211 protein-coding genes, 1 pseudogene, 1 riboswitch and 1 other annotated feature are annotated in these 230,686 nt (G+C 34.8%); of the genes and pseudogenes, 39 read left to right on the plus strand and 173 right to left on the minus strand.

Going from position 1 to position 230,686, the window contains the following annotated elements; all coding sequences use genetic code 11:
• From AC6CHR_RS08630 to AC6CHR_RS08895, 54 genes are all read right to left on the minus strand, one after another.
• On the minus strand, positions 1 to 442 hold a 442-nt coding region (locus AC6CHR_RS08630; RefSeq protein WP_498248207.1), incomplete at its 3' end, for an SH3 domain-containing protein.
• A gap of 346 nt (positions 443 to 788) precedes the next feature.
• The gene (locus AC6CHR_RS08635) at positions 789 to 1,289 is read right to left on the minus strand and encodes an NAD(P)-dependent oxidoreductase (protein WP_498248208.1); all 501 of its coding nucleotides are present in this window, start codon (positions 1,287 to 1,289) and stop codon (positions 789 to 791) included.
• The gene (locus AC6CHR_RS08640) at positions 1,270 to 2,064 is read right to left on the minus strand and encodes a sirohydrochlorin chelatase (protein ID WP_498248209.1); all 795 of its coding nucleotides are present in this window, start codon (positions 2,062 to 2,064) and stop codon (positions 1,270 to 1,272) included. The genes AC6CHR_RS08635 and AC6CHR_RS08640 overlap by 20 nt, the downstream gene beginning before the upstream one ends.
• Positions 2,055 to 2,834 (minus strand): uroporphyrinogen-III C-methyltransferase, encoded by a 780-nt coding sequence (cobA, locus tag AC6CHR_RS08645; RefSeq protein WP_498248210.1) that lies wholly within the window; start codon positions 2,832 to 2,834, stop codon positions 2,055 to 2,057. The genes AC6CHR_RS08640 and cobA overlap by 10 nt, the downstream gene beginning before the upstream one ends.
• Before the next feature lie 110 nt (positions 2,835 to 2,944).
• Positions 2,945 to 3,556: an adenylyl-sulfate kinase gene (gene cysC / locus AC6CHR_RS08650; protein ID WP_498248211.1), complete on the minus strand. Its 612-nt coding sequence runs from the start codon at positions 3,554 to 3,556 to the stop codon at positions 2,945 to 2,947.
• Positions 3,557 to 3,569: 13 nt separating this feature from the next.
• Complete coding sequence (sat, locus tag AC6CHR_RS08655; RefSeq protein ID WP_498248212.1) at positions 3,570 to 4,709, minus strand: sulfate adenylyltransferase; 1,140 nt, start codon at positions 4,707 to 4,709, stop codon at positions 3,570 to 3,572.
• Positions 4,710 to 4,763: 54 nt separating this feature from the next.
• Positions 4,764 to 5,831 (minus strand): sulfate permease, encoded by a 1,068-nt coding sequence (gene cysP / locus AC6CHR_RS08660; protein WP_498248213.1) that lies wholly within the window; start codon positions 5,829 to 5,831, stop codon positions 4,764 to 4,766.
• A gap of 13 nt (positions 5,832 to 5,844) precedes the next feature.
• Positions 5,845 to 6,546, minus strand: a complete 702-nt coding sequence (locus AC6CHR_RS08665; RefSeq protein WP_498248214.1) for a phosphoadenylyl-sulfate reductase — start codon at positions 6,544 to 6,546, stop codon at positions 5,845 to 5,847.
• A gap of 234 nt (positions 6,547 to 6,780) precedes the next feature.
• Positions 6,781 to 6,898, minus strand: a riboswitch (SAM riboswitch).
• 410 nt (positions 6,899 to 7,308) lie between these two features.
• On the minus strand, positions 7,309 to 8,118 hold the full coding sequence (locus tag AC6CHR_RS08670; protein ID WP_498248216.1) for an alpha/beta fold hydrolase: 810 nt from the start codon (positions 8,116 to 8,118) through the stop codon (positions 7,309 to 7,311).
• Positions 8,119 to 8,471: 353 nt separating this feature from the next.
• Positions 8,472 to 9,044 (minus strand): thioredoxin family protein, encoded by a 573-nt coding sequence (locus AC6CHR_RS08675; RefSeq protein ID WP_498248217.1) that lies wholly within the window; start codon positions 9,042 to 9,044, stop codon positions 8,472 to 8,474.
• Between the two features lie 408 nt (positions 9,045 to 9,452).
• Entirely contained in the window at positions 9,453 to 10,085 is a 633-nt protein-coding gene (pyrE, locus tag AC6CHR_RS08680) for an orotate phosphoribosyltransferase (RefSeq protein ID WP_498248218.1), read from the minus strand.
• Entirely contained in the window at positions 10,085 to 10,801 is a 717-nt protein-coding gene (gene pyrF, locus AC6CHR_RS08685; RefSeq protein WP_498248219.1) for an orotidine-5'-phosphate decarboxylase, read from the minus strand. The genes pyrE and pyrF overlap by 1 nt, the downstream gene beginning before the upstream one ends.
• Positions 10,770 to 11,705, minus strand: a complete 936-nt coding sequence (locus AC6CHR_RS08690; protein WP_498248220.1) for a dihydroorotate dehydrogenase — start codon at positions 11,703 to 11,705, stop codon at positions 10,770 to 10,772. The genes pyrF and AC6CHR_RS08690 overlap by 32 nt, the downstream gene beginning before the upstream one ends.
• 2 nt (positions 11,706 to 11,707) lie before the next feature.
• The gene (locus AC6CHR_RS08695; RefSeq protein WP_498248511.1) at positions 11,708 to 12,484 is read right to left on the minus strand and encodes a dihydroorotate dehydrogenase electron transfer subunit; all 777 of its coding nucleotides are present in this window, start codon (positions 12,482 to 12,484) and stop codon (positions 11,708 to 11,710) included.
• Entirely contained in the window at positions 12,484 to 15,696 is a 3,213-nt protein-coding gene (gene carB / locus AC6CHR_RS08700; protein ID WP_498248221.1) for a carbamoyl-phosphate synthase large subunit, read from the minus strand. The genes AC6CHR_RS08695 and carB overlap by 1 nt, the downstream gene beginning before the upstream one ends.
• Positions 15,696 to 16,781 (minus strand): carbamoyl phosphate synthase small subunit, encoded by a 1,086-nt coding sequence (locus AC6CHR_RS08705; RefSeq protein ID WP_498248222.1) that lies wholly within the window; start codon positions 16,779 to 16,781, stop codon positions 15,696 to 15,698. The genes carB and AC6CHR_RS08705 overlap by 1 nt, the downstream gene beginning before the upstream one ends.
• The gene (pyrC, locus tag AC6CHR_RS08710) at positions 16,778 to 18,064 is read right to left on the minus strand and encodes a dihydroorotase (RefSeq protein ID WP_498248223.1); all 1,287 of its coding nucleotides are present in this window, start codon (positions 18,062 to 18,064) and stop codon (positions 16,778 to 16,780) included. The genes AC6CHR_RS08705 and pyrC overlap by 4 nt, the downstream gene beginning before the upstream one ends.
• Complete coding sequence (locus AC6CHR_RS08715) at positions 18,048 to 18,965, minus strand: aspartate carbamoyltransferase catalytic subunit (protein ID WP_498248224.1); 918 nt, start codon at positions 18,963 to 18,965, stop codon at positions 18,048 to 18,050. The genes pyrC and AC6CHR_RS08715 overlap by 17 nt, the downstream gene beginning before the upstream one ends.
• Before the next feature lie 231 nt (positions 18,966 to 19,196).
• Entirely contained in the window at positions 19,197 to 20,474 is a 1,278-nt protein-coding gene (locus AC6CHR_RS08720) for a solute carrier family 23 protein (RefSeq protein WP_498248225.1), read from the minus strand.
• 206 nt (positions 20,475 to 20,680) lie between these two features.
• Positions 20,681 to 21,226 carry a bifunctional pyr operon transcriptional regulator/uracil phosphoribosyltransferase PyrR gene (gene pyrR, locus AC6CHR_RS08725; protein ID WP_498248227.1) on the minus strand — a complete coding sequence of 182 codons (546 nt, stop codon included), beginning with the start codon at positions 21,224 to 21,226 and terminating at the stop codon, positions 20,681 to 20,683.
• A gap of 280 nt (positions 21,227 to 21,506) precedes the next feature.
• Positions 21,507 to 22,421, minus strand: a complete 915-nt coding sequence (locus AC6CHR_RS08730) for an RluA family pseudouridine synthase (RefSeq protein ID WP_498248229.1) — start codon at positions 22,419 to 22,421, stop codon at positions 21,507 to 21,509.
• Complete coding sequence (gene lspA / locus AC6CHR_RS08735) at positions 22,422 to 22,889, minus strand: signal peptidase II (RefSeq protein ID WP_498248230.1); 468 nt, start codon at positions 22,887 to 22,889, stop codon at positions 22,422 to 22,424.
• Positions 22,890 to 23,124: 235 nt separating this feature from the next.
• On the minus strand, positions 23,125 to 23,448 hold the full coding sequence (locus AC6CHR_RS08740) for a TraR/DksA family transcriptional regulator (RefSeq protein WP_498248512.1): 324 nt from the start codon (positions 23,446 to 23,448) through the stop codon (positions 23,125 to 23,127).
• A gap of 481 nt (positions 23,449 to 23,929) precedes the next feature.
• Positions 23,930 to 26,701 carry an isoleucine--tRNA ligase gene (ileS, locus tag AC6CHR_RS08745; RefSeq protein WP_498248232.1) on the minus strand — a complete coding sequence of 924 codons (2,772 nt, stop codon included), beginning with the start codon at positions 26,699 to 26,701 and terminating at the stop codon, positions 23,930 to 23,932.
• A gap of 137 nt (positions 26,702 to 26,838) precedes the next feature.
• Positions 26,839 to 27,066: a binding site (T-box leader), on the minus strand.
• A 147-nt stretch (positions 27,067 to 27,213) separates the two neighbouring features.
• Positions 27,214 to 27,720, minus strand: a complete 507-nt coding sequence (locus AC6CHR_RS08750) for a DivIVA domain-containing protein (RefSeq protein ID WP_498248234.1) — start codon at positions 27,718 to 27,720, stop codon at positions 27,214 to 27,216.
• Positions 27,721 to 28,019: 299 nt separating this feature from the next.
• Positions 28,020 to 28,796, minus strand: coding sequence for a YlmH family RNA-binding protein (locus tag AC6CHR_RS08755; RefSeq protein WP_498248236.1), 777 nt, complete (start codon positions 28,794 to 28,796; stop codon positions 28,020 to 28,022).
• 217 nt (positions 28,797 to 29,013) lie between these two features.
• Complete coding sequence (locus AC6CHR_RS08760) at positions 29,014 to 29,277, minus strand: YggT family protein (protein ID WP_498248237.1); 264 nt, start codon at positions 29,275 to 29,277, stop codon at positions 29,014 to 29,016.
• A 7-nt stretch (positions 29,278 to 29,284) separates the two neighbouring features.
• On the minus strand, positions 29,285 to 29,731 hold the full coding sequence (locus AC6CHR_RS08765; RefSeq protein WP_498248239.1) for a cell division protein SepF: 447 nt from the start codon (positions 29,729 to 29,731) through the stop codon (positions 29,285 to 29,287).
• 1 nt (position 29,732) lies between these two features.
• Positions 29,733 to 30,419, minus strand: coding sequence for a YggS family pyridoxal phosphate-dependent enzyme (locus AC6CHR_RS08770; RefSeq protein ID WP_498248240.1), 687 nt, complete (start codon positions 30,417 to 30,419; stop codon positions 29,733 to 29,735).
• A gap of 16 nt (positions 30,420 to 30,435) precedes the next feature.
• A complete protein-coding gene (pgeF, locus tag AC6CHR_RS08775; protein ID WP_498248242.1) occupies positions 30,436 to 31,257 on the minus strand; it encodes a peptidoglycan editing factor PgeF in 822 nt (273 codons plus the stop codon).
• Between the two features lie 91 nt (positions 31,258 to 31,348).
• Entirely contained in the window at positions 31,349 to 31,606 is a 258-nt protein-coding gene (locus AC6CHR_RS08780) for a YlmC/YmxH family sporulation protein (RefSeq protein ID WP_498248514.1), read from the minus strand.
• A 431-nt stretch (positions 31,607 to 32,037) separates the two neighbouring features.
• A complete protein-coding gene (sigG, locus tag AC6CHR_RS08785) occupies positions 32,038 to 32,859 on the minus strand; it encodes an RNA polymerase sporulation sigma factor SigG (RefSeq protein ID WP_498248515.1) in 822 nt (273 codons plus the stop codon).
• Positions 32,860 to 32,958: 99 nt separating this feature from the next.
• Positions 32,959 to 33,678: an RNA polymerase sporulation sigma factor SigE gene (sigE, locus tag AC6CHR_RS08790; protein ID WP_498248244.1), complete on the minus strand. Its 720-nt coding sequence runs from the start codon at positions 33,676 to 33,678 to the stop codon at positions 32,959 to 32,961.
• Between the two features lie 650 nt (positions 33,679 to 34,328).
• The gene (spoIIGA, locus tag AC6CHR_RS08795; RefSeq protein ID WP_498248246.1) at positions 34,329 to 35,261 is read right to left on the minus strand and encodes a sigma-E processing peptidase SpoIIGA; all 933 of its coding nucleotides are present in this window, start codon (positions 35,259 to 35,261) and stop codon (positions 34,329 to 34,331) included.
• Between the two features lie 399 nt (positions 35,262 to 35,660).
• The gene (gene ftsZ / locus AC6CHR_RS08800) at positions 35,661 to 36,800 is read right to left on the minus strand and encodes a cell division protein FtsZ (protein ID WP_498248247.1); all 1,140 of its coding nucleotides are present in this window, start codon (positions 36,798 to 36,800) and stop codon (positions 35,661 to 35,663) included.
• A gap of 44 nt (positions 36,801 to 36,844) precedes the next feature.
• Entirely contained in the window at positions 36,845 to 38,128 is a 1,284-nt protein-coding gene (gene ftsA / locus AC6CHR_RS08805) for a cell division protein FtsA (protein ID WP_498248249.1), read from the minus strand.
• Positions 38,129 to 38,294: 166 nt separating this feature from the next.
• Positions 38,295 to 38,657 carry a small basic family protein gene (locus AC6CHR_RS08810; RefSeq protein WP_498248250.1) on the minus strand — a complete coding sequence of 121 codons (363 nt, stop codon included), beginning with the start codon at positions 38,655 to 38,657 and terminating at the stop codon, positions 38,295 to 38,297.
• Position 38,658: 1 nt separating this feature from the next.
• Positions 38,659 to 39,372 carry a DUF881 domain-containing protein gene (locus AC6CHR_RS08815; RefSeq protein ID WP_498248517.1) on the minus strand — a complete coding sequence of 238 codons (714 nt, stop codon included), beginning with the start codon at positions 39,370 to 39,372 and terminating at the stop codon, positions 38,659 to 38,661.
• 62 nt (positions 39,373 to 39,434) lie between these two features.
• Positions 39,435 to 40,136, minus strand: a complete 702-nt coding sequence (locus AC6CHR_RS08820) for a DUF881 domain-containing protein (protein WP_498248518.1) — start codon at positions 40,134 to 40,136, stop codon at positions 39,435 to 39,437.
• On the minus strand, positions 40,126 to 40,917 hold the full coding sequence (locus AC6CHR_RS08825) for a cell division protein FtsQ/DivIB (protein WP_498248252.1): 792 nt from the start codon (positions 40,915 to 40,917) through the stop codon (positions 40,126 to 40,128). The genes AC6CHR_RS08820 and AC6CHR_RS08825 overlap by 11 nt, the downstream gene beginning before the upstream one ends.
• A 418-nt stretch (positions 40,918 to 41,335) precedes the next feature.
• Positions 41,336 to 42,244, minus strand: coding sequence for a UDP-N-acetylmuramate dehydrogenase (murB, locus tag AC6CHR_RS08830; RefSeq protein ID WP_498248254.1), 909 nt, complete (start codon positions 42,242 to 42,244; stop codon positions 41,336 to 41,338).
• A gap of 176 nt (positions 42,245 to 42,420) precedes the next feature.
• Complete coding sequence (murG, locus tag AC6CHR_RS08835; protein WP_498248255.1) at positions 42,421 to 43,509, minus strand: undecaprenyldiphospho-muramoylpentapeptide beta-N-acetylglucosaminyltransferase; 1,089 nt, start codon at positions 43,507 to 43,509, stop codon at positions 42,421 to 42,423.
• 154 nt (positions 43,510 to 43,663) lie between these two features.
• Positions 43,664 to 44,764: a stage V sporulation protein E gene (spoVE, locus tag AC6CHR_RS08840; protein WP_498248256.1), complete on the minus strand. Its 1,101-nt coding sequence runs from the start codon at positions 44,762 to 44,764 to the stop codon at positions 43,664 to 43,666.
• A 275-nt stretch (positions 44,765 to 45,039) separates the two neighbouring features.
• Positions 45,040 to 46,395, minus strand: a complete 1,356-nt coding sequence (gene murD / locus AC6CHR_RS08845; RefSeq protein WP_498248258.1) for a UDP-N-acetylmuramoyl-L-alanine--D-glutamate ligase — start codon at positions 46,393 to 46,395, stop codon at positions 45,040 to 45,042.
• Positions 46,396 to 47,370, minus strand: coding sequence for a phospho-N-acetylmuramoyl-pentapeptide-transferase (mraY, locus tag AC6CHR_RS08850; RefSeq protein WP_498248260.1), 975 nt, complete (start codon positions 47,368 to 47,370; stop codon positions 46,396 to 46,398). It abuts the gene before it with no gap.
• Between the two features lie 244 nt (positions 47,371 to 47,614).
• The gene (locus tag AC6CHR_RS08855) at positions 47,615 to 49,072 is read right to left on the minus strand and encodes a UDP-N-acetylmuramoyl-L-alanyl-D-glutamate--2,6-diaminopimelate ligase (RefSeq protein WP_498248261.1); all 1,458 of its coding nucleotides are present in this window, start codon (positions 49,070 to 49,072) and stop codon (positions 47,615 to 47,617) included.
• Positions 49,073 to 49,419: 347 nt separating this feature from the next.
• Positions 49,420 to 51,366 carry a stage V sporulation protein D gene (locus AC6CHR_RS08860; protein WP_498248262.1) on the minus strand — a complete coding sequence of 649 codons (1,947 nt, stop codon included), beginning with the start codon at positions 51,364 to 51,366 and terminating at the stop codon, positions 49,420 to 49,422.
• Between the two features lie 204 nt (positions 51,367 to 51,570).
• Positions 51,571 to 53,736 (minus strand): penicillin-binding protein, encoded by a 2,166-nt coding sequence (locus tag AC6CHR_RS08865; protein WP_498248263.1) that lies wholly within the window; start codon positions 53,734 to 53,736, stop codon positions 51,571 to 51,573.
• Between the two features lie 632 nt (positions 53,737 to 54,368).
• The gene (gene ftsL / locus AC6CHR_RS08870; protein WP_498248264.1) at positions 54,369 to 54,734 is read right to left on the minus strand and encodes a cell division protein FtsL; all 366 of its coding nucleotides are present in this window, start codon (positions 54,732 to 54,734) and stop codon (positions 54,369 to 54,371) included.
• Between the two features lie 158 nt (positions 54,735 to 54,892).
• Positions 54,893 to 55,825 carry a 16S rRNA (cytosine(1402)-N(4))-methyltransferase RsmH gene (rsmH, locus tag AC6CHR_RS08875; protein WP_498248265.1) on the minus strand — a complete coding sequence of 311 codons (933 nt, stop codon included), beginning with the start codon at positions 55,823 to 55,825 and terminating at the stop codon, positions 54,893 to 54,895.
• A 247-nt stretch (positions 55,826 to 56,072) separates the two neighbouring features.
• On the minus strand, positions 56,073 to 56,504 hold the full coding sequence (mraZ, locus tag AC6CHR_RS08880; protein WP_498248266.1) for a division/cell wall cluster transcriptional repressor MraZ: 432 nt from the start codon (positions 56,502 to 56,504) through the stop codon (positions 56,073 to 56,075).
• 123 nt (positions 56,505 to 56,627) lie between these two features.
• Positions 56,628 to 58,256: a bacillithiol biosynthesis cysteine-adding enzyme BshC gene (gene bshC, locus AC6CHR_RS08885; protein ID WP_498248267.1), complete on the minus strand. Its 1,629-nt coding sequence runs from the start codon at positions 58,254 to 58,256 to the stop codon at positions 56,628 to 56,630.
• Positions 58,257 to 58,617: 361 nt separating this feature from the next.
• Positions 58,618 to 59,010, minus strand: a complete 393-nt coding sequence (locus AC6CHR_RS08890) for a DUF3397 domain-containing protein (protein WP_498248269.1) — start codon at positions 59,008 to 59,010, stop codon at positions 58,618 to 58,620.
• A 10-nt stretch (positions 59,011 to 59,020) separates the two neighbouring features.
• Entirely contained in the window at positions 59,021 to 59,908 is an 888-nt protein-coding gene (locus AC6CHR_RS08895; RefSeq protein WP_498248270.1) for a 2-dehydropantoate 2-reductase, read from the minus strand.
• A gap of 285 nt (positions 59,909 to 60,193) precedes the next feature.
• Between AC6CHR_RS08895 and AC6CHR_RS08900 the strand changes: the two genes are divergently transcribed.
• Complete coding sequence (locus tag AC6CHR_RS08900; RefSeq protein WP_498248272.1) at positions 60,194 to 60,661, plus strand: N-acetyltransferase; 468 nt, start codon at positions 60,194 to 60,196, stop codon at positions 60,659 to 60,661.
• A gap of 92 nt (positions 60,662 to 60,753) precedes the next feature.
• On the opposite strand, the gene AC6CHR_RS08905 is transcribed toward AC6CHR_RS08900, so the two are convergent.
• The 3 genes from AC6CHR_RS08905 to AC6CHR_RS08915 form a co-directional block, all read right to left on the minus strand.
• Positions 60,754 to 61,374 carry an RsfA family transcriptional regulator gene (locus AC6CHR_RS08905; RefSeq protein WP_498248273.1) on the minus strand — a complete coding sequence of 207 codons (621 nt, stop codon included), beginning with the start codon at positions 61,372 to 61,374 and terminating at the stop codon, positions 60,754 to 60,756.
• A 483-nt stretch (positions 61,375 to 61,857) separates the two neighbouring features.
• Positions 61,858 to 62,031, minus strand: a complete 174-nt coding sequence (gene rpmF / locus AC6CHR_RS08910; RefSeq protein ID WP_498248274.1) for a 50S ribosomal protein L32 — start codon at positions 62,029 to 62,031, stop codon at positions 61,858 to 61,860.
• Between the two features lie 84 nt (positions 62,032 to 62,115).
• The gene (locus AC6CHR_RS08915) at positions 62,116 to 62,634 is read right to left on the minus strand and encodes a YceD family protein (RefSeq protein WP_498248275.1); all 519 of its coding nucleotides are present in this window, start codon (positions 62,632 to 62,634) and stop codon (positions 62,116 to 62,118) included.
• Positions 62,635 to 62,935: 301 nt separating this feature from the next.
• On the opposite strand from AC6CHR_RS08915, the gene AC6CHR_RS08920 reads away from it, so the two are divergent.
• The gene (locus AC6CHR_RS08920) at positions 62,936 to 64,141 is read left to right on the plus strand and encodes a nucleotidyltransferase (RefSeq protein ID WP_498248276.1); all 1,206 of its coding nucleotides are present in this window, start codon (positions 62,936 to 62,938) and stop codon (positions 64,139 to 64,141) included.
• 180 nt (positions 64,142 to 64,321) lie between these two features.
• Here AC6CHR_RS08920 and AC6CHR_RS08925 read toward each other — a convergent pair whose 3' ends face one another.
• Together AC6CHR_RS08925 and AC6CHR_RS08930 are read right to left on the minus strand one after the other, a co-directional pair.
• Positions 64,322 to 65,347 carry a SepM family pheromone-processing serine protease gene (locus AC6CHR_RS08925; protein ID WP_498248277.1) on the minus strand — a complete coding sequence of 342 codons (1,026 nt, stop codon included), beginning with the start codon at positions 65,345 to 65,347 and terminating at the stop codon, positions 64,322 to 64,324.
• Positions 65,337 to 66,137: a patatin-like phospholipase family protein gene (locus AC6CHR_RS08930; RefSeq protein WP_498248519.1), complete on the minus strand. Its 801-nt coding sequence runs from the start codon at positions 66,135 to 66,137 to the stop codon at positions 65,337 to 65,339. Before AC6CHR_RS08930 ends, AC6CHR_RS08925 begins: the two co-directional genes overlap by 11 nt.
• 257 nt (positions 66,138 to 66,394) lie before the next feature.
• Between AC6CHR_RS08930 and spoVV the strand changes: the two genes are divergently transcribed.
• Entirely contained in the window at positions 66,395 to 67,615 is a 1,221-nt protein-coding gene (gene spoVV / locus AC6CHR_RS08935) for a dipicolinic acid transporter SpoVV (protein WP_498248278.1), read from the plus strand.
• A gap of 481 nt (positions 67,616 to 68,096) precedes the next feature.
• Here spoVV and coaD read toward each other — a convergent pair whose 3' ends face one another.
• The 3 genes from coaD to AC6CHR_RS08950 form a co-directional block, all read right to left on the minus strand.
• Positions 68,097 to 68,579 (minus strand): pantetheine-phosphate adenylyltransferase, encoded by a 483-nt coding sequence (coaD, locus tag AC6CHR_RS08940; RefSeq protein ID WP_498248279.1) that lies wholly within the window; start codon positions 68,577 to 68,579, stop codon positions 68,097 to 68,099.
• A 3-nt stretch (positions 68,580 to 68,582) separates the two neighbouring features.
• Positions 68,583 to 69,152 (minus strand): 16S rRNA (guanine(966)-N(2))-methyltransferase RsmD, encoded by a 570-nt coding sequence (rsmD, locus tag AC6CHR_RS08945; RefSeq protein WP_498248280.1) that lies wholly within the window; start codon positions 69,150 to 69,152, stop codon positions 68,583 to 68,585.
• Positions 69,153 to 69,342: 190 nt separating this feature from the next.
• Complete coding sequence (locus AC6CHR_RS08950; RefSeq protein ID WP_498248281.1) at positions 69,343 to 69,510, minus strand: hypothetical protein; 168 nt, start codon at positions 69,508 to 69,510, stop codon at positions 69,343 to 69,345.
• Positions 69,511 to 69,833: 323 nt separating this feature from the next.
• On the opposite strand from AC6CHR_RS08950, the gene AC6CHR_RS08955 reads away from it, so the two are divergent.
• Entirely contained in the window at positions 69,834 to 70,223 is a 390-nt protein-coding gene (locus AC6CHR_RS08955; RefSeq protein WP_498248282.1) for a DUF7147 family protein, read from the plus strand.
• 360 nt (positions 70,224 to 70,583) lie between these two features.
• Here the strand turns inward: AC6CHR_RS08955 and AC6CHR_RS08960 are convergent, their stop codons facing one another.
• From AC6CHR_RS08960 to AC6CHR_RS08985, 6 genes are all read right to left on the minus strand, one after another.
• A complete protein-coding gene (locus AC6CHR_RS08960) occupies positions 70,584 to 70,856 on the minus strand; it encodes a YlbG family protein (RefSeq protein ID WP_498248283.1) in 273 nt (90 codons plus the stop codon).
• 306 nt (positions 70,857 to 71,162) lie between these two features.
• Positions 71,163 to 71,612 carry a YlbF/YmcA family competence regulator gene (locus AC6CHR_RS08965; protein ID WP_498248284.1) on the minus strand — a complete coding sequence of 150 codons (450 nt, stop codon included), beginning with the start codon at positions 71,610 to 71,612 and terminating at the stop codon, positions 71,163 to 71,165.
• 63 nt (positions 71,613 to 71,675) lie between these two features.
• The gene (locus AC6CHR_RS08970; protein WP_498248285.1) at positions 71,676 to 72,107 is read right to left on the minus strand and encodes a hypothetical protein; all 432 of its coding nucleotides are present in this window, start codon (positions 72,105 to 72,107) and stop codon (positions 71,676 to 71,678) included.
• A gap of 205 nt (positions 72,108 to 72,312) precedes the next feature.
• On the minus strand, positions 72,313 to 72,552 hold the full coding sequence (locus tag AC6CHR_RS08975; protein WP_498248286.1) for a YlbE-like family protein: 240 nt from the start codon (positions 72,550 to 72,552) through the stop codon (positions 72,313 to 72,315).
• Between the two features lie 36 nt (positions 72,553 to 72,588).
• Positions 72,589 to 72,987, minus strand: a complete 399-nt coding sequence (ylbD, locus tag AC6CHR_RS08980) for a spore coat protein YlbD (protein WP_498248287.1) — start codon at positions 72,985 to 72,987, stop codon at positions 72,589 to 72,591.
• A gap of 384 nt (positions 72,988 to 73,371) precedes the next feature.
• Entirely contained in the window at positions 73,372 to 74,439 is a 1,068-nt protein-coding gene (locus AC6CHR_RS08985; protein ID WP_498248521.1) for a CAP domain-containing protein, read from the minus strand.
• A 512-nt stretch (positions 74,440 to 74,951) separates the two neighbouring features.
• On the opposite strand from AC6CHR_RS08985, the gene AC6CHR_RS08990 reads away from it, so the two are divergent.
• Both AC6CHR_RS08990 and ytvI read left to right on the plus strand, forming a co-directional pair.
• Positions 74,952 to 75,308, plus strand: coding sequence for a YugN family protein (locus AC6CHR_RS08990; protein ID WP_498248288.1), 357 nt, complete (start codon positions 74,952 to 74,954; stop codon positions 75,306 to 75,308).
• Between the two features lie 154 nt (positions 75,309 to 75,462).
• Positions 75,463 to 76,521 carry a sporulation integral membrane protein YtvI gene (ytvI, locus tag AC6CHR_RS08995; protein ID WP_498248289.1) on the plus strand — a complete coding sequence of 353 codons (1,059 nt, stop codon included), beginning with the start codon at positions 75,463 to 75,465 and terminating at the stop codon, positions 76,519 to 76,521.
• 234 nt (positions 76,522 to 76,755) lie between these two features.
• Here ytvI and AC6CHR_RS09000 read toward each other — a convergent pair whose 3' ends face one another.
• The 8 genes from AC6CHR_RS09000 to cyoE all read right to left on the minus strand — a co-directional run bounded on the left by AC6CHR_RS09000 (position 76,756) and on the right by cyoE (position 84,311).
• Positions 76,756 to 77,277: a GNAT family N-acetyltransferase gene (locus tag AC6CHR_RS09000; protein WP_498248290.1), complete on the minus strand. Its 522-nt coding sequence runs from the start codon at positions 77,275 to 77,277 to the stop codon at positions 76,756 to 76,758.
• Between the two features lie 260 nt (positions 77,278 to 77,537).
• Positions 77,538 to 78,005, minus strand: a complete 468-nt coding sequence (locus tag AC6CHR_RS09005) for a DUF420 domain-containing protein (RefSeq protein ID WP_498248291.1) — start codon at positions 78,003 to 78,005, stop codon at positions 77,538 to 77,540.
• A 112-nt stretch (positions 78,006 to 78,117) separates the two neighbouring features.
• A complete protein-coding gene (ctaG, locus tag AC6CHR_RS09010) occupies positions 78,118 to 79,023 on the minus strand; it encodes a cytochrome c oxidase assembly factor CtaG (RefSeq protein WP_498248292.1) in 906 nt (301 codons plus the stop codon).
• A gap of 319 nt (positions 79,024 to 79,342) precedes the next feature.
• Complete coding sequence (gene ctaF / locus AC6CHR_RS09015; protein ID WP_498248293.1) at positions 79,343 to 79,675, minus strand: cytochrome c oxidase subunit IVB; 333 nt, start codon at positions 79,673 to 79,675, stop codon at positions 79,343 to 79,345.
• Between the two features lie 4 nt (positions 79,676 to 79,679).
• Positions 79,680 to 80,306 (minus strand): cytochrome c oxidase subunit III, encoded by a 627-nt coding sequence (ctaE, locus tag AC6CHR_RS09020; RefSeq protein ID WP_498248295.1) that lies wholly within the window; start codon positions 80,304 to 80,306, stop codon positions 79,680 to 79,682.
• Complete coding sequence (gene ctaD / locus AC6CHR_RS09025) at positions 80,306 to 82,171, minus strand: cytochrome c oxidase subunit I (protein WP_498248296.1); 1,866 nt, start codon at positions 82,169 to 82,171, stop codon at positions 80,306 to 80,308. The genes ctaE and ctaD overlap by 1 nt, the downstream gene beginning before the upstream one ends.
• A gap of 32 nt (positions 82,172 to 82,203) precedes the next feature.
• Positions 82,204 to 83,289 carry a cytochrome c oxidase subunit II gene (gene coxB, locus AC6CHR_RS09030; protein WP_498248297.1) on the minus strand — a complete coding sequence of 362 codons (1,086 nt, stop codon included), beginning with the start codon at positions 83,287 to 83,289 and terminating at the stop codon, positions 82,204 to 82,206.
• 98 nt (positions 83,290 to 83,387) lie between these two features.
• On the minus strand, positions 83,388 to 84,311 hold the full coding sequence (gene cyoE, locus AC6CHR_RS09035) for a heme o synthase (protein WP_498248299.1): 924 nt from the start codon (positions 84,309 to 84,311) through the stop codon (positions 83,388 to 83,390).
• An 863-nt stretch (positions 84,312 to 85,174) separates the two neighbouring features.
• Between cyoE and AC6CHR_RS09040 the strand changes: the two genes are divergently transcribed.
• A complete protein-coding gene (locus tag AC6CHR_RS09040) occupies positions 85,175 to 86,092 on the plus strand; it encodes a COX15/CtaA family protein (RefSeq protein WP_498248301.1) in 918 nt (305 codons plus the stop codon).
• 90 nt (positions 86,093 to 86,182) lie between these two features.
• On the opposite strand, the gene AC6CHR_RS09045 is transcribed toward AC6CHR_RS09040, so the two are convergent.
• Entirely contained in the window at positions 86,183 to 87,421 is a 1,239-nt protein-coding gene (locus AC6CHR_RS09045) for an FtsW/RodA/SpoVE family cell cycle protein (protein ID WP_498248302.1), read from the minus strand.
• A gap of 282 nt (positions 87,422 to 87,703) precedes the next feature.
• Entirely contained in the window at positions 87,704 to 87,985 is a 282-nt protein-coding gene (locus tag AC6CHR_RS09050; protein WP_498248304.1) for an Fpa/YlaN family protein, read from the minus strand.
• 408 nt (positions 87,986 to 88,393) lie between these two features.
• On the opposite strand from AC6CHR_RS09050, the gene AC6CHR_RS09055 reads away from it, so the two are divergent.
• Positions 88,394 to 88,891 (plus strand): peptidyl-prolyl cis-trans isomerase, encoded by a 498-nt coding sequence (locus tag AC6CHR_RS09055; RefSeq protein ID WP_498248305.1) that lies wholly within the window; start codon positions 88,394 to 88,396, stop codon positions 88,889 to 88,891.
• Positions 88,892 to 88,948: 57 nt separating this feature from the next.
• Here AC6CHR_RS09055 and AC6CHR_RS09060 read toward each other — a convergent pair whose 3' ends face one another.
• On the minus strand, positions 88,949 to 90,277 hold the full coding sequence (locus tag AC6CHR_RS09060; protein ID WP_498248307.1) for a PhoH family protein: 1,329 nt from the start codon (positions 90,275 to 90,277) through the stop codon (positions 88,949 to 88,951).
• 266 nt (positions 90,278 to 90,543) lie between these two features.
• On the opposite strand from AC6CHR_RS09060, the gene AC6CHR_RS09065 reads away from it, so the two are divergent.
• Complete coding sequence (locus AC6CHR_RS09065; protein WP_498248308.1) at positions 90,544 to 91,155, plus strand: YhcN/YlaJ family sporulation lipoprotein; 612 nt, start codon at positions 90,544 to 90,546, stop codon at positions 91,153 to 91,155.
• Positions 91,156 to 91,378: 223 nt separating this feature from the next.
• Here the strand turns inward: AC6CHR_RS09065 and AC6CHR_RS09070 are convergent, their stop codons facing one another.
• The gene (locus AC6CHR_RS09070) at positions 91,379 to 91,837 is read right to left on the minus strand and encodes a pyridoxamine 5'-phosphate oxidase family protein (RefSeq protein WP_498248310.1); all 459 of its coding nucleotides are present in this window, start codon (positions 91,835 to 91,837) and stop codon (positions 91,379 to 91,381) included.
• Positions 91,838 to 91,993: 156 nt separating this feature from the next.
• Here AC6CHR_RS09070 and AC6CHR_RS09075 point away from each other — a divergent pair, with 156 nt between their 5' ends.
• The gene (locus AC6CHR_RS09075; protein ID WP_498248312.1) at positions 91,994 to 92,194 is read left to right on the plus strand and encodes a YlaI family protein; all 201 of its coding nucleotides are present in this window, start codon (positions 91,994 to 91,996) and stop codon (positions 92,192 to 92,194) included.
• 216 nt (positions 92,195 to 92,410) lie between these two features.
• On the opposite strand, the gene AC6CHR_RS09080 is transcribed toward AC6CHR_RS09075, so the two are convergent.
• Positions 92,411 to 92,710, minus strand: coding sequence for a YlaH-like family protein (locus tag AC6CHR_RS09080; protein WP_498248314.1), 300 nt, complete (start codon positions 92,708 to 92,710; stop codon positions 92,411 to 92,413).
• A gap of 242 nt (positions 92,711 to 92,952) precedes the next feature.
• Positions 92,953 to 94,794 (minus strand): translational GTPase TypA, encoded by a 1,842-nt coding sequence (gene typA, locus AC6CHR_RS09085; protein ID WP_498248315.1) that lies wholly within the window; start codon positions 94,792 to 94,794, stop codon positions 92,953 to 92,955.
• Positions 94,795 to 95,273: 479 nt separating this feature from the next.
• Here typA and AC6CHR_RS09090 point away from each other — a divergent pair, with 479 nt between their 5' ends.
• Positions 95,274 to 95,462 (plus strand): YlaF family protein, encoded by a 189-nt coding sequence (locus tag AC6CHR_RS09090; RefSeq protein WP_498248316.1) that lies wholly within the window; start codon positions 95,274 to 95,276, stop codon positions 95,460 to 95,462.
• Positions 95,463 to 95,531: 69 nt separating this feature from the next.
• Here AC6CHR_RS09090 and AC6CHR_RS09095 read toward each other — a convergent pair whose 3' ends face one another.
• From AC6CHR_RS09095 to AC6CHR_RS09105, 3 genes are all read right to left on the minus strand, one after another.
• On the minus strand, positions 95,532 to 95,996 hold the full coding sequence (locus tag AC6CHR_RS09095; protein ID WP_498248317.1) for an N-acetyltransferase: 465 nt from the start codon (positions 95,994 to 95,996) through the stop codon (positions 95,532 to 95,534).
• The gene (locus AC6CHR_RS09100; protein WP_498248319.1) at positions 95,993 to 96,784 is read right to left on the minus strand and encodes an inositol monophosphatase family protein; all 792 of its coding nucleotides are present in this window, start codon (positions 96,782 to 96,784) and stop codon (positions 95,993 to 95,995) included. Before AC6CHR_RS09100 ends, AC6CHR_RS09095 begins: the two co-directional genes overlap by 4 nt.
• A 147-nt stretch (positions 96,785 to 96,931) precedes the next feature.
• Positions 96,932 to 97,120 carry a YkzI domain-containing protein gene (locus AC6CHR_RS09105; RefSeq protein ID WP_498248321.1) on the minus strand — a complete coding sequence of 63 codons (189 nt, stop codon included), beginning with the start codon at positions 97,118 to 97,120 and terminating at the stop codon, positions 96,932 to 96,934.
• 295 nt (positions 97,121 to 97,415) lie between these two features.
• Here AC6CHR_RS09105 and AC6CHR_RS09110 point away from each other — a divergent pair, with 295 nt between their 5' ends.
• Positions 97,416 to 98,033 (plus strand): YktB family protein, encoded by a 618-nt coding sequence (locus AC6CHR_RS09110; RefSeq protein WP_498248322.1) that lies wholly within the window; start codon positions 97,416 to 97,418, stop codon positions 98,031 to 98,033.
• 79 nt (positions 98,034 to 98,112) lie between these two features.
• On the opposite strand, the gene AC6CHR_RS09115 is transcribed toward AC6CHR_RS09110, so the two are convergent.
• Complete coding sequence (locus AC6CHR_RS09115) at positions 98,113 to 98,382, minus strand: UPF0223 family protein (RefSeq protein ID WP_498248324.1); 270 nt, start codon at positions 98,380 to 98,382, stop codon at positions 98,113 to 98,115.
• Between the two features lie 649 nt (positions 98,383 to 99,031).
• Here AC6CHR_RS09115 and AC6CHR_RS09120 point away from each other — a divergent pair.
• Entirely contained in the window at positions 99,032 to 100,507 is a 1,476-nt protein-coding gene (locus AC6CHR_RS09120; RefSeq protein WP_498248326.1) for an aminotransferase class I/II-fold pyridoxal phosphate-dependent enzyme, read from the plus strand.
• A gap of 136 nt (positions 100,508 to 100,643) precedes the next feature.
• Here AC6CHR_RS09120 and AC6CHR_RS09125 read toward each other — a convergent pair whose 3' ends face one another.
• From AC6CHR_RS09125 to AC6CHR_RS09135, 3 genes are all read right to left on the minus strand, one after another.
• Entirely contained in the window at positions 100,644 to 100,784 is a 141-nt protein-coding gene (locus tag AC6CHR_RS09125) for a GapA-binding peptide SR1P (RefSeq protein ID WP_498248327.1), read from the minus strand.
• 174 nt (positions 100,785 to 100,958) lie between these two features.
• Entirely contained in the window at positions 100,959 to 101,813 is an 855-nt protein-coding gene (locus AC6CHR_RS09130; RefSeq protein WP_498248328.1) for a polysaccharide deacetylase family protein, read from the minus strand.
• 328 nt (positions 101,814 to 102,141) lie between these two features.
• Positions 102,142 to 102,390: a hypothetical protein gene (locus AC6CHR_RS09135; RefSeq protein ID WP_498248329.1), complete on the minus strand. Its 249-nt coding sequence runs from the start codon at positions 102,388 to 102,390 to the stop codon at positions 102,142 to 102,144.
• A 378-nt stretch (positions 102,391 to 102,768) separates the two neighbouring features.
• Between AC6CHR_RS09135 and AC6CHR_RS09140 the strand changes: the two genes are divergently transcribed.
• Positions 102,769 to 103,143 (plus strand): hypothetical protein, encoded by a 375-nt coding sequence (locus tag AC6CHR_RS09140; protein ID WP_498248331.1) that lies wholly within the window; start codon positions 102,769 to 102,771, stop codon positions 103,141 to 103,143.
• A 221-nt stretch (positions 103,144 to 103,364) separates the two neighbouring features.
• On the opposite strand, the gene lpdA is transcribed toward AC6CHR_RS09140, so the two are convergent.
• The 5 genes from lpdA to AC6CHR_RS09165 all read right to left on the minus strand — a co-directional run bounded on the left by lpdA (position 103,365) and on the right by AC6CHR_RS09165 (position 109,890).
• Entirely contained in the window at positions 103,365 to 104,777 is a 1,413-nt protein-coding gene (gene lpdA, locus AC6CHR_RS09145; RefSeq protein WP_498248332.1) for a dihydrolipoyl dehydrogenase, read from the minus strand.
• Positions 104,778 to 104,781: 4 nt separating this feature from the next.
• On the minus strand, positions 104,782 to 106,116 hold the full coding sequence (locus AC6CHR_RS09150; protein ID WP_498248333.1) for a dihydrolipoamide acetyltransferase family protein: 1,335 nt from the start codon (positions 106,114 to 106,116) through the stop codon (positions 104,782 to 104,784).
• A gap of 218 nt (positions 106,117 to 106,334) precedes the next feature.
• Positions 106,335 to 107,312 (minus strand): alpha-ketoacid dehydrogenase subunit beta, encoded by a 978-nt coding sequence (locus AC6CHR_RS09155; RefSeq protein WP_498248334.1) that lies wholly within the window; start codon positions 107,310 to 107,312, stop codon positions 106,335 to 106,337.
• Between the two features lie 3 nt (positions 107,313 to 107,315).
• Positions 107,316 to 108,431 carry a pyruvate dehydrogenase (acetyl-transferring) E1 component subunit alpha gene (gene pdhA, locus AC6CHR_RS09160; protein ID WP_498248335.1) on the minus strand — a complete coding sequence of 372 codons (1,116 nt, stop codon included), beginning with the start codon at positions 108,429 to 108,431 and terminating at the stop codon, positions 107,316 to 107,318.
• Between the two features lie 793 nt (positions 108,432 to 109,224).
• Positions 109,225 to 109,890: a YkyA family protein gene (locus AC6CHR_RS09165; RefSeq protein ID WP_498248337.1), complete on the minus strand. Its 666-nt coding sequence runs from the start codon at positions 109,888 to 109,890 to the stop codon at positions 109,225 to 109,227.
• A 486-nt stretch (positions 109,891 to 110,376) separates the two neighbouring features.
• Between AC6CHR_RS09165 and AC6CHR_RS09170 the strand changes: the two are divergent.
• Together AC6CHR_RS09170 and def are read left to right on the plus strand one after the other, a co-directional pair.
• A pseudogene (locus AC6CHR_RS09170) lies at positions 110,377 to 110,454 on the plus strand (YjcZ family sporulation protein); the annotation flags it as partial.
• A gap of 276 nt (positions 110,455 to 110,730) precedes the next feature.
• Positions 110,731 to 111,285, plus strand: a complete 555-nt coding sequence (def, locus tag AC6CHR_RS09175; RefSeq protein WP_498248338.1) for a peptide deformylase — start codon at positions 110,731 to 110,733, stop codon at positions 111,283 to 111,285.
• 304 nt (positions 111,286 to 111,589) lie between these two features.
• Here def and AC6CHR_RS09180 read toward each other — a convergent pair whose 3' ends face one another.
• A complete protein-coding gene (locus AC6CHR_RS09180; protein ID WP_498248339.1) occupies positions 111,590 to 112,363 on the minus strand; it encodes a Cof-type HAD-IIB family hydrolase in 774 nt (257 codons plus the stop codon).
• Positions 112,364 to 112,895: 532 nt separating this feature from the next.
• On the opposite strand from AC6CHR_RS09180, the gene AC6CHR_RS09185 reads away from it, so the two are divergent.
• Both AC6CHR_RS09185 and rnjA read left to right on the plus strand, forming a co-directional pair.
• Entirely contained in the window at positions 112,896 to 113,105 is a 210-nt protein-coding gene (locus AC6CHR_RS09185; RefSeq protein WP_498248340.1) for a DNA-dependent RNA polymerase subunit epsilon, read from the plus strand.
• A 5-nt stretch (positions 113,106 to 113,110) separates the two neighbouring features.
• Positions 113,111 to 114,778, plus strand: a complete 1,668-nt coding sequence (rnjA, locus tag AC6CHR_RS09190; RefSeq protein ID WP_498248342.1) for a ribonuclease J1 — start codon at positions 113,111 to 113,113, stop codon at positions 114,776 to 114,778.
• Positions 114,779 to 114,882: 104 nt separating this feature from the next.
• On the opposite strand, the gene AC6CHR_RS09195 is transcribed toward rnjA, so the two are convergent.
• From AC6CHR_RS09195 to AC6CHR_RS09205, 3 genes are all read right to left on the minus strand, one after another.
• Positions 114,883 to 115,545 carry a potassium channel family protein gene (locus AC6CHR_RS09195; protein WP_498248343.1) on the minus strand — a complete coding sequence of 221 codons (663 nt, stop codon included), beginning with the start codon at positions 115,543 to 115,545 and terminating at the stop codon, positions 114,883 to 114,885.
• A 133-nt stretch (positions 115,546 to 115,678) separates the two neighbouring features.
• Positions 115,679 to 116,692 (minus strand): cytochrome d ubiquinol oxidase subunit II, encoded by a 1,014-nt coding sequence (locus AC6CHR_RS09200; RefSeq protein ID WP_498248344.1) that lies wholly within the window; start codon positions 116,690 to 116,692, stop codon positions 115,679 to 115,681.
• Between the two features lie 12 nt (positions 116,693 to 116,704).
• The gene (locus AC6CHR_RS09205) at positions 116,705 to 118,036 is read right to left on the minus strand and encodes a cytochrome ubiquinol oxidase subunit I (RefSeq protein ID WP_498248345.1); all 1,332 of its coding nucleotides are present in this window, start codon (positions 118,034 to 118,036) and stop codon (positions 116,705 to 116,707) included.
• Between the two features lie 367 nt (positions 118,037 to 118,403).
• Here AC6CHR_RS09205 and AC6CHR_RS09210 point away from each other — a divergent pair, with 367 nt between their 5' ends.
• The gene (locus tag AC6CHR_RS09210) at positions 118,404 to 119,477 is read left to right on the plus strand and encodes an AbrB family transcriptional regulator (protein ID WP_498248346.1); all 1,074 of its coding nucleotides are present in this window, start codon (positions 118,404 to 118,406) and stop codon (positions 119,475 to 119,477) included.
• Between the two features lie 102 nt (positions 119,478 to 119,579).
• Here the strand turns inward: AC6CHR_RS09210 and recQ are convergent, their stop codons facing one another.
• Together recQ and AC6CHR_RS09220 are read right to left on the minus strand one after the other, a co-directional pair.
• A complete protein-coding gene (gene recQ / locus AC6CHR_RS09215; protein WP_498248347.1) occupies positions 119,580 to 121,721 on the minus strand; it encodes a DNA helicase RecQ in 2,142 nt (713 codons plus the stop codon).
• A 398-nt stretch (positions 121,722 to 122,119) separates the two neighbouring features.
• A complete protein-coding gene (locus tag AC6CHR_RS09220) occupies positions 122,120 to 124,522 on the minus strand; it encodes an immune inhibitor A domain-containing protein (RefSeq protein ID WP_498248348.1) in 2,403 nt (800 codons plus the stop codon).
• Between the two features lie 425 nt (positions 124,523 to 124,947).
• Here AC6CHR_RS09220 and mreBH point away from each other — a divergent pair, with 425 nt between their 5' ends.
• Both mreBH and AC6CHR_RS09230 read left to right on the plus strand, forming a co-directional pair.
• Positions 124,948 to 125,955, plus strand: a complete 1,008-nt coding sequence (gene mreBH / locus AC6CHR_RS09225) for a rod-share determining protein MreBH (RefSeq protein ID WP_498248349.1) — start codon at positions 124,948 to 124,950, stop codon at positions 125,953 to 125,955.
• 329 nt (positions 125,956 to 126,284) lie between these two features.
• Positions 126,285 to 126,422, plus strand: coding sequence for a protein YkpC (locus AC6CHR_RS09230; RefSeq protein ID WP_498248350.1), 138 nt, complete (start codon positions 126,285 to 126,287; stop codon positions 126,420 to 126,422).
• 520 nt (positions 126,423 to 126,942) lie between these two features.
• Here the strand turns inward: AC6CHR_RS09230 and AC6CHR_RS09235 are convergent.
• Positions 126,943 to 128,106, minus strand: coding sequence for an acyl-CoA dehydrogenase family protein (locus AC6CHR_RS09235; RefSeq protein ID WP_498248351.1), 1,164 nt, complete (start codon positions 128,104 to 128,106; stop codon positions 126,943 to 126,945).
• Positions 128,107 to 128,281: 175 nt separating this feature from the next.
• Here AC6CHR_RS09235 and AC6CHR_RS09240 point away from each other — a divergent pair, with 175 nt between their 5' ends.
• From AC6CHR_RS09240 to AC6CHR_RS09255, 4 genes are all read left to right on the plus strand, one after another.
• Positions 128,282 to 129,514, plus strand: a complete 1,233-nt coding sequence (locus AC6CHR_RS09240) for an aminopeptidase (RefSeq protein WP_498248352.1) — start codon at positions 128,282 to 128,284, stop codon at positions 129,512 to 129,514.
• 112 nt (positions 129,515 to 129,626) lie between these two features.
• The gene (locus AC6CHR_RS09245; RefSeq protein WP_498248353.1) at positions 129,627 to 130,553 is read left to right on the plus strand and encodes a CobW family GTP-binding protein; all 927 of its coding nucleotides are present in this window, start codon (positions 129,627 to 129,629) and stop codon (positions 130,551 to 130,553) included.
• A 217-nt stretch (positions 130,554 to 130,770) separates the two neighbouring features.
• Positions 130,771 to 132,489: a LytS/YhcK type 5TM receptor domain-containing protein gene (locus AC6CHR_RS09250; RefSeq protein WP_498248354.1), complete on the plus strand. Its 1,719-nt coding sequence runs from the start codon at positions 130,771 to 130,773 to the stop codon at positions 132,487 to 132,489.
• A gap of 15 nt (positions 132,490 to 132,504) precedes the next feature.
• Positions 132,505 to 133,236: a LytR/AlgR family response regulator transcription factor gene (locus AC6CHR_RS09255; RefSeq protein ID WP_498248355.1), complete on the plus strand. Its 732-nt coding sequence runs from the start codon at positions 132,505 to 132,507 to the stop codon at positions 133,234 to 133,236.
• Positions 133,237 to 133,306: 70 nt separating this feature from the next.
• On the opposite strand, the gene AC6CHR_RS09260 is transcribed toward AC6CHR_RS09255, so the two are convergent.
• From AC6CHR_RS09260 to AC6CHR_RS09270, 3 genes are all read right to left on the minus strand, one after another.
• Entirely contained in the window at positions 133,307 to 133,906 is a 600-nt protein-coding gene (locus tag AC6CHR_RS09260; protein WP_498248357.1) for an OmpA family protein, read from the minus strand.
• Positions 133,907 to 134,084: 178 nt separating this feature from the next.
• Positions 134,085 to 135,704, minus strand: coding sequence for an ABC-F family ATP-binding cassette domain-containing protein (locus AC6CHR_RS09265; protein ID WP_498248358.1), 1,620 nt, complete (start codon positions 135,702 to 135,704; stop codon positions 134,085 to 134,087).
• Positions 135,705 to 136,061: 357 nt separating this feature from the next.
• Positions 136,062 to 136,946 carry a CPBP family intramembrane glutamic endopeptidase gene (locus AC6CHR_RS09270; protein ID WP_498248360.1) on the minus strand — a complete coding sequence of 295 codons (885 nt, stop codon included), beginning with the start codon at positions 136,944 to 136,946 and terminating at the stop codon, positions 136,062 to 136,064.
• Between the two features lie 300 nt (positions 136,947 to 137,246).
• Here AC6CHR_RS09270 and AC6CHR_RS09275 point away from each other — a divergent pair, with 300 nt between their 5' ends.
• The gene (locus tag AC6CHR_RS09275) at positions 137,247 to 138,689 is read left to right on the plus strand and encodes a carbon starvation CstA family protein (RefSeq protein ID WP_498248361.1); all 1,443 of its coding nucleotides are present in this window, start codon (positions 137,247 to 137,249) and stop codon (positions 138,687 to 138,689) included.
• 31 nt (positions 138,690 to 138,720) lie between these two features.
• Here the strand turns inward: AC6CHR_RS09275 and AC6CHR_RS09280 are convergent, their stop codons facing one another.
• Positions 138,721 to 139,641, minus strand: coding sequence for an aminoglycoside phosphotransferase family protein (locus AC6CHR_RS09280; RefSeq protein WP_498248362.1), 921 nt, complete (start codon positions 139,639 to 139,641; stop codon positions 138,721 to 138,723).
• 58 nt (positions 139,642 to 139,699) lie between these two features.
• Positions 139,700 to 140,191 (minus strand): DinB family protein, encoded by a 492-nt coding sequence (locus AC6CHR_RS09285; protein ID WP_498248363.1) that lies wholly within the window; start codon positions 140,189 to 140,191, stop codon positions 139,700 to 139,702.
• Between the two features lie 161 nt (positions 140,192 to 140,352).
• Here AC6CHR_RS09285 and AC6CHR_RS09290 point away from each other — a divergent pair, with 161 nt between their 5' ends.
• Entirely contained in the window at positions 140,353 to 140,613 is a 261-nt protein-coding gene (locus AC6CHR_RS09290; protein ID WP_498248364.1) for a hypothetical protein, read from the plus strand.
• An 8-nt stretch (positions 140,614 to 140,621) separates the two neighbouring features.
• Here AC6CHR_RS09290 and AC6CHR_RS09295 read toward each other — a convergent pair whose 3' ends face one another.
• Together AC6CHR_RS09295 and lepB are read right to left on the minus strand one after the other, a co-directional pair.
• The gene (locus tag AC6CHR_RS09295) at positions 140,622 to 141,593 is read right to left on the minus strand and encodes a DUF4349 domain-containing protein (RefSeq protein ID WP_498248365.1); all 972 of its coding nucleotides are present in this window, start codon (positions 141,591 to 141,593) and stop codon (positions 140,622 to 140,624) included.
• 122 nt (positions 141,594 to 141,715) lie between these two features.
• Positions 141,716 to 142,276: a signal peptidase I gene (lepB, locus tag AC6CHR_RS09300; RefSeq protein WP_498248366.1), complete on the minus strand. Its 561-nt coding sequence runs from the start codon at positions 142,274 to 142,276 to the stop codon at positions 141,716 to 141,718.
• A 159-nt stretch (positions 142,277 to 142,435) separates the two neighbouring features.
• On the opposite strand from lepB, the gene AC6CHR_RS09305 reads away from it, so the two are divergent.
• The gene (locus tag AC6CHR_RS09305; RefSeq protein WP_498248367.1) at positions 142,436 to 143,137 is read left to right on the plus strand and encodes a DUF2306 domain-containing protein; all 702 of its coding nucleotides are present in this window, start codon (positions 142,436 to 142,438) and stop codon (positions 143,135 to 143,137) included.
• 282 nt (positions 143,138 to 143,419) lie between these two features.
• Here AC6CHR_RS09305 and AC6CHR_RS09310 read toward each other — a convergent pair whose 3' ends face one another.
• From AC6CHR_RS09310 to AC6CHR_RS09425, 24 genes are all read right to left on the minus strand, one after another.
• Positions 143,420 to 143,845 carry an organic hydroperoxide resistance protein gene (locus tag AC6CHR_RS09310; RefSeq protein ID WP_498248368.1) on the minus strand — a complete coding sequence of 142 codons (426 nt, stop codon included), beginning with the start codon at positions 143,843 to 143,845 and terminating at the stop codon, positions 143,420 to 143,422.
• A gap of 157 nt (positions 143,846 to 144,002) precedes the next feature.
• Positions 144,003 to 145,868, minus strand: a complete 1,866-nt coding sequence (locus AC6CHR_RS09315; RefSeq protein ID WP_498248369.1) for a PTS fructose transporter subunit IIABC — start codon at positions 145,866 to 145,868, stop codon at positions 144,003 to 144,005.
• Positions 145,868 to 146,791, minus strand: a complete 924-nt coding sequence (gene pfkB / locus AC6CHR_RS09320) for a 1-phosphofructokinase (protein ID WP_498248370.1) — start codon at positions 146,789 to 146,791, stop codon at positions 145,868 to 145,870. The genes AC6CHR_RS09315 and pfkB overlap by 1 nt, the downstream gene beginning before the upstream one ends.
• Before the next feature lie 77 nt (positions 146,792 to 146,868).
• Positions 146,869 to 147,612 (minus strand): DeoR/GlpR family DNA-binding transcription regulator, encoded by a 744-nt coding sequence (locus AC6CHR_RS09325; RefSeq protein WP_498248371.1) that lies wholly within the window; start codon positions 147,610 to 147,612, stop codon positions 146,869 to 146,871.
• Between the two features lie 418 nt (positions 147,613 to 148,030).
• Positions 148,031 to 149,224 (minus strand): ABC transporter permease, encoded by a 1,194-nt coding sequence (locus AC6CHR_RS09330; RefSeq protein ID WP_498248372.1) that lies wholly within the window; start codon positions 149,222 to 149,224, stop codon positions 148,031 to 148,033.
• 2 nt (positions 149,225 to 149,226) lie between these two features.
• Positions 149,227 to 149,907: an ABC transporter ATP-binding protein gene (locus AC6CHR_RS09335; RefSeq protein WP_498248373.1), complete on the minus strand. Its 681-nt coding sequence runs from the start codon at positions 149,905 to 149,907 to the stop codon at positions 149,227 to 149,229.
• On the minus strand, positions 149,904 to 151,022 hold the full coding sequence (locus tag AC6CHR_RS09340) for an efflux RND transporter periplasmic adaptor subunit (RefSeq protein ID WP_498248374.1): 1,119 nt from the start codon (positions 151,020 to 151,022) through the stop codon (positions 149,904 to 149,906). Before AC6CHR_RS09340 ends, AC6CHR_RS09335 begins: the two co-directional genes overlap by 4 nt.
• Positions 151,022 to 151,705, minus strand: a complete 684-nt coding sequence (gene yknW, locus AC6CHR_RS09345; RefSeq protein WP_498248375.1) for a YknW family membrane protein — start codon at positions 151,703 to 151,705, stop codon at positions 151,022 to 151,024. The genes AC6CHR_RS09340 and yknW overlap by 1 nt, the downstream gene beginning before the upstream one ends.
• A 240-nt stretch (positions 151,706 to 151,945) precedes the next feature.
• Positions 151,946 to 153,883, minus strand: a complete 1,938-nt coding sequence (locus AC6CHR_RS09350) for a glycoside hydrolase family 127 protein (RefSeq protein WP_498248376.1) — start codon at positions 153,881 to 153,883, stop codon at positions 151,946 to 151,948.
• 129 nt (positions 153,884 to 154,012) lie between these two features.
• On the minus strand, positions 154,013 to 155,056 hold the full coding sequence (locus AC6CHR_RS09355) for a LacI family DNA-binding transcriptional regulator (protein ID WP_498248377.1): 1,044 nt from the start codon (positions 155,054 to 155,056) through the stop codon (positions 154,013 to 154,015).
• Positions 155,057 to 155,192: 136 nt separating this feature from the next.
• Entirely contained in the window at positions 155,193 to 157,010 is a 1,818-nt protein-coding gene (locus AC6CHR_RS09360) for an ABC transporter ATP-binding protein (protein ID WP_498248378.1), read from the minus strand.
• A gap of 9 nt (positions 157,011 to 157,019) precedes the next feature.
• Positions 157,020 to 158,774 carry an ABC transporter ATP-binding protein gene (locus tag AC6CHR_RS09365; protein ID WP_498248379.1) on the minus strand — a complete coding sequence of 585 codons (1,755 nt, stop codon included), beginning with the start codon at positions 158,772 to 158,774 and terminating at the stop codon, positions 157,020 to 157,022.
• Between the two features lie 328 nt (positions 158,775 to 159,102).
• Positions 159,103 to 159,753 (minus strand): YesL family protein, encoded by a 651-nt coding sequence (locus AC6CHR_RS09370; RefSeq protein WP_498248380.1) that lies wholly within the window; start codon positions 159,751 to 159,753, stop codon positions 159,103 to 159,105.
• Positions 159,754 to 159,789: 36 nt separating this feature from the next.
• Positions 159,790 to 160,596, minus strand: a complete 807-nt coding sequence (locus tag AC6CHR_RS09375; RefSeq protein ID WP_498248381.1) for a polysaccharide deacetylase family protein — start codon at positions 160,594 to 160,596, stop codon at positions 159,790 to 159,792.
• Between the two features lie 47 nt (positions 160,597 to 160,643).
• On the minus strand, positions 160,644 to 161,333 hold the full coding sequence (locus AC6CHR_RS09380) for a DUF1961 family protein (RefSeq protein WP_498248382.1): 690 nt from the start codon (positions 161,331 to 161,333) through the stop codon (positions 160,644 to 160,646).
• Positions 161,334 to 161,601: 268 nt separating this feature from the next.
• Positions 161,602 to 163,992, minus strand: a complete 2,391-nt coding sequence (locus AC6CHR_RS09385) for an AraC family transcriptional regulator (RefSeq protein WP_498248383.1) — start codon at positions 163,990 to 163,992, stop codon at positions 161,602 to 161,604.
• A 158-nt stretch (positions 163,993 to 164,150) separates the two neighbouring features.
• Positions 164,151 to 165,035, minus strand: coding sequence for a carbohydrate ABC transporter permease (locus AC6CHR_RS09390; RefSeq protein ID WP_498248523.1), 885 nt, complete (start codon positions 165,033 to 165,035; stop codon positions 164,151 to 164,153).
• 111 nt (positions 165,036 to 165,146) lie between these two features.
• Positions 165,147 to 166,040, minus strand: a complete 894-nt coding sequence (locus tag AC6CHR_RS09395; RefSeq protein ID WP_498248524.1) for an ABC transporter permease — start codon at positions 166,038 to 166,040, stop codon at positions 165,147 to 165,149.
• A gap of 172 nt (positions 166,041 to 166,212) precedes the next feature.
• Positions 166,213 to 167,736 carry an extracellular solute-binding protein gene (locus AC6CHR_RS09400; protein ID WP_498248384.1) on the minus strand — a complete coding sequence of 508 codons (1,524 nt, stop codon included), beginning with the start codon at positions 167,734 to 167,736 and terminating at the stop codon, positions 166,213 to 166,215.
• Positions 167,737 to 168,234: 498 nt separating this feature from the next.
• Positions 168,235 to 170,820, minus strand: coding sequence for an exo-rhamnogalacturonan lyase family protein (locus AC6CHR_RS09405; RefSeq protein ID WP_498248385.1), 2,586 nt, complete (start codon positions 170,818 to 170,820; stop codon positions 168,235 to 168,237).
• A 310-nt stretch (positions 170,821 to 171,130) separates the two neighbouring features.
• A complete protein-coding gene (locus AC6CHR_RS09410; RefSeq protein WP_498248387.1) occupies positions 171,131 to 172,333 on the minus strand; it encodes an oligogalacturonate lyase family protein in 1,203 nt (400 codons plus the stop codon).
• On the minus strand, positions 172,290 to 174,356 hold the full coding sequence (locus tag AC6CHR_RS09415) for a beta-galactosidase (RefSeq protein WP_498248388.1): 2,067 nt from the start codon (positions 174,354 to 174,356) through the stop codon (positions 172,290 to 172,292). The genes AC6CHR_RS09410 and AC6CHR_RS09415 overlap by 44 nt, the downstream gene beginning before the upstream one ends.
• A gap of 37 nt (positions 174,357 to 174,393) precedes the next feature.
• The gene (locus tag AC6CHR_RS09420) at positions 174,394 to 176,229 is read right to left on the minus strand and encodes a rhamnogalacturonan lyase (RefSeq protein ID WP_498248526.1); all 1,836 of its coding nucleotides are present in this window, start codon (positions 176,227 to 176,229) and stop codon (positions 174,394 to 174,396) included.
• A 278-nt stretch (positions 176,230 to 176,507) separates the two neighbouring features.
• Positions 176,508 to 177,194 carry a rhamnogalacturonan acetylesterase gene (locus AC6CHR_RS09425; RefSeq protein ID WP_498248389.1) on the minus strand — a complete coding sequence of 229 codons (687 nt, stop codon included), beginning with the start codon at positions 177,192 to 177,194 and terminating at the stop codon, positions 176,508 to 176,510.
• 643 nt (positions 177,195 to 177,837) lie between these two features.
• Here AC6CHR_RS09425 and guaC point away from each other — a divergent pair.
• Positions 177,838 to 178,821, plus strand: coding sequence for a GMP reductase (gene guaC, locus AC6CHR_RS09430; RefSeq protein WP_498248390.1), 984 nt, complete (start codon positions 177,838 to 177,840; stop codon positions 178,819 to 178,821).
• A gap of 121 nt (positions 178,822 to 178,942) precedes the next feature.
• Here guaC and AC6CHR_RS09435 read toward each other — a convergent pair whose 3' ends face one another.
• From AC6CHR_RS09435 to AC6CHR_RS09445, 3 genes are all read right to left on the minus strand, one after another.
• Positions 178,943 to 179,830, minus strand: a complete 888-nt coding sequence (locus AC6CHR_RS09435) for a glycoside hydrolase family 43 protein (protein WP_498248391.1) — start codon at positions 179,828 to 179,830, stop codon at positions 178,943 to 178,945.
• Between the two features lie 326 nt (positions 179,831 to 180,156).
• Positions 180,157 to 181,134 (minus strand): NAD(P)H-quinone oxidoreductase, encoded by a 978-nt coding sequence (locus tag AC6CHR_RS09440; protein WP_498248392.1) that lies wholly within the window; start codon positions 181,132 to 181,134, stop codon positions 180,157 to 180,159.
• Between the two features lie 111 nt (positions 181,135 to 181,245).
• A complete protein-coding gene (locus tag AC6CHR_RS09445) occupies positions 181,246 to 181,701 on the minus strand; it encodes a CBS domain-containing protein (RefSeq protein ID WP_498248393.1) in 456 nt (151 codons plus the stop codon).
• A gap of 313 nt (positions 181,702 to 182,014) precedes the next feature.
• Here AC6CHR_RS09445 and AC6CHR_RS09450 point away from each other — a divergent pair, with 313 nt between their 5' ends.
• Positions 182,015 to 183,556, plus strand: a complete 1,542-nt coding sequence (locus AC6CHR_RS09450) for an MDR family MFS transporter (RefSeq protein ID WP_498248395.1) — start codon at positions 182,015 to 182,017, stop codon at positions 183,554 to 183,556.
• Between the two features lie 427 nt (positions 183,557 to 183,983).
• Here the strand turns inward: AC6CHR_RS09450 and AC6CHR_RS09455 are convergent, their stop codons facing one another.
• From AC6CHR_RS09455 to AC6CHR_RS09480, 6 genes are all read right to left on the minus strand, one after another.
• Positions 183,984 to 185,018, minus strand: coding sequence for a flavin-containing monooxygenase (locus tag AC6CHR_RS09455; protein ID WP_498248396.1), 1,035 nt, complete (start codon positions 185,016 to 185,018; stop codon positions 183,984 to 183,986).
• 240 nt (positions 185,019 to 185,258) lie between these two features.
• A complete protein-coding gene (locus AC6CHR_RS09460; RefSeq protein ID WP_498248397.1) occupies positions 185,259 to 185,687 on the minus strand; it encodes an OsmC family protein in 429 nt (142 codons plus the stop codon).
• Positions 185,688 to 186,240: 553 nt separating this feature from the next.
• Positions 186,241 to 189,999, minus strand: a complete 3,759-nt coding sequence (locus AC6CHR_RS09465; RefSeq protein WP_498248398.1) for a bifunctional 2',3'-cyclic-nucleotide 2'-phosphodiesterase/3'-nucleotidase — start codon at positions 189,997 to 189,999, stop codon at positions 186,241 to 186,243.
• 185 nt (positions 190,000 to 190,184) lie between these two features.
• Positions 190,185 to 190,862, minus strand: coding sequence for an exonuclease domain-containing protein (locus tag AC6CHR_RS09470; RefSeq protein WP_498248399.1), 678 nt, complete (start codon positions 190,860 to 190,862; stop codon positions 190,185 to 190,187).
• Positions 190,863 to 190,882: 20 nt separating this feature from the next.
• Positions 190,883 to 191,872 carry a DUF294 nucleotidyltransferase-like domain-containing protein gene (locus AC6CHR_RS09475; protein WP_498248401.1) on the minus strand — a complete coding sequence of 330 codons (990 nt, stop codon included), beginning with the start codon at positions 191,870 to 191,872 and terminating at the stop codon, positions 190,883 to 190,885.
• 81 nt (positions 191,873 to 191,953) lie between these two features.
• Positions 191,954 to 193,222, minus strand: coding sequence for an ammonium transporter (locus tag AC6CHR_RS09480; RefSeq protein WP_498248527.1), 1,269 nt, complete (start codon positions 193,220 to 193,222; stop codon positions 191,954 to 191,956).
• A 497-nt stretch (positions 193,223 to 193,719) separates the two neighbouring features.
• Between AC6CHR_RS09480 and AC6CHR_RS09485 the strand changes: the two genes are divergently transcribed.
• Both AC6CHR_RS09485 and AC6CHR_RS09490 read left to right on the plus strand, forming a co-directional pair.
• Positions 193,720 to 194,010: a DUF6509 family protein gene (locus AC6CHR_RS09485; RefSeq protein ID WP_498248402.1), complete on the plus strand. Its 291-nt coding sequence runs from the start codon at positions 193,720 to 193,722 to the stop codon at positions 194,008 to 194,010.
• A gap of 350 nt (positions 194,011 to 194,360) precedes the next feature.
• Positions 194,361 to 194,537: an H-type small acid-soluble spore protein gene (locus AC6CHR_RS09490; RefSeq protein WP_498248403.1), complete on the plus strand. Its 177-nt coding sequence runs from the start codon at positions 194,361 to 194,363 to the stop codon at positions 194,535 to 194,537.
• A gap of 327 nt (positions 194,538 to 194,864) precedes the next feature.
• Here AC6CHR_RS09490 and AC6CHR_RS09495 read toward each other — a convergent pair whose 3' ends face one another.
• From AC6CHR_RS09495 to mobA, 8 genes are all read right to left on the minus strand, one after another.
• On the minus strand, positions 194,865 to 195,068 hold the full coding sequence (locus tag AC6CHR_RS09495) for a cold-shock protein (RefSeq protein WP_498248404.1): 204 nt from the start codon (positions 195,066 to 195,068) through the stop codon (positions 194,865 to 194,867).
• 484 nt (positions 195,069 to 195,552) lie between these two features.
• Positions 195,553 to 196,218 (minus strand): molybdate ABC transporter permease subunit, encoded by a 666-nt coding sequence (gene modB / locus AC6CHR_RS09500; protein WP_498248405.1) that lies wholly within the window; start codon positions 196,216 to 196,218, stop codon positions 195,553 to 195,555.
• Between the two features lie 9 nt (positions 196,219 to 196,227).
• Positions 196,228 to 196,989, minus strand: coding sequence for a molybdate ABC transporter substrate-binding protein (gene modA, locus AC6CHR_RS09505; RefSeq protein ID WP_498248407.1), 762 nt, complete (start codon positions 196,987 to 196,989; stop codon positions 196,228 to 196,230).
• A 4-nt stretch (positions 196,990 to 196,993) separates the two neighbouring features.
• Complete coding sequence (moaD, locus tag AC6CHR_RS09510; protein WP_498248408.1) at positions 196,994 to 197,227, minus strand: molybdopterin converting factor subunit 1; 234 nt, start codon at positions 197,225 to 197,227, stop codon at positions 196,994 to 196,996.
• The gene (locus tag AC6CHR_RS09515) at positions 197,224 to 197,697 is read right to left on the minus strand and encodes a molybdenum cofactor biosynthesis protein MoaE (RefSeq protein WP_498248409.1); all 474 of its coding nucleotides are present in this window, start codon (positions 197,695 to 197,697) and stop codon (positions 197,224 to 197,226) included. The genes moaD and AC6CHR_RS09515 overlap by 4 nt, the downstream gene beginning before the upstream one ends.
• Positions 197,690 to 198,202 (minus strand): molybdopterin-guanine dinucleotide biosynthesis protein B, encoded by a 513-nt coding sequence (mobB, locus tag AC6CHR_RS09520; protein WP_498248410.1) that lies wholly within the window; start codon positions 198,200 to 198,202, stop codon positions 197,690 to 197,692. Before mobB ends, AC6CHR_RS09515 begins: the two co-directional genes overlap by 8 nt.
• Complete coding sequence (locus tag AC6CHR_RS09525) at positions 198,181 to 199,461, minus strand: molybdopterin molybdotransferase MoeA (RefSeq protein WP_498248411.1); 1,281 nt, start codon at positions 199,459 to 199,461, stop codon at positions 198,181 to 198,183. The genes mobB and AC6CHR_RS09525 overlap by 22 nt, the downstream gene beginning before the upstream one ends.
• 15 nt (positions 199,462 to 199,476) lie before the next feature.
• Positions 199,477 to 200,139, minus strand: coding sequence for a molybdenum cofactor guanylyltransferase (gene mobA / locus AC6CHR_RS09530; protein ID WP_498248412.1), 663 nt, complete (start codon positions 200,137 to 200,139; stop codon positions 199,477 to 199,479).
• A gap of 81 nt (positions 200,140 to 200,220) precedes the next feature.
• On the opposite strand from mobA, the gene AC6CHR_RS09535 reads away from it, so the two are divergent.
• Complete coding sequence (locus tag AC6CHR_RS09535; RefSeq protein WP_498248413.1) at positions 200,221 to 200,361, plus strand: hypothetical protein; 141 nt, start codon at positions 200,221 to 200,223, stop codon at positions 200,359 to 200,361.
• A 63-nt stretch (positions 200,362 to 200,424) separates the two neighbouring features.
• Here the strand turns inward: AC6CHR_RS09535 and AC6CHR_RS09540 are convergent, their stop codons facing one another.
• Entirely contained in the window at positions 200,425 to 200,880 is a 456-nt protein-coding gene (locus AC6CHR_RS09540; protein ID WP_498248414.1) for a TlpA family protein disulfide reductase, read from the minus strand.
• A gap of 171 nt (positions 200,881 to 201,051) precedes the next feature.
• A complete protein-coding gene (ahpA, locus tag AC6CHR_RS09545; RefSeq protein ID WP_498248415.1) occupies positions 201,052 to 201,594 on the minus strand; it encodes a biofilm-specific peroxidase AhpA in 543 nt (180 codons plus the stop codon).
• A gap of 388 nt (positions 201,595 to 201,982) precedes the next feature.
• On the opposite strand from ahpA, the gene AC6CHR_RS09550 reads away from it, so the two are divergent.
• Positions 201,983 to 202,825, plus strand: coding sequence for a mechanosensitive ion channel family protein (locus tag AC6CHR_RS09550; protein ID WP_498248416.1), 843 nt, complete (start codon positions 201,983 to 201,985; stop codon positions 202,823 to 202,825).
• Between the two features lie 187 nt (positions 202,826 to 203,012).
• Here AC6CHR_RS09550 and AC6CHR_RS09555 read toward each other — a convergent pair whose 3' ends face one another.
• The 10 genes from AC6CHR_RS09555 to AC6CHR_RS09600 form a co-directional block, all read right to left on the minus strand.
• Complete coding sequence (locus AC6CHR_RS09555; RefSeq protein ID WP_498248417.1) at positions 203,013 to 203,258, minus strand: YkuS family protein; 246 nt, start codon at positions 203,256 to 203,258, stop codon at positions 203,013 to 203,015.
• Positions 203,259 to 203,313: 55 nt separating this feature from the next.
• Positions 203,314 to 204,444: an N-acetyldiaminopimelate deacetylase gene (locus AC6CHR_RS09560; protein ID WP_498248418.1), complete on the minus strand. Its 1,131-nt coding sequence runs from the start codon at positions 204,442 to 204,444 to the stop codon at positions 203,314 to 203,316.
• A 54-nt stretch (positions 204,445 to 204,498) separates the two neighbouring features.
• Positions 204,499 to 205,209 carry a 2,3,4,5-tetrahydropyridine-2,6-dicarboxylate N-acetyltransferase gene (gene dapD, locus AC6CHR_RS09565; RefSeq protein WP_498248419.1) on the minus strand — a complete coding sequence of 237 codons (711 nt, stop codon included), beginning with the start codon at positions 205,207 to 205,209 and terminating at the stop codon, positions 204,499 to 204,501.
• Positions 205,210 to 205,309: 100 nt separating this feature from the next.
• A complete protein-coding gene (gene ccpC, locus AC6CHR_RS09570; RefSeq protein WP_498248529.1) occupies positions 205,310 to 206,182 on the minus strand; it encodes a transcriptional regulator CcpC in 873 nt (290 codons plus the stop codon).
• A gap of 90 nt (positions 206,183 to 206,272) precedes the next feature.
• Positions 206,273 to 207,703 (minus strand): MDR family MFS transporter, encoded by a 1,431-nt coding sequence (locus AC6CHR_RS09575; RefSeq protein ID WP_498248530.1) that lies wholly within the window; start codon positions 207,701 to 207,703, stop codon positions 206,273 to 206,275.
• 344 nt (positions 207,704 to 208,047) lie between these two features.
• Entirely contained in the window at positions 208,048 to 208,494 is a 447-nt protein-coding gene (cbpB, locus tag AC6CHR_RS09580; RefSeq protein WP_498248420.1) for a cyclic-di-AMP-binding protein CbpB, read from the minus strand.
• A 368-nt stretch (positions 208,495 to 208,862) separates the two neighbouring features.
• Positions 208,863 to 209,045: an antirepressor AbbA gene (gene abbA / locus AC6CHR_RS09585; protein WP_498248421.1), complete on the minus strand. Its 183-nt coding sequence runs from the start codon at positions 209,043 to 209,045 to the stop codon at positions 208,863 to 208,865.
• A gap of 296 nt (positions 209,046 to 209,341) precedes the next feature.
• Complete coding sequence (locus tag AC6CHR_RS09590) at positions 209,342 to 209,860, minus strand: ribonuclease H-like YkuK family protein (RefSeq protein ID WP_498248422.1); 519 nt, start codon at positions 209,858 to 209,860, stop codon at positions 209,342 to 209,344.
• A 134-nt stretch (positions 209,861 to 209,994) separates the two neighbouring features.
• Entirely contained in the window at positions 209,995 to 210,147 is a 153-nt protein-coding gene (locus AC6CHR_RS09595; RefSeq protein ID WP_498248423.1) for a hypothetical protein, read from the minus strand.
• Positions 210,148 to 210,269: 122 nt separating this feature from the next.
• Positions 210,270 to 210,506, minus strand: a complete 237-nt coding sequence (locus AC6CHR_RS09600) for a YkuJ family protein (protein ID WP_498248424.1) — start codon at positions 210,504 to 210,506, stop codon at positions 210,270 to 210,272.
• 830 nt (positions 210,507 to 211,336) lie between these two features.
• Here AC6CHR_RS09600 and AC6CHR_RS09605 point away from each other — a divergent pair.
• The gene (locus tag AC6CHR_RS09605) at positions 211,337 to 211,555 is read left to right on the plus strand and encodes a glutaredoxin family protein (protein ID WP_498248426.1); all 219 of its coding nucleotides are present in this window, start codon (positions 211,337 to 211,339) and stop codon (positions 211,553 to 211,555) included.
• Positions 211,556 to 211,909: 354 nt separating this feature from the next.
• On the opposite strand, the gene AC6CHR_RS09610 is transcribed toward AC6CHR_RS09605, so the two are convergent.
• The 4 genes from AC6CHR_RS09610 to fadH form a co-directional block, all read right to left on the minus strand.
• The gene (locus AC6CHR_RS09610; RefSeq protein WP_498248427.1) at positions 211,910 to 212,605 is read right to left on the minus strand and encodes a DUF3993 domain-containing protein; all 696 of its coding nucleotides are present in this window, start codon (positions 212,603 to 212,605) and stop codon (positions 211,910 to 211,912) included.
• A gap of 168 nt (positions 212,606 to 212,773) precedes the next feature.
• A complete protein-coding gene (locus AC6CHR_RS09615) occupies positions 212,774 to 213,013 on the minus strand; it encodes a hypothetical protein (protein ID WP_498248428.1) in 240 nt (79 codons plus the stop codon).
• A 166-nt stretch (positions 213,014 to 213,179) separates the two neighbouring features.
• Positions 213,180 to 214,397, minus strand: a complete 1,218-nt coding sequence (locus tag AC6CHR_RS09620) for an EAL domain-containing protein (protein WP_498248429.1) — start codon at positions 214,395 to 214,397, stop codon at positions 213,180 to 213,182.
• A gap of 321 nt (positions 214,398 to 214,718) precedes the next feature.
• Positions 214,719 to 215,489, minus strand: a complete 771-nt coding sequence (gene fadH / locus AC6CHR_RS09625) for a 2,4-dienoyl-CoA reductase (RefSeq protein ID WP_498248532.1) — start codon at positions 215,487 to 215,489, stop codon at positions 214,719 to 214,721.
• A 541-nt stretch (positions 215,490 to 216,030) separates the two neighbouring features.
• Here fadH and AC6CHR_RS09630 point away from each other — a divergent pair.
• Positions 216,031 to 216,894: a metallophosphoesterase gene (locus AC6CHR_RS09630; RefSeq protein ID WP_498248430.1), complete on the plus strand. Its 864-nt coding sequence runs from the start codon at positions 216,031 to 216,033 to the stop codon at positions 216,892 to 216,894.
• A gap of 65 nt (positions 216,895 to 216,959) precedes the next feature.
• Here the strand turns inward: AC6CHR_RS09630 and AC6CHR_RS09635 are convergent, their stop codons facing one another.
• From AC6CHR_RS09635 to AC6CHR_RS09655, 5 genes are all read right to left on the minus strand, one after another.
• Entirely contained in the window at positions 216,960 to 219,044 is a 2,085-nt protein-coding gene (locus AC6CHR_RS09635; protein ID WP_498248431.1) for an EAL domain-containing protein, read from the minus strand.
• 124 nt (positions 219,045 to 219,168) lie between these two features.
• Positions 219,169 to 219,516, minus strand: coding sequence for a fluoride efflux transporter CrcB (gene crcB / locus AC6CHR_RS09640; protein WP_498248432.1), 348 nt, complete (start codon positions 219,514 to 219,516; stop codon positions 219,169 to 219,171).
• Complete coding sequence (locus AC6CHR_RS09645; RefSeq protein WP_498248433.1) at positions 219,513 to 219,899, minus strand: fluoride efflux transporter FluC; 387 nt, start codon at positions 219,897 to 219,899, stop codon at positions 219,513 to 219,515. Before AC6CHR_RS09645 ends, crcB begins: the two co-directional genes overlap by 4 nt.
• Before the next feature lie 480 nt (positions 219,900 to 220,379).
• Positions 220,380 to 222,491, minus strand: coding sequence for an RNA degradosome polyphosphate kinase (locus AC6CHR_RS09650; RefSeq protein WP_498248434.1), 2,112 nt, complete (start codon positions 222,489 to 222,491; stop codon positions 220,380 to 220,382).
• A 296-nt stretch (positions 222,492 to 222,787) separates the two neighbouring features.
• Positions 222,788 to 224,317: a Ppx/GppA phosphatase family protein gene (locus AC6CHR_RS09655; protein ID WP_498248435.1), complete on the minus strand. Its 1,530-nt coding sequence runs from the start codon at positions 224,315 to 224,317 to the stop codon at positions 222,788 to 222,790.
• 399 nt (positions 224,318 to 224,716) lie between these two features.
• Here AC6CHR_RS09655 and AC6CHR_RS09660 point away from each other — a divergent pair, with 399 nt between their 5' ends.
• From AC6CHR_RS09660 to AC6CHR_RS09670, 3 genes are all read left to right on the plus strand, one after another.
• Entirely contained in the window at positions 224,717 to 225,211 is a 495-nt protein-coding gene (locus AC6CHR_RS09660; protein WP_498248436.1) for a L,D-transpeptidase family protein, read from the plus strand.
• 98 nt (positions 225,212 to 225,309) lie between these two features.
• Positions 225,310 to 226,608, plus strand: coding sequence for an MFS transporter (locus AC6CHR_RS09665; protein ID WP_498248437.1), 1,299 nt, complete (start codon positions 225,310 to 225,312; stop codon positions 226,606 to 226,608).
• 317 nt (positions 226,609 to 226,925) lie between these two features.
• Positions 226,926 to 227,405 carry a YkyB family protein gene (locus tag AC6CHR_RS09670; RefSeq protein WP_498248438.1) on the plus strand — a complete coding sequence of 160 codons (480 nt, stop codon included), beginning with the start codon at positions 226,926 to 226,928 and terminating at the stop codon, positions 227,403 to 227,405.
• A 232-nt stretch (positions 227,406 to 227,637) separates the two neighbouring features.
• Here the strand turns inward: AC6CHR_RS09670 and AC6CHR_RS09675 are convergent, their stop codons facing one another.
• The 3 genes from AC6CHR_RS09675 to AC6CHR_RS09685 all read right to left on the minus strand — a co-directional run bounded on the left by AC6CHR_RS09675 (position 227,638) and on the right by AC6CHR_RS09685 (position 230,281).
• Positions 227,638 to 228,189: an HD domain-containing protein gene (locus tag AC6CHR_RS09675; protein ID WP_498248439.1), complete on the minus strand. Its 552-nt coding sequence runs from the start codon at positions 228,187 to 228,189 to the stop codon at positions 227,638 to 227,640.
• A gap of 108 nt (positions 228,190 to 228,297) precedes the next feature.
• Positions 228,298 to 229,203 (minus strand): chemotaxis protein, encoded by a 906-nt coding sequence (locus AC6CHR_RS09680; RefSeq protein WP_498248440.1) that lies wholly within the window; start codon positions 229,201 to 229,203, stop codon positions 228,298 to 228,300.
• Positions 229,204 to 229,630: 427 nt separating this feature from the next.
• Positions 229,631 to 230,281 (minus strand): glycoside hydrolase domain-containing protein, encoded by a 651-nt coding sequence (locus AC6CHR_RS09685; RefSeq protein WP_498248534.1) that lies wholly within the window; start codon positions 230,279 to 230,281, stop codon positions 229,631 to 229,633.
• Between the last annotated feature and the right edge of the window lie 405 nt (positions 230,282 to 230,686).

Raw genomic sequence — 230,686 nt, forward strand, 5'->3', positions numbered from 1 at the left:
TTACCGCTGTCCCTTTACTAATCGTAGTGACGACTGCTGCACTTGTTGTTCCACTTTTTCGGACGTTTAACGAACCACTACTTACGTTTACATATTTCGTTGAAGTCTTTTTTGTTGAATTAGAGTTTGAGACTGGTTTTGTAGGAGATAGATAATTTGAATCTACGTACCCCTCATTACCATTAACCTTAACTTTAGACCAGCCACTTGCTTCGGAATAAACAATTACTTCTGTTCCTTTAATTAATGTCGCAGAAACTGTTGCCGTGGTTGTTGGGCTTTCTCTTAGGTTTAAAAAGCCACTGCTTATACTTACATATTGCGTTGTGATTACTCTGTTTTCAGTTATGTACGTGTCATTTTTAGCTGCAAAGACTGTTTCTTCAAATGCAACAGTTGATAAAACTGCAAAACAAACTGTAGGTAATATTGCCCTCTTCATTTCATCCTCCAATCTAATATATTACTACTAATTTTCTGTAAAAAGTTTACTCTATAAATCTAACAAAGTAATGATTAAGATAATAGTAGCATACATTAAAAGCAGAAATGACAAACTTTGCAAAAATTAGTATAAATGGACTAATTTTTTTACATTTTTCCCGCATATAGGGAATACCAACCATAAATTCCAAGGGTACTTTATAGATAACTATACTCTTTCCAAGGTCGGAGACTCTTAAAAAACAGAATAATGTACTACATTTTTTTGCATATATAATTCCATACAAAAAAAGGATGGATATGCATTGGCATTATCCATCCTTTTTTTGTATGAACAGCAATTTTCACTTATTGTCTTTTCTAGTTTGGCGATCCTCGTATAACTGATCCAAATTTCTTATAAAATGATCATCAAACTGATTTGAAAATTGTTCACAAATTTGTTTTGCTAGTTTTGGGCTTGCCCCGTTTGTCGATACAGACAAGGTTAATCTACCTTTTTTCACCGATTTAGGTACAGTTACATTACCTTTTTTAGCATTACTTACATTGTTTACAAGTTGATTGGTTTTTGCATTTTCAACAATCCATTCATTCAAGTCCGAATCATTTGTTGCAGCAATGATCATAAATGCTTTGTCAAGATCTTGTAATTCTATCTCTTTTTCAAACCAATCAAGTTTTCCTTGTTTAAACAGCGCTTCAATATCAGGAACAACTTCAGGACTAACAACAGTAACGATTGCCCCTTCTTCTATAAAAAGAAGCAGTCGTCTCAGCGCAATTTGTCCTCCACCTACAACTAATACTTCTTTATTTGTTAAATCAATCAGAAGTGGCAGCATGATATTTTCCTTTTTGAAAAATAAATGTGTCATCTTTATTTATGATAGTTTCCCATACTCGTTCTTTAAATATTTCTAAAAGAATCGGGTGTGGTCCTAGATAAGAACAAACCTCAATGTGACGCTCAGCCCAATCATATTTCTTAATGGTATGATCGATTTCCTTTTTTAAAAGTCCAGTGAAAATTAAATAAGGAATCACAAAAATGGACTCTTCATTTGAATTAAAAATATCGTCGACCATTTGTTCAAATCTAGGATTAGCTGCTGTTAAATAGCAAGTATACACTTGTTTAAGTTTAGATTGGTTTAAAAGAAGAGATGAAATTTCAGTTAAATCATGAACAACATCGATATCACTGCTACCTCTTCCAACAACAATCGCGATCGATGATTTTTGTATATTTGACTTTTCCTTCATTTTATCAATTAACATATCCGCTAGTTTTTCATCTACACCAATTGGTCTACCATATGTTACAGTAAGATCTGGAAACTGCTTACTTATATGTGAAACTTCAAGAGGAATGTCTACCTTAGCGTGAGCTGCAGTTAATAGAAGCAAAGGAATAACTGCAATATGCGTTGCTCCTTGATCTACACAGGATTTAAAGCCTACCTCAATAGATGGTTCAGCCAATTCTAAAAAACATACTTCTTGAATCGCGGCGTCAACCTTGGGCTTAACCTTATTAATAAATTGGACTGCTTCTTCCCTAGCTTTTGGAACACGACTACCATGACATATATACAATACTGCCTGCTTCATATCCATATGGCCTTACTATGTGAATTTTCAATTACCATATCCTCATACCAACTCAATTTTTCTCTTAAAGTAACAACTTCACCTATAATGATCATACTAGGATTTTCAATCTGTTCCTGCTTCACTAAGTCAAAAATCGAATCAAGTGTACCGGTTACGGTTCTCTGAATTACAGTTGTTCCCCAATGAATTACTGCTACTGGTGTAGAGGGGTCTTTACCAAACTTCACGAGCTGTTCTTTAATATAAGGTAGATTGTTAACACCCATATAAATGGCAAGTGTATCGATCCCTTTTGCTAACGATTCCCACTTCGTGTCTTCATCAACATCAGCTCTCCTATGACCTGTTACAAATGCAACACTAGCACTTAAATCACGATGGGTTACAGGTATTCCCGCATAAGCAGCTGCTGCTACCCCTGATGTAATTCCTGGTACAATTTCAAAGGGGATATTATGTTTAGCCAAGGCAGCAGCCTCTTCTCCACCCCGGCCAAATATGAACGGATCTCCGCCCTTAAGTCTTGTTACAACTTTATCACTTTTTCCATACTTTATTAAAAAATGGTTAATAGTTTCTTGTTTCATTGTATGGTAATTAGGGAGTTTCCCACAGTAAATAAGGTCACACTCTTCTTTTGCATGCTTTAAGATCTCTTTGTTTACCAAGCGGTCATAGAGAATGACATCAGCCTTTTGAATACATTTGAGGGCCTTAATCGTTAACAAATCTTCATCACCAGGACCAGCTCCAACTATATAAACCTTGGCCATTTACTCATACCCCCTTCCTTTAAGTTCTAAGCTGTTTCTTAATCATGTAAGTCTACTACTTTAGTAAGGGTATCCTCTTTATCTATTATTTATATATAACTTTACCAATATTAAGAAATCTCTCTATTAATTAACCCTTTTTTAACTAGGAAGTCTACAATTTGTTTTATTGATTCCTTCACTTCTTGAGTTTCAGTATCTACTATTATAGCAGGATTTTTTGGTTCCTCATATGGTGAATCAATTCCTGTAAAATGTTTAATTTCTTTATTTCTTGCTTTCTTATACAAGCCTTTAGGGTCACGAACCTCACATTCGTCTAATGAACATTTAACATATACTTCAAAAAATTCATTTTCGGAAAGGATATCTCTTACTTGCTGTCTATCTTCACGAAAGGGTGAAATAAACGCTGTTAAGACAATTTGACCACTGTCAACAAATAATTTAGAGACTTCTCCAATTCGACGAATATTTTCCTTCCGATCCTCATCTGTGAATCCTAAATCCTTATTTAAACCATGTCTAATATTATCCCCATCAAGTACATAGGTTTGGATATTGTCCTGGAACAAATATCTTGCTAGCGCATTAGCTAATGTAGATTTACCTGACCCTGAGAGGCCAGTAAACCATAACACATAACTTTGGTAGTTATTTTTTGTTCTTCGTTCTTCTTTCGTGACAGATGTATCATGCCAGACAATATTGTTATTAGTCATAAATAGCCCCCCCTTATTTAGTTACAGTTTCCTGCATCCCTTTAATTAGTACTTCGACAACTTCTTTTCGACTGAAAGTACTTGGTGGAAGCTCACCATTACGTAACATTGCACGTACTTTTGTGCCCGACAAAATGACACGATCTTCATTACCATGAGGACACGTTTTAGGAGATGCCATTGATTCACACTTCGTGCAATAAAAACTGTGTTCAAAAAATAAAGGTGTGATTCCTAACTCATCAGCCGTAAAATTCGAAAAGATTTTTTGTGCATCATATGTTCCATAATAATCACCCACACCAGCATGGTCTCTTCCAACAATAAAATGTGTACATCCGTAGTTTTTACGTACTAATGAATGGAAGATTGCTTCACGTGGTCCAGCATATCTCATTGCGGCTGGAAAAACAGCTAAACAGACACGTTCTTTTGGATAATAACTATCTAACAATACTTCATAGCTTTCCATACGAATATTCGCCGGAATATCATCAGACTTCGTTTCACCAACAAGTGGATTTAAAAATAGTCCATCAACCGTTTCTAAGGCTGTTTTTTGGATATATTCATGTGCACGATGTACAGGATTACGAGTTTGGAAACCAACAATTGTTTTCCAATTTAATTCAGCAAATTTTGCTCTAGACTCTTTAGGATCTAAGTAATATTCCGCAAACTTCTTTTCTGGTCGTTTGACGAGTGTGACTTTTCCACCAACATAGACATCGCCACGTTCAAACATCTTTTTAACACCTGGATGTTCTAATTCATCAGTACGATACACATTAACTGCTTCTTTTGGTTTATCTGGTGAATAAATGTCAGATACAATAATCGTACCATATGTAACTTCGTCGGCTACAAGGCGAACCTCCTCACCAATAGATAACGTTGCCGCTTTATCTTCTGAAACTGGTAGCGTGATTGGAATACTCCACACTGACCCGTTTTTTAATTTCATATTTTCTACTACAGATTGATAATCCTCTTGCGTAAAGAAACCTTCAATGGGGCTATATGCACCTATTGCAATTAACTCTAAGTCACTTAATGCAGTACCATCCAATTCAATTTCCTTTTGAATATTTGTTACATCAGTACCTAATGATAATCTTTGTATTAATGTTCCTCCGTGTGGTAATAAGCTCATGATTAAAAATCCTCCAATTCATATAATTACAATTTATTTCAACAGAGATTAAAACTAAATCCCTCCGCCCTCGTGATGAACAGTCCGTTTCTCTTGTTTAGTTGCCTTCATTAAATTAAGTGCTCCAATGGTTGCAAGTAATAGACTTGCTAAAACAACGATCGAATATAGATCACTTTCAATAAATAATTTCACTAAGAAATAAGACATAGTTAACGATATAAGGGGTGAAATCACCCAAATTGTTAACATGTTTTTTACAATCTTTTGTTGAAATATATTACTACCAGATTTGGCTATTCCTATACCTAATATAGATGAGGTTGTTATTTGCGTAAGTGGCACAGGAATTCCAAAAACGGATGCAATGGTAACCAGCGTCGCACCTGTCCCTGATATAAGTATTCCTTCGATTTTAGAAAAACTTGTTATTTTCTTACCATTTGTTTCTAGAACCCTCCGACCAAGTAGCAAAGCGCCTATGGCAACAAATGCACCACCAATCAAAGTCCCCTTCGAAACTGAGAGAATTTGAGCACTAACTAAAGGTCCTACTGCATTTGCTACATTATTCATTCCTGCAGAAAACGCTTCAAAAAAGCCAGCGAAAATGAGAAGGTACGTAATCACTTTTCCATCAAATGAATACTTTTCCGTTAACTTAAAATAATGGAGGCATTTTATGAATAGAAACGCAATGCCAAACGCAACGATTGGTACCAATATCCAAAACATCACAATCGATAATAATTTGTCTACAAATAACATTTTATAGGCAATTCCTACACCTACAACTGCACCTACCGTAACCTCACTAGTTGAAAGAGGTATACCTAATATATTCGCTAAAAAAAGTGAAAAAGTTGCTGAGAAGAGGATGATAATAACAATTTTTATTGAGATAAGTGACGTTGGAATGATTCCAGAACTAATCGTTTTAACAACTTCTCCTCCACCAATTACTGCACCTAAAATAACACCAATTGCACAGATGATAAGAGCATTCCTTGGTCGTAATATTGCTCCGGCACCATATGCAACTCCCATGGAAGCTGCTGCACCACTGGCCCCAATATTCATCGCAAAAAAGATGCTGATACCTATTGCGATAATCTCTAACATCTATTACTCCCCCTTATTGATGGAGGCCACATTCTGTTTTCATTTGCCCAGTCCATCTGCCAGATCTTAAATCATTTTCATTAAAAGCAGGTTTTGTGCAATGAAAACAACCAATGCTCGGATATCCTCTGTCATGTAAAGGATTGTAGATTAAGTCATTTTTATGAACGTATCTCCAAACATCTTTCCACGTCCAATGAATTAGCGGGCAAACCTTTACTGAATGAAAGCGTTCATCCTTGTTGATATAGTTAACGTGTTTTCTTGTTTCAGATTGTTCACGTCTTAGCCCAGAGATCCAGGCAGTGGAACCTTGTAGTGTTTCAGTTAATGGAACTATTTTTCGGATATCACAACATTTATTTGGTGCAGTTTCCCAAAGCTTATCACCATATAATTCAGCTTGCTCTTCTAATGTAAGCTTAGGTTTCTTTAATTGAATATTAAGTGATGGATATTTTTCCTTCACCTTATCGATTAGCTCATAGGTTTCTTTAAAATGAACATCAGTATCCAGAAACACAATTTTTGCGTTAGGTTTTACTATGGCTATTAAATCAATCAAGACAATACCTTCAATTCCAAAACTACATGCATAGACAACTTCTTCACCGTAGTGTTCATATGCCCAATGGATAACATTTAATGCTCCTTTATACGTCTCATCTTCAATAAAATCTTCGCTCACTTCTGACCAATTCTCATAAGTTAGCAAACCATTCACCTCTTTCTCACACTATCTTACTTGGTTTTAAAAACCATTTATTCACACGTTAATAGTCGGGATTAATGGTGCAACCAACCATTATACGATGAATTTAGCAAATAATACTCTGTTTCAGATGATTTAGCCAGACACTATTTTTCTATAAAGCTTCTTTTTGATGCATTTTTATGTGTTAAATAGAGAAAAGCCCACCATAACAGGAAGACTTTTAAGGATGATCTACCCTTATCTTCCAAATTGGTATCAGTTTAGATTTGGCTGGAATTAGCACCTTACATCTTACTTCTTGCAGGTTGCTGGGCTTCAAAGGACCAGATCCCTTCACCACTCTTGATAAGAAATATGTTATTGTTTCTAAATTTTAACACAATTCTTTCAAATGTCAACCCGAGTTTATTGATCGGAATAATAATATTATCTATTTACGTGAAAGTTAATTGTACGTTGGTTTTTATCTTCGGAAAGACCAATTATTAACCAATAAGTTTCTTTTCATCATATATATATACAAAGAACACACAAAGGGTGTTCTTTCGCACATATAAAATATCGCAATATGTTGAAATCCTTTTCGCAATGTAAGTTCCAGTAGATATAATATTACAGTGACGAGTATGATTTAATCTTCTAGTCTTACAAACTTACAAAATCAATTCCAGAAATATCTCTATTTAGAACTGTTTCGAATTAATAACTGACTTTCTTATTTGAAATTCTTTTAATAAGGGATAAAAACAATTAAGTACATACTTATTTAAAAAAGCGCGTTAGCTCCAAATTTAATTTTTCTTTTTCACTAAAAAACAAACCATGTCCGCTAAATTTAAACGGAATGAGTTTAGATCCTCTAATTCCTGCATGCATCAACTCAGCAAAAACGTAAGGACACACCTTATCTTTTACTCCATGGAAAATTCCGGTGGGTACATTAATTTTTTCTAAATCTTTCCTTAGATCTTCATCGCGTAAAGAAACAAGACTCATTGCCGTTGCATATCCAGAAGCTTCGTTTCCTAATCCATTGAACCAATTCTTAAAGTTCTCAGATACAAAAAGAGCAAAAAAGCTATCTCCAAAATCACTAATCATTTTAGGTCGATCATTAAACGTATCTTCAATGAGTTTATTAACCTCTTCCTTTGTTTTTCCAAACGGATAATTTGGGCGATGCGTAAATACCGGTGCTGCTGCACCTAAGAGAGCTAGCTTTGCAACCTTATATCCCTCATGTCTTGCCATAAATCTTATCGCTATTCCTCCCCCCATAGAATGTGAGACAAGTAATACATTTTCTAGTCTAAGGGTATCGATCACTATTCGAATATCATCTGCTAGTCGATTATATGTGTAGCTACCAGAGGGTCGGTCTGACTTTCCATAACCACGAAAATCAATTCCAATACAACGATAACCCAATTTAAGAAAATGATTAAATTGATACTCGAACATTTTATGATTGACAGGCCAACCATGTAAAAAAAGAATTGTTTTTCCCTCACCAGGATTAATATCTTCAACAAATATATTGACATTCTGTTCAACTGTAATGTAGTAGCCCATTTAACTCCTCCTCGCATTACCTTTTCTTTAGCTTATAGAGGATGCCATTTATTTAGACTCTTTTTGGTAAACTTTAAGAACCACATCAAAGTTTGTCAAAAACAAAAAAACAGTGTGCTTCCAAAAGGAAACCACCGCTTTATTGTTCTTATAATAGCATATAGCTTTATTATCTATCTTTTTGGCCTCGTTTCTAAAAGGAGAGCACGACTATTCGCCATATATGTAAAGAAGTACTATTAGGAAAAATCTTTGCGAAAACAGCCTTCTTTATATGTAAATCCGATTTATAACTTAGCTTAATATTGAAAACCTACGAAAGAACACTTTGTGTTGAAGTAAAGAATCAAAGATTATTGGTGATGAAGATCGTTCTTTTTAAGAACTGAAATAATACTGTAGGAAATAGTCTCCCAAATAGACTCGTCATTTAAATAGGAGTTTCTAAGCTTACTATACATCTCCTTCTGCTTATCCTTAAAATCTAGAGAATCATTAGAAGGTAAAGAATTCCGTTCACTCTCAACTAATTTCTGTAGCTTTTGCGCTCTCGGACCCCATACAGCCATTTCTTGTCCATTTTGATCGATAAAGATAAAGATCGGTATTGATCGAGCTGTTTCATTCGTTAAATATTTGTCCATTAGCTCTAGGTTTTGATCTCTAAGTAAAAAACGAACCTGCATGCTGGCTGCTTCAGCGATTCTTAATAAAATCGGATTATTTACTAGTGCATCCCCACACCAATCTTCTGTGAGAACAACTACCCTGAGCTTCTTCCCTTGAATTTTCTCTAAAAAGGCGACATCATCCTCATTTAATGTAAAACGGTCGTAAATTGAGAGGATTTCTTCCTTATTTACACTCATCTGATCTGTATACTGTTCAAATGTAAGCCCTTTAAAAAACCAATCTTCTAAATTCACATTTATCACCTCGACATCAAATTAGCATTTTATTCGCATGATTGCGAGAAAATTGCTTCGTTTAAACTCATTAACCTAGTTTCATCTTTAATACTATACTATATATGAACGATAGAACTATTTATATTCTGTTTTATCATTTTATTGCTGCATTGTCACTTAAATAATAAAAATATTCAAAAAAAATATATATTAAACATACAACTGAAGGTCCCAAAATTAAGGACCCTTAGTTTTGGGCTTATGTCTTTTCAAAAAAATTTTTTCTGATGATGAGGATTATTATCATAAGAATATCTTTGCTAAAGCTGAAATTTGTTAGTGCCTCATTACATTCTTTGCAAAAATGGTCATTATCGACAATAAAAAAAGTCACTATGAACGATGACTTTTTCTACGTGGTACTATTTAGTTCTCCAACCAAGCTTCGGATGTAGGATTTTCTCTCCACATTTTTAACCTAGTAAGATCTTGTTTACTTACATATCCTTCGTGAACTGCAACTTCTAATAATGAATCATAATCGCATAGTGACTTCGCTTCTACGTTTGCTTGTAGTAGTTGTTCATTTCCTACAGCTAGTCCATAAGAAAATATTGAGACAATTCCAAGTACTTCACAGCCTTCAGCACGTAGAGCTTCAACAGCTGTAATGGCACTTCCTCCGGTTGAAATTAGATCCTCAATCACAACAATTTTCTGGTTGCGTTTCACTTGTCCCTCGATTTGGTTCCCTTTACCATGTCCTTTTGCTTTACTACGAACATAGCACATTGGTAAATTTAATCTATCACTCACCCAAGCAGCATGTGGAATTCCAGCTGTTGCTGTCCCTGCCACGACATCTACCTCTGGAAAATTCACTTTAATTAAATCTGTTAGACCATCAGCTATTTGATTACGAATTTCCGGAAAGGATAATGTTAAACGGTTATCACAATAGATTGGTGATTTCATTCCACTAGACCAAGTAAAAGGTTCATTTGGTTGCAAGTAGACAGCCTTTATTTGTAATAAACTGTTTGCTATAGAATGTTTCATTATACAATTTCCTCCCAAGCTTTTTTAACTTTTAGATATGCTTTATATGGATCATGCTGGTTCGTGATGCTTCTTCCAACAACGATTGCAGTAGATCCAAGAATACGAGCTTGACTAGGTGTAGCAATTCTAGTTTGGTCATCTGTAGAATCATCTGTCATCCGTATACCTGGTGTAACCGTCATAAATGAAGATCCTAAATTATGATTTAATTTTTCAACTTCATGGCTTGAGCAAACAACACCGTCTAAACCAGATTCTTTTGCCATTATGGCGTAATGAAGTACAACATCTTCTAATGGTTCTTTAATTAATAGTTCGTTTTGTACCATTATTTGCGATGTACTAGTCAGCTGTGTAACAGCAATACATGCCGGACGCTGTTTCCCTTGTGGAGTACCTGCAATTAAACCTTCAATCGCCGCCTCCATCATCTTTTGCCCACCGGCTGCATGAACATTAACAAGATCAACTTCAAGCTTTGCTAATCCTCTCATCGCTTGTTTAACCGTGTTTGGAATATCATGTAGTTTTAAATCTAAGAAAATATCATGGCCTCGTTGTTTTATATAAGAAATAATCTCAGGACCTTCTTGGTAAAAAAGTTCCATTCCTACCTTAACAAATAATTTCTCATCATCAAAATGATTTAAAAACTCATCTATTTCAAAACGGTTTTTAAAATCAAGAGCTATAATTAGCGGTCTTTGAGTCATTTTTATAGCTCCTTCCGATACATTCTGTCACATGTCTAAACCCTAATTCATTTAATCTACCTGGCAGTTGATCGATAATCTCTGAGCATACAAATGGATTCACAAAGTTTGCTGTACCTACAGCTACTGCACTTGCACCAGCATATAGAAATTCTATACAATCATCCACTGTTTGAACACCACCCATTCCAATAATTGGAATGTTTACTGCCTGACTTACTTCATAGATCATTCGGATTGCAACTGGTTTAATCGCAGGACCGGAAAGTCCTCCTGTTTTATTCGCAATAACTGGCTTTCCTGTCTTAATATCAAGTCTCATGCCTATTAGTGTATTAATCATTGTTAATCCATCAGCACCTGCCTCTTCGATTGCCTTTGCCATTTCAACAATGTTTGATACATTTGGTGAAAGTTTTACATAAACAGGAACAGCTGAAACCTCTTTTACAGCTCTCGTTAATTGTGCTGCTACTTCTGGTATTGTACCAAATGCGATACCACCTGTTTTTACATTAGGACAAGATATATTTAATTCAAGAGCATGTACATTGTTTGATTGGCTGATCTTCTTTGCTACATATACATAATCTTCAATTTGCGATCCAGCTACATTAGCAATGATTGGAACATCATATTTTTCAAGCCATGTAAGTTCTTCAGAAACGATCTTTTCTACTCCTGGATTTTGTAATCCAATTGCATTTAACATGCCTGCTTCCGTTTCAGCTACTCTTGGGGTAGGGTTACCAAAGCGTGCTTCTTGTGTACTCGCTTTTATCATAATCGACCCAAGCTTACTTAGATCATAAAATTGACTATATTCTCGACCAAAGCCAAAGCAACCGGATGCAGGCATAATCGGATTTTTTAATGATAAGCCAGGTAAATTAATTTCCAGCATGATTATAGAACCACCTCTCCAACCTTAAATACAGGACCATCACTACATACTTTTTTATAGCTAGTACCATCAGGATCATCGCCTGTATGACATACACAGGCAAAACAAGCTCCAATGCCACAGCCCATTCTTTCCTCAAGGGATAAAAATAATGGTTTATGTCCGTGTAGTCTTTCAAGTGCTTTTAGCATTGGAGTTGGTCCGCAACTATACATCATATCAAACTGTATGTTATGATCGTTAATCGCATCTGTTACAAATCCTCGATATCCATAAGAACCATCATCCGTTGTAATAATTGTCATACCTAATGATGAGAATTCTTCTTCTAGAAATACAGCGCCCACAGTTTGGAAACCTAAAACATGTTGGACTTTGATCCCTTTTGCGACTAATTGTCTTGATAGCTCTAGTAAAGGAGGAACACCAATTCCGCCCCCAACCAATAGTGCTGTTTTTCCACTTTCTATTTCATTAATTGGAAAACCATTTCCTAATGGACCTAACACATCAACAACGTCTTCTACTCTTTTCTTGGAAAGGAGCTGAGTTCCAGCCCCTTCAGCTCTATAAATCATCGAAAATTGCTTTTTCTCTTTATTAATCTCAGAAATACTGATCGGTCTTCTTAATAGAGGTGTAGCTCCTTCTATTACTTTAAGATGAACAAATTGACCAGGGTTGCTCATTTCTGATACTAGCTCCCCCTGAAGTGTTAGCTGAAAAATTTGTTCTGCTATCTTTTCATGTTTTGTTATGACCATCAGCTCATGTTTTATCACGTTAAGCTCACCTCAAGAAGCTGCTTATTCTTAGGCATTGTATCTGTAGAGAATGTCATTGATTCTAAAACTCTTAATATTGCAACAGCTGTATCTAAAGACGTTAAGCAAGGTATGCCATTTTCAACTGATTCACGACGGATCTTGAAGCCATCTCTTGCAGGTTGCTTACCTTTTGTCAATGTATTTATGACAAACTGAGCTTCACCTTTACGAATGATGTCAAGAAGGTTTGGTTCCTCAGCACCTATCTTATTGACTACTTTTGCTGGTATATTTGCTGTCTTTAAGTAATTAGCTGTACCGCTTGTTGCAAGGATTTGATAGCCGATTTGGTGGAATCTTCTTGCAATCTCAAGTCCTTCTTCTTTATCTTTATCAGCAACTGTAAGCAAGACAGAACCATGATTTTTAATTTGAATTCCTGATGCTACTAATGCCTTATATAGCGCTTTTTCTAGTGTGCTATCTTTGCCCATAACCTCACCAGTTGATTTCATTTCAGGCCCGAGCGTGATATCTACTCTGCGAAGTTTTGCAAAAGAGAAAACCGGAGCTTTCACATACACACCTTCACTTTCAGGATATAGGCCTGTTTGATAGCCTAGTTGCTCAAGGCTTGCACCCAAAATGACTTTAGTCGCTAAGTTTGCCATTGGTACACCTGTAATTTTACTTAAAAATGGAACGGTACGACTTGAACGTGGATTCACTTCTAGTACGAATATCTCACCTTTTGATAATACGAACTGTATGTTTAACAACCCTATTATATTTAATCCTTTAGCAAGTCTAATTGTGTAATCCACAATTTTATTTTTAATGTCTTCAGATAAAGATTGTGGTGGATACACGGCAATCGAGTCACCAGAGTGAACACCCGCTCGCTCAATATGTTCCATGATTCCTGGAACTAACACTGTATCACCATCAGAAATTGCATCAACCTCTATTTCCTTACCAGTTAAATATTTATCAATTAATACTGGGTGCAGTGGGTTAATTTTTACTGCGTTTTGCATATAGTGTAATAATTCAGCTTCTTGGTAGACAATCTCCATTGCACGTCCACCTAGTACATAAGATGGTCGAACTAATACAGGGTAGCCTATTCTACTAGCAATTTTCACTGCTTGTTCAACTGAAGTTGCTGTTTTACCAAGTGGTTGTGGTACACCTAGAGTTTGTAATGTCTGCTCAAACTTATCTCGATCTTCAGCTCTATCAAGATCTTCTAGCGAGGTTCCAAGAATTTTCACTCCTCTAGCTTGAAGTTCACTCGCTAAATTAATCGCAGTTTGACCACCGAATTGAACGACAACACCTTTTGGTTTTTCTAAATCAATAATGTGCATAACATCTTCAATCGTAAGTGGCTCAAAGTAAAGTTTGTCAGAAATACTAAAATCAGTTGAGACTGTTTCAGGATTATTATTCACGATAATTGCTTCAAAACCTGCTTCTTTTATTGCCCAAACAGAATGAACAGTTGCATAATCAAATTCTACACCTTGACCAATTCGAATTGGTCCTGAACCTAGCACAATAACACTTTCTCTTTCAGAAACGATTGATTCATTTTCATCTTCATACGTTCCATAAAAATATGGTGTAGCAGATTCAAATTCGGCTGCACACGTATCCACCATCTTATAAACTGGAATAATGTCTGCTTGCTTACGAAGCTCGTATACTTCACGCTCATTTGTATTCCATAAGCTAGCAATCTCTGAATCAGCAAACCCCATTTCTTTCGCCTTTTGCAAAGTTGAAAGTTCATAAGGCTTGTCTATCAAAACCTTTTCAAATGTTATTATTTTTTCTATCTTCATTAGGAAGAACAAGTCAATTTTGCTCCACTCATGAATTTCTTCTTTCGTTACACCTCTTCTTAATGCTTCCGCTATATAAAAGAGTCGTTCGTCACCAGCCTTACGGATACGCTTTTCAATCAATTCATCGGTAAATGTATCAGCATTTTTTAAGCGTAAGTAATCAACATCGGACTCTAATGATCGTACTGCTTTTAAGAATGATTCTTCCAATGTACGTCCAATAGCCATTACCTCTCCAGTCGCCTTCATCTGTGTTCCTAAATGACGATTTGCAGATTCAAATTTATCAAATGGCCAGCGAGGTATTTTGGATACGATGTAGTCAAGGGCAGGCTCAAAGCAAGCATACGTTTTTCCAGTAACAGGATTTTCCATTTCGTCAAGTGTTAGACCGACAGCAATTTTTGCTGCTAGCTTTGCAATGGGATATCCTGTGGCTTTCGATGCTAACGCTGATGAACGACTTACACGAGGATTTACCTCAATGATGTAATATTGGAAGCTATCCGGATCAAGTGCTAATTGAACATTACATCCACCTTCAATTTTTAACGCGCGAATAATTTTAAGTGAGACATTACGTAGCATTTGGTATTCACGGTCACTCAAAGTTTGACTAGGTGCAAATACAATGGAATCACCAGTATGAACACCTACAGGATCAAAATTCTCCATATTACATACAACAATTGCATGATCATTCGAATCGCGCATTACCTCATATTCAATTTCTTTAAAGCCGGCTATACTTTTCTCTAAAAGACATTGGGTAACAGGACTGTTTTTCAAGCCACTTGTTACGAATTCAATTAATTCTTCTTCATTTTCACAAATCCCACCACCGGTACCACCTAACGTGTAAGCTGGTCTTACAATGACTGGATAGCCAACTCTCCCAATAAATGCATACGCCTCATCCAGATTATGAATAATATCACTGTCAGGTACAGGCTCATTTAATTCATTCATCAGTGTTCTAAAGAGGTCGCGGTCCTCAGCTTGTTTAATGGCAGAAAGCTTTGTACCAAGTATTTCAACACCACACTCATCTAAAACACCTGATTCCGCAAGTTCAACCGCTAAATTCAGACCTGTTTGACCTCCTAGAGTTGGTACAAGTGCATCTGGACGTTCTTTTCTAATAATATTACTTAAAAACTCAAGTGTAAGGGGCTCAATATAGACTTTGTCTGCAATTTCTGTGTCTGTCATGATCGTTGCAGGATTTGAGTTTACTAAAACAACTTGATAACCCTCTTCCTTAAGCGCGATACAAGCTTGTGTACCAGCATAGTCAAATTCTGCTGCTTGACCAATGACAATCGGACCTGAGCCAATGACAAGTATTTTGTTTATGTCTGTACGTTTCGGCATTATAAAACCCCCTCTTTCTTATTTTCTGCTATCATGCTTAAAAATTGATCGAATAGCCCATTCGAATCCTCAGGACCAGGTGATGCCTCTGGATGATATTGTACAGTAAAGGCTGGTACTTGTTTATGTTTTAAACCTTCCACTGTTCCATCATTTAATGCTATATGTGTTACTTCTAGTTCTGTATTTGAAATTGATTCTGCTTTCACTGTATAGCCATGGTTTTGAGAAGTGATATCTACTTTACCTGTACCTAGTTCTTTAACAGGATGGTTAGAACCCCTGTGTCCAAACTTCATTTTCTCACTGTCTGCACCACAAGCTAATGCGAATAATTGATGTCCTAGACAGATACCGAATAATGGTATTTTTCCTAAGATCCCTTTAATCATTTCAACCGCTTCTGGAACATCTTTGGGATCTCCAGGTCCATTTGAAAGCATTATTCCATCAGGTTTAAGTTGTAATATTTCCTCCGCCGTCACAGAATGTGGGACAACAATGATATCACAATTTCGTTTATTTAATTCTCTGAGAATACCGTGTTTCATTCCATAATCGACTAAGACAACTCTATGGCCTCTGCCTGGGCTCGGATAGGCAGTTTTTGTTGATACAACTTCTACTTGATTACTAGGTAGTACTATCCCTTTCAGTTTGCTAATTATTTCATTAGGATTTGCTTCTGCAGAACAAATTGCTCCTTTTAATGTCCCATGCATTCTGATAATTCTTGTAAGCTTACGAGTATCAATTCCCGCAATCCCTGGGATATCCTTCATCTTAAAATACTCATCAATTGAGTACTCACTTCTCCAGTTTGATGGGAAATCGCAATATTCTTTTACAACAAATCCATTTATAAATGGTGTAATCGTTTCGAAATCATCACGATTAATACCGTAGTTTCCTATCAATGGGTATGTTAAAGTAATAATTTGCCCACAGTATGAGGGATCTGAAATAATCTCTTGATACCCCGTCATTCCTGTATTAAATACAATTTCACCAACATTCTCTTTTTCACTGCCGAATGCTTCCCCTAAGAATATAGTTCCATCCTCTAAAATTAGTTGTCTCTTCATTGTGTAATGCCTCCTCTTTCCCAAACAATCTCTCCATCAACTACTGTCAGTGTTGGCCAACCAAAGCAAGACCAATTCGTAAATGGTGTATTTTTCCCTTTTGATAAGAATTCAGAAGGATCAATTTCAGTCACAGTTTTTAGATCAACTACTGTGATATCCGCAGCAGCTCCAACTTGTAATTTCCCACCTTGTAAGCCAAATGCATTGGCGGGTTTAATTGTTAAAAAGTCGATTATTTGTTTAAGTGAGAATTTCCCAGTTTGTACTAAGTGTGTATAAAGCAAGGGAAAGGCGGTTTCTAAACCTACGATACCAAAGGGAGCTAACTGCATTCCTTCTGCTTTTTCAGCTTCTGCATGTGGGGCGTGATCTGTTGCGATAAAATCAATTGTACCATCACGTAAACCTTCTATTAATGCAGCTTGATCCTCTTTTCCACGTAATGGAGGGTTCATTTTATAGTTAGGATCTAGTCCTGGGATGTCGTCTTCGGATAATAATAGATGATGTGGTGTTACTTCAGCAGTAACGTGGATCCCTGCTCTTTTTGCATCTCTAACCACACGAACGGATTCCTTTGTACTTATATGACAAACATGGTAATGACATCCTGCAGCTTCAGCTAAAAGAATGTCTCTAGCAATATGCACAGATTCACATACTGAAGGTATTCCATTGATACCATGTTCCCTTGAAAATTCACCTTCATGAACGGAACCTTTGTTAATTAATGTATTTTCTTCACAGTGAGCAACAATTGCTGCCCCAATGCCGGCCGCTTTTTTCATTGCCTCTAGCATTTTTCCAGCAGATTGAACTCCTACACCATCATCGGTAAAAGCAAATGCACCAGCTACTTTCAATGCTGAAAAGTCTGTTAACTCTTCACCAAGCTGTCTAGTAGTTATTGAAGCGTATGGAAGTACTTTTACAATAGCTGTATCTTCGATTCGTTTTTGAAGCCAATCCATTTGCTCTTTAGAATCTGGAACTGGACGAGTATTAGGCATCGGTGCAATTGTTGTAAAACCACCCTTTGCAGCACTTTGTGTTCCTGTTGCAATTGTTTCCTTATGTTCGCCACCCGGCTCTCGTAAGTGGACATGTAAATCAATAAATCCAGGTGAAACAAGCTGTCCCTCAACAGATACTATTTCAAACCCTTCAGTCGACACGTTTTCACCTACCTCGATAATCTTCCCGTTTTCTACCTTTACATCTCCTTTTTTCAACTCACCAAATTCATCTAAAATAAATCCATTTTTAAGAACAAATAACATGTTTTATACCCTCCTGATTTTGGTTAATTTGTTGTAAAGCTCTTTTCATTACCGCCATTCTTATAAAAACACCATTTTCCATTTGTTTAAAAATTCTTGAACGGTCACACTCAATTAGCGTACCATCAATTTCTACATCTCGATTAACTGGTGCTGGGTGCATAATGATTGCATTATTTTTCATTTGACTTTCTCTTTCTCTTGTAAGCCCAAACTCTTGCAAGTAATTTTCAAAATCAGATTTTTGGTCATGTCGCTCATGCTGTATACGAAGTAACATAACTACATCTGACTGGGCTATCGCCTCATCGACTCCTACGTATTCACCATAAGGATTTAGTGGATCTTGCCATTCCTTAGGGCCTGAAAACAACACTCTTGCTCCCAACCTTCCTAACACCTCAGCATTTGACCTTGCAACGCGACTATGGCTGATGTCACCATGGATCGAGATCGTCAAATCTTGAATTCTACCAAACTCTTGTTTAATTGTTAATAAATCTAGAAGTGATTGCGTAGGATGATGCCCACAACCATCTCCAGCATTAATAATCGGGATCGTAATATTTTCAATCAAATTCTCAAAAAAGTGGTCTTCTTGATGTCTGATAACGACTGCATTAGCACCAATAGACTCTAACGTTTTGACTGTGTCATATAGTGTTTCACCTTTTTGAACACTTGAATGTTCTGAATTGAAATTTAGTACCTCAAGTTCTAATTTTTTCTCAGCTACTTCAAAACTAAATCGTGTTCTTGTACTAGGCTCAAAAAAAAGATTTGCGACAAACATCTTTTCTTTTGGAATCCAGCCTTTTCCTAAACTATATTGCTCTGCATCTTCAATAATTGAGTAAATATCATCTATTGAAAGCTGATTCATTGTCAGTAGATTCCTCATACCTTTTCTCTCCTTATATTGAAGTATTTATGCCCTATTCAACAGTTCGTTGAAAGACTTTTTACTATAACAAATCGATTGCTAAATAGTACATATTGATTTTTAAAAAAACACCCTGTTATATAAATAAACAGGGTGTTTTAAAGAAGCAAAAGTAGGTAGAGGTCTACCTTCTCTTTGCTTTACACCCTTCCAAGCCTCTCTGGACTTTCTTTAAAAGATCTAAGCAAATCACGTTATGTCATTGTTAATCGTTTCTTCTTTTTCATAAGGTAGTACTAGGTTTAGGACTATTCCGATAATAGCAGCAAGTGCCATACCATGTAGATCTAACCCTTTAATTTTTAATGTTGCTTCGCCAATTCCAATCACTAATATGACCGAAGTTATGATCAAGTTACGTTTGTTTCCTAAATCAAGCTTGCTATCAATCATCATTCTTAGTCCTGATGATGCGATAATACCGAAAAGTAAGATTGAAACTCCACCCATTACTGGTGTTGGAATTGTACTAATAAAAGCAGATATTTTTCCGATGAAACCAAACACGATTGCAAGAACAGCAGCACCTGCGATTACGAAGACACTATAAACTCTTGTTATAGCAAGAACACCGATATTTTCACCGTATGTTGTATTTGGCGGTCCTCCAAGTAATGAAGCAATCATTGTTGCTACTCCATCCCCTAATATCGACCGATGTAAACCAGGCTTTTCAATATAGTCTCTGCCAACTACTTTTCCAAGTACTAATTGATGACCAATATGCTCTGATATTGTCACTACCACTACAGGAACCATTAATAATACAATCTCTAAAGTAAGTGTTGGTGTGTAGTCAACGAATGGGATAATAAAGTTTGGTGCTTGTAACCAGCCTGCTGCTAGGACACCTGAGAAATCGATAATTCCGATTGCTAATGAGTATAAATATCCACCAACTATGCCGATAAGTACAGGTATCAGATTAAAAAAACCTTTAAAGAAAATCGAGCAAATGATTGTAATTAGCAATGTAACTAACGCAACGGAAAAGTATTGAAGACTATATGCATCTCCGTTTAATGTCGCCATATCTACTGCCGTTCCTGATAGGCCTAATCCAATTACGATAATTACTGGACCAACAACAACCGGAGGAAGAATTTTCATTATCCATTTATGTCCTGTTTTCAAAATGAGTAAAGCAATAATTCCATATACTAAACCTGCAAGGAAGCTACCTACCATTGCAGCGCCAATCCCACCTGCTTCTTTTGCAACAATAATAGGTGTTATGAATGCGAAGGATGAGCCAAGATAAGCTGGAACCTGACCTTTTGTAATAAGCAGAAAAGCAATCGTGCCAAAACCACTAGAGATAAGTGCTACAGCTGGGTCTAAGCCGACAAGATAAGGTACTAGAATTGTGGCTCCAAACATTGCGAATAAGTGCTGGAAACTTAATGCAAACCATGTTAAGGGTTTTGGTGTATCATGTACATCTAGTATAATTTGATCTTCTTTCATGATTATGACCTCCATAATGTTTGTTCTTGATAGTAAATGTATTATTTTTTAATGAGCTTTTATGAGGTCTCTTCCGATTAATCATATAAAAAACCTCTTTGCAAGGTTACAAAGAGGTTCAAGAAGATCATCAATCATTTGTAGACGATTGAGTCTTTATGTTCCCCTTTGTAGTCTCTCTGGACTATCTTTAAAAGGGTATGAAATTATTCGTTTTCATGAATGGTTACTTGGTCTAAACCATCTGCTTCCTGTAGTTCAACAACAATCTTTTCCGATCCTGATGTCGGTATGTTTTTACCGACATAATCAGCTCTGATTGGTAATTCTCTATGACCTCTGTCCACCAAAACAGCTAGTTGGATATTAGCAGGCCTGCCAATGTCAACAAGAGCATCCATTGCAGCTCTCACTGTTCTTCCTGTATACAAAACGTCATCAACTAGGATAACTTTTTGATTGGTAACATCAACTGGGATATCCGCCCCCTTTACTAGTGGCTCCTGATTCGAAGTCTTTTTAGAAAGGTCATCGCGGTAAAGAGTGATATCTAGCTCACCTATCGCTATTTTATTTCCTTCGATTTGTTCAATTCGTTCTGCCAATCTTTCAGCTAAATATATACCACGTGTTTTGATTCCAACTAACACACTATCTTCAATACCTTTATTTCTTTCAATTATTTCATGAGCTATTCTAGTTAAAGCTCTACGAATTGCTTGGTCATCTAAGACAACTGCCTTTTGAGACATCATTTGATCTCCCCTCGTTTCTTTTTATTAAGGCTGTTTTTCGTTAAGATTGTTTACTTCTCAATGCTTTAGGAACAACAATCTTTTTGAATAGAACCTAGTCGTGATTTAAAGAAACCATAAAAAACGAAAAAACCTCTTACCAAAGGCAAGAGGGTTAACGAAGACATAATTATAGTGAGTCCACTAATATGTCTTACCGCTTCCTTCTCAGCCTCACGGGACTGTGTTAAAGGTTCTAATTAACTTAAATTAATTATGCCAAACATGTAGAATTGTGTCAACGATTATTTTTCATCTGATCTAGAAGTAAATCAAATTCCTCTGGTAAAGGTGCTTCAAATTCTAGATACTCTTTGGTTCTTGGGTGAATAAACCCTAATATACCGGCATGAAGTGCCTGACCATTGATCGGTAAAGTCTTTTTAGGACCATATTTAGGATCTCCTACTAAAGGAAAGCCAATGTATTTCATGTGGACACGTATTTGATGGGTTCTTCCTGTTTCTAGCTGACATTCTACATAAGTAAACTTATCAAAACGGTCTAACACGTTAAAATGTGTAACGGCATCCTTACTACTTACATTCGTAACGGTCATACTTTGACGATCCACTCTATCTCGTCCAATAGGTGCATTGATTGTTCCATTATCATGAGGAATACTCCCATGGACAATCGCTTTATATCGTCTAGTGACGGTTTTATCGACCAATTGTTGTACTAAAGATTCGTGTGCCAAATCATTTTTCGCAACCATCAGTAGGCCTGAGGTATCCTTGTCAATTCTATGGACAATTCCAGGTCTTAATATCCCATTAATTCCTGATAGATCGGTACAATGGGCCATTAAACCATTTACTAGTGTACCTCTAAGATGACCGGGTGCAGGGTGGACTACCATTCCTTTTGGTTTATTAACAACAAGTACGTCTTGATCCTCATAATAAATATCAAGGCTCATTTCTTCGGCAACCACATTTAGTGGCTCTGGTTCTGGAATTTCAATAATAATGGTATCATTCGGCTGACATTTATAATTGGTCTTAATGGTATGACCATCTATCTTTACAGATCCATTTTTTATCCAAATCTGTACTTGTGAACGCGACCACTCTTGGTTATATGCTGTTAATACCTTATCAACTCGTTCGTAATTTTGTTCTTCTTTTACTTGTATTTCAACGATGTCCATTTACGCTTGCTCCTTCTCTTGTTTCCCTTCGAAAAACAACATATGAATAAATAACAATACAACTCCAACACATAAAGCTGAATCTGCTATATTGAAAATTGGAAAGTCATATGAAAAGATGTATGTATTTATAAAATCGACAACTTCTTTACGAAATAAACGGTCAATGAAATTACCAATTGCTCCACCTAGCATTAAACCAAGGGAAATCCCCATTACCTTATTTTCCTTCGTATATTTCTGGATATAAAAGATGATCCCAACGATGACAACAGCCGTGATGATATAAAAAAACCACATTTGACCTGGTAATATCCCCCATGCTGCTCCTGTATTACGATGAGATGTAATATATAAGAAATTTTCGATAACAGGAATGTTTTCTCCAAGCTCCATGTTTTTAACAATAAACCATTTCGTTACTTGGTCAAGAATAATAATAACTGCTGCAATTATATAATAAAACACGAACTCTCCCAACTTTCCTTCGATTCTATTGGTTTGTCAAGTTTTTATCCATATGAATTGTACCACAGGGAGGATCTTATTGAAACTAGAAATAAGCTTCAAAATAAATGACCCAAATAAATTCGGGTCATTGAATAAGCAGTATTCTTTTTGTTAATGCTTAGTTACTCATTAAATTTAGTTTTATTATCTTCCAATAGCTGAATTTCTTGGTACAAATTCGGAATCTTGTTTTTCAAAAGTCACTTCCTGTAATATACGTTTCTTCAAGTGAATAATTGTATTGTGGAAGCGATTTTTTTTCAAATAACTCTTGGAAATAAAAATCGTATTTTGTTCTTGCTGTTGGGAGTATCCTTATTTTTTCAAAAGGGATCTCTTCGCCGGTTTCCTCACAAAATCCGTATATCTCTTTATCAAATTTCATTAAGGCACGTTCTACATCCTGAAGTTCCTCTTTAATATGAAGCATCAAAGTATTACCTTTCCCTTGATGATCATCACAAGTCATTTCAAACAAACTGTGATCAAATAGTCTAGCTCGCAGTTCTTCCTTCATCACTTGCAATTCATAACGGATCCCATTATATTTATTCAAGATGGACACTCCTATCCTTCTCATGATGTATCAATAGTTTATCCCCAAAAACTCAACTCAACCTATTAAGAATTTTCCTGTAATTTAAAGAAAGTTTCCTCTATCTACATTTATAAGTGATTATGTATTTTTTACCCTCAACTAACATTATTAAACCTTATTTGTTAAATTTTAGAAATTTTTTCATTACGATTACCAATTAATTAAAAGACTGTTTTTTGATAAAATGTTGTTTTTCGTAATTACACTTTCATACATACTAAGTATGTACAAAAGTGCTTTTTCGTTAAATGACTTAGCTATTTTCCCTCTTTAAAAAGGCTATTAAAAAGAAAGCCTGACCCAAAGTGTATCTTTGAGGTCAGGCTCCATTTTCAAGATTGATTACGCTATGTGTATTACTATCCTTGACAGATAAAGATTATCGTCATGCTCTTTTCAATTATTCAGCTATATAATGTTCCTTTACAATTGAAGCACAACGAGGACATAATGTTGGGTGTTCAGCCACCTGACCGACTTGAGGTGTGACGATCCAACAACGATCACATGTTTCACCTTCTGCTTGTGTGATTACAATCTTCACAGTATCAAACGTTTGGGCTTGAGCAGGTGCTTCTTCATAGTCACCAGCAATGTCAAAACCTGATACGATAAATAATTGTTTTAAATCTTCATCTACCGATTCAAGCAGTGCTTTTGCATCTGTATTTAGATAAAGTGAAATAGTTGCGTTTAATGATTTTCCAATAATTTTTTCATTACGTGCTACCTCTAATGACTTGAGTACATCATCGCGTAATGACATAAATACATCCCATTTCTTTTCTAGTTCATCTGAGTTCGGATAAATTTTGACTTCTGGCATATCAACTAATTGAACACTTTCTTCTGTTACTGATTCAATATGGGTCCATACTTCGTCAGCTGTATGTGGAAGAATTGGTGTAACCAATTTAACTAGTGACAACAATGTCTCATAAAGTACTGTTTGAATAGCTCGGCGTTCTTGATTCCCTTCGGACTCAATATATAAAACATCCTTAGCAAAATCTAAATAGAATGAACTTAATTCAATTGTACAGAAATTGTGAACGGCATGATAAATTGCAGCAAACTCATACTGTTCATAACCTTCTTTTACTCGCTTTGTTAAATTATTTAACTTAACAAGCATGTAAAGATCCACTTCACGCAGATTTTCTAAACTTACCATATCTGTTGTAGGATTAAAATCAGCTAAATTTCCAAGTAAGAAACGGAATGTGTTACGGATTTTACGATAAACCTCAGCAACTTGTTTTAAAATTGCATCAGATACTCTTACATCTGCTTGATAATCAACAGAGGCAACCCATAGACGCAAGATATCTCCGCCAAGTTGTTTCATAACCTTAGAAGGTAATACAGTATTACCTAATGATTTACTCATTTTACGTCCATTACCGTCAAGTGCAAATCCATGACTCAACACACCTTTATAAGGTGCTTTTCCCGTAACTGCAACTGCTGTTGATAGTGAAGAATTAAACCAACCGCGATACTGATCAGAGCCTTCCAAATATAAATCAGCTGGTCTCTGTAAGTCATCTCTTTCCTCTAGTACTGCTTGATGTGATGAACCTGAATCAAACCAGACATCCATAATATCAATTTCTTTAGTGAATTTCCCATTTGGACTTCCTTCATGTGTAAATCCTTTTGGTAAAAGATCCTCAACTTCACGTTCAAACCAAACGTTTGAGCCATGTTCACGGAAAAGATTAGAGATATGTTCAATTGTTTCGTCTGTAATAATTGGTTGACCATTTTCAGCATAGAATACTGGAATTGGAACACCCCAAGCACGTTGGCGCGAGATACACCAATCACCACGGTCACGAACCATATTATATAGTCTTGTTTCTCCCCAAGAAGGCACCCATTTCGTCTCATTAATTGCTGTTAAGAGATTCTCACGAAAATCTTTAATGGAAGCGAACCACTGTGCTGTTGCACGGAAGATCGTCGGTTTTTTCGTTCTCCAATCATGTGGGTATGAATGAGTGATAAATTGTAACTTTAATAACGCTCCAACCTCTTGTAATTTTTCTGTGATAGGTTTATTTGCTTCATCGTAGAAGATACCTTCAAAACCTTCAGCCTCTTTTGTCATATAACCCTTTTCATCAACAGGACATAAAACATCTAAACCATATTGTCCGCCTATGATAAAGTCATCCTCGCCGTGTCCTGGAGCCGTATGAACACAACCAGTACCACCGTCGCTAGTTACATGATCACCCAGCATGACAAGCGAATCACGATTATAAAGAGGATGTGAAGCTACAACCCGATTAAGGTCAGCACCTTTAATTGTCCGATCAACCTTATAGTTTTCCCATTCAATTGTTTGGGCAACACTTTCCACCAATGCTGAAGCTACGACAAATTTTTCTCCGTCAACTGCTACAACACTGTATTCTAAATCAGGATGGACGGAGATTCCTAAGTTTGCAGGAATAGTCCAAGGTGTTGTTGTCCAGATAATTATTTTTTCATCGTTAGTTAATACACCTTTCCCATCTTTTACGGGAAAAGCAACATATATGGATGGTGAGCGTTTATCAGCATATTCTATTTCAGCTTCCGCTAAAGCAGATTCACTTGATGGAGACCAATATACCGGTTTAAGACCTTTATAAATATATCCTTTTTTTGCCATCTCTCCAAATACTTTGATCTGTTGGGCTTCGTATTCTGGTTTTAAGGTCACATATGGATTATCCCAATCTGCACGAACACCTAAACGTTTGAATTGTTCACGTTGTGTGTTAATTTGATCCCAAGCATACTCTTCACAAAGTTTTCGAAAATCAGCAACCGACATTTCTTTTCTTTTAACTTTTTTATTTTTCGTAAGTGCTGTTTCAATTGGTAGACCATGTGTATCCCAACCCGGTACATATGGAGCACAATATCCATTCATTGATTTATAACGTACAATAAAATCTTTTAAAATCTTGTTAAGAGCATGCCCCATATGGATGTCACCATTTGCATAAGGCGGTCCATCATGCAAGATAAAGAGTGGACGGTCTTTCGTTCTCTCTTGAACCATATTATAAATATCCATTTCCTCCCACTTATCTTGCATTAGTGGTTCTCTATTTGGCAGATTTCCTCTCATTGGGAAATCAGTTTTCGGCATTAAAAGAGTATCTTTATAATCCATTTTCATTCCTCCAGTTAATTTTGTTAGATTTTATAAAAAAGTATAAAAAAACAATACACTTTCATATGAATTTGATCTTTTTAAGTAACCTATACTAATATGATCGAATAAAACACAAAAAAACCTTCTCATCCCTACAAAGGGACGAGAAGGTTTTCTCGCGGTACCACCCTAATAGGTTAACGATAAATATTAACCCACTCGACATTCGTAACGAGAATGACACGCCATTGCTTACTAATTTAACATGTTCAGCAAGGAACTCTAGGGTGATCTTTTATCCTTCCACTTATCTCGAGCTTACACCATCCTCGATTCGCTAAATAAGGGTAGAAAGGATTACTTTTCCCTTTCACCGTTTTTAATGATATAGATTGTATCAAAACAATCATTTAAGTTTTATTGACATTTATCAGCATTACCATTTTTTTGAATGATCTTACTTCAGTCCAACTTAATAAAAGATATCTTTGTTTTCGTATTATATGCGATTCAAATTAACAAAGTCAAGTTTATGCCTCTGTTTCTTCTGTCTCTCCAAAGATTGGTTCTACTTCATATTCTAGTAAATGATCCCAATCATCATTTTTTAGAAGATCTAATTGTGCCTCAATAAGCATTTGGAATCGTGTTCTGAATACCTTTGATTGCTTTTTAAGTTCTTCAATTTCCATAGCAATCTTTCGTGACTTAACCAGCGCTTCATTAATAATTCGATCAGCATTTTTTTCTGCTTCTTTAATAATTAACTTAGATTCTTTTTGAGCATTACGTTTTACGTCATCACCAGCTTCTTGAGCAATGATTATCGATTTATTCAAGGTTGATTCGATATTAGTAAAATGACCTAGTCTTTCATTCATTTCATTTACACGTGACTCAAGTTCCTTTTTATCGCGTATGACCATTTCATAATCTTTTATTACCTGATCAAGAAATTCATTTACTTCGTCTTCGTCATATCCACGAAACCCTTTACTGAATTCCTTATTATGGATATCTAATGGTGTTAAAGGCATGGATGCCACCTCCAGTATATAGTAAAATAGTTTATCCTTGTCAACATTATAAAGCAAATTTCGACAGGATTGTTGAAATTCCTGCTAATTTAATAATTTATTTTTAAATTAGCGACTAATCATTCTTTATTTTAGGCTTTTTACTTTCAAACCTAGTATTCTCGGCATATAAATATCACACCCGTATTAAAGCTATTTTAGCAGAAAATGGTTGCTTCATTTACCGAAAAGAGTACAAAGACAGATTATATAAGTAAAGAAGTGCTATATGAATAAAATAATTCTTTGCGAAGCAGTCTTTACTTATGTTTAGTCACTACAATTCTCCAGCGATCTTTCTTTGTCTTACCTTCAATTGATATGAGCTGACTTCTTCCATAACCACGTACGGATAAAGTATCACCTTCTCTGCATTCAAACGATACAGAATCAACCGTTTTCCAATTCACTTTAACAAGTCCATTCGTGATAAGTGGTTGTATTTTTTGACGTGAGATATTATATATTGTAGATCCTATGACATCGAGACGCAGTGAGGGAACGGTCGAGATACTCTCTTCCTTCATTTCAGACTGACGAATAAGTTCATTTGAATTTTTCCTTGTTAAGTTAATTTTCGCCCGACCAACCTCTTGAAGATTAGCTTCTAAAAAATCAGCTATTTCACTTGCACAAACAAACTGTACAATATGATCTGATAATCGAATATCACCAAATTTTGATCGTTTAAGACCAAGACTCATTAATGATCCTAATACTTGTTGATGTTGAAGAGTAACAAATTTACTTGCATATTGCACCTCAAAAAGAGTTAACTTAAAATCATCTTCACCATGTTGAAAATAATCTGGGTAAAATAACGCTCTTTTCCGTTCGGTTTCTTCAATACCTCCTAAGAATGATACTCTCACATCTAAGTTCTCACCAATTACAGAACTAACAATTTCTTGTTCTCTGGGATCAAGAAAGTCCGTTAATTTAGGACTATATTGAGTGACCACAATTTCTTTCCATTCAAGAACTTGATCTATAAAGTATCGTTCTTCAGCTCGAAAATGTTGATATAAGTGGTCCATCTTAGTCACAACTCCAATTAAAATAATTCATTGTCCACAATTACTTTTATGTACATATTCAAATTAAGAAAAGAGAGACAATAACAAGTCTCTTTAACCAATGGTTATTTGCAATGATCTTAATTTTTTAAAAAACATTAGGGGTCAGAATCCTTTATCGACCTTCTATTTCTTAACCTATAATAGATTCTTAATGAGTCAGATTTCAAAAAAGAAATTAACTTATTAAACTATATAGATAACCCACACCATATTGAGCAAGACGTAATGCAAGAATGGCTACAATCGGTGAAATATCAATCATACCCAATGGAGGAATGATCTTTCGAAATGGTTCTAAATAAGGTTCACATATCTTAACTAATATTTGTCCAAAGCTTGATTCCCTTGCTCCTGGAAACCAGGATAATAAGATGTAGGCAATGATTGCAAATGAATAGAGTTGCAATAATGTGCCAATTAAACTGAATACAATAGACATAATCTAACTACCACCTTTGTTGTTCTTCTTCAGCTACTAATTCTGAAATTGATCCCGATACATCTACATTATCAGGTGTACATAAGAAGATATTCATCCCTATTTTTTGGATGTCTCCTCCAATTGCATATACAGTTCCACTGAGAAAGTCTACGATACGTTTTGCCTGATCTCTTTGAATACTTTGTAGATTAACAACTATTGCTCGGCGATTTTTTAAATGGTCGGCAATTTCCTGTGCCTCTGCATATACTCTCGGTTCACATAAAATAACTTTAGATGATTTTTGTATACTTTGCAAACTTACAACATTTTGTTTTTGTGATTGAGTTTGCGGTTTATGCGAAATAGAATGCTGTTCCTCATATTCTAGTTGCTGCTCTTCATTATCAACATATTCATATTCTTCTTCATCTAAGGCAAAAAAACTTTTAAATTTATTTTTAATTGACACATCAAACACCTCCGATTTCATTACCAACTAGTGAAGTTCCTATCCGTATAAATGTAGCACCCTCTTCAATAGCAATTTCATAGTCATTTGACATGCCCATTGAAAGTTCATGACATGGTATGGTAGAAAGCTGTAGGGCTTGTACACCTTGTTGGAGTACTTTTAACTGTTTAAAGCAATCACGAATTAATTCTTTATCTTCTGTCAAGGGTGCCATCGTCATTAATCCTACAACATGAATTGATGGTAATTCTTTGATTCCCTTAACTAAACTCATTAAATCCTGAGGTGAACAACCATGTTTTGATTCTTCACCAGATACATTTACTTGTAAAAAGCATTTTATTGGCTTTTGTGTACGTTTGTCAATTTCCTTTGCTAATGAAAGGCGGTCTAGTGAATGTATGTATTCAACCTTATCTATAATGTTTTTTACCCTTCTTGTTTGTAGTGATCCAATAAAATGCCAAACAGCTTTATCACCTAGTTTTTGATATTTTGTTTCCAGTCCTTCGTCCCTATTTTCACCAAAATGTCGTACACCGGCTTCTATTGCTGCTTCTGCACGTTCAATACCCACATATTTTGTAACCGCAATTACATTAATTTCGTCCGGGCTTCGTCCAGTACGTATGCATATGTTGTCAATATTGCTTCGAATAGTTTGATAATTGTCCTGCACGTTCATAGCAACTTTTACCTCCTTACTTAACTGCAATAAAACCCAACATTCGACCAGTCATTCCATCATCACGTCGATGAGAAAAAAACAGTTCTCCTTCACAACTAGTACATAGCTGGGATATTGAGATATTTGCCTCTTTTATTCCTGCCTCCAAGAGATAATATTTGTTAAGACTTTTCAAGTCTAACTTATATTGTCCTTTTGATACGGAGCTAAAAGGGATCGAGTAGTTATTTATTCTAGTTATATCTATTTGTGTGATTACATTTTCGTCCACTACATAGCAACATGAACCAATTGAGGGTCCAATAGCTACTTTAATATCTTTAGGATGGATCCCTTCAATAGCCTGCCATTTTCTAACCATATCACCACCAATATCGCTAACTGTTCCCCTCCAACCAGCATGCGCAATACCTACCAATGGTTTTTCAGGAGCAAAAAAATAGAGTGGAACACAATCAGCAAAACAAAGTGAGAGTACAATTTCTTTATCACTAGTATATAATCCATCACAATTTGCCACACCGTCTTTATATGAGGACAAACCTTTTCCACAATCGAAAGTTGATACTTTTTTAATATATGTAGAATGTATTTGTTCAGCAAATACCCACTTGTTTAAAGGGGAATTAATGCTTTTTGCAAGAATATCTCTATTTTCCAATACTAGGCTGGACTGATCTTGCACATGAAGACCTAAGTTTAAACTAGAAAAGTGGTCCTTACTGACACCACCAACCTTTGTTGAAAATCCCGCAGTTATACCTTTAATTTGATCTTCCCATTTTGCTAGAGACATAAAGGTCGTATCTCTTAACTTGAAAGGTTCTCCTGACATATCCATTCAACCCTTTTGTTTCGACATTAAAATAAATGATATCTCATTTATTTTACCACACCTATCTATAACGTTTAAGCAGAAAGATAAATTATTCAGTGGGACTTTCACTTTGTCGATTCATTCTTATCAGAATCACATCTTCGCCTATCTTCACTATATTTCGCCACGGGATGACGAATTCCTCGTCCTTCCCAAAAAAACCTAACATCTTTCCTTGACCATTGATAATTATTGCTTGAATTTTACCTGTTGTCACATTTATATCGAAGTCACCTATGTTTCCTAATTTTTTACCATCAGAGACATTTACAACATCCTTTGTTTGAAAATCTGAAATATACATAATAAAGCCTCCCATTATATAAATATGACGTTCATCAGCTCTAATTAATATTACTTTTTATTATTGGTGTTAATAATCATCTTGAATTTATCCTATGTTAGTTATATATATGTTTGAAGTAGGATAAACTATTCAATTGAAATTTTTTATTTTCTTAAATAACTCCATAATAATAAAAGAAGTGTTCAATTTAGATCTCATAAACGATTTCATAAAACTGCTCATTATATAGGAAATCAAAAAAGGCTTGCTACTTCATACAATGGATGACTACTTAGATAAACTTCAACAATCGTGAATTAAGCTATCCCCTTACTAAGAATACCTGTTTTGCACGAAAATGTCGTTGAGAGTCGAGATCTCATGCCAAACACTTTCATAATATTTTACGATTTTCTGAAAAGCAAAAAGAAAGACCGCTCATTATGAGCAGTCTAGTTTTGAATATTCTTATTCATTTGTTTGATTGCAGCTTTCTCTAACCGAGAAACCTGCGCTTGAGATATACCAATTTCTTCGGCAACTTCCATTTGTGTTTTTCCTTGAAAAAATCGTTTTCTTAGTATGAGCTTTTCACGACTATTCAAACGTCTCATACCTTCTTTTAAGGCTAATTCTTCAATCCATTGAATGTCACGATTCTTTTCATCACTAAGTTGATCCATTACAAAAATAGGATCGCCCCCATCGTTATAGATAGGCTCGAATAATGAAACAGGATCTTGAATAGCATCTAATGCAAAAACAATTTCTTCATGTGGTACTTCAAGTACCTTTGCGATTTCTTCAGCAGTCGGTTCTCTCGATGTCTCACTCATAAGCCGTTCTCTAACTTGAAGAGCCTTATAAGCGATATCACGAAGTGAACGGGAAACACGGATTGGATTATTGTCCCTTAAGTATCTACGAATTTCTCCGATGATCATTGGTACAGCATATGTTGAAAATTTGACATTCTGGCCTAAGTCAAAATTATCGATTGATTTCATTAATCCAATACAGCCTACTTGAAACAAATCGTCAACAAATTCTCCTCGGTTGTTAAATCGCTGGATTACACTAAGTACCAATCTTAAGTTGCCATTCACCAGCTCTTCTCTTGCTGATAAGTCTCCGCTTTGCATTTGCTTAAATAGCACTCTCATTTTGTCGTTCTTAAGTACTGGAAGTTTTGAGGTATCTACTCCACAAATTTCGACTTTATTTCTGGTCAATTCTTTCCCTCCTAACAGGAGTTGCTGTACAGTGTTAAGTATCTCCTCGAGAGGAAAAAATATGCACAAGCTATCTCGTTAAGGAAGGAAAAAATGCTCTTTTCAATTGATATGATTAGGGTTCTAAAGCTAAAAAAAATTTTAAACCATTTTATTAAATTCTTTTTGTAACCTTTTAATAATCCGTTTTTCCAACCTTGAAATATAAGATTGAGAAATACCTAGCATATCTGCCACATCTTTTTGTGTCTTTTCTTCGCCGCCTTGTAATCCAAAACGGAGCTCCATAATTTGTTTCTCTCGATCATTTAACTGCTGAAGAGCCTTCATTAATAATTTACGGTCTACGTTAGCCTCAAGATCCTTCGTTATAATATCATCTTCTGTACCTAATACATCGGATAAGAGTAACTCATTACCATCCCAATCTATATTCAAAGGTTCGTCAAAAGAAACCTCTGACCGCAATTTATTATTTCTACGTAAATACATTAATATCTCATTTTCAATACAGCGAGATGCATATGTAGCAAGTTTGATCTTCTTTTCAGGATTAAACGTATTAACAGCCTTGATCAATCCGATTGTACCAATACTAATCAAATCTTCAATATTAATCCCAGTATTTTCAAACTTACGTGCAATATATACCACTAAACGCAAATTCCGTTCTATTAATATTGCTCTGGCTGCTTGATCTCCTGTAGGCAATTTCTCTAACAAAACTGCCTCCTCATCCTTAGAAAGAGGCGGCGGCAAAGCTTCACTACCACCAATATAATAAACCTCATCTGTCTTCAATCCTAATTTAATTAAAACCTTATACCATAAATAAGTAAGACGTAACTTCAACTTTTTCAAATTCTTTCCCTCCAAAACCTCAATCTAGGAAAAAGCGCCCTCCTTTTTCCCTATCAACCCAAACCTTATAAAAAACGTATATTTACCGCCAAAAACACTATCTAGGAAAAAGCGCTCTCCTTTTTCCCTTACAACCCAAACCTCATAAAAAACGTATATTTACCGCCAAAAACACTATCTAGGAAAAAGCGCTCTCCTTTTTCCCTTACAACCCAAACCTCATAAAAAACGTATATTATTGCCAAAAACACTATCTAGGAAAAAGCGCCCTCCTTTTTCCCTTACAACCCAAACCTCATAAAAAACGTATATTATTGCCAAAAACACTATCTAGGAAAAAGCGCCCTCCTTTTTCCCTTACAACCCAAACCTCATAAAAAACGTATATTTACTCCAAAAACGCTATCTAGGAAAAAGCGCTCTCCTTTTTCCCTTACAACCCAACCATCATAAAAAACGTATATTTACCGCCAAAAACACTATCTAGGAAAAAGCGCTCTCCTTTTTCCCTTACAACCCAACCCTCATAAAAAACGTATATTTACCGCCAAAAACGCTATACCCCCAAAAATTTCACATCCAGCAAAATAAAATCGAATAATTAACACATTAAAACAAAAGACACTGAGTAAGATAAAAGTAACTAAATGTTAAGATACGCTGTCAACAACTCTCCCTTGAAGCATTTTTGGATGGATGATACATTGATATTCATCTTCTGTAGATAAAGTGGTTTGATTCAAGCCGATAATGGTCTTATGTACAATAATTTTTTCCTTTTCCGTTTCTATCCAGACCTCATCAGGTTTAAATCCTAGTAAAAATTGATTTTCCTTTCCAATGACACGGTATGGAATGATTCTGACACGATGTTCCCACGGATGAACACCATAGCTATCTTCGCCCAATGATTGCATGACATCATCTTGTAGTGCTTGCTTAACGAGTTGATGTGGAATGAATTCCTGTGCTTTCATAGTATCAATGATCATAACTGGGCTTCCGGTTATTGGATCATGTAGTTGATTTCCGCTATCAACCAAACCTTTCAAATTATAATAAATAGAATCTACTCGTATCGTAACTGCTACAATTTGTTCAAATTGTATCTTTTTAGCTTCTAATCCTTCAAGACGGTTCTTTGAAAATATCCATATTACAGGAAAACCAACAAGTACAAATAACCAACTAATTGGGTGGCCGAAACCTGAAGAGTTTGTCATAAAAACACCATCTAAATAGCTCATCTCTGCCTGTAAAAAGTAATGAGCACCTATCATGCCACCTCCAACCATAAATGTGACAAAGTAAAAGGTTAACAGGCTCTGTAAAAAGGTCCGAAATCGGATATAACCAAATGCTAGCCACACCATAACAATCGAGATAACCAACTTGCCCACAGGATTAATAGCGATAAACGATAATGGAGAAAACATCATAAGCACAATACTTGACCCTAGAAGTGCTGCAAACAAAATTCGCCATTTAAGAATCTTCTTTTTTAGGACAATAGCTGTTAATAAAAGTAGAAACAAATCAAAGGAAAAGTTTAAGAGCCAAATAACGTCTAAATAGATAGACATCTGTTACTCCTTTCCCTAAGGTAATAAAAAAGCAATCAATAATCCATCTTAAATGATAATATTCACCAAATATTCTGATTAATAATCTAATGATGACCTGCTTATCCCTCTTTCTAAAATCTTTCTTTTCCTTTCAAGTAGTGCTATTCGAAATAACAACCTGTTAGGACTTAGTATACGTCCTCAATAATAGAAAGTCTGTCACTTAATGCCGAGAAAGTGTAAGTATTTTTAGGAGAATTTTAGAATTTTTGTCGAGTTATGTGTACTGGTTTTTATATTCTTTGATGCGACTTAGAAAAGAATTTAATGAAGATAAAAAAGGTGCTAACTCTTAGAAGAATTAGCACCTTTTAAAATTAAACTAGAAATTCTAAACCACTCTTAGCATTATTGCTATTAACGACGATTATTACGGTTTCTTAAGAATGTTGGGATATCTAGCGTATCCTCTGCTTGTTGATTATTATTTCTTGTTGGTGTTTCATGAACTGTTTCTTCACGCTTAACTTCTCGTTTTGGTGCAGTCTTTGCAGCTGTGTTACTACCACCAAATTGACGTGGTTGTTTCATAGGAATTACCTCTTGTTCAGTAAATCCAGTTGCAATCACAGTTACAATAATCTCATCTTTAAGATTTTCATTTATAACAGATCCAAAAATCATATTTACATCTTGATCTGAAGCAGATGCAACAATATCTGCAGCTTCTTGTACTTCATAAAGACTTAAGTTTGTACCACCAGTAATATTCATTAGTACACCTTGTGCCCCATCAATCGATGTTTCAAGTAAAGGACTAGAAATAGCCTTTTTAGCTGCCTCTGCCGCTCGGTTTTCTCCAGTTGCTACACCAATACCCATTAATGCAGATCCTTTATTAAACATTATTGTTTTAACATCTGCAAAGTCAAGGTTAATTAATCCAGGAGTAGCAATCAAGTCAGAGATACCTTGAACACCTTGTCGTAAAACATTATCAGCTTCTCTAAACGCTTCAAGCATAGGTGTATTCTTATCAACAATTTCAAGTAAGCGATCGTTAGGTATGACGATAAGAGTATCAACTGATTCCTTCATTGAGGAAATTCCACCAGCTGCTTGCATTTGACGTTTGTGTCCTTCAAATGTAAACGGTCTAGTAACAACACCCACAGTTAATGCTCCTAAATCCTTTGCTATTTGAGCAATGACAGGTGCTGCACCAGTTCCTGTACCACCGCCCATTCCAGCAGTAACAAATACCATATCAGCGCCTCTTAATGCTTCCTCAATCTGCTCTCTACTTTCCTCAGCAGCCTTTTTTCCAACCTCTGGATTTGCACCTGCTCCTAATCCTCGTGTTAGCTTTGATCCAATTTGCATTTTAATTTCTGCTTTTGATAAATTTAATGCTTGCGCGTCTGTGTTAACTGCAATAAACTCAACACCTTGTACACCATGCTCTATCATTCGATTGACAGCGTTATTACCACCGCCACCTACTCCGATAACCTTAATGGTAGCCAAGCCGTCAATATTTGATTCAAACTCCAACATGCGAAATCCTCCTAATCCATCAATTAACATCTTATTGATGAGAACTATTCAAAGAAGTAGCCAAAAAACTTCTTTACTTTATTTACCTTTTTATCTTCTTGCTGTTGCTGTTGCTTTGTTCGTTGCTGCTGTGGCTCATTCGTTGCAGCAACCTCCATCGTATTAACTGAAACATTAGAACCAATTTTTCTACCTTGAATTTTAGCATTCTTATGAGCAAATTGTATTAAGCCCACACCAGTCATATATTGAGGTTCTCTAACACCAATATAATCAGGACTTGCTATTCTTACACTATTTTGAAGAACAGCTTGTCCTAATTCAAGTACCCCTGGCATTCTAACAGTTCCCCCAGTTAACACAATACCTCCTGGTAGTTCTCCAATACCAAGTCTTCTTAATTCATGTAAGATTAGCTCATACATTTCTTCAAGTCGTGCTTCAATAATATCAGCAATTTCTAATTGATTAAAGGTCCTCTTTTTATCAGACCCAATAATTTGTACTTCAAATACCTCATCTTGTGATGCATGATCGTAATAGCCGTGTCCATATTTGACTTTAATACGTTCAGCTTCATCAGTTGTTGTACGCAGACCAATTGATAAGTCCTTTGTTATATGTTCCCCACCTACTGGAAGAACACTAGTTGCATATAGGTGGTTTTGTTCAAAGACAGCAATAGTAGTTGAACCACCACCAATGTCAACAAGGGCAACACCTAAGTTCTTTTCGTCTTTTGATAAGGCGACAGAACCTGCGGCTAATGGTTGTAAGCAAATGTCTGTTATCTCTAAGCCAGCACGCTCTACACAACGTAATAAATTATGTAAGATCGTTTTTGAACCTGTAATAATCGTTCCTTCCATTTCTAAACGTACACCTAGCATCCCGCGTGGATCGTTGATTTCATCTAGACCATCCACAATAAATTGTCTTGGGATAACATCAATTATTTCTCGTTCTGGTGGAATTGATATGACTTGGGCTGCCTCAATAACCCTTCTAACATCTTCATTAGCAATTTCTCGATTTTCACTTGAAACAGCAACCACACCATGACAGTCTTGCAGGTGTACATGATTCCCAGTTACTCCAACGACGACTCTCTTTAGAGAGATTCCGACCATTCTCTCAGCTTGTTCTACCGCTTTCTTTATAGAATGAACAGTTTCATCTATATCTACAATAGATCCTTTTCTCAATCCTTCTGATTTTACATTACCTACACCAATAATGTTTAAAGAATCATTTGTCATTTCACCAATAATTACTTTAACACTGGATGTACCGATGTCAAGACTTACAAATAGTTCATTGTTGTTCATTCTAAGGCACCTCCTCATCTATCAATACATTCTATTCTATTCGTTGAAGAACAACATGACAATGAATCTAGCTTTACATGTTTGTAACAAATTTTTTATTGGAATATTTACTTGATTTCTCTACTATTATTTATTCGTCAATCACATAAAATACCCTTTAAAATATTCAACTTTTTTTCAATTTCCCTCTAGAAATAGACCATTTTGATATCAATATTCTTCTAATAACAGCGATGTTTTGGAAAAGTCTTACCCCAAAAGCAAATACAGCTACTAAATACAAGTCTACACCAAGATGAACACCGAGAAAAGCTAAACTTGCTGCCAACATTATGTTAAAGAAAAAACCTGAAACAAAAACGATTTCATCATAGATGTCTTGTAGGTGTGCTCGAATACCTCCTAATAGTGTATCAAGTGCTGCTAAAATAGCAATTGATAAATAATTTGAATATTCTGGGGGGATACGTAACTCTGATATCAATCCTAAAAAAACTCCTAGTATCAGGCCTAATATTGGAAGCCACATACTATTTCCCCCCTTCTTCTTTTTCTAATGGCCTCATATTCTTCACGCGAATTGTGTCCTCATATGCAGGTATTGTTATCTTTTCTATAGTCTTTGAAACGGTTAGACTCAAATTATCAATAGCAAAGTCTTCATCAGTGGTAGAAGCATTCATCCGGTTATATAACTTATCGGCATTGTCTGAAATTACTTTTATTTCAATGGGGTATGAATTCAAACTATAATTATCCATTTTTGTTTGGCCATTGATGTCTCTAATAACAGTTGAATTTATTAACCGACGTTCTTGGATGGAGATTTCTTCAGCATCATAAGAATTTAATTCATTAATTAGTCTCTTCAACAATTGAGGTGATATATCCTGGATAGGTGTACCAATTAGTTCTTCAGAGAATAACAGGTCGATAGTAATAATAATACCTGGTCCTTCTACTTCTGTAAGTCCAGCTTCTTCTTTTAAGACATTTAGTGTTTCATTCAATGTAACTTCAGGATTTTGATTTTCTTCTGATTTGTGGGTTTTAATAATTTCATTGTATTTTCTGATTTCAGACAATAATTCTATCTGTAATTGTTGTTCTTTTTTTAAATCTTCTCTAAGCTCCCACATATCACGAGTATCCCTAACAATAGGTTCTTTTATTGTTTGAAATTGAATGGCAAGCATTAGACCAAAGATCAACGTTAACAACGAAAAACTAATACCCTTTTTCAAATTAGCGTCCTTCAATTAAAACCACCTATCAGTCTATACTAATTTTCTACTTTCAATTTTTTCTATGAAGCTTTATTTTCTTGTAATAATGGATCCATCTTAACCTCTTCTTGTTTTTCAACAGTCACAACAATATTATCGTAAACTAATTGATCAATCATCCCGCCAGCTATATTTAATGCAGGTATCAAAACAGAAGGATCTCCAATTGCAGAAATGACAAAAGGCGCTGGATATTGATTACCATCAACTGTTATAACTGGGCCATTACAATAAAGATAAGAGTCGCGTGACAACCTTTGTCCATTTATGGCTATTGCATCAGCACCAGATATATATAATTCGTTGATCAAATTAAAAATATGACTCTCGTGGACAATATAATTATTAACATTATCTTCATCAGGTATGTAGGATGCATCTTCTAAAGTAACTTGCACTCCTTTTCCTATCACAGGAAGTTCACCAATATACATTCGATATTTCTCTACATCTTCAACAAGATTATAATATACTTGTTTTTCATTTTTTAATGATTCTTCAATTTTTTTAACTTCTTCCTGTTTTTCATATAGTTCCATTTGTAATTCTTTGTTGGTTTCTTCTTTACTGATGAGATTGGACCTAGCCTCATATTCTTTATCCCACTGCTCTGAAGTGATTGTAATGTTTTGATTTTTTTCACTGGTTAGCTGATAGGAATAAGAAATCAAAAAACCAACTACGAGGAGAATGAGGGATAAAATGACATATCTACCTCTCAGCTTCATTTTGCTTTTCATTCTCATCCCCCTCTGTCTCCAAAGGTTTATTAGATTCAAAATAAGAGCCCACTTCTAAGTGAATAACTCCAGAGCTATCCTCATCAAGTTGACTAACTATAGCTGGGTATGAGTCCATTTTTTTTGCGAAGGTACGCACTGATGCTATTACCTCAAAACCATCATTCATATAGAGCCTAACTAGCCATGGATCTGTTTTATCCGGTGTGTGGTGAATCTCAGAAATTGAATTTAAAACACTTGGAGATATCTGTTTTAATTCATCTATCATTACTTTTATATGTTCCTCCCGCTCCCAATTCATTAATAATGGTGCATCAGCTGGCGCAGCTTCTATCTTATCCTTTAAAACTAGACCGTTATCTAGGATAGGGAAATATGCACCCTCTTGCTCAATATAAGCAACACTTTTATGCTCCTCAACAGCTAGGACAATGTGATTTGGCCATTTTTTTTCAACTCTGACATCTTTTATTTGTAGAAGACTATTGATTGTCGTGATCACCTGATCTTTATTGATGCTCCAAAACCCAGAAGAAGTAGTTATTCCACTCATCTCAATAATTTTATGTGTTTCTACAGTCTCATTTCCTTCAACAGTAATACTTGCTACTTTACTTAAAGGAGATTGAAAATAGATAACCAGTAAAATGAGCAAGAAGAATATTGATAAAAAGGATATAATTCTGCGATTAGCTTTATGTTTTCGCTGCTGTTGTAATTTCGGTATGCGATCCTCTAGCGAAACAACTTTTTTCTCCAAACATTTCACCCCATCCTAGCAGATACACTCTAGGCAATATTCATTAACTAAGCCTTTTTCTGTCTAATAAGCTCCACCAAATAAGCATGGAAATGAGCTACTAGAACTACATTCAAATATGAAGAAAAACTTGGTCTTTTTTAGATATAGTTAGGCACAAGTAGGCTGTTTGTTTTTGTGTACATCACTTTACATTTCGATAATGCCTTTCGTCGTGCTCTTTTCCCTTAAAAAATTGGTCTTTTATCAAGAATTTTTTTAATAGTACAATTGTATAAACTCTAAAATATTATTACCTTTTATGATAAAACAAACGGCATATAATATGCCGCTTGTTAATCTTTTATCAGTATCTTCAACAAACATTTTCACATTGCTATTATAACACAATAAGAGGTCTTATTGCTGGCGTTTGTGTCTAATTCTCACCTATTATTTCTACTTCAGTATTAATAACAATACCGTATTTAATCAAAATTGTATTTTTTATATAATTTATTAAATTTAGAACATCCACAGCGGTTGCACCACCAGTATTAACGATGAAGTTTCCGTGTAATTCAGATATTTTAGCACCACCAATTTGATGACCTTTCAAACCAGATTCTTCGATTAATTTTCCCGCATATTTTGGTAGGGGATTACGAAAAATACTACCTGCACAGGGGTAATCCCAAGGCTGTGTTTCTCTACGGTAATCTTTATTTTTTTGCATAACCGCTACAATATCTTCTTTTACCCCTGTTCGTAATTTGAAAACAGCTTCAATACAAATTCCTGGTCGCTTATCCTGTAAGATTGACTTTCTATAAGAAAACTCCATCTCTTCATTTGTTAGCCAGTCCATTGTGCCATCTTCAAACAAAACAAGAGCTTTATGTAGAATATTAGATATATCTGATCCATGTGCACCTGCATTCATATAAATAGCACCACCTATTGAACCAGGAATACCGCTAGAAAACTCTAACCCTGTCAATCCCCTTTTGCTTATTATAGTGGCAAGTCTAATAATCGAATAACCTCCACCAACCGTTAATGTTTCACCATCTAATTTAAAACCATCCAGACCTGTTCCAAGCTTTATTACTACGCCTTTGAGTCCGGAATCAGCAACAAGTAAATTCGAACCTCTACCAATAACTCTCCACTTTGTATCATACCTATTTATCAAATACAATGCTTTTGCTAAACCCCCAACATTACTCGGTTCAATAAATATTTCTGCGGGTCCACCAATTTTAATAGTTGTATGCTTTGCTAAAGGCTCATTTTCAACAACTTTACCAATACCAGCTTCTACCAAACTTTTATATAAAGTAGACATAGATACCCTCCTTAATTTGCCCTCATATGCATATTACACACATGAATCGCGCAACTTTTATCCCATTCATTTAAGATGCGTAATATGACAACAGACATAAACACTTAGCATTTGTTAAAACTGCTTATGTTTTTTTCTTAAGAGAATTACTATTCAAAATGAGGAAATCTTACCTTCTAAGAAATATCTTTCATTACTTGATAAAGTCTTGAAGCAGCATCTGGTATACCCAACCTTTTTGATGCTAGTTTCATGTCAATTAGCTTTTGGTCATCCAATATTATTTCTTCGATATAAGAAAGCAAGGATTCTCCATTTAAGTCTTGTTCACGTAGCAGGATTGCTGCATCATGGTCGCTTAATGATTTTGCATTTTCCACTTGATGGTTTGCCGTTACATATGGACTAGGTATTAAAATACTAGGAATTCCTAATGCTGTTATTTCGGCTAATGAGGTTGCACCAGCGCGGGATACGATTAGATCAACACTTGATAGAACCTCAGGCATGTTATGAAGAAAGGGCTTAATAATGACACTTGAAGAATCCTTCAGTGATTTCATTTCTTCCATAATTTTCGAGTAGTGGACCTCACCCGTGACATAAACAATTTGATAAGACTGGTTCTTCAGCGACGGCATCATTTGTAAGACAGCTTCGTTGATTGCCTTTGCTCCCCTGCTACCTCCAAAGATCAACACTGTTTTAACATTTTCCATTAGTCCTAATGATTGTCTACCTTTTTTTGCATCTTGACCTAATACTTCGGATGCTCGTGGGTTACCGGTTAATACTACTTTATGCTCAGGAAAATATTTTTTTGCTTCTTCAAAGCAAATTGCAACCTTATCAACATAACGTGCTAAAAATTTATTCGTGATCCCAGGAAGACTATTTTGTTCATGGATGACCGATGGTATTTTTAATTTTGAGGCTGCATACACTACAGGTCCACAAACGTATCCACCTGTACCAATAACGACATCTGGCTTAAATTCCTTTAAATATTTCTTGCTTAGCTGGACACCTTTAAGAAATCTTGTGACTGTCTTTACATTTTCAAACGAAAGCTTTCTTTTAAATCCGGTTATCTCCACTGCCTTAAAAGGAATTCCTGCTCTCTTTACAATATCATTTTCTAATCCCTTTTCTGTTCCTATGTATAAAAACTCAACATTTGAATGATGTTTTTTTATTTCATTAATAAGAGCAAGTGCCGGATATATATGACCACCTGTTCCTCCACCACTAACGACTACTTTCATTGTTCTCCCCCTATATTTAACGTAATTTAGGCTGACTAGTAATGAAAAACAATAGGCTATCCAGATAATGCCTATGTTATTTCACTTACATATTGTCAGCCCTTTTACCTTATATTTATCTTGATATATTCCCTAAAACAAACATACTCAACAATTAATACTTGGAGTATCTGCTAACATTCAATAGTACTCCAATGGCCATTAACATTAAGGTGAGTGAAGACCCCCCATAACTTAAGAATGGCAGTGTTATTCCTGTAACAGGCATCAGACCTGTTACAACACCTACATTAATCATGACTTGGATCGCAACCATCGTGATAATACCGATAGCTAGAAAGCTACCATATAAATCAGGTGCTCCTAATGCAATTCTAACTCCTCGCCATAGCAGTAATCCGAACAATAATAAGACAAGTGAACCACCTATAAATCCAAGTTCCTCAGATAGTATCGCAAAGATAAAATCTGTTTGTGGCTCAGGCAGATAAAAGAATTTTTGTCTACTCTGTCCAAGACCTAAACCAAAAAGTCCACCGGGGCCAATTGCGTATAGTGATTGAATAATTTGGAAACCACTACCTAACGGATCTTCCCATGGATCTAGAAATGAAGTAATTCGTTTAATACGATATGGTGCAGATGCAACTAAAGCTACAAAACCTGCCATACCAAGTAAACCTAACCATACAAAGTGGATAACTCTTGCTCCCGAAACAAAAATCATGACAACACAAGTTCCAACCATTACTGTTCCTGTTCCTAAGTCAGGTTGTAGCATAATGAAGCCAAATGCTACAAATACAAGTCCTAACGATGGTATGAGACCTTTTTTGAATGATGTAATTTTCTTTTGATTCGCCGATAAAAACCTTGCTAGAAAGGCAATCATCGCCAATTTCATAAATTCTGACGGTTGAATTGAAAAGGCCCCTACACCAATCCAGCTTCTTGAACCGTTTCTTTCCATCCCAATACCAGGAATAAGGACAGCGATTAGGAGGACAAAGCATATTATGATTAACACTTTAGCCCAAGTTCTCCATGTCCAATAATCTACATTCATTAGGAAGAACATGGCAATAATGCCTACTCCGGCAAACAATAGTTGGCGTTTGGCAAAAAAGAATGAATCATCAAATTTGTATGTTGCCCACACCGCACTGGCACTATATACCATAATGAGACCTATAGTTAAGAGTAGCAACGTAAGGAAAACTAATATAAAGTCTGGTGTAGACCTTTTTGTTGTCAACGCCGAACACCCCTGTACTTAATTATTTAAGGGCTAATAAGAAAAGCGCAAGGCGCCTGGAGCTAGACACCCTACTAAGTACAAAACATATAAATTCTGATACGATAAAAAAATCAAGCGTCTTGCTTTGCTCCATCAAGCATTTTCATTGAATGATGAGTGCTTTGAGCTGATCAAGCGCTACTCTACAGTATAAGAATGATGTTGTAATATCGTATACAGCTAGAATAAGGTTCAAGCGCCTTGTTTAGTCTGTATTATGATCGTACAAGCCCTTACTTAAGCTTATGCACGGCATGAATAAACATGTCTCCTCTTTCCTCAAAAGTTTTAAATTGATCCCAACTCGCACAAGCTGGAGATAATAAAATAACGTCGCCTTTTTCCGAAAGTTCAAATGCCGAATAAACCGCTTGTTCCACATTATCGACACGTTTGATCACTTCTATTCCATATTCAAATGCAATTCTTTCTAATTTGGGAGCAGATTCACCAAATAAAATCATTGCTTTTACATACTTTAAATAAGGTTTAAGTTCATCAAATTCATTACCACGATCCAAGCCTCCAGCAAGCAATATTGTTGGATGCGTAAAAGATTGAAGAGCTTTACTAGTAGCTAAAATATTTGTTGCCTTTGAATCATTATAAAAACGACGGTTTTCGACCGAATCAACAAACTGTAATCTATGCTTTACACCCTTGAATGAAGTAAGTACTGTAATGATCGATTCATTTGATACTCCTCTAATTTTAACGGCAGAGATAGCTGCTAATATATTTTCATAATTGTGAGAACCTGGTAAAACAATATCCTTAAGTTGAATAATTTTTTCTTGTTTAAACCAAATACAATCATCTTTCAGATAGGCTCCACTTTCGATCTCTGTTTTTGTAGAGAAAAAAAGTTTTTCTGCTCGGGATTTCTCTGAGCTTTCACAAACCTCTTGGTCATCAAAATTTATGATCGAAATATCTGATTGTGTTTGATTCCCATAAATTTTACCCTTTGCAAAAACATATTCATCTTTCGTACCATGATAATCCAAATGTGCATCAAAAATGTTTAAAAAGATTGCTATTGCAGGTTTAAACTCGATTGTACCTAGTAGCTGAAAAGATGATAATTCCATTACTATTACATTTTCACTCGTGGCATCTTTTACTACCTCACAAGCCACTGTCCCTATATTACCGGCAATTAATGGCTTTTTCCCATCTAATTTTAACATTTCATAAATTAATGTTGTCGTTGTTGTTTTTCCATTTGAACCTGTGATTCCGATAATATCTGCTTCAGAAATTTTATAAGCAAGTTCAACTTCTGTTATGACTGGGATATTTTGCTGAACAGCATAATCAATAATTGGATTAGAGTAAGGAATTCCTGGGTTTTTTACTACGATATTAACAGACTGATCCTTGATTAAAGAGAGTGGATGGTCACCACAAACTACTTTTATCCCAAGTTCTTGGAGCTCACGGACAGCCGCATCCTTGTCTGATGCCTTTAGGTCATTAACTGTTACATTCGCTCCAAGTTGTTTTAATAATTTCGCAGCTGCTAAGCCACTTTTGGCTAATCCGATTACCAATACCTTTTTATGTAAATATTCACAAATCTTTTTCACTTACAACCACACCTCGATATAGATTCCAAGTACTGCAAAAACAAGACCAATTGTCCAGAAGGTAACAACCACTCGCCATTCTGACCATCCGACTAGCTCGTAATGATGATGAAGTGGACTCATTTTAAATACTCTTTTACCTGTTGTTTTAAATGAAATAACTTGAATGATAACAGATAATGTCTCAATGACAAATACTCCACCGATTAACACAAGTAATATTTCAAGCTTTGTTAAAATAGCGATTGTGACAACTGCTCCCCCAAGTGCTAATGATCCAGTATCACCCATAAAAACTTTTGCTGGATGTGCGTTGAACACTAAAAATCCTAAAACTGCACCTACTACAGCCACTGAAAATATCGCAACATCGTATTGAGATTGATACCACGCTAATACTGCAAATGCGCCAAATGCAATCGCAGCTGTTCCAGATAATAGTCCATCTAAACCATCAGTTAAGTTAACCGCATTCGAACCACCTACAAGCATAAAGATAACTAAAACAACATATCCCCAACCTAGGTCAAATGATAGGTTTGTTCCAGGAATCCCTATCTCTGTTGAAAAGCCATATTGAGTATAGACAATATAAAATATTACGGCAATTATGATTTGACCAAGTAACTTTTGTCTTGATGTTAAACCAAGATTTCTTTTCATGACCACCTTAATAAAGTCATCCAAAAAGCCTAATAGTCCATAACCAATCGTTACAAAAAGTAATAAATACATTTCAACACTCAACTGGGAAAATTTTCCTGTCATTACGACTGTGGTGATGATAATTGATAATATGATCAAGACTCCACCCATAGTTGGAGTTCCGGATTTTTTTTGATGTGATTGTGGACCTTCTTCTCTTATGCTTTGACCAAACTTCAATCTCCTAAGAAAAGGAATAATGATTGGAGATAGTAATACACTAATTAAGAATCCCATCACAAGTGTTAGTAAAATGACTTGTTCTAACATATATACTCCCTCCCCCCATTATTCTCTTCTTTCAAGATCCTTTGCATGTTTATTACGAGAATATCATATGTGTTAACTTTTCTATTATGTTTTTTCATTCTAATTTTAGTCATTTTATCAACTTCTCTTTCTATCCTTTGTTACCTATTCTATGTTATAAAATGGACAAAACCACAAAAAAATTTTATCCTTTTTCAAAATAGATTAAGTTCTTAAACGGTCATTTAATGTATCGCACCTGTAATTAATTTCTCACTCTCATCGCCTTTAAAGCGACCTCTTTGTCATCAAAACTGAGTATATCATTGTCAATTATCTGGTATGTCTCATGACCTTTCCCTGCTATTAAGATGATATCCCCTTTTTTTGCATGTTCAATTGCAAAGGTGATTGCTTTTTCACGGTTTGCAATAAGATGATAATGTTCCCCAGATACGCCTACTTCCATATCAGCAAGAATCATATTCGGATCTTCACTTCTAGGGTTATCAGATGTAAAAATTGGCTCATCACTATACGTTGAAGCGATCTTAGCCATTAATGGTCTTTTCGACTTATCTCTGTCACCACCACAACCAACAACACAAAAGATTTTGGATTCTGAGAACTGTTTAATTGTTTGCAGGACGTTCTCAAGACTATCAGGGGTATGGGCATAGTCCACAATCACTGTGTACTCCTGACCGCCATCAACAAGTTCAAAACGACCTTTAACACCCTCCATCTTTTCTATGGCATTTATGATTGTTTCTAAGTCTACTTTTGATGCAAGACATGCAGATATGGCTGCTAACATATTATAGACGCTAAATTTCCCTACCATCTTTATCGTCACATGTTTTGTACCAACAGGTGTAACTAACATAAATGAAGTTCCTCTAGAAGTCATGGTAATACTTTTCGCCATTACATCAGCTGTGTGATCAATGCCATAAGTTAATATAGTTGCTGCAGTCATTTTTTTAAACTCTTCTGAGGCTTCTTCATCTTGATTTAATACTGCTATTTTGATGGTATCATGGTCAAAACGGTTACCCAATTGTGCAAATAGAAGTCCTTTTGCAAATTTATAAGATTCCATTGTTTTATGATAATCAAGATGATCTTGTGATAAGTTGGTGAATACTGCCACATTAAAATCACACCCATGAATTCTCCCAAGATGAAGACCATGTGAAGAAACCTCCATAACAGCATGTGAAACATCCTTTTCTCTCATTTCACCAAAAGTTCTTTGGAGAGTTAAACTATCAGGAGTGGTATTTTTCACTTCTTTAATCTCTTCTGCAATTTTTATGTACATAGTACCAATCATACCTGTTTTATATTCGGCCTGGTTCAAGATTTTTTCAATTATATGTGTTGTTGTTGTTTTTCCATTTGTACCAGTGACACCAATAAGATGTAATTGATGTGTCGGTTGTCCATAGAAAATATCAGCTAGTATCGCCATGGCTCTCTTTGTATCGTTCACAACGATCACAGGGATATTGACATCTAATGGCTTTTCAGCGAGAATAGCCACCGCACCTTTTTTAATTGCAGTATCTACAAAATCGTGACCATCTACTGTATATCCAGTCACACATATAAATAAGCTTCCTGTTTTCACTTCTCTAGAGTCCATTTCAATTGAAGTCACCCTAGGATTTTCTTTCAATTCGTCGATTTGCAAGTATGTAAGCAACTCATTTAGTTTCATTTTTCTTCCTACTTTCTTACTTTCTAACTTTTATAAAGTTTCCTGGCTTTTTGGTTTCTTTTTTCATCATAAAAATGTGTATGTTAACAAGTATCTACTAATACAGCGAATTAGTAACACCATTTTAGATCTATTAAAATGCCTGTCTTCGAATACATTTTGTATAGGTCTTAGGTTCTCCGTACTTATTTTATCTTACTTAGAAAAAAAGAGCCATCATTCGTTTCGTTTTCTTTACAAAAAACTATTCCCTTGTTATATGTTCAATAATTTGGACAGTTGAAGATGATTATTCAACAGAAAGAAGCGTGACATCGTGTAAAGAAACAATGTCATGCTTATTCTAGTTATTCTGGTGCTTCTTTTTTCTTTTTATCGTTATCGCCTAAATATACTCTTACCGTAGAACCTTCTTTAACTTTCACACCAACACTTGGGGATTGCTGCACAACGACATCTCCTTCACCTGCTACATCTAGCTTCAAATTTACAAATTGTTCAGCTAGCTCTTGTTTGGTTAACCCTAAAACATTCGGTACATCAACTAATTTTGTGTCCAGCCATCTATATTCTTTTTCGATTTGATTTTTTCTCGGATCTACTCCTAGTTCCGGTAATACATCGCCTATAATATTACCCACTATTGGAGCTGCAACAGTACCACCAAATTGTATTGTTCCTTTTGGGTTGTCAACTGCCACATAAACGACGATTTGCGGGTCATCTGCAGGTGCGAAACCAATAAATGAAACAATGTGGTTATTTTCCATATACTTTCCATCTTTAACTTTTTGAGCAGTTCCTGTTTTTCCTCCAACACGGTATCCATCTACATATGCATTACGTCCCGTTCCAAGTGCTACAACACTCTCAAGCGCATACCGAACCTCTTTTGATGTCTCCTCAGAGATAACCCGTTTTTTCGCCTCAGGGGTTCGCCTGCTAATCACTTCATTCGAGACTGGGTCTACCCATTCTTTCGCAATGTATGGAGTATATAAGACCCCTCCATTAACAGCAGCTGAAACGGCTGCTACTTGTTGAATAGGTGTGACGGATACCCCCTGACCAAACGCAGTTGTTGCTAGTTCAACCGGACCCACCTTTTCCGGATTAAATAAAATCCCTCTAGCTTCTCCTTGTAAATCAATACCTGTTTTCTGCCCAAATCCGAAATCTTTGATGTATTTGAACAACGTATCTTCGCCTAATCTTTGACCAAGCTCAACAAATCCTGGGTTACAGGAATTTTGGACAACCTCTAAAAAAGTTTGATGTCCATGTCCGCCTCGCTTCCAACACCGTAACCTTGCTCCATCTACTTCAACAGACCCAGAGTCATTAAATGTATCTTTCTCTAAATTAACCTTCTCCTCTTCAAGTGCAGCAGCTAACGTAATTATTTTAAAAGTTGAACCAGGCTCATACGAACTCCAAACCGGAAGATTACGGTTATATACTAAAGGGTCTACTTCCTGGAAATTAGCAGGATCAAAATCAGGTCGACTTGACATTGCTAAAATTTCTCCATTATTAGGGTTCATTGCAATCGCAATAATTCCATCTGGATTATAGGTTGCTTGTACATTATCTAATTCTCGCTCTATAATTGTCTGCACACGTGAATCAATCGTTAGTTTTAAATTTTTTCCATCCACAGGTGCTGTGTAGTCATCAGCCTCATCTGGCATTCTTTGTCCTTTAGCATCCGAGAAGAATTTCACGTAGCCTTTTTCCCCTTTTAAATACTTATCATAATAAGATTCTAGTCCTAAGAGACCCTGATTATCAATTCCAGCAAAGCCAAGGACATGTGATAAATAACTACCAAATGGGTAATAGCGTTTTGAATCCTCAGCTATGTATACACCACTTATTTTCAAATCTCTCACTTCATTTGCCTTTTCATGTGATACTTTTCTACCTTCAGGATTAATCCAAACGATCGATTCCTTTTTTGTGATATGTTTATACGCCTTTTCCTCCGTCATATTTAAAACAGCTGCAAGTTGTTTAGCGGTTTCTGCAGGATTTTCAATTTGCCTTGGAACAACATATATAGTAGGTGCACTCATATTCGTTGCAAGTTTAACACCGTTACGATCTAAGATCTCACCACGCTCTGGCTCGAACGGAATATTCCTGCTCCATAAATCCTTTGCACCAGATGTTAAATTTGAACCAAGAAAAAATTGAACATACCCTAGACGTATATCAATCACTAAAAATATTATAAAACCGAATAGTAAGGTTAATACAAGCCGCTTCCTAACAGTCACATTTGATACTCGCATTTGATTCTTTCCCCCTTGTCTAGGCTCGTTCATATTTATGCTTGTACAAAGCAGAATAGAACAATTTATCAGGGGGATTATGTTGTGTTATAACGAAAAAAACAGACTTTCTTTACGTTATGCTTGATACTTATATCACATTCTTAAGCTACATTTACTCGCGTAAAAGAGACTGATCTCCTATGATCAGTCCACAAACCTCATCTATTCCTTTTCAACTTTCTCAGATGCCTTTAACGTTACAGTTAAAACATCGCCTTTTTTTACAACACTATTCTTTGTTATACTTTGTTTCACAACATAACCTGAACCTTCAGGCTTAACCGTTAAATCTAATAACTTTCCAAATCTCATCACATCTCGCTTAGACCATCCAGACATATTTGGCATTTTCACCTGTTCAGAAACTTGTAGCATGACCTTCTCATTTAGGATAACCGCTGAATTTGCTTCTGGATTTTGGGAGATTATCTTTTGGCCGCTTCCTAAGACAATTGGCTTTAATCCCAATACTTCTATCTGTTTTGTTGCCTCAGAAGTGTTCATATTTATAAGGTTTGGTAGCTTTAGTTCTTCTTTTGCGACTTTAATATCACTCGCACTTTCATCTTCTGATGGAGTAATTTTCATATACTGTAAACTATTTTTCATAACTGTATTAAAGATCATTGAAACTGGGACCGATCCTGCTTTACCTTCTAGTTTTGGCTTTTGTACTGCCACGTAGACAATCAATTCAGGATCATCTTTTGGTGCCATTCCTAAGAAAGAAAAGATGTGATTATCATTTCCGCTGAGGTATCCACCTTCTGTTGAATAGATTTGAGCTGTTCCAGTCTTCCCTGCAACTTGATAACCTTCAATTCGAAACGGTTTGCCTGTACCCTTTTCAGAGCTTACAACTGTTTCCAATAGATTTAAGACTTCTTTCGAGGTCTTCTCAGAAATTGGCTGGCCAACAACTGATGGTTTCGTATCTTTTACAATAGTGTCTTTATCCTTATCAACGATTTTTTCAATAATATATGGTTTCATCATTTTTCCATTGTTTGCTATCGCTGTTGCTGCTTGCACTTGTTGAATTGGCGTTACAGCAGATGCTTGTCCAAACGATGTTGACACTTTATCACGATGGAATTCGTAGTTTATATTGCTATTCACTTCATTCGGAAGATCAATGCCTGTTTTTGAGGTTAATCCAAATGAGTTTAAGTATTGGTACAATCGATCAGTGCCTAACAGTTTATCTGTGATGTAAGAAAATGCTACGTTAGAAGACCGTTGAACTCCTTCATCATAAGTGATTTCACCCCAGCCTGATCCATTATGGTCAAAGATATCTTTTCCTTCAACTGAATAAGAACCTGACTTAAACGTTGCATTGCCATTGTAAACACCTTCTTCAATTGCTGCTGCTAGTGTGAAAATTTTCATTGTTGATCCTGGTTCATACGCATAGGAAATCACATCATTATTATAAGACGTAATATTCCTTAAATTAGGATCAAAACTTGGACGCTGACCCATTGCCAAAATCTTTCCTGTTTTCGGATCAGCTACAACTCCAATCACTTTTTCCGGAGTGAATTCATCGACTACTTGATTCATAGCGTCTTCTAAGAAGGTTTGAATTTTTTGGTCGATTGTTAAATAAACATCATTGCCGTTCTGTGGAGCTATAATTTCATCATCACTATTAGGGAGCTTCCAATTGTAAGAGTCCTTTTCAAACTTTATAACGCCATCTTCTTCATGTAAATACTTTTCTAGCGTTTTTTCAAGCCCCATCATCCCGACGGTTTCACCGTCATCTTCTTGTTTTTGTGCGTAACCAATAAGGTGAGAGGCAAATAGCCCGTTGGGGTAGAACCTCTGAGTATCCCTTATAAAGGTTATCCCAGGGAGTTCTAGTTTTGCAATTTCCTCTTTTAGAGTATGACTAATGTCCCGTCCTGCAGAACCAAATTCTACCTGATAAGATTCTTTTGATAAAATTTCTACGACTTTGTTTACTTCCATATTTATTAATGGTGCCAGTTTTTCTGCCGTTGCCCGAACCTGGACAACATGCTGCGGGTTATCAGGGTCAGTTGTAATTTCATCATCCAGTATTGCCACAAGCTTATAGGAAGCTTTATCCTCAGCAATCACTTCACCTTTGCGATCTAATATTGAACCTCGCTCTGCTTCAATTATTCGTTGACTTTTATATAGCTGTTCAGCTTTAGAAGCAAGAGCCTCTCCATGGACAGTCCCTGTTGCTTGGATATAAAAGAAACGAATAAAAATGATAAAGAAGAACAATGTGATAATTAGTGATAGTATTGCCGCTCCTCTGTTCATATTACTATTTTTTGGTGTTAATTTCATAAAGGGCCTCCTTTATTGAAGGTAAGGGACAGGGCCACTTACTTTTTTCCATACCTGTAAAGCTAACTGTTTTAACAGTAAGAACTGTAGATTTAATGCTCTATCCCTTAGCACGTTTTTTGAAATGAATGTAATAAACACTTTAGGTAAAATACCTGCAAATGGGGTTCCTAACAAAGAATAAAAGAATCTCAGCAAGATTGTTCAATTTACAAAAGACTTTAATCATTATATCACGATAAACAATCTTAGGATAAAAAAAAGCTGGCTACACGTACTAATTTAGCGTAGCTCAGCTTCTTTATATATTTTTTACTATACCAAAAATTTATAAAATTCTAGTACAGTGTGTATTATGCTTCAACATCCTACTCAACCCCCTCGTAGAAAAAGGAAAATCACTTTTTCTAGGTCATAAGCAACTGATAAATTGAAGGAAAGGTCACCTTTATTTCATCAGCGTCTTATGCTTGTCGGGGCTGTTCCAGGCGCTTCCGCTTTTGTTCGACATCTAGCTCCACCGCCTAGCCCCTCGAGGTCATAAACCGCTGATGAATTGAAGGAAAGGTCACCTTCATTTCATCAGCGTCTTATGCTTGTCGGGGCTGTTCCAGGCGCTTCCGCTTTTGTTCTTATTTAACACTTTTCACATTGTTTTGATCTAATGTTAATCCGAGCTCTTTAGCCTTATCCCAGATGCGGTCGTATGTACTTAATTCTTCAACTTGTACATGGAGGTCACTATTAAGCTTAATTTGTTCTTCAATTTTAGCTTCTGTTTTTTGAATCTTTATATTTGCATGATATACGCTGTAGCTCTTTGCAATTATATTAACGGCTCCTACAACTAAAAGAGATATTAATAATACGTTTAGTATTTTTTCACCAAGCGTGATCGACGCTCTTCTTTTGATAATAATTGGTTCTTGTACAGGCATTGTTTGTTGTTGATGTTGTTCCTGTCTTTGTTGTTCTAATCTCATCGCTAAATTGTCCATAAATGTAACCTCCTTTATATTCACAATAACTCATGAACTGATTAACGCTTGATAGCCAGCTCTGATCACTCTAAGATGTAGTAACATTGAATTACATTTATATACTTGTGCTGCTACAAACTGACTTATCTTACGCTGTACAAGACGCTTTTTAATATTTATATTTTCTCAGCTATTCTTAACTTTGCTGACCGCGCCCGGTTATTTTCTTCTAATTCATTTTCTGATGGAACAATAGGCTTTCTAGTAATAATATTTACTATTGGTTCATAACCTTCAGGTAAAAATGGCATATTACGAGGAAGCTCTAATGGTGTAGCAGCTTCTTTGAAAGCAGATTTACAAATTCGATCTTCCAAAGAGTGGAAGGTAATAACACTAACTCTTCCCATTGGTTTCAGTAGTTCAATTGATTGGGCAATTGCTTCTTCGAAGACTTTTAATTCATCATTTACTGCAATACGGATTGCTTGAAAAATTCGTTTTGCTGGATGGCCACCTTTTCGCCGAGCTGGAGCAGGTATTCCCTCTTTAATAATTTCTACTAATTCACCGGTTGTCTGAATAGGTTCCTTTTCTCGATGTGCTTCTATCTTTCTTGCAATTTGTTTTGAGAATTTCTCTTCACCGTACCTATAAAAAGTTCGAACTAAGTCTTCAAACGACCAATGATTTATAACATCATAAGCTGAAACTTCTGATTGCTGGTCCATTCTCATATCAAGTGGTGCATCATGATGATAGCTAAATCCCCGTTCAGGCGTATCCAATTGTGGTGAAGACACACCAAGATCAAATATGATACCATCTACCTTTTCTACTCCATGCTCTGCAAGCTTTTCTGCTAAGAAACGAAAGTTACTCTTAATAAATGTCACTTGTCCCTCATAAGCCGATAATTTTTCCTTTGCACTTGCTAAAGCAATATCGTCTTGATCAAACGCATAGAGATGACCCTTTTTTGATAATTTAGAAAGTAGATAGCTACTATGTCCCGCTCCACCTAAAGTGCAATCCACATATATACCATCTTCTTTAACTTGCAGTCCTTCGACTGTTTCTTTCAATAATACCGTTGTATGTTCAAACATTAGTTGTACCACCTTTTCAAATTATCAAATTAATTTATTTTAGCTTGTCCATTACTACTTATTTTTTGCTGTTAAACAGGAATTTTAAAAAATTCAGTATTTGATTACTGGTCAGCGACTAGTACACTCCAAAAGATTAGCCTACACCGAAAGGAAATACTCTTCGTGTCTCCTTTGCCTCATACTGAGTGCTCCATTTCCAATAATAGCTGAACGAATGCTTGCGCTTTTCTTACTTAAGTGAAGATTATATATCAAAATCGATCATATTTTCAGCAATTTCTTCAAAAGAATCTTCCTGTTCAGCAACATAACTTTCCCAATTGGACTTGCTCCATAACTCAATTCGATTTGAAACGCCGATAACAACACATTCTTTTTCTAGTTTTGCATATTGCAGTAATGGTGTGGCGATATTGACACGACCTTGTTTGTCTAATTCACATTCGGTCGCACCGGAAAAGAAGAAACGGGTAAATGCACGAGCGTCTTTCTTTGTTAACGGGAGAGCTTTGAGTTTTTCTTCGATTACATTCCATTCACTCATCGGATATCCAAACAAGCATTGATCTAGACCTCGAGTAAGTACAAAGGCTTCTCCTAGTCCGTCTCTAAATTTAGATGGGACAATCATTCTGCCTTTTAAATCAATGGTGTGATGGTATTCTCCCATAAACATGCTCGTTGCCCCCACTCTCTACTCTTTTATCACCACTTCCCCCCACTTATCTCCACTTCTCATTTTACAGTTCTTTTCACAAAAAAAAAACCCTGTATTAACAGGATTTTAAAAAAGTTTTATTTAAATTTTGACAATTTTATGTTTTTCATTAAAGGAATATGACAGATTTAGCAGTTCTCCTACAAATTCCGGTCCGAATTTATTTAAATAGTAATAAATATTCCATATTCTCTCTTGCGGATGTAAATTAGGAATTAAGGATAATTCAATTGCTTTATACTTTGCAAGTTGTGATTCATGTTGTTGCAATTTATGCTTATTTACACTGTGATTAAAAAAGTCTAAATGTTCTTGAATAAATTTGCCGTTCTTTTTTAACATTGGCTCTAAACTAGGATCAATCTTTAAAGCTGCTTTAATTAAGCCATCATGTATGTCAGCTACTTGATTCTTTGCATCTTCAATTAGTGGATCTAGATCAATTGGTGATACTGATTGTAAAAACGTTTCAATTGATTTTTCTACGCCGTTATGTAAAACATCCTCTAAGGCTATATCTGCTTCATCTATATTTCGATTAATCGATCGCTCTAATAATGTAATTGTCAGTCTAGGTAATACAGGGGGCATTTTCAATTCCATAAGAGAAAACACCTGCTTCAACTCTCCCCAATAGGTAACCTCACCTGGTCCAGCGATAAATGCCAATGTTGGAAATAAAAATTCTTGCATAAGCGGTCTAGTTACCACATTATTACTCAGTTTCTGTGGATTTAATTCGATTAAATCATGTAGTTCAGATATAGATAAAGTTAATCCTATTTCATCTATCACAAATTCGTCGTTGTTTTTCCTTTCAAGAAGAAACCGCTCTCCATTATGATGATAAAAAAGATTGGCACTATTTTCAGGCATCTCAATAATTGGACGATAGTTTTCATTACGCATTTTCGTTTGTTGAGAAATGACCGAATCATATAGACTACTATTATGATTGACAATAGATCGGAAACAAGACTTTTCAAGTTTTCGAAGTTCAGGGTCCCCTGAATTAATGAGAACAAGTCCTTCATTCCGAAATAGGTTTAGTACTACATATTCAAAAAATTCAACATATGTAGAAGATTTATGTACAGCGTTTGATAAATGATCTAATAATTGATTTGTATAATTCGTTTCTCCAAAAGTCTCAAAAACCTGTTCAATCCATGCTAAGGTTTTTGCTTGATTTAAAGGATGGTCGGAGACTGATTGCTTTTTAAGTGGAGAATCCTTTATAGCAATTTTTTTTGGAACGTTGTCTTTCGCTGCAAAAATATGATTAATCTCTACAAAATCATGATCCTCACCCGCAATCCAAAAAACAGGAATTACAGGTATGCACAATTCTTGTTCTTGCTGTCTTGCTAAAACAAGAATTGAAACGATTTTATGTATCGTATACAGAGGCCCCGTTAAAAGTCCTGCCTGTTGGCCACCTATGACTACTACACTATCTGGGTGCTTTAATCTCTCAATATTTTTTAATGACTCATGATAATTATCAGAAAAACGTTTTGCATATTGCTTTAGATATGTAGACATCTCTTCCCGCTGAAAGGAACGTTTTTTTAAATCAGCTGCTCTTGATTGAAAAACCTCTTTTGAATGAACATTATAGTCAAAGAATGATTCAACATTTAATTTTCGGTCTACAAAATCATTCATAAATTGATTAGAAGAATGAAGGGAGAGTTCTAAAATCTCCATATATGTAACTTCCTTTCTAGATTTAAGTCATAAAAAAGCTTTATTGCAAAGTTTGTTATTTTCGTCCAAAGGGTTCATACACAAATGCTGTATTGTGTTCTATTCGCTTAATTAGATTAAATTTATTGATAAGTAGCCTGTTGTTCTGTGGGCAACAAACTTAAAAAGGATCCTAACAGTACTTATGATTGACTACGATGCTAATAAATACAGAATTATTTATCCATTTAGTTAAACGATGCCAAGGATGAGTATAGCATTTATACGTATGAAACAAAAAAACTTTGCTCGTAAAAAATGAGAAATCCACGAATTTCACATCACGTTTTACTTTTCGATTGTAAAAGAAGCTATAAAAAAATTATATAAATAAGTTTTCTATCACTCCTGAAGTTATCCCGTAAATCGTTAGCACGATATAACTGATAAAAAAGAATAAAAATGAAAATCTCCATACCCTTTTTGATACTTTTTTTAGAGTAGGTTGCTTTGTTTTTTTATTCTCAATATAATAAACAATACACATTAATCCTGCTAGGCCAAGAATAATATAACTAAAATATGATTGCTCAAAAATAGATACTAGATGAAAGTGTACTGAAACAATAAAGAAAAAAGTGGATAAATCTATTGTCCTTAGAATAGCTTTCCGTTTATTTTTGACAACTAACCTTACAATAAAAAATAAACATACCAAACTAACTACTGGTAGAGCAAATGCTATTGAAATGACCCATTTTACTATATCTATCATTATGCTCCCCCTACTTTGCCTCAATCCCTTTAATCGTATGATACAAAAATGTAATTAGCGGAATATCTGTTTTATTCTCACTCGCTTGATGAATTAGATATCCTAAGATCGCATCAATTTCTGTTTGCTTCCTTAACACAATATCTCTATACATAGAGGACTCATTTTGAGCTGTGTTTTTACATATTCCTTGGGTATGCGTCCATAACGATTCTTCATACTCCATTAACTCCAGTACTTGGATAATTTCTTTAAATATATTCTTGAATAATGAATAAAAATGAGGATTATCTAGTAAGGCACCATTTTTCACCTGCAAAATAGCAGTAAGTGGATTTATTGTTGCATTAACAACCAGCTTTTCACTGAGTACTATTTTCCAATCCTCCTTTAAATCGAAAGGAAAATTAGGATTATGCTCTGCTAACAGGTATTCAATTACCTTTATCCCATTATTACTTCGCCTATAATAGGCGATTTTAGTTTGGCCAACTCCTGTATGTTCAACAGAATGTTTATTAATTCGACAAGCTCCATGCTCTACAATACCTAGTATAATGTTGTGCGATGTTAATCTGTTCAAACAAGGCAAATGTCCCATTCCATTTTGTAAAAATAAGATTGTCCTAGAAGTAAGATTAACTAATTCAGAGATAACTGCATTCAGATCATATTGTTTTACTGTCACGATAAGTAGAGGTTCATGATACGTTCTGGAATGACTTGCAAACAGCCCAACATTTGAACAGATTCCATTTTTTAACACTGATATTCCCTTTGAATTTATTTCTTCTGATTGTTGCTTATGATTTGTGTAAAGTGTAATTGTATTTCTTTTGGATAAGTAATAGCTATAAAGAAGGCCTAATGAACCAGCTCCAATAATTCCTATATCCATATTCCACCTACTTTCTACCTTAATTTATCTCTTTTTTCTTTACAACTATGATAATTGGATATTTTTAGCTTCATCATAACAAAAAAGGAGTCAATTTTACTATACTTTTGTCTGACTTTTCAAAAAAGAGCTTGGAATAGTTTCTCAAAGATTTGAAAGCGATTAATCTTTTTAATTCCATCAAATCCATTTACCATGATATAATATTTTTAATGCAACGACTTATATCTATCGATTAAACAAGTTAATTAGAAATTAATTTATTAGCATCAAGGGGGAATATCGGTGTTAAAGGTTGAAAGATTGTTAATTAATTATAAAACATTAGAGGAATTCAAGAAATTTAAAGAATATGGGATTCAGGAGCTGTCAATGCTTGAAGATCTCCAGTCAAACATAATTGAAGACGATAGTGATTCACCTTTTTATGGGATATATTATGGTGACAAGTTGGTAGCGCGAATGAGTCTCTACCGTGTTAATAAAAAATTCGATCACTACTTTAGTCCAAGTCAAGATTACTTGGAGTTATGGAAATTAGAGGTTTTACCAACTTACCAAGGGAAAGGCTATGGTCAGGCACTCGTAGAATTTGCAAAATCCTTCAATTTACCAATCAAAACAAATCCTCGGGTTAAGTCGCAAGATTTTTGGTCGAAAATGAAGTTTGAACAGGTGAAATACGATATGGAGCGTGACAAAGGAGAAAATCCGTTGATTTGGCATCCTGCTGGGCTAAGCGTTCAAACTTAACTTGTTATACCCTAAAAAAATAGCTGACTTTTTTAGGGTAATAAAGGGTAAATATAATGGGCTGACCTAAGATTTAGGTCAGCCCATTATATTTATTTTTCTACTCGCTCCAAGTTGCCGTTTTTATCCATTTGAAACTTTACTTTTCTACTTCTTTCATCCTCTTGGAGTATAACCATTTTTCTTGCACGGTCCATAATTTCAATTAAAGCATGATAGTCCTCTTCAATTACTTGTAAATTATTTGTTAGTGTTACATTTTCTTGTTGAAGTTCAGCTACTTTATCTTCCAACTCATTAATTCTATCTGTTAAATGCCTATTTTCCTGTTGAACCTCTTGCATTGAAGGTGCCTCTTCATATTGTTGAAGAAAAGAAATTAAATCTTTAATTGTATTTTTAGATTGGACTGTTGACTGTCTGTCATCTTCTAAATTAATAGGATCTTCTCTAAGCTGCTCTTCATCCTGCTCTTGTGGAAGAGTTCTAAGTTCTTTTCTTTGTTTTTTGGCAACTTCAATTCCAGTTTTATATTGCTTGCGGACGTGAGAATTCCATCTAAAACCACAAGCAGCTGCTGTCCTTGATAATTTCCTTCCTACCTCTTCAAAAGCAGCAAGCTGTGTTGCACCCTCACGAATATGCCTAAGTACAACTTCAGCTAATAATAAATCCTCATCTTGTGTCCATGCATCTTGTCGAGTAGTAGTCATCTCTATAGTCCCTCCATTAGTCACTTTTTTTCTATACATATGCAACTAATAGAATAGATAGACTAAATACAAGTCTATTACTGATTGTAAAAAAGAAATATGAGCTAACTCACCATGGATATATCTGGTAAATGAACAATACTATACTAATATTCGTCACAATTTAATCAAGATAATCACTTTTTCATATTATTAGCTTTCTTTATCAACTCTTAGCTATAAAAAGAGCGTAATCAATTTCTCTATCTTACAAAAACGCAAGTGCCCGAATAGCTACCGTATGAACAGAAACACTCCGTAAGAGATAAAAGCAAACAAGAAGAGGTGAACGGATTGATTCGATGTTGATTTGGATTTAGGGATAATGGCACCGGTCTCTGGATCTAGATACCACACCAATTATAAAACACTTCTACTCTTATAAGCCAAAAAAAGCGTGAGAATCAAATAGATTCTCACGCTTCCTTAGTTGTAATTAAAAAATTATTTACTTACAACTTCTCTGCCTTTGTATGTTCCACACGCTTTACATACACGGTGAGCAAGTTTGCTTTCACCGCAGCTTGGGCATTCTACCATACCAGGTACTGATAGTTTAAAATGTGTACGACGTAGTCTTTTTCTTGTTTTAGAAGTTCTTCTAAAAGGTACAGCCATTATTCCCACCTCCTTAAAGAGCATTGCATAGTTTAAATGAATCCGGTAAAAATCCGGCTTCTTCTGTGTTTAAGCTAAAAATTATTAGCTTTCGTCATTTTCGAAGAATTTAGCTAATCCTTCCAAGCGAGGGTCTATCTTGTTATTCTGATCTTCTTCAGAAATAACCTCCCAGTCCTTACCTGATTGAGGAGCAGCTCCTTCTACATTTGTAACATCGTCACAGAATACTTGCATCGGAATTTCTAATATAAGGATTTCTTTGATAATAGGTGTTAAATCAACAATATCACCTTCAGCAAGATGAAAATCCCCATCCGTATCATAATCTGCTGGTTTTAATAAAAATGTTTCTGTTGTATCAATTGAAAACGGATATTGAACATCCACTAATGTTCGAGAACAAGGTAAAACCATTGAACCTGAAATAGATAGATGGAACGTTACTTTTGTTGAGCTAAGATCAGCTCTACCACTAACGCGAACTTTCGAAATATCACGAATGTCTGGATGACTTGTAACTAGATCGCTTAAATCGATTTCTTCTTCAATATTCAATCCCTTGCTTTGCAATTGATTCAGTTGATTAATTGTCCACTTCAACGTGTATCACCTCAAGGCAACAAAGGTAATTATAGCCTTCGCAATTATATTTGTCAATATTTTTTCTTTACAGTACCAGTATACATGAGAAACAATTTTTTTCAAAATCGCTTGTCCTATTTTACTTATAATCAAAGCTTTAAGCAAGCATTTCTTGATAATTAGTTTAAATATTACTCTAAGTGTCATAAATCCTTTAAGGAATTATGGTTTTTAAGAGTAAAAAGTAAGGAAATGTTTATTGAATGCATTTTATATCCTATAATGAATTAAACAAATAAACTTTAAACGTGGTGATTATTTGAACTCTTTAGGTCTAGTCGTTGAATACAATCCATTTCATAATGGCCATTTATATCATTTGACAAAATCCATAAAAAAAGCAAAGGCAGATATTGTTATTTCAGTTATGAGTGGAAATTTCCTTCAAAGAGGAGAGCCAGCACTTGTTTCAAAATGGGAAAGAACAAGAATGGCATTACATTGTGGGGTTGATCTTGTCGTTGAGCTACCTTATGCTTTCGCAACTCAAAAGGCTGAAACATTTGCAAGTGGTGCTGTATCGATATTAGATGCCCTACAGTGTAAGTCGATTTGCTTTGGAAGTGAGTCTGGTGACATAACTCCCTTTCTAACTGCTAATGAAATACTGAATCAATCCAATAAGCAATATAACGAGTTAATTAAACAATTCATTAAAACAGGCGTAAGTTATCCTACTGCTAAATCACTTGCGTTTAAGGAACTTACTTCAGAGGTTGATGTAGTCGACCTAACACAACCAAATAATATCCTTGGCTTTTATTATGTAAAAGCCATAAGCGAGCAACAATCAACAATCAAACCGTTCACAATTAAGAGAACATCTGCAGGATATCATGAAACAGACTTTATTTCTCCCACAATCGCTAGTGCTACAAGTATAAGAAAAGCTTTATTTTCAAATGCCGGTCCCATTACAGATTATGTACCTGAAGATACATTACGAATCATTAATGAGTATGAAGATACTTGTACGCTACATAACTGGGAAAGCTATTTTCATTTATTAAAATACACGATTATGACCATGAGTGAACAGGATCTTCTTAGGATTTACGAAGTAGAGGAAGGGTTAGAAAATAGAATCAAGAAATATATCTTAGATGCACATAGCTTTCAAGATTTTATGAACAAAATCAAAACGAAACGCTATACTTGGACAAGACTACAGCGACTTTGTACACATATCTTAACAAGAACAACAAAACAGGATATGAGTTTTATTAATAAAACTGAAACAGCTCCTTATATCCGTTTATTAGGAATGTCAGCTAATGGACAAAAGTATTTAAACGCTCTAAAAAAACATATAGAGATACCGATCATTTCGAAACTTTCTGCTTTTCAACATCCACTATTAGAAATTGATCGAAGATCGGCAGCTACTTTTAATATGATACTACCTGAACCACTACGAACAGAAAAACTAAAAGCTGAATATTCAACACCACCAATTAGATTATAAAGAGAAAATATTTAATGACGATTCAATAAAAAATAGTACAAATTCTAAAAGGTACTTTTTTATAGTCAGTTATTAAGCAATTCTCGAAGTGACTAAATTCGTAAAAAAGACCTTAATCATAATAAAAATACTGTATGTTAAGAATTCCTTAATGATTAGGAATTCTTAACAAAGTTAAATTTACTCTTTTTCATTTAGCTTTAACAAATAATCCACCGCTTGATCAAATGTATCAATCGGGATAATTTTCATGTTTATGTTTATTTTATCTGCAACGTCTCTTGCCTCCATGTAATTTGAAGTGGGACTATCTTTTTCGTTTGGTGCAAAAAAAATATCTATACCTGACTTATTAGCTGCAACAATTTTTTGAGAGATCCCTCCAATTGGTCCAACCTCTCCTAATTCATTAATCGTTCCTGTTCCAGCAATTTCATAGCCTTTTGTGATATCAATTTCTGTTAATTGATTATAAATTTCAAGTGCCATCATTAAACCGGCAGAGGGGCCACCTATTTCCTCGGTATTTAATGTTATCGACGGATCTACCTTTTCTATTTCGCGGTCTGCTACTAATGAAATGCCTAAACCTACCTTAGTTGGTTCCTGGGGAAAAGCAGATAGCTTTACTTTCGCTTTATTTTTCATTCCCTCTCTTTCGAACGTAATAGTTATTTCTTCACCCTCTTCTTTCTTACTTACATAATCAATAAACTCTTCAACTGTACTAAATTCATGGTTATCCACCTTATAAACCCGGTCACCAACCTCAAGCTGTTCTTCAGCTGGCATACCCTCTACAATGCCATCCACATAGATCCCATTAAATGAGAAATCTACTTGTTTATTTGCTTTTTGATATGCTGTTGTTATGGCTGATTCTTGTGAAGCTTCCATCATATGTAACTGCCGCTGAAAATATTCTTTGTCAGATTCATTGTCCCTTTTAATTTCTTCGAGTGGATGTATGTAATAATAATCTTGCAGTTTCGCCCACATATAAGTTAATGGGTTTGCCCTCCCAAATTTAACAGTTGTTAAAGAAAAGCTTCCTTCTTCTTCATATCCATTTTCTACTTCAATGATTGGCCCAAGTTCTGAGGCCATACCTGGTTGAGTAATATAATATGGAAGTTTTAAAAAGGATAAAATTAAAACAATTACTGCAAATGAAATAATAGAACGTATAAAGGTCTTACTTCTCATGGTAGCCGTTGGTCTCCTTCCACTTTTCAATAAGTGTTTGTATATTTTCTACATGGTTTAATGCCTCTTTTTCACCAATTTCAATAATTTCCTTAATATTTGTAAATGCTCTAGAACTATACTGTTCAACATGCGGGCGAATCATAACATCTGAAGCAATTTCCCGATGATGTACAAGTTCATCCTGCATAATATCAAGACTTTGCAAGATTACATCAAAGATTGTAGTGATCTCTTCATTTCTTTTAACACGAGATACATCAACTGCAATTACAAGGTCTGCACCCATTTCCTTAACGACCGAAACAGGTACTCTGTCAATTACTCCCCCATCAACTAAAAGTCTACCATTTATTTTTTCTGGTACAAAAATGCCAGGTATTGCAATACTTGCTCTAACAGCCTCTGCAACTGGCCCTTCTTTAAAAATCACTTTTTTACCATCATATAGATCTGTAGCAACAACTGCAACCGGTATATTCAATTCCGCAAAGGTCTTTCGATGGGTAAATAAGCGTATTAATTCTTTTAAGCGATTACCTGCAATAAATCCCATTTTGGGTACAGTAAAGTCTAAATAATATTTTCGTTTGAATGCATATGCAAATTGATACATTCTTTCGATACTTATACCTGAAGCATAAAAGCTTCCAATAAGTGCCCCCATACTACTACCTGCAATTAAATCAACTTTAATCCCTTCATCTTGTAATACCTTCAAAATTCCTAAATGAGCAAACCCTCTAGCCCCGCCTGACCCTAACGCTAGTCCGATTTTAGGTTCCTTAATCAAAGGGATCTCCTCCTTTTAATTAGAATGCAAGTATATTTAAACAACAGATCCTATTGAAATATATGAAAACAATTACTAATTCATCCGATTCTTGACACTTTTTATTTTCATAATCCAAAGTATATGTCATTCTCATGGTCTAAAATGACCACCTAATCTCGTATATTGAATAAGAGGTTGTACCATTATTTGATTTCACTACCAATTATAAACGATCACTTTATTTGACCTGTTTGTTTAGGAGGCATCACAATTTGAGTCTTTCAAAACTTAAAACAATGTTTATTGCTGTTTTTATAGGTGGCCTTACAATTGCTATCATCCTTAACCCTAAAGAATCGCTAGAGGCTTCGATTAGAGGACTTACGATTTGGTGGGAGGTTGTATTTCCATCTTTATTACCCTTCTTTATTGTATCAGAATTACTCATTGGTTTCGGAGTGGTGAAATTTATCGGTGTATTATTAGAACCCTTAATGCAGCCTATTTTCCGTGTTCCTGGAGTCGGAGGATTTATTTGGGCAATGGGAATGGCATCAGGTAATCCGGCAGGAGCTAAACTTACGGCAAGAATGAGACAAGAAAAGCAACTAACATCCATACAGGCTGAGCGTTTAGTATCATTCACAAGCTCTTCTAATCCACTCTTTATATTTGGAGCTGTCGCGGTAGGTTTTTTTAAGGATCCTTCTCTTGGCATTTTACTAGCTGCAGCACATTATTTAAGTAATCTCTGTGTTGGTTTAACAATGAGATTTTATGGTAGAAGTGAAAAGACACCTATTTCAGATAAAAAGTATACATTTGTACCCCCATTAAGATTGGCTTTTAGAGAGCTACATACTACTAGAATTGACGAAAAACGTCCTCTGGGGAAAATGCTTGGTGACGCTGTGATCTCTTCCATTCAAACATTATTGATGATCGGCGGATTCATCATCATATTCTCTGTTTTTAACAAAATACTGGCTTTAATTCATGTTACGGAAATTATCTCGTATGCATTATCTGGAGGATTAGTTCTTTTACATATGGCAAAGGATTTAAGCGTTCCCCTTATAACTGGCATTTTCGAAATTACCTTAGGTAACCAACTAGTTAGTGACACAACGGCAAGCCTACAAGATAAAGTGGTGATAGCAAGTTTTATTTTGGCCTTTGGTGGATTGTCGATTCAAGCTCAAGTAGCAAGCATACTAGCTGAAACCGATATTCGTTTTAAACCGTTTTTTTTCGCAAGAATCATGCAAGGAATCTACTCGTCGATTATTGCGTTCCTTTTGTTTAAACCACTATATTTGAATTTAAAATCCTATCAATCTAATGAGCTTCCTGTTTTCTTAATGACTCATAGTCCTGAATGGGCGAGAGCATATTGGGAATTAATTATTCATATAGGCCCGCTAATTACGATTATGTCATTAGTCATCTATATTTTTATATATGGAAAAAGAAATCTTTTTACAGACCACTAAAAGGGATAATCGTAAGGCGTCCGTTTATCGGTAAAAAGGATAAGACGAGCAGATTGGAGCGAGATCAAGGGATCATCGGCAGGCTTAAAGCAAAGCCAATCCCTCCACAAATAAATAGCCGAGAGTCGTTTTAGCGTCGTATTAACTAAGACCACTTCGCAGTGATATAGATTAACACGATGAGCGGTCCCTTATAGATGTTGACCTATTTTAAGGAGAGGGTGAGGTTCAAAAGTTGCTAGGCTATGGGAAATTCTTATAAATAGCTGTTTTCGCAAAGATTGTTGTTTTTCGTAAAAGTAAATCTTAGCGAATTCAGTCTAGCTTCGCGCTCTATTCGCTAAATTACTCTAATATCGCACTGGAAAGCTCTAATTTAGATCAAAAAAATCCAAAAGCCCATTTTTATTAGTACTAGAGCAACAAACTTTTAGAAAAGAGCCTATAAATAAAAGGTGAGGAAAATTTTCCTCACCTTTGCTTATTCAATAAATTTACTTTTTAGTGCCTTTTCTACAACTTCAGGTACTAACTCTGAGATATCGCCTTTGTACTTTGCAGCTTCCTTAACGATGCTAGAACTTAAAAATGAGAACTGATTATTTGTCATCATAAAAAGCGTTTCAATATTTGCATCTAACACTCTATTCATCGATGTAATTTGCATTTCATACTCGAAATCAGATACAGCTCTTAATCCTCTTAAAATCGTCTGTGCCTGTTTTTCACGAGCGTATTCCATTAGGAGTCCTTTATAGGATTCAACACATACATTTGGAATATCTTTTGTCGCTTCTCTAATTAGTTCACATCTTTCCTCTACAGAAAATAATGGTTGTTTAGACGAGTTATTTAATACACAAATATATACTTGATCAAATACCTTTGCACCTCTCTTAATAATATCCAAATGACCAAATGTTATTGGATCAAAGCTTCCTGGACATACAGCAATACTTCCCATCGGTTATTCCTCCCCAAGATGACTCTTTAACCTATAAATAGTTATTGAGCTCATTCCATATGTTTCTTGTTTAACTTGAATAAATTGACTAATTTCTTCAGAAAGATAAATTTCTGAACCATGCTCCGTTACGATAAAACCATTTCTTTGCAACAAATTTTTCTCACTAATCAATTCAATAAGCGCTTTCAACCTTTGTTGTTTATAAGGAGGATCCAAAAATATTAACCGAAAAGAGAGCTCCCGCTTAACGATTGCCTTTAAGGCTCGTTCAGCATCATTTCTATAAACTTCCGATGAATCTTCCACCTGACATGCATCTAAGTTTTTATGTATAGTTTGAATAGCTTTTGCTTCTCGATCAACAAAAATACAATGCTCGATTCCCCTACTCAAGGCTTCAATTCCTAAACCACCGCTCCCGGCAAATAAGTCCAAAGCTATTCCACCGTCAAAATATGGACCAACCATATTAAAAATTGCCTCTTTAACCTTGTCAGTTGTAGGTCTAGTTGTTACGCCTGGTACGGCTTTTAATTGTCTACCTTTATAATTTCCCGATACTACTCTCATACTATCACCACTATTTTTTTATTTAGGCTCTATTCTATTTAAAATGTAAGCGAAAAGAGCAAGAAAATAAGTATTATCCTTACAATAAACTATTTACAGAAATCAACAAACATTGCGAAAGAAACCCTCACCTAAGCTATTTCCATATAGATTGATTGTTTAATGACTACCTTCAATTAAAAGATTCACCTTATCCTACCATAGCTTTTCCATACGTTACAATATGTTGTCTTACTTCGATACTTTGAAAAAATTTTTCTTTTATGTATACAGAAAGACCAATTGGTGATAATGAGTAGTAACAACATCGACTCGTTGATGTTGTTGCCAACCGCGGAGAAGACTTACGTTTCCCCATAAGTTCTTCCTCCGGTTTCTCCTCTCCCTTTGCCTTCAACCTTTTCTAGTTAAAAGGTTATGAAGGACCCTACAGAGAATATCTGTAGGTTTTTTTCGTTTATCAGTGAATTTATAATTTTTTGGTGCTTTCATAAGTGCTCGACAACCAAATCTCCACCTTTACTTTTCAATGGCCTTGGGTATTAACTATTAACCCTTTGTATAAAACTTTTAAAATCGCTTCGGTAACAACCTTGTTAACTTCTCAAATGTTAAACTTCATGATATAGTAAAATTTATTTATAATGGGCATTTAACTCATTTGAAAAGGGAAGTGAATTTATGATACAACGTTTTATTGAATTAGGGGAAGGTTATTCTGATATATATGAACTTTTTGAAATAGCAAAGTCAAATCAACATCGTGTTTCGAAGTTGATTGCCTTACATACAAAAGTTAAGGAAATTAATGTATCATCCTTAATAGTTACTATGCATCCTACTAACCCAGGGAATTTCCAAGCACTATATATCTGTCGTGAAGGGGTTCCCAATCCTAATTTTAAGGTGAATAAGCGATATGAATTATTTGAAGAGCTAGCTGAAAGTTTAAATAAAGAAATTATACAGGTTAATGTGAAGCCCTCAACTATGTTTAATGAACTTGAACTATATTATCAACATTTAATAGGTATCTTAAGATTAAACCATTATATCCCACCATTAAAATAAACAAAATGATTTTAATTGCTACAATGAATCCTTATAAAAACATACATTTTCTGTATTCACAACGTGCTCCTTTCACTTAATTACTACGTTATTTTCGTTTAAATAGCTGCGATTTTACAACGTGCAACAAACTTTTAGAAAAAAACCTATTTAATGACAAGCATGTTTTAAAATAGGCATAAATAAAAAGACTGACCTTGGAAACGAATACTTGTTTAACACTCGTTCATTGAAGGCAGTCTTTTTCATTTATTTGACTATTACTTTCGCTTGGGTAAAGGTACTTAATTTCTTTTTGTAAAATTCAAATGACCAATTTAACGTTGTTAATTTGCAATAACCTTTTTGAAAAAAGGTTATTTATAAACCAATTTTATAATCGTATTCTTTTGCTTTATCTATTTTTGATTCAAATTCAAGTTTTAAATAAGGTTTATAGGACGGTTCTGCATGTTTAACAAACGAGTAGGATGTTAGCTTTTGTACGATTTGCTCTACCATATCCATATTGCAATATAATACAACATATTTTAATCGTTTTGAAACATAGTGAACGTTTCCAAATTTCCTAAGCATTTTTATATGCTTTAAAGAATGAAGCCAAACGACGATTCCTTGACGCTTTTCAAACATATTAATTCTCCCTTATTTCTTCTAGGCTCTTTTTTATTTTCCTCATTACAATTCTCTTTTAAAGTCTAACAAATAATTATAATTCTAACAAGAACAAAAATGCAAACGCCTGTTCAGCCCTGACAAATATAAGACACACATTAATGGTAGAAGATGGTCTATACCTTCAATTTCATGTAAAGTTTTCCCCTAGTGGGATATGAAAGCGGACTGCTGGAGGTTGTGTGTCGAACGATTATCGATACGCAATACAAGAATTTCATAATTTCTTAGACAATAAAAAAGGAAACGAGTCCTAAGACTCGTTTATGAAACTTTACAACCACAACCACCGCCAGAACCACAGCCACCACCACAGCTTGACCCTGTATCAAAGAAAGGGTTTCCTGAAGGGACCTTGACATGTTCAGAAACAGCTTGACCAATCTGCATACTAATCTCATCAAGTAATGCTTGAAGTTCATTCTCTGCCTTTTTAAAAGTGTACACACTCTCATTTAAGTCGAGTTCTCTTTTAATTTCACGCATGTCCTTTGTTATTCTTCGGTAATCAGGATGGTATTTACCAAATCGTTGAACATCTTCATACAAGTCCTTCGTTTTAGTAAATTGAGATATAAGTCCTTGGGCAATCGGGTCATTTTTTAATATATGGTAACTAAGACGATATTCTTCTGCTGGCTTAGACTGAAGTACTAAACGCGCAAGCTGATCCGCCTCATCAAGTAGTAACATGCTTTCAATTGTAGCAAACATAGAGTATTTGCACCTCCGACATTCATTTTATCACGAAATGCACAAATTTAAAAACAGAGAACCCTATTCAATCGTAAATTCAATTGTTTTATTGAGTTCATAGCTGGAAGAATCATTATGAATAACTTCTAACCGCATTTCATGTCCACCTTTTTCCAAACCCTTTATAATAAAGGCCGCAGTATTCATTTCGCTCATTTTTTTGTTATCTACAAAAATTTCAATATGTCCTTCACCGTTCCTTTTATTTCCTCCTTTTTCTTTAAAAATAAAATGAGGAATGTAACACTCTACATAAACATCCTGATTATGAATATGATGTTTAATGGCTAACTCAAGGTTTGGTTGTTGATGAACGGTCACTTCTATCGATTCCCGTTTAAGGTCTGCCACTTTAATAGGAACGATCTCTACATTACTCTCTGGTTTTGGTTTATCTTCAACACATCCTGTTGTTACAAACAATATAAAAACAAGAGTCAATAACTGCTTCATTTTTTTGCCTCCTTTTTGTCTATTGTTTACAACACTTGATTAAATCATGAATAGAAATTAACCTATTTCTCTGCAAGCGAAAAAATGGATTTGTTTTATTCCTCTAAGATCAGTCTGCTGGAACTGGTAGTCGAAGCGATTATCCAAAGTCCAAGTATCTTATAACTTCTTTGACAATGTAAAAACGACTTGAAGACAAGTCGTTTTAATCTTGTTGTTTCATGGCGTGAAACATTCCAATCATCATTTGCGCCATTTGTATGGAATTGGAAAACTGCTCTACTTTGTGAGGAATTGTTTTCTGAAAATAATTCATCATATTAATTTCTAATGATTCAAGGTCGTTTGGGTTCCTAGAAAGTTTTCGATACCAATGAGGTTGTTCTCTTATAAATTTTTGCCTTTCACTATTAGAACGAATATATTCTTGAACTTCAATTCTCATTTGATCCCCCCCACTTACTTGTAAAAAGTAAGTAGCTTAATCCTTTCTAAACGAAAAAGGTTGTGAATTACTATTTGAAGAATGTTGGCTACTACCCTTTGATACGCCAAATTGATCAAATAACCCTTGTATTGTAGAAATAGTACTACTCAAATTTGAAATATGATGATTAACCGTATTTACATCCATATTTTTAATCCCTGAGATCATTTGGGCCATAAAATCAACTTTTTCATTTTCAGACCCTACTTGTTCTTCATCTAATGTACCTCTATATTGCTTCCAAATTGCATCATTCTCACCAAGTAAATACCAATCCTCAAAAACTTCTTGCCACGATTTGTTGTCCTTCCTAACCTCTTGCACAAGCATTGGATGTGATTTTACAAATTCCTTAAATTGTTGAACAGATGGATGTGTTTTCTTCTCTGTCATGATCTTCACCTCACTAATACATTTGCCTATACTATAATATCAATATTAAACATTAAATGTTCGCCCATTTTATACGTTATTCTGACTATAAGTACCAATTTCATAAACGACAATTAACAAAAAAATGTATACTTTAACTAAAAGTCTTATTTATATAACCGCCGATGAATATGATCATTTTGTGCATATCGAAGATCTTAAATTTTTTATAACTAATGGCTGTTTTTACTAGAGCAACAAACTTTTAGAAAAGAGCGTAACTAATGGAGGCTCTTTTCTAAAACAACAATCTTTTGAAATAAGTCAGAGATATACAAAAAAGGAAGGTTGGATATAACCAAACCTTCCTTTTTCATAGACTACTTGTATAGAGCGTCCCTACCTTTACTGTTCTCTAATCTTTATGAAGTTTTGTGTGTAATATAGCTCATCGACACCCACACCCAAATGTGTAAACTCTTTGTTTAATAGTGTCTCACGATGTCCTTTACTGTTTAACCAACCTTCAGAAGCTGCAATTCCATCTACATACTGTGCTGCAATGTTTTCTCCAGCCATTTCGTATTTAACATCAAATTCAGCTAATCGTGTAACTAGAGTATCTCCATTTTTTGATTCATGAGAAAAGTACTTCTTCACCTTCATATCCTCACTGTGTAAAAAGGCTACCTTTGCTGTCTTTTCATCCCAATTGACAGCTGGAACATTATGCCTTGCTCTAATTAAATTAGTAATTGATAGAATTTGTTGCTCCATTCCATCCTCGATTTTCTCCCATTTTTCTTCACTAATTTCTTCAGCATCTAGCAATTCACCACGATAAGTCACTTCATAAGATCGTTGTTTTACAAATGTTTCAGCATTTAGGACTCTAATACTTGATAAAGCACCATCAAATTTATCAATATATAATTGAACAAATACATCATCTATTTTAACTGTTGGTCTAGTGTTCATATCTTCCTCTGAAAATTCAAACCGATAGGAGTTTCCTCCATGCTCTAAACTTAAGCTTGGTGAAACCGATGCAATTTTAAATACATCTTGCACAGTTTGTCCAATTTTAAATGGACTAGCATTTAGTTCACTACCAATTCCATAAACAGTAACAACCTTTTGATCTTGAATTCCAACTTGGAGATACACATTTTTAGCTGTTTGATAAATCCACCAATCATAATCATATGCAGATGGATCAATCCTATTTGGTTCACCTAAAAGAGCGGTAACTTCCTCAGATGATTTATCCATTAGTGTTAATATTCCCTCGTCTGGAAGACTAGATAATTTCTCCTTCGGTACATTCTCTTCTGTTTTTAACTCTTCATTTGAGATTTGGTTTTTCTCATCTTCATGTTGCTCATTTGGAGTATATTCACCAAAATATATAAATAAAGTATAGCTTAGAAATATAATTAGGAAAATGACAACCGTTCTAATGATAATACGCAGTTAAAACCCCTCCTTTTACACTTCTCTTCTAGGATTATATGAAAACCTTCGGATGTTATTCTAGGTATTGCTACTTTAAGTTATTTTTACTATTATTCCCGACATGAAATTTAGCTAAACGTCTGCTCTCCTATTTCAGAGACCCTAAGGAATAACAACAGGATTTCTACTTATATTATAGCACCTTGTTTGCATTAGTTGCTCGACTTTAACTAAATTACACACAAGATCAATATATTTAGTAGGAAATCCAAAAATTTTAAAAGAGATACGTCCTAAAGAAAACAAATTTGTCTTTACTTGCAATATCACTTTGAAAATAACATTGCAAGTTGTTGTCTTTCGTACTATTATTTAAAAGAAGACTTATACATGTGGGTCATACTTGGACATTGGCATCATGCAATCAACTTATCCAGTAAGAATTCTTTAAACTGGACGTTGAGCTTTATTTTTTTAAATGAAATAAGCTATAATATAAATGGTGAAAAGGCATTTGGAGGGATATACATATGAAAATGGAAAATACAGGTATTGAAGGTCTTACGATTGATCTTTCTCGTTTAGATGAAATTATGGAAGAGATCGGTCTTGTAAGAGCTGGACAATGGGATTACGAGCGTGTTACCTATGATCGTAAAATTGATGTTAAGGATGAAGTATTTTACTTGAGAGTACAGGGGTTTGCAATCGAGGGTGAAATTGATTCTCGCCACGCTCATATTAAATTAATCACTCCTTTATTAGGAAAACACTATTATCCTCACGGTGTAGAGTATGGTGAGGGTGAACACTTTCCAGCAGCTGTAGTAAACACCAGTAATAGACTTTTAAAACAAGTATCTGAAGCGATTCAACAAGTACAGTAAATATAAAAAGCAAAGGATTCGTTTCCTTTGCTTTTTATATTTCAATAAGTAGCTTAGTTACAATTATTAGCTCAAAATGGATTGAAACCCTTTGTTTTCCTTTAACTTAAGTCTATAATAAAAGAAGGATGAATTGTATGAGAGGAGCACAATCTTGACCACTTTTTTTACTAAACGTATGTTTTTTACGATTCTTTTTTTAATCTTAATAAGTATCATTGTTTTTTTTATTTTACCAATTTCCCTACCACTTATTCTCGCTTTTTTTACAGCACTATTTCTTGAACCGGCTATTAGACTTTTACATCATAGAGGTAAATTAAAACGACATTTATCTGTATTAATAACCTTTCTTATTTTTGTTATTTTAATTGGTGTTAGTGGTTATATTTTAACGACAAAAGTAGTTGGTGAAGTCATTCAAATTGCCGAAAATGCGCCATCTTATATAAATGAAATCACACTTGTTTGGGAAAATTTCGAAGATGACATTTCAACAACAATGGAAGATCTTCCACAAGGTATTGTAGATGAAGTAAGTAATCAAGTAACATCCTTTCTGCAAAAAACTAGAACAGAGTTAACTAGTTATGTCAATATAGATAATGTAAAAGCGATTTTCACTAACATACCGAATTATTTAGTAAATATGATCGTGTACTTAATCGCTCTCTTTCTATTCATGCTAGAGCTTCCTAGACTTAAGACGAAGGCATACTCTTACTTAACAGAAAAAACAGCTGAAAAGGTAACGTTTATGACTTCGCGATTATCCTTTGTCGTAATGGGGTTTATTAAAGCACAATTCTTGGTAAGTATCATCATCTTTATCGTTTCATTTATAGGGTTGTTGATTATTGCTCCCGAAATAGCACTCATTATGTCTATACTCATTTGGATCATTGATGTAATACCTTTAATTGGATCAATTATTATTATGGGACCATGGACTTTATATCAACTTATTACTGGTGATGTGACATTAGCAGCAAAATTAGGCGTTTTAACGGTCATTTTACTAGTGATCAGAAGAACAATTGAACCGAAAGTAATGGGCAAACAAATTGGTTTATCACCATTAGCCACTCTTATCTCTATGTATTTAGGACTGAAACTCTTTGGTGTTCTTGGATTTTTTATTGGTCCAATGATCCTGATCATTTATAATTCTGCTCGTGAAGCTGGATTAATAAAACTTACATTTAAGATTTAAAAAGCGAAGCCTTTAGGTTTCGCTTTTATCTTTTATCTTTTATCTTCTAAAACTTACATTAAAAGAAGTCAAATAACACTGATCTTCCAATTGGTGGATGTATCTTTTTTAGGTGGAATTGAGTTAATTTAGTGCAACCACTCCCACCAATGTAATCACTAAAATTACTAAATTCTCTTTCAAGCTTATACTCAAAGTTTGATGTTCTTCGATTTTTAAAAAATCCTATTTAGGTTACGATGAATTTAGATCTCTTTTCTGAATCTCCCACTGTAAGAAGCTCCCTTCCTTTTTCGTACAGATCAAGCCAAGTTTATCGTAAAGTCTAATTGAATCCACTTGCTTAACATCACATTCCATTACAATTTTTTTAACGGACTTCTGATAGGTTAACCAATCGATGAAAGCATCTACTGCTTCGAATGCAATTGTTTCATCAAGACCATTTTCCTCGACATGATAAATCAGTTCTATTTTACCCTCTTTATGAGGCTTACCCTGCATAACGATATCCCCAATTATTTTCTTCTCCTCATATAGAATAATTAACCATAGACCACAATCATTTTCCTTCTCTTTTGTCTCCAGACACTCAATATAATAAGGTAAAAAGCTCTTTACTAAAGCCGATGGCCAGTTATAGGGAAATACGATTGGTGATCGCACATCTAATTCCTTCCGATGAAAAACAATTGATTTAGCAATATCAAGAGAACAAGGTATTATCATTAGTCGATTTGTTAATATTTCGATCAAAATATTGTCCCCCCTCTTTTTGATTTTGTCATCATAAAAGAGTTGCGAATGAACCTTACAAGTTAGAATAAGTTGATGAATCCATGTATAGCATAAAAAGCTATTATTTCATGTCTCGGTATACTAGACACAAACAATAGGCCGTCACAAAGTTAGCCTAATGTTAGTTTTAGAACTAATAATTTCGATAAAACTTATCCCTTTTTCGAACAAAAAAAGTGGTTTAGAACATAATATTCTAAACCACCCTAATAATATGTTTAAAAACCCAAGATTGCCTTAATAACAGACGTAGTTTCACCACCACTGTAGAAAACATACAGTAATAAATATACGGTAACACCAGTTATCCCAGTAAAAAACCAAATAATACTTGTAATTGGTCCAAGCTTTCGATGTATTTTATAATTTTTCTTATAACCAGTTATTAGTGAAAAGATTCCAAATCCAGCCCCTACAGTTGCTAAAGTAATATGAAAAACTAGAAAGACTGTATAATATATTTTAATAGATTCTGGTCCTCCAAATGCTGTATTTCCAACAAAAATTGTTCTAGATGCATAAATGACAAAAAATGCAACAGCAAAAATGGCTGCTAATGTCATCGTTTTAAGGTGTGCTTCAATTTTCCGTTGCTTTATGAAGTACCAACCTATTGCTACTGTTACTGCACTTAAAACAATAAAAGCTGTGCTTATGGTAGGTAATATTGGTAATGACGTATTCATTTTTAATCCTTTCGTAAGCAAAATTATCTATGTATAGTTGTAAATGGTTATTAAAATCGAATGAAGGGTCTTATCAGCTAGTTTGTCCCATCATATAGAATTAGCACCATAATCACTTTACAGGATCAAGTCTATAGTCTTTCTTTAATTCAAGCTCGTCTTTTTGTCGTTCCTTACGAGCCCATTCAAAAAAGACATAAGCTAAGATTGCTCCATATACAATTTCTTGTATAATCTTCATAATGACTCCACCTAGTTGTTGATCTTCAACAGTTGGTAGTGTATTAAACATTTCAGGTCCAGTTAAGTTTAAACCAGCCAGTGTGTCTGCAGGAACACATAATTGAAGAGCATTTATCCAAGCTTGTGATTCAGAATAAGTTAAATACAACGGATCTGTAGCAAAAATAATAAGAGCACATGCTGGAGTTAGCAAGATGCCATCTGCAAAAATGTATCCAAGCTTCTTAATACCAGTTAACGATTTCCAAGAGGGTAACGTATTATTTAACAAAGGCAACCACATGAATAAGGAAGCAATAAAGATGATTGTTGTCATCGCAGCGTGATAGACAGGATCTGTTTTTACAAAGTCAAAAACTAATGGGATATGATAAATAGAAAATACACCATTAAATAAGATAAGAGCTACGATCGGTTGTGTAAATACAATCATTATCGGTCGAATAATTCGACGATTAATAACCCATTTCCATAACCATTGTGGAATACCAAGAATAAGTAATGGGGGAACCACTAAATATAAAATAGCCATTTGTGTCATATGCGCACTAAACATAATATGCCCCAATAAATCAACAGGGCTTCCCTTACTAATATAAAGTGTAACAACACCTGTGATAAACAAAATTTGTTGTCTAGTTGTAACAGGGCTGCTATCTTTAAATTTAGACCGCCATGGTCCGATAATCATAAAATATAAGACCAATACTAAGATCATTGCGACTAAATAATATGGACTCCATAACGCACGAAATCCAAATATATCAAAGCTCATCTCTTTTCAGCTCCTTAAGTTAGTCCTAAAACTATTATACACTTCACATAATTCCGTATCAATGGACGTTCTATGACAATTAGGTGTTAGCGGCATAAATGAATCTTGGTCTATAAACATGGCTATTTTCACATAGTATGTTTCTTTCGTAATAAGCTGTGCATTTTCGCATAATCACTTTGTCTATTTCTTATGAAATAGCTATAATTTCATAAGAAATAGTCCAAAAGCATACTATTTTAAATGTGAGTGCAGCAAACTTTTAGTAAAGAGCCATAAACAAAGAAAAACAATCGGCTTATAAAGCCGATTGCTCATTTTACCACCAGATAATAGTTACGAATGTTAAAATTGTAATACCTGCTACACCAGCACCTGAGAACAAAAACAAAGCTGCAGTTTCATGACCTTTATGACTCATATGCATAAAATAGTATAGTTGGAATATCACCTGCACGATTGCAAGGGTAATTATAAAGGGAGCTTTAAACCACTCTGCTACGCCCTCATAACCAACCGCAATAAATGCAACAATTGTTAGAAAAATCAACATAGAAAATGTAACAACCTGATGTTTCATTTCTTCAGCATTTTTCTTACGTCTATAGGCTAAATCTACTTTTGGGTTTGCCGAATTATGATTATTTGCCATCAATTTATCCCACCATTCCCATTAAGTATACAACAGTAAAGATGAACACCCACACTACATCAATAAAATGCCAATACAAGCTAGCTACATAATATTTAGGAGCATTATATAGACTTAAGCCACGTTTAGCGTTACGTACAATTAAGGTAGTGATCCAACAAAGACCGAATGCAACGTGTAATCCATGTGTCCCAACTAACGTATAAAACGCGGAACCAAGAGCACTACTTTGAATTGTAAATTCATAGTGATGAATATAGTGATAAAACTCATAAATTTCTAATATTAAGAAAGATAAACCAAGAAGAACAGTTATACCTAACCAAAGTTGCATTTTTGCAAAGTTAAAATTCTTCATATGATACATAGCGTAAACACTTGTCAAACTTGATACCAGAAGTATCATCGTTGCAGCAAATGTTAGTGGTATTTCAAATAATTCTTGGGTTGTTGCGCCTCCTGCATTTGACTCTCTTAGTGCTAGGAAAGTAGCAAAGAGACTTGCGAACAAAACAGTCTCTCCACCTAGAAATAGCCAAAATCCAGTGAATTTATTTTTGCCTTCGAGGGTAGCTTTTTCAGGCGATGCCGGAAAATTTTCAGCTGTTAATTTTTCTTCCACATGTGCCATTATGCTTTCCCTCCTTTATCATCTTTAAGCAAATCTTCTTTGTGAATATGATACCCGTGATCATCAATTACTGAACGGAAGAACATTGCAGCAAATGTAATAATAAATCCTACAAAAATAACTGGTAACGCCCAACTCTGTTCCACACGGTATAATAATCCAAAGGAAGCAACGAATAGACCAAATGAAATAATGAACGGTAATATTGAACCATTAGGCATATGAATGTCACCAAGAGGTTCAGCAGGTGTCATTTCTTTGTTGCCTTCCATTTTTTCTACCCAAAGTGCATCTAAGCCACGAACAAGTGGTGTTTGTTTAAAGTTATATTCAGGTGGTGGTGATGAAATCGCCCACTCAAGGGTACGACCGTCACCCCATGGATCTCTACCAACCTTTTTACCTTTTACTGACGTGTGAATAACATTAATCAATAAAACAATGGTTGCAACAGCCATAAAGAAAGCACCAACTGTACTAACAGCATTACCTGTATCCAAACCTTGTCCAGGTAAGTAAGTAAAGATACGACGAGGCATCCCCATTAAACCTAAGAAATGTTGGATAAAGAAAGTTAAATGGAATCCAATGAAGAAAAGAACAAAAGTAATTTTACTCATTAATTCATTCAACATTTTACCAAACATTGTTGGCCACCAGTAAGTTGCTCCTGCAAAGATGGCAAATACAACACCACCAACGATTACGTAGTGAAAGTGAGCGACAACAAAATAAGTATCATGATATTGGTAGTCAGCCGCTGCTGCAGCTAACATAACACCTGTTACTCCCCCCATTACGAATGTAGGGATAAAAGCGATTGCCCAAATCATTGGAGAAGTAAATTTAATTGATCCTCCCCATATTGTAAATAGCCAGTTAAATATCTTAATACCTGTTGGTACAGCAATTGCCATGGTTGCAACTGCAAAGATAGCATTAGCTATTGGACCTAACCCAGTTGTAAACATATGGTGAGCCCAAACCATGAATCCTAAGAAACCGATCAATACTGTAGCGAATACCATTGAAGAGTACCCAAACAGTCTTTTCTTTGCGAAAGTCGGTAGAATATCTGAGAATATACCGAAGGCAGGTAATACCAAGATGTATACTTCAGGATGTCCAAAAATCCAAAATAAATGTTCATAAATGACTGTGTTACCACCCAATTCTGGGTTAAAGAATGCTGTACCGAATAAACGGTCAAACATTAGTAACGCTAAACCTACAGTTAATGCAGGGAAAGCAAATAAAATAAGTGCTGAGGCTACAAATGTAGTCCATGTAAACAATGGCATACGCATGTATGTCATTCCAGGCGCACGCATGTTAATAATTGTTGCTAGGAAGTTAATCCCGGCAATAAGCGTACCTAACCCTGATACTTGTAATCCAAGTAAATAAAAATCCACACCATGACCTGGTGAATTTACTGCTAATGATGCATAAGATGTCCAACCTGCGTCAGGTGCTCCATCTAAAAACCAACTTAGATTTAAGAAAACTCCACCGAAGAAGAATAACCAAAATCCTAAAGAGTTTAAGAATGGAAATGCAACATCACGGGCTCCTATTTGTAATGGTACAACCGCATTCATTAATGCGAATAATAACGGCATTGCAGCTAGAAAAATCATTGTTGTTCCGTGCATAGTTAGTACTTGATTATAAAGACCTGCACTAACAAAGTCACTATTTGGAACAGCTAGCTGAATACGGATCAGTAATGCTTCTAATCCACCAACAAGGAAGAAGAAGCCACCGGCTATCAGGTAAAGGATGGCGATTTTTTTATGGTCTACTGTTGTTAAGTAGTCCCATATGACCGCACCTGTCCCTTTTTTCTGAGTTAACGTGCTCACAGTGTTACCTCCCTTTTCATTTTGCTAAAAAATTACTTACTAGAAACTTTGAGTCCCATTAAGTATTCTGTTAGAGCATCTAGCTCTTCATCATTTAATTCAGGATAAGAATTAGTCATTTTATTACCTGGCTTATATGTTTCAGGATCTTTTAACCAGTCACGAACATTTTCTTCGTTGTGATCTAAGATACCTGCAACTCGTGCACGTTCACCAAATGTTGCTAAGTTTGGCGCAGTTCTTGCAGCAGGTGGTCGCTCATCAGTCGGCGAGACAGCATGACATCCAATACAACCTTTTTCTTCAAATAACTGCTCACCTTGAACGGCTGTATCTGTTGTAGCAACAGCTTGAGCATTTTTCATATCAGAGATCCATTGGTCAAAATCGTCTCTTGACATTGGTTTTACTTTAAAATCCATTAATCCATGTGAAGGACCACATAACTCGGCACATTTACCATAGAAATATTCACCGGCATCTGCCTGATCCATACGCTTAGAGTCAAAAGTCAACCACATTTGGTTCGTATTTTCGGTGTTTGTATCCATTTTCCCACCTATAGACGGAATCCAAAATGAGTGTTTTACATCCTTTGAAATTAAGTTGAAGTAAACTTTTTCATCAGTTGGAACGATTAAATCTTGACTTGTGATAACACCATAGTCTGGGTATTCAAATTCCCACCAGTAAAGATTCGCTGTAACATTTACGACGATCGCATCTTCTGGTTTACGATTTTCATCATCAATCGCATCTACTTCTGCTAGATTAAATGTCGCAGTGACAACCGGAATTGTTAAAACAAGTAGTAAAAGAATTGGAATAACAGTCCAGATAATTTCTAGCTTATGATTCCCTTCAACTTGTACAGGAATGTTATCCTCTTCACCTTTGCGTCGACGGAATTTTATGACAACGTAAACGAAGATTACTGTTACGACTGCAATGACAACAACCATAATGAGTGTGCTTAACTTCATTAGGTCGTATTGGATATCCGCTACCTTACCAGCAGGTTCAAGCGTGGAAAGATACGGTTCACCACAGCCGGCTAAAACAAGCGTCATTGCTGTGAATAATGATAATAGACGCCATTTTGTCAGCCATTTTCTCATAGCTAAATCAAACCCCTCTTTCAGTGATTTAAATTCCCATCATAATTTTTTCAGGGACTCTTTTATAAATAAATTCTTTAAAAGAAAGAATTTCGCAATTAAACAATGGTAAAAAGCACCATTGATACAAACAAAATAGTTAAATAATTAATAGAATATACAAACATTTTTGTAGCCCACTTCATCTCTATATCCTTATTCTTAAATCCTCTAACTCCCATAATAATCCAACCTACATTTAGTACTGTTGCTAAAATAAGAAAACCAACACCCAGCTCGTATAAATATAAAGGTAATGGAAGTAAACAGATAATCCAAATCATAATTTGTCGCTTTGTTATTTCAAACCCATGAACAACAGGTAGCATCGGGATTTTCGCTGCTCGATATTCTTCAGAACGTCTCATTGCCAATGCTAAAAAGTGTGGCGGCTGCCAGATAAACATAATCAAAAATAGAACCCAAGCCATGACACTTAAGTTAGAGTCAATCGCTGCCCAACCAATTAATGGTGGTACTGCACCAGATACACTTCCTATTACAGTATTAATTGTATATAGTCGTTTAGACCACATTGTATATAGGAATACATACGTTACAACCCCAACTAAAGAAATGACTGTTGCAGTTAAAGTTGTCATTAACATAAATGCAAATCCAATGATTAGAAGAAAAATCCCTAACCATAATGCATGAAGTGGGTTAACCTTGCCAGTAACTGTTGGCCTATCTTTCGTACGTTTCATTAAATGATCAATATCTCGATCATAGTAATTATTAATCGCACATGATCCTGCAATCACTAAGGAAGATCCTATTAATGTAAAAATGACAATATCTATATTAGCTATAAACCCTTTTCCGCTAAAATAAAGAGCTAGCCATAAACCGGTAAACGTTGTAATAGCATTGGAATTGACAATACCTACTTTAATTAAAGCAAGGAAGTCTTTCCAAAGTGTTGTTTCGTGCATGTCATTTGAATGAACTGATAATTCATCCAAAACCTTTGTATTCGCCAATTCATTACCTCCTTACCTTTCATATCGTTCTATGTAGTCATTAAAAATACTTTTCTACTAGTAGGGTAAAATTGAAGGCGGTTCCATCCTGTTAGCTATATTATATAGTACTTTAAGAATCGATAAATTAAAAACATTCCTTTAGATATTAAATCATAATTCCACAATGATTTGTGAACAAATCATGAAGTATTTTTGTCGAAATTGTGAAGGAGGCAAGTCTTTAATAAACCAAAGCTTTCTTATTTTATCATAATTTGAATAACAATTCTTATGAATTATACGATTATCTCTAATAATGTCCAATTATCTTATTTAAAAATTGAATTTCATACTGCTTATCGTTTGTAAAGAGCACTGTATTACTTACTTTTTGGTCTTTAAACCTACCCTTTTCACTCACATATTAGGTCCTGATTAACAAACTTTTAGAAAATGTGCCCAGAAAAAGAAGATCCTCTATCTATTTCTAGCAAACTCCACTCAAAGATTCAAGTCTTAAATATAAACTGATTATCTTCGTACTAAATTCAAACTACACTTAACTGTTATGTATATAGCGTCTTCCATTGTTAGAGTTTATCAAGCGCTATTCTTTAAATAGATGGTTTTAGGTTATTTGTTGGTATATCTACATTGGATTGCAGATCAATCTCCATAGATTAGATCAGTTTCCTTTAACTTGTATTTAACGCACAGCTTTTATACAAAAGAGGAAGAAAGATTTCATAACCTTATTCTGATATCGTATAACTTTGTGAACATTTCACTATATATATTGTCTTTTCTTGTTACTTTGTGTACGATCGATAAGTATTTAAATTTACATTCTTTTCATTTAACTATATAAGTAGGTGAACATTTTGCAACGTCCTCTTAAATGGTTTGCCGTTATGACAACAATTATCATGTTATTTGTCTTGATCGGTGGAGCCCTTGTTACGAAAACTGAGTCAGGAGCAGGATGTGGAGATTCTTGGCCACTATGTAATGGCGAACTTGTTCCAAGCGAAATCACTTTTGAACTAGTAATCGAATTTAGCCATCGCATGGTTAGTGGTCTAGCTGGAATGACTGTTGTCATCCTATCTATATGGTCTTGGAGAAAAATCGGTCATATTAGAGAGACTAAATTTTTAGCCCTTCTATCTATTTTCTTTCTTTTCTTACAAGCATTAATAGGTGCAGCAGCTGTTATGTGGGGTCAGTCTGATGCAATACTTGCTCTTCATTTTGGTATATCACTTATCTCCTTTGCGTCTGTCTTGCTATTAACCTTATTGATATTTGAAGTCGATAAGAAATTCAATGCAAAGTCATTAATTATTAATAAACAAATGAAGTTTCATATGGTAGGTATTATCGTCTATTCATACTTTGTTGTTTATACAGGTGCTTACGTAAGACATAAAGGGGCAAGTTTGGCTTGTCCAAGTTGGCCGCTTTGTAGTAATCGAGCTAGCGGTATGCCAACTACATTACATGAATGGATACAAATGGGGCATCGGTTAGCAGCAGCATTTATCTTTATATGGATTGCTTATGCAACATGGCTTGCTATTAAACATTATAAACATCAAAAAGTCATTTATTTTGGCTGGATAATTGCCTTTTGTCTGGTTTGTTTACAAGTTACCTCAGGTGCATTCGTGGTAGTCTCTGGTTTAAATCTTTATATCGCTTTAGCTCACGCTCTAATTATCGCTTGTTTGTTTGGTCTTCTTAGCTACTTCCTACTGTTAGTCAGTAGAAGTAATCATTATTCTGATGACGTCGAGTAAATAGTTATTAACAAAAAGGAACGGACAATATGTCCGTTCCTTTTTGTTGCATTTACTTATTACATGAAATAGCTAATTTAGAGACTCTACTCAATATTTACCTTCGCTTCTATTATGCAAAGAGCGATGATTTTGTAAAGGCTTTATGACATCAGATTGCTTAGTTTCTAATGTGGAAGGCTTTTGATAGGTTTCACGATATGTTGTAAACATAGATACATTTACAAGCAATCCCATCGAAATAAGTAACAATACGACAGATGAGCCCCCATAGCTTATAAAAGGCAATGGAACACCCGTGATAGGTATTAATCCTGTTAAACCGCCTAAATTAATCATTGCTTGGATAGCAATCATACTCGAAATTCCTACTGCTAGTAATGTACCAAAAGGATCCTGACAGTTACGAGCAACTGAAAACCCTTTTAAGACGATAAACGAGAGGAGAATCAAAACGAAAAGGACACCGAATATCCCTAATTCTTCAGCAATAACGGCCATAATGAAATCTGTATGTGATTCAGGTAAATAACCGTACTTTTGAACACTTTGACCTAACCCCAAGCCTTTAAGTCCACCAGATCCAATCGCATAAAAAGAATTTACTAGCTGATATCCGTCACCAGCTTCATATTTAAACGGATCCGCTACTCCATCAAAACGACTAAGCTGTTCTTCTGATAAAATGCTTCCATTTCGCAATGTAAATATGGTTACCATTAAAATCCCAAAACCCGAAACTATCGTGAGTAGTTTAACAATACTTTTTAACGCCATGCCTGAGCATATAATCATACAAACTGCAATCATCCCAATAATAAAAGCTGTCCCAAAATCAGGTTGAATAATAACGAAGGCACAAATAATCCCTGTAAAAATTAGTGGAGGTAATACCCCCCTACTAAACTCATTAATATAAGATTGTTTTTTATCATAGACTGCTGCTAAATAAATAATCACACTTAGCTTTACAAATTCACCAGGTTGAAGTTTCAAACCACCTAAATCAATCCAACTTTTTGCATTCCCTGCTACATGTCCGAAAAAAAATAATGAACCCAATAAAGCAATAGAACCAAGCACGATTAGCTTTAAGATTTTGCTATTCATAAATAATCGATATGGCAGAATCATCATTACCAAGAATGCAAACCCCCCTGCTAAAAGAGCCAGCTTTTGTCGTTGAAAAAAATGATCAGGTTCAAACTCATATCGGGCAACAGCTGTAATGACACTAGAACTATAAACCATTACAAGACCAAAACTGCAAAGTAAAATCACTGCTAATATTAATGAATAATCGTACGATTTTAGAATTTTTTTAACCACTGGTATCTCTTCCTTATCTGATCTTTAAGTTAAATCTTTGTTCTATTTATATTTTACTATAAGTTCGCGATTGTAAAAGAAAATTCCTCTAAAAACGTTGAATAAAGCAATTTAAATTGATAAGCGTATTATAATACCAACTGCAAACTTTTAGTTAATTTCTTACACATTTTCATTGATTACAATAGAAAAATTCTTTTGTAAAATCCCTGTTCTAAAAAATCTTCATAAAAGAAATAAAAAAACTCAAACTTACTTGAAGTTAGTTTGAGTTTTAATTAATTATTTAGATGTAAATGCATCATGTAATGCAGACACCTCTCGCTCAAGTGAATCGAGTAGTTCTTTTCCTACACGTTCCTCAACTAAACCTATTCTTACAGCGAAGTCTATTTCTCTAGATAAACCAAACATTTGTGTATCTAAAACCTCTTCATAAAGAGGACATTGAGGCATCGTTAAATTATCCATTTGAACCTTAATCAATCTCATGATCTTATCCGCATCAGCTTTTAATATAGCAAATGCTTTTTCTCGGTGATCAATAGCTATCTCAGACGCCACTTTAATCCCTCCATTTCCGAGCGATTACCCTATTCTATGTATTAATATTAAATCCAAATCATTGAAAAAGCAAGGACAAACAATACATATATTTTTAAAGAGCTTACATATAAACTAACTAGTGCCAACTAACACACACTTTTCTCCCTTATTCATAGACGCTATGTTCTAAAAAATTGTTCCTGTTCATACTTTTATTCATTTCAAAAGAACGCTATCTGGATAAAAGAAATCAGTTGAACACTTGAAAAGCAATGCAAAATTATATGATAAGTTGAAATGTATAACACTTGTAAAGTGATGAACAGACCATTCATAGATTCAAGGAAAGTTGAATAGCGTTTCTTATCTTTCATGTGACAAATAGGATATAAAAGCTTATACTTGCGGTGTAAGGGAGTGTATGAAATGGAATCGATTATTATGATTAAAGGCAAAGTAAACTATCAGATTACTTTAGATTCAGGCGTTTGGATCTTTGATGATAGAAAAGTTGATTTAACTACTTATTTTATCGAAGAACAAGAAACAAAAGATGAATTAGAAGAGTATACGAAGACCGTATCTAAGCATTGGGAAAGAGAAATTAGAGAAGGAGCTATCCACCCTCCAACTCTAAAAACCGAACGTACATATGAAAAGCAGAGAGCGTTAAATGGCTCATTTGGTATTCCGTTAAAGCCATTTTTAAATAACGCTGGTATCCAATCCGATGCAACAAGTATCGAGTTTATAAACGATACTGAGACATTTAGGTTACCGATTCAGGAAGCTTACGACGTAATCTTAGGATTCAGCAATAAAGGAAAGCCTTTAAAAGAAGATGGGCCTATTCATGTTTATTTTGGAAACGGTTCAAATGTTTCCAATCCGATTAAAAATGTAAAGCAAATTGTTGCTATCTAATAACATAGTAGGATCGAGGGCTGGCAATGTATATTGTCAGCCTCTTCCTCAATCAATCTATAATAAATCTGCAGCAAGCTGCGCCAAACCAGAACGCTCACCCTTTACTAAACGGACATGTCCGGCAATTGGTTGATCTTTAAACTTTTCAACAACATAGGTTAAACCATTATTATATTCATCTAAATATGGGTGATCAATTTGTTCTGGGTCTCCCATTAAGACAATTTTACTTCTTTCGCCTACTCGAGTTAAAATTGTTTTAACCTCGTGTTTTGTTAGATTTTGTGCCTCATCAATTAAAATGATTTGCTCTGGAATACTTCTTCCTCTTATATAAGTTAGCGCCTCTACCTCAATTGACCCCATCCCAGCAAGTATTGCATCAAGCTCTCCTGGCTTCTTTGTATTAAACAAATACTCTAGATTGTCATAAATGGGTTGCATCCAAGGTCTTAGCTTTTCTTCCTTTTCTCCGGGCAAAAACCCTAAATCTTTACCTACTGGCACGATAGGCCTAGCAACTAATATTTTTTTATAGCTGCCTAAATCTTCTGTTTGCATTAGTCCTGCTGCTAGAGCTAGCAGTGTTTTACCTGTCCCAGCTTTACCAATAAGTGTAACAAGTGGCAAATCCGTTCTTAATAGTAACTCTAAAGCCATTGTTTGCTGAACGTTTCGTGGTCGGATACCCCAAATATGATCATGATCAAAAACGAGCCGTTGAATTTTTTTACCTACTTGATCTACCTTACCAATTGCTGATGCAGAACCTCCTAAATCGTCTTTCATTATAATAAATTGATTTGGATAAAATGATTGACTTGATATTTCAGAAAGGATTAATTCATTTTTATCATAAAATCTATTTAAGTCATCACTACTTATAAATAAGTCATGGAATCCTGTATAAATATGATCAATTTCAACTACTCTATCACTAAGAAAATCTTCTGCTATAAGCCCAATTGCATCTGCTTTCACTCGAACTAATGTATCCTTACTAACCAGAATAACCGTTCGACCATTTTCTTTTGTCTGTTCCTCTAAAGATAAGTTTTTTGCTACCGCTAAAATACGATTATCATTTGTTTTTTCAACAAATATTTCTTGTAATTGATGGAATGAACGGTGATTTAATTCAATTCTTAAGGAACCACCATTTGGTAAAAGAATTTTCTCATGTAATTTACCTGTTTCTCTTAATTGGTCAATCAATTTTGATACTTGTCTTGCATTACGACCAATTTCATCCATATAACGCTTTTTAGAATCAACCTCTTCTAATACAACAGCAGGTATGATTACCTCATTTTCTTCGAAAGAAAAGATTGAATTCGGATCTTGCAATAATACATTTGTGTCTAACACGTAAATCTTCCTCAAGCTTCCGCCCCCTACTCCGTTGCTATTTTATTTTGGAGTGTAACAAGTTAGATACCGATAAAAAGTCAAGCTGTGAATGAAGCGTTGCTAAAATATATGAAAGGATGAATAAAGATAGAAGGTTTATTAGACAATAAATTAAAAAGCAAGGAAATAAATCTAATATTAGCTGTTTATTTAATACTATAGAGCAATCAGCTTCAAATTTTTAAAAATGGTTCTTTCTACAAAATAAAATCTTCAACTTTGAAAAAGGAGTGTTTTTTATGCGAAATATACTCGTAGTTATACTACTATTAGCTTTTGCTTTTACCGGATGTTCAAATAATCAAGGATCTCCTAATCCTGATGATGAAGCCAAAAATAACGGCACACCAATTAATGTTAAAAATAGTGTAGATGATGAAGACATTGATCGCCAGACAGGTCAACAAATTTCTAAAAACTTAGTAAAGCTCGCTAATGAAATTTCTGGAGTGAATGACGCAACTGCTGTTGTGTTAGGAAATTTTGCTGTTGTAGGTATTGATGTTAATTCAGAATTAGATCGTAATAAAGTTGAATCAATAAAATACTCTGTTGCAGAAAGCCTAATGCACGACCCTCATGGAGCAAATGCTGTCGTTATTGCAGATGCTGATACAAATCATCGACTTCGAGAAATGGGTCGTGAAATTCAAGAAGGACGCCCTATTATAGGGATACTAGATGAATTAGCCGCTATTGTTGGACGTGTTGTCCCAGAAATACCAAATGAAATACTTGATAATCAACAAAAACAGCCGACTAATACCAATAAGGATTCTCTTAACAATGATGAAGAAAAAAGTCTAGAAAAAGAACAACAAGATCAATCTAAGGAACATATGGATAAATAGTTCAGCCTTACCTTTTTATGTTTTGATTTCCATTTGAAGCATTGATCTTTGTTCTCTTTAGTTTATTGATATGCAACTTCTTTTCATGAAGTGTTAAGGGAACAGCAAAACACTTTAAGAGCTCAATATAAAAGGACTGCACACTTCTTAAATTCCCGAAACTAGTATCAAAACAAATACTTTGTGCATCATAGGGAGTAAAAACTTAGTGGCAGTCCTTTTTCTATGCTTTTTTCTTCATTGCAGTTAACACTTGTGTATCTAATTTTGCAGCAGCTTTTTCATCATATGTCTTTTCATAATATGGCTCAGATGCTATTTTAGACCCATAAAACATAACATCACGAACTTCTAAAATAATTAATTCTATTAATGTAAGTCTTAATGGTACATCTTCGATTTTTTCTTCTTTTATATGGGCATTTCCACTAATTGAGTATATCGATTCATTCACTATGATGTTTATGACAATAGCAGGTTGTTTATCTATATTTTCGACAATTTTTGAGCGTAAATCAATCGAAAAGAAAATACGCTTACGATCAGGTGCATAAATCCACGATATTGCATTCACGTTAGGGGAGCCAGTTTCATGATCTATTGTTGCAACAGTCACAAAACGTTCTTTTTGCAGACTATCATAGATTGGATCAATTAAATCTGTTTCTATTTTATTTGCCAATAATATCCCTCCCTATCCACTTTATACTAACATCATACTCTCTTTTTAAAACAGTTCCAACCATTAACATTTTTCTTGCTTTTTAAGAATACATGATATACTACTAATTAAGAGCCTCCTAGCGTATGTGAGGACAACATAAATTCGAGGTGTATTATGAGAGTAAAATGTGTGATTTGTGATTTAGTTGAATCGATTGAAGATGAAACATTAATAGCTAAACGTCTTAGAAACCGTCCGATACATACCTATATGTGTAAACAATGCAACCAACGGATCCAAGATCGAACAAATGCCCGTACTGCCACTGGAAAGTTTAAATTATATCAAGACAAAAAAAAGGAAGATTCCTGGTAAAGAACAAAACCACTTGGGGATGTTAAGCGACGGATGATCTAAAGAACTCCGTATAAAGATAAAGGAGCCAATAGCGACAGAGCAATTCTATGTTGACTTATGACGAGGGAGCTAGACGTCAAACCTATGTAAAAAGCGCAGATATATAACTAAATACTGAAAGTAAAACAAGGTTCTGACAAAAGTCAGAACCTTGTTTTACTTCTCCTATTCACTTTATTGTTTCATTGATTGGTATAGTCTAATTTTATAAATAATTAAAATAAGAGCAGCTACCACCAATCCTTCGGTAATTGGTAGGAATATACCTAAAAACGTTAAAACAGTACACCCTAATCCTAAAAACAAATAAATAATAAAAGATTTTAAAATGGGAAGTTTTTTAGCAAATCCCAACTTATAAACAATAATAGATAATCCGAAAATCGTTAAGTACAACATCCACATTCCAACTTCTGGGTTGTCGACAACACGGTATAGGCTCGGAAAAAAGGATAGTCTTTCTGATACATCCATTACTTCTCCTCCTAATATAAAAAAATGGCTGACTCAATTCAAAAGGTTAGTACCTCAAACAATCCATTCGTCTTCCCTGGATTCTTACCGAATTGTTTGAAGGTAGGTAACTTTCTATACTAGAATCAGCCATTTTACATTTTATATCATATCTTAATTCTTTATCTTTTGGTTTAAAAATTTCTGCTATCCTCTAGTTCTAACGTAGTGACTAGTCCTAGGGAAAAAGAAAAACCAATTTCTTAGATCCCAGCAGTCTTTTTCTTTTTCGCAGTTTTTTCGCGTTCATTTTTCTCTAAAATTTTCTTTCTAAGTCTAATTGACTCAGGTGTTAACTCACAGTATTCATCATCGTTAAGATACTCAAGAGCTTCTTCTAATGACATAATACGTGGTTTTTTCATTGTATTAGTTTGATCTTTATTAGCTGAACGTACATTTGTCATTTGTTTCATTTTACAAATATTAACAACTAAGTCGTTATCACGAGTATGTTCTCCCACGATCATTCCTTCATAAACATCTACACCAGCTTCAACGAAAATTATACCACGATCTTCAACACCTTGAATACCGTAAGTTGATGTTTTACCAGTCTCCATTGAAACAAGTACTCCTTGACGACGTCCACCAACTTTTCCTTTTTGCATTGGTTGATAGCTATCGAAAGTATGGTTAATGATACCGAAGCCACGAGTTAAAGACATAAATTCTGTTGAATAGCCAATTAAGCCACGTGCAGGAATATTAAAGATTAGACGAACCTGACCGTTACCGTTATTAACCATGTCGATCATTTCACCTTTACGAGCACCAATTGATTCCATTACTCCACCTGTATTTTCTTCAGGTACATCAATTTGTACACGTTCTACCGGTTCACATCTTACGCCATCAATTTCTTTTACGATTACTTCAGGTTTTGAAACTTGAAGCTCATATCCTTCACGACGCATGTTTTCTATTAAAATTGAAAGATGAAGCTCTCCGCGTCCTGAAACTACCCAAGCATCTGGAGAATCAGTTGGATCTACACGTAAACTTACATCAGTTTGTAATTGAGATAATAAACGTTCTTCAATTTTACGAGCAGTAACAAATTTACCTTCACGTCCAGCAAATGGGCTTTTATTAACAGCAAATGTCATTTGCAAAGTCGGCTCATCAATACGAAGGATTGGTAATGCTTCTTGATGTTCTATCGGACAAACTGTCTCACCGACATTTATATCCTCCATACCAGAAACTGCAACTAGATCTCCAGCTATAGCTTGTTGAATTTCGATACGTTTTAAGCCTTGGAATCCAAATAATTTTGTTACACGGAAGTTTTTAATTGTTCCATCAATTTTCATTAAAGAAACTTGCTGTCCGACTTCCATCGTTCCACGGAATACTCGCCCAATTCCAATACGTCCCACATAATCATTATAATCAAGTAAAGCTACCTGGAATTGAAGTGGGTCTTCTTTGTTATCAATTGGTGCAGGAATATGCTCTACAATTGATTCAAATAAAGATGACATATTATCATCTTGTTCAGCAGGATCTGGACTAGGACTAGCAGTTCCATTTATTGCTGATGCAAAAATAACTGGGAAATCTAATTGACTTTCATTTGCATCAAGTTCAATAAATAAATCGATTACTTCATCAACAACTTCTGAAGGACGCGCAAAATCACGGTCAATCTTGTTAACAACGACAATTGGAGTCAAGTTTTGCTCCAATGCCTTCTTTAACACGAAACGTGTTTGTGGCATACATCCCTCGTAAGCATCAACGACAAGTAAAACTCCATCTACCATTTTCATGATACGTTCTACTTCACCACCGAAGTCAGCGTGTCCTGGAGTATCCATAATGTTAATGCGTGTATCATGATAATTAATTGCTGTGTTTTTAGCCAAGATTGTAATCCCGCGCTCACGTTCAATATCATTTGAGTCCATTGCACGTTCTTCGACATGTTCGTTTGAACGAAATGTACCAGATTGATGTAACAGTTGATCCACTAATGTCGTTTTACCATGGTCAACGTGGGCAATAATAGCTATGTTTCGAATATCAGTTCTTAAATTCACTCTTTCATCTCCCAAATATATATATTCAAATAGGCTCCTACTTAAAGGTTTTCCATACTTTTAATAAGAAATACGGTATGACTTTTCGCAGTTTTCTAATTGTCCAAACAAAATTAAAAATCACCTTGGATATTATACCATAAACTAATGTAGAAACGTTATAAGTTTTTAAGTAAACTATGAGTATGTGCTTTTAAATACAAGTAAATTCAGTTAAAAACTTGTTAAAATTACACTTTTCAATGTATTGTATAGGTGAACGCATGCAAAACTGTTATCCCTTTTCCCACTTATTTTAAACAGTTTTAACCAATACTAACTGAATGTTCTGCTTTGAAAGAAATTTGTTAAAATATTTCCTTTAGTTTTACCTTTATAATTCTTATACAAACATTGTTGAGGACTACAAAAGTAATTAAGGGTACTTTACTGCAACAGATTTTTAAACAAATGAAACAAACTCAATAGGGGTGATTAATTTGAAACTTGGTAAATGGATTTTTATTGTACTAGCTTTCTTTGCAGCCGCTTGTATGGCAGGTATTGGTATATCAATTGGAGAGCGTAGTATACTAGGTTGTTTACTTGCAATTATTGCATTAAACGCTGTTATGGCATCAGGCTTTATTTTAAAGAAAAGAATGCGGGAACGGGGTATCTTAGATTAAACAGGAGGACAAATGACTTATAGCAGTGTGATGCACTGCTATTTTGTTTTTATACACTCACCTTTATACCTATAATGGCTTAACCATTATCATATAATCTTTAGAAGTTAGTTTTTCCGTCTCAACTTTGAATTGTTCAAATCCACATTTACCTATAAACTCCAACCAGGAAAATTGGTTAACCGGACAGCCGGTAAACAATACTTTATGTCCTTTTACACTCAATTCATTCCCTATGCTATTAATAATTCCCTTCCCAATCCCTTGCAATCGCTTAGTTGGATGAATTAACAGTGTACCAATCCAAGGCTTTTCATTTGCAGGAGACCACTCTATGTCAAAGCTTACTCCTACATCCTCTTTGTTTAAAGACCAAATACGCCATTTCCCATTGTACATTCCATAGTTTAATACATACGAATCAAAGTCTTCCTCCTTACATTCTTCGCTAATCCATTCTGGACTTTCTGAAATAATCTTTTTTACATAATCATAGTCCTTTTTTTCTAATAGTCGTGAAGTGAGTGGAATCACTTACTCAAGTAATCCTTTAGTATCGTTTCATGTAATTGTTTTTCACCAACAAAGAGAGAGTTCTTCTCCAACATGTCAAGCTTATTTCCGTTCATCGTCGTCATACTTCCTCCGACCTCTTCAATTAAGATAAGTCCTGCAGCAAAATCCCAAGGTGCTAGCCTCATAGTCATATACGCATCTAAGCGACCAGATGCAACATATGCACATTCAATTGCTGCAGAGCCATATGAACGGGTCCCACGAACTCGTTTCACAATCGGCGCAATTAATCTATGGTCAATACGAGGATTTTCTGTTATCCATACAGGATTAATACCAAGAATAGCTTCTTCGATTTTCACCTTGTCAAGCTGTGGTAATAAAAGGTCATTCATATAAGCACCTTCGCCTTTAATCGCATGATACAATTCATTATGTACAACATCATAAATTAACCCTATATAGCCAACGCCATCACCATAAATCCCTATTGAGATTGCAAAATTACGTTGCTGATGAACAAAATTCATCGTTCCGTCGATTGGGTCAATAATCCATATGACACCCTCTAACGAATTTACTTCATCACCATATCCTTCTTCACCTAGAATTTGGTGATCTGGATAATTTTCTTTTATCTTCTTTATAAAGAATTGCTCAATCTCCTTATCCATATTTGTCACTAAATCGTTCGGATTTGATTTGTATTGAATAGAAAGTGTGGACTCAAAAGATTTTCGAATATTCTCCCCCGCTTCTCTTACCCAGTGCTTTGCCTTTTGATCAATTTCCTTCCAATTCGTCATAAAGCAACCTCATTTCTATTTATAAATCATTCTTTTTTAAGGATACTGTATAGAATAAAAGGAATGCAAGTCTAGTCTTACCCTTCAATTGTCGCGCAGATAAAAACGAACCTAGTGAGGTTCGTTTGTAGATTTCCTCATCTCCTGCTATGCATGGAGTTTCATCCACTCCTTTCTTAATCTTTCCAATCTTTGTGTACATTCTGTTTTTTTCTTTGTATCCTTATTTTGTATTGCTTCGTAAAGGGTGGCTAATTCGTAATCCAATTCGAGTCTTAGCACCCCAATACGATTATTAATAATTTTTTGACCACTGGTTTTTACAATTTGTTTCATCTTTCTACCGCCCCTTTCTACCAATTCTTTTCCATTTAAATAACAACCATAAAACATGTTCACAAATGCTTTTATAGGGTAATGATAGTTTTTTATATAATATGTGAATGGAAAAAAAGTTGGAACTATTCAAGTGAAATTGTGTATTTACCTAGTTAATACCACACGTTTTAAAGATTAAAACGTGGTATCTTTCGTCTAAAAAGCATATTGTTGTGTAATTATTGTCTCAAGGATATATAATAAAAGTTCACTAATTTGCGGTTATTGTCGTAAAGTAAGGAGGAAATTTTAAATGGAAGTTAAAGGCTTTACTTCTAATGATTTTGCAACATTTACAATAGATGGCTTAGAGGAGCGCATGGAAGCGATTCGCGAGAGGATTCAGCCTAAATTTAATCAAATAGGCAAGATTCTTACTGATGATTTATCATCAACTTTACAAAATGAAATGTTCTTACATATTGCCAAGCATGCCAGAAGAACAGTTAATCCACCTAAAGATACTTGGTTAGCCATAGCAGCGAATAAACGCGGTTACAAGCAACACCCTCATTTTCAGGTTGGCCTATTTGATGACCATCTCTTTGTCTGGCTTGCATTTATTTACGAACTACCAACTAAGGAAAAAATTGCAGAAAACTTTTTGAACAATATTGACTTGATTTCTAGTACAGTGCCTAAAGATTTCTATGTGTCATTAGATCATACTAAAAAAGATGCCAAACCAATATCTGAAATTGATTTAAATAGTTCACTTGAACGTTTCCGTGATGTTAAAAAGGCTGAATTTCTAATTGGACGGCATTTCGCTGCCAATGATCCACTTGTACATGATGGCTACCAATTAACCAATGTGATTAAAGAGACATATAAAACATTGCTTCCACTATATAAGTTAGCGTTTCATTAATGACTATTTATTAAATAATATCAATTTTTCTTAACAAAAACATCCAAGTTCATATTCAGAACTTGGATGTTTTTTTATTCTACATTTTTATAACTTGTATTTCATCTGAGTTTTTCGCCCTTTTCATGACACGATAGGTAGAATATCCACTAACCTCTTCAAATTCATTACAAATTGTTTTCTCTTCCGCAATACTCGGAACAATTTCTTTAAATCGACGATACAATTTCATCAATTGACCACGATCAATCCCTTTTTCATATGCCTGCTCAATTAACTCAAAAAATTTGATGACATCTACAGTTTCTTCAGTACTCCAGTCAATTGATATTGGATATTGATAATCCATAATGGCCATTCCTCTCTTTCTATAAGCAAAAATGCAATTATATTCACTAAACATTCATCCATAAAATGAACATTTTAAGGAAAATAGTAACCAATTGGTAACTCATAAAAAAGTGTATGAGTTGTCCATTCTATAAAGGCGGATCATTTATTTTACCATTATATATATTTTTTGTTACCAACACCACTTTTAATACTACTAAATTGGTTAGAATCACCTATTTTGTTATCTAGTAAGCTTATCTTCTACCGTATAAATCTGTAGTTGGGAAATTATTGTGAAAAGCAGGAAGTTCTATTAAGCATTAAAAGACAAACACTTGTAAAAACTATTAAGAAAATCTATAGATCGAACTATACTTCATTTTAATGAGGTTATATGAATAAATTGAGGAGCTAGCTGTCTTATTTAACAATCTAAGGATTATACATATGACTCCTGTACTTTTTATTGACTGTCTTTATTGATAACGGTATAATTCATATGTTTTTATATGGTGATTTTCTATACTATTTAATTTAAGATTTAATAAAATCATTCATTTTCATTATTACTATTGGTTTAGTTTGTTATAATAACCAAACAATAAATCAGTATTGATTATCATAAAATCAATTAATGATCATCGAAAAAGAAGGTGGGAAAAACTTTGTCTCAAAATGAAACACCATTGTTCACAGGTTTAATTGAACATGCTAAGAAAAATCCAATTCAATTCCATATTCCTGGTCATAAAAAGGGTTCAGGAATAGATCCTGAATTTAGAAGTTTTATCGGTGATAATGCTTTATCAATCGATTTGATAAATATAGGTCCACTGGATGACCTACATGCACCTAAAGGGATGATAAAAAAAGCCCAAGATTTAGCAGCTGAAGCTTTTGGTGCTGACTACACCTTCTTCTCAGTTCAGGGTACAAGCGGAGCAATTATGACGATGGTTATGGCTGTTTGTGGACCAGGAGATAAAATTATTGTACCTAGAAATGTACATAAATCTGTCATGACAGCAATTGTATTTTCTGGTGCGATTCCAATTTTTATCCATCCCGAAATTGATATTAACTTGGGAATCTCACATGGTATGACTACCGACTCTTTAGAACATGCTCTTGAACAACACCCTGATGCAAAAGGTGTGCTAGTGATAAATCCAACCTATTTTGGAATTTCAGCTGATTTAAAAAGAATTGTCGAAATTTCTCATTCCTATCATGTTCCAGTATTGGTTGATGAGGCTCATGGCGTGCATATTCACTTCCATGAAGATCTACCTCTAAGTGCTATGCAAGCAGGGGCAGACATGGCTGCTACAAGTGTCCATAAGCTTGGTGGATCAATGACACAAAGTTCTGTCTTAAATGTAAGAGATGGCTTGGTCTCACCTCAACGAGTTCAATCTATTCTAAGTATGATGACAACAACTTCAACTTCCTACCTATTATTAGCCTCACTAGATGTTGCTAGAAAACAGCTAGCTACTAAAGGTCATGAGTTAATAGAAAGAACGATTAAATTAGCAGAATATACGAGGAAAAAAATAAATGAAATTGATAATATCTATTGTATTGGGAGAGAAATTCTCGGCACAAAAGCTACCTTTGATTATGACCCTACTAAACTAATTATACCTGTACATGAAGTGGGATTAACGGGGTTTGATGTAGAAAATTGGCTTCGTGAAAACTACCAAATTGAAGTTGAATTATCTGACTTATACAATATTTTGTGTATTATTACACCTGGGGACACTAAAAATGAAGTGGATATACTAATACAAGCTCTTCAAGAACTCTCTAATGCGTTTCAAATAAAAGAGGATAAACGAGATGAGAAGGTGCAGATTTTACTACCGAATATCCCGGTACTTGCCCTTACACCAAGAGATGCCTTTTATGCTGAGACAGAGGTTATACCTCTTGAAGATTCTGCTGGAAGAATAATTGCAGAATTTATCATGGTTTATCCACCAGGAATTCCAATTTTTATTCCAGGTGAAATTATCACGGAAACAAATTTAGAATATATAACTGAAAATTTAGAAGCAGGTCTTCCAGTTCAAGGACCTGAAGACCCTACCCTAAATACAATTAGAGTGATTAAAGAGCATCATGCAATTAGATAAATTAGATCTATCTAAGAATTAGGAAGAAGTCGTATTTCACCTCCTTTAAAAATACTGCCATATAACAAAGAGTCTGTCCTCTCAACAGTAAATTGGAGGCAGACTCTTTTTTAGTCAAGTATCAACAGGCATTTACTTATTTGCTTTTATCACCTTCTAATGATTGACCTTCACTACTACAATTTTGATGATTGCATTTACCGTACAAAGTTGTTACCTTTTCACCTTCAATATGACCGATTGTAGTATTGCAGTGCTGACATATGATTGTTCCCATCATCATACCCCTTTTCAATCATAATTTTCCCACTTAAGAGTTCAGTGTTTGAAAGCGCTTAATTCCTTTTGTATTTTAATTAATATGTCACATTTAACACATAAAGTACTAAATTATCTCGTGTTATTTGCTTTTTATTGGTCATTTTTTCATTTCCACCCCCATTTATTACCTTTATAGCTGTTTTATCCTTGCTGGATCAACGATTTTATAATCTTTTTGCTTTAATCCCTTAATAATTTCTTCCAATGCATCATTGGTCCACTCTCTATCATGCATAAGAAGATTAGCACCATTCGTTAGTAACGGTGTATTGACCATAATATTAACTAATTCCTCTTTACTCATATATTCTTTTTCCCAGTCATATCCATAAGTCCAATTCATCAAGAGCATTTGCTCCTGAGTAGCTAAGTCTTTGCTATAATCAGTATTACTGCCAAATGGTGCACGAAAGAATTTAGGTCTCTCTCCAGTGATTTTCTCAATTTGATTGTTTAATTCAACAATTTCCTTATATTGGTCTTCTTTCGATAGATCACGTAAGTTACTATGTGTCATTGTATGGTTACCAATTGGAAAACCAAGATCAAAAATATCCTTAACAATTTTCTTTTTTTCTTCCGTTTGAATGAAATGACCATTGATAAAGAAAATAGCTTTAACTTCATTTCTCTTCAATGTATGAGCCATATCCAAAGCAAACTTATCAGGTGCATCGTCTATTGTTAGTAATACCAGCTTTTCATTTGTCTCACTACTGATTGGTTCAATCGACCAATTCTTCTCATTCAATTTATATAGCGGTTCTAGATCAGTGTTAATAACTGCCTCTTCCTCAACTTTTTCCACATGTTGTGGTTGTACCACTTTGTCAGAGTGCTCTGTTTCAGTAGTTACTTCTTTTTTGTTTATATCTTCTTCCATTACTGTTTTATTAGGATTATTATCTTTTACAGTTTCAAGAGTACATCCTGTTTGTAATAATGTTAAGAACATAATTAATCGTACGATTTTTTGTTTTTTCACTAATAAGACCTCCTGCTAAATTGAAAGAAACGCACACACTATTCCTACTTTAATTGGATTTTTTTCGTTCATCTAATATGTGCTGCCTATGCAATTAGAACATTATCCATTTGTTAAATAACGTCAATTAAACAGATGAACTGGAGTTGTATGGTTTATTGTTCTGATCACTTTCTTCATCTTATAATCATAGCAAATTCTCTGTTATTTGTACTAGAAAAAGAAGGTTACACAATAATCTCGCTTATTTACCCATATCTAATACACATTTATCTTTATTTTAAGTGGATTTTTAAAATCTATAATCATTTTTGTGAGGCCTCGGTTTTTATTTCATTGCAATAATAAATAATTGCCTGCCTACTATATATAGCAATAAGGTACTAATCGAAACGAGAAATGCACCTCTTCTTGTTTTTATGAGGTTGTAAGCAACTAAATAGGACAAATAAAAAAATACAAGTAGTAGTATTTTTTTAGCTAGTACGCTATCCTTTTTTGAAAACCATTCGACTACGCTAAAACTACTCCACAATAATAAATGATACCAATAGACAATTGCTCTTGGTAATTCCATTCCACCTACTCCCCTCAGTTAAACATATACAATGTATATGCTTAACTGAGATGGATTTATTAACTAGGATAAACGACGTATTTTTCATTTATGTAACAAATAGATGACAAGGGCTAGAAATTTCAATACTTATGATAAAATAGGTTTAATTTAACAGATAATCTATATTAATAGAATCAAAGTTCCTATGTATCCATCCTTATTTCGACCTAACCTTTTACATTTAAAGGAAAAATAATTTGAGAGTTAAAATTCTACACTAGTAGATATGTATAGCCTAGAGGGCTTTTATTATGACCAATATATTAAATGAATACAATCACTACTTACATGCAATATTTTCTTAGAATAAAGCCTAATTAAAAGAGGTGGGCAAGAATGACAAGATCAATACTCATTTCCTTATTCATACCAATTCTTTTCCTCTCTTCATGTGATAATAAACTATTTTCACATGGCGATATCAATGAAGTTATTCCTCAAGATAAGCAATTGTTATTTTTCTCTGATGATGAAAATATTGATCGTGAGGCAATCTATTATGATGCATTTCTAGAATTAAGAATAGAGTTTCCTAAAGAGTTTGAAAACATGAAGATTATCTCAGTTAAGACTGATAATCGCGAGTACGAGGTTGATATTTATCCATCTCTCCTTGTCATCGATAAGGAGAAAGTAATCGTCCATATAGAAGGACCTGTTTTAACAAAAAAAGATATTTTGGATCCAGTTGCAAAGGCATTATCCCAATAGACTTAAAACCTAGTAAACCTTTGTATAAAACGTACGAAGGTTTTTAATGTCGTCTGGTGATAAAACTTACCTAAGCAGAAGTAAGAAGTTCAATTGAAGCTGGGACATCTACTTTTTCAAAATCGGTTGTAAAAGCGTTTATTCACAGTACAAGAATTTTATAGTTTCCTAAACGATCAAAAAGAGGATGACTATCAAGTCATCCTCTTTTTATTGTTTATTTATTTCATCATATGAATTGGGCTACCAATAGCTACTTCCGCAGCTTCCATAGTAATCTCACCTAAAGTTGGATGAGCATGGATTGTCATTGCAATATCTTCTGCTGTCATTCCTGCTTCGATCGCTAAGCTAAGCTCAGAAATCATATCAGAGGCACTAGGACCAGCAATTTGTGCACCGATTACTAATCCATCTTCCTTACGCGTAACCAGTTTTAAGAAGCCGTCAGACTCATTAAGTGATAAAGCACGGCCATTTGCTGCGAATGGAAATTTTGAAGCATTCACTTCAAGTCCCTCTTCCTTAGCTTGAGCTTCTGTATATCCCACAGATGCAAGTTCTGGCTCGGAGAAGACGACTGCAGGAATCGCTAAGTAATCAATCTCTGATTTTTCTCCAGCAATTGCTTCAGCTGCAATCTTACCTTCATATGAAGCCTTATGAGCTAATGGAGGTCCTTCAACGATATCACCGATCGCATAAATATTAGAAATATTTGTACGACATTGTTTATCAATTTTAATTACACCTCTATCCGTCATTTCAACACCAACTTGTTCTAATCCTAGTTCATCAGTGTTTGGACGACGACCAACTGTTACTAATAAGTAATCAGCTTCAACCGTTTTTTCTTCACCTTTAACCTCAAATGTTACTTTAACACCATTTTCAGTTTCCTCTACACCTTTAGCCATAGCTTTAGTGAAGATTTCAACATTCCCTTTTTTCTTTAGGTTACGTTTAACTAGAGAACTCATTTGCTTTTCAAATCCAGCTAAAATTTCATCTGCTGCTTCAATAAATGTAACCTCAGAACCAAAGTTTGCATAAGCAGTTCCTAGCTCTGTACCAATATATCCGCCACCAATTACAACAAGTTTATTCGGGATCTCTTGGAGATTTAAAGCACCTGTTGAATCTAATACACGTTTTGAATATTTGAATGCTGGAATCTCAATTGGGCGTGACCCAGTTGCGATAATTACATTTTTGAATTTATATGTTTGTGATGTTGTTTCATCCATTACTTTTACCGTTTCATTATCAACAAAGTATGCTTCACCGTTAACAACGTCTACTTTATTACCCTTAAGTAACCCAGCAACACCGCCTGTAAGTTTTTTCACAACACCTTGTTTAAATTCTTGAACCTTTGAAAAGTCTACAGTTACGTTTTCAGCTTTAATCCCCATGTCTTCAGAGTGTTTAGCTGTTTCAAAACGGTGACCTGCAGCAATTAATGCTTTAGAAGGAATACAACCTACGTTTAAACAAACTCCTCCTAGAGTACCTTTTTCAACGACTGTTACTTTTTGTCCTAATTGAGCAGCGCGGATTGCTGCAACATATCCGCCTGGTCCTGCTCCTACGATTAGAGTATCTGTTTCAATTGGGAAATCTCCAACTACCATCGATTTACGCCTCCATTAAGATTAATTGTGGATCATTTAGTAAACGCTTGATGTGGTTTAGAGCATTTTGAGCAGTAGCACCATCAATCATTCTATGGTCAAAGCTTAAAGATAAAGCTAAAACTGGAGCTACAATAATCTCACCATCACGAACTACAGGTTTTTCGGCAATACGTCCAATACCTAAGATAGCTACTTCAGGATGATTAATGACTGGGGTAAACCATTGTCCGCCTGCAGATCCAATGTTTGAAATTGTACAAGATGCACCTTTCATTTCATTTGGAGCCAACTTGCCATCACGAGCTTTTGTAGCAAGTCCGTTAATTTCATCAGAGATTTCAAAGACAGATTTACGTTCTGCATTTTTCACAACTGGTACAAGAAGACCCTTCTCAGTATCTGCTGCTATTCCGATGTTGTAATAATGTTTTTGAACAATTTCGTCTGTTTTATCATCTAGTGATGTATTAAGAACAGGAAACTTTTTAAGAGCTGAAGTAAGAGCTTTAACTACATATGGTAAATAAGTTAACTTAATACCTTGATCTGCTGCAACATTTTTGAACTGCTTACGATGCGCGACTAGGTTAGTAACATCGATTTCATCCATTAATGTAACATGTGGAGCTGTATGTTTAGAGTTTACCATAGCTTTAGCAATTGCTTTACGGATACCGCTCATTTTTTCGCGAGTTTCCGGTAATTCTCCTTCAGGAACAGCTTTAGATGCTACTGGTTTTGCTTTCTTTTCTTCTGGAGCAGCTTTTGTTTCTTCTTTTGTTTCAGAAACACCGCCACCTTGTAAGAATGATTCAACATCTTCCTTAACAACTCGACCATTTTTTCCGCTTCCAGAAACTTGACGGATATCTACGTCTTTCTCACGTGCGAATTTTCGCACAGAAGGCATTGCGATAACGCGTTTATTCGGATCAACCTCAATTTCAGGTTGGACTCCTTCTTGTTTTTCTTGTTTAGGAGCTGCTTCTTTTTTCACGTCTTGCCCAGCTTCAGCTGTAGCTTGAACTTGAGCCTCTGTTTTTTCTTCTTTCGGCTCTTCATCACCATGGTCACCTTTAAATTTCAAGTCTTCATAACCTGGAGCATCAAACGTGATAATGGTTGTACCAACCGTTACAACAGTACCTTCTTCTACGTTCACCTCGGTAACCGTGCCCTTAACAGGTGATGGGATTTCAACTACTGCTTTATCATTTTGTACTTCTGCTAATACATCATCTTCTTCAACCTTGTCACCTGGTTTAACGAACCATTTAACAATTTCACCTTCATGGATACCTTCACCGATATCAGGCAATTTAAATTCGAATGCCAAATCATTCAACCTCCTTATGGATTACGTACATTTTTGTTTCTTTTAAAAGTGATAGCCCCACCTAGTTTATTCCTATCTATCAAATCAGTATGTAGTTTTCACAATCTTAACTAGAACCAATCATGTACTACGAACTATTTGAAGTGGAGCTCTACACGAAACTTAATGTTTACTATTTAGATGGTGGCATTTATACGCCATAAGCCTTTTGTATAGAATTAGAAATTTACCACTTTTTTAGCTGTTTCAATAATATCTTTATAAATTGGTAACCAAATGTTTTCTGCTTCTGTAAATGCATATACAGTATCAGGTGCAGTAACGCGAAGTACAGGTGCTTCTAAGCTAAGAATTGCTCGTTCTGTAATTTCAGCTACAACATTTGCGGCAATACCTGCTTGCTTTTGAGCCTCTTGAACGACAATTGCACGACCTGTTTTCTCTACAGATGCGATGATTGTCTCGATATCTATAGGACTGATTGTACGAAGGTCAACAACTTCTACAGACACTCCATCTTTTTCTAACTCCTCAGCTGCTTTTAAAGATTCATGGACCATTGCTCCATAAGTAATAATTGATAAATCAGTACCTTCACGTTTTACATCTGCTTTACCAAGCTCAATTGTATACTCTTCTTCAGGAACTTCCTGACGGAAAGAGCGATATAACTTCATATGCTCTAAAAATACAACAGGATCGTTATCACGAATAGCTGAAATAAGTAGTCCTTTTGCATCGTATGGAGTAGATGGAATAACTACTTTTAAACCTGGTTGTTGCGCAACAAGACCTTCCAAGCTATCAGCATGTAGCTCAGGTGTATGTACGAACCCACCAAATGGAGAACGAATTGTTACTGGAGCTGTCCAACGACCGCCTGAACGATAACGCATACGTGCTAATTGTCCATTTAAAGAATCCATTACTTCATATACGAAACCAAAAAATTGGATTTCCATTATTGGACGGAAGCCAGTTAAACCAAAACCAACAGTTAGTCCACCAATTCCTGATTCTGCAAGTGGAGTATCAAATACTCGATCTTCGCCAAATTCTTTTTGAAGTCCTTCCGTCGCACGGAATACGCCACCATTTACGCCAACGTCTTCTCCATATAAGATAACGTTTTCGTCATTTTTTAATTCTGTGCGTAAAGCATCAGTGATGGCTTGTATCATTGTCATTTGTGCCATGGCTTATTTCGACTCCTTTGCTTTGTATATTTCATATTGCTCTTTCAAGTTGTAAGGCATTTCTTCATACATATTTTCCATTAAGTCTGTAACTTTTTGTTTAGGATATTTATCAGCTTTTTGAATCGCTTCTTTGATATCATCTTTCGCTTGAGCAATTGTTTCTTCTTCAAGTTGCTCATTCCATAATCCTTTATCTTCAAGGTATTTACGGAAGCGTACTAATGGATCCTTAGCAACCCATTCGTTTTCTGTTTCTTTTGTACGGTATTTAGTTGGATCGTCACCAGCCATTGTATGTGGACCATAACGGAAAGTTAGGGTTTCTATCAATGTTGGGCCTTCCCCATTAATTGCACGCTCACGAGCATCTTTAACCGCTGCATATACTGCTAATGCATCCATACCATCAACTTGTACACCAACAATACCAGCTGCAACTGCCTTTTGTGCAATTGTTTGTGCAGCAGATTGTTTCTCTACAGGCGTTGAAATCGCATAACGATTATTTTGGACAACGAAAATTGCAGGAGCTTTGAATGCACCAGCAAAGTTAATTCCTTCGTAAAAATCTCCTTGTGATGCTCCACCATCACCCGTGTAAGTGATTGCTACAGCTTTTTTCCCCTTCTTTTTAAGGCCAAGGGCAACACCTGCAGTTTGGATATATTGTGCACCAATAATAATTTGTGGTGATAAACAATTTACATCTTCAGGCATTTGGTTCCCATGGAAATGACCACGTGAAAATAAGAATGCTTGATACAACGGAAGTCCGTGCCAAATAATTTGAGGCACATCACGATAACCTGGTAAAATCCAATCTTCTTTTTCTAAAGCGAATTGAGAAGCAAGTTGTGAAGCCTCTTGACCAGCTGTTGGAGCATAGAAACCTAAACGTCCTTGACGATTTAACGAAATCGAACGTTGATCTAAAATACGTGTATATACCATACGACGCATAAGTTCTTTTAATTGCTCATCTGAAATGTCAGGCATAGCTGATTCATTAACAACTTTACCCTCTTCATTTAGAATTTGTAATGTTTCGAACTGCTTTGAAATAGCTTCGTACTGTTTCTTACTGTCAACAACAGCGCTTTTTGTTTTTGCAGCCATCTTATAACCTCTTCCTTTCCTTTTTAAGAGTGTTTGTTCAGTCACAAAGGAGATGTAGTGCTTTAAGGAATTCAATAGAATGCATCATTTATGAATTCTGTCATTAGTTAAATGATTCTTCCTTCCAATAAACCTTCACTAATTTCATTGTGTACAGAACTTATTTAGTATTTAGTAATAGAATTCCAATATGCACAGCATTAGGGTACCCCAAAATTATAAGGATGACACAGCTTTTTTGAAATTCAAACCTACTTTACTAGTTACCACTCATGAGATTGACTAAAACTTTCTCTATGTATGGTTTAAAGAACTTATTTCATTAGCCGCTGTATTAGTTTAGTTTGAAATTCGACTAATACAACCATAGTTGATTCATTAGTAAGTTTACACCAATGTTTTTAGGTCCGTCAATTAGTTTGCATGAGGTTTTTAAAAAGTTTCATGTAAATCTTCAAATAAAAAATAACCCTCTTCAAGAAAGCTGTATTATGACAAAAAATCAAACTGTATTACTTTTCATTAATACAGTTAATTCATATAAATAATTCGGACTAATGCAAATATTTTAAATTTCATTATTCTAAGTTAATGACTTTTTTGGATATCATTCTTTTATAAACTGGGGGTCCTATCTATGGAGGAGTCTGAGTTCACTTGGCGCTAAAGGATTCGACTAGATCGAAATCGGACTTCTGCATCCGGATATCGAAGTGATTATCCACAGACAGAATTTTTCATTTCTAGTAAACACAAAAAAATCCAATCAGATGATTGGATTCACTTTATAATTCTATTTGCTTTCTTCAACATTTAATTCAGCAGCTTCATAAAAATCTATTTTCAGCTTATTATATTCTTCTGTTAACTGATTAAACTTTTCATTTTGTTCCATTACTTTTTTGTATGAATCATTTATCTTCTTAATTTGCGCCTCTAATTCCTCAATTGTTAATTCTTTTTTTTGGAGAATTGTGTATAGTTCTTTATCTAAAGAAATTGATAATTTATAGGCTTGATAAAGATCCTCATAAGTATCATACCTGTTGTTCATAGTGGATTGTAGCTCTTTTGCTTTTCTTGTTAACTTTTGATCATCAATGTTCTCTATTTCATCGCTTACTTTTTCAAATTCCTTCTTCGAATCCATTATACTTTCATACTCAGTCTCAATTTTCATTTCCCGATTCTCAACATGAGTGATTGCTTCTTTTGATAAGGCAACAACCTTCTCAAATTCCTGCATCCCGAGTCCCATTATTTCATTGTATAGAGCTGTCTCTTTCTTCTCTAGTTCCAATAAGGGATCCTGCTGTGCTTTAAACTGATTTTCAAGTGTTACAACATTTTCTAATGTCGCATAAATATTCTCTTGTGGTGAGGGGCCAAAACAACCAGTAAGAAAAATTAAGATCGTACTTGTTATAAAAGCCGCCCGAAATATCGTATTTTTAAACAATTATTTTCCCCCTAACGTTAACACAATTTCTACTATAATCTGTTAATAAGTTTTTTACAATCTCCATTAAATAAAAACTAGGTTTTCTAAGTACTATTTTAACAATTGGTTATTATTAAACTTATAATCAACTTTTTAATTTTACTGTCATACTTCTAAGTTCATAAATAAATATGACTGTAAAAATTAAGCTAAGAACGAAAACCTCGGGTAATTAGATGCACCCTACATTATATGTGCTTGTCTAACTTTTAGAACAATTGATGTAATAACTCTACTTAATAAAGAAAGATATTCACCATAAAATTTCATTTATCTAGGCATCAGTCTATACACATTTGCACTACTTTCATAATGTGTATTAAACGTCGGTAGGGGCGTAAACAATTAGGAGGTTTTATTATGTATAATTACGGTTGTGATCAAGGGTATGCAGCTCCAGCATATGGTTGTGAAACAGGTCATGGATATGCGGCTCCAGCGTATGGTGCTGGAAATGCATTTGCATTAATTGTTGTGTTATTTATCCTTCTCATTATTGTTGGGGCAGCATATTTCTGTTAGTACCTAGAGATAACTAATTATAATGAGACTATATGGGGCTAATTTATTAGAGTTAGCCCTTTTTCATTTATTTATACATAAGCGTTACAGGTCCTTTCCGTTTTTCAGATATTCCGTTATAATCTTTTATAACCTGCTTTTTGTTTATACTTATACTTTTTCTTTTCATTATTTCAATATAGAAATATACCTTGTTAGTTTGACTATATCAATTCAAACTAACCAATCATGTCTATTAGGAATCTATTTAACGTTTTACTTAAGGAGTGTCAGTTCATGCTTACAATGGAGAATATCATTAGAGAAGGGCATCCATCATTAAGAAGTGTTGCTCAGGAAGTTTCTTTACCAGCGTCAGAAGAAGACAAAGGGATACTTTCCTCTATGCTCGATTTTGTTAAAAACAGTCAGAATCCGGAAATTTCTGAAAAATATGGATTACGTCCTGGGATAGGATTAGCAGCACCACAAATTAATATCACTAAACGAATGATCGCTATTTATGCAGAGGATGAGAAAGGGGTCCAGCATAGTTATGCATTATTCAACCCAAAGATCGTCAGCCATTCTATTGAGAAGAGTTATTTAACAAGTGGAGAAGGATGTTTATCTGTTGATCGCCCTGTACCGGGGATTGTTCCACGCTACGCACGCATTCGCGTAAAAGCAACTAATTTAGAGGGTGAACAAATAGATATCCGCTTGAGAGGTTTATTAGCCGTTATATTCCAACATGAGATTGATCATTTAAATGGCATTATGTTTTATGACCATATCGATGAAGAAAACCCCCTTCTCAAACCAGATAGTGCACTAGCAATTGAACGTTAGACATATTTGTTGGTCACAATTTAAATTTGGTTCACTAGTCATTATTCAAACTAGCCAGTAAAGTAACTTAAGAAGGGCATTTGCCCTTCTTATTTACTTTTTATAAATGGATGTATTCTAAAAGGTAGGTTCTTTTCTAAAAGTTTAATGCCTGATCTAAATTGAAACTATCTCCATAGGTTTTCAGAACATTTTAGCGAAAGAGCATGAAGAAAGATATACATAAAACGTGCACATTAGTGCTTTGTATGGAAAACAAAAATCTTTGCAAATACTTCCAAAAGGTATTATACGTTTTGGAGGTCTAACCTAATAAACCAAGTTTCTCAATACCAAATTGTATTCCATCTTCATCAACTGGCTTTGTCACTAGATCCGCAATGTCCTTAAGTGTAGCCACTCCATTCCCCATAGCTACGCCAGTACCTACATATTCAATCATTTCCATGTCATTTAAGCCGTCACCAAATGCATAGATATTCTCTTTTGAAATACTTAACCTTTTTGCTAATTGTTTAATGCCTTCTGCTTTCGAACCATTTACTGGCAATATATCCGTTGAAACATCATGCCATCGAATAAGCTTTATATCTGAATAACGTGAGTAACGATCTTCCTCACCTTTTTCACAAAACAACAGTGTTTGATAGATATTCCGTTCTAAATAATAGTCGCGATTTTTTTGTGGTTGGGTAAATTTCAAACTCCCCATACTTTGTTCTATAAATGGATGTTCACCTGAAGTTGACATCATATTTTCCTCACTCATAAAAACCAAAGGGTGATCTTCTTTATCAGCAAATGCTAATAATTGCTTTAGTGTCTCTCTTTTAAGTGGATTTTCATAGATAACTTCGTTTTCAAAAACCACATATTGTCCATTAAAACTTACATATGAATGAATATCTAGTTCTTCTCGTAAATCCTCAAACATAAAAGGCGCACGTCCTGTTGCAATCGCTACGTGATGACCATTTTCTTTTAGTTTTTTAATTGTTTCCTTTGTCGATAACGGAATTTCTTTATTATGGTCCAAAATAGTACCATCAATATCAAAGAAAATTACTTTTTCACTCATATCCAATCTCCTTATTGTTATACTTTATTGTTTTTCTCTAACCAAGATTAGCAAATAAAAGTATAACATATCGTTTTCTTTACAATAAACAACACACAAATATTAAAAACGTATTGTAATTTACATAAATACAGCTATTTCCACGAATACCCATGTAAATGAAAGTGATTTACTACATATACTATTAGAGAAAAACAATTCGGACGGTTGGTAAGAATCATGCACTTACAAGTAAGAGGAGGTTAAGGTTATGTTAAAAAGAATAAGAAGATCTATCAAAAAACAATGGAAACAATTATTAAACCGTAAAACAATCGCTTAGGGTTTTCGTTACCTTTTCTCTATTTTACACTAAAATTTCAAATAATATATTCGATAATCTTCAAATTTAACAAGCCATTTGAAGGTTAGTGGCTATAAATGTAGCAAATAAGATTATACACATTCCCCTCTAGGCTTGGCTTGTACGTAAATATCGCATATAATAGAATAAGTTAGTCTATCATTCGGAAGCTAAGGAGAGATTTAGTAAATGATTTTCAAAGTGTATTATCAAGATGTACTTACTGAGGTTCCAGTTCGCGAAAGAACGAACACTCTATATATTGAAGGAAAATCAGAAGGTGATGTCCGCTCTAAATTAAAAGACCGTCCTTATAATATCGAATTTGTTTCACTAGTAGATGGAGCATATTTAGAATATGAAAGACAAAGTGAAAATTACAAAGTATTGGAGATTTGATGTTTATGAAATTTGTTAAGAATGATCAAGTAGCCGTGTTTGCCTTAGGTGGCCTCGGTGAAATTGGAAAGAACACCTATGGTGTACAATTTCAGGATGAAATAGTCCTAATAGATGCAGGAATAAAATTCCCAGAAGATGAGCTTCTTGGAATTGACTACGTCATCCCAGATTATAGTTATTTACAAAAAAATGAAGACAAAATTAAAGGTCTATTTATTACCCACGGACACGAGGACCATATTGGTGGAATTCCTTACTTATTACGTCAGATAAATATCCCGATTTATGGCGGAAAACTTGCTCTTGGATTGTTACGTAATAAACTAGAAGAACACGGACTTTTACGACAATCGAAACTAATTGAGATTCAAGAAGAAGATATCATTAAGTTCAGAAAAACGTCTGTTACATTCTTTAGAACAACACATAGTATCCCTGATTCTTATGGTGTAGTTGTTAAAACACCTCCAGGAAATATTGTACATACTGGTGACTTTAAATTTGACTTTACACCAGTAGGTGAGCCTGCCAACTTAACAAAAATGGCTGAAATTGGGCGCGATGGTGTTCTTTGTTTACTATCTGATAGTACAAACAGTGAGGTTCCTAACTTTACGATGTCAGAAAGACGTGTCGGAGAAAGTATCCAAGATATCTTCCGTAAAGTTGACGGAAGAATTATCTTTGCTACTTTCGCTTCAAATATTCACCGACTACAGCAAGTAGTTGAAGCTGCTGTCACACATGGTCGGAAAGTTGCTGTCTTCGGAAGAAGTATGGAAGCAGCAATACAAATTGGACAAGATCTAGGTTATATCGTTTGTCCTAAAGACACCTTTGTCGATGCTCATGAAATCAATCGTATGCCAGCTCATAAAGTAACGATTTTATGTACCGGTAGCCAAGGAGAGCCAATGGCTGCTCTATCACGGATTGCTAATGGAACACATCGTCAAATTCAAATTATACCTGGAGACAATGTTGTCTTTTCTTCTTCTCCAATTCCAGGTAACACGATTAGTGTTAGCAGAACAATCAATCAATTATTCCGAGCAGGCGCTGAGGTTATTCATGGACCATTCAGTGATATCCATACTTCAGGACATGGTAGTATGGAAGAGCAAAAACTTATGCTTCGTTTAATGATGCCTAAATATTTCATGCCGATTCATGGTGAGTACCGCATGCAAAGAACACATGCAAAACATGCAGTAGATTGTGGTGTGGAAGAACAAAACTGTTTTATTATGGATAATGGTGAAGTATTAGCTATTGGAGATACTGAAGTTGGAGTTGTTGGGAAAATCCCATCAGGTTCTGTTTATATTGATGGAAGTGGTATTGGTGATATCGGCAATATTGTTCTACGTGACCGTCGAATCCTTTCAGAAGAAGGACTGGTTATTGTCGTCGTTAGTATTAATATGAAGGACTTTAAAATTGCTTCAGGACCAGATATTATTTCTCGCGGATTTGTCTATATGCGTGAGTCTGGTGATTTAATTAATGATGCTCAGTCACTTATCACAAAGCATTTAAATAAAATTATGGAACGTCGGACAAGCCAGTGGTCAGAGATTAAAAATGAGATTACTGATACACTTGCACCTTTCCTATATGAAAAAACAAAACGTCGTCCAATGATTTTACCTATCATAATGGAAGTTTAAAAACGTCCATCCAATGACTGGTTCATGCAAATAAAGAAAGAAGAGTGGAGTTGACTAATAAGTCTTCTTCACTCTTCTTTTTAATCTCATTATGATAAAAACGATTAATCTCCAAACAACCGCTTTTCAAATCGGTTTATATCTGTGTCCGCACCGATTACGATCAGGATATCATTTTTCTGAATTTTCTCAATCGCTAATGGTGATACAATGATGTCTTTGTTTCTCTTTATGGCTACAATATTTATCCCATATTTTGCTCGAATATCTAAGTCGATGATTGTCTTCCCATTAATACGGTCATTAGCTACGATCTCCACAATACTATGTTCATCGGAAAGTTCTAAATAATCCAATACATTGTTTGAAATGATTTTGTGAGCTATACGTCTTCCCATATCTCTCTCTGGGTGTACAATGCGATTAGCACCAATTTTAGATAGAACTTTTTCATGATAATCATTCGTAGCCTTTACAGTAATATCCTTTACACCTAATTCTTTAAGAATTAAAGTTGTTAAAATACTAGCTTGGATATTATCACCAATAGCTACAATCACATGATCAAAATTGCGAATTCCGAGACTCTTTAAAACACTTTCGTCAGTTGTATCTCCCATAACAGCGTGGGATGCAACGTTGGCATATTCATTCACCTTATCTTCATCGACATCTATCGCCATTACTTCCAGTCCCTCTTCGCTTAGAGCCCGACATATGCTACCTCCAAAACGACCAAGACCAATTACTGCATATTCTTTTTTCATTTTGTATACCTCCGTGAACTAAAAAAACACACACAATCTTTACAAGAGTTTATTATATAAAAATCGTACCATAATTTAACGATCAAAACGACTCATCACTAAAAATATTTTTATACAAGTTTTACTGGCAAATCTATCTTTTCCCCTTAACATAGTCGGCATCAAACAAAAATAAACGCATTAATAGGATAAGCGATGGTATTAGCAATAAAAGTCCAGCTATAAAGGCTATAACGAGTGCTATTCCCATTGTTTCATTTGTAGAAGCAGAATAGATCGTTACATAGGGGTCTAAGATATATGGTAAATGTGATGCACCGTATCCAAAAAATGCAAAGAAAAATTGTAGCATGATTAGTAGAAATGCGAAACCATAATATTTCCTTTTGAGAATAAGCCAAGTTGCCAGTAAGAAAAATAATAATGATAATGCGAACATCCACCATATTTCTAGAGCCTTGTCAAAATGACCTGGATTATGCTCTTGTAAGGAAAGAAACACTAGAAAACTAGCTAATATAGTAGGTGGTGCCCAAAATAGCGCAAATCTACGTACAAGTTTTAATGCTGGCTGATCATCTGCTCTTGAAGCATAGTAAGTCAAAAATGCTGCACTGATAAATAATACTGATACAATCGCTAATAACACTACACTCCACGAGTAAAAGCTAGTAAAAAGTTTATCTGCTAAGAAAACGACAGTACCATTACGCTCCTCTAGAAATCCTCCTTCAGATATTGTTAATACAGTTGATAATGATGCTGGAATTAATAATCCTGTAGCACCATATAAAAATGTATAGATCGAACTATCCTTAGACCCATAGTTACCGAAAGCATAAAATGAACCTCTAATTGACAGTAATATTAAAGCAATACTTCCTGGAATAAGCAAAGCCGTTCCATAATAATAAGCCGTTTGAGGGAAAAAACCGACAATTCCAACGAAAAAGAACACAAAAAAGACATTGGTTACTTCCCACACTGGTGATAGATACCGACTGATTAAATTGTTTACAATATGGTCACGATTTGTAAACTTTGCATAAAAGGCAAAAAAGCCAGCACCAAAATCAATGGATGCAACAATTAAATATCCGTATAAAAAAATCCATAAAACTGTGATCCCTAATATTGGAATGTCCATTATTAGTACCTCCTATGATTTAAATCTGTACTCCAATTCAGCTTCTGCTGGATTATTTTTAAATATTTTTCTTAGTGCAGTAATCGTTAATGTGCCTAAAACACCATATAGGAAAAAGAATAAAATGAGCATAATTCCAACATGATTAGAAGTTGTCGCTCCTTCAGCTACCTTCATATAGCCTCGTAAAATCCACGGCTGTCTTCCAAATTCAGCAAAGAACCAACCCGCTTCAATCGCAATAATTGATAACGGTCCAGCCGCTGCAATTGGCCATAATAACCATTTCTTAAACGGGTCTCCTGTTTTCCACATCATTAGTAAGACAAAGAGAACAGAAATAAAGATAGAAAACATCCCTACCGATACCATAGTGTCAAACATGTAATGAATAAATAGAGGTGGTCGTTCATCTTTAGCTATTTCATTTAATCCTGTAACTTCTGCATTAAAGTCACCATATGAAAGAAAACTAAGCATTTTTGGTATCCTTATAGCGTTTTTTACCTCGCCTTGTTCATTTAATGTTCCAAACAGAATGAGGTCTGCTCCTTCTTCTGTTTCAAAATGCCATTCACCAGCAGCCAATTTTTCAGGTTGATATTCTGCTAAAAACTTTGCAGAAAGATCACCTGCTAACGCCGTCGCGAAAGAAAAAATCAATGCAGATACCATCGTTAGTTTAAGAGCCTTTTTGTGATAATCACCTTTTCTGCCTTTTAACATCATAAAAGCAGTAATTGCTGCTAAAACAAAAGCCGATGCCATATAAGAGGACATCACTAGATGAAATACTTTAGAAGGAGCAGCTGGATTAAAGATAGCTGCAATTGGGTCGATACCTGTAATTGTGCGACCCTCAATCGTAAACCCTTGTGGTGTGTTCATAAAAGCATTAACAACAGTAATAAACACAGCACTAAGTGTTGAACCTATAACTATAGGAATTGTTAACAACCAATGATAGATAGGTTTTTTAAACCTGTCCCATGTATATAAATAGATGCCTAGAAAAATAGCTTCAAAGAAGAATGCGAATGTTTCTAAAAATAAAGGCAAACTTATAAGCTGTCCTGCTACCTCCATAAAACTCGGCCATAAAAGTGAGAGTTGGAGACCAATACAAGTACCTGTTACAACACCTACAGCTACAGTGACAACAAACCCTCTTGCCCACCGTCTCGCTAACAATAAATAGTGTTGATCATTTTTTTTAACACCTATAAATTCCGCTATTGAAATCATAATAGGCACACCTACACCAATTGTGGCAAAAATAATATGAAACGCCAATGTTAAAGTCGTGAGCATCCTACTAAGGATGACGCTATCTAATTCTGCCATTCCAGACAACTCCTTTGTTCCGTCTTATTTATGTATACTATAACTATAACTATCACTCTACTACTATTTTAAAACCTTTGATATAGATTGTGAATAGTTGAACATGAACATTTTGTGACATATTTCACATACTTTCTTAAATGGAGGAGACCCGAATTCATTTTAACCAGATTTTTAACTTCTATTTCGGCGATAGAATTATGAATGGATAGGTATTAACTCTTCTAGAACTTCTTGTGCTTGAGGCGGCCGCTTGGATGATCCTTTAGAATTGGATACGTCTAAACAAATTAGTTCTTGGGCAAACCGCTAATTTTCATTTGGTGTATGGTAAAATAATATCACAGAATTTCATTGGAGGAATGATATGAAAAAGAGCATTTTTAATGTACTCTTCCCTTATATATTAGGTGTTAGTGGTGGCATCATTTTTTATTTTTTTCATGTCCCACTTGCATGGATTCTAGGTCCCATGTCGATTCTTATTGTTTGGAGATCCATATTTGTTGCTAGCCAACATTCATTATTACAACCAAAGTTTTTAAAAAATGGATCGTTTATCATTTTAGGAATTTCTTTTGGGTTATCATTTACCAAACAAACTTTCTTATCTGTGGGCCCACATGTCTTTCCTTTTTTATTGACGACAATTATTCTTATTTTAATCAGTATTTTCAATGCGATTCTTATTAGTAAACTTGTTAAAATTGATAAAACAACCAGTATCTTTTCATCAATACCTGGCGGATTAACAGAAATGGTTGCAGCTAGTGAGTCGCTACATGCCAATTCATCACTTGTAACTATTTTCCAAACAGTTAGACTTTTAACTGTAGTCTTTTTTGTACCTTTTTCAATCCCCCATATGTTTGATGCTCAATCTGTAAGCATACCAACTCAAATGATAACCGATCAATCCACTTTTTTTTCGTTTGGATGGTTTTTGATTGCTGGTCTCGTTGGTTGGCTATTGAATAAATGGCTCCCTGCCGCCTATGTTATTGGACCTTTGCTTACGACTGCTTGTTTAAACATTATCGGTGTTCCCCTTCCATCATTCCATTCACTGTTTATTATCTTTTCCCAAGTAACGATTGGAATTGGATTTGGTTTAATGATTACATTTAACGATTTAAAAAAAGGGGGGAAATATTGCGGCCTATATCTTGTTTCAAACTTTATTTTAATAGGAGCAAGTTTTGGCCTCGGATATTTGTTTTCATTTCTAACGGATATAGACTTATCAACTGCCATGCTCTCATTAGCACCCGGAGGATTAGTCGAAATGGTATTAACAGCATCAACTATTGGAGCAGATCCTGCCATTGTAAGTTCACTTCAATTTATCCGTTTACTATTTATCATCAGTTTCGTTCCTAGTATATTAAAATTTTGGTTAAGCAGGGAATCCAAAAAAAACTCACTAAAGACCTCAGCTTAACCATACCTTTCTTAGATCAACTTAACAAACCTTTTAATGAGAATAAAAAACATTCATATTCATTAAGCTTTCTGTCTGCTTGAATGAATATGAATGAAGAAATTATTTTTCAACGGTATCTAATTCTAATTTACTTATTGTGGCTTTTATTTGAAAATATGTGATTTCTACAGGTAATGCATCTTTTAACGGCCTTAACATTTCAGTACCCAATTCATATACTTTTTCAATAATTAACGTCTCTTGCTCGTCGGTAATAATCCGTGACCAATCGATTGTTTTCCCCTCTTCTATTGCCCGAATGATATGATTTTGAACTGTGATTTCTGAAAGTCCACGATCCTTACTAATTTCTTTAATCGTGCTACCGTCTATATACAATTGATAACTACTAAGATGGCTTGAGGATTTGTCGCTTATTTGTTTCTGCTTTTTATTATCACTATTTTCTTGTATTATTAACGTAGGTTTTTCAACCTTCATATACTCACAAATAGTAGCTATAAAAACGTATCCGTACCGTTCAAGTTTAGTCTTTGCGACCCCTTTAACTTCTAAAAATTCAGTTTCTGATGTCGGACATTTACTACTCATATCTCTTAGACTACTATCTGAAAAGATGATATAAGGTGGTACTCCAAGCTTGGAGGCTAAATCTCTTCTCACCTGCTTTAGTGTCTCGAATAGTTCATCATCAGATTCTATTGCTTGAATCTGCATTTGTTCTTTCTTGAAAACCTGTTGTTTATCTACTATTACCTGTCTCGCCTTGTTACTGAGCTCTAACACAGGATATTGTGCATTTGTTAAGGACAAATATCCTTCAGCAATAAGAAAGTCTATAAAATCAACAATTTGTTTCTCTGTTCTATCTTTCATTAATGCATAGGTAGTAAGTTTAGTGAATCCGAACTGATTAATTCGCTTATTTTTTGATCCCTTTAATACTTGTGCAGTTAGAGTCTTCCCGAATCTTTCATCCATTCGTTTTACGCATGAAAAGACCATTAAAGCATCCTTCGTTACATCAATTTTAGTGCGCGTATCTCGGCAATTCATACATTTACCGCAATCCTCGGTTGGAGTAGGATCACCAAAGTACTCAACAATGTATGTTTGAATACATTTTTCAGTATGACAGAGATCCACCATTTGTTGGAGCTTATGGTATTCATGAATTTTTTTTTCATCATTCAATGATGTTTGCTCTATTAAAAACTTTTGAAGTTGTATATCTTGTCCTGCAAATAAAACTGAACACTCACTCTTTTCGCCATCACGACCTGCACGCCCTGCTTCTTGATAATACGCTTCAATATTCTTAGGTAAATTGTTATGAATCACATAACGGACATTAGACTTATTAATCCCCATCCCAAAAGCATTTGTTGCGACCATTACATCGAGTTGGTCAAATAAAAATTGATCCTGTTGTGTTGCTCGATCATGTTCAGCTAGTCCAGCGTGATACTTCCCAACTTTAATTCCGCTCTTTTTTAGAAATTGATAGAGCTCATCAACCTCTTTCCTTGTTGCAGCATAGATAATCCCTGCTTGGTCACGGTTTGCTTTAATATATTTTGTAATATAATCTCGTTTATTTTCACCTTTAATAACATTAAAAATTAAATTATCACGTGCAAATCCGGTTACGTACGTATTCTCGGAGGTAATTTCTAATAACTGACATATATCTGACATTACCTCTTTCGTTGCTGTAGCGGTTAAAGCAATAATAATTGGCTTTTTAACGAACTCTGCAATCATTCCCTTTATACTACGGTAGCTTGGACGAAAGTCATGACCCCATTGGGAAATACAGTGTGCTTCATCTATCGCAACCATCGAAATATTGATCGATAATAGGAAGGAACGAAAAGAGCTAGATTCGAGTCGTTCTGGTGCAATATAAATAATTTTATAGATTCCATTTTTTATATCAGAAATTCGTTCATTCAACTCACTAACCGTTAAGCTGCTATTTATATAGGTTGATTGAATCCCGACACTTGTTAAAGCATCAACTTGATCCTTCATTAAAGAAATTAACGGAGAGATCACGACTGTAATGCCATCCATAAGAAGTGCTGGGACTTGATAGCAGATTGATTTCCCACCACCTGTTGGCATTATGGCTAACGTATCATTGCCTTTTAATACATTTTCTATAATATCTTCTTGACCCTTACGAAATGAAGAGTATCCGAAGAAATCATTTAGTTGTTTTTCAGCTTGTACTAACATATAATCACCTTAGCTCCTTGATCGTTCTAGTAAGAATAGTGAATGCCCCTTTAAGCGTAAAGTACTTTTAGACTCCACAAATAAGTGTAATTTACTAATTCCAGCAACTAGTTACTTGCTGGTTAGATATCAATTATAAATCCATACTAGTATAACATGTTTAGCTGATTGAATTTTCTAGTTCTAGCATATTGTATTTTTAAAAATAAGTCCCTTTTGAATTTTCACTATATGAATTGTTATTTTGTCATTGGAATTGCTTAAGTAATGAGTAGAAAAAACACATGTAGTCAGGCTGAATTTGTAAAGAATGCAGTTTACGAAAATAGTAGATACTCAAAAAAGTACTAACCCCTTTCCCTCTATTAATAGAGGGAAAGGGGTTAGTACTAATGTCTTTATTGATGAATCCATACTGCTCCTGCAGAATTATTTTTTGCTTCACCAATCACTTCAAATTTTAGTTCATTTGTTGGTAAAAGACGTCCAGCGTCTCTCAAATCAGAATCAATATATGGCACTGAATCATCAAATGTGCGGTTTCCCGAATACTTTAAGAATTCAAATGCACCACGTGTTGGTGACTCCACGGTGAACCCTGGTGTTTTATCTAATGAAAAGGCAGCATCAGCAATTTGGTAACGCGTACTTTGAGCAACCGTCTTCTCACCATTTAATGTGCCAAAGACAGCTTCTGGATGAGAATCTACAACCCCAAGGAACCCCTCACCTGGATGTACACCTACCCAGTTATCGGTGAAGCTTTCATCACCATACCATACAACCAATCCTGTATTATAAACAGCACCACGAGAATATGCTAATGCTTTATCAGAGCCAGCATAATTCCTCCACTCTAAATAATAATAATGATCCGCTTTTGAATATCCGTTTGAGACGATAAAACCATCTAAGGAAACCAGACTATTACCCTCTGCATTATCAGAGAAAATTTCTGTTCCATCGGCAATGACGCTCAATTCATCAATTGCAAAACCAGCAGGTGCCAAACCGCCATCTGTTACATATTCAAAAACGAGCTTTACTTTTTGACCTGAAAATTGACTCAGATCATAAGAAATATCAATCCACTTATCGTTGGTCGTTTCATATCCACTCTTGGTATTCTCATCACCAATCACATCAAGCTGAACTTCCTGACCATCTGAAGTGACAGCATTAACATAGACGTAATCATATTCGAATTCAACCTCATAATTTGCTTTCGCATGGAAAATAGCGTTATCGACGTTTTCTAAGTCTAATACAGATGTTTCCAGTTTCGTATGAAGGTCATCACCTTTTTGACTGTAATAATAGTTAGAACCATATTCAGGCATAATACCTTTTACATCTTTTGGTGGTAAATTAATCTTTATTATTCCAGGATTTTTTGATTTCGTTACACTCTGATCTACAAAGGAGGAAATACCTTTTTTATCAATGTCCTTGTAATCTACTTCTAAAATATTTGCCCAATTTCCACTCATTGTCCTTTGAAAAAATTCTTTATTTTGCGGTGAAAAACTTGTTGGAGTAGTACCCGCAACTTCACCATTCCAACTTCCACCACTCATGATTGACCATGATTCTACAGGCTCCCCTTGACCGGTATATTGAGTATCATATTCATCAGGCAATCCTAAATCATGTCCGAATTCGTGAGCGAAAACACCAACCGCACCATCTTCAGGTTGAATCGTATAATCGAAAGCAGCTAAGTTACCACCCCAGTAATCAACCTGTGATGTTGTACCTTCGACAGGGTAGACGCTTTCTAATGTCCAACGATGCGACCATATTGCATCATCAGTCAATTCACCGCCACCTGCTTCCTGACCCGTACCAGCATGAATAATCATTAAATGATCCACTAATCCATCCGGTTCATTTTGATTACCATCACCATCTATATCATATAAATCAAAATGATCATATTCAGCTAAATTAATACCATTTGCTACCGCTACATTTAATGCATCTTTAACTAAATCTCTGGGACCTTTTGGATTTTGATTATCATGTCCCCCTTGTGGATTATCATCTCCATATTCTCTAGCTTTTCCGGGAACTGTTAACCACTCAGATACTGTTCCATCAACCGTATAGCTTCCACCAGATTGTTCTTCATAATATTGCTTAAATGTTTTTACCTTTTCACCATTGAATAGTGTAAATTCCTCATCACCAAACATTAATTTTTGATAATGCTCTCGATTAAAATCTTCCGCATACATATATCCATCTTCTTGGATAACGTTATTATGTTTAAAGTCTTGAAATTCAGTCAACAACACTAATACCTTATCTGACCTCACATCACCATTATATGGAGCTTGTTTAGCTGAATCTACTTTCACGTAGCCATTAGGTTTACCTTTTTTATAATTTTTATGGCCTTTATCAAGTTGTTTTGAAAGTTTGTCCTTCTGCTTTTCTAAAAAATCTTTAGATTTCATATCGATCAACTGCTTATTGGATGCATCTTTGAAATTAACCTTTTCTTTCTTACCTTGCTTTTTTTCGATGTAAGCTTTAACTTGTTTATTTACTTGTTCTTCTGAAGCACCCTTTGATATAACACCTTGTTCTTTCAAAGCTTTAGAAAGGCGCTCATCAGGTACAATATTCCAATCAATTGGTGCTGACTCCTGTACTTTTGATGTAGCTTGTACTCCTGATGGTACTGAAAAATACGTACTCGTTACGATTACTCCAACAATGACAAGACAAGTTGTCCCCTTTAACACTCTCCATAATTTCCTATTTCTTGAATTTGTATCTTTCATAAAATATCTCATATAGATAGACTCCCCCTTTACTAAATTACTTTTCTAACAAAATATTTACTTTATAAATCTATTATAAAATTTATATGAATATAATAAATAGTCCGAAAATTCCATTTTTTATATTAGTTTACCACCCCTTTTTTACCTAGTACCATTCTATAACTAGGTAAATATAAACATATTATCTAAGTTAATTACAAGAATTCTAACTATATGACCTATAAACTCCTTTTTATTTCAATCTAAACATTATTGCTTTAAAGCTTTTTATCAATAAAGAAATTTTTCTAAAAAAATTTAGCTGAAAAATATATTCTAGTCTGCTAAATATAACAATTAGTTAACGGAAATATTTCAGTATGATGACAGCCCCCATAAAAATACAAACTTCTACAAATAATATGACTAAGTAGAAAGAAAAGAGGTCTGATAAAATGTTATCTAATATTGAAATTGGGATTGATTTAGGAACAGCAAATATATTAGTTTATAGCAAAAATAAAGGGATTGTACTTAACGAGCCTTCGGTTGTTGCGATAGATATAGAAACAAAAAAAGTTCTTGCTGTAGGATCTGAAGCTAAAAATATGATTGGAAAAACACCAGGGAAAATCATTGCGGTTAGACCATTAAAAGATGGGGTTATCGCTGATTATGATATGACGACTGAAATGTTACGACATATCATGAAACTTGCTTCAAAGAAACTTGGGATGTCATTGAGAAAACCAACAGTTGTTGTATGTACACCCTCGGGAGCTACATCTGTAGATCGAAGAGCAATTCAAGATTCGATTAGAAGCATCGGGGCAAAACAAGTCCATTTAATTGAAGAACCTGTAGCTGCAGCAATTGGGGCGGACTTACCTGTTGATGAACCAATCGCTAATGTGGTAGTCGATATTGGTGGTGGTACGACAGAGGTTGCAATTATCTCATTTGGTGGGGTCGTATCATGCCATTCTATTCGAATAGCCGGTGACCAAATGGATGAAGATATTATTCAATATGTCCGTAAGGTTTACAATCTGTTAATTGGTGAACGTACTGCTGAACAAATGAAAATTGAAATTGGTTATGCATTAGTTGATCATGAAAAGGAAACGATGGAGATTCGAGGAAGGGATTTAGTTACTGGATTACCTAAAACGATTACCGTATCGTCATTTGAAATGCAGGAAGCTACGAAAGAATCACTTCTTCATATTTTAGAGGCAATTCGAGCTACACTTGAAGATTGCCCACCAGAACTTAGTGGTGATATTGTTGACCGAGGTGTTATTTTAACTGGAGGAGGTGCTTTAATGAAAGGAATACAGGAATGGGTAAGTAAAGAAATTGACGTTCCAGTTCATATCGCACCTAGTCCCCTAGAATCAGTAGTCATTGGTACAGGCAGATCATTATCTGTGATTAATAAGCTTTTAAAAGCAGCTAAATAGATTTTTTATATTGATACAATAAAACCTGTAGAAATGAACGATTATCTACAGGTTTTTATTCTGTTATATTCAATAAATCTTTGAATAACTAAAAATTAACTTTTGAATGCTTAACAAGATTTAATAAATACTTATCATCATTTCCTAAATCTTTGCATAGATTATGTTTGGTCTGAATGTTTCGAGGGATGTTGTCATACTTTTGTAAAACTAAAAATGGATATCGAAACTTTCATGTATCCCACCACGTCTTAAAGTAAAAGGATATTGCAAATCTAGTTGTTTTTATCAAATAGAACTACGCGAAAAAAATTAGGAGGTTTGTATTTGTGAAGGATCTAAGTAGACGTATATTCATAAGTTTAACATTAGCTGTCATTATTATGGGGGGAATGAGTGTTTCCCTTGCTAATATGCCGGCAAATACGACAAGTAACGATGGTAACCTACAAGTTCAAGGGGAATAAAATTAAAGGTAGGGATATATGTTTTGACGAGAAAAGTGAGCAATCTACTTCACTCCTTTTAGTTTTTGCTGCCTAGTTAGTGGATAATCAATATTTCTATAATTAGTAATTTGAAAAACGGCAAAGCTTTGGTCTCTATTGTATCAAAATGCAACCAATGTATAGAATAGTTCTACTATTTGAATTACATATGGTATAAATAGCCTTTCATTTAGCTTATTTCTAAAGGTTAAATCTCCTGATCCTTAAAATCGGTTATTGAGCTTTTACTTTGAAAAAGGATGGAAAGTTTTCCACTTCCATCCTTTCCTCAATTTTGAACCTTATTATAACTATTTTTAAACAAGTCTGTTTTCTCTAGGATTGTTGTATTTCGTACAAGGATATTGTACGTCCCAAGCTTATCATCGTAATCTTTTCTACTATCAACATACTTTTAGGAAAAGAGTCTAAAACAAAGATTAACTATTGGATCTTATAATTAATTTTCTCTCGCTTTAGTGCTTTGATATCTTGCATGTTAATCTCGAAACGCTCTGTCAGCGAATATTTTAAATGTAATATCATCAGAGGGTGGATTATGCAATCCTGCACGTACATCTCGATAATGTCTTTGTAATGGATTTGACTTAAATAAACTTTGCCCCCCGACAACCCTCATCGCTATATCGACAACTTCCACTGCATGATTCGTTACAATCGTCTTAACTGCAGCTAATTCATATGCTAATCTATATCGATCTGCAGGTTCATTATCCCATTTTTCTGCGATTGAATACATCATGGTTCTTGCAGTCGTCAGCAAAAGGTCCATTTCTGCAACTTTTCTACGAACCTCTGGTACGTCCTTAATTGGGTGTGGTAAACTTGTAGGCTGATAGTTTTTTGCAAACTCTACAGCTTCGTTTCTAGCCGCGATTGCAATCCCAATATAGCAAGCAGGAATATGCAATTGCCAGCCTTGCGCAGATGGTTTTTCTTTTCTTTGCTTTCGTTCTACTAATGCATCAATGGGTACCTCAACCGATTCTAAAATTAAATCATCACTTCTTGTTCCACGCATCCCAAGAGTGTCCCACGTCTCCACAATGTTTAAACCAGTAGCTGATCTTGGGATAAGAAAATCTCCTATATCCCCTGTTTCTTCAATTGTTGCTGGAACGATAAAATAATCTAGTGCAGGAGCCAAAGAAGTGAAAATTTTCTTACCATTTATCACCCATTTGTCATTCTTTCGTTTTGCTGTCGTTTCTGGCTTCCCACCTCTTGCTGGACTTCCTGAATTTGGCTCAGTTGCAGCACTATTCATTAATTTATTGTCTGCAATGATCTCTTTACAAACTCTACTATATATAGAAGCATCCCATTTTTTCGTTTCGTTTAAATGCATGAGTAAGCCTAAATGCCACCCCAGTGATAAGGCTGTAGCCGCATCACCTTGGGCAATCTTTTCTTGGACTATAAGGAACTCATAAAGTGTAGCACCATCTCCACCATTTTCTTCTGGTATTGTTAGCTTTAAATACCCTTCTTCTTTTAACCGATCAAAGTTATTAAATGGAAAGGATCCTTCTCTGTCATGTTCATCAGCAGTTAAGGAAAATTCCTTTGATAACTTTTCAGTCTTTAATAGTAAGTCTTTTTGTCCATTTGTTTTAATAAATTGCTCATCTAAATAATTCACGTTATCACCCCGTTAATCATATTGTAATGATTTTTTGCTTCTCCATAAAGTAATTTAACTTGTAAGAAGTGTTCCTCTTTTCCTTTCTGCCAACAATTTGTTAAACTAACAATGTGAAAGTTCCAATTATCGGGGCTTTATAATAAATCCATAAAGAAAATGAGGAGGCCTAAACATGTCTACTTTTCATCAAAACTTAGAAAAATATGCCGATTTAGCCGTTCGTGTCGGAGTTAATATTCAGGAAAACCAAAACTTAACCATCAATGCTTCAACAGAAGTAGCAGATTTTGTTCGTCTCGTTGTAAAAAAAGCGTATGAAGCTGGTGCACGTAATGTATTTGTTGAATGGCATGATGATGTAGTGACTAGAACTCGTTTTGAGCTTGCACAAGAAGATGCATTAGCTGATTATCCAGAATGGAAAGCTAGAGGTTTAGAAACGTTAGCAGAAAATGATGGCGCCTTTATGTCGATTATTTCATCTGATCCTGATCTATTAAGCGGTATTGACCCGAAACGGATCGCAGTATCTACCAAGGCTTCTGGAATTGCCCTAACGAAATACCGTAACTATTTACAGGCTGACAAAGCAAGCTGGACAGTCATTGCTGCGGCATCTCAGGAATGGGCAGCAAAGGTTTTTGAAAACGAAGGTAAGGATACACAGGTTGAAAAGCTCTGGGAGGCGATTTTCAGAACAACACGTTCAGATCAACCAGACCCTGTGAAGGCTTGGGAAGATCATGACCTTAATTTACATAACAAAGTAGACTATTTAAATAGCAAAAGGTATAAAAAGCTTCATTATAAAGCAAATGGAACAGATTTAACAATCGAACTCCATGATACACATACATGGGTTGGCGCTGGCAGCGAAAATGAAAAAGGTAATTTCTTCATGGCAAATATGCCTACTGAAGAAGTTTTCACTGTCCCATTACGAAATGGTGTTAACGGTGTCGTCCAAAGTACAAAACCATTAAGCTACAGTGGAAACCTAATCGATAATTTTTCATTAACATTTGAAAATGGTCGCATCGTTTCAGTTAAAGCTGAAAAAGGTGAGGAAGTTTTAACACAGTTAGTTGATACCGATGAAGGTTCCCATTATTTAGGTGAAGTTGCTTTAGTGCCACATGATTCACCAATTTCTCAGTCGGGGATCCTTTTTTACAATACGCTGTTCGATGAAAATGCATCAAATCACTTAGCAATCGGTAACGGGTATGCTTTCTGTGTTGAAGGAGGCAAAAAAATGTCACGTGAGGAACTAGAAAAAGTAGGGGTTAATTCAAGTATTACACATGTTGACTTTATGATCGGTTCCGCTGATATGGACATTGACGGTATTTTAGAAGATGGCACAGCAGAAGCCGTATTCCGTAAAGGGACTTGGGCTTTTTAAAAATTCTTAAGATAGGGGCTTTGTCATAGTAATTACTTGTCAGGCCCTTATATATAATAACTATTCATCAATACTTTAGCGTTTTTACTAGTAATGAAAATGAGGGAAAATAATGAAACCTGTTGAGATTTATCTTTTATCTGGTTTTCTAGGGGCCGGGAAAACTACATTATTACAAAATATTTTACTTCAGGAAAAACAGCAGGACCGAAAGATTGCTGTGATTATGAACGAACTTGGAGAAGTTTCGATAGATTCTGCCGCTGTTCCAGAAGATACACCTTTAAAAGAGCTACTAAATGGCTGTGTATGCTGCACAATACAAGGGCAACTTGAAGTTCAATTACATAATATGCTAAAAGAATACGAACTTGATGCCATATACATAGAAACAACTGGTGTTGCTCATCCGATTGAAGTACTTGATGCATGTATGTCACCTCTCTTCGCAGACACGCTTTCTATGCAGGCAATCATTACAATTATTGACGCTAAACGATGGCAAGAACGCTCTCATTTAAACATCCAGTTACGAAAACTCCTGTTAGAGCAGGTTCAGCATGCTGATATCGTTCTATTAAATAAAACGGATAATCTTTCCGAATCTGAAAAAGCTAATCTTGTTTCCGAGATTCAAGAGTTGAATCGTAATGGGAAGCTCTATATGACGGAATATGCTAAGATTCCATTATCAAAGTTAAAGTTAAATCCGAGGATAGCAAGTGATCCTCATGTACATACGAAGTCACATGTACATGATGCATTGCAGATGAGGACATATGTTCATCGTTTTTCTAATCCAGTTGATTTAGATCAATTCGAACAATTTTTAATGGCAATGCCCGATACCATCTATCGAATAAAAGGGTTCATGTCCTTTACCCACTCAGAGGCAACCTTTTTATTTCAGTATTCCTATGGAATGCCGATTTATATGAAAGAACCAATGAAAATGAAAAGCATTCTAGTGTTTATTGGCGAACAACTGGATACTAAAATGTTAAGCAAAGATCTTATGCTTGTTGAACACCCTGAATAAAATGAATTCAATTGAGACAGACATTTTCGTTCTGTCCCTTTGTTTTTCCCCTCCATCCCTTCCTTCACGATAATTTCATTCTCTACCCTGACCTAACTGTATGCTTTTTTAGAATCATTATAGAATTTGGAATAAAAGAAATAGTCTAGTGAACAATGACAACTACCATGATCGTCTGTGTTAAAATATTATGAAGTACATTCAAGGAGAACAAGGTATGTTTATTTTGTTACTTACTATGCTAGAACGATTAGGAATCATTGTCACAGTAGCATACATCATGACAAGGTTACCATTTTTTAAAAATATGATAGAACGAAATGAAATTAGTCGTAAACAACAATATTATGCGATCATATTCTTTGGGATTTTCGGTATCATTGGAACCTATTCAGGAGTTGCGTTCGATACATCATCTTTTAAATTTGATCGTTGGGCACTTGCAATTGATCAAGAGGAAGCGATTGCCAATTCACGTGTAATCGGTATTATTATTGCAGGTTTACTCGGCGGTTATAAAGTAGGAATAGGTGCTGGAATGATTTCTGGTATTCACCGTTTCTCACTTGGCGGCTTTACTGGATTATCTTGTGGTCTATCTGCAATATTAGCGGGGATCGTTTCTGGATTCTTCTATCGAAGTCGAACACGTCTAAATCTTTCTACAGCATTGATTGTCGGTGCTCTTGCTGAAGCTATACAGATGCTTACCATATTATTAGTTTCTAAACCCTTTGATCAAGCACGGCTACTCGTTACAGAAATCGGTATCCCAATGATTGTTGCAAACGGAATTGGTTCAGCTATCTTTTTATTGATTATTAAGAGTGTAATTAATGAAGAAGTTAAAGTTGGGGCCCTTCAAGCTCAAAAGGCATTAAGACTTGCTCAACAAACATTAATATATTTAAGAAATGGTCTAACTAATAAAACAGCAGAAATTGTTTGCAGCATTATCTTAAAGGAAGTAAATGCTTCGGCTATTTCTATGACTAATCAAACCAATATCCTTGCACATATTGGTTTAGCTAAGGATCATCACAAAGCAAATGATACGATCCAAATCAGCACAACGAAGGATGTTCTTCAAAGGGGAAACCTTCAAGTTGCAAAGCATCGTGACATTGCCTGTAGGCTACCAGGTTGTCCTTTAAAGGCTGCCGTTATTTCACCATTAAAAGTAAGGGATGAAACAGTCGGAACTTTAGTGTTCTACTTTCAAGCTGAAAGAGATATTACCCACCTTGTAATTGAACTTATCGAAGGTCTTAGCTCTCTATTAAGCCATCAATTAGAAATAGCTGAGTCTGAACAGGCAAAGAAATTAGCAAAAGAAGCAGAAATTAAGTCGCTACAAGCACAAGTAAGTCCTCATTTCTTGTTTAATTCATTGAATATTATCGTCTCTTTAGTTCGTACCAATCCAGACTTAGCAAGAAAGCTTCTCTTGTCTCTATCTCAATTTTTCCGGAAAAACCTTACAGGTTCGACGATGATATGGACAACCCTTGAAAATGAACTAGACCATATAAAATCATATTTAGCGATTGAAGAAGCAAGGTTTATTGATAAATTATCCATCCATTATGATATTGATCGTGTAGTCTTAAATCGAAAAATACCAACTTTAACGTTACAACCAATTGTTGAAAATGCGATTAAGCATGGCATAAAGGATAAAAACACAAATTGTTTGATCAAGGTATCCATTAAGCTAGTGCAGGATTATTCCTTAGTTACAGTCGAGGATAATGGCAAAGGGATTGATTCCCACCGTTTGGATTCAATCTTAAATTCAATTGTAGAATCTGAACAAGGAACTGGGTTTGGGTTATATAATGTAAATCGCCGTTTGCTATTAATGCTAGGTGATGAAAGTACTTTAAGGATTCATTCTAAACTAAATGTGGGTACCACAGTTTCTTTTAAGGTGTGAGAAATGGAGAGAAAAATGAAAGATACAATAACTGTATTAATTGTAGATGATGAAAGATATAGTCGTGATGAGTTAAAGTATTTGTTACTCCAACATCATTCAATTGAAGTGGTTGGCGAGGCAGAATCAGGAGAAGCTGCAATAGTAAAAGCATTACAACTAAAGCCAGCTGTCGTATTTCTTGATATCGATATGCCAAAAATGAATGGAATTGAAACCGCAAAGACACTAAAAGAATTAAAAAACTCACCACTGGTAGTATTTGCGACCGCCTTCCCAACTTTTGCTGTGGATGCCTTTCGTTACGATGCAATTGATTATATCCTGAAACCCTTTGATGACGACCGCATAATAGAAACAGTGATAAAATTAGAAGAAAGATTACAAAAGATTCCTATTAAGGAGAAATTAACAGCACCATCAAGGCTAGCTGTTGATAATGATGATGGCATTGTTTATATCGATCCTCACGAAATTCTCTATCTATATCGAGATGAACGTGTAACAAAGATAGTAGGTAAAGGGGCAGAATATGAAACGAAAACACCATTAAAAGATTTAGAAATCAGATTAAAGGGATTCAACTTTTTCCGAATTCATAAAAGTTATATCGTGAACCTTCATGAGGTATCTCGACTTATTCCATGGTTTAATGGTGCATATCATTTAGAGCTTAAAGGACAGAAAGAATGGCTATCTGTAAGTAGAAATTATCTTAAAGCCTTAAGGTCAAGGTTAGAAATTTAGTGTAAGACTAATTAGAAAACAATATTATTTGTAGAAAACATCCTTGAGTAAAGAATGATAATCTTAGCTATTATCCTTTACTCGGAACTTTAATAATGAAATCAAAACGGCTATTAATAAATTGATTTTCGTCATTTGTATTAGGTACAATCGGTTCTGCTTCTCCCAGTCCTTCTGCATCGAAGGAGATGTGAGATAATTCTTCTTGTTTTTCAAAGTGTCTTAATAAAGAATTTGCGCGATTCTTTGTTAAATTAAGGTTAAAATCATCATCTGCCCTATCACCTGTATGGGCTTCTATTTTCAGATGACTTCGCTCAGGCAAAATGGAAAACACAGATAATAACTCATCTAAACTAGCTTGCGCCTGTTCATTGAATTCTAGTTGTTCAAAGTTAAATATACGATCATCCTCAATACGAACAATGATGAGATTATCCCTCTTAATTATTTTGGCCCATTCTGGTCCGTCTAGATTAAATTCAAGGTTAGTTGATTGTGTCTCTGACGTACCCGGATACACTTCTTGACCAGTCACTACGAGTTCACCTCGCTCTAATTTCCCCAAATTTTTGTTACTAGTTTCTAAAACGGGTGTCACCGTTTGCTCACTATTGCAACCAGCACTAATTGATAAGGATAATAATAAAACAATTGCAGCCTTTCTCATCACATCAACTCCTGTAGGACCAGATAATATATCAACTTCGATATTACTCTCGACAACTCCTTAATTCTATCATTACCGCTGTGAAAATTGTATATATTTCCAATTTATTTCAACATAAAAAGAGATAGCTTATGAACGAACTCTTCACAAATCTATCTCTTTTTATATGAAACACAATTTATGCGTATAGTTCCTTCAATTGCGTTTGTACTTGATCATCTTCTAAAAACTCATCATAGGTCATTTCCTTATCGACAATACCGTTTGCTGCAACCTCGATTATACGATTTGCAACGGTCTGTACAAATTGATGGTCATGGGATGAAAATATCATTGCACCTTTATACCCTGTTAAACCATTGTTTAAGGCAGTAATTGATTCTAAGTCTAAATGGTTTGTCGGCTCCTCAAGTAACAGAACATTGGAACCACTTAACATCATTTTCGAAAGCATGCAACGAACTTTTTCCCCTCCGGATAATACACTAGGCTTTTTCAACACTTCTTCACCAGAGAATAGCATCCGACCTAAAAAGCCACGTAAGAAGCTTTCACTTTGGTCATTTGGAGAATATTGACGCAGCCAGTCTACAAGACTTGGCTCAGAGCCAGTAAAGTACTCACTATTGTCTTTAGGGAAATAAGCTTGTGTTGTTGTAACACCCCATCTAACTGTGCCACTATCAGGCTCCATCTCGCCTGCTAATATTTTAAATAGTGAAGTTATCGCGATTTCATCTTTACCTACAAAAGCAATTTTATCGTCTTTATTGAGAATAAAACTAACATTATCAAACACTTTAACTCCATCAATTGTTTTTGATAAAGCTTCTACTCGTAATACATCATTACCAATTTCACGTTCAGGAGTGAAATTAATATATGGATAACGTCGTGATGAAGGCTGAATGTCGTCTAATGAAATCTTATCTAACAACTTTTTACGAGATGTTGCTTGTTTTGACTTTGATGCATTTGCACTAAATCGCGCAATAAAGGCTTGAAGCTCTTTGATTTTTTCTTCTTTTTTCTTATTTGATTCTTGACCTAATTTTTGAACTAATTGACTTGATTCATACCAAAAATCATAGTTTCCTACATACACCTTAATTTTTGAGAAGTCTAAATCAGCTATATGCGTACAAACTTTATTTAAGAAATGTCGATCATGGGATACAACAATAACTGTATTATCGAAGTTAATGAGAAACTCTTCCAGCCATTGAATAGCTTGAATGTCAAGGTGGTTAGTTGGCTCATCTAGGAGAAGAACATCGGGTTCACCAAATAATGCTTGCGCAAGAAGTACCTTCACTTTTTCTCCGCCCGTTAGATCAGCCATTTTCTTTTGATGAAGATCTTCCGAAATACCAAGACCCTTTAATAAAATGGCTGCTTCACTTTCTGCTTCCCAACCGTTTAGCTCAGCGAATTCACCTTCTAATTCAGCTGCCTTCATACCATCTTCATCAGTGAAATCAGCCTTGGCGTATATAGCATCTTTTTCTTGCATTACACCATATAGACGTTTGTGACCCATAATAACTGTTTTTAGAACCTCATGTTCTTCATATTCAAAGTGATTTTGCTTTAACACAGCTAAACGCTCGCCAGGTGCCATGCTAACATCACCTGTTTGTGCTTCAATATCACCTGATAATATTTTTAAAAACGTTGATTTTCCTGCACCGTTTGCCCCAATTAATCCGTAGCAATTCCCCGGAGTAAATTTAATATTAACATCTTCAAAAAGCTTGCGATCACCAAACCGTAAGCTAACATTCGTAACTTGAATCATGAAACATCCTCCAATACTATAAACATCTAAATAATTATAACACTTATAGAGTGTTTTTTATACGTTATGAGCCAACAACTTTACATACATTTAATGATTTATTATTTCTCATAACAATTGCTTAGAACCTTGGATGGGTCTGTGAGAAACAACATTTTAGAAATGAAGCAACAACTTGGTAAATCTATATCAAACATTTACTATCTGTTCTATTTATTGGTTTGATCAACTATTTGTATACAATATAAGCAATAAAAGCAGTGATTTCAATTAGAGAAACCCACTGCTTCCTATGTATTTACGATTTTAATTATTCACTTATATCTATTAGAAAGAAATCGACCCTAATTAAATTTGCTAGTGATCTTTCCTTTGTTTTCGTAACACAATAAACAAAAAAATTAATCCTGTTATAACAGTTGTTAGTGCAGATAGCATAGCATTTACATTTGTCACAACAAATAGCGATGGTATATTGCCAACTACTGTATCTTCCATCGTAAGAAAAATACATAGGAACATATTATTAGCTGCATGTGCTCCAATAGAGTACTCTGAACTGTTCGTTTTAATTGAGATAAATGTCCAGATAAAACCCATTGCTAAATAATCGATTGCAACCCAAAACGGACCATATTCCATCTCGGGGTTGAAAAAGTGCAACCCTCCAAATATTCCTCCAATAATTAATGTTAGAATGATCGGATTTTTCGTTAATTTTCCTGCCCATTGTAATAAAAAGCCTCTAAAAAGTAATTCCTCCGAAGTCGTTTGAATAGGAACTAATACAAGAGAAGCCACCACAAGCCACGCAAACCTAGAACCATCAAAATTGTTTAATACATAATCACCAGGAAATATAGCATAGTCTAATAAGGCAAATACAGCAAAAATGGCAAGTGCAATAGAAAAGCCATAAAACACTTTCGACCAATTTACTCTCTCATATGGTGTGATAAAGGAAATAAGCTTCCTTTTTAGAATTGTTCTGGCAGCAATCCACATACCTAGAACTGTAAAAATATTAACAATGTGATATAAATAAAAATCAACCAATGGATCAGTTATGATCATCTCCTCAAAATTAAGTAGCTCAGGGTCAATCCCCCCCGTTATTAGAACTGCAATGACATAAGCAATTGTTCCTATTATTAGCATAAATGCCAGAATGACTAATAGTGAACTAAAATAACGCCAATGTGTATTTTTACCTTCTTTTATCGAAATGAAATCTTTAACCATTCTTACACTCCCTCGTAATATTCTATTCTTTTATCCAACCTAAATTAGCTTAATCATTCACATCCTACTAATATTTTTAACAGATTTTTACATCATAATCAATGAAAATATTACTATAAACCTACTGGTTAGATCATTTTAATTGCTTATGGAAATTTAATCAGCTAAATTCGCATTTTGAAAGCCTTATCATGCATCTCAAGTTCGATTTTCAACATGTTAAACATATATTAGTCTCTACATCTCCTTTTCTTGTTATTATAGATGTAAGCGCATTCACTGTTTTGTAGGAGGGTTACCATGTATACATTTATTGGAGGAATTTTACTTCTTGTTTTAGGTTATTTCATTTATGGGCGATATATTGAGAAACTATTTGGAGTAAAGGAATCTCGAGAAACACCCGCTATTTCCAGACAAGATAATATTGATTATTTACCAATGGGCAAAAAAAGAAATTCTTTAATCCAGTTACTAAACATTGCTGGCGTAGGGCCTATATTCGGACCAATCATGGGTGCATTATATGGACCTGCTGCATTCATCTGGATCGTAATAGGCTGCATTTTCGCCGGTGCAGTACATGATTATTTAACCGGAATGATTTCCATCCGCAACAGAGGTGCACATTTACCAGAATTGGCTGGAAAGTTTTTAGGTAAAGTCATGAAACATGTAGTAAATGCTTTTGCTATCCTACTACTTCTTTTAGTAGGCACAGTTTTTGTTACCTCACCTGCTGATTTATTATCAAGTATTACTCCTGATTGGTTGTCATTCGGTTTAATTATTGCAGCCATCTTTATCTATTACATTTTCGCTACACTGTTGCCGATTGACAAAATTATCGGGCGTCTTTACCCGTTCTTTGGGGGTCTATTGTTAATTAGTGCATTAGGTGTAGGTATTTCCTTAGTAATAAATGGTGCACCTATACCGGAATTAACCTTACAAAACATGCATCCTGATAAAGCACCCATCTTTCCACTTTTATTTTTAACGATTTCATGTGGTGCGTTATCTGGTTTCCATGCAACACAGACACCAATTATTTCACGAACAACTCAAAATGAATCACAAGGACGATTTATTTTCTATGGAATGATGATTGCTGAAGGAATTATCGCCATGATTTGGGCTGCTGCAGCGATGAGCTTATTCGATGGCTATACCGGCTTGGCAGATATTTTAGCTAACGGTGGACCTGCTGCAATTGTAAGTGAAGCATCTACTGCTATGTTAGGAGCAATTGGAGGAACTCTTGCGGTACTTGGGGTCATTATTTTACCGATCACATCTGGTGATACAGCGTTTAGAAGTGCTCGAATGATCATTGCTGATTACCTAAACATTTCACAAACAAAATTAATGAGCCGTTTATGGATAGCTATTCCTTTATTCGTTATCTCGTTTGCTTTAACAAAAATTGATTTTACCTTGTTATGGCGCTATTTCTCTTGGGCAAATCAATCTACTGCCGTAATTGCACTCTGGGTTGGAGCGATGTACTTATTCATTGCCAAGAAAAATTATTGGATCGCAATGATTCCTGGTATTTTTATGACAATGGCTACAACCACATATATTTTAAATGCAGCGATTGGTTTTGGCTTACCATTGAATATTTCTTATATTGGTGCAAGTATAGTTACAATAATCATTACAGTACTGTTTTATAAAGCAGCTATAAAGTCTAGAGCAAATAATTTAAGACTTGATGATGATATTCATCCTGCAGCTTAATTTCTAATAAAAGAGAAGAGTTTCTTCTCTTTTATTTAGTTTGGGTATAATGAGTATACAAAACTTCAAATGTAGTAATTAACTTAACGATGTTTTCATCGGGAACTCCAAAATCGTTTATAGTCCAATACACACTAAGAATCGTATGACAGTAACCCCACATCAAAACTCTTTCTTTTACTAACCCCAACTCATTTACTAAAATATCAATTCGTCTGTCAGTCACCTCAAGTACATTATTGGTAGGTAATTTATTTAATAAAAATTGAATCACATCATACTCACGCTCTCCTATCAAACCCTTTGGGTCTATTGCAATCCATGAGTTATTGTTAGACGATAGAACATTATAATGATGAAAATCTCCATGCAGTAAAAATAACTCCGTGATTGATTCAGTCAACTTAGAAAATACGTGTTCTGCTTTAATCAGCATCTCCATGGAAATAGGTCCAATTCCATATTCGTTTTCCTGACGAATACGTTTAAATTCGGTTTCTCGTTGAAAAATAGTCGGTATGTTCGAATTATTGGGTGCTGATTTCCATAATTTTTTCATTACTTGAGAAATAATAACGGTTGCTTCGTGATCATTGCTTAATGTTGATAACTTTTCACCTGGTGATACATATTCCAAAATCATGATTCCTTTTTGAATATCATAATCAATTAATCTCGCAATCCCATTTCCATCAAATTGTTTAAGCGCTTCAATTTCTGTTAATAACCCCTTATCACCCGGAACTACAAGTTTAACGACAACTTTATCTCCATCACTTTTAATCGCAGGAGCAACAAAGTTAAAGGATAATTCATATGGGAACTCTATGTTGATTGACCACCGCTTTTCACAATAGGTTATTAGATCACTAAAGTTTTTTAACCACATCTCCCCTTTACCTTTATGAACCAATTTAATCGTTTTAATAAATTCTTGTGGTAAACACATCATTATCAAACACCACGCTTTCTGTTAAAACTATGCTAATTCTTAATTCATTCTTAAACGATTAATACAAATCAAACATATTAATATCGTGATCTACTTGTTTTAAATAATTGAATAACTGAGCACGATGATGATACGTATGTGTCACGATTTCTATCAGCCATTTAAGCTGCACATATCCTTCATTTTCATAATAAAACGGTTTTGTTCGTTTATTCATAAGGTCCTCTTCACTTAACGAATCAATATAGGTCTTTAGTTTTTGATAATTTTTATCCATGAGAGTACCTAATAATTCTGGATGTTCACAATCTGCAATGTCCGTTTCTATTTGTTGGTACTCGATTTCACTTTTTTCTAATAGCAAACAAGTCAAATCTGCAAATGGAATTGAAACTAAGTGATGAACTAATTCTTTTAGACTTCTCATATTTTCCTTTGGACGATAATTCCATTGATCGTCATTGATTTTTAAAATTAAATTATTTGATGTACGAACTGCTAATTCCAACTCTTCGAAGAGTAATTTTGTGACTTTATTTCTATTATCCATATTAGCTACCTCACTTTTTATTTTTTTGCTATTAAAGCAACAGTGTACGATTAATTAATTTCTTTACTATTCGGATTTTCTCTTTTAAGAATTGCAAGTACTGAACTAATTAACTTTACTTATGGTAAAATGAACTATCATCAATTTAAGGAGCTATCAACATGAAACTTCATACAATCATAGAGTATTGTCTATTAATACTTCTTTCAGGAATTTATTTTGCCTTCCTTGGTTTCCAATCAAAGGGTGTTACCTTTATCATAGGTGTAGTTTTTCTTTATATCGTCATCTATATTGCAACAAGAAAAATTCTACCTCAGTATTTACCGGCTAATAAAAGTATGTCTCTATTCATTAGTGTGCTTTCGATAATTGGGACTGTTTTTATTACAATGCTACTATTAACAATATTGGCTACTTGATATTTTTACTATTCTTCATTTTCTTCATTTAATGGTGGTTTTTTTCCTTGATTATGTCTTCGTCTTTTTCTAATGATGACAAGCATGATGAATAAGAGACCACCTAAAATTAACAAGATTGGCATACTTCCTATAATAAATACGATGATCGCTGAACATGCCTTTAAGACGAAGTTCACACTATTCATAAACTGTTCTTTCGTTTTTTCCCATGTATTTAAATCTTTATTTTCTAGTGGAGGAACATTCACTTTATCCTCTACAACATGGATCGTTACAGTTGCTAAATCCACTTTATTGTCTAAATATTTCATTTTCCCTTTAATTTGCTCAATTTCTTCTTGTACTTTAGATAATTCTATCGAAATTTTTAACAAATCCTCTGTTTTCTCTGCCTTTTCCATAAAATCAACCAAGCGCTTTTCAACGATTTGTTTTGATTTTAATCGTGCATCAAGATCTACATATTCCTCGGTAACATCTTGACCAGCGATCGAACGGTTTAGAACTTTACTGCTTCCACTCTCAACAGCTTGCAAAAATCCGTCGAATTTATCTTGGGGGATACGAACTGTAATTGTTCCTTCCAGGGTATTTTCCTCACCAGTTGAATAAGAATTAGACTCAACGATGTATCCATTTGAAGAAGCAATCTGCTGTTCAACAAGTTTTAGTGTATCTTGATAGCTAGAAACTTCAATAGATAGGTTTGCTGTATATATAACCATACGATCATTCGAGGGGGTTGTATTCGCTTCTGTTGAACCTTCTTCAGCCTGTACATTCTCAGATTGGATGGTTTCTTCTTTAGCTAATTCTGGATTGCTCTCTCCTACATTAGCTATACTACTACTTTTACTATCTGCTTTTTCCTCGACTGCTTTGTCTGCTTGAAGACTTTCTTCACTTGAAGAATGACTACAACCATTTATCATGACTATAAATAAAAGTGCAAATATGGCATAGCAAAACTTATTCATCCTAAACACACCCTTTTAAAGTTTATGCTTTCTAAAGGAGTAGTCGTATTTCTGAGTAGAACGTTACAAAAGTAGGAAAAACAAAAAACCGACAATTAATCACTGTCGGCATTTCTTAATTCCTATTCTGTTTTACTTAGATGACCAAACGGAAAAAAGATAAATTCTGATTTTCCTAAGATTCGATTTTCCTCTATCAATCCAAGTCCATTTCTACTATCCATACTGTTACGGCGATTGTCACCCATTACAAAATAGCTCCCCTTTGGAACTTCAATTTCTTCAAAATCATTTGTTAACGGCATCCCCTCTTGTTCTGCTTCCTCTTCGTTACTCGTAAGATAGGGCTCCTTTAACTCTTTTCCATTTACATAGACCTTCCCTTGTTCTGCGCTAACAAGATCTCCTGGAAAGCCGATGATTCTTTTTACATATCGTATATTCTCTTCTTTTCCATCAATAATAACGATATCACCTTTTTCAATATCACCAATAAACTGCAATGTTTTATTTACAAAAAGGCGATCTCCATCTTTTAAGGTAGGATCCATCGAAGACCCCTCTACAAGATATGGTTCAAATATAAAAAAACGGATAATCATCGCTAATCCAACCGCGAAGATTATTGCTTTTGTCCATTCCCATATTTTTGATTTTGCTGTTTCTGTTTCAGTTTGTGACATGTTTTGAGTCCTCCTCATTTATTGCTCAATTTCCATTATACCTATTTAAATAATTTATTTTGCTAAAAAACACAAAAAACCTTTATCTTTTTTTGTGTTTCATAGAAAATGGTAATAAATATAATTTTTGTAAACATTTATCTATGGGGGTGATCAGTTTTGGAGTTTATTTTTACTGTGTTTCGCTTTTTACATATTATTGGGGGATTCCTGGCACTTTTTGTTTTTTGGCTACCTATTGTAACAAAAAAGGGTGGCAAGCTACACAAGATATTTGGCTGGATTTATGTATATAGCATGTTTCTTGTCGCGATCAGTGCATTTTATATGGGTTTCTTTCGAATTTTCATTGACAAATCAGCAACAGAAGATGTTATTTCTTTTTCTTGGTTTCTTATATTTATCAGCATTTTAAGCTCGGCTGCTGCTTATTATGGTTTGCGTGTTTTAAGATACAAAGGCCGAAAGAAGGCTCATAAAAACCTTCTAGATCTTGCTTTCTCAACTTTACTTTTGAATTCAGGAATTGGGATCAGTATATATGGTTTTATTCATGAGAACTCTATATTATCATGGTTTCCATTAGTAGGAATTTCATTAGGAATTGTTCAACTTCGTTATTGGCTTCAAAAACCTAATCATAAAATGCATTGGTGGTTGGAACACTTTTCCGGAATGCTTGCTTGTTGTATTTCTACAATAACAGCATTTATCGTCTTCGGTGCACCTAGGCTTTTAAATATAGATTCTGTCAGTATTATTCTCTGGTTTTTGCCAACGATTGTGATTACTCCGTTAATTATAGGACTTGCAATATTTTATACTAGGAAATTCAGTATAAAAGACAACATAAAGATGTAATTATCGGAAATGTATCTAGTATCATTATAAAGGGCTGTTTTCGCTAAATGACTTTAATATCCTTCTTGAGATAGCTTCAATTTATATCATAAAAATCCAAAAGCCAATTTTTATTCGTACTAGAGCAATAAACCTTGAGAAAAGAGCCTAATAATAAAGTATTTTTCACTGTCAATGAAATAAGAGCAATTGACTTTATAATCTAAAATTACTATTCAAATTCTAAAATACCATTTTTATCAAATTTAAAAAGGGTGCCAATATTATTGGCACCCTCTTCATCTATTCCACAACCTCAAGAGTAACCTCAATATTGCCTCTGGTTGCTTTTGAATATGGACAGAAATCATGAGCTTTATGAACAAGATCTTGAAGCTTGTCCTTTTCAACTCCTTTTCCTTGCACCTGAAGTTTCACTGCTAGCTTAAAGCCGTTATCTTCCTCATCTTTAAGTAAACTAACATTTGCCGTTACGTTTGATTCAAATTGAACTTTTTCCTTTTTAGCGATGAGTTGTAGGGCTCCATCAAAGCATGCTGAATACCCAGCTGCAAATAGTTGTTCAGGATTCGTCGATTCCGGTAGCTCCTTTTCCCTTGGTGTACCAGGCATTGCAATGTCGAAATTGATCTTACCATCTGAAGATTTTACATGTCCTTCTCTTCCTCCAACTGCTGATACCGAAGTTGTAAATAAAGGTTCTGTCATGCTTCATCAATCCTTTCCCTCATATAAATTATAGTCCAAAGTTTTCCTTACTACTAAACTTTACCCTTAAACTTAGTTTCTAATCGAAATGTGTAGTTATTTTTCATAGAAAAGAAGCTGACTGTGAAATTCTTCATCAGTCAACTTCTTCATACTTTTATCCAGTTACAGGTTTCTTTAGTAATCCTAACATAACTGCCGTTACAACTGCACCAATGATAATAGCTACTAAGTACAACATAGGATTTCCTTCTACTAATGGAATAACAAACGCCCCTCCATGTGGTGCTCTTAATCCGTTTCCAAAAAACATCGCTAATGCACCAGCGACAGCCGAACCGGTAACAACTGAAGGGATGACCCGTGCAGGATCAGATGCTGCGAAAGGAATAGCACCCTCAGTAATAAATGACGCACCCATTAAATAGCATGTAAGACCTGCTTCACGCTCTCGTTTAGTGAATTTTGAACGGAAGAGTGTTGTTGCTAAAGCAATACCTAACGGAGGAACCATCCCACCTGCCATAACTGCAGCATGTGGTGCAAAATTGCCTCCATCAATCATAGCAATCCCAAAAGTAAAAGCGGCTTTATTTATCGGACCACCCATATCGATTGCCATCATCCCACCAAGTAACAAACCTAGTAATACTAGATTACCAGTACCTAGACCACTTAATAAATCAGTAATCAATCCATTTAATGCACTTACTGGTTTATTTATCACGAAAAACATAATCATACCAACTGAAAAGATACTTAAGACCGGATATAAAAGAACCGGTTTAATTCCTTCCAAAGAAGCAGGCATACCCGCTAATAATTTTTTCAGAAGAACAACGATATATCCTGCTAAAAACCCTGCAATCAACCCACCTAGGAAACCAGCTCCACCTTGCGCTGCCATAAATCCACCAACCATACCAGGTGCTAATCCAGGTCGGTCTGCTATACTTAACGCAATAAATCCTGCTAAAACTGGGATCATCAAACCAAACGCATTGCCGCCACCAATGGTATTTAATGCATCTGCAAAAGCATTATAAGATTCATGATTCGGGTCTGAGGCATGAATACCAAACATAAATGAAAGTGCAATTAATATACCTCCACCTACCACGAATGGTAGCATGTTTGAAACACCATTCATTAAATGCTTATAAAATCCTGATTTTTCCCCAGTTCGATCTTCTTTTCTATTTTCTCCATTCCCTTTATAAATTGGAGCATCTTGGTTTTGTGCACGTTCGATTAGTTCCTTCGGCTTTTTAAGACCATCAGCGACCGGAACGATTATCACATGCTTGCCCTTAAAACGTTCCATCTCAACCTGTTTATCTGCTGCAACAATAATTGCAGTGGCTTCCTCAATTTCAGCTGCTGTTAATAGATTTTTCGTCCCACCCGATCCATTTGTTTCAACCTTGATTGTAACATTCATCTCTTTAGCCTTTTCTTTTAAAGAATCAGCTGCCATATACGTATGGGCGATACCTGTAGGACATGCAGTAACAGCTACTATTTTTCCTCCAGTTGATTCTGTTGCGGTTACTTCATCTGCTTCTTCTGATTTATCATAATGATCAATAATTGCTAAAACTTCATTCTTAGAATTGGCTTTTAGTAATTGATCTCGTACATCTTGTTTCATTAAAATCGTAGAAAGCTTTGATAACGCTTCTAAATGCGTGTTATTCGCGCCTTCTGTTGCTGCTATCATGAAAAATAAGTAGCTTGCTTCCCCATCAAAAGCTTGATAATCGACACCTGCTTTAGAACGACCAAAAACAATAGCCGGCTCCTTCACTGCACTCGTCTTAGCATGCGGTATCGCGATACCATCTCCGATTCCTGTTGTGCTTTGCTTCTCCCGCTCCAATACTGCCTGTTGATAATCTTCTCTATTTACTAGCTTGCCTGCGGTATCTAAAACTTCTACCAGTTCTGAGATAACTCCATCTTTTGATGTGGACTGAAGATCCATTTTAATCGTTTCATTAGTTAGTAATTCAGTAATCTTCATTACTCTTCCCCCTTTACCTTACTCACTTGAATATAAGGTAATAACTCTTCTATTTTTTCTTTTGTACATAGGCCCATTGAGAATGCTGTCCCACTACCAGAAGCCACACCAATTTTGAATGCTTCTTCAATTGAATAATCCTTTGAAAGGGCACTTATGAATCCCCCAACCACTGAATCTCCTGCGCCTACAGAATTTAACACTTTTCCTTTTGGTACATTCGCTACATAAGAACTGTCCGCTGTAATCAGCAGCGCTCCCTTTTCGGCAAGCGATACAATTACATGTTCCACACCTTGTTCTATCAATTTCTCTGCGTAAATTTGCGCCTCTTCAACTGAATTTATCTCTACATTGAATAATTCCCCAAGTTCGTGATGGTTTGGTTTAATGAGAAACGGCTTTTGAGAAACGACTTCTTTCAAGGCATCACCTGAAACATCCGCAACTACCTTAATTCCTTTTTTCTCACAGATAGATATAATTTTTTTATAAATAGAAGTAGGTAACGTTCCTGGTATACTGCCAGCTAACACGACGATATCTTCCTTGTTCATTTCATTAAAAATCTTAAGGAAATCCTCAACCTGACTGTTAGTAATGCAAGGTCCTAATCCATTTATCTCAGTCTCTAATTCTGTCTTTAATTTAATATTAATTCTTGTATCATCTAAGACCTTTACAAAGCTTGTCTTGATCTCTTCATCATGTAAAAAATCCTCTACAAACTTACCAGTAAACCCTCCAATAAATCCTAAAGCATTCGATTCAACACCTAAACGTTTCATGACACGCGATACATTAATTCCTTTACCACCTGGAAATTTTGTATCTGCAGTTGTACGGTTCAATGAACCTATTTCAAATTCTTTTACCTCTACGATGTAATCAACTGATGGATTTAATGTAACGGTATAAATCATTGTTTCACGACCTTTAATATTTTTGATTAATTATTAAGGAATAAGAGATACATTTAATTATTGATTAATTGGTTGTATTATTTTCTCCATAGAAATGGTTTATATTGTTGGTAAATGTCCTCTTCAATCTCACCTGTAATCACCTTTGCCTCAGCAAGGTCATTAATTTTAGAAAAAGCAATTTCTCCGAACTTTGTATGATCTGCTAATATATATTTTTCTCGTGCCAGCTGAAGAGCTGCCCTTTTTATTGCTGCTTCTTCAGGATCTGGTGTCGTGTATCCTAACTCAGGATGTATACCATTCACCCCTAAAAAACATTTATCAAAACGGTATTGTTCTATACCTGCTAATGCACCTTGACCAATCATTGCCCCTGTTGATGGCTTTAAAAACCCTCCAATTAAGTAGGTTTTTATTCCTTTTCCCATAAGTGGATCAATAATTGTAAGTCCATTTGTCACCACAACAATTTCTTTATCAACAGGAAGATATTCAACCATCTGAAGCGTCGTTGTCCCCGCATCTAAGTAGATGCAATCTCCTTCTTCAATTAGAATGGCAGCCTCTTTTGCAATTATTTTTTTTTGTTGAAGGTTTTTGGCTGATTTTTCTACGATATTGGGTTCCCTAAGTTTACCTTGGAGTAAAGCAGCTCCTCCATGTAATCTTTTAAGGTATTTTTCTTTTTCTAATTGTGATAAATCACGTCGTATTGTTGATTCAGAAGAATCTGTTAGTTCGACTAGTTGATGAATAGTAACAGATTTTTTCACTTTTAGAACATCTAAAATAACTTGATGACGTTCAGGAGTTAGCAAGAAATTGACACCTCCTAACTAATTTAAAAATTGATTTTTATAGATTTAAAGCAACAAACTACCTGGAAATATTTTTGTAAACGAATACATTGTTCATTACGTTTTTATTATACTTTCAAATTCGGTCAAAATCAATCATAAATAATCATTTAATGATTGATTTTGCGTATTTATACCTAATTTTCTATGATTCCAATCTCTTAGCTATTTCTCTAATCACTCAACTTTGAACATAAGACCTTTAAATATTTACTATAGATGATTCACTAGCAATAGTTATTGATATTTCATTATTTTACTAAATTTTTCATTTTAAGAGCGCTTAACTCCTTGTATTCAAAAGGTCCATGCCCTATTATTTATCCCTTTTCTCAAAAAAAAACTCCTCTCAGATAATTACCTGAAAGGAGTTTGCATGTTATTCATACCTTAATGCTTCAATTGGGTTCAAACGTGCCGCCTTGTTAGCTGGCAACATACCGAATATGACTCCAATTAGCATAGAGAATAATAATCCGATTGCGACTACCTGCCACGAGATCAGTGGTGGCCATCCAGCAAAAATTGAGACAATATTTGCTGCTATTGCTCCAAAGATAATCCCGATTATTCCACCAATTAATGTTAAAGTAATAGACTCAATTAAAAACTGAGTTAGTATTTGTCTTTTCGTTGCTCCAAGTGCCTTTCTTATCCCAATTTCCTTTGTTCGTTCGGTAACCGAGACGAGCATAATATTCATGACACCTATACCACCAACAAAGAGCGAGATCCCAGCAATCGATCCAATGATTAAGGTCATAATCCTTGTGATTTGCCCGATCCCTGCTGCCATCTCTTCCATATTTAACACTTTATAAGATTCTTCTGTGTTATGGGCTGTGTTTAAAAGATTTGTAGCTTTTTCCCCTGCCTCTTTCATCGTATCTGCGTTCGTCGCTTGGAGAGTAACTTGGTTGTAATCCGTTTTCCCAAACGAAGATCGGTACGTGTTCCAAGGTATATAAACCTCCATTGCTCCAAAAGCAAATAACCCTGTTGGTTTTTCTAATACACCAACGATTTCAATTGGTTGTCCCTGTATCCAGACAACTTCACCAACTGGTTCTTCTGAATCAAACATTTCTTTCTGTAACTCACTACTAATGACACCCACTCTTGTTCCACCAATAAAATCAGTTTCAAGTAGGTTCCTACCAGATTGTACATTTAAATTATTCACTTCAATATAAGCCTGGTTTACACCATATACACTTGTATCAGCAGTTTCTTCACGGAATCTTGTTGAAAAATACTCTGTAGAAGACGCGACAACCTTTTTCACTTCGGGTATTTCATTTAAAGCATTGACATCCTCCTGTTTAAAAGCAGCGGTCATATACGCATTTGGATTTGATAACAATTCTTCCTCACTTGGTTCATAATAAACCTCAATTGTATTGCCAGGACCGGTAATTGACGTTTTTAATAATTGTTCCCCACCCTGACCAATAGCAACGACCAATATAACTGCTGCTACACCAATAATGATTCCAAGCATTGTTAGGATTGATCGTAGTTTATGGGCGAGGACCGAACTTAACGCCATTTTCATATTTTCTAGTAAACTCATCGTTATCTCCCCCGCTCTTCATCGGAGAGAATTCTTCCATCCCTAACCGTTATGATTCGATTTGAGTAGTCTGCTACTTCTTGTTCATGTGTGACAAGGATAACTGTGGTACCTTCCTTATTTAACTGTGTGAATTGCTCCATGATCGATACACTTGTTTTACTATCTAGAGCCCCTGTAGGTTCATCTGCCAAGATAATTTTAGGTTCATTTACAATTGATCGAGCAATCGCTACACGCTGTTTTTGACCACCTGATAGTTCGTTCGGTAAGTGATTCATTCTATCAGCTAATCCTACTTTCTCAAGAGCTAATTTTGAACGCTCTTCTCTTTCCTTTTTTCCTAACCCAGCATATACCATCGGAAGCTCAACATTTTTCAATGCTGTTAAACGTGGTAATAACTGAAATTGCTGGAATACAAACCCAATCGATAAGTTTCGTACCTTTGCTAACTCTTCATCTTTATATTTCGAAATATCCTCATTATCTAATAAATACATCCCAGAGCTAGGGTTATCTAAACAACCGATCACATTCATAAGCGTAGATTTACCAGACCCAGAAGGACCCATTATTGCAACAAATTCTCCTTTAATGATGGTAAGATCTATATCTTTTAAGACATCTAATGTCTCTACCCCAACTTTATAGCTTTTTGTGATCGTGGTAAGTTCGATCATTTCACACTCACTTCCATATTATTCTGTAGACTGTCTGGAGGATTGATGATAATCTTTTCTCCTGTGTCTAAGCCTGATTTAAGCTCCATAAATTCATCACTTGCGCTCCCCAATTTCACTTCTTTACGGATCGCTTTTCCATCTTTAACAACAAACACATAATAATTTTCACCATCTTGTTTCACCGATTCTAATGGAATAGATTTGACTGTACGTCTGTCTGTTTCAATTTCCATGATTAGTTTGAACCCTGGTTTTGCCTCGATGTCAGTAGCATCAATTGATACTTCAATAGGATATTGGACAGCAGAATCCTCGGTTGCCATTGCATTTTCTGACTGAACCGGTAAAAGACTAACCTTTGTCACAGTTCCCTTCCATTCTTCATCAGGAACGACATCAGATCTAAGTAATACTGGTTGTTTTTCATTAATTTTCAATGAATCATATTCGGAAATAAATCCCTTTACAACATAATTATCCACTTTACCAATATGGATGATTGGGGTCTGTGAAATGCCTGCGAGTGCATCTTCATCGATCGAAAGTACTGTTCCTGCTATATCACTTTTAACCTCTAATTGTTCTAAGTTCTTTTTTAACGTTTCTTTTTGGAGAATAACCTGTCTTGCTTCTATGTCAGCTACTTTTAATTCAAGTTTTAATTGTTCTCTTTCGGAATCAATTTGCTTCTTTGCTTCTTTTTCTCCAACCTGCTCTGCTAACTCATCCTCTTTATCATCCAACTCATCAATTTGATCCTTTTTTTGATTAATTTGTAAGTAGGATGATTCAAGTGAAAGCGCGTTTTGTTCCTTTTCTAATTGAAGCTGTTCGTTTTCATAACGAACTATTGGAGTACCTTCTTTTACCTGATCTCCTGCTTTTACTAGAACTTCAGAAACCTCACCATTTTCAGGATCCAAATACACATAGTCTTCCTGACTTAAAGAAAGAGTTCCTGGAATCATGACGTTCCCAATTATTTCTCGTTCTTCAATAGTTCCTGTTTTGACCGTTAGATCTTCTTTATTCAATGTTCTAGTTACATTAACACCTACTAAAATTAAGATAAGTAAAATGACCCCTATTGAAATCCAGACCTTTTTTTTCATTATAGTTGTGTCATTCCTTGAGCAGCTCCACTAGCTGCAGCAAAGGCAATTCCAATTAAAAAATAAATAATTGAGATCGTATACGCTGTAGGTTTGGAAAGATTTGCTACTTTAACAAGTCCCATAGCCAACAAAATAGTATACCAAATATTAAACACTTCGATTGCACTAAAAACAGCTCCTAAGACACCATCAGCTCCAATAAAACTGTTTAAACTGGTCAATGTAATCACTGGATCACTATTGATAGCTAGAATAATGAGTTGATTAAGTATTTGTCCTATCACTGTAATAAAACTAATAAAAATAATTAATGAGAACATTTTTTTAAATGTAACATCCGATTTGAAAATTTTAGAAACACCTAATAATATGGCAGCCATTACCACAAAGACAAGCGGTGTGCCAATTAATCCTCCTAAAACTCCCACTACAACTCCGAACACTTTAACCATTTCTAATTCTTCTGCTGACATTTCCACACCAGGTACAGTTGCAGGATCTGTGTTGAGTACTACCAGGACTCCCATAATTGTAGCAATTATTGTAAGCAGAACTAACGGCAACCAAATAACCGGCTTCACTCTTATTTTTTCAAACTGCTCACTCGGACTGAAAATCATCCCAAATATTGATGGCTTTTTCGATTGAATCGTTTCTTGTTCCACTATTGTTGGTTCCATAATCATATAACCTCCATTTTATGTATTCATAGATTAATACGATTCATAAAGGAAATAGTTTCATATTTTATTACTATTATTGGAAGTCTTTTCACTCCAATACAAAAAACAAGAAATCACTAATAGCAATAAACCATAACTAGAAACCTATCGTTAAAGTCATCGTCAAATAAATAAACAAAAAAAAATACGAGAACAAGAAATAACCTTGCTATCGTATTTTTATTCTAGTTTCATAACTTACCTCTTCTCATTCACCCAAACAGTCATTTCACCTGATTGACGGTTACACCATGCATAATAAGGAATTGCTTTTATTTCTACCGTTTTAGTTTGGTCTTCTACAGGACGATATAATTGATTTTCCCAGCCTGCTACAGTATTTCGTTCCCCAAGACCTGAAATGACGACAATTCCTTCAAGTAATTCAGATTCAAAATTAGCTGTTAACTTAGCACTCCTCGGTAGGAAAATACTTGAAAGATTATCACCATTATCAACCTCCTCTAAGCAATATACAATTGGCCCCCGTTGAAGAGCAACTTTCCCGTTATTGTTTCGAACAAGTGGATTTGCTTGTATACGTTCGATTACCATTTGTAGTTCGATTTCTATTTGATCATTTTCACTCCAAATACGTTTCAAGTAGACATATCCATTCTGCATTAACGGCAGATGATCGATAATTTCTCCATTAACTTTTACAGTTGCACCTCTAGACCAACCTGGTATCCTGAGTCCCAGAGTAAATGATAAATCAGATTCTGGAGCTACATTGATAGCTATTTTTCCATTCCAAGGATAGTTTGTTTGTTGAATAATACCTACTTTAGTACCATCGATATCAAGATCTGTTTCGTTACCCATATACAAATGAACAAACAATTCTTTATCCTTCTGTGAGTATATATAATGTCCAATCGATGCTATTAATCTTGCTATATTAGGTGGGCAACACGCACAACCAAACCATTTTTGACGGACAGGTTTACTATGACCTTTATCATTCCTCTTTTCACTGGCTTCGGGATGAACCTCTAAAGGATTAACATAAAAGAATTTCTTTCCGTCTAAATCCATTCCACTGATTGTTCCATTATATAACGCTCTTTCCATGACGTCCGCGTATTTACGATCCACATCCAGTTCTAGCATCCGTTTTGCCCAGAAGACTAATCCGATTGAAGCACATGTCTCCGTGTAACTCAAATCATTTGGAAGATCATAATCAAACGAAAATGCTTCGCCATATACCATCGAACCAATACCTGCTGTAATATACATTTGCTTTTGTGTTACATTCTCCCATAAAGTTTCACAGGCCTTTTTCAACGATTGATCATTTGTTTTCGAAGCAATGTCTGCCATTGCGGTATACATATAGACAGCACGCACAGCATGACCAACCGCTTCTTGTTGCTCTCTTACAGGTTTATGTGCCTGGTGATAAGCATAATCATCATTGAACCAGAATGGGCTTGTATCTCCTCGTTCCTTCTTTTCAATGTCAAAATAATGAGGTTGTTTTCCTCTCTCATCAATGAAGTATTTACTTAAATTTAAATAACGTTCATTGCCAGTTGCATCAAATAATTTTATTAAAGCCAATTCAATTTCTTGATGTCCAGGATACCCTTTTAATTTACCTTCTTCTCGACCAAATACAGTATCAATATAATCTGCATATTTACTCATTATTTCTAAAAATTGTTTCTTTCCTGTTGTATGATAATAAGCAACTGCAGCCTCTATTAAATGACCTGCACAGTATAATTCATGATTGTCTCGTACATTCGTCCAACGTTTGGTCGGTTCTTTCACTTGATAATATGTATTTAAGTATCCGCTTTCATCTTGTACCTTAGCTAATAACACCACAACCTCATCGATCATTTGTTCAAGTTCCTCATTTGGTTCATTTTCTAAGCTAAATGCAACTGCCTCTATCCACTTTGCAACATCACTATCTTGAAACACCATTCCGAAAAATTCACCTTGTGATTTACCTGCAGCAATTCGAAAGTTCTCAATTGCATGACTTGGTGAAGTATCTGGAAGACGGTCATTCAACGCGTCCCATTGATAGGGAATAACATGGTCACGGATTACCTCTAAACGCTGTTGCCAAAAGCTATCGGTAATAGTAGTCTTTGATCTACTCTTTTGTTTGATTTCCATTGAATTTCCTCCTCTATACATGCTGTTTAATACAGTGAAAAAATACTTTTAACCCAAATTGTTTAAGCTTATTTTTATGAGTTAAACGTTTAAGTAAAGGCGAAAAATCCTCCCTTTCCTAATTCAGGCCTACTTAGGAGGGCAAACAGAATTTCTTTCAATTAAGTCACAAATTAAGGTTGTTTTTTCGTTCTGACTATCTAAAGCAGTACGACTAATTAATTTATTAAGTCTGTCAATTGCCAATAACCCCATCTCCCTTAGTGGGAGACTCATTGTCGTAAGTTTCGGTGAGTAATAATCACCAAATTCTCTATTATCAAAGCCCATTATTGAGATATCTGTCGGCACTTTGTAACCTAAGTCCTTGCAAGCCCGAATTGCACCGATTGCCATTTGATCATTCATTGCGAGAATAGCAGTCGGTAGATCTCTTGTATCAAGAAGCTCCAATGTTAAGGAATAACCTGAATCATACTGCCAATCTCCGGTCTTAATATATCCTGGTTTAAAGATAAGATTATGTTCCTTAATTGCTTTATAATAGCCTGAATACCTTGAATGTGCGGACATCGAATCTATATGACCACTAATTAATGCGATTTTTTGATGACCTTGTGACACAAAATAATTTGTTGCATCATAAGCAGCTTTTTCATCATCATAGTTAATTGAGTGTTGATTTTCGTTGGTTGTATAACAATAGGTAAACAAAATAGGTACATCCATTGTTGGTATACTTTCTGTCACATCTCTTGGATGCAAACCAATATAGATGATCCCATCTACCTTTTTACTTACCAGTTCATCGACTACTTTTTTTGTTATTAAAATTACTTGGTCTATATGCTCGGGTTTATTACTTATCCGCTGTTTTAACCTCATGTTCGTTAAAAGAATAGAAAAACCAAGCCTATCAGCTCCCTCATTTATACCGTCGATAATTGGCGGGGCATTAAAAACGGTCATATCCTCTACGATTACTCCAATTGTGTTTGTCTTTTGCAATTTTAGACTTTTGGCAATTTGATTGGGTCGATAGTTTAGTTCTTCGACAATCTCCAATACTTTCCTTTTTGTTCCACAACTGATGTTTCCGCTTTCATTTAAAACATAAGAAACGGTAGCAACTGAAACATTTGCTCGCTCTGCAATATCCCTCATTGTAACCATTTCATCGCCTCGTTCAATTTAATCGTTTAAGTAAATAATAAACCCCAGATCAATATTATTCAAGTTAATTGTATGAATATTCTGCACACATAAATGTCCAATAAAAAACCAAAAGAGATGGATAAAAATCCATCTCTTATCCAACCTCAAGTAAATTAAACTGTGCTTTAACAAGTCCAAAATAGATTCCTTTTTGTTCCATCAGCTGTTGATGATTTCCTTGTTCCATTAAATTTCCATGATCCAAGACAATGATATTATCAGCTTCACGGATAGTTGATAGTCTATGAGCTATCATAATAGCTGTTCTACCCTTTAGCAATGTTTTTAAAGCGATTTGAATCTTGACTTCAGTTTCTGTATCAATGCTTGCAGTTGCTTCATCTAAAATAATAATTGTTGGATCTGCTAGCAAGGCTCTTGCAAATGAAATTAACTGGCGCTCGCCGACCGATAAAATATTTCCTCTTTCTTCAACCTCAGTTAAATAACCATTTGACAAATTTTTGATGAAGTCGTCTGCACCAACTGCCTTTGCAGCTTCTATAACCTCTTCATCTCCTGCAGTTGGTCGACCAAAGCGGATATTATCCATGATCGTACCCGAAAAAATAAAGGTATCCTGAAGAACAACACTAATTTTCGCTCGCAATTCTTCAATAGAAAGGTCTTTAATATTAACACCATCAATTTTCACGGCTCCACCTGTCGCATCATAAAATCGACTAATTAAATTGGCGATCGTTGTTTTACCTGATCCCGTATGACCAACTAGAGCAACAGTTTGACCTGCTTCAATTGAAAGGGAAATTTCATTAAGAGCCTTCCTTGATGAATCATATGCAAACTCCACCTTTTCAAAATCAACCTGCCCTCTCATATTCACTAAGTGAACCGGGTTAGACGATTCAGCGACGATTGGCTTTTCATCTATTACTTCGAAAATTCTTTCAGATGATGCCATTCCCATCAATAGCTGATTATACACTTGACCAAGTCTTGAAATCGGCTCCCAAAACATCCCTAAGTAAAAAGCAAACGAAACAAATGTACCAATAGAAATGGAATCATTGGAAATAAGTGTCGTTCCATACCAAATTAATATCGCCGTACCAATTGCATTTGTTATTTCAACCATTGGTGTGAACAACGCATTTCTTCTTGTAGCGTTTCTCCAAGAGTGGAAATTTTCAGTATTCACACCATCAAAAAATTCCATATTTTCTTCTTCTTGTGTAAAGGACTGTGTGACGCGAATTCCTTGAATCGACTCATTTAAATGAGAATTTAATTTTGACTGCTTTGCCCTAACGGTCTGCCACGCACGACGAATTTTTTTCCGCAGACTTGTTGAAATAAAAAACATGAGTGGTACGATAACCAAAATGGCCATTGTAAGTTCAGGACTTAATGTAAATAAAATTATAACAACACCTATTAGCAAGAAAAAATCCATTAATAGATTGATAACCCCACTTGTAAATAACTCTTGTAATGAATTTGTATCATTCATAATTCGAACTAAAATAGAACCTGCTGACCGTTGATCAAAAAAACGGTGTGAAAGTGATTGTACATGGGTAAATAAATGCTTTCTTATATCATAGATAATATTTTGACGAAGCTGATTCATCCACTTAATTCGAAAGGTATTAGCAACATAAGATACTATGTACATTCCTGCAATTGTCAAAACAAGTATTGTTAATAGTTTCGTATCTTTATTTTTAATAGCATGATCTAGAGTATAAACACCTATTAAAATCGGAGCTACTAGTCTCACAATAGCTGATACAATTACAGCAAGAAATGCTAACGGTAAAAGTTTTTTTGAATATGGCTTAATATAGCTAAACAGCCTTAACATTTGTTTCCAATTGAATGGCTTTTCAATAATTGTATCTGTGGAATACTGAAATCTTTCCTTTAGTACATCTTTTTTAGTATTATCCATTACACTCACCTACCCAACAGATGACTGAAGTACAGCCTTCTGATCTTTGTATTGAATATCAAAAATTCTTTTATAATAACCTTGCTCCATCACTAACTCCTCATGTGTTCCTCGTTCAACAATTGAACCATTATCAAGAACAATAATCTCATCTGCATGTTTTAATGATGAAATTCGGTGAGCAATAATAAAGGTTGTTCGTCCTTTCATAACCTCTTTTAACGCCTTTTGAATATTAAACTCTGTCGTCATATCAACAGCACTTGTTGCATCATCTAAGATTAGAATACTTGGATTCATACAAATTGCCCGGGCAATAGCAATTCTTTGCTTTTGACCACCTGATAACCCCATACCTCGCTCACCAAGCATCGTATCATATCCGTTTGGAAGCTCCAAAATAAATTCATGTGCTTGTGCTCTTTTTGCAGAATCAATGATTGTTTCCATCGATGCATCTGGTCTTCCATATGAAATATTCGCTTTAATTGTCGACGAGAATAAAAATGATTCTTGCAGCACGACTCCTACATGTGAACGCAATGTTTTCAAAGGATAGTCTGTAATATCTTTGCCATCAATCAAAATCTGTCCGGTGGTTGGAGAATAGAATCTTGTCATCAATTGCGTTAAACTAGTTTTCCCTGATCCTGTTCCTCCAATTAGACCGATTGTTTTACCTGACTCAGCATTAAATGAAACATTATTTAGAGCTAATTCATCTTCTAGTTGATAACGAAGACTAACATTTTTGAATGTTACTTGCCCATTTATTGTTGGTACAGACATTGTTTCTGTTTTATTTCGGATGGTCTCTTCGGCTTCTAAAATTTCTAATAAGCGTTCCCCCGAAGCTTTCGATTGTGAAAATCCATTGATGATAAAACCAAGGTTCATAATCGGTCCCATCAAATACCACACTAAACTAAAAAAGGCGACAAGCTCACCTGCTTGTAAATTCCCTTGCATGACGAGAACGCTTCCATATGCTAATAAAGCGACAACAGATATATTGCCGATCAGTTCCATTAGCGGAAAATACCTTGCCCATACTAGTGAAGTTTGTAAATAATGATCCTTATAATGATTATTTGAATCATTAAATTTCGATATTTCAAAGTTTTCTCGGGATAGAGCCTTTACGGTTTGGATTCCACTAATGTTCTCTTGTACATTTGTATTCAATTTACCAAAAGACTTTCTTATATTTCTAAAGGCTGGGTGAACCCTTTTATCAAATTGGTAAACAGCAATAGCCAAAAACGGTAGTGCAGCAATGGTTACAAATGTTAATTGTACAGAATAAATAAACATAACCGTTAATGCCCCACATACTAATAAGAAAAACCTGACAAGCTCGGAAAATCCAAATGATAAAAAGAAGCGAAATCCTTCTACATCTGCTGTAAGTCTTGACATTAAATCACCCGTTTTTGCATTGTCATAATACATAAACGGCAAACGCTGTAATTTTGCATATAATTCATTGCGTAATCGATAAACTGACTGAATTCCAAACATATCCCCTAGGTACAGATGAAAATATGCTGATGCCCCTTTTACAGCCATTAAGGATAAAAATCCAATGACAATCCATGGTATATACTCATACTGTTCCTTTAAAACCACCTCATCAATTGTTACTTGCAAAACAATTGGATAAACCACAGTAATGGCCGTTATAAAGATAACAAAAAACACAGACCATAAGAAATATTTTTTATATGGCCAATAAAAGGATTTCAGTTTTTTAAATGTCTCCACATTTACCCCTCCCGTCAAAAGACGATTCACTCATTTTTCCAATTATAGACTATATAATTGAATACTAATAAATATATCGGGAATCGAAATAAATTTCCAGATGTTTTTTTAATTTTATAAAGATTCAAATCATTAGTCGGAAAGTACCTCCTTCTTATTGATGAACGATCTACTACTTTTGGATGAGGTCTTCACATTTATCGCAATAAAAAAGCAACCTGTAAAAGTCGTTTTTCCCATACCCTGTTAACGATATGCAAAATCCGCCTGTTTATGAGTTGCCTTCTATCATTTTTTTATAAAGAAGCTTTTTTAACATTTATGAATACTAAGTAGTTGAATTTTCATTTTGCTGAAAATCTTCACTTTGTCTTTTTTCAATTTTAGAAAAGGCTAAAAGCGCAGACCACATAATAACAAATGCAAAAGCACTTCCAGCAAAAAGTGGAATTAATCCAGGAATAGTTGTCATTAGAAAGTAGATTGCCATTGTTCCAAAAACCATCATAATTGTAGATAGTGGATACATCATCATCATCATAAACGAATTTCTAATTGCCTGAAATATCTTAGTATCATAATGTACGATTATCGGAAATAAATAGAACCCCGTTAATAGATATCCAATAAAAATCAGTAAAACTGGAAAATAGATCACCCTTATAAGTCCGTGTGCTTCTCTAATAATCGATAAATCAATGTATATAATATACCCGATTAGTAGGAATACAATGCCAATTACATTACTTTTCATAAATTCCTTTTTATATGCTGTAAAAAATGTTTGAAAGACTGGTAGATCCATTTCACCTATTATCCATTTCCGGCAAACAGTGAGCAGGGCTGTGCTTGCTGGAAAAAAGCCGAATACAACAAGTCCTAGTAGAGTAAAAATAATCCATAAAAAATTAACATAAGCTAGTCTCATAATAATCTCAGAAACTTTATAGAAACCACCAACAAAGCCATTCATTGGCATGCTCTTTCCCCCCGAACTAAAGCTATACTTAAGAGTTTACTTTTTTTGCAAGTTCGTTTGTTTTCCTCCCTCGACTTTCACTATTTGTTCATTAACACTTAACCAAATAGGCATCGCAGAAGGATTATAAACAAAATAACTATCTGCTGAAAACTGAAGATTTTGAAACGCTTTTATATAATCGACAATTTCAATATTTGTTGCATACCAAATATCTTCATGTTTTCCTACTCGTTCGCAAAATTGTTCGATTAGATTCCAATTTTGATCATGATCAAATTCGTAACTATGTCCCCAAACATACATCATATATAGATACTGTTTTTTATGTAGACGAATGAAATCTTCTGCTAACTCTAATAATCGTTTATTATGGTGGCATGTCGGCTGCCACTCTAAAAAATTATCTGGAATTGAAAAATTCCCTGTAGACTTAACTGTCCGTCCATATTCTATTCCTAAAAACGGCAACATCTCTTTAATAAGTTGGTTATATGAACCATTTGGATAGGATAATCCTCTGACTGTATAGTCAACAATACGTTCCAACTCTTTTCGGTCTTCAATCACTTCTTCAATAATTTGCTCCTTTGGAGATCGTGCAATTGTGGGGTGAGTACACGTGTGTGTAGCCACCTCATGACCTTGATATAGTTCTTTTATTTCCTCTTTTGGTACCCGATCTCCACTTCCTAATAAACCTGAATTAATGTGAAACGTCCCTTTAATACCATATTGATTAAATATCTCGATTAATTTCCGATCGGCTATTTTCCCATCATCATAACTCATTGTTAATACTTTGTGTTTCCCATTGGGAAATGTTAATACGACTTTCGGCATTTCCTTCACTCCCTGTAAACGATTTCATTTCTACTTATCACTCGAAGCTATGATAAATTCGCCTCATAAACTTTTAAATTTGAATAGGCTGCCTTCATAGGTGCCATTTGCCGGAATCCTAGCTTACCGCCTTGAATAATTCCACCATATTCTTGTCCGGTATCTTCCCAATTAAGTACTGGTAGTTGATTGATAGAAAATTGTACTATCCCTTCATATTTAACTAAACTCATTTTATATGGAGGGAGGGCATCTTCGACAGGTGGTAAAGGATCTGCTCCTACTGCTGCTAAATGGAAACCATAGCTTTTTCTAAGGTTACATGTTCTAAAGGAACGTTCATCAGCATGTTTATGTCTAAAATATGATAAGTGCAAGGCATTGATTGCACCAGAATGATACTCAGGGTACTTACCAGTTCTTTCTGGTAGCCTTGGATCAAATAAATCTTCACCCTCTTTTCCTGTCGCAGCAAAAAATAACATGCAAAGACCCGGCTCTCTAATTGGATAAAAATCCCATTCGATTACTATTTTGTCGCTAAAAGTAACTGGACACCAAAATACCCAATGAGCATCATCTCCGAAAAGATCCGCATCTAATTTATTTTCTAGTTGTAAACAACTGTCTTCGAATAGTATATTCGCCTCTCCTTCTAATCTCCAATCTAAGATGTCATTACTAGAAGATAATGGATTTTCATATACACATTTACCTTTATTAAATTGTCTAATCAATTCATAAACCTCCTATCACAACAATACTGAATATTTATGCAGTCTCTTCTTAAAACATTTTTTCAGTTAATAACGTTTTAGGCTAATTGTAGAAGATATCAACAATTAACAGCTCTTTTTAATATAAATCGTAACTTTCTGACCATCAACCATATTTTATTGATCTGAGAAAATAATGAAAGAAATACTCTATATTTTTTTTTTGCACTTTATTAACATATTAGTACTTTCTTGCTAATGTATCTAAAAACGAAAAAGATGGACTAACTCACCCATCCTTTTCAAAGTGCACTGATTCCTTCTCTTGATTTAACTTCCGATATTGGCTTGGCGGCAATCCCATTTGCTTCTTGAAAATCCGATTAAAATAACTATGACGATAGCCAACACTTTCAGCTATATCATTAATTTTCATCGTAGAATGAAGGAGTAATCCCTTAGCTTTAGCAATTCTATGCTCAGTTAAGTAATCAATAAAATTAATTCCAGCAATCTGTTTGAACGCTTTGCTAAGTGAATATGGGTTCGTTCCTACTTCATCCGCACAACTTTCTAATGAAATATCATTCATATAATTTTCTTCAATCATTTCTATCACTTTTTCTATTACTCTTTTTAGTTCAATATTTTGTCGTCCTTCAAGTCGTTTATTAAAAGGTAAAATGACTTCCTTTATAAACCAATTGGTGAATCTTTTTATCGTATGAATTTGAGCCAGCTCTTCATACATATCCTTTCCCTTGAAAAGATCATGAGGATGAATTCCTGAATATAATATTTCATGTTGAATACTACTATATAACTGTCTTACACCATGTTGAATATTGACTTCGTTAATACCATTTTCGATAATTAATCTTAAGAATTGATTTATTAGTCCTTCAACTTCATGAATACGTCCCATTCGGATCGATTGTAGAATCTCTTTTTCAATTGTAAAAGGATAATGAAAGGTATTCATATCATTAAATCGTTCTAGCTCTTCTAAATCTATTGTTTGATTTTTATTTTCAAATAATCGAAGTCGTTTCCATTTATCTATTTCTTCAAATAGGTAATTAATTTTCTTAATTGTATTGGTCGACTCACTTAACGTAACAGTTACTCTCATTTTAATAATTTGATTGGCTGCTTCTGTTACTTTATTTGCAAATTTAAGGACATCTTCTTTAATAAGCTGTTCTGTGGGATAAACGATCAACATGCCTACTGACAAATCGGAGAATTTAATGACATTAAATTGTTGGAACATTTCTTCCGCCAATTCTTCCATTATATTGGCTGCTAAAAAGGTAACTAAGCTTTCATCCTTATTTGAAAAATCATCCTCAGAATCATAAGAACCTGAAAGCTGGACATCTAAAGCTATAAAATTTTGCTTCTCGATCACCCATCCATAGCTCAGCATCCTCCTCTCCAAATCTTCCTCTTTATAATGAGAGAAATTGCCTTGAACAAGTTGAAAAACAAAACTGTTCTTAATCTCTGTAACCTGCTCCGAGAGTCTACTTTGCAGAAGATGACTTCTCTGTGATAACTCTTCCCATTGCTGTTCAAAAAGTAAAAATTCATCTTTCTCTGTTTGTAGTGTTTTGCCAGTTGTATCAGTCATTAGCTTACCCATTAATCGATTTATTGGTGAATATATTCTATTAGAAGCAATCCAAGACATGATAAAAGCTAGGAAAAAGGCAGCTGCACTAATCAATAATATAATTCTTGAGACAATAACTAATGGCGCCGTTATCGATGACATTGGTGCTGCAGATACATAGGTCCAATTAGAATCTGCTCTTGTCAATTTCCCAACGGAGATTGAATAAATCTTATCTTTATATTTAAATTGGAATGAGTCTTCTGACTTATCATAATTCGTCAACTTCGTTTTTAAAGCGTTTTCAAAAGAATCATCCTTTGTATTATTAGCTGATAAAATGACTTCATTTGCATCATTTAAAATAAACGTACTACCCTTACCATATGGCGTTAGCGTTTTCAAAAGCTCCAGAGCCTTTTCACGATTTATAGAGATAATGATCGTACCGAAAGGGTGCTTACTACCCGCCGGTATATTGTGCATTAGAGCTAACGTCGGAATCTTTTTGTTTACACCAGGTTTAGATCCCCAATGAATGTTCTTTCCTACTAATAACTCTTCATATAACAGATTTTCTTTTTCATTTAAAGTATTATACTCGCTCGTAAACAATAAAGGTTTTTCTACATCTAAATATAGCTCTACTTCTTTTATAAGAGGATGAGTGCCTTCTAATCGCAGGAGTGTTTTCGTAATATCATATGTTTCAGTAAATTCCTCCACAAAGTCAATATTCTTTAACGAGTCACCAAATCTTGGCTCTATTGACCAACGGGTTGCCGAATATTCGATATATTTAAACTGTTCATCAATATTCTTGGCCCTCTGGTCAATTTGACTTTTATGTAATGCGCGGAGTTCATCTTCAACAGCACCAACAGCGAACCAATTGATCAAGATACCTGTTATTAAACCTGGTATACTAGCAATAAATAAAATAAGGATGAAGTTTTTCCGATAGTAACTTCCACTCCCATTGATTTTTTTTAATAGTTTACTACTAAGTTTGATTACCCCAATAAAATCACTCCTTGTATAAAATATAAAAATACAAATAGACATATTAGCTTAAATATTTAAAATTCATATATTTATTATGTCATATTCTATATTAAAAAAGAAGATGATCAGCTAAAACAACTAATCTTCAAAAAAAATAAAAGGTCCCATTTAATGTACAAGTAATTCTTCTCATACATTAAATAGTCCTTCTATTTCCATCAACCTTTGACAGACCCTAATAACATACCTTTTGCAAAATGCTTCTGGAGAAAAGGATAAACAATTAAGATTGGTAATGTAGCTACAACAACCACTGCAAGTTTCAATGATTGCTCAGGTGGTTCAATATACTCACCACTCATTGATCCGGAGTCAGATAACATTGATTGGGAGAGTAGGATAATTTGTTGAAGCAATACCTGAACTGGCCATTTCGTATTGTCATTAATATATAACAAAGCACTAAAGAAATCATTCCAAATGGCTACTGCATAGAAGAGTGCAAATGTTGCTAATACGGGTTTTGACAGCGGTAGCATAATTCTCCAAAAAATTCCGAACTCTGTACATCCATCAATTTTTGCTGATTCCTCTAATTCTAATGGGATATTTTGAAAGAATGTCTTTACGATAATAAGATTAAAAGGATTAATCGCAATTGGTAAAATCAAAGCCCAGTATGAATCCAATAATCCTAAAGACTTTATTACTAAGTAGGTTGGAATCATTCCACCACTAAATAACATTGAAAATACGATCAAATTCATAATTACATTTCTCCCCATCAAGTGTTTTCTTGAAAGGGGATATGCCATTGTAAAAGTAAATAAAAGACAAATGATTGTACCTACAAATGTTATACCAATCGAAACCAATATACTTCTTGTAAAAGTACCGGTCGAAAAAATATATTTATAGGATTCTAGAGAAAACGTTTCAGGAAAGATAAAAAAGCTTCGTCGTGTTAGTTCAGCTTCTGTTGCGAAAGATCCTGCTATGACATATAAAAATGGACAAATCATTAATAAGGCGATCATCCCTAAAAAGATAAAATTAAAAACATCAAATACTCTACCCGCTGGAGTATTGTGCATTTTAGGCATTGCCATTAAAAACACCTCCTCTATTATTCAAAACCATGTGAAACCCACTTCTAGATAAGCTCTACGCATTTTCATTTAGATAGGGGAGAAATCCTTTCCTACAATTTAGGATTAGAAGATCCCTTCCTGCCCCACTTTCTTCGCTAATTTATTGGCACCTAAAACAAGAATGATTCCAACAATCGATTTAAATACCCCAACTGCTGTACTATAACTATAAGCTCCTTGGGTTATCCCAACAAAGTATACATACGTATCAAATACATCAGCAACACTACGGTTTAAAGAATTTGACATTAAGAAGATTTGTTGAAAACCAGTATCTAGGAAATTCCCTAATCTTAAAATTAATAACACGATAATTGTGCTTCTAACCGCTGGAAGGGTAACATGCCATAATCTCCGAAATCTCCCTGCACCATCAACAATCGCTGCCTCATATTGTTCTTGATCAACTGTTGCTAAAGCAGCTAAAAAGATGACTGTTCCCCAACCGGTTTCTTTCCACATGATTTGTCCCATAATTAATGGGCGGAACCAATCTGGTGAAGATAAAAAGTTAATTTCCTTCCCATAGAAAAAGGAAACAATTTCATTGACAACCCCGCCACTAGTCGTGAAAAAGATATATGTAATACTAGCGATAATAACCCATGACATAAAATGAGGAACATAAATAAAGGTTTGCACAGTTCGTTTATACGAATTGATTCTTAATTCATTTAATAGGAGACTTAAGATAATTGGTGCTGGAAAAAAGAATACTAAATCTAATACCGCTAAAATGAATGTATTTCTCAGTAATCTAAAGAAATCTGGGTTTTTGAAAAAGTCAGTAAAATTTTCAAATCCTACCCATTCACTATTAAGCACTCCTTTAAATGGAGAATAATCCTGAAAAGCAATTACAATACCCCACATCGGAGCATATTTAAAGATCAGGAAATATAACAATCCTGGAATCAGTAAAAAATATAACCATCTATCCCGTTTGAAACGCTGCATCCGAGTCGTATTCGATACTATTTTTGGTAAAGGGGGTGTTTGACTATATTCCGATTTCACATTTGGTGTTTTAAGAAATGCCACTGTCTCTCCCTTCCTTTCTATGGAGTACGATTTTTTCGTTACTGTTATACCAGACGGCGTATTACCGCCTGGTTATGGTACTAACTACTTATTTCGCTTCTTGGTATAATTTATTAATTTCTTTCGTATAATCGTCTCCACCAGTTGTTTTCCATAGCTCTATTGCCTCTTTAAATCCAGCTTCATCAATTTGACCTACTATAAACTTAATTCTAGCATCATTTATAATGTTATCTAATTGTTGCCCTTTTTGTGCATAAACGTCGGAAATTAATGCTTCCGCTGGGTTTGGAACAACAATTTCTTCATTTTCAAGTTTAACTTCTTCCTCTTTTTGTATGACAGGAGTTTGCTCTGGTTTTAATCTAAGATCTGCAGGTATCCCCGTTTGGAATTGATTTAAATCTGTAAATTCGTTAATTAATGCTTCGTTATTGTCAGTGAGGACTTCAAGCTTACCGTCTGTTAATTCGTAATGGCGACCTTCTATACCATTAAAGGATAATACTTGTGCCTTTTCTTCACTTAATTTGTCAATGAACTCTAAAACTCTTTTTAAATCTTCTTCCGTTTTAACGCTAGATTTCGGAATTGCCAACATACCTGAGTAACCTGATGTTGGCAAATTATATAGACCTTTTGAGCCTTCAACTGCACCAAATACATCAATTGGTTCTTTTAAGTCAGGGTTTTCAAGCAACAAATCTTCTTCTGCACGATGAGCGCGATCAACTACATCGACAATAACACCAGCTTCATTATTTATAAGTGGATCCCCCCACTTAAGCGGATCCATTACAGCAAAATCCTCATTTATTAATCCTTCGTCAAATAACTTTTTAAAGAATTTTAAGGCTTCCATATATTCGTCAGTAGTAAAATCAGGTTGTAAGTCTCCATTAGCGTCTTCACCCCATTTATTCGGTGCTCCAAACCATGTTTGCATAATATCCCATGGTCCAGCATGCTTGGATATAACCATTCCATATGTGTCATCCTTGCCATCCCCATCTGGGTCATCGGTTGTGAACGCTTTCAATACATTATAGAAATCATCTATTGTCTTAGGAGTTTCTAACCCGACATTCTTTAACCAATCTTTTCTAATCGTTACACCATTTCTTCCTAGTGGACGTGCACGATATATTCCATAAATTTTTCCGCCAATTGAACTATTATTTAGCGTAATTTCATTTGCTTGACTTAGATTAGGGTAATCCTTCAAATATGGGCCAATCTCCCAAAAAGCACCGTCATTAACTGCACTTATAAAACTAGGAATTTTTGCAGGCATCATCATGATGTGTGGAAGATCACCGGAAGCTAAAGTAATGTTTAACTTGTCTTGGTAAGCACTATCCAATACCCAATTGACTTTTATATCTGTATCGGTGAATTTTTCTAGTTCCTTAAGTACTGGACTATCTTTACTTGGTGGTTCAGGAGAGTATGCAGTTGTCATAATCGTAATTGAATTTTTCGAATCTCCTTTTTCACCTTCGTTACTTGTCTTTTCTGAATTACTACAAGCTACTAATGAAGATGAAATTAAAATAGTCGATAACATTGGTAATAAAATCTTTCTATTTAAAACGTTTCTACCCTTTCTCATTTAAATACCCCCTATTGTTTATTGATTTCCTTAAGTATATCAATCTATCACGTCATACTAATTCTCTATTCATACCTTGGCAATCGATTTTAATAGCATGATAGTATGATATCTACCTTTACAATAGTCTGCGTCTAATTTTCTGACAATTACATTTTTTTGCGATTACCCTAATCCCTTACTGAATCTACCTTTTTTATCCTATTTACGACTTTCTTGTCACTATATCACTTTTTTGTAGACTGTTCCTAAAAAAATAATAAATGAGGTTTTACGAATTCAGCCTACCTTCGTGCTTTTTTCGTTAAATTACTTTGATACCCCACGGAAATCGCCTCAATTTACTAGTTAGAGCATCAAACTTTTAAAAGTATCCTTCTTATGAAATTAGTTAGTGCTACACATATTTAGCTTATCGTCATCTCATTTGACTGATAACTTTTTCGTTTTCTTTTTTAATAGCTTCTATTTATATGTTATCAATTCTTTGAGTAACAACTATTTAGGAAGTATCTCTTGAATATCACCAGTGGTCAAAAACTCTCCTATGAGATCTAAAGCTATTATTGTGTTTAGGCACCATTGTGAGGTTGTATTGGTTGTTATCTCTGGAATTTCCTTCAGTGTTTTCCAAGTTTTAATTGTCTTCGCTTCCATCGGCAACTGCATTTGACTAATCTCATTATTTAATAGTAACCTCCAAGCTGTTTTTGCTAATGTTGCATCCTTTTTCTTTGCGGCTGCATAAGCTACCATCCCTGCTGCCAACATCGGGAGACTAAACAATCTATCATGTAGAACACCAGAGCTTCGTTTCCGCTTCTCTTCATTTGATAGACAATAAAATTCTCCAAATTCAATCAACATATCTTCCCATTCATCATCTTCAAGTAACTGTGCTATCTCCATCCAGCTTTGGGGTCCACCAAATGCAATAACCATGTGGTATCCACCTTCATTACCATCTCCCATATGGATTAGCTTACTAGTTGTGGGGTCATATTCAAATGTAGGACCTGACAATAACCGTAATGGTAGTTTTTTTAGAATGTCAATTCCGGTTACAATTTTATCTCGATACTTTAGATTGCCTGTTCTTTCCCATTCTGATAGCCAATTCGAACAAAATGCTGCCCAGTCTGGACCAACACGAGCGTGAGTTTTATCTTGTACATTCGGATAGAATTCTCTCATCGGGTCTAAATTTAAAAGAGCCTGATCAGCATCCCGAACTTCTGATAATATCTCCTTTGTTCTTTCATCTGTTGTTAAAAAGTAATAAAACTTATGGAGTCCTGCCATACTTACTCGTGCTTCCTTACATCCGCATCCCCAATGTGACACATTATGCCTCGAACCTAAGCCTGCATATTCACCAAAGTGATAGCAATCTACTTCACTTGTATGACGAGTCATTGCCTCTGCGATTTTAAAAATATCATTACGCCCCGATCGTAAAAATGCATACCAAAGCCAGATATTTGGAACTAATTCTGTATTCTGCCACGCAAAACCACCTAAATCGTATCTCCATTGATGTCGAACAGAATCATATGTATGCATAACATCTCCATAATTCCAGTATCCGTACCATCTCCGTTGTTCAATTTCATTTTTATAAAAGTTGATTGCTTCATCTAATTGTTTTTCAATCATCGCTTTTAGAGGATTACTAGTATCTGGCAAACTCCATATTCCCAAAGCTTTTGTTTGATAATAGTACTCTGGATTACATACCAAAAGTAATGATGACTGCCACTCATCCGCTTTTATTATCAAATCTTCATGTGATGGGGCTCCATCGTAGAACTGCATATACACCTCACTTGTATTTGCTATGCCAACGGGGGTTGCACGCATTTCATCAAATCCTTCATAAGCACTAACAACATGAGTTTCCTTGTTATAGTGTCTTAAATCCATAGCTTCATAGTCCGGAGACCAAAACCATGCTCTAATTTTTGTCATAGGTCTTCCTAAGCCTGATACTTCTAAGGATGAAGGGAACTTCTGCCAAAAGTTCTTAATCCCAATCCCTATTCCGCCAGTTTCACCACCTACATAGGCAAGGCCCTTGGCTCTAGTACCATGAGTAGATTCTACCCATGAGCAATCATCGTCCGTCCGCTTCATTATTCGGTAATGATCAGCTGAATCTTGTGTTAGTTTGAAGTCATTCCAACTCGCATTCTGCTCAACATGATTGAGTAATGCTTCATTTTCTGTATGAGATAGTGACAATGTTTCTCCTTTTATTTGTTTTTCATATAATCCATCAGCATATCGGTGCCTCCTGGTTAAGAGTAGCTGGGCTGGTTCTGAGTAAATTCCTTCATCACCAGCAAATCTGATATTTCGATTCCAATCTTCTCCCTTCAAAGAAGTAGAAAGTTCAATACCTATACCTTTAATGAAGTCTGTTTGTGGATCACCATCATAGAAAAACGTATGAATCATTTTAACAGAAGCAATTCCTGCATAAAAATATAAACGTAATTGAAATGGCATCCAAGAGTAGTTTTGCTCACTTGTGATGGCTTCATGAATTCCCTCTATTTTTAATACGCATCTTATTGAACCTGATTGTTCAATCTCCACATTATTAATCTTACTTTCTAACGGAACTTCCTGTTTATAGTTAATCCCTGATTTTTCACTTCTTACTTCTTGAATCGAGATTAATTTCCCTGAGCTTCCAACAATTTTAGATCCATTTACTATTTTATCAATAATTGTTGAACCCTTTTTATTAATTGTAAATTCTACTTCTCCAGTATCAACTTTAATCTGGTCTTCTCCTTCTATGACATGAAGAGTCATTTCTGGGGTTGGATTTTCTCCAATTGATAATTCATAGGACTGTTCCTTAGATTGAAATACAGCACATTGCCCAGTCCATTTCACACTCCCGTCTGGCCAAAATGCCATTGGCCAGCTTTGTAAAGAAGTTGTTTGTCCGTTATCATCTTTAAGACAGATTGGGTCATTTCTTTTCAAGATTCCCTTTTCCCAAGGTGTACCCCATGCAACTCCACTAGAACTCTTTGGACTATTTTTAAGCCATGTAACTTTCAATAATGACACTTCCCTCCAAGGTAATTTAAATTCTTTAAACTACCTTGATTATTTTCTAAAATAATCTTTCATTCAATTAAATAATTTTGAGTTGTTACATATAATCGCTATTATAGTTTGGCCTGATGGTTAATACTTTTTTGCAATTCTGTACGTTTTTGCATTTGCTAGAATATCTTGATGTTTATATTCCGTTTCATACATGTAAAAAACCTGAGGGTCTTCTATTGGAAAAGACTCAGGTTTTTTTACATATATTTATTTATGCTTACTATTGAAATCCACTAAGATTTTGCTATATGAGGTGAGAGTTCACCTATTAATTCCTAGTATTAATTAATTTACCACTTTCCAACATAGGTAAGCTGTCATATTCAGGCACATCGACTAAATATACATTTCCATATCCATTCATATCACTTGTAAATAATATCTTATTTCGATCAGGGCTAAAACAAGGATGTACATGAACTTGTTGGATATGAAAACTCCCACGATGTTTACAGAGGATTCTTGGTCCTTCCATTGAATGGTTATTTTTTTTCCATAAAAATAAGCAGTCTTGAAAATATTCGCCATGATAGGCTGTTGTTTGTTGTCCATCTCCAATTATCAATTCTGTATCTTTTGAATGAATATGCATATTTTGATATGGAAAGTTAAATACTTCACGATCGGTATTATCAAATTTAACAGAACCTAGAAACTTCCCATCCTTTCTCGCTAATGATTCAGTGAATCCATGGTAGCCAATTCTTAGTCCATCCTCATGCCAATATTCATGACCTGCATATTCATTTGTTTCTCCTTCTGCTATCTTCCATTTCTCACCGGTATTAATATCTAACACCCAAATACGATGATCAACCTTTTCCCACGGCCCTTCGTGACAAAATGTAAGTAAATTGGATTGAGTAGGAGAAGCATTGACATGACCAATCCAGCGCTTATCTTCATGGATCACACTCACTTTCCTTGATTCAATCGTCAGCAGACAAATTTGACAATGTGGTCGTGCTGCTTCCATTTCTTCAAATCCGACATATCCCCCTGAAAGATTGCTTGAAATAGAGGTGGATAAATCTTCAGTCAGACCGAAGCAAAGATGCTGTCCGTTTGCTGTACAACTCAAATTACTAAAGTTATAGCCTTCTTGAATCTCAAATAGAACGGATTCTTCATATGTTTCTAGGTTTAGTGCAATAATAGATTTACCCAGCGTAAAGTAAGCTTCACTCTTTTTAGGGTTTATAAAAGTTCCTTGGATACCCTTTGTACAATGCCTTTCATAATCTGTCAGTTGTGTCATTTCACCTGTGACTAAATCAACACTGTATAAATTAGTGCTATTTCCACGGTCAGATCCAATTAGTAATTTTGATTGATTATCGTACCAGGCATTATTTGTGAAATAAAGATGGTAGCTATGTGCAAAATAATCTGTAAGTTGTGTGATTGTTGCCCCGGACAGTGGGTCCTTAAAAACTCTTTGTTCCGAATGCCACTTCTTTCCCTTTACCATCGCTTTCAACCTCTTTTCCCTGTTTCGATAAAATCTCTTTTGGAAAACGGATCATTTTATATTCAAATGGTCCAACCTCAATTTTCCCAGGGCTTACTACTTGACTGTTTATCAGATCCACACCCTCAATTGGAATTGTCACATTTCCACCATTTCCATCCATATTGATAATAAACCAAACGGTATACTCTTCACCCATTCTAGGAGCAACGATTGTACCAAAAGATACATCTGTTTGATGTTCAATATTCGCCTCATTTGTATAATGTTGGACCATATTCCTCAACATGAGATCACCTTCATGTTCCATTGGCATAGATCCAAGCATAACAATTTTCCCTTTGCCAAGCTTATGTTCAGTAATAAATGATTTCCCTTTGGATATTCCTGACGTTATTAAACCAACAGCATTCTCTTCGTTGTATTCAAAAATAGAACTCCACATACCTAGAGGTGCTGTAACATCAAATGCCTGACCAGATGTGCCACTTTGATCCAAAGGACAGGTAAATAGAACCTCAACCCCTGCAATTTTCTCGAGCTCACCTAATGCTCGATCCGTATGGATTGTATGATCTTTAGTCCGTCCACCAGTTAATGGACCAACAATCCAAGTACCTCCAGCTTTAACGAATTCTTCCGCCTTTGATAGATAAGTATCTGAAAGGTAATGAATAAATGGTGTTAGTAAAACTTTATATCCTTCCAGACTGGCTGATTCCGGTAGGACATCCCGATGAATCCCCATAGATAAAATTCGTTGATAGTAACTTGTAATCAAACTACGATGATTTAGGTTTTGATGAGACTCCGTTGTTAAAAAGGCTTTTGCTTGATCAGAATAGGTGATCGCTACCTCAGCTTGAACAGGTCTGGTATTTAGAATAAACGGCTCTATTTCTTTCCTCATTTGTTCAACCTCTAGTACACTTTCGTAGCCTATCGTTGGTTTACCCCATGCACTTATTACTGAACTATGTGGCTGCTCGCAACCTGATTTTTGCTGCCTAAAGAGCCAGTAACAAAATCCTTCTGCACCTAACGCATACGCCGCAACTGCCTCAGCTTTTACATAACCATTTGGATGTGGGGGAGCAGAACTAGTTAAAGCAGCTGCGTATGAAGTGCTCGTTTCCATCACCCAAAAATCTTTTCCTTTTTTAAAATTCCTCCACAAATCACAGTTGATTAAGTAAGCATGAGCATTTTCAATCGAAGCATATGAATCAAAAGAAGCAAAATCTAAATTTTTGAACAATCTTTCGTTATCAACGCTAAAAGCAATACTACTGTTATGTGTAATAGGGGCATCCGAATATTTTCGAATGATCTCTGCTTGTTCATCAGAAAATTCCGCTATTTTTTCCATTGAAAACTGCTGATACATTGTACTTAATGATGAATTATGCAAAAACGGTACAGGTCCAGGTTGTGGAACCTGGTTAAAATCATGGTAATATTCGCTCCAAATTTTTGTGCCCCAAGCATCATTTAACGTTTCAATTGTTTCGTACTTATTTTCAAGCCATTCATGCCACAAGCTTTTACAGGTTTCACACATACATTCGCTAACATGACATTTAAATTCATTATCTATTTGCCAGCCAATTACACCGTTTAGCACACCTAGATTTTTAGCAATTTGTCTCGTTATTTTTTCAGCCTTTTCTCTAAAAACCTGATTATTTGTACAAGCATGTTGTCTGGAACCATGTACCATAGTAGACCCTTCACGATCAACGTACATTCGTTCCGGATGTCCATATGAATACCAGATTGGTGGCGTAGGTGTTGGCGTACAAAATATCGTTTCAATCCCTTGATCATATAATTTATTTATCATGTTGATAAAGAAACTCATATCAATATTTCCTTCAGTCGTTTCCATTGTTGACCAAGCAAATTCACCCATTCTTACTACATTAATCCCAGTTTGTTTCATATAATAAATATCTTGTTCAATGGTTTCTTCATCCCATAATTCAGGATAATAGGCAGCACCATGGTATAATTTTTTGTTCATTTTAACTACTCCCCTTATATGATGATCTATCAATTTTTTAAAAATGAACTTTTTTTTCAGGCTTCGTTTTATAAATATTTTGAATAGGAGGATTTTCCATTCCATGACCTAAATAGAAGCTCGGATGGGGTGGCTGATTGTATGCGGTATTTTGCCACGCTACTCCTAAACGGTACATTGGATCATGCATGAGAGTATGTATACGATGTTCAGATAGCTCTACCGTTGTATAAATACGTAGTTCATGGCTATCCTCAGTTCGCCAAATGACTTCTTCTCTCCAATCGCCAAATAAATCTGCTTGTAAACATGGATTACCCTTTGTACCATTATTTGAACGAGTACCATTTGCTGTTAGTAAATTGATTAGCTGGCCCTTTTCATAGTCCCATTTATCAATTTTACCGACACCGATACCTGTTTCCTCATCAAAGTCATGATCTAGTAATTCTCGCAGTAGATCTCCATCCCACCAGATAGCAAAATTAAATGATTGTGGCGTTTTATCGGTAATTTTCTCTCCTGTACTACTATATAAGCCTTCTCCACCTGTTTTCCAATGAGTTGAAGACCAAAGTTCTGCTCCTTCAAAACGGGGATCAATATCAGCTGCCATTCCCCTCCCTACATCCTCAATTGATGACATTCCCCATAAAACTTCACCAGTACCAGCATCATGGATCTCGGTGCCATTTTCAGAAGGAACTTCATGTACTTGAAAAACTTCAAGACCTGGTCTATTTGGATTCAATTTACCCACATGTATTGCATCCCCATGACCTAATTTTGTTGTATAAAGTCCACTTCCATCATGATCAATAACAGCAGATCCATAGATGATTTCATCTTTCCCATCATTATCTACGTCTGCAACACTTACACTATGGTTTCCCTGACCTGCATATTCCTCGTTTCCAGGGTCAAGACTATCAAATTTCCATACTTTCTGGAGATTTTCTTCACGCCAATTATAAGCAACTAACACAGCTCGAGTATAGTAGCCTCGGCACATAACCAGACTTGGTCTTTCACCATCAAGATAAGCTACACAGGCTAAAAAACGATCAACCCGATTCCCTTTGTTATCACCCCAATCAGAACCATTTCCCCTTGGTGGATCATAATCAGTTGTAGCAAGGGCCCTTCCTGTCTCTCCATCAAAAATGGTTAAGTACTCTGGACCTTCTAAAATAAACCCTTCCTTATTACGAAAATCTGCCTTGCTATCTCCAATAATTACCCCTGTTCCATCAATTGTTCCATCTGCTGTTTTACATGCAATTTCTGCCTTGCCATCACCATCAAGATCATAGACCATAAATTGCGTGTAATGAGCGCCAGCACGAATGTTTTTGCCTAAATCAATTCTCCATAAATGGGTCCCATTTAATTTATAAGCATCTAAATATACATTTCCGGTATGGCCTTTATGGGCATTATCCTTAGAATTAGACGGGTCCCATTTTAATATAATCTCGTATTCGCCATCACCATCGACATCTCCGACACTAGCATCATTTGCACTATATGTATAGGTAACACCATCTGGAGTAGTACCACCTTCAGGTTTACTTAGAGGTACTGTAAGATAATTTGTATCCCAAACTTGTACGTCTTCAGAGACTTGTTTTTCCTTTCCTTCGAATACTACTTTCAAACAGTATGTCGATTGGCTAGTACCAGATTCATCATAATAATTTGTACTTTGTGTAATTGGGATAGAATTTAGCTTATTTCCATCCCGATAAAGGTTAAAACTAATCGATTCGTCTTCGTTTCCGAACAAACGCCAACCTATATACACACCATTTTCAATTTTCACAGCAATCAAACCTCTATCTAAATATTCCATTTGTCTTGCTTTATGTTTTATATTTAGCTCTGTCACTTTAATTACCTCCTATAATTATGTGTACACGCATACAACTTTAATAAAAGTATATCAGTCTATCAATCGATTGACCTATTATTTCTGACTTTTTATTAGTTGAATTTTATAATATAAGTATTCTACTAAGGCAAAAATTATTTATCTTTCGACCATCTGCCAATGGGATCGCATATTTTCCATCTGGATCATTTAAAGAAACTAAATTTTCTATTAATAATTCGATTTGCTCTGCTATTTGCTGTTTATTCACCTTGAAAAAACTACGATTTTTTTATCATTTGTCTATTAAGATCAGCCATAAATTCCTTAGATAATAGATCTTTTTTTATTATGGTTTGTATGATTAATCTCGCAATTTCTTTTGCACCTTTTTTAGTGAAATGTGTGTAATCCTTTCCATTCATTGAGGCCATAAATAAACTAAGTGCTTGCTCATAACCAATTCTCTGATAAAATTTTAAACTATCTTCCATTAAATCTATTAATGTTACATCTTCTTCTTCTGCTAATTCCTTCATGGCCACACAATAATCTGGAAAGTCATTGATAAATTGATTATCAACCACATGTAATCTCGCTACCGGCGTGATTAGAAAAGGAATTGCACGATGTTCTTTTGCACCATCTATATACATCTTCAAATAATTCTTATAGGTTGTAAAAGGTTCTGTGTATCTCTCTGGTTTCTCCTTTGTTGCGTCATTGTGACCCATTTGAATGAAAAGAAGATCCTTCTCTCTTATTTCCTCAAGAATTTTTAGTAATCTTCCTTCCTTCACAAAAGTTTTGGAACTTCTTCCTCCAATTGAATGATTAGAAACGCAAACATCTTCGGTAAAATGGTCGGTTAAAAATTCACCCCAACCACCTTGATCCTCATCACTATTTTGATATGTTTGTACTGTAGAATCTCCAGCGATAAAAATTCTTCTGATTGACCGTTCCATGATTACCCCCACTCAGTTGTGTTTGTTTACCTATGTTCATGTTATACATAATAAAAGTATAAAACCATTGTACTTTTTTGAATTATGCATTTTTTGATTTGAACATTTTTGTGGAAGTAACACTTTTTTGGGGAGTAGAAGGTTTATCAAAATATAAAAGACTCATTAATATTGCCCTTTTCACAAAGATTGTTATTTTCCTTACATAGCACTAGAACAACAAACTTTTCCTCTAGAAAAGATCCTTAATAAAAAATAACTTTGATGCTGCAGTCCTTCTAGACATCTTTTTGAAACAAGTACCCACCTAGTCCCTTATTAATACAGAATGGTTTAAAATTAAAAAGGAGTTTAAACTATCGTTTTTTGTTCAAAATCTCATTAAGTGTATGATTTCAAGTTATCATGGAGATTTTACTAGGGATGATAACATCTGTAACATAGTTCTAACTATTAAGGATAAAGATGTATAGGATTAGCGAATATATTTTCTTCTAAATAAATATATTCGCAAATCCTATCTCATTTTACTTAACCTCAATCACAAAACTTTGACATTAACACAAAAATAATGTACATTACCTATTGGGCGAACAATTTTATTTAATCAAGATATAAATATTCGTGTTTAGGAGTGTTAATTATGGAAAATGTGTTTGATTATGAAGATATTCAACTAATCCCTGCAAAATGTGTGGTAAATAGCCGCTCTGAGTGTGACACCAGAGTAACCTTTGGTGGACGTACATTTAAATTACCAGTTGTTCCAGCAAATATGCAGACAATCATAGACGAAAGAATTGCCATTTATTTAGCTGAAAATGATTACTTCTATGTTATGCATAGGTTTGAACCTGGGAAAAGATTATCATTTATTAAGGATATGAAAACACGAGGATTATTCTCATCTATTAGTGTTGGAATTAAAGATGAGGAATACAGCTTCATTCAACAATTAGCGGATGAACAGCTTACACCCGATTACATTACGATCGATATTGCTCACGGTCATTCTAATGCTGTAATTGAGATGATTAAACATATAAAAAAATACCTTCCTCATAGTTTTGTTATTGCCGGAAATGTTGGAACTCCAGAAGCGGTAAGAGAATTAGAACATGCTGGTGCAGATGCAACAAAGGTAGGTATTGGACCAGGAAAAGTATGTATTACTAAAATTAAAACAGGCTTCGGAACTGGCGGGTGGCAATTAGCGGCACTGCGTTGGTGTGCAAAGGCTGCAAGTAAGCCAATTATTGCTGACGGAGGAATTCGTACACATGGTGACGTAGCAAAATCGATTAGATTTGGTGCATCGATGGTTATGATTGGTTCACTATTTGCCGGCCATGAAGAATCGCCAGGAGAAACATTTGAAAAAGATGGTAAGTTGTTTAAGGAATACTTTGGTTCAGCTTCCGAATTTCAAAAAGGTGAAAAGAAAAATGTAGAAGGTAAGAAGATGTATGTGGAACACAAAGGTTCATTAAAGGACACCTTAAATGAAATGGAACAAGATCTTCAATCCGCTATATCTTATTCAGGTGGAAATAAGTTGGATGCGATCCGTACTGTAGATTATGTTGTCGTTAAGAATTCCATTTTTAACGGTGATAAGGTTTATTAAACAATAAAAACGCAAAGATTGTTCTATCAAATGAACTACCTTTGCGTTTTTATCTGTTTTTTCATATACATCCTGTTAATGATTGTTTACTATGCATCTTTATAACAAACCTACCATTCATTTATTTTTCCACACTTAGTTGTCCATCATCTTCTACTATCTTTATGAATATTGGTCGTTCATGTGGTGATTTATTTGGTGCATGTAACGTTAAAATAAGATTCTCTTCAAATGTTTTAAATACCATGCCATGTCCGCCATTATTTTGGTAAATTGGTGTTGTATCGTGCACCCAAGGCCCTGTTATCCCCCCATTTACTGATCGAGAAATTCCTTGGGCATATTCATTATTAATAAAACTTGCCCACATCATTAATAATTCACCATTTGTAGCTTGAAACATAAATGGACCATCCGTTACAAAAACTTTTTCCAAATTCCGCTTTACCTGTTTCAAAGGTGTCGGCCATGGTGCTTCAGAGGCTCGAAACAAAATGATTGGTTCCCCAATTGCTTCTCTCAAATCTTCTGATAGTCTTACAGCACAGATTTCCCCGTCCTCTACCTGAACCCATTCATGGCAAAAAACCATCCAAGGTAAACTCTTGCTATCGATATACAATGTTCCGTCTAAAGAATTCCAAATTGTTGGTGTAACTGGACCATCACTATACGGTTCGAATGGACCTAGTAAACGGTCTGATCGGAGTATTGCTGTTCCTCTATGATTGTTATCTTTCCTCAAAAAGGTAGCAAACATATAATACCTTCCTTTATACTCATGAACCTCAGGTGCCCAAAAATTTTCTTCAGAATAAAAATTCTCTTTAGGGCGGAATACCGGATAAGGTCCTTTCCAATTTCTTAAATCATCTCCAATATAAACATCAAAACCCGTTCCCTTCCCCCAAATATTTTTATCTGTACTACCATACATGTAATACCTATTATCTTCCTTACTTAGAAAAATAAACGGATCTCTAATTTGAATATCCTGATTATCTAGCATTCCGCTTTGCTCCTAAAAGGAAGGAACAATACTGTCATTAATGAACTTCTAGAATTTCCAGAAAACGATCATTTTTATTTAGTAAAGCCTAATTAACTGCTTTCAACTTTATGTTCTAGCACCCTATTCATATGGTATCTCTTACTTTCCAATTTATTTTTATGACATTCAAGATTTAATTGATGAAAATGGACCACTCGGAAAAAATGCAAACTTTTTATTAGCCACAAAATGAATTTGATATAAACAAAATAATATAACTAAAAATACAAATAAGAGCTTGGAGACCAAGCTCTTAAAACAGTTATTATCACAGTTTGTCTATACTAGTCCAAATGAAGAATAATTTTACCGATATTTTTATTTGCTTCCATATGCCTATGAGCATGTTGAATTTCTTCTAAGGGGTAGACTGAATCTATAACTGCTTTAATTTTATTTTGGGTAAATAACGGCATCGCTTTTTTAACAAATTCTGCTGTTAATTCCTTTTTATATCCATCACTTCTAGGTGTTAATAGTGTTCCCTTTAGGTGAATTCGCTTTAAAAGAAGTGGCATAATATTCACTTTCTCAACTTTAGAACCACCTAATACACCAATGAGTACCCACCTTCCGTCTATTTTAATGCTTTTTAGATTTTTCTCCCAATAGGATGCACCTACAAAGTCTAAGATTACATCTACACCTTGATTATTTGTAGTTTTTAAGACTTCCTCTTCAAAGGATTGTTTTTTATAATTAATACAAATATCTGCTCCTAGCGAGCGGCAGAAGTTCAATTTATCTTCTGAACCAGCAGTTGTCACTATTTTAGCGTTAGTTAGTTGCTTTGCAAGTTGAATAGCAGCGGTTCCTACTCCGCTACCACCAGCATGAATCAATACAGTATCTTTGTTAGTTAACTCCCCTAACCAAAATAAGGTTTGATATGCTGTTAAAAATACCTCGGGAATAGCTGCAGCTTGATCAAACGTAAGATTGTCAGGAATCACCATAGCTCTGTCAGCAGGCATGACTACATACTCCGCGTAACCACCACCATTAACAAGACCCATCACACGTGTCCCTATCTCAATATTTGTACCGATAGAAGTTTCAGTAACTACTCCTGATACTTCTATCCCTAATATAGGGTTATTCATATAACCCGATTTCCCTTCACGAGTAACAATATCTGTTCGATTTATCGCAGATGCTTTGACTTTTATTAATAATTCTCCTGGTTGCAATTCTGGCTTGGGAACATCTAGAATCTTTAATTGTTCTGCACCTCCAGGTTGTTTTACGATAATTGCCTTCATCTTTTTCAGCTCCTTAATAGCTAATTTGTTTACAACTCATCTTTTAATTAAGGCCTAACGCGTCTAGAGATGAGTCAAATTGTCCTTACTATCCTATGTTAAGTAACGAACCTAAAGGAATATATTAAATGCGTGACGAATCACATCTCCACGACTAATGATTCCTACTAATACTCCATTCCGTTCAACCGGTAGTTTCTTTATTTGTTTGTTCCCTAATATTGCAGCTATATTTTCAAGTTCTTCATTCCAGGCAACCTTACTAACCTTATTTTTTGCAATGCTCAAAACATTTAGATTGAGGATTGTTTTTACTCGTTCTTCAAAGTCTTTATCATCACCATTTAATACGTGAACGAAGTAATAAGCATCAATAACAATATTCTTGTGTTTACCAATATAACGCATAATATCACCATCACTAATATAGGCAATAATTTCATTTCGATCATTAACAACTGGGAGACCACTGATACTGTATTCGATAAATTTTCCAATAACCGAACGAACAGTATCTTCTTCCTTTACCTTATATACTTGACTATTCATAATTTCATGAGCTTGCATGTTATTCCCCCTCTTAAAAATCCGCGTTTTGTTTGCAAATTAATCTATTCTTACTTCCTAGTTTAACGTTTTTTGAGGATTATATCATTTTTAATAATTGCAAATCTTTTTTTATGTGTAGACCTATAATTGCTTGTTTATGAAGCCGTTATCATTATAGACGACTTCTCTCATACTTTTACTTGACACAGACATTTCCCCCACATAAACTAAAAATTATCTTGATAATCACGCTGATTTTTTAGTTGCTTAAAAATCTGTGAAAGACTAATTGAGAGAAACTATATTTTTCAAGAAGAAAAGGAGTACATAAATGAAGAAACAGGAAAACAATCAGAATTTCATTGTTGCTGGGTTGTTATTAGCCATTTTGATGGCTGCAATGGACAATACGATCGTAGCTACAGCAATGGGTACAATCGTTTCTGATTTAGGTGGTTTCGATAAGTTTGTCTGGGTTACATCGGCATATATGGTAGCAACAATGGCAGGTATGCCTATTTTCGGTAAATTATCTGATATGTATGGGCGCAAGCAGTTCTTTGTTTTTGGATTAGCGATTTTCTTAATTGGCTCAGCACTTTGTGGGATTGCTCAAGATATTGTCCAATTAAGCATCTATCGCGCTATCCAAGGAATTGGTGGAGGTGCCTTAATGCCAATAGCTTTTACGATTATCTTTGACATATTCCCACCAGAAAAACGGGGAAAAATGACAGGTCTTTTAGGTGCAGTTTTTGGTGCCGCTAGTGTACTTGGGCCATTATTAGGTGCTTACATAACTGAATATATCAGCTGGCATTGGATTTTCTATGTTAATGTACCACTTGGTTTTATATCTTTATTCTTTATTCTTCGCTACTACAAGGAATCTCCACAACATACCAAACAAAAAATAGACTGGTGGGGTGCTAGTACACTTGTTTTAGCAGTTGTTAGTCTTATGTTTGCCCTGGAGTTAGGTGGCGCAGAGTTCGACTGGAATTCCATTCAAATTATTAGCTTATTTACGATATTTGGCATCTGCTTCATAGCCTTTTTCTTTATTGAAAGAGTAGTGAAGGATCCGATACTACCGTTTTGGTTATTTAAACGACGTCTTTTTGCTACTTCACAAATTCTGGCATTTCTTTATGGGAGCACATTTATTATTTTAACCGTTTTTATCCCTATCTTTGTTCAAGCTGTTTACGGCGGTTCGGCTACAAATGCTGGCTTCATATTAATGCCAATGATGCTAGGATCTGTATTAGGTAGTGCTGGAGGTGGGATTTTCCAAACGAAGACAAGTTTTCGAAATTTAATGATTGTTTCGGTCATTTCTTATTTCCTAGGAATGTATCTGCTTAGTACTCTAACACCTGATACAAGTAGAACTTTGTTAACGATGTACATGATATTAGTCGGTTTTGGTATGGGATTTTCTTTCTCTTTATTGCCGACAGCATCAATTCACAATTTGGAGCATAAATACCGAGGCACAGCAAATTCAACAAACTCATTCCTCCGTTCTTTTGGAATGACCTTAGGTATTACTGTTTTCGGAGTGATTCAAAATAGTGTTTTCACTGATAAAATCAAAGATAGCTTTAAGGAATTGCAAGGGAATGATAGGAATAATGAAGCTGGTAACACAGCCTTTAATCTAGAAGACCCTCAACAACTTTTTCAATCTGGAGAGCGTGAGAAGATCCCTGATGTTATATTAGATAAAATTGTGAATGCTATGTCTGACTCAATTACGACGATGTTTTTGCTTGCATTAATACCAATTGCAATCGCTGGAGTCTTTGTCCTAATGATGGGAAATACTCGCGTTATAGCAGCGAAAAAACCAATAGCAAAACCTGAATGATTTCTCAATATTCACTAACAATAGGCTTTGAACTTATGCACTATTAATAGTCTATTAGCGCGGAAAGGCTTGGTTTAAAAGTCAAGCCTTCTTTTTATAATTATCATTATTCAATATATCAATAACATTCAGAATATGCATGAGCTTACCTATCTTTTTTCTACAAGAGGTACTATAAAGTTGCTACTGGACCTAGGAAACGAAAGTAAAAACGAATTTATACCCCTCCAATTTTTTCCTTAAGCCAATCCAGCAATTCTTTATGCTAATGTTCCCCAAACCACATAATATCCACACTATCCATATCTTCACCAACCTCTTTTATCAATATCCATAAATTATAACGATTAATCCTGAGATCAACTTCTATATCATCTATTTACTAAGGCTATGGTCAATGTCTCTTCACTTTAAATATACTCTGTTCTCAACGTTCATTCCCAATAATATGCTGAGACAAGTACTCTGCATCACGACCTACACCCATTAATAAGGATGATCCTCTACTTGATTGCCATGGTAGACCTAAAAAATAGATACCATCAATTGGAGTTATCCCCCTCTTATGTATGGGTAAACCTCCTTCGCCTATAAGCATTGGTATATCGATCCAATGGTAATTGGATCGATAGCCTGTTGACCATATTACATTTTTAATATTAATTTTACTAGCGTCTGCAAATGTAATTGTATTTTTTTCCACAGATACAGTCCTTGATTTTAAGATAATCCTATTATTCTTTATTAGAGACTTATACTGTAAACCAAAAACAGGGTCTTGTTGGTTCTTTAAGAATTTACCAATCAATGAATCTACTTTAAAACGGTAAAAACCTAATAGATCAAACCACAAAAAGATTGATTGGTTAATAAACTTATCGGGAAGAAATTTAATTTTTTGACCAACTGATAAATAGACAGTCCTCTCTTTAGATAGTTCAGCAGCAATTTGCATACCTGAGTTTCCAGCACCTACAACTACTGTCATACCATTCCTTAATTGTGTCGAGTCTTTATATTGCGAAGAATGGATTTGTAATACATCTTCTGAAAGTAGTTGTGAAAATTCCGGCACGTATGGGTCTTGGAATGGTCCGGTTGCTATGATGACTTTTTTAGCTACTACTACACCTTTAGTGGTTTTGACTTCAAACCAGTCATCTAACTGACCTAATTTTAGAACTTCAGTTTCCATCTGAATAGGCAGAGAAAAGTGATTTGTATAGGTAGATAAGTAGTCTGCTATTTCATTCTTTGTTGGAAACTCTTGATGATTACCTATTAATTTTAAGCCAGGTAAAGAGCTGTACTTGCGGGGAGTAAATAATGTAAGTGAATTATATCTTTTCTTCCACACTTCACCTACTTCAGATAAACGATCAAGAATTAAAAACGATAAACCAGTATTTCGCAAAAAGTAACCCATAGATAAACCTGCTTGCCCTGCGCCAATGATTATCACATCGTACCTAATTATACTCACCTCTCAATATTAATATATGTATATATATTCATATATTAATTTATGTGATGGAAGTTGTCAATACAAAGTTCAATCGCCATTTTTAATAAAAAGGGGCGATGTAAATTATCCACTCCCCTGTTTATATTATTTTTTTAAAACTACTATTATTATTCTAAAAGTCTGTTGCTTTAAGAAATAGAAGAAATTTTTTTGGAATTTTCTATTTAAAAACATTGATTATGATACATCATTCTTTCCTTTTACCCCATTTATTGAATAACTGACCGTCACTTTTGCACTCAATGAATGTGAGACTGAGCAATATTTATCCTTTGACAGTTGAATCGCACGTACAACCTTATGCTCAGGTAAATCTCCTTCAAAGGAATAATGAATTGAAACATTTGTAAACTTTTTCGGATGCCCTTCAGCTCGGTCACCTGCGACCTCCATAAGAAAAGATGTAGGCTCTAGACGCATTTTATTCAAAATCGAAATGATATCAATCCCTGTACAACCTGCAACAGCATGTAAAAGCAATTCCGTTGGTCTTGCTCCACTATTTTGTCCTCCTGCCTCTTCTGATGCGTCCATTTTTATTTCATGACCTGACGGTGAATCTCCTGAAAATGCCATATTACCTGCCCATTTAATTGTTGATTTCATTATTACTCTTACCTCCTTCTCCTTATCATGTTAGTATGGTTCCCATTTTCCTTAAAATAGTCATTAAAGGGAATACGCTTATAAATTTTATTGTTCTTAAGGGAAAAACTATTATGATTAACATTAGAATTACTGGGAACGTATTCAATACGTTTGCACTCCTTGTACGATAACTACAATTACTGAAATAGACATAGTCAAGTGTAATAACACGTTAAATCTACAAGAAGGGATTTGCATTTCCTCTGCTATCCAAGAGATGGTTGCTTTAGCATGTAAGCTAAAGGAGATTCTGCTACAGAAATTTGTTGAACAGTTCTGATACCTCCTCAACCTGTTGAGACATTTCATTCTTTTGCATCATAATTAAACCATACTTTTCTGATGTTTCGGTTGAGATAATAATGCTTTTTTTCGACATTATTTGAAGCGTTGTTCATCTTTCAACTGAATTTATTTATTCTAAAGGAAATTCTATTTTCAATTGACTTTCATATCATTGCAAAAAACACGTATTCATCATTAAATGAATACGTGTTTACAGGATAATAATTTAATTCTGCGAATGATTTTGCTTACGTCTCACAATATATAGGACACCACCACTAGCTAGTAGCAAGATACCTATTGACATCATATTAAACATATTTGTTGCAGTGTTTGGTAAAGTTACTCCGGAGGTATTTGAATTTCCATCTGATTTGTTTTCACCATTTGTAACTTTACCTACTATGTCCTTAACACCATCATTTACAGTGTCTTCACCTGGCTTTTCTATATTGGGATCATTGTTTGGTTCCTCACCAGGAGTCGCAATTGGTTTTTCTTCTGGTTCAGCACCCATTGTAATTCTGCCCTCAACTTCAGCTTTCACTGTTCCAATTTCTGTTAGATATTCTTGGAACACCTCATAATCCGGGATATACAATTCTGTTATTCTCCCATCATCCTTTGCTGTCTTAAATGACTCGTATCCGTCACCACCATCTGCCATATATGCATTTGTAGCTACCGAATAGACTTCTTCTGGTTCGATTTGTTCGAACCCAGATTCATTTTGTACCTGTACACTATGAATACGGCTACCAATTGGTTTTGTTGGATCAAATCCAAATTTCAAGCCAGCAACTTGTGGGAAACGCCCAGCAACATCTTCAATTTGACTGACACCATTTTCTAAAGCGTTAATTATTTCTTGACCGGTTAAATCTAAAGTAACTAAGGTATTAGCAAATGGTAGTACAGTTAACACATCACCAAGTGACACATCGCCTTCATCAATCGATGCACGAATACCTCCACTATTTTGAATGGCAATTGTTGCACCTGTATTTTGTTCCTGTGCTCTCCAAAGCATGCCATCTGCAATTAGATTGCCTAAGTTTGTTTCTTTCATTCGAACATCCTCACGCTCACCATTTAAAAAGACTGATGTTTTACCTACAATTTGACTTTTTAATTCTTCAATTGGCTCCGCTAATTGTGTTAAAAGCTCTGAAGCAGCTGTATTTGCTTCAATTAAGTAGTTCCCATTTTCATCCTGTGCATCAAGGTCAACTAGATTTTGATCCCAAGATTTTAATATCCCATCTTTATCAAACGTTACATCCGCATTACCTAAAAAGTAACTGTATTCTTGAGCAGATAATATAATTGTGGGTTCGGTTTTCTCATTATAAACTGTTGGCTCTTCAAGTAAAGTGTGACTATGTCCACCAACAATTACATCAATTCCATCCACTTTTTCAGCTAAAACTTTATCGTAATTATAGCCGATATGTGTTAAAGCAACTACTTTGTTAATTCCTTTACCTTCAAGCATTTCAACAGTATCTTCAGCTTTCTCAAGGTAATTTTCGAATTCGATATCTTTACCTGGATTGGCTAGTATTGTCGTATCTTCAGTCGTTAAACCAAATACGCCAACCTTTTCACCGTTCACTTCTAGAATAGTCGCTGGATAAATAGAGCCAGCAAAACCTGGATCACCAATCTCATCTTTATATAAGTTACTAATAGTAGCATCATTTGAATAATTAATATTGGCACTAACAATTGGAAATTCTGCCTTCTTAATAAAGTTTGCAAATACACTTGGACCTTTATCAAATTCATGATTCCCAGGTACCATTGCATCATATTTCATCATGTTCATAAACTCTACATCAGCTTGTCCTAAATATTGGGTGAAGTATAATGTACCTGAGAATACATCACCAGCATCAAGTAGGATCGAGTTATCTTTAGTTGACCGAACTTGCTCGATTGCCGTTATACGTCGAGCAACATTATCTAAATGTGCATGAGTGTCATTTGTATGCATAATCGTTAAATTCCACTCATCTGTACTTACATCCAATGCATATTTACTGAATCCAGAATCTAAAGTCTCTAAATATTTTATGTTTCCAGCCTGCTTTGCAAATGATTGTGCAGATGGTGAAGATTCGAATGTTACATTTACATCTCCGACTATTGGTGCAATTGCCCAGTTATTATCAGCCGAAGGATTGACTTGTCCCTTTTCGATAATATAATTCATAACTGCTTGACGATTTTCATCAGGATATTGCTCAATAATTTTCGATGACAAGTTACCTGGGAAATTCCCTCCACCAGATGCTCGATAATTATTTGTAACAACCAAAAATTCTTGATTCAGGTTAATCGTTTTACCTTCGTACATTAAGTTTTTAATTCTACTCGTATCATTATTTGTAAGCTTTCCATTTGCATCATATTTTGCAGGTTTTGTTACATCAATTTGATAGGTAACCCCATCAATTACGTCATAATTAAATGTTGGAAAATCAGAATTCACTAGATTTTGTTCTTCGGTTGAAGTTGGGTCTACTTGATTAAATTGCCCTGCAGACATTTCCAACCATTCCTTCACTTCTGCTCCTGAAATCTTAACGATTTGTACTGTATTATCATATAGATACAGATCTCCAACGTTCTTAATCGCTAGATCACCTTTTGGGATATTTGTATAGTAATCAACCCCGTTGCGACCACCAGCTTTGAACGGTGCACCTACAGAAAGTAATGGCATTCCTTCATATTGAGTACCCTTTAATTGTTCTTCTGCATACCATTTTTGAGCATCTGTCACGATTTGAATTGATGGATCATCTTTGACAAGTGCAAAAAAGCTATTAATCGGTGCTGATGTTGTTCCAACACCTTTTCTCACATATTCTAGCGTAGAATCATGTGCACTCATGACTACATCTACCATTTTTTGATCTTGTATTGTAACACTTGAAATCGATTCTGATTTTGAGATAGATCCAACTACATCCCAATCTTCATCATCTTTTAGTTCCAAGTCTAAATCTATCATTCCTAAATGACTTCCCCAGTTTTTTGGCATCACGACTGGTATACCGTTAATAGTTCCTTTTACATTATCAATAGCTGCAATCCCATTAAATCTTGCATCTCCTGGGAATAGATTGTGTTGGTGCCCTGAAACAATCGCATCAATATCTGAAACCTGCTTTATTAAATCAAACACAGCATTTTCTGCCCCAGTAATGCCCTCACTTGAATCAACACCAGTATGAGCAATAACGATAACTAAATCAGCACCTTGCTCTTTCATTTCAGGAATCACTTTCTTCGCTGATTCTACAATATCCTTTGTAACAACTTTTCCATCTAAATGCTTTTTATCCCAAACATTAATTTGTGGTGGAACAAATCCTGTAAACCCAACCTTCAACTTATGAGTTTTACCCTTATCATCAATGAAATCCTTTTCAATAATTTCATAAGGTTTAAAATAATACTCCCCTGGATTATTAGCATGGTACACATTTGCATTGACAATAGGGTAATTAGTATCATCCATTGTTTCATTTAAAAAGTCTAATCCATAGTTGAATTCGTGATTTCCCAATGTCGCTGCATCGTAATCTAATAGATTCATTGCAGAAATGATCGGATGAACTTGTCCTTCACTTAAGCCTTGTTTATAAATATATTCTCCAAATGGATTACCTTGTATCAGATCACCATTGTCAACTAAAATACTATTTTTGACTTCAGATTTTCTTTGTCTCAGTAATTCAGAAGTTCTAACTAAACCAAAGTTTGTAACTGATTTGTCCCCATAGTAATCGTAGTCCATAATATGCGCATGTATATCGGAGGTTTCCAATAGTCGTACTTTCATCGTTGTTGGTGTTTCTTGAGCCTTGACTATAGTAGCTAATGATTGCAACGGAACTAACCCTAGTACTAAAGTAGTGGCGATTACACTGTAAAATAACTTTCCTTTTACCGATTTATTTTTCGATCTTCTCAAAAAAATTCACCTTCCATTCTATATTTTCTCTTTCCTCCTATTCTATTGTAATAAGATATTGTTAAGAAACTTGTAATATTATGTAGTTTCTTTGTAAATATCTATTCTAATTTGCATAACTTCCTGAATCAGATAGGCTTAAATATAATTCAAGGATGACCAATTATAATTTGGTCATCCTTGAATTATATTTTTGTAAATCTCTCATAAAGATCCTTAAGTGATTCACAACCTATTTGTTGTAACTTTTTCACATACAAACTCCATAGCTTCGCAGTTAATTTAGCATCATAAAGAGCATGATGTCTTCCGATAATAGGAATTTCATTGTGTTCACAACACTCCTCTAACGTGATTAGATTCATTTCTGGGTCAGCAATCCGATATAGAAACGACATATCAACTAGACGATGCTTGAATTGTGCCCGGTAGAGCTTCCAAGAAGCATGTTGTAAAAATATCTTTTCATGATTTGCATGGTGTGCGATTAGTGTATAGTCTTGAGTAAATTGAAAAAATTGGAACAGGACTTCAGATAATGGAGGAGCACTTTCAAGTTCATCGTTATATATACCGGTTAATTTGCTAATTTCTTCAGAAACTGTTTTCTCCGATTTAACGAGAGAATAAAACGTTTCATTCTCGTATATATTTTCACCTTTAACCTTTACCCCACCTATTGAAATGATCTGGTCCCCACGATCAGGGTAAAAACCCGTTGTTTCTATATCAAACACAATTACATTTAATTCATTGAGTGGTATATGGAGCGTTTCTTCTACTCTCAATTCACGCTGCAACTGTCTTAAATATGCTACCTGCTGTTGACTTTGGCCACTGAGATTCGCTTGTTTCCCTTTCATAAAAAAAAACGGATCGAACGTCATGATAAACACCCTTTTTCAATGATTCCTTGAACATATTGATGTAATTTCTTACCACTCTTTAAGATTGACTTAATTTCTCTTTTTTCATCCTTAGATAAATTTCCAACATTAAGATAGTGTACATCATCATAGGATTTTGCATTTTCAAACAGTTGTACACGATATTTAAGGAGCTTTTCAAAGTTATCTTTATAATGGCTTAGACCATCCCGATACATTTCTTTCTCACAGAGTAATAAAATTCTATTTAGTGTAGATGTTTCAATTAAGCCCTCTTTTATCGCTAGGAGTCTTATGGCATTTACATATGGCAAAAAGGCAGCTTTTTTCATATCAATGAAACCCTCATATTTCCCACTAGGCTCAACATATAGCTGTCCCAGCGGGCCAACAGAATTCTTAATGTGCTGGATATTATCTAAAAACCTTTTTAGTAGGTGCTGATTCTTTTGATGATAACTAAAAATATAATGTTTTAATTCCTTCACATAGTCACATTGACCAACAATGCTCCTAGAATCATAAAAAATTTGTAGATAGCGTATTGATTCCCAACTACTATCATCCATCCATTTCAAAAGCTGAGTTTTCCAATCCTTTAACGATTTACACCAAAGTGGATTCGAACTCATGATTTTCCCTTCACAATAAGGGTAACCAATTTTAAAGAGCCCTCTTGAAAGTTCTTCTCCTAGTTTCTCAAAATACCTACTTGCGCGCTCTGATTGTTCCTCATATATTAATCCATGGTCTTGGTCACTTATAGCTCCCTGTTCACAACGCCCACCACTGCCCGTCACCACCCATGCATAATTACAAGGCGGTACACCAACACTTTTTTCAAGATGAAAGAGTGCTAATGTATTAGCACTCCTCATTATCTCATCATGAAATTCATTTAACATTTTTGTATTTGAAATATATTGATGAATATGATCATCTTTCCACCTTTTTAATGATTCATAAGTATCAAAATTACGATCCATGAGAGACACTCCCTCACCTTTAATAGAAGAAAAGAGGGTCGAAACCCACTTCACCTCGTTTTTATTATCCTATAGTAATTCTTATGAGCTAACATTTTGATCTTTATTATTTACGAATAATTCAGGATAACCATAGCTTCCATGTTCACTAATATCTAATCCCATAATCTCTTCTTCTTCTGTTACACGTAATCCCTTCATAACTTTTTTCGCAATAGCCAATATCACAAATGATACAACAAATGCATAAGCTCCAGAAGTAACAACTCCCATCAATTGTACGCCTAGTTGAGAGAAACCACCACCATAAAATAGTCCTGGTAAGCCAACCGTTGCAAGCTCTGGAGTAGCAAAAAACCCAGTGGATAAAGTTCCCCAAACACCAGCTACGCCATGTACAGATAATGCGAAAATCGGATCATCAATTTTTTTCTTCTCGAAGAATCTAGCACTATAGAATACCAAGATACCTGCTATAAAACCAATAACAACTGCAGCCCAAGTATCAACGAAGGCACATGATGCTGTAATTGCTACAAGTCCAGCTAAAGCTCCATTCAACATTGTCGGAATATCCGACTTGCCTAAGACCATCCAAGAAATAATTAGTGCAGATACCGCCCCTGCTCCTGCGGCTAAGTTCGTATTTAATGCAACAAATCCAAAGAATCCATTGTCAATAGCTACAGTACTACCTGCATTAAATCCAAACCAACCAATCCAAAGAATCAATACACCTAATGCTGTAAAAACCTGATTATGCCCTTGAATATTATTAGCAGAGCCATCTTTATTATATTTACCAATACGTGGTTTTAATAGAATCGTTGCTGCTAATGCAGCCATTGCCCCAGTTAAATGAACAACTGTTGAGCCTGCAAAATCTTGTTTTCCGTGTTCTGCCAACCATCCACCACCCCAAATCCAATGAGCGATGACCGGGTATATTAATACCGAGAATAATAGCGTAAAAACTAAGTAAACTGAAAGCTTAGCTCTTTCTGCAAATCCTCCTAATGCAATTGTAATTGAGATACCAGCAAAAGCCAATTGGAATAAGAAGAATACTGATGATGACAATCCCATGCCTTCGATTTGATATCCTGAATAGAAAAAGTCTGTCAATCCAACCATAAAGTTTCCGTTACTGCCAAAGATAAAAGCAAAACCAACTGCCCAAAAGACTAATGAAGAAAGACCGAAAGTGAATATTGTCTTACCAGCAATATGACCTGCATTTTTCATTCGAGTCGATCCTGCTTCAAGTAGGATAAATCCACCTAACATAAATATAACTAAAATTGCACTTAGCATAACCCATAGGCTATTCATTAAAAACATCGTATCCATTGTATCCATCGTATTTCCTCCCCTGTGCATTAGTATAACTTAAGATGTAAGAAAATATAACATCTCGTTCTTATTTACTATTTTATACGATTTTCACAAAGTGTCAACCAGTTTAAACAACTTTATGAAAATTCAACGTTAGATTATCTAACATGCTTTTAACTAATTATTTAATCCTTAACCAATTTTCATTATATAGTCTCATATTAATGGAGGAAAATAAGAAATCAGTATTGTTAGAAAATAAAAAACGGACGAGGAGACGCAACAACTTCTTTTCCATTTCGTGTTTCACTTACCATTTTTAGGTGTATGTAATTCGCTAATTACAAGAATTCTCACACGATCTCTTCATTCTATTGTCTTGTTGTAGCTAAAAGAGATATAATAATCATTGAGTTAAATTAAATGTTATCTACATTTAATTACCCGCAATAAAATATTTACTACCATATGGCCATCATTTAAAAGGCTTCACAGAAAAGAGGGAATATAAAATGATGAATATTACTGATTCAACAATTGTTAGGTTGGAAGACCCCTTCGGAATACTTCCAGGTCAAAGATACGAAATTTACCTTTCTTTAGATTTTGAGGAAGATGATGAGCTTTATAGCGAGCACGGTATCATGCTTAAACTTATCTACGCAGTAGAAGAGGAAACATCGAAAATTGCTCAATACAATTTTATTGAGAAAACAACAGAGAATTATTTAGACTTTGCCTTGGAAGATGACGAAGAAAAAGAAATCGAACAATTTTGTCAAAAACTTGTCGAGAAAATCTAAACCTTTCTCAATTTTTTCACCGTATGTAATCGTGCATTATGTTAAATCAGGACCTTCTTATTTGAAGAAGGTCCTTTTTAGCATTTCATTTATGCTATAAGCGACAGGAGCAACTGTTTTTTTATTTACTTAGCATAGAATCTTACTTATTGGATATGGTAAGAAAAGCACAAGAGCCAGATAAGCAGCTTATGAACTGAAGCACTCTGGAAGGAATATAGGAAACAAGAAGAGCCCAAGCGATTCGATGTTGACTTATCTCTTTTGGGAGGAGAGTGAAGTTTACTTTGCGCTGGACTCTGGAGCAGATAAAACTAAGGAGTCTTCCAACGAAAGGAGGAAAAACCGTCGTGAATATAAATAGAGCCAAAGAAATAACAGAATCAGGAGAAATAGTAGCAGTTCAATATCAAGGTGAGGCAATTTACATACAATCAGTAAACGAAGACCTAGGTACCGCTAGAATTTATCCCCTTCAGAATAGACAAGCAGAAAAGGACGTACCCATCACAAGTTTAACCGAGTAGCTAGCACATCCTAACGATTAGATACTTAAGAACGGGTTATGATTAATCATAACCCGTTTTTTCTCACATAAAAGGTAACTACAACTAGTTCAGAGTTATTATTACTTAAAAATATAACAGGCTATATTCGCAAAGAATGTTGGTTTCCGTACAAAGGACTCATGTACAAGGTTTTAGTATATCTTCGTGCACTTTCCACTAAATTGAAGTGATATCCCTCAGGAGATCACTTCAATTTACATAGTACTAGAACAACAAACTTTCAGAAAAGAGCCTATAAAAAAAGACTAACTACCAATTAATTTAGTAGTTAGCCTTATATGCTTATTATAATTTTACAACATCTTCAGCTTGAGGACCGCGGCTTCCTTCAACAATGTTGAATTCAACTTTTTGTCCTTCTTCTAACGATTTGAAACCATCACCAGTGATAGCACTGAAGTGAACGAATACATCGTTTCCTTCTGCAACTTCTATAAATCCGAAACCTTTTTCTGAATTAAACCATTTAACAGTACCTGTAGTTTTCATGAGAGAAACCTCCAAAGATTTATTAATATGTTACTCATATTTCCTGAGTAAATAATAAGCTCAGTAACTAAAGAGTCACCATTTACACGACAAATGAAAATACACACATTATAGAGAATATCAAAAATACGGAGAAGATACCCTCTATAATATATGAATTATATTATAAAGCTCCCTATTTTGATCATCCAAAATAAACATCTAATCTATTTATTTTTTATTATTGAAATTGCAAAAACCCAAAACAACGAAAGCCCTACCTCTCTTTCGTCCTTACGGCTCCTAGTCCGCGCCAGTATGAATTGAATAAACGTATCTATCATTCCCCTTGTATATCATAGGTATGATCAAGAAACATTTATCCACCTAGCACTATAACAGTGAAGTCCTTAAAATAAGCACTCCTAATATTATAATCAATTTGTCATGATTTGTCAATGTAATCATAGTATTTTTAATTTGAATTCCCTTTGACTACTACTAATTAATAGGCTTTCCTATTTACTAGCTGAACGAAGAATAGTAAAGTTACAGAAATGAGTATCATTGAGGCTACCCAAAGCCATGCCATCTTCATATTACCACTATCAATAGCGACATAGATGGCTGTTGATACCGTTTGTGTTTTACCAGGAATATTACCTGCAAACATTAGCGTTGCACCAAACTCCCCTAGTGCCCTCGTAAAACTTAAAATTATACCAGTAAATATGTATTTTACTGTTAAAGGTAGAGCAATAAAGCAAAAAACGGCTGTTTCATTAGCGCCATCTACACGAGCTGCATCCTCTATTTCTGAATCAACATGTTCGAACCCAGCTTTTGTAACCTGATACATCAATGGAAATGCCACAACTACTGAAGCAATGACCCCAGCCCACCAAGTAAAAATAATTTGTGCATCAAAAATAAATTGGATACCTCGCCCAATATAACTATTCATTCCAAATAAAACAATCAAGAAAAACCCTACTACTGATGGAGGTAGAACCAATGGTAAGATTAGAAATGTTTCGATTAACATTTTCCCTCTTAGCTTACTATTGGCCATTAATCTCCCTATAAAAGTACCGATGATCATGACAATCATACTGGAAATTATCGCTATTTTTATCGATAAGAAAATAGGATCCCAAAAATCAACACTCATCATTTTCCCTCAATCTATTGTGGTAAACCCGTATTTTTTAAAGATTGTAACTGCTTCATCACTTTGTAAAAATTGATGAAAATCCTTCGCTTCTTCTAAGTGGGTCGTTGTATTAATGATTCCCACTGGATAGACAATAGGAGAATGTGTATAAGAAGCTATCGTCTCTACAATTTTCACATTTTCAGTCGTTAAAGCATCCGTTTTATAAACTACACCAAGTGATACATTGCCTGTTTCAACATATGATAATACTTGACGTACATCTTTTGCAAGTATAATTCTCTTTTCAGTTTGTCTCCATATACCTATGCTTTCAAAGGATTCCTTTGCATATTTACCCGCTGGAACTGTTTCAGGGATACCAATTGCTATTTTATCCACAGAGTCTATATCTTTTAAAGAGGATATCTTAGAATCTGGGGAAGCGATTAAAACAAGCTCGTTTTTCAATAGATTGTTTGCGTTACCTTTTTTGATAAGCTTCTTGTCCACTAAGCTAGCAAACTCCTCAATACTTGCAGAAATAAAAAAGTCCACAGGAGCACCTTGTTCTATTTGCTTACTCAAGGTACCAGATGCAGCGAAATTCAAAAGTAGTTCTATCTCTTTTTGTTGTTCGTATACCCCTTTGATATCTTCCATTGCATCCTTTAGACTCGCAGCAGCTGATACTGTTATTTCCGTCTTATCATCAGCTACTGAATGATCACAACCAATTGTTACGAAAAGAAAACATAAGAAACTTAAAATATAATATTTGCTCTGCATATCTTCATCCACCACTTACCGGTGGAATGAACGCTACAACATCATTCGTTTGAATAATATCATGATCAAGTGCATATTCTTCATTTACTGCTACCATCACATGCTCTAACGTTCCTAGCTCATATTTTTTTCCAATTAGCTCTTTCAATTCTTTAACTGTTGTTGATACGAGCGAAATCTCAATCAGTTCTTGTCCTACTTTTTCCTGGAGATGTGCAAACAATAAAACTCTAATCATTCTTTACTGCTCCCCTCTATGGGTTTCCCTTCTGGATATGGCACTTTTTCTAATTGATCACCAATCCAAGATTCCCCATCTTCCCAACACTCTTTTTTCCATATTGGGACGATTTTTTTTATCCGCTCTATCGCATATTCATTTGCTTCATAGGCATCTTTACGATGTGGAGTCGATACAGCTATCACAACAGCTATTTCTGAAATTTCCAATTTACCAATACGATGACTGATGGCAACTTTTGCATCCTTCCACTTTTCATTAATTTCTAATCCTATTTGTTCTAGCATTTTAACAGCCATCTTTTCATAAGCCTGATATTCAAGTGATAACGTTCGTTTCCCATATGTAAATTCTCTAACAGTACCTATAAAGGTTGTAACTGCTCCTGCTTCATTACGAATCACTTTATTCGTGATTTCCTCAATTGAAATAGGTTCTTTTACAATTTCATATAAAGCCTTATTCAATAAACCCACCTACTTTATTTGTTAATAGCCATTCTATGCACTCATCCGAATCTTTGAACGTTCTATATTTATCAGCTATATCTTTTGGTAGATCAATAGAAGTTAGAATGCAAACTACATTTATTAATCCTTTTAGCATTTGAATCCCTTCAAAAGATCTTATAAGAACAACTTTTGGGTGTGATTCAGACTTGAATCCCTCGATAACAATAACATCTAATTGAAATGGCTTATACATAGTAAGCAGTTGTGAAAGTGTTAATGACGCTTTTTCTGAATTCAGAAGGATCGATCCATTCCCCTCTACTATTGATACATGTGCACCTGCCTGCCGGTGTTTTCCTGAGTCCTTATGAAGATCCTCATGCTTCAACACTCCTGGATGGCCATGATGCTTAATCGTTCCTACTTTTAATCCTCGTCTTGTTAATGAATTAATATAATTAATAATAAAAGTTGTTTTCCCGCTATCTTGATACCCCACTATTTGAATGACTCTGCCCATGATGTCACACTTCCTATTTTGTCATCAATAAGTAAAATATCAACAGCATCGCCTTTATGATACCCTCTCGTACCTCCTGGTAAAACGATAAATACATTTGCATCAACTAGTGATGTTACTACATTTGACTTATCAAGACCAACTGGAGAAGCAATGATCATTCCATTAGAAAATTCCATTTGACCTCTAACAAATCTAGTAAACGGATTTGGCTTAATAAAGTCTTTTCCTAAGCTAGCAGAAACTTTTTGAAGGTGAGGTTTTTTAGAGTTTAAAAAGGATCTGACAACAGGACGAACAAATAACTCGAATCCTACAAAGCATGCAGATGGATTACCCGATAACCCAAATAATAATTTCCCGTTTACTTCTGCGACTGTCGTTACACTCCCTGGACGCATTGCTACCTTATTAAATAATATTTTTGCACCTAAACGATTATAAATTTCAGGCAGATAGTCATAGTCACCAACTGAAACTCCACCAGTTGTAATCAAAAAATCAACATTATCCAGTTCTCGTTTAACAGCTTCATAACACTTATCAAGTTCATCTTCTAGTTTTCCTAAATAAATCGGTTCTCCACCACTTCTTTTTATTTGTGCTTCAATCATAAATGAATTACTATTCCTGATTTTACCGGGCACTAATGGTTCCCTAACATCTAAAAGCTCGCTTCCAGTTGCAAGAATCCCTATTTTGGGTTTCTTCATAACAGGAACAGTATCATATCCAAAGGTAGCAAGAAGTGCAATTGTACCTGGTGAAATGGAGGACCCCTTCTTAACTAGTATACTACCTTCGTTGGTGTCTTCTCCTTTATATGAGATATTATCACCTTTTTTAAAGGGTCTTTTTATCGACATACATACTTTGTGACCACACCGATATACTTTCGTTAATTCGAGCATTACTACAGCATCACAACCAGTAGGAATTTGTGCTCCTGTCATAATACGTATTGCTTGATTTTCCCCTAGTGTATACTCACTTACACTACCAGCTCCTATCTCATCGATCACTTCAAATTGTGTTGGATCTTCTGACGTTGCATGCTGTGTATCAATCGAGCGAATCGCGAATCCATCATACGGTGACCGATCAAAAGGTGGGACAGGGTGATCTGCAATTAAATCGTCCGCTAAAAACCTACCATAACTATCTCGCAAAGAGACAAATTCACGTTGGCCCAGTTTTGAGTAACTAATTACTTTTTCTATTGCTTCCTTAACAGCTAATGGTTTTCTTTTCTCTACCATCCTATCACTCCGGTTTTAAATATTTTCATTATGTTGTTTTGAGTTGTCTTTAGATTCAGATATTTTACCATTAGTAAGTAATTCTTTGTAATCTTCTTGTGAGTTTATATTACAAAAACTTTTAACTTCAGTATTTAGATCATGTTCTGAGACATAACACACTGTTATCTTTTCAAGAAGTTTAATTACTCTATAGTCACCATCACGAAGCTGCTGTTCTATTTTATCTAAAACCGTATAATGGTATATCCCTATAAGTGGATGGAGCTTACCCTTTATTTGTGGAATTATCGCTTGTACTTGATCATTTCTCAAATTTAATAAACTATGTATTGTTTTTCTCTTTATTAACGGAACATCGCAAGAAATAATCACATACCATTTTGCTTTTTTATGTTTTATTGCTGTATAGATTCCAGCTAAAGGTCCCTTACCCATTACACTTTCATCGTCTTCTAAAATTTCACAGGATGTTTTTCCTTTAAAATGACTTACCAAGTCAGGTTGACTGATAATAATTTGCTGATCTGTATTCTCACTCATCGCATCTATTGAATATTTCCAAAAATCTTGTTCTTCAAAAGAAGCAAAAGCTTTAGGTTTACCAAAACGTCTAGACTTACCACCAGCCAATAACACACCAACTATATCATGAAAAATCGTCACCACACCCTTCATATTGATTTTAACCCTTAAATAGAGTGAATAGTTATGATATTTCACACAAAGAAAAAAGCATAAGAGCCCGTTCAACAACGTATGAACTGGAGTACTCCACAAAGAGATAAAGAAAAAGCGATTCGACGACTTATCTCGTTGCGGAAGTGGAGATCACTAGTCGCTGCGGCTTCTAGCCGACACCAATCTTTGCAAAAAAAGCCAGCCACCATATCTTGGTAACCGACTTCACACCTTCCAAATATCCATTGACATTAATTCGCAAACAATGCCAAAATCCCATACTTATTCAGCATTCTCAAGCTCTGCTAAAACACGATTCACTCGTTTTTCTAGCATTTTCATTCCGCTTCCACCAGCTTGGAAATGACGGAGCTTTCCTTCTTTATCAAATACATAGTATGCAGGTACATATTGATTTTCCAATTTATCAGTAAATTTATGCTCACTATCTACAAATATTGGTTGAGTAATATCATGTTCCGCAGCAATTTTTTTTATATCATCAATATTTAAATCATCTTCTGAACGTGGCATATGTACAGCAACCACATTTAATTTCTCTTTATATTGATCACGAAATTCATTAACTTGGGGCATAGCTTCCTTACATAAGTGACAGCTAACTGACCAAAAATGGATAAGAGTTGGTTTTTCTCCAATTAGTTGTTCTCTTGTAACCTCACCATTTAACCACTCAGTTGCACCTGTAAGTTCCGGCATCGGCTCACGTAATTTCATTTTTCTTCCTCCATTCATTAAAAAGCCCTACAGGAATTATTCGATAAAGGTATCAATTAATAAATGTAATTAGCTTATTCTTACCATATTGAAATTATATTATCGTTCTATATCGAAAAAGGGGCTGACATATTAAGATTGTCAGCCTCCTTTAAATAGTCACACTACAGCTTAAAGTGTAGCTTGACCAGGTTTCCAGTTTGCTGGGCAAAGTCCACCAGTTTGAAGTGCTTGTAGTACGCGAAGTGTTTCGTCTACGTCACGTCCAATGTTGTTGTGGTTAACAACAGCGTATTGTAATTCACCATCTGGATTAATAATGAATAATCCACGAAGTGCAACACCCTCTTCTTCAATTAACACACCATATTCACGTGAAACGACGTGATTAGTATCCGCAGCTAAAGGATATTTTAAATCTCCTAAGCCATTTTCTTTTCTGTCCGTGTTGATCCAAGCTAAATGTGTGTGAATTGTATCAGTTGATACACCGATTACTTCTGCATCTAAATCTTCAAATTCATCATAACGATCTGACACTGCAGTAATTTCTGTTGGACAAACAAATGTGAAGTCCATTGGATAGAAGAAAAGCACTGTCCATTTGTCATTTTTCATATTCTCTTCTAAACTTACTTTTCCAAATTCCTTGTTTGCTAATACAGCATCCATTTCAAAGCGTGGTGCCTGTTTACCTACCATACGTTCTGCCATTATGTAATACCTCCAATTAATTTTTTACGTGATTGGCTTACCTAATTGAGAATATGTAAATTACCCTCAACAACTTTTCGCGCCCAATACAGTGACCATTATAGGACAAGCATCCTTTTTAGTCAATATCAGATAATAATCATTTTAAGAAAAGCATTTTACAACTCATCTAACAACTTTCATTATTCCCTAACTTATATGTTAGATTCAAGTATTTTGCCTCATGAGCATGATTTTGTAGTTGTACTTTCGTCAAGATTCATAAATTGATCAAATCTATCCAGTTATTGTTTAACATAATCCTTCTTAGGGTATAGATCATATTAGCTCATTGGAGCAAACACTCGTTATGAATTATTAATAATGAATGAAAAGAAAGGAATGTTTTATGAATTTACATATTTTAGAGAACTTAAACTGGACATTGCTCATAACAAACACAGGAATCATCTTGTTAAAGCTACTTGGTATTATCATCGTCTTTTTAATTATTAAATCAGTCGGAAAAAGAATTATCAAAAATATGTTTCAACGTGTAAAAAATAGAGATAATTTATCAGCAGGACGTGCTTTAACATTACAGAGCTTATCATTGAATATCTTTTCATACATCCTTATTTTTATTTTCATAGTTATGGTATTTGAAGTATTTAACTATGATGCAAAAGCATTATTAGCTGGTGCAGGAGTTATCGGCTTAGCTGTCGGGTTTGGAGCACAAGGTCTTGTAAGTGATGTAGTAACAGGATTCTTTCTTTTATTAGAAAAACAAATTGATGTTGGGGACTACATTACAGTAGCTGATTTTGATGGTGTTGTAGAGCAAGTTGGTCTCAGAACAACACAAATTAGGGGCTTTGACGGTACCCTTCATTATGTACCGAATAGAGAAATAACAAAAGTAAGCAATCACTCCAGAGGTAATATGAGAGCTCTTGTTGATATTGGGATTTCATATGATGATGATATTGAACATGCAATGGCGGTTCTCCAAGAGGCTTGTGATAAGGTTGCTCTCGATGACCAATCAATTGTTGAGGGCCCTAATGTTATCGGTGTACAAGCCCTAGGCACATCCGACGTTGTCATCCGAATTCTTGCTAAAACTGAGAATATGCAGCAATGGTTTGTGGAACGCAACCTTCGAAAAGCAATGAAAGAAGCACTAGATGCCAATAATATCGAAATACCATTTCCACATCAAGTCCTTATCGAAAAGAAACAGCCATAAGAAAAGTGCAAGTGCGTTTTGCAAGGTATGAACTAGAGAACTCAGTTGAGGTAAAAGAAACACAAATGGCACAAATGTCGATGTAGACTTAACTTAGGATATGATCGTTTTGCTAAGTACTAAGCCATAAAAAATGGAGGCTTACCCTTTATGTAATAAACGTTAAGGCAGCCTCCATTTTCTATTTTTAAAGATTTATTTTACTATCAACCTGTTGACATATTTCGTCAGCTGATAAGCCAATGGCTTCAATGACAGAACCAGCAGTTACTGCATTGCTAATCCCCATGACATTGGCATCCTGCCCTGTAATTACACAACAGTCACAACCTTTTGCATCACTTTCATTGGTTAATTGGACAACGTCATAGCCTTTTTGTTGTAAAGCTGCGGATACATCTGATAATGATTGTTCTACACCGATTTTTGGCATTATTTTATCCACCTCCTATATGTATTGTGTACACGGATGGATAAAATATACTTACTTATTCCTGATTTGCTTTGAATGCTATATACTTGCTCATTAACTCAACTGCAACCTTAATTGCAGATTCATTTGGCTCCAGTTTGGCATGGTGTAAACCATATGATGAATCAACTCCTAACCAAAACATAAATCCAGGAATTTGATCTACCATATAACCAAAGTCTTCTCCTGTCATTGCTTCTTTACATTCCTGGACAGTGAATTCTGTACTTTCTGCTGCAAATTCCATAAATTCAGTCGTTAAGACCTCTTCATTGAAAACTTGGTGATACATAGAACCATAGTCTATTGTTGCCTTACAGGAAAAGCCAATTTCTACTCCTTTAACAATAGCTTCTATTCTTTCTTTCACTTTTTCCATTGATTTTACAGATAAAGTCCGTATGGTTCCTTCGAGTCTAGCATGTTCAGCGATGATATTTTGTACAGTACCACTGGTTATTTTTCCAATTGTAATAACGGCACTATCTAAAGGGTCGACATTCCGTGCCACAATCGATTGAAGTTGTGATACTAATGAGCACGCTGCTACAACCATGTCATTTGTTGTATGAGGATAAGCTGCATGCCCCCCCTTACCTTTTAAGTCAATAAATAATTCAGAGGTATTGGCGAATAGTAAACCTGATTTTGTTGCAATTGTACCCACGGGTAACTCTGGAGCAATGTGAAGGGCTGTGATAATATCTGGTCTCCATAACTTTCCATACTCACTGTTTAACATCGGTTCTGCTCCACCAGGGCCTTCTTCAGCTGGTTGAAATAAAAATAATACATGGTCAGCTACTGGATGCTTTACGAAATGAGACAAAATTCCCAACGCAATTGTCATATGAAAATCATGACCACACGCATGCATATATCCTGGATGACTTGATTTAAAATTATATCCTGTTTCCTCAGTTATCGGCAATCCATCGATATCCGCCCGGTAACCAATTGTTTTTTTAGGATTCGTACCTTTTACTAAAACAAATATTCCTGTTTTCCATGACTTAATCTCTAATCTTTCTTCTGGAAATTGACTTAAAGCCTGTATTATATATTGTTGGGTTTTAAATTCTTTATACCCTACTTCTGGTATTTGATGAAGCTCTCGACGAATTTTTATTAAGTTTTCCATTAACATCCTTACACCACCGTATACAGAAGGCGTGGATTTATCATCCACGCCCGCTACTTTTTATAATTGTCTTAATTCTTGTTTGATTTCTGTTTTTGATTTTGTCTTTTCATCTATCTCTTTAATTTTTCGTGCTGGAGTACCTGCAACAACTGTATATGGTGCTACATCATCAATAACAATTGCACCTGCTGCAACTACGGCACCTTTACCAACAGTTACACCTTCTAATACAACTGCGTTAGCACCAATGACAACATCGTCTTCAATTACAACTGGCTTAGCTGAAGGCGGCTCGATTACGCCGGCTAATACTGAACCGGCTCCGATGTGACAGTTTTTCCCTACTGTTGCACGACCACCAAGGACAACATTCATATCAATCATTGACCCTTCACCAATTACACTTCCGATATTGATTGATGCACCCATCATGATAACTGCATTATTGCCAATTTCAACTTGATCACGGATAATTGCACCCGGTTCAATTCGTGCTTTAATACCTTTAAGGTCAAGTAAAGGTATCGCAGAATTACGGCGGTCATTTTCAACCACATAATCTTCAATTTGATCCTTGTTCGTTTCTATTGCTTTTTGAATTTCAGCCCACTCACCAAACACTACACCAGTATTACCAGTAATAAATGTTTGTGCGGACTCACCAAAGTTCACACCTTCAATATTTCCTTTTACATAAACTTTAACCGGTGTCGATTTTGTACTGTTTTGTATAAATGAGATAATCTCATTTGCATCCATCATTTTCATATGTATAATTCCTCCTCAAACTTGATTCATCATTCTTTACTGTATCAAAGGATCAAACAGTTGACAAGTCATGATGATCAAGAAGTTATCATCTATATTTTTAATAATCATTTTTGTTTTTTACAATATCTAAAAAAGCTTTTACTTGTTTTAATTGAAAAGATGATTGATATCCTAATAACCATGTATCTCTTTTTATTGGGTTGCCACCTTCATCTAGTAACGGAATTTTATAAACATTTTTTTCTTCTTCCTTTAATGTTACTGATGGTAAAATCGCATAACCTATCCCATTGAATGCCATTTGCTTACATGTTTCTATCTGATCTACAACAATTGTTCTTTTCGGAGATATTTTGAATTGATTAAGCCACCAATCTTGAATTTCCTGGTAGTATGTAGAATCACTTTTAAATTGAATAAATGGCCTATCAGTAAGTAAGACATCCTCAACTCTTTTTATTTCTGTATCGACTAAATAAAGCGTATCGGTTAAAAGATGTTCCTTAATACCCTTCCATTCTGGATTCCCACGTATAATACCAATATGAACATGATCTTCATACATACTTTTCAAAATTTCACTACTCCACCCTGTAACAAGGGAAATCTTAGCGTGAGGATATTTTCGTACATAGATTTTTAATACTTCAGGTAACCAATGCTGACCAATAATTGATGCAACGGCAAGCTTTAATGTCCCATGAACCTCGCCTTCTAATTCTAAAATTTGTTCTCTTACCTTCTCTTCTTTATGAACAACTTCTTGCGCATAAGAAATAACTCTCTCTCCAGCAGGTGTTAAAGTAAGCCCTTTTTGTGAACGGATGAAAAGTTTGAAGCCCCATGACTTCTCTATTGTTTGTAGACGTTGTGACAAAGCTGGCTGGGATACAAAAAGTCGTTCAGATGCTTTCCTCATATTCATTTCTTCAGATAACACAACCAACATTCTCAATTCTGATGTTTGCAAAATAAACACCTGCTTTTTTATAAGTTTTTGCAATAATTTTTCACTTTTTTTAACACTTTCCTTTGAAGCTGTTCCTTCAATAGTACTATTCTAAGATTTTTCCTTTTTGGGTAAAAACATAATCAGAATAACGCTTAGAAGTGCAAATCCAAAAATAAACAAAAAGACATCATGTAGTGCAAATTCGAGTCCTTGTTGAAGTATACCCTTAGCATTTTCTGACATGTCACTGTTCTGTGAAGGATCAAGTAAAGCTGTAGTGGAATCAAGGTCCAATTCATCTGCATATCCTTTGTTTGAGAAATAAGTTAACAGTCTACTATTTAAAATACCTCCTAATAATGCTGCTCCTATTGTACTTCCTACATTTCTCATAAACATATTAGTAGCTGTTGCTACTCCTCTTTTATTCCAAGCTACTGTGCTCTGAATAGAAACAATGAATGCTGTGGCCGTTAACCCCATTCCTACTCCAATCAAAAATGATCCAGTAGCAGCAAATAGCGGGCTATGATCACCAGATAATAAGATAAAAAGGACGCTGCCACAAACTAATGAAATCCCACCTAATATGGAAGTTGTTCTAAATCCAATCGTCAAGATTGCTCGACCAGAAATCATTGCCGCAATTGGCCATCCTATTGACATTGTTGTTAGTGTAAAACCTGCTACAATTGGTTTCTCTTCCATAACGCCTTGAACAAACGTTGGTAAAAAAGTCGAAAGACCTATTAAAATAACACCAGTTGTTAATGATGTAAGGTTGGCAATTAAAATCGATTTTTGACTCCAAAGTTCAAAAGGCATCATCGGGTCCTCAACTTTTCTTTCATAAACCACAAATGCTCCCATACTAAAAAGAGATATAGCGATTAATAAAAGAATTGGTAAGGATAGCCAATCAAAGTGAACACCACCTTCAACAAGGATAAACATAAAGGAGGTAACAGATAATGTAAGGAGGAACGCACCGATATAATCAATTTTAGGTTTTTGCTTTTCAATTTTTTCGTGGAGGAAGAAATATAAACCAGCGATAGCAAACACACCTAGAGGAACATTTATCCAAAAAACGAAACGCCAGCTAACATACTCAACAAGAACTCCTCCGACTGCCGGCCCCATGATAGCAGATATTCCCCATACACTTGATAAGTAACCTTGAACTTTCGCTCTCTCTTCTTTCGTATAAATGTCACCTACAATCGTCGAGGCAATTGGCATTACTGCCCCTGCGCCAAAACCTTGAACGAATCTAGCGAATATCAGAAACTCCATTGATGAAGCCAATCCACATAAAATTGATCCTACTAAAAAGATCAAGATTCCAACTGTTAGTACTGGTTTTCTGCCGAATAAATCAGATAATTTCCCATAAATCAATACAGTTACAGCATTCATTAACAGATAGGATGAAAATACCCAACTATATAAGGAGAAATCACCTAAATCACTAACAATAGCAGGCATTGCTGTCGCCACTATCGTCGCTTCAATAGCAGCCATAAACATGGCTAACATAACTGTTGCTAATACTAATGGTCTTTTTGTTTTATTAGGTATTGAATTCTTTCGTATAAACACTTGTCCCACACCTAAACCACCTTTGTTCAATTAATTAATGATCTCCTTTTTTGTACTAGAATATATATGTGCTTTTTACATAGATTTGGTGTCTAGCTCCAGCGCCTAGCCCCTCGAGGTCATAAGCCACTGATGAATTGAAGGAAAGGACACCTTCATTTCATCAGCGTCTTATGCTTGTCGGGGCTGACCAAGGCGTTTGGGCTTTTCTTTGTCACGATAAAAAACGATGTTATGAAGATTTCATTCATTAACATCGTTCACAAACGAAAAATTACCATTTACAATGATTTACTTTGATTTATAGACCTCTTTAATTGTTTTAAAATAGCTCTTCTTGTAAATATTCCTTCAAAAACTGTTTCATTATTTTGAACACAGACAAAAGCGTGATTTACCACCAGATCTAATCCTTTTTCTAGTGTATCCTCTAGATAAAGTCTAGGTATCTCGGTATTCATAACTTCTTCAACCTTCATATTTTCCAATTTTTCAAATTCAATTCGCTCTAAGCCGAATATACTGTCCATTATTAAATTCATACCGATTAAACCATGAAGCTTAAACGTTGAATCTAAAACTGGAATTGCTGTATACCCTGTTTTAGTTAATACGAGTAAAGCATGCTCAAGATTATTGCCCAGTTGTACATGGGCCACTTTATCCGCTGGAATCATTAAATTTTTTATTGATTCATTTATTAAATTATCTGTTTCAAAACTAAACATATTTATTCTTCCTCTCTAAATACATAATCTTAGCCAACTACTATAGAGTAAGAGATTTTATAATTTAACCTATTCTATCATAACATATTGTCTGCATCCGTTTATGTTTTGATAATGACAAAAGGATACTCCGTAAAGAAGAGTATCCTATTTTGATAATGATAAAACTCTTTTTAATTCCTATATACTCTTTTCTAATAGGTTGTTGCACTCTGTAGGATTTGCAGCTTTTTTTATAAAAAGTGACAATGTATATTCGAAAAAAATGCATAATGACGGGGACAATGCCTATAGAAACGAAGAATGCCAATCTTTATGAAATTAGCCTTCGCATACCATAAAAAGAGGATCATATGTACCTAATTCATTTAGCTTAATCGATCAAAAAGAGAAACTAACCGAAGATATGTCATATGATCGGTATTCTTTAACCCTGCTTCAATATCATTTAATTCACTACTTATAATCTCAAGCTCATACTGTTGGTTAAATAAAATTTCAATCAAGAGCTTTTCATCTTCAGTTGTTAGCTTTTTTAACGAAGTATCCATGGTAGCCTCCCTATTATTCGATTAGGATATACGGAAATTACGTTTTAACATGACATTTCAACTAAGTTTGATATCAAATTAATCGTCTTAGATGTAAATACTTATTAGTTAAGGCCTTTTCTATAAGTTTGTTGCCCTAGTACTATGTAAATCCACGTTATCTCCAGTGGAATATCATAGTAATTTAGCGAAAAGAGCACGAAGATATACTTACAACGTGTACATTAGTACTTTTTACGGAAAACAACATTCTTTGTGAAAACCACCTCTAGTTAAGAGTAAATTAGGAACTAAAATTATTTTGTATACCTATTCGCGTAGCTGAAAGCAGTGTATGCTTCCGGTTTTATTTTTGCTTCAATTCCCATTGCTTCAATTCTACCTGTCATTTCCTGTATCAAATCTTTCGTTAGTCCCTTTCTACCAATATCTAAATGAATTTCAAACAATAAGTCTGCACCTTCTGTAGCATATGGGATTAACAAATCCGTTAAATGACTTAAATAATCGGTTACAAAGTAATAAGCTATTTCTTGACTCAAAGCTGTTTCCTTTGAAATTTTTTCACGCACACTTAATATTGGGCGTTTCTCACTATAAGCCTTCAAGCAACCCCAAGCACCTTTCCCAACACGATGTAGATGTATGGCTGTGATAAACTTTGTTTCATGTTGATGAACATGGGAATCGGACCCTATGGACAACACATACTCTGATCGGGGATCTGTAAGAATAAATTGTTTTATTCGTTCTAATACAATTTGAAAAGACATATTCGTTTCTGAGACATTATAAAAGATAAAGGATTCGTTCATATCTCATCTCCTTGCCAAGATTATCATCGATATTAACCTACATCCTAAAAAGGGTACTCTTTCTACTATATGTATAATGCAAGTTGAAGTATGAACATTTAAACATAAAAAATAGCCATGTCTTTTAGACATGGCTATTCTCCCTTACTCGTCTCAATGTTTTTTATTGATTCATGACAATTAATACAAGTAAAAATAACATTCTGATTTGATTGTGCTGTCAATGATTTGCTTAGCGGTTGCCCTTCTTGGCAAAACGGGCAAATCACCTTAGGTTCTCTTCTCATTTTGCCTCCTGTGAACACAGAATGAAAGTCAGTAATTTCTTCAACGTCAATTAATCATTGGACTTTATTCGAAAATGACTGATAAATGTCAGAGCTACAGAGGCTTACAAGAGATAACCTCATTATTGAAGTAAGTCAAATATTTCTATTGCAATCATATCGATATTGTCAAATTGATATGATTGAGGTTTGTCAGCCTTTTGATAAACCTCTAATTCGTAAGTATTACTCTTATCGAAGTATTTAACACTACAACGCTTTTCTCCTTCAACCTCAAAGAAACGCTGTAAAGGTTCACCAGAACCAGAATTTTCTTGTAAATTTTGCAGTCTTGTAATAATACCTAATAGTTGTGACACTAGATATCCCCCTTCCGGAAGAGTTAACTTATAACTGATTCCTAATATTTAATCTTGTTTTACTCTACCATACATTCTACCCACTAAACAACGATTCGATAATCTATTTTTCACTTTTCGCCTTACAATTTTACACTATGTATGAAAAGATTACCAAATAAATCCTTACTTCTTTTGCCGTTGTTATGTAACTTAGAAAATAACCTTTATTATTGTAACACATATTCATTTGAATCATGCTATTAAGAAAGATTACTTTTATTTTTTTATTAATAGAAGTTTGTGTAGGTCATTTTAGTTACCCACTATTAACTATTATACAAGATGGCTGTTTCGCAAATGTTGTTGATTTTTGGACTAAAGAAATTTTTACGGATTTAGCCTCTCTTCGTTCTTTTCGCATATTATTCAGACACTTTTTTTATTAACTTCTTCCGTTTTCACAAAAAACCAATGACCGATTTTTTTTAGATTGAAAGCAACAAAACTTTTAGAAAAAAGCCTACAAGATAAAGGTGAATATGATTTTCACTAAGTAACATCCCTTTATGTTATATTACAATTAACTAATTTGATTAGATAACTTCTACATATTTAATAAGGCTTTGTTAAAATTGAAGGTTATTTCCTTTCCAGACGTTCGCTTTTAGTGGGCGGTCCGGGAGTCTTATCAATGCGTGGGCCTGCGGGGGTCTCACATTAACTCACTTCACCCGCAGGAGACTGACACTCACGTCATCCACTTTAGCGTGATAAATCTACCATAAGCTTTAACATAGCCTTTAATAAAGTAAATGAAAGGAGAGATTTCTTTGGAAAAAATAATTACGTTGTATACACAACCTAGTTGTCCACCTTGTAAAATCACTAAACAATTCTTAGATCATCATCATATAGCCTATTATGAGAAGGATATCAGTGTAGATACAGATGCTCGTGATAAGTTAGTCAATGAACTAAATTCATCGACTACTCCAACAGTTACTATTGATTCCTCTGTTATTATAGGTTTTGATTTACAAAAACTTGAAAAAGTTTTAGGTATATAAAATCCTTTTAGTTGTTGGATAGTTGAAATCATAGGATAAAAATGGCAAAAAAGCTTGGTGACCAGCCAAGCTTTTTTTACACTATATTAAAAGGGGTTTGGGGAAAACGAGAGTTAATGACTAATCAAATTCCTACTTAGTACTTGCATCTAGGGAGAAAACAAATTAAAACAATCAACTACAAGTAAACTCGAATGTCATATAGAAACAACTGAGTAATCGTTCTCTCAATTATAATGATAATGATTATCAGTATCATTGTCAATCATTTATAGAAATTTTTTTCTAGAATTATTGAAATCGTTATGCTGCTTCCTTTAATTAGATTTTTCCGCATGGGAATTACATAAAAGTTTAATAAAATAGATTGGTCTTTAAAAAAAAGGTACGAAAGCTTTGAGTTGAAAGGGATAGCTTAATAAATGAAGAACTTGATCCCAAAATAAATCGGGTTTGTACATCTTTAATAATCTGTAAATCTTCTTCCTTCACTGAAATGTCAGAATGGTTTTGTTCAGTATAAGGCAACTTATTAACATTTTGTTGTTCCTGATATACCTCGGGGTTGGTTGCATCGATGTCAATCGAATTTATTTTCCAACCTTCATTTGAATATTCAAATTTCATCACTTCATAATGATCATCATAGGCAACAGGACCTTCTGTTGTAGCTGGGAAATACTCATAGACAATTAGCATTCCCTTTTCCATCCTTACTTTTGTAGACTGCGTATAGGTGAAAAAAGGTATTGTATAGACTGGAAAATCAGTTCCGTACACAATAAATTTGCTCCCTAGTGGTTGGACATTTTCATTTATATAACTCTCAATAAGTTCGGCTTCGAAATATTTAGATAAAATACTTTTTATTTCATCCATCGATCTAGCTTTTTCAGTAAGAGAAATTTGTGCGTTATATGCATTTTTCACCGTTGTTAATACTTCTTCTCGTGTGGGACTTTCAGGTTCTTCAGCAAATACTTGTTGTGAAAGTGATAAAAGCAAGAATAAAAACAATAGGCCACTACTTTGCAGAAGTTTTTGTTTCAAAGAGACTCATCCTCTCATTTAATGATTACAAGGGAACATCTTCTATCCCCAACCTTTATTATGTTTTTACCCTTTAGACGATTAACTAATCTCGATTGTTTCACTTTTTTTATAACATGACATTAGTAACGATTAAAAAACAGCATAAAAAAGGGCGGAGAGTTCCGCCTACCAAGAAATTGTAAAAGTTAAGTATATAATATAAGCCACTGAGAGTATGGCCGTTATGATCAAAATCCAAAATATTGGGTTAAGACTATATGGATGATCCTGAATCTTTTCATTAAGTTGTGAATCAAATTTAGCCCCATTTTCATTAGCAAGCTTCCCAACTCTATACGTATAAATTAAGCTTGCTGCTAGAACAATTAATGCTAATATACCTAACACAGTAGTTAATACACTCATCTATCTGTCACCCCTTCTGTTTATTATGATGACTCAGGTAGTGAGTAAATATCCTTTGTGCAATGCTTTTATTTTTTTTCCAATAGTTATTACCTATCATTATTAAATAAGCTGCATGGATTTTTTTACTGTTCGTATAAAGCATATCAATAATAATTATTTTAACTCACAACAGACCCTCTTGTTCATACAGAAACTCATACGACAAGTCTATAAATAAATAGTGTTCCTGGTTTAACGGATAAGAAAAAGTCCTAATTAAATCGCCTTTTTCAATATCACTATAAACATCGCTTAAAAAGCCTTTTTTATTGTATCTCATTTTCATAATGTTAGCTAAAAAGTACGGACGCCAACTCCAATTGTTTAAATAATATTTCGGTTGAATTTCCCATTTTTTATCTTTAAAAATATTTACAGATTGTTGAAACCCATCTTCATCACAAATATATATTCTGAAACAACAATCATCCAATTTTATGGCTAACTCCGCCAACAATTGATTATAATCCTCATATTGCTTTCCAATTTTTGTTATTAGCTGATGGATACGAAGATGGAAATCCTCCGTAAACCGATAAAGTCTTTCTAACTTCTTTTTCTCAGATGAGGTATAGTGCTGAAATTCCTTTTTTAGCCTCTCTTTACAATTGTCTCGATTTATAAAATTTCTTTTTGGTTCATCAAGAAAATAACCTTGATAGTATCTTCCCCCATTTTTCCAAGCATATTGGAGTTGGAAATCAACTTCAATATCTTCATACAAAAGCGTTGCACCAATTTTTCTAGCTAATAGAGAAATTGAATATAATACATCATAATAAGACTGTAGGGGTGACGTTAACCTTAAAGGTTGTAAGTCAATTTTTAATATATCCGGTGATAGTAAACCTATTCGATCTAAATTACTGCTTTCTTTGCCGATATTATCAATTGCAACCTTGATGCCATATGTCCGATAATAGGTCAAAAGGTGATATAGTTGTTCCATATCCCCTTTAAAGTTATGCTCAGTAATTTCTATCACTATTTGATTAAGTTGTAATCCGTGGTCTCGCATTTCAATAAGATGTTGAAGAAAACTTTCACCATGATCAATCATAAGTAAATTAGCGTCTCTGTTAATAAATAGAAGGAGTTCAGGATCTTTGAGTTGTAGAAATTCTTCAATCGCACTATGTAATATAAAATCGTCAACCTCAATTCGATATTCATCAGGTACATTTTCATCCTGAAAGAACGAACCTAAACTTTGAATATTTCCATTCATCTTAATTCTCCCTAGTACTTCATAACCAATTACTCGTTGTTCATCTGCACTAAAAATCGCCTGGTAGTTAGGAATAACTCTTTCCAAATTCGTTAAAACATCTAATGGATCCATTGAAATCCCCTCACCTATATCTATCTAAATTATCTATGATTATATCATATAAAGGAAGAGTTTAGCTCGATATACTAAGTGTTAACCAACAAACCCTATGTTGATCAACACTCATTAAATAAGCGCAAGCTCATGTTACGCAACGTATGAACTAGGGCACCCCGTTTCAGACGTTGGAAACACTTAGAGTGACAGTGATTCGATGTTGACTTTGTGTATAAGGACGGTAAAGTTCACAGCCGCTAGCCTCTTGAACTAGATGTCGAAGACCAATCCTAAACGACAACTAAAAATCACCTCGTTAGATTGCTAAATAGGCTTTTAAAACGGTGATTGATTTAACCACTGTCCACCATCCATTGTGACACATTCTCCATTAATATATGAGGCATCATTAGAAAGGAGGAATGCAGCAAGTGCTGCAATTTCTTCGGGAGTACCTAATCTACCTAAAGGTACACTTTTTAACGTCCTTTTTGCTGCCTCCTCTGATTCCCATAATTTCTCTGCTCCCCCTGTTCTTTCAATTGGGCCAGGAGCTATAGCATTAACTCTAATGCCATATTTTCTTCCCCATTCAACTGCCAATGTCCTAGTCATGGACAAAACTCCAGCCTTTGCAGCAGCAGAATGAATTACACCTGCACCTGCATTCCATGCATAGGTTGCAACCATATTCAGAATAACACCTTTTATCTGATTATCTATCCAATATTTCCCGATTGCAGAACTACAATAAAATGTACCATTTAAGACAATATCAATAACCGACTTCCAACCATTATTAGATAAATTTTCAGCAGGACAAATAAAATTCCCTGCAGCATTATTAACAAAAGCGTCAATTTTACCAAACTTCTTATCAACTATCTTTATCATTTCCGTAACCTTCTCGGCATCACGAACATCTAATTGAATTGGATAAACCTGATCTTCAAATGTCTCAATTTCTGCCTTAACTACCTCTAACTTTTCTAACGTTCTTCCAATAATCACCACTGAAGCTCCATCAGTTGCAAACCGTTTCGCCATCTCTTTTCCCATACCATTAGAGCCACCAGTAATGATGATAACTTTATTCTTCACTAAAATCCCCCCCTTAAGAAGCACGCACAAGCGCCTTGTTCAGCCCCTACAAGCATATACGCTTAGAATAGAAGCTGTTATATTTCCCTTCAATTCCTAAGTGGCTTATGACCTAAGAAAATAGGATTTAGTATTTCCCCCCGAGGGGCTAGACATCCGACTTTTTCAAAGTCAGACTGCTGGAGCTAGACACAAAACAAAGTACAGAACATATAAATTCTGATACCCAAAATGAATGGTTATTCATTTTTATTTTACCATAAAACCATACCATTTTCTAACAAATTATTGAGTTGGAAACATTGAGTTTTTCGTAGAAGTAAAAAATTAAACCATGTTATACTAGCTGTAAGAAAATAAGAATGAATAATGGTAGTCAGTAAACTTATTTTTTTCGTTATTAAGGTGGCTTCTATTGTTTTAGAATTCAAATCTGGAAGCACAAGACGCACTGGTGGGAAGTTTTTATTAGTACTAAAGCAACAAACTTTTAGAAAAAAGCCTAAATAATAGACTAGATAAATACAATGGAGAATGGTTGGTAAACATGACAAAATTATATTCAAGGAGATCCTTCCTTAAAGGTTTTTTCACCTTTTCTTTTGCTAGTGTTTTTACAGCAGCTGGAGGTTATACTTACGCCCGATATATCGAACCAACATTATTAGATATTGTAAACCTATCAATATCACACAAAAAAATCCCTAAAACCTTTCACGGTTTTAAAATAGTTCAGTTCAGTGATACACATTTAAGTGATTTCTTCACAATAGAAAGATTAGAAACAATCGTAACGAAAATTAATCAACTATCCCCAGATCTTTTACTCTTTACTGGAGACTTAATGGATGAGCCCAATCAATACACAGAAATAAATAAGATTGTCCCTGTACTTGAAAAACTAAATGCACCTTTTGGAAAGTTTGCTGTATATGGAAATCATGATCATGGCGGCTATGGAACAGATATTTATAGAAATGTGATTACAATGTCTGGCTTTACTTTATTACAAAATGAAGTGGCAACCATTCCAATGATTGATGGGAGTAAAATTGGTATCGCAGGTTTAGATGATTTAATGTTAGGAAAACCACAGTATGAAGGTACATTAGGAAATTTAAATGAGATATTATTTAATATATTACTAGTTCATGAACCAGATGCAGCACTTGATACAAAAAATTACCATATTGACCTCCAATTATCAGGACATAGTCATGGCGGCCAAATTCAAGTTCCATTTTATGGTCCGCTCATCACCCCACCTTTTGCGAATGAGTATCCCGAAGGATTGTATGAAGTAGGAAAGATGAAGCTCTATGTTAATCGTGGCCTCGGAACTACGAGACTGCCGTTTAGATTTCTTTCCACACCCGAAATTACTGTTTTTACCCTTCAATCACAAGAATGATTTGACAAAGTAATATTAAAAAGTAGGAAAACTCAGGTAATGAGTCTTCCTACTTTTATACAAAATTATAAATTTAAATTCATTTCATTTGGTGGTACTGCCTTACTAAATAAATAACCTTGTCCCTTTTGACAGTTCATATTTGATAAAAATTCTAGTTGTTCATCTGTTTCAATACCTTCAGCAACAACCGAGAGACCTAAATGATGAGCAAGATGCAAAATAGTTGTAACAATTGCTTCATCCTTTTTGTCAATCAGTACATCTCTAATAAAGGCCTGATCGATTTTTAATGAGTCAATTGGAAACTGCTTTAAATACATTAAAGATGAAAAACCAGTCCCAAAGTCATCAATAGAAATTGTCACACCTAACCTTTTTAATCTCTTTATCAAACTTAGTGCCTCTTCTGCATTTTGTAATGCACCTTCTGTTATTTCAAACTCGATTTGAGCAGGATTAATTTGATAAGTAGTAAACAGAGATGAAATCATCTCAACAAGATGTGTCTGTTGAAACTGTTTCGCTGATAAATTAATAGCTATCACAGTGTCCTCTATGGCATTTTCTCTCCAAGTATATAATTGTTTACATACTTCTTCAACTACCCATTCGCCAATAGGGATAATTAAGCCTGAATCTTCAGCAATGGGAATAAACTTTCCCGGAGAAATACTACCTAACTCCGGATTTATCCACCTTAGAAGTGCTTCATGGCTTACTACCTTACCAGTAGCTAAGTCTACTTGTGGCTGGTAATACAAAATAAGCTCATCTAGTTCAACTGCCCTTCTTAAAGCAGTTTCTATTACGATCATTTCATTACTATTTGTCTCCATTTCTTTTTCATATAGTTGGTAATTTGCTCTGCTACGCTGCTTCACTACATATAAAGCCTTATCAGCATTCATAATTAATTCCTGTTCTTCACTACTATCATCTGGAAAGATACTAATCCCTATGCTTAAAGACATATAATATTCGATGTCATCTATATAAAAGGGCTCTTTAAACATTTTAATAAGTAGCTTAGCTTTATTTACTGCTTCCTTACGATCAGTATTGAGCAAGACAAGTATAAACTCGTCACCTCCATGACGATAAACATAAAAGCTGGGGTGCTCGATTAAATTTAAACGAATCCCAACTTCAACCAATAGTTTATCACCGCTATTATGCCCTAGTGTATCATTTATCATCTTGAAGCGGTCAAGGTCCATATACATTAGCGCTAGTGGCTGATCCTTTTCTTTACTAAGTGCTATAAACTTTTGAATGTCTCTTTTTAAAGCTCCTCGATTTAAAAGTCCAGTTAATGGGTCATGATACGCCATATGTTCAATAACAGATGCTTGCCTTGACTTTTCTGTTATATCTCTAAGTATCAGAAAAATACCGCTAACCTTTTGATTCGTTATGATTGGTACCGTTTTGAAATGAGTATGAAGCTGATTATCCTTTACGTTAACAACTTCATCACCTTCTACAGCATTCCCGCTAATTGTTTGACCATATGCCTTGTGAAGTACATCTTGAAAGTGATTATCAAATAGTTCAAAAATACTAACACCCTTGAGGTTTCGATCGTCACTAATCATCGTCTTCGCTGATGGATTTACCGTTCTTATCCTTCCCAGTAAATCAAGCGAAAAAATCGCATCCACATTATGATCAACAAGTGACTTATACCTTTCCTGACTTTCTACAAGTAAATTTTTTTCATGCATCCGTTCTGTAACATCTCTTGTTACCCCAATTATATAAATTACATTATCATTATTATCTAAAATTGGTGTTAATATTGTCTCGCCATATGTAAAAGTCTTTTGATCAATCTCCAACTTATCTTGATACGAATAAGGTTTCTTTTCTTTAAGTGCAAATGAGTAGTTATTAAATAAATGATCAGCTATCCTCTTAGTATGTAAATCATAAAATGTCTTGCCTATATAGTCAGATGCCAATTTCGCATGTACCTTCCCAACTTCATTCACAAATAAGTATGAAAAAGAATGGTCTCTTTCCACCTTCATGATATAAATAAAATCATTAATGTGATTGACAATCACCTCAAAAATAAATGATTCAATTTCAAGCGACCATTTATCTTTACTAAAATCCTGCTTCATTATGTTAAGAAAGTTGTCCATTCATCATCATCCTGTTATTCATAGTTTATTTTCAAATACTTGACAGAAAATTATCTTTATTTTTAATATAGTAACACACAGTATACGATGAAAAATAAAATGATTTGAATCAATTAATAAAAACTTATGATACAAGCATCTTTCCTATTAGCAAACCTAAGATGCTCCCGATTATTGTGACAATAATATATGTAAAGAAAAGAACATATTGCCTTTTTTTGAAAAGTTGGACTGCTTCTACACTAAAAGTAGAATAAGTTGTAAACCCCCCACAAAATCCAGTAACTACTAATAAAAAATAACCCTCATTAGAAATTGTTACAAACAAGCCAAGTAGGAACGAACCAATTATATTAATCAACAATATTGAAATCGGTAATCTCTGCTTGTCATGAAAGTAGCTTTGGATAAACTCACCTAACAAATACCTTGAACAGGAACCGATTGCACCTCCGACGAATACACTTATCATACTTTTTCTCCCTTAGCTCTTCCTAAATTTTCTGCTATTTTCATTCCGACCATAACTAGTAAAAGACTGCTTATGATAGAACAGCTAACGTATAAAAAGGCTATTTCTATTGGCAGAAGTGTAAGTTCTAAACTAAAGGTAGACATTGTCGTAAATCCTCCACAAAAACCAGTGCCCATTAGGAGTCTTAACCACCCTTTAGCTTTTGTTAATAAAATAGATGTGGTAATAAATCCAAGTAAGAAACTACCTCCTGCATTTATAACCAAAGTTGAATAAGGAAAAATTCCCGATGGAAGAACAAGAGATACAAAATAACGTAATAAAGATCCACTAGCACCACCCAGTCCAACAAAAAAGCTGTTAAGAACTTTTTCTTTCATATAAAATCTTCCCTTCAATTTAACAGGCTGTTTTCAATGGTTTGATATCGATTTGCGAACATACTTTTACTTAGGACAAAGACCTTTCTTCATGCTCTTTCCGTTGATATTTTCACTTTTCCTCATGAAATAAAGTTAAATTATTCCGGTTAACGTACTTAACAAAAGATGATATATTTTTGAAAACAAAACCTAGCAAGAACCAAATAAAATTATACCATTTCCAAGTGATTTTCAGACATAAATGACTAGGTTCACAAAACATTAAATTGCTAAATCCTCACTTGAATTGGTGGTAGAACGAACACCTCAGTAAAATTTACGACGTGGAAACAAGAACCTATAGCCTGCCAAAGAATACCCAAACAGCATTAGCGTCGGAGCATTCTGAGTAACTGTGTACAAAAGTGTAATTATCTTCTATAAAAAACAGACTTCTTATAATTAAGAAGTCTACTTTGTATTCTATGATATTATCTTTTATTCTTCATCTTCCATTATTTGATAAGCCTTTTCAAACAGTAATTGTTGACTGTCAATAATTGGTTCATCTGGCTTTCTCATTACATAATGATAATCTCCATATTCATTCTGCTCTCTTGCTTTCACATTATCTTCTAACGCACTCGCCAAAATAAAATTCACTCGTTTTTTAATCGACCCTTCATAAACCGGAAATAATATTTCCACTCGCTTTTCCATATTTCTTGTCATCATATCCGCTGAAGAAAGGTAGGTTTTTTCTTCACCATTATGATGAAATAGATAAATTCGACTATGTTCTAAAAATCTTCCAACAATGCTTCGTACTTTAATATTCTCACTTACACCAACCAAACCTGGTCGTAAACAACAAGTACCCCTGATAATTAAATCAATTTTCACTCCAGCATTGGAGGCTTCATAAAATTTAGTAATAATCACTTTATCTGTTAACGAATTCATTTTTGCAATAATCCGTCCATTCCCAAACCTTTTTTGGAAGCTAATTTCATCATCAATTAAATTGATAAAGTCTTTTCGAATATCAAATGGTGCTACAGATAAATGATGAAAAATTGGCTTTTCAGTATAACCACTTAAATAATTAAAAAAATTAGTCGCATCGATTCCAAACTTCCTTTTTGACGTTACGATTCCCATATCTGTATATATTTTTGCAGTTTGATCATTATAATTTCCAGTCCCTAAATGAACAAACCGTTCGATACGATTATTCTTTCTTCTAACGACAAGGGTTATCTTACTATGTGTTTTCAAGTAAGTCATACCATATATGACATGACACCCTGCTTTCTCAAGCTCTTTTGCCCATTGTACATTATTTTCTTCGTCAAAACGTGCTTTTAATTCAACTAACACAGTAACTTGCTTTCCCTTTTCTGCTGCACCTTTTAACGCCTCAATAATCGGTGATCCTCCGCTCACACGATAAAGGGTTTGTTTAATAGCTAAAACATCTGGGTCAACGGCTGCATCAGCAATAAATTCAACAACAGGCTCAAACGATTCGTAGGGATGATGCAAAAAAATATCTCTTTCAGAAACTTTATCGAATATATTTTCATCTGAAGATAAATCACGTGGTGGTTGGGGAATTAACGTTTCATAAGTTAAATGCTCTCTTATACTTGCAACCTCTTTATAAAAACTAAATAGAATCGTTAAATCCAGTGGACCGTCAATTTCGTAGACATCTTTTTCATGAACTTCAAGTTCTTCAGTTAGATACTTTAATATATTTTCGTCAAATCCTCTCCGCTGAATTTCAAGACGGACAGCTAATCCCCATTTACGTTTTTTTAATTCCTTTTCAATTTCTTTAAGTAAATCACGTGCACCTTCTTCATGAATCGTCATATCAGCATTTCTTGTGATTCTAAAAATAGAAACAGAAACAACCTTATACCCTTTAAATAATTTATTTATAAAGTGACTGATTATATCTTCAAGTAAGATATACTCTACTTTATTGTTTGATGAATTTAATCTTACAAAACGGTCTAATACAGCTGGAACCTGAACAAGAGCTGTCTTATATTCATTCTTCTCTATTACTTTATCATCCCTTATGACAATTGCTAGATTAATACTTTTATTTAAAAGCATCGGAAATGGTCGATACGCATCGATTGCCATCGGTGTTAAGACAGGAAATATTTGTTCATCAAAATAGTCTTCAATCAATACTAACTGCTCTCTCGATAATTGTCCTACCTTAAGAAATTCAATATTTTCTTCATTTAATGTTGGTAAAATAAGTTGATTAAACGTATCGTATTGTAATTCAACCAACTTATGAGTCTTTTTAGTAATATCATTCAACTGCTGTATAGGTGTCAAACCTGCTTTATTCTCTGGTTTATTAAAACCAGCCTTTACTTGGTCTTTTAAACCTGCAACACGTACCATAAAAAACTCATCTAAGTTTGAACTAAATATTGATAAGAATTTCATCCGCTCTAATAAAGGGTTTCGCTCATCCAGCGCCTCTTCCAACACCCGTTCATTAAATGCAAGCCAACTTAGTTCTCTATTGTTATAATACATTGGACTTTGAAGTTCTACAGAATGTTTCTCTATTATTTTCATTCTTCTGCCACCCTTTTAATCGACAAATTCTTACAATATTTATTATAATAACATTTCTTATATAGTATTTTTGTAAATTTTATGTAAATTTTTTGTTATTATTTTGTAAATCGGGATATTCAAACGATAGCTCATCTCTAAATAGAAAAGGAATTTGTTTTTCGTTTGGTATGCAGTGAATGGTGGTTCCTCTATCTTTCCTCGATAATTAAAGGCTATATTCTGCAAGCTTCTTAAGCAGACAAGAATATAGCCCAGATAAATTTAATACCAATCTATCATTTTAGAATGGTTGGTTATTTGTCATTAAACTTTACAACTACAGACTTTTTCAATACTTTTTCTAAGTGCTTTTTCTGTTTTTCAACTTGATATTGTTCATGTCTCCAGTCTTGGTTACATGTCATATAAAAAGTGAGTTCATCACCATTCATTTCTAGTTTTATGTCTTCAATAATTTTTCGATTCGTTGCATGCAGGTTAAAAGCAAATTTAACAATCGCACCTAATAGCCTGTATGTTGTTAACTCTTCCTTGGAAAACCAGTGGCTATATAATGAAACATATCTCCTAAAAGATGCATGACTAGTAAACGAGGCAATTAAGGCAATAATAATACGTTCACGGTGTAGCAACCCATCAATCGTTCTATTTGCTAATAAATAAAACGTATGTTGACTACTTGACTCAGAATCAATATATGTTCCGATATTAAAAACAAAGGCACCTCGTTTTAAAAAAGTAGTATCATTTTTGTTAATCGAAACTAGACCTACATTCGTTAAAAGGTCTTTTATCATAAGAGCACTATTAGTTACCTGAAAAACATGATTGATATTAATATTATAATCTGTAGCTAACTCATAAAAACTTTCTTCAATAACATTGGGAAAGATAGATAATCCGAAATTTTTGGTTAATTCTTCATAAAAAACACCGTCTCTTAAGCCTTTTCTACTTAAAGCGAAATGATCTGTTTGGACGATATCCATCAAGCTGGAAAACACTTCCACTGCCGGAAGGATGATATCAGCACGATCCTTTGATAAACCTTCAACACGTTGAATTTCAGGGAAAGTCAAGGACTGTAAATATCCTTTTATATCCGTTATCCCCTGTTTGTTCATCGTATATTGATGAACACCTGCTAATGGGTAACCAATAAATTCTTGGTGGATCTGAACTAAGTTTCTTGCACTCCCACCAATACCGATAAGCGGAAGCTTTTTATCTAGAATCCAATTGAGTGATGTGAATTTCTCCATTATAAATTCTCTTAGAGTATTTATTTCTTCAACTGTTGGGATATCAGAATCTACAAATTGCTTTTTTAGTGAAAGGGCACCAAAAGGAAAACTGTGATACTTTATTAATTTACGATCTTCAAAATATGTAAGCTCAGTACTTCCCCCACCAATATCTATCGTGATTCCGCTCTTAAATGGTGTTGAATTAACAACAGCTAAGTACCCATAAAATGCTTCCTCATATTCAGATAAAATTCGTAGAGTAAAATCCGTTTCTAGCTTTACCTTATCTTGTATCTCTTGTTTATTTTGGGACTGCCTAATCGTTGCTGTTGCTACACATTTAACTTCATTTATCTTGTGATGCCTAGTAATTCCCTGAAAACTTTGCAGAGTGTTTATTAAAATATGTATACCTATATTATTTAAAACGGAACTTTCAGATAAATAATTCCGCAGTCTTGCAACAGTCTTTACATTTTCAATCTCTTTTAATCGACCGCTTTTATCCCGTAAATAAATAACAAGTCTCATCGTATTTGAGCCAATATCAATAATTGCGTATTTTTCCTGATCCACTTTTTATCCCCCACGTCTTCACTCATATAAAATAAGGTACATTATATCACATCTATACATATGATATAGTGTGTTATTTATTTAGGCTCTTTTCTAAAAGTTTGTTGCTCTAATACTAATAAAAATCGGCTTTTGGATTTTTATTATCTAAATTGAAGCGATCTCCAGTGGGATATCAGAGTCATTTAACGAAAAGAGCACGAAGATAGGCTGAATACGTAAAGATTTACTTTTTACGAAAAACAACAATCTTTGCGAAAACAGCCTTTATTTATGAATAGCTGTTTTTGAGTAGTCAAAAAGCATATTTTCGTGTTGTATGTCATTTTTGACTCCATAATTGATTGTATAAATTTTTATAAACTTCAGAAAATTTTTCATATTAGTAGGAGGAATTATATGATTCACATTGTTAAGCAAGGAGAATCACTTGGAATAATTGCCGCAAATTACCGAATTCCTTTAAATCAATTATTGGCAGCTAATAACATTCCTAACCCTAATACAATTAATATTGGCCAACAAATTACGATTCCACATCTGCCTGACCCTGATTCGATACCCTACTCTATTCACATATCAATCTCCACTAAACGATTAATCCTTAGAAGCAACGGACAAGTTATAAAAGAGTATCCTATTGCTGTTGGTGCAATGGTTACAGCTACTCCAGTTGGAGACTTTGTCATCGTTAATCGCGAGCCAAACCCAGGAGGACCTTTTGGGGTGATGTGGTTGAGTTTATCTAAATTACATTACGGGATACATGGAACAAACAACCCTGCCTCAATTGGAAATGCTGTCTCTCACGGCTGTATTAGAATGTATAATTACGATGTATTAGAACTAGCATCGATCGTACCTAATGGGACTAAAGTTTACATAAGACCTTAAGATTTTATTAAGATTATGTAAGGATAGTATTCAAACAAGGACAAATCCCTTATAATGACAAATATAGTAATTGATCCAGCATTATAAGGAGCGAACAAATGAAGATATTTCGAAATCGAAACTTTCTTAAACTTTTCTACGCTGCACTTTTTTCACAATTAGGAACAACAATTGGAAATATGGCATTTGCTTTTTATTTACTTGATCACTTCAGTCAACAACCTTCATATGCGACAATAGCAGAACTAATGTACTCTTTACCAACAATAGTTGTATTTTTTATTGTCGGGGTTGTAGCAGATCGCTTTGATCGAAAAAAAGTCGCAGAAAACTGTGATTGGATTCGAGCTGCACTAACCATTGTCCTTTTTGGTGCTCTATTTTTAAACTCTGTTCCTCTCGTATTCTTAATCTTATTTTTACGAAGTGCAGTAACCAAGTTCTTCTTCCCAGCTGAGAACAGTCTAGTTCAAGGAATACTAAACAAGGAACAATATGCGCAAGCAGCAGGATTAAATCAAATGCTCTTTAGCATATTCATGATCTTTGGAGTTGGTATTGGGGCCATTATCTATAAAACAATTGGAATTCATGGAGCAGTAGTCGTCGATTTTGTCAGCTTCATCATTTCTGGGTTATTGATTCGTAATTGTAAAATCCCAACAGCTGCCAGGCTACCGAATGGTAAAATTGAATGGAAGGATATCAGCATTAAATCTTCTGTTAAAGACTTTAAAGCTGGTATCGTTTATATCATAAAGAACCGTCTGTTAGCAGTATTGGTTTTTGGCTTTTTCATTTTCGGAATCGTAAATGGATCGTTTGCCATATTGCCTATGTTTACTATGAAATATGAATTCTCACCTACCAATTATGAATGGTATGCATCTTTCTTTGCTTTATCTTTGGGGTTAGGACTCTTAACAGGTAGTGGCATTGGGACTCTAATTGCTTCAAAATTCAAACCACATCAATTAGTGATTTTCCCAATATTTATTACTAGTCTACTGATCTTCTTCTTAGGTGTAACGAACAACGTAACTGTATTTTTAGCCATAGTTTTTGTAATTGGAATGTGTTTAGGTCCTATAAATATTGCAATTGGAGGTTGGATGCCGAAAATTGTTCATCCAAAATTGATGGGCAGAGTTAGTGGCTGGATAGATCCTTTAATGATGCTTGCACAATCAATAACATTAGGATTGATCGCTTTCCTATTCCCTAAAATAATTGAAACAATTGATTATTTATACTACGGAATGGCTTTAATTATTCTCTTAGTTTCGCTGTTCTATGCATTTACTCTTCCTAGATTAAGCAAAGCCTTCGAAATTAATGAAAAACGTATTCAAAGGCAACGTAGTAAGAAAACAAGTACAAATATTCATTCCTTTTAAAAAGCTGACATTATGTTGGCTTTTTTCTTCTCGATTGGTTAAGCCCTTCTACATATAAAGTTCTAAAGAAAACTACCTTTCCTATATACGGTCTATAGGGCAATTAATAATGAAAAGGGAAAATCCATGAATGTTTGAAATTAAATGGTCATATACTTGTTGTTTTCCTTTACTCCAAGTATAATTTAACTAGGCTATACTATTAACTACAACAACCGATTATTGGAATTATTCTATATACCATTTGTTTAAGCTAACAAATGGCAAATATTTATTTAAAACAAACTTAAAAATCGGTTCAGTAAAGGAGAGAAACAATGGACGATCATAGTAGACTCGATCCAACAAAACAGCTTACAATTGATAACCTCGCACGTGCTATTTATGTTGTCAACCGCCATGCTAAAACCGCTCCAAACCCTAAATTTTTATATGAATTAAAAAAGAAAGCACTGCTAAAACTTGTCCATGAAGGTAAAGCAAAAAAAGAAGGTCTTCACTTTTCTAATAACCCAAAATACAGCAAGCAACAATCTGATGTACTCGTATCAGCTGGAGAGTATTACTTTCACATGCCTCCTACAAAAGAGGACTTCGATCAACTTCCACATTTAGGATCCTTGAATCAAACATATCGTAATCCCAAAACACATATGTCATTAACAAAAGCGAAAGTTCTTATTCAAGATTATGTAGGAATTAAAGAAGAGCATCACCCACCAAAACCACATCAATCAAAAAAAACTCGTACATACCAAAAACCAGTCTTCAAAAAACTAGGAGAAAGTTATAGGTAATACGAAAAGTGAAAGCTCCTTGGTAGGTCCGACTAGCTTAAGTCAGGCCTCTATATGAAGGTGCTCTTTGCCTTCATATAGAGGATTGGCTTATGACTCGAGGAACTAGGCGCTGCAGCTAAACAATACGAAAAGTGAAAGCGTCCTTTGGTAGGCCCGACTAGCTTAAGCTTAAGTCAGGCCTATATGTGAAGGTGCTCATTGCCTTCATATAGGCTTATGACTCGAGGAACTAGATCGGAAACAACACTTCCACATTTTTCTTCAAATCAGCAAAATATCTTGGAACCTCAGTTGCATCAAGTCCATAATATAGCGAACTAACTAGTTGTTGGTAGTACATAGCTTGTTTCTGATAACCACGATTAAAACAACTCCATATTTGATCACCTTGATGCTGATAATGCTTTATCAAGTCATTACTATTGTCCAATTTATCTGCTGCAATTAAGGCTTTTATTTCTAAAGATGCTGTTGATGCCTTTTTAATCGTATCTGCTTTTCGATCTTCCCATCCTAACGCCTTATTTTCTGAATTCGCTAAAACAAGTTGTGTAATTTCATTTCCAAATAACCTTTCTAACTGAAATTCTGTAACTTCTGTGTCTTCAAGGACATCGTGCAAATACCCTGCTGCAACAACAGAACTTGAGAAACCACAGTTTCTTAACGTTTGAGCTACATTTTCTAAATGGGAAAAATATGGGTCACCACTGATCTTTCTTTTTTGCCCTAGATGTGCCTCTGCAGCAAAGTCCTTAGCTTGTTTGATTTTTATCACCATTTAAACACTCCAAAAAAGGCTGCATGTTTTTTTCATGCAACCTGATTATTTATTAATAATATTATGCACTTATCATTCTATTGTAAAGATAAATCCCTAGAAAAGGGCCTATAAAATAAACTCATCAATCATTTTCACTAGCTCGTTAATTTCCGGCTTACTAATTTGTGCACTTGCACCTACTAACTTTCCTTTATGGCGCAGATCATCAGTAATTAAAGATGAGAAAATGATTACCGGTAAAACACTTAACGAATGTTCCTCTTTAATACGTCTAGTTAAATGATGTCCATCCATTTGTGGCATTTCAACGTCTGTTATAACGAGTTGAACCTCATCTTCTATTGCTTTCCCTGATTCCACAATAGATAATAAGTAGTCTAACGCATCTTTTCCATTCTCAAAAAATTCTAGTTGATGGAAGCCTGCTTCATTTAACGTTTCTTGCAATAGTTTACGTAATAATGGTGAATCCTCTGCTGTTACTAGTTTTTTTACAGAACGTTCTCTCGTTCCTAATTTTTTTATTGACTCAATATTAATCCCTGACTCAGGGTTTATGTCTACGACTATTTTTTCAAAGTCCAAGAGTAATACCATTTCTTCATTAATTTTCACTACTCCTGTAACTTGACTATCTAAGCCTTGATACATACTAGTTGGCTTTTCGATTCGATCCCATGAGATCCGATGAATTTGTGTGACTGAATGCACATGAAAAACGACTTTGGTTTTATTAAATTCAGTTACAATAAATTTCTCACTTCTTTGATCATTACTTGGTTCAAAACCAAGAGCTTTTGCAATATTTACTACAGGTAAAATTTCACCACGAATATCGATAATTCCATCTACATTGGGATGGGCATGTGGTATTTTCGTAACTTTAATAGGTTGAATAATTTCCTTCACTTTAATAACATTAATACCAAATTTATTTTGACCTACACTAAATTCAACAATTTCTAATTCATTAGTACCACTTTCAAGTAGAATTCCCTTTTGTTGATCCATTTTATTCTTCCTTCCATGTATACAGACTTTGTATTATATATATCGGCATAAGTTCTCAAATTTTAAGTGATTTGTATTATTCCAATTAATTAGCAATTTCTATCATTACTTCAAATACATAGCTGATTAACGATGAGCTGCTACATGAAAAAGTTTCCTTACTTGTCCAATTTATTAGTAATGGTGGTAATCCTAGTCACTTGTATAATGAATCCTTGGTTAGCGGACAACTTTACGAAAAATTCATCTTCTTTTGAAGACCGCTATTCTTTAAAGAGCAAGCATTTAGCAAAGAATGAACTAAAATGTTGACTCATTAGGGTCTGACCTCTCTCAAACCCTAATACATTTAACTTTTTAATAAAGTTAAAGTCCCTATATCTAAAGTTTGAGGGGCCTGACCCTTTGATTTTGAGTCACTCTCTCATCAATATAAATAATTCAGCACTCTTTCGTCAGCCAGATTAGTATTAATTGGACATTTTCTAGTATCTCGACCATATTGCCAAACCAATACATTCGCTTTGCATTTTGGTGTAGCAGGGGTAAATCTTGGCGCCTTCCGTTCAGAAGTAGCACCAGTTTCTGGCCCAGCACTCCATAGGATTGCCTGGATGACTACTTCATTGTTTTGCTGTACAGCTTGACAATATGCCTCTAAGAAATCCCCTTTTACAGGATCATGAAAAATACCCGATCTGTATCCAGATGGTAACAATGTTTCTATCCAACCTCTAATCCAAGCTTCATCTACTTTAAATAAGTGTTCCACATCTGCAAATAGCACAATATTTTTCGGAATTCCTAACCTCCTGGCATGAAAAACAGCATTTCTTGCCGATAATCTTGCTTCTTCATAACCAACAGCTTCAGTCATAACATTGTATATAGGTAAAATTTTAACTCCTTTACCTCTTATAAAGCTTATTTCTTCTTTAGTTAATCCACTTGAAACATTTGCTCTCTCCGTTAAGTATCGACACCAATATTTAGGTACACCAAATTGACGTTTTACACAATCGTAAAATTCTTGATCAACTGGATTAGCTGAATCTACACCCCATACTTTACGTGCCAGAGATCTCACACCCTTTCTCTCTTAGCTCTACTCATATATATGAGTGCATGGGTTGTCTAAAACATACATTCATCAGTTTGTTGAATATTTTATTATACACATGTATAGTCTTCGAATTTATATTTGAATGACAAAGTTTGTGGGGTTGCATAGTCTATGTTTGATGGAGGAAACTAAAAACTGTCATCACAACGATTGTTTAAGGATTTTCTCAAACAAAACAGGCTTATCCTTTTGCCTTTTTATCGCTATTGAAAGCTTGAAATCGTAAAATTAAAACAAAAAAGTTTTTTTGAAATAAACCTTCACTACACTCTCAATACTCTACAACTTAAGAATAATATAGCATTCTTGTGTTTCTCTTGTTATAATCCTTTTTGTAAATCGTTTCAAACGATTAAACGG

It is taken from the genome of Metabacillus sp. GQ13 (assembly GCF_059758525.1).

Excerpts from the sequence above, each read along its gene's own strand:
- AC6CHR_RS09400 (WP_498248384.1), bottom strand. The coding sequence starts at position 167,736 with ATGAGAAAGGGTAGAAACGTTTTAAATAGAAAGATTTTATTACCAATG.
- pgeF (WP_498248242.1), bottom strand. The coding sequence starts at position 31,257 with ATGTCAGGAGAACCTTTCAAGTTAAGAGATACGACCTTTATGTCTCTA.
- spoIIGA (WP_498248246.1), bottom strand. The coding sequence starts at position 35,261 with ATGTCTATCTATTTAGACGTTATTTGGCTCTTAAACTTTTCCTTTGAT.
- AC6CHR_RS09440 (WP_498248392.1), bottom strand. The coding sequence starts at position 181,134 with ATGAAGGCAATTATCGTAAAACAACCTGGAGGTGCAGAACAATTAAAG.
- AC6CHR_RS08965 (WP_498248284.1), bottom strand. The coding sequence starts at position 71,612 with ATGTTTGCTACAATTGAAAGCATGTTACTACTTGATGAGGCGGATCAG.
- AC6CHR_RS09635 (WP_498248431.1), bottom strand. The coding sequence starts at position 219,044 with ATGGACAACTTTCTTAACATAATGAAGCAGGATTTTAGTAAAGATAAA.
- AC6CHR_RS09445 (WP_498248393.1), bottom strand. The coding sequence starts at position 181,701 with ATGCAAGCTCATGAAATTATGAATAGTCAAGTATATAAGGTAAAGGAA.
- abbA (WP_498248421.1), bottom strand. The coding sequence starts at position 209,045 with ATGGATACTTCGTTAAAAAAGCTAACAACTGAAGATGAAAAGCTCTTG.
- AC6CHR_RS08690 (WP_498248220.1), bottom strand. The coding sequence starts at position 11,705 with ATGCTGGAAATTAATTTACCTGGCTTATCATTAAAAAATCCGATTATG.
- rpmF (WP_498248274.1), bottom strand. The coding sequence starts at position 62,031 with ATGGCTGTACCTTTTAGAAGAACTTCTAAAACAAGAAAAAGACTACGT.
- mraY (WP_498248260.1), bottom strand. The coding sequence starts at position 47,370 with ATGTTAGAACAAGTCATTTTACTAACACTTGTGATGGGATTCTTAATT.
- AC6CHR_RS08860 (WP_498248262.1), bottom strand. The coding sequence starts at position 51,366 with ATGCGAGTATCAAATGTGACTGTTAGGAAGCGGCTTGTATTAACCTTA.
- mreBH (WP_498248349.1), top strand. The coding sequence starts at position 124,948 with ATGTTATCTAATATTGAAATTGGGATTGATTTAGGAACAGCAAATATA.
- bshC (WP_498248267.1), bottom strand. The coding sequence starts at position 58,256 with ATGGAGATTTTAGAACTCTCCCTTCATTCTTCTAATCAATTTATGAAT.
- mobB (WP_498248410.1), bottom strand. The coding sequence starts at position 198,202 with ATGGGCAGAGTCATTCAAATAGTGGGGTATCAAGATAGCGGGAAAACA.
- AC6CHR_RS08960 (WP_498248283.1), bottom strand. The coding sequence starts at position 70,856 with ATGTTTGAAAAGCGTCAAGGAATCGTCGTTTGGCTTCATTCTTTAAAG.
- AC6CHR_RS09195 (WP_498248343.1), bottom strand. The coding sequence starts at position 115,545 with ATGAAAAAAGAATATGCAGTAATTGGTCTTGGTCGTTTTGGAGGTAGC.
- AC6CHR_RS09355 (WP_498248377.1), bottom strand. The coding sequence starts at position 155,056 with ATGGTTACAATGAGGGATATTGCAGAGCGAGCAAATGTTTCAGTTGCT.
- AC6CHR_RS09450 (WP_498248395.1), top strand. The coding sequence starts at position 182,015 with ATGAAGAAACAGGAAAACAATCAGAATTTCATTGTTGCTGGGTTGTTA.
- rsmD (WP_498248280.1), bottom strand. The coding sequence starts at position 69,152 with ATGAGAGTAGTATCGGGAAATTATAAAGGTAGACAATTAAAAGCCGTA.
- AC6CHR_RS09525 (WP_498248411.1), bottom strand. The coding sequence starts at position 199,461 with ATGGTAGAGAAAAGAAAACCATTAGCTGTTAAGGAAGCAATAGAAAAA.
- AC6CHR_RS09590 (WP_498248422.1), bottom strand. The coding sequence starts at position 209,860 with ATGAACGAATCCTTTATCTTTTATAATGTCTCAGAAACGAATATGTCT.
- AC6CHR_RS09075 (WP_498248312.1), top strand. The coding sequence starts at position 91,994 with ATGAGAGTAAAATGTGTGATTTGTGATTTAGTTGAATCGATTGAAGAT.
- AC6CHR_RS08760 (WP_498248237.1), bottom strand. The coding sequence starts at position 29,277 with ATGTCTATTGTATTCAGTTTAATTGGCACATTATTGCAACTCTATTCA.
- AC6CHR_RS09470 (WP_498248399.1), bottom strand. The coding sequence starts at position 190,862 with ATGAAAGGGAAACAAGCGAATCTCAGTGGCCAAAGTCAACAGCAGGTA.
- lepB (WP_498248366.1), bottom strand. The coding sequence starts at position 142,276 with ATGTCACAAACTGAAACAGAAACAGCAAAATCAAAAATATGGGAATGG.
- AC6CHR_RS08950 (WP_498248281.1), bottom strand. The coding sequence starts at position 69,510 with ATGGGGAAACGTAAGTCTTCTCCGCGGTTGGCAACAACATCAACGAGT.
- AC6CHR_RS08730 (WP_498248229.1), bottom strand. The coding sequence starts at position 22,421 with ATGGACATCGTTGAAATACAAGTAAAAGAAGAACAAAATTACGAACGA.
- AC6CHR_RS09480 (WP_498248527.1), bottom strand. The coding sequence starts at position 193,222 with ATGGATACGATGTTTTTAATGAATAGCCTATGGGTTATGCTAAGTGCA.
- AC6CHR_RS09285 (WP_498248363.1), bottom strand. The coding sequence starts at position 140,191 with ATGGATAATAGAAATAAAGTCACAAAATTACTCTTCGAAGAGTTGGAA.
- AC6CHR_RS09255 (WP_498248355.1), top strand. The coding sequence starts at position 132,505 with ATGAAAGATACAATAACTGTATTAATTGTAGATGATGAAAGATATAGT.
- ctaG (WP_498248292.1), bottom strand. The coding sequence starts at position 79,023 with ATGAGCTTTGATATATTTGGATTTCGTGCGTTATGGAGTCCATATTAT.
- pdhA (WP_498248335.1), bottom strand. The coding sequence starts at position 108,431 with ATGGCTGCAAAAACAAAAAGCGCTGTTGTTGACAGTAAGAAACAGTAC.
- AC6CHR_RS09485 (WP_498248402.1), top strand. The coding sequence starts at position 193,720 with ATGATGAATATTACTGATTCAACAATTGTTAGGTTGGAAGACCCCTTC.
- AC6CHR_RS09630 (WP_498248430.1), top strand. The coding sequence starts at position 216,031 with ATGACAAAATTATATTCAAGGAGATCCTTCCTTAAAGGTTTTTTCACC.
- AC6CHR_RS09670 (WP_498248438.1), top strand. The coding sequence starts at position 226,926 with ATGGACGATCATAGTAGACTCGATCCAACAAAACAGCTTACAATTGAT.
- pyrC (WP_498248223.1), bottom strand. The coding sequence starts at position 18,064 with ATGTTATTTGTTCTTAAAAATGGATTTATTTTAGATGAATTTGGTGAG.
- AC6CHR_RS08715 (WP_498248224.1), bottom strand. The coding sequence starts at position 18,965 with ATGAGGAATCTACTGACAATGAATCAGCTTTCAATAGATGATATTTAC.
- AC6CHR_RS09110 (WP_498248322.1), top strand. The coding sequence starts at position 97,416 with ATGGAAGTTAAAGGCTTTACTTCTAATGATTTTGCAACATTTACAATA.
- AC6CHR_RS09065 (WP_498248308.1), top strand. The coding sequence starts at position 90,544 with ATGCGAAATATACTCGTAGTTATACTACTATTAGCTTTTGCTTTTACC.
- AC6CHR_RS08925 (WP_498248277.1), bottom strand. The coding sequence starts at position 65,347 with ATGAGAAGTAAGACCTTTATACGTTCTATTATTTCATTTGCAGTAATT.
- AC6CHR_RS08890 (WP_498248269.1), bottom strand. The coding sequence starts at position 59,010 with ATGATAGATATAGTAAAATGGGTCATTTCAATAGCATTTGCTCTACCA.
- AC6CHR_RS09140 (WP_498248331.1), top strand. The coding sequence starts at position 102,769 with ATGACAAGATCAATACTCATTTCCTTATTCATACCAATTCTTTTCCTC.
- AC6CHR_RS09675 (WP_498248439.1), bottom strand. The coding sequence starts at position 228,189 with ATGGTGATAAAAATCAAACAAGCTAAGGACTTTGCTGCAGAGGCACAT.
- AC6CHR_RS09080 (WP_498248314.1), bottom strand. The coding sequence starts at position 92,710 with ATGGATGTATCAGAAAGACTATCCTTTTTTCCGAGCCTATACCGTGTT.
- AC6CHR_RS09560 (WP_498248418.1), bottom strand. The coding sequence starts at position 204,444 with ATGTTAATGGAAAACTTAATAAAAATTCGTCGAGAGCTTCATCAAATA.
- ileS (WP_498248232.1), bottom strand. The coding sequence starts at position 26,701 with ATGGATTATAAAGATACTCTTTTAATGCCGAAAACTGATTTCCCAATG.
- AC6CHR_RS08975 (WP_498248286.1), bottom strand. The coding sequence starts at position 72,552 with ATGAGAATTGAAGTTCAAGAATATATTCGTTCTAATAGTGAAAGGCAA.
- AC6CHR_RS09425 (WP_498248389.1), bottom strand. The coding sequence starts at position 177,194 with ATGGAACGGTCAATCAGAAGAATTTTTATCGCTGGAGATTCTACAGTA.
- AC6CHR_RS08635 (WP_498248208.1), bottom strand. The coding sequence starts at position 1,289 with ATGCTGCCACTTCTGATTGATTTAACAAATAAAGAAGTATTAGTTGTA.
- AC6CHR_RS09205 (WP_498248345.1), bottom strand. The coding sequence starts at position 118,036 with ATGGCAGAATTAGATAGCGTCATCCTTAGTAGGATGCTCACGACTTTA.
- AC6CHR_RS09220 (WP_498248348.1), bottom strand. The coding sequence starts at position 124,522 with ATGAGATATTTTATGAAAGATACAAATTCAAGAAATAGGAAATTATGG.
- AC6CHR_RS09435 (WP_498248391.1), bottom strand. The coding sequence starts at position 179,830 with ATGCTAGATAATCAGGATATTCAAATTAGAGATCCGTTTATTTTTCTA.
- murB (WP_498248254.1), bottom strand. The coding sequence starts at position 42,244 with ATGTCTACTTTATATAAAAGTTTGGTAGAAGCTGGTATTGGTAAAGTT.
- ftsL (WP_498248264.1), bottom strand. The coding sequence starts at position 54,734 with ATGGACAATTTAGCGATGAGATTAGAACAACAAAGACAGGAACAACAT.
- AC6CHR_RS09210 (WP_498248346.1), top strand. The coding sequence starts at position 118,404 with ATGAAAAAGAGCATTTTTAATGTACTCTTCCCTTATATATTAGGTGTT.
- AC6CHR_RS09595 (WP_498248423.1), bottom strand. The coding sequence starts at position 210,147 with ATGAGAAGAGAACCTAAGGTGATTTGCCCGTTTTGCCAAGAAGGGCAA.
- AC6CHR_RS09460 (WP_498248397.1), bottom strand. The coding sequence starts at position 185,687 with ATGAAATCAACAATTAAATGGGCAGGTAATATGGCATTTTCAGGAGAT.
- AC6CHR_RS09200 (WP_498248344.1), bottom strand. The coding sequence starts at position 116,692 with ATGGACATTCCAATATTAGGGATCACAGTTTTATGGATTTTTTTATAC.
- AC6CHR_RS08990 (WP_498248288.1), top strand. The coding sequence starts at position 74,952 with ATGAAAATGGAAAATACAGGTATTGAAGGTCTTACGATTGATCTTTCT.
- AC6CHR_RS09665 (WP_498248437.1), top strand. The coding sequence starts at position 225,310 with ATGAAGATATTTCGAAATCGAAACTTTCTTAAACTTTTCTACGCTGCA.
- AC6CHR_RS09240 (WP_498248352.1), top strand. The coding sequence starts at position 128,282 with ATGTCTACTTTTCATCAAAACTTAGAAAAATATGCCGATTTAGCCGTT.
- AC6CHR_RS09540 (WP_498248414.1), bottom strand. The coding sequence starts at position 200,880 with ATGAAATTACGTGAGCCGATGCCGGAACTTACAGGTGCAACTGAGTGG.
- ahpA (WP_498248415.1), bottom strand. The coding sequence starts at position 201,594 with ATGGCAGAACGTATGGTAGGTAAACAGGCACCACGCTTTGAAATGGAT.
- AC6CHR_RS08640 (WP_498248209.1), bottom strand. The coding sequence starts at position 2,064 with ATGGATATGAAGCAGGCAGTATTGTATATATGTCATGGTAGTCGTGTT.
- AC6CHR_RS08755 (WP_498248236.1), bottom strand. The coding sequence starts at position 28,796 with ATGGACCACTTATATCAACATTTTCGAGCTGAAGAACGATACTTTATA.
- AC6CHR_RS09660 (WP_498248436.1), top strand. The coding sequence starts at position 224,717 with ATGATTCACATTGTTAAGCAAGGAGAATCACTTGGAATAATTGCCGCA.
- pyrE (WP_498248218.1), bottom strand. The coding sequence starts at position 10,085 with ATGAAACATTCTATAGCAAACAGTTTATTACAAATAAAGGCTGTCTAC.
- AC6CHR_RS09155 (WP_498248334.1), bottom strand. The coding sequence starts at position 107,312 with ATGGCACAAATGACAATGATACAAGCCATCACTGATGCTTTACGCACA.
- AC6CHR_RS09620 (WP_498248429.1), bottom strand. The coding sequence starts at position 214,397 with ATGGATCCATTAGATGTTTTAACGAATTTGGAAAGAGTTATTCCTAAC.
- AC6CHR_RS09260 (WP_498248357.1), bottom strand. The coding sequence starts at position 133,906 with ATGAGAAAGGCTGCAATTGTTTTATTATTATCCTTATCAATTAGTGCT.
- AC6CHR_RS09375 (WP_498248381.1), bottom strand. The coding sequence starts at position 160,596 with ATGCCGAAAGTCGTATTAACATTTCCCAATGGGAAACACAAAGTATTA.
- AC6CHR_RS09645 (WP_498248433.1), bottom strand. The coding sequence starts at position 219,899 with ATGAAAGAAAAAGTTCTTAACAGCTTTTTTGTTGGACTGGGTGGTGCT.
- moaD (WP_498248408.1), bottom strand. The coding sequence starts at position 197,227 with ATGATTAGAGTTTTATTGTTTGCACATCTCCAGGAAAAAGTAGGACAA.
- AC6CHR_RS09265 (WP_498248358.1), bottom strand. The coding sequence starts at position 135,704 with ATGATTCAAGTTACGAATGTTAGCTTACGGTTTGGTGATCGCAAGCTT.
- AC6CHR_RS09390 (WP_498248523.1), bottom strand. The coding sequence starts at position 165,035 with ATGCCTAAAATGCACAATACTCCAGCGGGTAGAGTATTTGATGTTTTT.
- AC6CHR_RS09335 (WP_498248373.1), bottom strand. The coding sequence starts at position 149,907 with ATGATCGAACTTACCACGATCACAAAAAGCTATAAAGTTGGGGTAGAG.
- def (WP_498248338.1), top strand. The coding sequence starts at position 110,731 with ATGCTTACAATGGAGAATATCATTAGAGAAGGGCATCCATCATTAAGA.
- ftsA (WP_498248249.1), bottom strand. The coding sequence starts at position 38,128 with ATGAACAACAATGAACTATTTGTAAGTCTTGACATCGGTACATCCAGT.
- AC6CHR_RS09385 (WP_498248383.1), bottom strand. The coding sequence starts at position 163,992 with ATGTCTATTTGTATTTTTATATTTTATACAAGGAGTGATTTTATTGGG.
- AC6CHR_RS09535 (WP_498248413.1), top strand. The coding sequence starts at position 200,221 with ATGAACTGGAGTACTCCACAAAGAGATAAAGAAAAAGCGATTCGACGA.
- AC6CHR_RS09680 (WP_498248440.1), bottom strand. The coding sequence starts at position 229,203 with ATGGATCAACAAAAGGGAATTCTACTTGAAAGTGGTACTAATGAATTA.
- AC6CHR_RS09475 (WP_498248401.1), bottom strand. The coding sequence starts at position 191,872 with ATGGATCGTAATTTTGATACTTATGAATCATTAAAAAGGTGGAAAGAT.
- AC6CHR_RS08810 (WP_498248250.1), bottom strand. The coding sequence starts at position 38,657 with ATGTGGCTTCCAATATTAGGCCTGATACTAGGAGTTTTTTTAGGATTG.
- AC6CHR_RS09615 (WP_498248428.1), bottom strand. The coding sequence starts at position 213,013 with ATGAGTGTATTAACTACTGTGTTAGGTATATTAGCATTAATTGTTCTA.
- AC6CHR_RS08855 (WP_498248261.1), bottom strand. The coding sequence starts at position 49,072 with ATGAAACTAAATGAGTTGCTTACATACTTGCAAATCGACGAATTGAAA.
- pfkB (WP_498248370.1), bottom strand. The coding sequence starts at position 146,791 with ATGATTTATACCGTTACATTAAATCCATCAGTTGATTACATCGTAGAG.
- AC6CHR_RS08895 (WP_498248270.1), bottom strand. The coding sequence starts at position 59,908 with ATGGATATAGGAATTATTGGAGCTGGTTCATTAGGCCTTCTTTATAGC.
- AC6CHR_RS09125 (WP_498248327.1), bottom strand. The coding sequence starts at position 100,784 with ATGGGAACAATCATATGTCAGCACTGCAATACTACAATCGGTCATATT.
- AC6CHR_RS09650 (WP_498248434.1), bottom strand. The coding sequence starts at position 222,491 with ATGAAAATAATAGAGAAACATTCTGTAGAACTTCAAAGTCCAATGTAT.
- AC6CHR_RS08750 (WP_498248234.1), bottom strand. The coding sequence starts at position 27,720 with ATGCCTTTAACACCATTAGATATCCATAATAAGGAATTCAGTAAAGGG.
- AC6CHR_RS09395 (WP_498248524.1), bottom strand. The coding sequence starts at position 166,040 with ATGCAGCGTTTCAAACGGGATAGATGGTTATATTTTTTACTGATTCCA.
- AC6CHR_RS08955 (WP_498248282.1), top strand. The coding sequence starts at position 69,834 with ATGATACAACGTTTTATTGAATTAGGGGAAGGTTATTCTGATATATAT.
- AC6CHR_RS09575 (WP_498248530.1), bottom strand. The coding sequence starts at position 207,703 with ATGTTAGCCATGTTTATGGCTGCTATTGAAGCGACGATAGTGGCGACA.
- AC6CHR_RS09340 (WP_498248374.1), bottom strand. The coding sequence starts at position 151,022 with ATGAAAAAAAAGGTCTGGATTTCAATAGGGGTCATTTTACTTATCTTA.
- modA (WP_498248407.1), bottom strand. The coding sequence starts at position 196,989 with ATGCAGAGCAAATATTATATTTTAAGTTTCTTATGTTTTCTTTTCGTA.
- mobA (WP_498248412.1), bottom strand. The coding sequence starts at position 200,139 with ATGAAGGGTGTGGTGACGATTTTTCATGATATAGTTGGTGTGTTATTG.
- AC6CHR_RS09290 (WP_498248364.1), top strand. The coding sequence starts at position 140,353 with ATGAAACTTCATACAATCATAGAGTATTGTCTATTAATACTTCTTTCA.
- ylbD (WP_498248287.1), bottom strand. The coding sequence starts at position 72,987 with ATGACAGAGAAGAAAACACATCCATCTGTTCAACAATTTAAGGAATTT.
- AC6CHR_RS09330 (WP_498248372.1), bottom strand. The coding sequence starts at position 149,224 with ATGAGTTTACTAGAAAATATGAAAATGGCGTTAAGTTCGGTCCTCGCC.
- ctaF (WP_498248293.1), bottom strand. The coding sequence starts at position 79,675 with ATGGCAAATAATCATAATTCGGCAAACCCAAAAGTAGATTTAGCCTAT.
- yknW (WP_498248375.1), bottom strand. The coding sequence starts at position 151,705 with ATGGAACCAACAATAGTGGAACAAGAAACGATTCAATCGAAAAAGCCA.
- AC6CHR_RS09115 (WP_498248324.1), bottom strand. The coding sequence starts at position 98,382 with ATGGATTATCAATATCCAATATCAATTGACTGGAGTACTGAAGAAACT.
- AC6CHR_RS09370 (WP_498248380.1), bottom strand. The coding sequence starts at position 159,753 with ATGCCAATGAATGGCTTTGTTGGTGGTTTCTATAAAGTTTCTGAGATT.
- AC6CHR_RS09350 (WP_498248376.1), bottom strand. The coding sequence starts at position 153,883 with ATGGAAATCAAACAAAAGAGTAGATCAAAGACTACTATTACCGATAGC.
- AC6CHR_RS09410 (WP_498248387.1), bottom strand. The coding sequence starts at position 172,333 with ATGGTAAAGGGAAAGAAGTGGCATTCGGAACAAAGAGTTTTTAAGGAC.
- carB (WP_498248221.1), bottom strand. The coding sequence starts at position 15,696 with ATGCCGAAACGTACAGACATAAACAAAATACTTGTCATTGGCTCAGGT.
- AC6CHR_RS08770 (WP_498248240.1), bottom strand. The coding sequence starts at position 30,419 with ATGAACGTGCAGGACAATTATCAAACTATTCGAAGCAATATTGACAAC.
- AC6CHR_RS09550 (WP_498248416.1), top strand. The coding sequence starts at position 201,983 with ATGAATTTACATATTTTAGAGAACTTAAACTGGACATTGCTCATAACA.
- AC6CHR_RS09555 (WP_498248417.1), bottom strand. The coding sequence starts at position 203,258 with ATGCCAAAAATCGGTGTAGAACAATCATTATCAGATGTATCCGCAGCT.
- cobA (WP_498248210.1), bottom strand. The coding sequence starts at position 2,834 with ATGGCCAAGGTTTATATAGTTGGAGCTGGTCCTGGTGATGAAGATTTG.
- recQ (WP_498248347.1), bottom strand. The coding sequence starts at position 121,721 with ATGTTAGTACAAGCTGAAAAACAACTAAATGATTTCTTCGGATACTCT.
- AC6CHR_RS09360 (WP_498248378.1), bottom strand. The coding sequence starts at position 157,010 with ATGGATAATACTAAAAAAGATGTACTAAAGGAAAGATTTCAGTATTCC.
- AC6CHR_RS09315 (WP_498248369.1), bottom strand. The coding sequence starts at position 145,868 with ATGAAGATTACTGAATTACTAACTAATGAAACGATTAAAATGGATCTT.
- AC6CHR_RS08670 (WP_498248216.1), bottom strand. The coding sequence starts at position 8,118 with ATGGGCTACTACATTACAGTTGAACAGAATGTCAATATATTTGTTGAA.
- AC6CHR_RS09310 (WP_498248368.1), bottom strand. The coding sequence starts at position 143,845 with ATGACAGAACCTTTATTTACAACTTCGGTATCAGCAGTTGGAGGAAGA.
- murG (WP_498248255.1), bottom strand. The coding sequence starts at position 43,509 with ATGAAAGTAGTCGTTAGTGGTGGAGGAACAGGTGGTCATATATATCCG.
- AC6CHR_RS09245 (WP_498248353.1), top strand. The coding sequence starts at position 129,627 with ATGAAACCTGTTGAGATTTATCTTTTATCTGGTTTTCTAGGGGCCGGG.
- AC6CHR_RS08865 (WP_498248263.1), bottom strand. The coding sequence starts at position 53,736 with ATGAAATTAACACCAAAAAATAGTAATATGAACAGAGGAGCGGCAATA.
- ftsZ (WP_498248247.1), bottom strand. The coding sequence starts at position 36,800 with ATGTTGGAGTTTGAATCAAATATTGACGGCTTGGCTACCATTAAGGTT.
- AC6CHR_RS09005 (WP_498248291.1), bottom strand. The coding sequence starts at position 78,005 with ATGAATACGTCATTACCAATATTACCTACCATAAGCACAGCTTTTATT.
- AC6CHR_RS08740 (WP_498248512.1), bottom strand. The coding sequence starts at position 23,448 with ATGAAGGAAGAACTGCGAGCTAGACTATTTGATCACAGTTTGTTTGAA.
- AC6CHR_RS09280 (WP_498248362.1), bottom strand. The coding sequence starts at position 139,641 with ATGATGTGTTTACCACAAGAATTTATTAAAACGATTAAATTGGTTCAT.
- AC6CHR_RS09100 (WP_498248319.1), bottom strand. The coding sequence starts at position 96,784 with ATGACGAATTGGAAGGAAATTGATCAAAAGGCAAAGCACTGGGTAAGA.
- AC6CHR_RS09105 (WP_498248321.1), bottom strand. The coding sequence starts at position 97,120 with ATGAAACAAATTGTAAAAACCAGTGGTCAAAAAATTATTAATAATCGT.
- AC6CHR_RS09055 (WP_498248305.1), top strand. The coding sequence starts at position 88,394 with ATGGAATCGATTATTATGATTAAAGGCAAAGTAAACTATCAGATTACT.
- AC6CHR_RS09250 (WP_498248354.1), top strand. The coding sequence starts at position 130,771 with ATGTTTATTTTGTTACTTACTATGCTAGAACGATTAGGAATCATTGTC.
- AC6CHR_RS08905 (WP_498248273.1), bottom strand. The coding sequence starts at position 61,374 with ATGACTACTACTCGACAAGATGCATGGACACAAGATGAGGATTTATTA.
- AC6CHR_RS09135 (WP_498248329.1), bottom strand. The coding sequence starts at position 102,390 with ATGGAATTACCAAGAGCAATTGTCTATTGGTATCATTTATTATTGTGG.
- mraZ (WP_498248266.1), bottom strand. The coding sequence starts at position 56,504 with ATGTTTATGGGAGAATACCATCACACCATTGATTTAAAAGGCAGAATG.
- guaC (WP_498248390.1), top strand. The coding sequence starts at position 177,838 with ATGGAAAATGTGTTTGATTATGAAGATATTCAACTAATCCCTGCAAAA.
- rnjA (WP_498248342.1), top strand. The coding sequence starts at position 113,111 with ATGAAATTTGTTAAGAATGATCAAGTAGCCGTGTTTGCCTTAGGTGGC.
- AC6CHR_RS09270 (WP_498248360.1), bottom strand. The coding sequence starts at position 136,946 with ATGGTTAAAGATTTCATTTCGATAAAAGAAGGTAAAAATACACATTGG.
- cbpB (WP_498248420.1), bottom strand. The coding sequence starts at position 208,494 with ATGTTTAGTTTTGAAACAGATAATTTAATAAATGAATCAATAAAAAAT.
- pyrR (WP_498248227.1), bottom strand. The coding sequence starts at position 21,226 with ATGTCTCAAAAGGCAGTTGTCTTAGATGACCAAGCAATTCGTAGAGCT.
- AC6CHR_RS09275 (WP_498248361.1), top strand. The coding sequence starts at position 137,247 with ATGTATACATTTATTGGAGGAATTTTACTTCTTGTTTTAGGTTATTTC.
- cysC (WP_498248211.1), bottom strand. The coding sequence starts at position 3,556 with ATGACTAATAACAATATTGTCTGGCATGATACATCTGTCACGAAAGAA.
- dapD (WP_498248419.1), bottom strand. The coding sequence starts at position 205,209 with ATGAAAATGATGGATGCAAATGAGATTATCTCATTTATACAAAACAGT.
- lpdA (WP_498248332.1), bottom strand. The coding sequence starts at position 104,777 with ATGGTAGTTGGAGATTTCCCAATTGAAACAGATACTCTAATCGTAGGA.
- ctaE (WP_498248295.1), bottom strand. The coding sequence starts at position 80,306 with ATGGCACATGTGGAAGAAAAATTAACAGCTGAAAATTTTCCGGCATCG.
- AC6CHR_RS08720 (WP_498248225.1), bottom strand. The coding sequence starts at position 20,474 with ATGAAAGAAGATCAAATTATACTAGATGTACATGATACACCAAAACCC.
- rsmH (WP_498248265.1), bottom strand. The coding sequence starts at position 55,825 with ATGTTTGAACATACAACGGTATTATTGAAAGAAACAGTCGAAGGACTG.
- AC6CHR_RS09295 (WP_498248365.1), bottom strand. The coding sequence starts at position 141,593 with ATGAATAAGTTTTGCTATGCCATATTTGCACTTTTATTTATAGTCATG.
- modB (WP_498248405.1), bottom strand. The coding sequence starts at position 196,218 with ATGAGTGTTGATTTTTGGGATCCTATTTTCTTATCGATAAAAATAGCG.
- pyrF (WP_498248219.1), bottom strand. The coding sequence starts at position 10,801 with ATGACTCAAAGACCGCTAATTATAGCTCTTGATTTTAAAAACCGTTTT.
- crcB (WP_498248432.1), bottom strand. The coding sequence starts at position 219,516 with ATGATAAGTGTATTCGTCGGAGGTGCAATCGGTTCCTGTTCAAGGTAT.
- cysP (WP_498248213.1), bottom strand. The coding sequence starts at position 5,831 with ATGTTAGAGATTATCGCAATAGGTATCAGCATCTTTTTTGCGATGAAT.
- coxB (WP_498248297.1), bottom strand. The coding sequence starts at position 83,289 with ATGAGAAAATGGCTGACAAAATGGCGTCTATTATCATTATTCACAGCA.
- AC6CHR_RS09495 (WP_498248404.1), bottom strand. The coding sequence starts at position 195,068 with ATGAAAACTACAGGTACTGTTAAATGGTTTAATTCAGAAAAAGGTTTC.
- coaD (WP_498248279.1), bottom strand. The coding sequence starts at position 68,579 with ATGGGAAGTATTGCTGTATGTCCAGGAAGCTTTGATCCAATAACATTT.
- AC6CHR_RS08705 (WP_498248222.1), bottom strand. The coding sequence starts at position 16,781 with ATGAAGAGACAACTAATTTTAGAGGATGGAACTATATTCTTAGGGGAA.
- AC6CHR_RS09180 (WP_498248339.1), bottom strand. The coding sequence starts at position 112,363 with ATGAGTGAAAAAGTAATTTTCTTTGATATTGATGGTACTATTTTGGAC.
- AC6CHR_RS08970 (WP_498248285.1), bottom strand. The coding sequence starts at position 72,107 with ATGAAGCAGTTATTGACTCTTGTTTTTATATTGTTTGTAACAACAGGA.
- AC6CHR_RS09415 (WP_498248388.1), bottom strand. The coding sequence starts at position 174,356 with ATGAACAAAAAATTATACCATGGTGCTGCCTATTATCCTGAATTATGG.
- AC6CHR_RS09185 (WP_498248340.1), top strand. The coding sequence starts at position 112,896 with ATGATTTTCAAAGTGTATTATCAAGATGTACTTACTGAGGTTCCAGTT.
- sat (WP_498248212.1), bottom strand. The coding sequence starts at position 4,709 with ATGAGCTTATTACCACACGGAGGAACATTAATACAAAGATTATCATTA.